This is a genomic window from Sodalis sp. C49 (assembly GCF_046352915.1).
In the GTDB taxonomy this organism is placed as follows: Bacteria; Pseudomonadota; Gammaproteobacteria; order Enterobacterales; family Enterobacteriaceae; genus Acerihabitans.
This window is the reverse complement of sequence record NZ_CP163303.1, coordinates 2,017,680-2,248,365: the sequence shown is the minus strand read 5'-3', so window position 1 is coordinate 2,248,365 and position 230,686 is coordinate 2,017,680. Positions and strand designations below refer to the sequence as shown.

The 230,686-nt window shown below is 57.4% G+C and carries 205 protein-coding genes, 9 tRNA genes, 5 other RNA genes, 7 pseudogenes and 2 riboswitches (2 of these 228 only partly in view); of the genes and pseudogenes, 118 read left to right on the top strand and 108 right to left on the bottom strand.

Translation table 11 applies throughout. The annotated features are described in order from the left end of the window. A protein-coding gene (gene adk, locus ABUK12_RS10215; RefSeq protein WP_410016159.1) for an adenylate kinase crosses the window boundary here: on the top strand, positions 1–316 show its final stretch. 329 nt of this gene lie to the left of the window's left edge; only the last 316 of its 645 coding nucleotides appear in the window; its start codon lies off the left edge, out of view; the stop codon is at positions 314–316. A 240-nt stretch (positions 317–556) separates the two neighbouring features. Further along, a complete protein-coding gene (gene hemH / locus ABUK12_RS10210) occupies positions 557–1,522 on the top strand; it encodes a ferrochelatase (protein ID WP_410016158.1) in 966 nt (321 codons plus the stop codon). Between the two features lie 3 nt (positions 1,523–1,525). Here hemH and ybaL read toward each other — a convergent pair whose 3' ends face one another. The 5 genes and pseudogenes from ybaL to copA form a co-directional block, all read right to left on the bottom strand. Then, entirely contained in the window at positions 1,526–3,196 is a 1,671-nt protein-coding gene (gene ybaL, locus ABUK12_RS10205) for a YbaL family putative K(+) efflux transporter (protein ID WP_410016157.1), read from the bottom strand. Positions 3,197–3,420: 224 nt separating this feature from the next. Beyond that, a pseudogene (locus ABUK12_RS10200) lies at positions 3,421–4,566 on the bottom strand (MFS transporter); the annotation flags it as partial. A 53-nt stretch (positions 4,567–4,619) separates the two neighbouring features. Further along, on the bottom strand, positions 4,620–5,126 hold the full coding sequence (gene ybaK / locus ABUK12_RS10195; protein ID WP_410016156.1) for a Cys-tRNA(Pro)/Cys-tRNA(Cys) deacylase YbaK: 507 nt from the start codon (positions 5,124–5,126) through the stop codon (positions 4,620–4,622). Between the two features lie 97 nt (positions 5,127–5,223). After that, a complete protein-coding gene (locus tag ABUK12_RS10190; protein WP_410016155.1) occupies positions 5,224–6,024 on the bottom strand; it encodes a TraB/GumN family protein in 801 nt (266 codons plus the stop codon). Positions 6,025–6,085: 61 nt separating this feature from the next. Then, a complete protein-coding gene (gene copA, locus ABUK12_RS10185) occupies positions 6,086–8,806 on the bottom strand; it encodes a copper-exporting P-type ATPase CopA (RefSeq protein WP_410016154.1) in 2,721 nt (906 codons plus the stop codon). Positions 8,807–8,941: 135 nt separating this feature from the next. Between copA and cueR the strand changes: the two genes are divergently transcribed. Continuing rightward, positions 8,942–9,355 carry a Cu(I)-responsive transcriptional regulator gene (gene cueR / locus ABUK12_RS10180; protein ID WP_410016153.1) on the top strand — a complete coding sequence of 138 codons (414 nt, stop codon included), beginning with the start codon at positions 8,942–8,944 and terminating at the stop codon, positions 9,353–9,355. A gap of 37 nt (positions 9,356–9,392) precedes the next feature. Here the strand turns inward: cueR and ABUK12_RS10175 are convergent, their stop codons facing one another. From ABUK12_RS10175 to tesA, 5 genes are all read right to left on the bottom strand, one after another. After that, the gene (locus ABUK12_RS10175; RefSeq protein ID WP_410016152.1) at positions 9,393–9,851 is read right to left on the bottom strand and encodes an NfeD family protein; all 459 of its coding nucleotides are present in this window, start codon (positions 9,849–9,851) and stop codon (positions 9,393–9,395) included. 2 nt (positions 9,852–9,853) lie between these two features. Beyond that, the gene (locus ABUK12_RS10170; protein WP_410016606.1) at positions 9,854–10,768 is read right to left on the bottom strand and encodes an SPFH domain-containing protein; all 915 of its coding nucleotides are present in this window, start codon (positions 10,766–10,768) and stop codon (positions 9,854–9,856) included. 248 nt (positions 10,769–11,016) lie between these two features. Next, positions 11,017–11,874: a tetratricopeptide repeat protein gene (locus ABUK12_RS10165; RefSeq protein WP_410016151.1), complete on the bottom strand. Its 858-nt coding sequence runs from the start codon at positions 11,872–11,874 to the stop codon at positions 11,017–11,019. 49 nt (positions 11,875–11,923) lie between these two features. Continuing rightward, entirely contained in the window at positions 11,924–12,700 is a 777-nt protein-coding gene (locus ABUK12_RS10160; RefSeq protein WP_410016605.1) for an SDR family oxidoreductase, read from the bottom strand. Between the two features lie 4 nt (positions 12,701–12,704). Next, positions 12,705–13,367, bottom strand: coding sequence for a multifunctional acyl-CoA thioesterase I/protease I/lysophospholipase L1 (tesA, locus tag ABUK12_RS10155; protein ID WP_410016150.1), 663 nt, complete (start codon positions 13,365–13,367; stop codon positions 12,705–12,707). Here tesA and ybbA point away from each other — a divergent pair. The 3 genes from ybbA (at position 13,335) to ABUK12_RS10140 (ending at position 18,950) form a co-directional block, all read left to right on the top strand. Continuing rightward, positions 13,335–14,021, top strand: coding sequence for a putative ABC transporter ATP-binding protein YbbA (gene ybbA / locus ABUK12_RS10150; protein WP_410016149.1), 687 nt, complete (start codon positions 13,335–13,337; stop codon positions 14,019–14,021). The genes tesA and ybbA overlap by 33 nt on opposite strands. After that, positions 14,018–16,450, top strand: coding sequence for a putative ABC transporter permease subunit YbbP (gene ybbP / locus ABUK12_RS10145; protein ID WP_410016148.1), 2,433 nt, complete (start codon positions 14,018–14,020; stop codon positions 16,448–16,450). The genes ybbA and ybbP overlap by 4 nt, the downstream gene beginning before the upstream one ends. 268 nt (positions 16,451–16,718) lie before the next feature. Further along, positions 16,719–18,950 (top strand): NADP-dependent isocitrate dehydrogenase, encoded by a 2,232-nt coding sequence (locus ABUK12_RS10140; protein ID WP_410016147.1) that lies wholly within the window; start codon positions 16,719–16,721, stop codon positions 18,948–18,950. Between the two features lie 203 nt (positions 18,951–19,153). Here the strand turns inward: ABUK12_RS10140 and purK are convergent, their stop codons facing one another. From purK to ppiB, 4 genes are all read right to left on the bottom strand, one after another. Beyond that, complete coding sequence (gene purK / locus ABUK12_RS10135) at positions 19,154–20,230, bottom strand: 5-(carboxyamino)imidazole ribonucleotide synthase (protein WP_410016146.1); 1,077 nt, start codon at positions 20,228–20,230, stop codon at positions 19,154–19,156. After that, positions 20,227–20,736, bottom strand: a complete 510-nt coding sequence (gene purE / locus ABUK12_RS10130) for a 5-(carboxyamino)imidazole ribonucleotide mutase (protein ID WP_410016145.1) — start codon at positions 20,734–20,736, stop codon at positions 20,227–20,229. The genes purK and purE overlap by 4 nt, the downstream gene beginning before the upstream one ends. Before the next feature lie 158 nt (positions 20,737–20,894). Further along, the gene (locus ABUK12_RS10125; RefSeq protein ID WP_410016144.1) at positions 20,895–21,620 is read right to left on the bottom strand and encodes a UDP-2,3-diacylglucosamine diphosphatase; all 726 of its coding nucleotides are present in this window, start codon (positions 21,618–21,620) and stop codon (positions 20,895–20,897) included. A gap of 9 nt (positions 21,621–21,629) precedes the next feature. Next, positions 21,630–22,124 (bottom strand): peptidylprolyl isomerase B, encoded by a 495-nt coding sequence (ppiB, locus tag ABUK12_RS10120; RefSeq protein WP_410016143.1) that lies wholly within the window; start codon positions 22,122–22,124, stop codon positions 21,630–21,632. A gap of 290 nt (positions 22,125–22,414) precedes the next feature. On the opposite strand from ppiB, the gene cysS reads away from it, so the two are divergent. Continuing rightward, positions 22,415–23,800, top strand: a complete 1,386-nt coding sequence (cysS, locus tag ABUK12_RS10115) for a cysteine--tRNA ligase (RefSeq protein WP_410016142.1) — start codon at positions 22,415–22,417, stop codon at positions 23,798–23,800. A 182-nt stretch (positions 23,801–23,982) separates the two neighbouring features. Here the strand turns inward: cysS and ybcJ are convergent, their stop codons facing one another. Both ybcJ and folD read right to left on the bottom strand, forming a co-directional pair. Further along, on the bottom strand, positions 23,983–24,195 hold the full coding sequence (gene ybcJ / locus ABUK12_RS10110; protein WP_410016141.1) for a ribosome-associated protein YbcJ: 213 nt from the start codon (positions 24,193–24,195) through the stop codon (positions 23,983–23,985). A gap of 12 nt (positions 24,196–24,207) precedes the next feature. Beyond that, positions 24,208–25,071 carry a bifunctional methylenetetrahydrofolate dehydrogenase/methenyltetrahydrofolate cyclohydrolase FolD gene (gene folD / locus ABUK12_RS10105; protein WP_410016140.1) on the bottom strand — a complete coding sequence of 288 codons (864 nt, stop codon included), beginning with the start codon at positions 25,069–25,071 and terminating at the stop codon, positions 24,208–24,210. Positions 25,072–25,256: 185 nt separating this feature from the next. Between folD and ABUK12_RS10100 the strand changes: the two genes are divergently transcribed. Beyond that, positions 25,257–25,333: transfer RNA gene (locus ABUK12_RS10100), tRNA-Arg, on the top strand. Between the two features lie 15 nt (positions 25,334–25,348). Here the strand turns inward: ABUK12_RS10100 and ABUK12_RS10095 are convergent. The 3 genes and pseudogenes from ABUK12_RS10095 to tnpA all read right to left on the bottom strand — a co-directional run. After that, a pseudogene (locus ABUK12_RS10095) lies at positions 25,349–25,777 on the bottom strand (tyrosine-type recombinase/integrase); the annotation flags it as partial. A gap of 30 nt (positions 25,778–25,807) precedes the next feature. Then, a pseudogene (tnpC, locus tag ABUK12_RS10090) lies at positions 25,808–27,037 on the bottom strand (IS66 family transposase); the annotation flags it as partial. Between the two features lie 86 nt (positions 27,038–27,123). Beyond that, the gene (gene tnpA, locus ABUK12_RS10085; protein WP_410016139.1) at positions 27,124–27,540 is read right to left on the bottom strand and encodes an IS66-like element accessory protein TnpA; all 417 of its coding nucleotides are present in this window, start codon (positions 27,538–27,540) and stop codon (positions 27,124–27,126) included. Between the two features lie 47 nt (positions 27,541–27,587). On the opposite strand from tnpA, the pseudogene ABUK12_RS10080 reads away from it, so the two are divergent. Next, a pseudogene (locus tag ABUK12_RS10080) lies at positions 27,588–28,768 on the top strand (IS4 family transposase). Positions 28,769–28,812: 44 nt separating this feature from the next. On the opposite strand, the gene ABUK12_RS10075 reads toward ABUK12_RS10080, so the two are convergent. Next, positions 28,813–29,874 carry an acyltransferase family protein gene (locus tag ABUK12_RS10075; RefSeq protein ID WP_410016138.1) on the bottom strand — a complete coding sequence of 354 codons (1,062 nt, stop codon included), beginning with the start codon at positions 29,872–29,874 and terminating at the stop codon, positions 28,813–28,815. A 714-nt stretch (positions 29,875–30,588) separates the two neighbouring features. On the opposite strand from ABUK12_RS10075, the gene ABUK12_RS10070 reads away from it, so the two are divergent. The 8 genes and pseudogenes from ABUK12_RS10070 to ABUK12_RS10035 form a co-directional block, all read left to right on the top strand. Continuing rightward, entirely contained in the window at positions 30,589–31,041 is a 453-nt protein-coding gene (locus ABUK12_RS10070; protein ID WP_410016137.1) for a hypothetical protein, read from the top strand. 201 nt (positions 31,042–31,242) lie between these two features. Further along, a complete protein-coding gene (locus ABUK12_RS10065; protein WP_410016136.1) occupies positions 31,243–31,527 on the top strand; it encodes a hypothetical protein in 285 nt (94 codons plus the stop codon). A gap of 30 nt (positions 31,528–31,557) precedes the next feature. Next, positions 31,558–31,938 (top strand): hypothetical protein, encoded by a 381-nt coding sequence (locus ABUK12_RS10060; protein WP_410016135.1) that lies wholly within the window; start codon positions 31,558–31,560, stop codon positions 31,936–31,938. Positions 31,939–32,036: 98 nt separating this feature from the next. After that, positions 32,037–32,201 carry a hypothetical protein gene (locus tag ABUK12_RS10055; RefSeq protein WP_410016134.1) on the top strand — a complete coding sequence of 55 codons (165 nt, stop codon included), beginning with the start codon at positions 32,037–32,039 and terminating at the stop codon, positions 32,199–32,201. 32 nt (positions 32,202–32,233) lie between these two features. Further along, positions 32,234–32,779: a hypothetical protein gene (locus ABUK12_RS10050; protein WP_410016133.1), complete on the top strand. Its 546-nt coding sequence runs from the start codon at positions 32,234–32,236 to the stop codon at positions 32,777–32,779. A gap of 113 nt (positions 32,780–32,892) precedes the next feature. Continuing rightward, positions 32,893–33,285 carry a S24 family peptidase gene (locus ABUK12_RS10045; RefSeq protein ID WP_410016132.1) on the top strand — a complete coding sequence of 131 codons (393 nt, stop codon included), beginning with the start codon at positions 32,893–32,895 and terminating at the stop codon, positions 33,283–33,285. 825 nt (positions 33,286–34,110) lie between these two features. After that, positions 34,111–34,575 (top strand): hypothetical protein, encoded by a 465-nt coding sequence (locus ABUK12_RS10040; protein WP_410016131.1) that lies wholly within the window; start codon positions 34,111–34,113, stop codon positions 34,573–34,575. A 506-nt stretch (positions 34,576–35,081) separates the two neighbouring features. Next, a pseudogene (locus ABUK12_RS10035) lies at positions 35,082–36,265 on the top strand (IS3 family transposase); the annotation flags it as partial. Between the two features lie 455 nt (positions 36,266–36,720). On the opposite strand, the gene ABUK12_RS10030 reads toward ABUK12_RS10035, so the two are convergent. From ABUK12_RS10030 to ABUK12_RS10010, 5 genes are all read right to left on the bottom strand, one after another. Then, complete coding sequence (locus tag ABUK12_RS10030; protein ID WP_410016130.1) at positions 36,721–38,787, bottom strand: hypothetical protein; 2,067 nt, start codon at positions 38,785–38,787, stop codon at positions 36,721–36,723. Positions 38,788–38,800: 13 nt separating this feature from the next. Beyond that, positions 38,801–39,733 (bottom strand): glycosyltransferase family 2 protein, encoded by a 933-nt coding sequence (locus tag ABUK12_RS10025; RefSeq protein WP_410016129.1) that lies wholly within the window; start codon positions 39,731–39,733, stop codon positions 38,801–38,803. A gap of 644 nt (positions 39,734–40,377) precedes the next feature. Beyond that, positions 40,378–42,336 carry a hypothetical protein gene (locus ABUK12_RS10020; RefSeq protein ID WP_410016128.1) on the bottom strand — a complete coding sequence of 653 codons (1,959 nt, stop codon included), beginning with the start codon at positions 42,334–42,336 and terminating at the stop codon, positions 40,378–40,380. 1 nt (position 42,337) lies between these two features. Further along, positions 42,338–42,685, bottom strand: a complete 348-nt coding sequence (locus ABUK12_RS10015) for an EamA family transporter (RefSeq protein ID WP_410016127.1) — start codon at positions 42,683–42,685, stop codon at positions 42,338–42,340. Position 42,686: 1 nt separating this feature from the next. Further along, complete coding sequence (locus ABUK12_RS10010) at positions 42,687–44,114, bottom strand: UbiA family prenyltransferase (protein ID WP_410016126.1); 1,428 nt, start codon at positions 44,112–44,114, stop codon at positions 42,687–42,689. A 1,121-nt stretch (positions 44,115–45,235) separates the two neighbouring features. On the opposite strand from ABUK12_RS10010, the gene ABUK12_RS10005 reads away from it, so the two are divergent. Beyond that, complete coding sequence (locus ABUK12_RS10005) at positions 45,236–45,724, top strand: hypothetical protein (protein ID WP_410016125.1); 489 nt, start codon at positions 45,236–45,238, stop codon at positions 45,722–45,724. A 23-nt stretch (positions 45,725–45,747) separates the two neighbouring features. Here ABUK12_RS10005 and ABUK12_RS10000 read toward each other — a convergent pair whose 3' ends face one another. The 4 genes from ABUK12_RS10000 to ABUK12_RS09985 all read right to left on the bottom strand — a co-directional run bounded on the left by ABUK12_RS10000 (position 45,748) and on the right by ABUK12_RS09985 (position 52,170). Next, the gene (locus ABUK12_RS10000; protein ID WP_410016124.1) at positions 45,748–48,840 is read right to left on the bottom strand and encodes an efflux RND transporter permease subunit; all 3,093 of its coding nucleotides are present in this window, start codon (positions 48,838–48,840) and stop codon (positions 45,748–45,750) included. 10 nt (positions 48,841–48,850) lie between these two features. Then, the gene (locus ABUK12_RS09995; RefSeq protein ID WP_410016604.1) at positions 48,851–49,927 is read right to left on the bottom strand and encodes an efflux RND transporter periplasmic adaptor subunit; all 1,077 of its coding nucleotides are present in this window, start codon (positions 49,925–49,927) and stop codon (positions 48,851–48,853) included. 261 nt (positions 49,928–50,188) lie between these two features. Beyond that, positions 50,189–51,622, bottom strand: a complete 1,434-nt coding sequence (locus ABUK12_RS09990) for an alpha/beta hydrolase (protein ID WP_410016603.1) — start codon at positions 51,620–51,622, stop codon at positions 50,189–50,191. Between the two features lie 80 nt (positions 51,623–51,702). Continuing rightward, positions 51,703–52,170 carry a glycine zipper 2TM domain-containing protein gene (locus tag ABUK12_RS09985; RefSeq protein ID WP_410016123.1) on the bottom strand — a complete coding sequence of 156 codons (468 nt, stop codon included), beginning with the start codon at positions 52,168–52,170 and terminating at the stop codon, positions 51,703–51,705. A gap of 495 nt (positions 52,171–52,665) precedes the next feature. On the opposite strand from ABUK12_RS09985, the gene ABUK12_RS09980 reads away from it, so the two are divergent. Further along, positions 52,666–53,295, top strand: a complete 630-nt coding sequence (locus tag ABUK12_RS09980; protein ID WP_410016122.1) for a TetR/AcrR family transcriptional regulator — start codon at positions 52,666–52,668, stop codon at positions 53,293–53,295. 460 nt (positions 53,296–53,755) lie between these two features. On the opposite strand, the gene ABUK12_RS09975 is transcribed toward ABUK12_RS09980, so the two are convergent. Both ABUK12_RS09975 and ABUK12_RS09970 read right to left on the bottom strand, forming a co-directional pair. Then, positions 53,756–54,505 carry an SDR family oxidoreductase gene (locus tag ABUK12_RS09975; RefSeq protein WP_410016121.1) on the bottom strand — a complete coding sequence of 250 codons (750 nt, stop codon included), beginning with the start codon at positions 54,503–54,505 and terminating at the stop codon, positions 53,756–53,758. A gap of 282 nt (positions 54,506–54,787) precedes the next feature. Next, a complete protein-coding gene (locus ABUK12_RS09970) occupies positions 54,788–55,372 on the bottom strand; it encodes a trypsin-like peptidase domain-containing protein (protein WP_410016120.1) in 585 nt (194 codons plus the stop codon). 737 nt (positions 55,373–56,109) lie between these two features. On the opposite strand from ABUK12_RS09970, the gene ABUK12_RS09965 reads away from it, so the two are divergent. From ABUK12_RS09965 to ABUK12_RS09950, 4 genes are all read left to right on the top strand, one after another. Next, entirely contained in the window at positions 56,110–56,904 is a 795-nt protein-coding gene (locus ABUK12_RS09965; protein WP_410016602.1) for an N-acetylmuramoyl-L-alanine amidase, read from the top strand. 228 nt (positions 56,905–57,132) lie between these two features. After that, positions 57,133–57,432: a hypothetical protein gene (locus ABUK12_RS09960; protein ID WP_410016119.1), complete on the top strand. Its 300-nt coding sequence runs from the start codon at positions 57,133–57,135 to the stop codon at positions 57,430–57,432. Positions 57,433–57,929: 497 nt separating this feature from the next. Next, positions 57,930–58,142, top strand: a complete 213-nt coding sequence (gene cspA / locus ABUK12_RS09955; protein ID WP_131864725.1) for an RNA chaperone/antiterminator CspA — start codon at positions 57,930–57,932, stop codon at positions 58,140–58,142. Positions 58,143–58,316: 174 nt separating this feature from the next. Beyond that, complete coding sequence (locus ABUK12_RS09950) at positions 58,317–58,805, top strand: hypothetical protein (protein ID WP_410016118.1); 489 nt, start codon at positions 58,317–58,319, stop codon at positions 58,803–58,805. Positions 58,806–58,971: 166 nt separating this feature from the next. Here the strand turns inward: ABUK12_RS09950 and ABUK12_RS09945 are convergent, their stop codons facing one another. Then, on the bottom strand, positions 58,972–59,877 hold the full coding sequence (locus tag ABUK12_RS09945; RefSeq protein ID WP_410016117.1) for an NADP-dependent oxidoreductase: 906 nt from the start codon (positions 59,875–59,877) through the stop codon (positions 58,972–58,974). 411 nt (positions 59,878–60,288) lie between these two features. On the opposite strand from ABUK12_RS09945, the gene hpxO reads away from it, so the two are divergent. From hpxO to cspE, 4 genes are all read left to right on the top strand, one after another. After that, the gene (gene hpxO, locus ABUK12_RS09940; protein ID WP_410016116.1) at positions 60,289–61,443 is read left to right on the top strand and encodes an FAD-dependent urate hydroxylase HpxO; all 1,155 of its coding nucleotides are present in this window, start codon (positions 60,289–60,291) and stop codon (positions 61,441–61,443) included. Between the two features lie 436 nt (positions 61,444–61,879). Further along, the gene (gene lpxP, locus ABUK12_RS09935; RefSeq protein ID WP_410016115.1) at positions 61,880–62,803 is read left to right on the top strand and encodes a kdo(2)-lipid IV(A) palmitoleoyltransferase; all 924 of its coding nucleotides are present in this window, start codon (positions 61,880–61,882) and stop codon (positions 62,801–62,803) included. A gap of 632 nt (positions 62,804–63,435) precedes the next feature. Next, positions 63,436–64,203, top strand: coding sequence for a YdiY family protein (locus ABUK12_RS09930; protein WP_410016114.1), 768 nt, complete (start codon positions 63,436–63,438; stop codon positions 64,201–64,203). A 141-nt stretch (positions 64,204–64,344) separates the two neighbouring features. Further along, entirely contained in the window at positions 64,345–64,554 is a 210-nt protein-coding gene (gene cspE / locus ABUK12_RS09925; protein WP_331118480.1) for a transcription antiterminator/RNA stability regulator CspE, read from the top strand. Between the two features lie 697 nt (positions 64,555–65,251). Here the strand turns inward: cspE and crcB are convergent. Both crcB and ABUK12_RS09915 read right to left on the bottom strand, forming a co-directional pair. Continuing rightward, the gene (crcB, locus tag ABUK12_RS09920; RefSeq protein WP_410016113.1) at positions 65,252–65,644 is read right to left on the bottom strand and encodes a fluoride efflux transporter CrcB; all 393 of its coding nucleotides are present in this window, start codon (positions 65,642–65,644) and stop codon (positions 65,252–65,254) included. Positions 65,645–65,722: 78 nt separating this feature from the next. Then, positions 65,723–65,786: riboswitch (Fluoride riboswitch) on the bottom strand. Between the two features lie 16 nt (positions 65,787–65,802). After that, positions 65,803–67,155: an aminotransferase class I/II-fold pyridoxal phosphate-dependent enzyme gene (locus tag ABUK12_RS09915; protein WP_410016112.1), complete on the bottom strand. Its 1,353-nt coding sequence runs from the start codon at positions 67,153–67,155 to the stop codon at positions 65,803–65,805. 143 nt (positions 67,156–67,298) lie between these two features. Between ABUK12_RS09915 and ABUK12_RS09910 the strand changes: the two genes are divergently transcribed. The 6 genes from ABUK12_RS09910 (at position 67,299) to tatE (ending at position 72,075) form a co-directional block, all read left to right on the top strand. After that, positions 67,299–68,255, top strand: a complete 957-nt coding sequence (locus ABUK12_RS09910) for a nitrate ABC transporter substrate-binding protein (protein WP_410016111.1) — start codon at positions 67,299–67,301, stop codon at positions 68,253–68,255. Between the two features lie 18 nt (positions 68,256–68,273). Next, on the top strand, positions 68,274–69,068 hold the full coding sequence (locus tag ABUK12_RS09905; RefSeq protein WP_410016110.1) for a deaminated glutathione amidase: 795 nt from the start codon (positions 68,274–68,276) through the stop codon (positions 69,066–69,068). 57 nt (positions 69,069–69,125) lie between these two features. Then, positions 69,126–70,013 carry an ABC transporter substrate-binding protein gene (locus ABUK12_RS09900; RefSeq protein ID WP_410016601.1) on the top strand — a complete coding sequence of 296 codons (888 nt, stop codon included), beginning with the start codon at positions 69,126–69,128 and terminating at the stop codon, positions 70,011–70,013. Next, positions 70,010–70,948 (top strand): amino acid ABC transporter permease, encoded by a 939-nt coding sequence (locus ABUK12_RS09895; protein ID WP_410016109.1) that lies wholly within the window; start codon positions 70,010–70,012, stop codon positions 70,946–70,948. The genes ABUK12_RS09900 and ABUK12_RS09895 overlap by 4 nt, the downstream gene beginning before the upstream one ends. Further along, entirely contained in the window at positions 70,948–71,724 is a 777-nt protein-coding gene (locus ABUK12_RS09890; RefSeq protein WP_410016108.1) for an amino acid ABC transporter ATP-binding protein, read from the top strand. The genes ABUK12_RS09895 and ABUK12_RS09890 overlap by 1 nt, the downstream gene beginning before the upstream one ends. Before the next feature lie 144 nt (positions 71,725–71,868). Further along, a complete protein-coding gene (gene tatE, locus ABUK12_RS09885) occupies positions 71,869–72,075 on the top strand; it encodes a twin-arginine translocase subunit TatE (RefSeq protein ID WP_410016107.1) in 207 nt (68 codons plus the stop codon). 80 nt (positions 72,076–72,155) lie between these two features. Here tatE and lipA read toward each other — a convergent pair whose 3' ends face one another. From lipA to leuS, 13 genes are all read right to left on the bottom strand, one after another. Further along, a complete protein-coding gene (gene lipA, locus ABUK12_RS09880; protein ID WP_410016106.1) occupies positions 72,156–73,121 on the bottom strand; it encodes a lipoyl synthase in 966 nt (321 codons plus the stop codon). A gap of 136 nt (positions 73,122–73,257) precedes the next feature. Next, positions 73,258–73,941, bottom strand: coding sequence for a lipoyl(octanoyl) transferase LipB (lipB, locus tag ABUK12_RS09875; protein WP_410016105.1), 684 nt, complete (start codon positions 73,939–73,941; stop codon positions 73,258–73,260). Positions 73,942–73,955: 14 nt separating this feature from the next. Further along, positions 73,956–74,219, bottom strand: a complete 264-nt coding sequence (gene ybeD, locus ABUK12_RS09870; RefSeq protein ID WP_410016104.1) for a DUF493 family protein YbeD — start codon at positions 74,217–74,219, stop codon at positions 73,956–73,958. Between the two features lie 227 nt (positions 74,220–74,446). Further along, complete coding sequence (gene dacA / locus ABUK12_RS09865) at positions 74,447–75,658, bottom strand: D-alanyl-D-alanine carboxypeptidase DacA (RefSeq protein WP_410016103.1); 1,212 nt, start codon at positions 75,656–75,658, stop codon at positions 74,447–74,449. 136 nt (positions 75,659–75,794) lie between these two features. Next, positions 75,795–77,012, bottom strand: coding sequence for an endolytic peptidoglycan transglycosylase RlpA (gene rlpA, locus ABUK12_RS09860; RefSeq protein ID WP_410016102.1), 1,218 nt, complete (start codon positions 77,010–77,012; stop codon positions 75,795–75,797). Positions 77,013–77,021: 9 nt separating this feature from the next. Further along, on the bottom strand, positions 77,022–78,134 hold the full coding sequence (gene mrdB / locus ABUK12_RS09855) for a peptidoglycan glycosyltransferase MrdB (protein WP_410016101.1): 1,113 nt from the start codon (positions 78,132–78,134) through the stop codon (positions 77,022–77,024). Between the two features lie 2 nt (positions 78,135–78,136). Beyond that, the gene (mrdA, locus tag ABUK12_RS09850; RefSeq protein ID WP_410016100.1) at positions 78,137–80,041 is read right to left on the bottom strand and encodes a peptidoglycan DD-transpeptidase MrdA; all 1,905 of its coding nucleotides are present in this window, start codon (positions 80,039–80,041) and stop codon (positions 78,137–78,139) included. 37 nt (positions 80,042–80,078) lie between these two features. Further along, the gene (rlmH, locus tag ABUK12_RS09845; RefSeq protein ID WP_410016099.1) at positions 80,079–80,549 is read right to left on the bottom strand and encodes a 23S rRNA (pseudouridine(1915)-N(3))-methyltransferase RlmH; all 471 of its coding nucleotides are present in this window, start codon (positions 80,547–80,549) and stop codon (positions 80,079–80,081) included. A 3-nt stretch (positions 80,550–80,552) separates the two neighbouring features. After that, the gene (gene rsfS / locus ABUK12_RS09840) at positions 80,553–80,870 is read right to left on the bottom strand and encodes a ribosome silencing factor (RefSeq protein ID WP_410016098.1); all 318 of its coding nucleotides are present in this window, start codon (positions 80,868–80,870) and stop codon (positions 80,553–80,555) included. A 197-nt stretch (positions 80,871–81,067) separates the two neighbouring features. Beyond that, positions 81,068–81,757 (bottom strand): nicotinate-nucleotide adenylyltransferase, encoded by a 690-nt coding sequence (nadD, locus tag ABUK12_RS09835; RefSeq protein WP_410016097.1) that lies wholly within the window; start codon positions 81,755–81,757, stop codon positions 81,068–81,070. Then, complete coding sequence (gene holA / locus ABUK12_RS09830) at positions 81,750–82,781, bottom strand: DNA polymerase III subunit delta (RefSeq protein WP_410016096.1); 1,032 nt, start codon at positions 82,779–82,781, stop codon at positions 81,750–81,752. The genes nadD and holA overlap by 8 nt, the downstream gene beginning before the upstream one ends. Beyond that, positions 82,778–83,431 carry an LPS assembly lipoprotein LptE gene (gene lptE / locus ABUK12_RS09825; RefSeq protein WP_410016095.1) on the bottom strand — a complete coding sequence of 218 codons (654 nt, stop codon included), beginning with the start codon at positions 83,429–83,431 and terminating at the stop codon, positions 82,778–82,780. Before lptE ends, holA begins: the two co-directional genes overlap by 4 nt. A gap of 14 nt (positions 83,432–83,445) precedes the next feature. Next, positions 83,446–86,028 carry a leucine--tRNA ligase gene (gene leuS, locus ABUK12_RS09820; RefSeq protein ID WP_410016094.1) on the bottom strand — a complete coding sequence of 861 codons (2,583 nt, stop codon included), beginning with the start codon at positions 86,026–86,028 and terminating at the stop codon, positions 83,446–83,448. A 291-nt stretch (positions 86,029–86,319) separates the two neighbouring features. On the opposite strand from leuS, the gene ABUK12_RS09815 reads away from it, so the two are divergent. After that, positions 86,320–86,799, top strand: a complete 480-nt coding sequence (locus ABUK12_RS09815) for a zinc ribbon-containing protein (RefSeq protein WP_410016093.1) — start codon at positions 86,320–86,322, stop codon at positions 86,797–86,799. Positions 86,800–86,843: 44 nt separating this feature from the next. Here the strand turns inward: ABUK12_RS09815 and ABUK12_RS09810 are convergent, their stop codons facing one another. The 10 genes from ABUK12_RS09810 to miaB form a co-directional block, all read right to left on the bottom strand. Further along, a complete protein-coding gene (locus ABUK12_RS09810) occupies positions 86,844–87,569 on the bottom strand; it encodes an amino acid ABC transporter ATP-binding protein (protein WP_410016092.1) in 726 nt (241 codons plus the stop codon). Continuing rightward, positions 87,569–88,243 carry a glutamate/aspartate ABC transporter permease GltK gene (gene gltK / locus ABUK12_RS09805; protein ID WP_410016600.1) on the bottom strand — a complete coding sequence of 225 codons (675 nt, stop codon included), beginning with the start codon at positions 88,241–88,243 and terminating at the stop codon, positions 87,569–87,571. Before gltK ends, ABUK12_RS09810 begins: the two co-directional genes overlap by 1 nt. Beyond that, positions 88,243–88,983 (bottom strand): amino acid ABC transporter permease, encoded by a 741-nt coding sequence (locus ABUK12_RS09800; RefSeq protein WP_410016091.1) that lies wholly within the window; start codon positions 88,981–88,983, stop codon positions 88,243–88,245. Before ABUK12_RS09800 ends, gltK begins: the two co-directional genes overlap by 1 nt. Before the next feature lie 151 nt (positions 88,984–89,134). Beyond that, positions 89,135–90,031 (bottom strand): amino acid ABC transporter substrate-binding protein, encoded by an 897-nt coding sequence (locus tag ABUK12_RS09795; RefSeq protein ID WP_410016090.1) that lies wholly within the window; start codon positions 90,029–90,031, stop codon positions 89,135–89,137. 354 nt (positions 90,032–90,385) lie between these two features. After that, the gene (locus ABUK12_RS09790; RefSeq protein ID WP_410016089.1) at positions 90,386–90,976 is read right to left on the bottom strand and encodes an MSMEG_1061 family FMN-dependent PPOX-type flavoprotein; all 591 of its coding nucleotides are present in this window, start codon (positions 90,974–90,976) and stop codon (positions 90,386–90,388) included. A gap of 1,474 nt (positions 90,977–92,450) precedes the next feature. Further along, positions 92,451–93,980 (bottom strand): apolipoprotein N-acyltransferase, encoded by a 1,530-nt coding sequence (lnt, locus tag ABUK12_RS09785; protein ID WP_410016088.1) that lies wholly within the window; start codon positions 93,978–93,980, stop codon positions 92,451–92,453. Positions 93,981–93,987: 7 nt separating this feature from the next. Next, positions 93,988–94,866 (bottom strand): CNNM family magnesium/cobalt transport protein CorC, encoded by an 879-nt coding sequence (corC, locus tag ABUK12_RS09780; protein WP_410016087.1) that lies wholly within the window; start codon positions 94,864–94,866, stop codon positions 93,988–93,990. A 76-nt stretch (positions 94,867–94,942) separates the two neighbouring features. Beyond that, complete coding sequence (ybeY, locus tag ABUK12_RS09775) at positions 94,943–95,413, bottom strand: rRNA maturation RNase YbeY (protein WP_410016086.1); 471 nt, start codon at positions 95,411–95,413, stop codon at positions 94,943–94,945. Then, positions 95,410–96,498, bottom strand: coding sequence for a PhoH family protein (locus tag ABUK12_RS09770; protein WP_410016085.1), 1,089 nt, complete (start codon positions 96,496–96,498; stop codon positions 95,410–95,412). Before ABUK12_RS09770 ends, ybeY begins: the two co-directional genes overlap by 4 nt. Positions 96,499–96,697: 199 nt before the next feature. Next, a complete protein-coding gene (miaB, locus tag ABUK12_RS09765) occupies positions 96,698–98,122 on the bottom strand; it encodes a tRNA (N6-isopentenyl adenosine(37)-C2)-methylthiotransferase MiaB (RefSeq protein ID WP_410016084.1) in 1,425 nt (474 codons plus the stop codon). A 182-nt stretch (positions 98,123–98,304) separates the two neighbouring features. On the opposite strand from miaB, the gene ubiF reads away from it, so the two are divergent. The 3 genes from ubiF to ABUK12_RS09750 all read left to right on the top strand — a co-directional run bounded on the left by ubiF (position 98,305) and on the right by ABUK12_RS09750 (position 100,220). Next, a complete protein-coding gene (gene ubiF / locus ABUK12_RS09760; RefSeq protein WP_410016083.1) occupies positions 98,305–99,486 on the top strand; it encodes a 3-demethoxyubiquinol 3-hydroxylase in 1,182 nt (393 codons plus the stop codon). A 145-nt stretch (positions 99,487–99,631) separates the two neighbouring features. Then, positions 99,632–99,859, top strand: coding sequence for a hypothetical protein (locus tag ABUK12_RS09755; protein ID WP_410016082.1), 228 nt, complete (start codon positions 99,632–99,634; stop codon positions 99,857–99,859). Positions 99,860–99,899: 40 nt separating this feature from the next. Further along, complete coding sequence (locus ABUK12_RS09750) at positions 99,900–100,220, top strand: hypothetical protein (protein WP_410016081.1); 321 nt, start codon at positions 99,900–99,902, stop codon at positions 100,218–100,220. Positions 100,221–100,444: 224 nt separating this feature from the next. Here the strand turns inward: ABUK12_RS09750 and ABUK12_RS09745 are convergent, their stop codons facing one another. The 11 genes from ABUK12_RS09745 to nagB form a co-directional block, all read right to left on the bottom strand. Continuing rightward, positions 100,445–101,008, bottom strand: coding sequence for a PH domain-containing protein (locus tag ABUK12_RS09745; protein WP_410016080.1), 564 nt, complete (start codon positions 101,006–101,008; stop codon positions 100,445–100,447). Positions 101,009–101,408: 400 nt separating this feature from the next. Then, positions 101,409–101,482: transfer RNA gene (locus tag ABUK12_RS09740), tRNA-Gln, on the bottom strand. 6 nt (positions 101,483–101,488) lie between these two features. After that, positions 101,489–101,565: transfer RNA gene (locus tag ABUK12_RS09735), tRNA-Met, on the bottom strand. 60 nt (positions 101,566–101,625) lie between these two features. Further along, positions 101,626–101,700, bottom strand: a tRNA-Gln gene (locus tag ABUK12_RS09730). A 57-nt stretch (positions 101,701–101,757) separates the two neighbouring features. Next, positions 101,758–101,832, bottom strand: a tRNA-Gln gene (locus tag ABUK12_RS09725). A gap of 21 nt (positions 101,833–101,853) precedes the next feature. Further along, positions 101,854–101,938 (bottom strand) — tRNA-Leu (locus ABUK12_RS09720). A gap of 6 nt (positions 101,939–101,944) precedes the next feature. Next, positions 101,945–102,021 (bottom strand) — tRNA-Met (locus tag ABUK12_RS09715). 850 nt (positions 102,022–102,871) lie between these two features. Further along, positions 102,872–104,533 carry an asparagine synthase B gene (gene asnB, locus ABUK12_RS09710; RefSeq protein ID WP_410016079.1) on the bottom strand — a complete coding sequence of 554 codons (1,662 nt, stop codon included), beginning with the start codon at positions 104,531–104,533 and terminating at the stop codon, positions 102,872–102,874. Positions 104,534–104,753: 220 nt separating this feature from the next. Next, positions 104,754–105,977, bottom strand: a complete 1,224-nt coding sequence (gene nagC / locus ABUK12_RS09705) for a DNA-binding transcriptional regulator NagC (protein WP_410016078.1) — start codon at positions 105,975–105,977, stop codon at positions 104,754–104,756. Positions 105,978–105,995: 18 nt separating this feature from the next. Beyond that, positions 105,996–107,144, bottom strand: coding sequence for an N-acetylglucosamine-6-phosphate deacetylase (gene nagA / locus ABUK12_RS09700; protein WP_410016077.1), 1,149 nt, complete (start codon positions 107,142–107,144; stop codon positions 105,996–105,998). A 20-nt stretch (positions 107,145–107,164) separates the two neighbouring features. Next, on the bottom strand, positions 107,165–107,974 hold the full coding sequence (nagB, locus tag ABUK12_RS09695) for a glucosamine-6-phosphate deaminase (protein ID WP_410016076.1): 810 nt from the start codon (positions 107,972–107,974) through the stop codon (positions 107,165–107,167). Positions 107,975–108,317: 343 nt separating this feature from the next. On the opposite strand from nagB, the gene nagE reads away from it, so the two are divergent. Both nagE and glnS read left to right on the top strand, forming a co-directional pair. Then, positions 108,318–110,360, top strand: a complete 2,043-nt coding sequence (gene nagE, locus ABUK12_RS09690) for an N-acetylglucosamine-specific PTS transporter subunit IIBC (RefSeq protein WP_410016075.1) — start codon at positions 108,318–108,320, stop codon at positions 110,358–110,360. Positions 110,361–110,643: 283 nt separating this feature from the next. Next, complete coding sequence (glnS, locus tag ABUK12_RS09685) at positions 110,644–112,311, top strand: glutamine--tRNA ligase (protein ID WP_410016074.1); 1,668 nt, start codon at positions 110,644–110,646, stop codon at positions 112,309–112,311. 51 nt (positions 112,312–112,362) lie between these two features. On the opposite strand, the gene alsK is transcribed toward glnS, so the two are convergent. From alsK to ABUK12_RS09635, 10 genes are all read right to left on the bottom strand, one after another. Then, the gene (alsK, locus tag ABUK12_RS09680) at positions 112,363–113,286 is read right to left on the bottom strand and encodes an allose kinase (protein WP_410016073.1); all 924 of its coding nucleotides are present in this window, start codon (positions 113,284–113,286) and stop codon (positions 112,363–112,365) included. A gap of 1 nt (position 113,287) precedes the next feature. Next, the gene (gene alsE / locus ABUK12_RS09675) at positions 113,288–113,965 is read right to left on the bottom strand and encodes a D-allulose 6-phosphate 3-epimerase (protein ID WP_410016072.1); all 678 of its coding nucleotides are present in this window, start codon (positions 113,963–113,965) and stop codon (positions 113,288–113,290) included. Positions 113,966–113,974: 9 nt separating this feature from the next. After that, positions 113,975–114,922, bottom strand: a complete 948-nt coding sequence (alsC, locus tag ABUK12_RS09670) for a D-allose ABC transporter permease (RefSeq protein WP_410016071.1) — start codon at positions 114,920–114,922, stop codon at positions 113,975–113,977. An 11-nt stretch (positions 114,923–114,933) separates the two neighbouring features. Then, the gene (gene alsA, locus ABUK12_RS09665) at positions 114,934–116,472 is read right to left on the bottom strand and encodes a D-allose ABC transporter ATP-binding protein AlsA (protein ID WP_410016070.1); all 1,539 of its coding nucleotides are present in this window, start codon (positions 116,470–116,472) and stop codon (positions 114,934–114,936) included. Positions 116,473–116,529: 57 nt separating this feature from the next. Beyond that, positions 116,530–117,465: a D-allose transporter substrate-binding protein gene (gene alsB, locus ABUK12_RS09660; RefSeq protein WP_410016069.1), complete on the bottom strand. Its 936-nt coding sequence runs from the start codon at positions 117,463–117,465 to the stop codon at positions 116,530–116,532. 21 nt (positions 117,466–117,486) lie between these two features. Beyond that, positions 117,487–118,374 (bottom strand): transcriptional repressor AlsR, encoded by an 888-nt coding sequence (gene alsR / locus ABUK12_RS09655; protein ID WP_410016068.1) that lies wholly within the window; start codon positions 118,372–118,374, stop codon positions 117,487–117,489. Positions 118,375–118,937: 563 nt separating this feature from the next. After that, positions 118,938–119,408: a ferric iron uptake transcriptional regulator gene (gene fur, locus ABUK12_RS09650; RefSeq protein ID WP_410016067.1), complete on the bottom strand. Its 471-nt coding sequence runs from the start codon at positions 119,406–119,408 to the stop codon at positions 118,938–118,940. A gap of 355 nt (positions 119,409–119,763) precedes the next feature. After that, positions 119,764–120,279 (bottom strand): flavodoxin FldA, encoded by a 516-nt coding sequence (gene fldA, locus ABUK12_RS09645; protein WP_410016066.1) that lies wholly within the window; start codon positions 120,277–120,279, stop codon positions 119,764–119,766. A 178-nt stretch (positions 120,280–120,457) separates the two neighbouring features. After that, positions 120,458–120,757: a LexA regulated protein gene (gene ybfE / locus ABUK12_RS09640; RefSeq protein ID WP_410016065.1), complete on the bottom strand. Its 300-nt coding sequence runs from the start codon at positions 120,755–120,757 to the stop codon at positions 120,458–120,460. Positions 120,758–120,964: 207 nt separating this feature from the next. Next, a complete protein-coding gene (locus tag ABUK12_RS09635) occupies positions 120,965–121,729 on the bottom strand; it encodes an alpha/beta fold hydrolase (RefSeq protein WP_410016064.1) in 765 nt (254 codons plus the stop codon). A 203-nt stretch (positions 121,730–121,932) separates the two neighbouring features. On the opposite strand from ABUK12_RS09635, the gene seqA reads away from it, so the two are divergent. The 4 genes from seqA to ABUK12_RS09615 all read left to right on the top strand — a co-directional run bounded on the left by seqA (position 121,933) and on the right by ABUK12_RS09615 (position 125,259). Further along, positions 121,933–122,466: a replication initiation negative regulator SeqA gene (gene seqA / locus ABUK12_RS09630; RefSeq protein WP_410016063.1), complete on the top strand. Its 534-nt coding sequence runs from the start codon at positions 121,933–121,935 to the stop codon at positions 122,464–122,466. Positions 122,467–122,493: 27 nt separating this feature from the next. After that, positions 122,494–124,137 carry a phosphoglucomutase (alpha-D-glucose-1,6-bisphosphate-dependent) gene (gene pgm, locus ABUK12_RS09625; RefSeq protein ID WP_410016062.1) on the top strand — a complete coding sequence of 548 codons (1,644 nt, stop codon included), beginning with the start codon at positions 122,494–122,496 and terminating at the stop codon, positions 124,135–124,137. A gap of 230 nt (positions 124,138–124,367) precedes the next feature. After that, a complete protein-coding gene (locus ABUK12_RS09620) occupies positions 124,368–124,967 on the top strand; it encodes a PadR family transcriptional regulator (RefSeq protein WP_410016061.1) in 600 nt (199 codons plus the stop codon). Beyond that, complete coding sequence (locus tag ABUK12_RS09615; RefSeq protein WP_410016060.1) at positions 124,954–125,259, top strand: DUF3861 domain-containing protein; 306 nt, start codon at positions 124,954–124,956, stop codon at positions 125,257–125,259. The genes ABUK12_RS09620 and ABUK12_RS09615 overlap by 14 nt, the downstream gene beginning before the upstream one ends. A 20-nt stretch (positions 125,260–125,279) precedes the next feature. On the opposite strand, the gene kdpE is transcribed toward ABUK12_RS09615, so the two are convergent. After that, positions 125,280–125,960, bottom strand: coding sequence for a two-component system response regulator KdpE (kdpE, locus tag ABUK12_RS09610; RefSeq protein ID WP_410016599.1), 681 nt, complete (start codon positions 125,958–125,960; stop codon positions 125,280–125,282). Positions 125,961–126,321: 361 nt separating this feature from the next. Here kdpE and ABUK12_RS09605 point away from each other — a divergent pair, with 361 nt between their 5' ends. From ABUK12_RS09605 to pcp, 9 genes are all read left to right on the top strand, one after another. After that, entirely contained in the window at positions 126,322–127,275 is a 954-nt protein-coding gene (locus ABUK12_RS09605; protein ID WP_410016059.1) for a YbgA family protein, read from the top strand. Positions 127,276–127,305: 30 nt separating this feature from the next. Continuing rightward, positions 127,306–128,751: a deoxyribodipyrimidine photo-lyase gene (gene phrB / locus ABUK12_RS09600; protein WP_410016058.1), complete on the top strand. Its 1,446-nt coding sequence runs from the start codon at positions 127,306–127,308 to the stop codon at positions 128,749–128,751. 35 nt (positions 128,752–128,786) lie between these two features. After that, a complete protein-coding gene (locus ABUK12_RS09595) occupies positions 128,787–129,530 on the top strand; it encodes a type 2 GTP cyclohydrolase I (protein WP_410016057.1) in 744 nt (247 codons plus the stop codon). Between the two features lie 137 nt (positions 129,531–129,667). Continuing rightward, complete coding sequence (pxpB, locus tag ABUK12_RS09590) at positions 129,668–130,324, top strand: 5-oxoprolinase subunit PxpB (RefSeq protein ID WP_410016056.1); 657 nt, start codon at positions 129,668–129,670, stop codon at positions 130,322–130,324. Next, positions 130,318–131,301: a 5-oxoprolinase subunit PxpC gene (gene pxpC / locus ABUK12_RS09585; RefSeq protein WP_410016055.1), complete on the top strand. Its 984-nt coding sequence runs from the start codon at positions 130,318–130,320 to the stop codon at positions 131,299–131,301. Before pxpB ends, pxpC begins: the two co-directional genes overlap by 7 nt. Then, a complete protein-coding gene (gene pxpA / locus ABUK12_RS09580; protein WP_410016054.1) occupies positions 131,301–132,032 on the top strand; it encodes a 5-oxoprolinase subunit PxpA in 732 nt (243 codons plus the stop codon). Before pxpC ends, pxpA begins: the two co-directional genes overlap by 1 nt. 174 nt (positions 132,033–132,206) lie before the next feature. After that, entirely contained in the window at positions 132,207–132,938 is a 732-nt protein-coding gene (locus ABUK12_RS09575; RefSeq protein WP_410016053.1) for a DUF969 domain-containing protein, read from the top strand. Continuing rightward, positions 132,935–133,948: a DUF979 domain-containing protein gene (locus tag ABUK12_RS09570; protein WP_410016052.1), complete on the top strand. Its 1,014-nt coding sequence runs from the start codon at positions 132,935–132,937 to the stop codon at positions 133,946–133,948. Before ABUK12_RS09575 ends, ABUK12_RS09570 begins: the two co-directional genes overlap by 4 nt. Before the next feature lie 108 nt (positions 133,949–134,056). After that, a complete protein-coding gene (pcp, locus tag ABUK12_RS09565; protein ID WP_410016051.1) occupies positions 134,057–134,704 on the top strand; it encodes a pyroglutamyl-peptidase I in 648 nt (215 codons plus the stop codon). 468 nt (positions 134,705–135,172) lie between these two features. Here pcp and ABUK12_RS09560 read toward each other — a convergent pair whose 3' ends face one another. After that, positions 135,173–136,453 carry a citrate synthase gene (locus tag ABUK12_RS09560; RefSeq protein ID WP_410016050.1) on the bottom strand — a complete coding sequence of 427 codons (1,281 nt, stop codon included), beginning with the start codon at positions 136,451–136,453 and terminating at the stop codon, positions 135,173–135,175. A gap of 636 nt (positions 136,454–137,089) precedes the next feature. Here ABUK12_RS09560 and sdhC point away from each other — a divergent pair. The 28 genes and pseudogenes from sdhC to nadA all read left to right on the top strand — a co-directional run bounded on the left by sdhC (position 137,090) and on the right by nadA (position 160,905). Beyond that, positions 137,090–137,479, top strand: a complete 390-nt coding sequence (gene sdhC / locus ABUK12_RS09555) for a succinate dehydrogenase cytochrome b556 subunit (RefSeq protein WP_410016049.1) — start codon at positions 137,090–137,092, stop codon at positions 137,477–137,479. Continuing rightward, on the top strand, positions 137,473–137,820 hold the full coding sequence (sdhD, locus tag ABUK12_RS09550; protein WP_410016048.1) for a succinate dehydrogenase membrane anchor subunit: 348 nt from the start codon (positions 137,473–137,475) through the stop codon (positions 137,818–137,820). The genes sdhC and sdhD overlap by 7 nt, the downstream gene beginning before the upstream one ends. Next, a complete protein-coding gene (sdhA, locus tag ABUK12_RS09545) occupies positions 137,821–139,587 on the top strand; it encodes a succinate dehydrogenase flavoprotein subunit (protein ID WP_410016047.1) in 1,767 nt (588 codons plus the stop codon). Between the two features lie 18 nt (positions 139,588–139,605). Further along, positions 139,606–140,322: a succinate dehydrogenase iron-sulfur subunit gene (locus ABUK12_RS09540; protein WP_410016046.1), complete on the top strand. Its 717-nt coding sequence runs from the start codon at positions 139,606–139,608 to the stop codon at positions 140,320–140,322. 68 nt (positions 140,323–140,390) lie between these two features. Further along, the gene (gene sucA / locus ABUK12_RS09535) at positions 140,391–143,198 is read left to right on the top strand and encodes a 2-oxoglutarate dehydrogenase E1 component (protein ID WP_410016045.1); all 2,808 of its coding nucleotides are present in this window, start codon (positions 140,391–140,393) and stop codon (positions 143,196–143,198) included. Positions 143,199–143,213: 15 nt separating this feature from the next. Further along, complete coding sequence (odhB, locus tag ABUK12_RS09530; RefSeq protein WP_410016044.1) at positions 143,214–144,449, top strand: 2-oxoglutarate dehydrogenase complex dihydrolipoyllysine-residue succinyltransferase; 1,236 nt, start codon at positions 143,214–143,216, stop codon at positions 144,447–144,449. Between the two features lie 150 nt (positions 144,450–144,599). Next, positions 144,600–145,766, top strand: coding sequence for an ADP-forming succinate--CoA ligase subunit beta (sucC, locus tag ABUK12_RS09525; protein WP_410016043.1), 1,167 nt, complete (start codon positions 144,600–144,602; stop codon positions 145,764–145,766). Next, positions 145,766–146,635 (top strand): succinate--CoA ligase subunit alpha, encoded by an 870-nt coding sequence (gene sucD / locus ABUK12_RS09520; RefSeq protein WP_410016042.1) that lies wholly within the window; start codon positions 145,766–145,768, stop codon positions 146,633–146,635. The genes sucC and sucD overlap by 1 nt, the downstream gene beginning before the upstream one ends. Before the next feature lie 1,059 nt (positions 146,636–147,694). Next, on the top strand, positions 147,695–148,264 hold the full coding sequence (locus ABUK12_RS09515) for a TetR/AcrR family transcriptional regulator (RefSeq protein WP_410016041.1): 570 nt from the start codon (positions 147,695–147,697) through the stop codon (positions 148,262–148,264). A gap of 756 nt (positions 148,265–149,020) precedes the next feature. Beyond that, positions 149,021–150,589: a cytochrome ubiquinol oxidase subunit I gene (cydA, locus tag ABUK12_RS09510; RefSeq protein WP_410016040.1), complete on the top strand. Its 1,569-nt coding sequence runs from the start codon at positions 149,021–149,023 to the stop codon at positions 150,587–150,589. Positions 150,590–150,603: 14 nt separating this feature from the next. Then, on the top strand, positions 150,604–151,743 hold the full coding sequence (gene cydB / locus ABUK12_RS09505; RefSeq protein WP_410016039.1) for a cytochrome d ubiquinol oxidase subunit II: 1,140 nt from the start codon (positions 150,604–150,606) through the stop codon (positions 151,741–151,743). A 15-nt stretch (positions 151,744–151,758) separates the two neighbouring features. Further along, positions 151,759–151,857, top strand: a pseudogene (gene cydX / locus ABUK12_RS09500) (cytochrome bd-I oxidase subunit CydX); the annotation flags it as partial. Positions 151,858–151,901: 44 nt separating this feature from the next. Next, positions 151,902–152,195 (top strand): cyd operon protein YbgE, encoded by a 294-nt coding sequence (gene ybgE, locus ABUK12_RS09495; RefSeq protein ID WP_410016598.1) that lies wholly within the window; start codon positions 151,902–151,904, stop codon positions 152,193–152,195. 306 nt (positions 152,196–152,501) lie between these two features. Further along, positions 152,502–152,906, top strand: a complete 405-nt coding sequence (ybgC, locus tag ABUK12_RS09490) for a tol-pal system-associated acyl-CoA thioesterase (RefSeq protein ID WP_410016038.1) — start codon at positions 152,502–152,504, stop codon at positions 152,904–152,906. Continuing rightward, on the top strand, positions 152,903–153,592 hold the full coding sequence (gene tolQ / locus ABUK12_RS09485) for a Tol-Pal system protein TolQ (protein ID WP_331121173.1): 690 nt from the start codon (positions 152,903–152,905) through the stop codon (positions 153,590–153,592). The genes ybgC and tolQ overlap by 4 nt, the downstream gene beginning before the upstream one ends. A 14-nt stretch (positions 153,593–153,606) precedes the next feature. Further along, positions 153,607–154,029 (top strand): colicin uptake protein TolR, encoded by a 423-nt coding sequence (gene tolR, locus ABUK12_RS09480; protein WP_410016037.1) that lies wholly within the window; start codon positions 153,607–153,609, stop codon positions 154,027–154,029. A gap of 54 nt (positions 154,030–154,083) precedes the next feature. Further along, positions 154,084–155,430 (top strand): cell envelope integrity protein TolA, encoded by a 1,347-nt coding sequence (tolA, locus tag ABUK12_RS09475; RefSeq protein ID WP_410016036.1) that lies wholly within the window; start codon positions 154,084–154,086, stop codon positions 155,428–155,430. Between the two features lie 141 nt (positions 155,431–155,571). Further along, positions 155,572–156,864, top strand: coding sequence for a Tol-Pal system beta propeller repeat protein TolB (tolB, locus tag ABUK12_RS09470; RefSeq protein ID WP_410016035.1), 1,293 nt, complete (start codon positions 155,572–155,574; stop codon positions 156,862–156,864). A gap of 43 nt (positions 156,865–156,907) precedes the next feature. Continuing rightward, positions 156,908–157,423 carry a peptidoglycan-associated lipoprotein Pal gene (gene pal / locus ABUK12_RS09465; RefSeq protein ID WP_410016034.1) on the top strand — a complete coding sequence of 172 codons (516 nt, stop codon included), beginning with the start codon at positions 156,908–156,910 and terminating at the stop codon, positions 157,421–157,423. Between the two features lie 9 nt (positions 157,424–157,432). After that, a complete protein-coding gene (gene cpoB / locus ABUK12_RS09460) occupies positions 157,433–158,245 on the top strand; it encodes a cell division protein CpoB (protein WP_410016033.1) in 813 nt (270 codons plus the stop codon). A 178-nt stretch (positions 158,246–158,423) separates the two neighbouring features. Then, positions 158,424–158,499, top strand: a tRNA-Lys gene (locus tag ABUK12_RS09455). 44 nt (positions 158,500–158,543) lie between these two features. Then, a non-coding RNA gene (locus ABUK12_RS09450) (RtT sRNA) lies at positions 158,544–158,671 on the top strand. Positions 158,672–158,704: 33 nt separating this feature from the next. Beyond that, a tRNA-Lys gene (locus ABUK12_RS09445) sits at positions 158,705–158,780 on the top strand. A 44-nt stretch (positions 158,781–158,824) separates the two neighbouring features. After that, positions 158,825–158,951, top strand: a non-coding RNA gene (locus ABUK12_RS09440) — RtT sRNA. A 44-nt stretch (positions 158,952–158,995) separates the two neighbouring features. Further along, positions 158,996–159,122, top strand: a non-coding RNA gene (locus ABUK12_RS09435) — RtT sRNA. A 44-nt stretch (positions 159,123–159,166) separates the two neighbouring features. Then, a non-coding RNA gene (locus ABUK12_RS09430) (RtT sRNA) lies at positions 159,167–159,293 on the top strand. 44 nt (positions 159,294–159,337) lie between these two features. Continuing rightward, positions 159,338–159,464: non-coding RNA, RtT sRNA (locus tag ABUK12_RS09425), on the top strand. A 379-nt stretch (positions 159,465–159,843) separates the two neighbouring features. Next, on the top strand, positions 159,844–160,905 hold the full coding sequence (gene nadA / locus ABUK12_RS09420) for a quinolinate synthase NadA (protein WP_410016032.1): 1,062 nt from the start codon (positions 159,844–159,846) through the stop codon (positions 160,903–160,905). Here the strand turns inward: nadA and zitB are convergent. Beyond that, positions 160,902–161,861, bottom strand: coding sequence for a CDF family zinc transporter ZitB (gene zitB, locus ABUK12_RS09415; protein WP_410016031.1), 960 nt, complete (start codon positions 161,859–161,861; stop codon positions 160,902–160,904). The two genes, nadA and zitB, sit on opposite strands and share 4 nt — an antisense overlap. A 286-nt stretch (positions 161,862–162,147) precedes the next feature. Then, a complete protein-coding gene (locus ABUK12_RS09410; protein ID WP_410016030.1) occupies positions 162,148–162,525 on the bottom strand; it encodes a protein YbgS in 378 nt (125 codons plus the stop codon). Between the two features lie 324 nt (positions 162,526–162,849). Here ABUK12_RS09410 and aroG point away from each other — a divergent pair, with 324 nt between their 5' ends. Then, a complete protein-coding gene (gene aroG / locus ABUK12_RS09405; RefSeq protein WP_410016029.1) occupies positions 162,850–163,932 on the top strand; it encodes a 3-deoxy-7-phosphoheptulonate synthase AroG in 1,083 nt (360 codons plus the stop codon). A gap of 90 nt (positions 163,933–164,022) precedes the next feature. Here aroG and gpmA read toward each other — a convergent pair whose 3' ends face one another. From gpmA to modE, 7 genes are all read right to left on the bottom strand, one after another. Continuing rightward, on the bottom strand, positions 164,023–164,775 hold the full coding sequence (gene gpmA, locus ABUK12_RS09400) for a 2,3-diphosphoglycerate-dependent phosphoglycerate mutase (RefSeq protein WP_410016028.1): 753 nt from the start codon (positions 164,773–164,775) through the stop codon (positions 164,023–164,025). Positions 164,776–164,896: 121 nt separating this feature from the next. Next, the gene (galM, locus tag ABUK12_RS09395) at positions 164,897–165,943 is read right to left on the bottom strand and encodes a galactose-1-epimerase (protein ID WP_410016027.1); all 1,047 of its coding nucleotides are present in this window, start codon (positions 165,941–165,943) and stop codon (positions 164,897–164,899) included. Next, positions 165,937–167,085: a galactokinase gene (gene galK, locus ABUK12_RS09390; protein ID WP_410016026.1), complete on the bottom strand. Its 1,149-nt coding sequence runs from the start codon at positions 167,083–167,085 to the stop codon at positions 165,937–165,939. Before galK ends, galM begins: the two co-directional genes overlap by 7 nt. After that, the gene (galT, locus tag ABUK12_RS09385) at positions 167,082–168,134 is read right to left on the bottom strand and encodes a galactose-1-phosphate uridylyltransferase (RefSeq protein ID WP_410016025.1); all 1,053 of its coding nucleotides are present in this window, start codon (positions 168,132–168,134) and stop codon (positions 167,082–167,084) included. The genes galK and galT overlap by 4 nt, the downstream gene beginning before the upstream one ends. 15 nt (positions 168,135–168,149) lie before the next feature. Next, positions 168,150–169,166: a UDP-glucose 4-epimerase GalE gene (gene galE / locus ABUK12_RS09380; protein ID WP_410016024.1), complete on the bottom strand. Its 1,017-nt coding sequence runs from the start codon at positions 169,164–169,166 to the stop codon at positions 168,150–168,152. 266 nt (positions 169,167–169,432) lie between these two features. Further along, on the bottom strand, positions 169,433–170,905 hold the full coding sequence (gene modF, locus ABUK12_RS09375) for a molybdate ABC transporter ATP-binding protein ModF (protein WP_410016023.1): 1,473 nt from the start codon (positions 170,903–170,905) through the stop codon (positions 169,433–169,435). A 76-nt stretch (positions 170,906–170,981) separates the two neighbouring features. Continuing rightward, a complete protein-coding gene (gene modE, locus ABUK12_RS09370; RefSeq protein WP_410016022.1) occupies positions 170,982–171,773 on the bottom strand; it encodes a molybdenum-dependent transcriptional regulator in 792 nt (263 codons plus the stop codon). A 221-nt stretch (positions 171,774–171,994) separates the two neighbouring features. Between modE and ABUK12_RS09365 the strand changes: the two genes are divergently transcribed. Continuing rightward, complete coding sequence (locus ABUK12_RS09365) at positions 171,995–172,174, top strand: AcrZ family multidrug efflux pump-associated protein (RefSeq protein ID WP_410016021.1); 180 nt, start codon at positions 171,995–171,997, stop codon at positions 172,172–172,174. 31 nt (positions 172,175–172,205) lie between these two features. On the opposite strand, the gene ABUK12_RS09360 is transcribed toward ABUK12_RS09365, so the two are convergent. Next, positions 172,206–172,556, bottom strand: coding sequence for a hypothetical protein (locus ABUK12_RS09360; RefSeq protein WP_410016020.1), 351 nt, complete (start codon positions 172,554–172,556; stop codon positions 172,206–172,208). Between the two features lie 301 nt (positions 172,557–172,857). Between ABUK12_RS09360 and ABUK12_RS09355 the strand changes: the two genes are divergently transcribed. The 5 genes from ABUK12_RS09355 (at position 172,858) to modC (ending at position 177,240) form a co-directional block, all read left to right on the top strand. Further along, positions 172,858–173,199, top strand: a complete 342-nt coding sequence (locus ABUK12_RS09355; RefSeq protein ID WP_410016019.1) for a hypothetical protein — start codon at positions 172,858–172,860, stop codon at positions 173,197–173,199. A gap of 241 nt (positions 173,200–173,440) precedes the next feature. Then, complete coding sequence (ddlA, locus tag ABUK12_RS09350) at positions 173,441–174,550, top strand: D-alanine--D-alanine ligase (protein WP_410016018.1); 1,110 nt, start codon at positions 173,441–173,443, stop codon at positions 174,548–174,550. 148 nt (positions 174,551–174,698) lie between these two features. Beyond that, entirely contained in the window at positions 174,699–175,493 is a 795-nt protein-coding gene (gene modA, locus ABUK12_RS09345) for a molybdate ABC transporter substrate-binding protein (RefSeq protein ID WP_410016017.1), read from the top strand. Further along, complete coding sequence (modB, locus tag ABUK12_RS09340; protein ID WP_410016016.1) at positions 175,493–176,182, top strand: molybdate ABC transporter permease subunit; 690 nt, start codon at positions 175,493–175,495, stop codon at positions 176,180–176,182. Before modA ends, modB begins: the two co-directional genes overlap by 1 nt. Then, positions 176,182–177,240 (top strand): molybdenum ABC transporter ATP-binding protein ModC, encoded by a 1,059-nt coding sequence (gene modC / locus ABUK12_RS09335; protein WP_410016015.1) that lies wholly within the window; start codon positions 176,182–176,184, stop codon positions 177,238–177,240. The genes modB and modC overlap by 1 nt, the downstream gene beginning before the upstream one ends. A gap of 96 nt (positions 177,241–177,336) precedes the next feature. Here the strand turns inward: modC and ABUK12_RS09330 are convergent, their stop codons facing one another. After that, entirely contained in the window at positions 177,337–178,158 is an 822-nt protein-coding gene (locus tag ABUK12_RS09330) for a pyridoxal phosphatase (protein WP_410016014.1), read from the bottom strand. Positions 178,159–178,335: 177 nt separating this feature from the next. On the opposite strand from ABUK12_RS09330, the gene pgl reads away from it, so the two are divergent. After that, positions 178,336–179,331 (top strand): 6-phosphogluconolactonase, encoded by a 996-nt coding sequence (pgl, locus tag ABUK12_RS09325; protein WP_410016013.1) that lies wholly within the window; start codon positions 178,336–178,338, stop codon positions 179,329–179,331. A 301-nt stretch (positions 179,332–179,632) separates the two neighbouring features. Here the strand turns inward: pgl and ABUK12_RS09320 are convergent, their stop codons facing one another. The 4 genes from ABUK12_RS09320 to bioA form a co-directional block, all read right to left on the bottom strand. Further along, a complete protein-coding gene (locus ABUK12_RS09320) occupies positions 179,633–180,115 on the bottom strand; it encodes a kinase inhibitor (protein ID WP_410016012.1) in 483 nt (160 codons plus the stop codon). A 12-nt stretch (positions 180,116–180,127) separates the two neighbouring features. Beyond that, complete coding sequence (locus tag ABUK12_RS09315; protein WP_410016011.1) at positions 180,128–180,808, bottom strand: type 1 glutamine amidotransferase domain-containing protein; 681 nt, start codon at positions 180,806–180,808, stop codon at positions 180,128–180,130. Between the two features lie 55 nt (positions 180,809–180,863). Beyond that, a complete protein-coding gene (locus ABUK12_RS09310) occupies positions 180,864–181,907 on the bottom strand; it encodes an NADP-dependent oxidoreductase (RefSeq protein ID WP_410016010.1) in 1,044 nt (347 codons plus the stop codon). 102 nt (positions 181,908–182,009) lie between these two features. Beyond that, entirely contained in the window at positions 182,010–183,296 is a 1,287-nt protein-coding gene (gene bioA, locus ABUK12_RS09305; RefSeq protein ID WP_410016009.1) for an adenosylmethionine--8-amino-7-oxononanoate transaminase, read from the bottom strand. Positions 183,297–183,399: 103 nt separating this feature from the next. Between bioA and bioB the strand changes: the two genes are divergently transcribed. The 4 genes from bioB to bioD are packed head-to-tail and all read left to right on the top strand — an operon-like array spanning position 183,400 to position 187,076. Continuing rightward, the gene (gene bioB / locus ABUK12_RS09300; RefSeq protein ID WP_410016008.1) at positions 183,400–184,437 is read left to right on the top strand and encodes a biotin synthase BioB; all 1,038 of its coding nucleotides are present in this window, start codon (positions 183,400–183,402) and stop codon (positions 184,435–184,437) included. Next, positions 184,437–185,594 carry an 8-amino-7-oxononanoate synthase gene (bioF, locus tag ABUK12_RS09295; protein WP_410016007.1) on the top strand — a complete coding sequence of 386 codons (1,158 nt, stop codon included), beginning with the start codon at positions 184,437–184,439 and terminating at the stop codon, positions 185,592–185,594. The genes bioB and bioF overlap by 1 nt, the downstream gene beginning before the upstream one ends. Then, on the top strand, positions 185,575–186,333 hold the full coding sequence (bioC, locus tag ABUK12_RS09290; protein ID WP_410016006.1) for a malonyl-ACP O-methyltransferase BioC: 759 nt from the start codon (positions 185,575–185,577) through the stop codon (positions 186,331–186,333). The genes bioF and bioC overlap by 20 nt, the downstream gene beginning before the upstream one ends. Positions 186,334–186,338: 5 nt before the next feature. Beyond that, positions 186,339–187,076, top strand: coding sequence for a dethiobiotin synthase (bioD, locus tag ABUK12_RS09285; protein ID WP_410016005.1), 738 nt, complete (start codon positions 186,339–186,341; stop codon positions 187,074–187,076). A 114-nt stretch (positions 187,077–187,190) separates the two neighbouring features. Here bioD and ABUK12_RS09280 read toward each other — a convergent pair whose 3' ends face one another. Continuing rightward, on the bottom strand, positions 187,191–187,901 hold the full coding sequence (locus ABUK12_RS09280; protein ID WP_410016004.1) for an ATP-binding cassette domain-containing protein: 711 nt from the start codon (positions 187,899–187,901) through the stop codon (positions 187,191–187,193). Between the two features lie 894 nt (positions 187,902–188,795). On the opposite strand from ABUK12_RS09280, the gene uvrB reads away from it, so the two are divergent. Then, entirely contained in the window at positions 188,796–190,805 is a 2,010-nt protein-coding gene (uvrB, locus tag ABUK12_RS09275; RefSeq protein WP_410016003.1) for an excinuclease ABC subunit UvrB, read from the top strand. A gap of 14 nt (positions 190,806–190,819) precedes the next feature. Here uvrB and yvcK read toward each other — a convergent pair whose 3' ends face one another. Next, the gene (gene yvcK, locus ABUK12_RS09270; protein ID WP_410016002.1) at positions 190,820–191,731 is read right to left on the bottom strand and encodes a uridine diphosphate-N-acetylglucosamine-binding protein YvcK; all 912 of its coding nucleotides are present in this window, start codon (positions 191,729–191,731) and stop codon (positions 190,820–190,822) included. Positions 191,732–192,062: 331 nt separating this feature from the next. After that, a riboswitch (molybdenum cofactor riboswitch) is annotated at positions 192,063–192,203 on the top strand. Here yvcK and moaA point away from each other — a divergent pair. The 15 genes from moaA (at position 192,195) to ABUK12_RS09195 (ending at position 206,485) form a co-directional block, all read left to right on the top strand. Further along, positions 192,195–193,181 (top strand): GTP 3',8-cyclase MoaA, encoded by a 987-nt coding sequence (gene moaA, locus ABUK12_RS09265; RefSeq protein WP_410016001.1) that lies wholly within the window; start codon positions 192,195–192,197, stop codon positions 193,179–193,181. It overlaps the preceding riboswitch by 9 nt. 8 nt (positions 193,182–193,189) lie before the next feature. Continuing rightward, a complete protein-coding gene (gene moaC, locus ABUK12_RS09260; protein ID WP_410016000.1) occupies positions 193,190–193,672 on the top strand; it encodes a cyclic pyranopterin monophosphate synthase MoaC in 483 nt (160 codons plus the stop codon). Continuing rightward, a complete protein-coding gene (moaD, locus tag ABUK12_RS09255) occupies positions 193,669–193,914 on the top strand; it encodes a molybdopterin synthase sulfur carrier subunit (protein WP_410015999.1) in 246 nt (81 codons plus the stop codon). Before moaC ends, moaD begins: the two co-directional genes overlap by 4 nt. A gap of 15 nt (positions 193,915–193,929) precedes the next feature. Further along, on the top strand, positions 193,930–194,391 hold the full coding sequence (moaE, locus tag ABUK12_RS09250) for a molybdopterin synthase catalytic subunit MoaE (RefSeq protein ID WP_410016597.1): 462 nt from the start codon (positions 193,930–193,932) through the stop codon (positions 194,389–194,391). Between the two features lie 125 nt (positions 194,392–194,516). Further along, on the top strand, positions 194,517–195,227 hold the full coding sequence (locus tag ABUK12_RS09245; protein ID WP_410015998.1) for a Bax inhibitor-1 family protein: 711 nt from the start codon (positions 194,517–194,519) through the stop codon (positions 195,225–195,227). A gap of 353 nt (positions 195,228–195,580) precedes the next feature. After that, a complete protein-coding gene (locus ABUK12_RS09240) occupies positions 195,581–196,570 on the top strand; it encodes a D-cysteine desulfhydrase (protein ID WP_410015997.1) in 990 nt (329 codons plus the stop codon). Positions 196,571–196,700: 130 nt separating this feature from the next. Next, positions 196,701–197,456, top strand: a complete 756-nt coding sequence (gene tcyN, locus ABUK12_RS09235; RefSeq protein ID WP_410015996.1) for an L-cystine ABC transporter ATP-binding protein TcyN — start codon at positions 196,701–196,703, stop codon at positions 197,454–197,456. A gap of 237 nt (positions 197,457–197,693) precedes the next feature. Beyond that, positions 197,694–199,118 (top strand): ATP-dependent RNA helicase RhlE, encoded by a 1,425-nt coding sequence (gene rhlE / locus ABUK12_RS09230; protein WP_410015995.1) that lies wholly within the window; start codon positions 197,694–197,696, stop codon positions 199,116–199,118. Positions 199,119–199,377: 259 nt separating this feature from the next. Then, entirely contained in the window at positions 199,378–200,334 is a 957-nt protein-coding gene (dusC, locus tag ABUK12_RS09225; protein ID WP_410015994.1) for a tRNA dihydrouridine(16) synthase DusC, read from the top strand. A gap of 419 nt (positions 200,335–200,753) precedes the next feature. Then, the gene (locus ABUK12_RS09220; RefSeq protein WP_410015993.1) at positions 200,754–201,419 is read left to right on the top strand and encodes a DUF1345 domain-containing protein; all 666 of its coding nucleotides are present in this window, start codon (positions 200,754–200,756) and stop codon (positions 201,417–201,419) included. Positions 201,420–201,579: 160 nt separating this feature from the next. Then, positions 201,580–202,452: a carbohydrate ABC transporter permease gene (locus ABUK12_RS09215; protein WP_410015992.1), complete on the top strand. Its 873-nt coding sequence runs from the start codon at positions 201,580–201,582 to the stop codon at positions 202,450–202,452. Further along, complete coding sequence (locus ABUK12_RS09210) at positions 202,442–203,272, top strand: carbohydrate ABC transporter permease (RefSeq protein WP_410015991.1); 831 nt, start codon at positions 202,442–202,444, stop codon at positions 203,270–203,272. The genes ABUK12_RS09215 and ABUK12_RS09210 overlap by 11 nt, the downstream gene beginning before the upstream one ends. A 10-nt stretch (positions 203,273–203,282) precedes the next feature. Next, a complete protein-coding gene (locus ABUK12_RS09205; RefSeq protein ID WP_410015990.1) occupies positions 203,283–204,107 on the top strand; it encodes a phosphodiesterase in 825 nt (274 codons plus the stop codon). Beyond that, a complete protein-coding gene (locus tag ABUK12_RS09200) occupies positions 204,107–205,174 on the top strand; it encodes an ABC transporter ATP-binding protein (protein WP_410015989.1) in 1,068 nt (355 codons plus the stop codon). Before ABUK12_RS09205 ends, ABUK12_RS09200 begins: the two co-directional genes overlap by 1 nt. After that, a complete protein-coding gene (locus ABUK12_RS09195; RefSeq protein WP_410015988.1) occupies positions 205,175–206,485 on the top strand; it encodes an ABC transporter substrate-binding protein in 1,311 nt (436 codons plus the stop codon). A 26-nt stretch (positions 206,486–206,511) separates the two neighbouring features. On the opposite strand, the gene ABUK12_RS09190 is transcribed toward ABUK12_RS09195, so the two are convergent. Beyond that, entirely contained in the window at positions 206,512–207,135 is a 624-nt protein-coding gene (locus ABUK12_RS09190; protein WP_410015987.1) for a glutathione S-transferase family protein, read from the bottom strand. Between the two features lie 167 nt (positions 207,136–207,302). Here ABUK12_RS09190 and ABUK12_RS09185 point away from each other — a divergent pair, with 167 nt between their 5' ends. Both ABUK12_RS09185 and ABUK12_RS09180 read left to right on the top strand, forming a co-directional pair. Further along, positions 207,303–207,860, top strand: coding sequence for an isochorismatase family protein (locus ABUK12_RS09185; RefSeq protein WP_410015986.1), 558 nt, complete (start codon positions 207,303–207,305; stop codon positions 207,858–207,860). A gap of 60 nt (positions 207,861–207,920) precedes the next feature. Beyond that, positions 207,921–208,622: a DJ-1/PfpI family protein gene (locus ABUK12_RS09180; RefSeq protein WP_410016596.1), complete on the top strand. Its 702-nt coding sequence runs from the start codon at positions 207,921–207,923 to the stop codon at positions 208,620–208,622. A gap of 67 nt (positions 208,623–208,689) precedes the next feature. Here the strand turns inward: ABUK12_RS09180 and ABUK12_RS09175 are convergent, their stop codons facing one another. The 6 genes from ABUK12_RS09175 to ABUK12_RS09150 all read right to left on the bottom strand — a co-directional run bounded on the left by ABUK12_RS09175 (position 208,690) and on the right by ABUK12_RS09150 (position 214,712). Next, the gene (locus tag ABUK12_RS09175; RefSeq protein WP_410015985.1) at positions 208,690–209,265 is read right to left on the bottom strand and encodes a TetR/AcrR family transcriptional regulator; all 576 of its coding nucleotides are present in this window, start codon (positions 209,263–209,265) and stop codon (positions 208,690–208,692) included. Further along, a complete protein-coding gene (locus ABUK12_RS09170) occupies positions 209,266–209,727 on the bottom strand; it encodes a DUF1348 family protein (RefSeq protein ID WP_410015984.1) in 462 nt (153 codons plus the stop codon). It lies immediately after the preceding gene. 132 nt (positions 209,728–209,859) lie between these two features. Then, positions 209,860–210,147: a YjcB family protein gene (locus ABUK12_RS09165; protein ID WP_410015983.1), complete on the bottom strand. Its 288-nt coding sequence runs from the start codon at positions 210,145–210,147 to the stop codon at positions 209,860–209,862. Between the two features lie 110 nt (positions 210,148–210,257). Continuing rightward, the gene (locus tag ABUK12_RS09160) at positions 210,258–211,859 is read right to left on the bottom strand and encodes an efflux transporter outer membrane subunit (RefSeq protein ID WP_410015982.1); all 1,602 of its coding nucleotides are present in this window, start codon (positions 211,857–211,859) and stop codon (positions 210,258–210,260) included. 1 nt (position 211,860) lies between these two features. Then, positions 211,861–213,429 (bottom strand): DHA2 family efflux MFS transporter permease subunit, encoded by a 1,569-nt coding sequence (locus ABUK12_RS09155; protein WP_410015981.1) that lies wholly within the window; start codon positions 213,427–213,429, stop codon positions 211,861–211,863. Further along, the gene (locus ABUK12_RS09150; RefSeq protein ID WP_410015980.1) at positions 213,426–214,712 is read right to left on the bottom strand and encodes an efflux RND transporter periplasmic adaptor subunit; all 1,287 of its coding nucleotides are present in this window, start codon (positions 214,710–214,712) and stop codon (positions 213,426–213,428) included. Before ABUK12_RS09150 ends, ABUK12_RS09155 begins: the two co-directional genes overlap by 4 nt. Positions 214,713–215,503: 791 nt before the next feature. On the opposite strand from ABUK12_RS09150, the gene ABUK12_RS09145 reads away from it, so the two are divergent. From ABUK12_RS09145 to pbpG, 7 genes and pseudogenes are all read left to right on the top strand, one after another. Beyond that, entirely contained in the window at positions 215,504–216,655 is a 1,152-nt protein-coding gene (locus tag ABUK12_RS09145) for a helix-turn-helix domain-containing protein (RefSeq protein ID WP_410015979.1), read from the top strand. A 307-nt stretch (positions 216,656–216,962) separates the two neighbouring features. Further along, positions 216,963–217,472: a spore coat U domain-containing protein gene (locus ABUK12_RS09140; protein ID WP_410015978.1), complete on the top strand. Its 510-nt coding sequence runs from the start codon at positions 216,963–216,965 to the stop codon at positions 217,470–217,472. A gap of 16 nt (positions 217,473–217,488) precedes the next feature. Beyond that, positions 217,489–218,214: a molecular chaperone gene (locus tag ABUK12_RS09135; RefSeq protein WP_410015977.1), complete on the top strand. Its 726-nt coding sequence runs from the start codon at positions 217,489–217,491 to the stop codon at positions 218,212–218,214. Continuing rightward, entirely contained in the window at positions 218,187–220,565 is a 2,379-nt protein-coding gene (locus ABUK12_RS09130; RefSeq protein WP_410015976.1) for a fimbria/pilus outer membrane usher protein, read from the top strand. The genes ABUK12_RS09135 and ABUK12_RS09130 overlap by 28 nt, the downstream gene beginning before the upstream one ends. Before the next feature lie 2 nt (positions 220,566–220,567). Then, positions 220,568–221,035 carry a spore coat protein U domain-containing protein gene (locus ABUK12_RS09125; protein ID WP_410015975.1) on the top strand — a complete coding sequence of 156 codons (468 nt, stop codon included), beginning with the start codon at positions 220,568–220,570 and terminating at the stop codon, positions 221,033–221,035. 71 nt (positions 221,036–221,106) lie between these two features. Further along, on the top strand, positions 221,107–222,306 hold the full coding sequence (locus ABUK12_RS09120) for a multidrug effflux MFS transporter (protein WP_410015974.1): 1,200 nt from the start codon (positions 221,107–221,109) through the stop codon (positions 222,304–222,306). 390 nt (positions 222,307–222,696) lie between these two features. Next, positions 222,697–223,509, top strand: a pseudogene (gene pbpG / locus ABUK12_RS09115) (D-alanyl-D-alanine endopeptidase); the annotation flags it as partial. 371 nt (positions 223,510–223,880) lie between these two features. Here pbpG and ABUK12_RS09110 read toward each other — a convergent pair. The 4 genes from ABUK12_RS09110 to dld all read right to left on the bottom strand — a co-directional run bounded on the left by ABUK12_RS09110 (position 223,881) and on the right by dld (position 228,078). Continuing rightward, positions 223,881–224,570 carry a glutathione S-transferase family protein gene (locus ABUK12_RS09110; RefSeq protein WP_410015973.1) on the bottom strand — a complete coding sequence of 230 codons (690 nt, stop codon included), beginning with the start codon at positions 224,568–224,570 and terminating at the stop codon, positions 223,881–223,883. A gap of 75 nt (positions 224,571–224,645) precedes the next feature. Beyond that, positions 224,646–225,122: a GNAT family N-acetyltransferase gene (locus ABUK12_RS09105; protein ID WP_410015972.1), complete on the bottom strand. Its 477-nt coding sequence runs from the start codon at positions 225,120–225,122 to the stop codon at positions 224,646–224,648. Then, complete coding sequence (locus ABUK12_RS09100; RefSeq protein WP_410015971.1) at positions 225,122–226,108, bottom strand: Gfo/Idh/MocA family protein; 987 nt, start codon at positions 226,106–226,108, stop codon at positions 225,122–225,124. The genes ABUK12_RS09105 and ABUK12_RS09100 overlap by 1 nt, the downstream gene beginning before the upstream one ends. Positions 226,109–226,344: 236 nt before the next feature. After that, on the bottom strand, positions 226,345–228,078 hold the full coding sequence (gene dld / locus ABUK12_RS09095; RefSeq protein ID WP_410015970.1) for a D-lactate dehydrogenase: 1,734 nt from the start codon (positions 228,076–228,078) through the stop codon (positions 226,345–226,347). Between the two features lie 361 nt (positions 228,079–228,439). Here dld and bglX point away from each other — a divergent pair, with 361 nt between their 5' ends. Further along, positions 228,440–230,686, top strand: the 5' portion of a protein-coding gene (gene bglX, locus ABUK12_RS09090; RefSeq protein WP_410015969.1) for a beta-glucosidase BglX. 45 nt of this gene lie beyond the right edge of the window; 2,247 of the gene's 2,292 nt are visible here — the first part of the coding sequence; it begins with the start codon at positions 228,440–228,442; the stop codon falls past the right edge of the window.

The following is a 230,686-nucleotide window of genomic DNA, read 5'->3' as shown; positions in this document are numbered from 1 at the left end:
CGTGCCGGATGAACTGATTATCGATCGCATCGTCGGCCGCCGTGTCCATGCGCCGTCGGGGCGCGTCTATCACGTCAAATTCAATCCGCCAAAACACGAAGGCAAGGATGACGTCACCGGCGAGCCGCTCACCACCCGCAAAGACGATCAGGAAGAAACCGTGCGCAAACGCCTGGTGGAATACCATCAGCAAACCGCGCCGCTGATTGGCTATTACCAGAAAGAAGCTGAAGCCGGCCACACCCAGTACCGTAAAATCGACGGTACCCAACCGGTCGCCGCCGTCAGCAAAGAACTGGCCGCGATCCTGGGCTGATTACCGCGCATTATACGCCAGGCGGTATCTACGCCTGGCGCCTCTTGTCCGCCGCGCCTCCGCCAATGCCTCTCTCCCCACGATCATCGCCCTGCCGCCTATCGTAATGATTTGCATCCCCGGCGCCGATAACAATTTCTGGCCGCCACTTTTGCGCTACAATAACTTGGCGATAACCGCCGGTTAATCCCTTTTAAATACAGGGAATTGGCTTATTGACCATATAAGGAAGGGCAGGGAATGAAACAGGAAAAATATGGCGTGCTGATGGTAAACCTGGGCACGCCGGAGGCGCCGACACCCCAGGCCGTAAGGCGTTACCTGGCCGAATTTCTCAGCGACCGGCGCGTGGTGGATACCCCGCGTATCCTGTGGTGGCCGTTGCTGCGCGGCGTCATACTGCCGCTGCGCTCACCCCGGGTAGCCAAATTGTATAAAAGCATCTGGATGGAACAAGGATCGCCGCTGATGGTATTTTGCCGGCGCCAGCAGGCGGCACTGGCCGCCGTATTGCCGGACGCGCAGGTGGAGCTGGCGATGAGTTATGGCAGTCCGTCGCTGCCGGCGGCGCTCGAACGCCTGCTGGGGGCCGGTATCACCAAACTGGTGATCCTGCCGCTCTACCCGCAGTACTCCAGTTCCACCAGTGCGTCCATCTGGGATGCAGTGGCGCGCATCCTTGGCCGCTACCGGTCCCTGCCGTCCATCAGCTTTATCCGCGACTACGCCGAGCATCCGGCCTATATCGCCGCGCTGGCGCAAAGCGTCCGCCGGTCTTTCGCCGAACACGGCGAACCGGATCGCCTGGTGATCTCGTTTCACGGCATCCCGCAACGCTACGCCCGCGAAGGGGACGACTACCCGCTGCGCTGCGAGGACACCCGTCGCGCGCTGGTGGCCGCGCTCGATTTTCCGCCGGAAAAGGTGATGATGACCTTCCAATCGCGCTTTGGCCGCGATCCCTGGCTGACGCCGGCGACCGATTTGACACTCAAAGACCTGCCGGCGCAGGGCATCCGGCATATCCAGGTGATATGCCCGGGATTCTCCTCCGACTGCCTTGAGACGCTGGAAGAAATCAAGGAACAGAATCGTGAAATTTTCACCCACGCCGGCGGCGACGCCTTCCACTATATCCCGGCGCTGAATGACGACCCCGCCCACATCGACATGATGCGCCAACTGGTCAGCGAGCAGTTGCGCTAAGGATCAGTAGGGGATTTTGGCGGCGTCCAACTGGAGCAGGGCAATCATGCTGGATGCGATTTCCCGCTCGCCCATCACCACCCGGGTGGCGCCGCGTTCGGTAATATACGCCACCTCGTCGTCATAATGCGCACGCACGATAATGCGCAGATCAGGGCGTTTTTCCCGCGCCAGGGCGACGATTTCCCCGGCCTCGAACCCATTGGGTATTGTCAGCAACAGCCAGCTGGCGCAGTCCAGGCGCGCGAGGGACAGGATTTCCGGCTTGGCGGCATTGCCCAGCACGACATTGATTCCCTGGCCGCGCAGCGTATCCACACGCGCCCGGTTATGTTCAATCACCACCATCGGCATGCCCGCCTCGGCCAGTTTCGCCCCGATCAGGCTGCCGACCCGGCCGTAACCGACCAGCAGCGCGTGATGACACACTTCCATCGGCTGCTGGATCTCCTCCCCGGCCTGCCCTTCGGCGGTTTTTTCGTCCTCGCTATCATGCCGTGCCAGATAGCGCTCAAGCAGGGCAAACATCAGCGGGTTGATCATAATCGACAAAATCGCCCCGGCCAGCACCAGGTTCTGCCCCTGCGGCGATAACATGCCAAGTGAAATGCCGAGTCCCGCCAGAATAAAAGCGAACTCGCCTATTTGCGCCAGGCTGACTGAAATGGTCATGGCGGTACGACTGGAGTGACCAAAGATTTTTACCAGCGCAAACGCCGCCGCCGATTTCCCGACCAGGATAATGGCCAGGGTGGCCAGCACCGCCAGCGGCTCGTGGATAACGATCAGCGGGTCGAACAGCATACCCACCGAGACAAAAAACAACACGGCAAACGCGTCCCGCAGCGGCAATGTGTCATGGGCGGCGCGATGGCTTAGCTCCGATTCATTCAACACCACGCCGGCGAAAAACGCGCCCAGCGCAAACGAGACGCCAAACAATTCCACCGCGCCGAAGGCGATGCCCAGCGCCATGGCCAGCACCGACAGCGTGAACAGCTCACGGGAGCCGGTACTGGCGCTTTTCGCCAGTACCCACGGCACAATCCGCCGCCCCACCACGATCATCAAAGTAATAAAGGCCGCCACTTTGCCAAGCGTCAGCGCGAGATCCAGCCACACCTGCCGCATCGTTTCGCTTTCGCCGCCGAGCAGCTTGCCATAGGCCGGCAGCAAGACCAGCGTCAGCACCATGACCAGATCTTCGACAATCAGCCAGCCGATGGCGATTTGGCCACGCCGGCTATCGATAAGCTGCCGCTCCTCCAGCGCGCGCAGCAGCACCACGGTGCTGGCGGTGGACAGGCATAGCCCGAACACCAGCCCATTGGCCAGGGTCCAGTCCATGACCAGGGAAAAGGTCATGCCCAGGATCGTCGCCACCGCGATTTGGGCGATGGCGCCGGGAATGGCGATGGATTTCACCGCCATCAGGTCTTTCAGCGAAAAATGCAGCCCCACGCCGAACATCAGCAAAATCACGCCCAGCTCGGCCAGTTCGGGGGCCAGCGACGTATCGGCGACGAAACCGGGGGTATGCGGACCGACCAGCACGCCGGCCGCCAGGTAGCCTACCAGGGGTGAAATGCGAAAGCGGTTAGCCAGGATGCCCAGCAGGAAAGCCAGGACCAGTCCTCCCACGATGGTATTAATGAGCGGTGTGGCATGATGCATCCCAACTCCTTCATTAAGGGGGGTTAGAAACAAAGTTTTACATATTGAGTTTATGGTATTCGATGGGGCTTTGTGTAGGAATTTATAGCAAAGAGGCGAAAAAAAGCTTTTGCGACGAAAAAAGGGTCAAGACGAAAGTTTCATCACTTTTTTACGCTATTACCGTGCGGGGCAAGGCCTGTGGTTTCCCAGCGAAACAGTTTCGTGGGAAACAAAAAACACTTTTAGCTATTATCAGGCAGAAAAGCGGTCAGAATGCCTAATAAAGGCAAATACGAGCAGATTTGGTAGACATATTCAATGCTGGTGCTATCGGCGATATGGCCAAGCACCGCAGCGCCCAGCCCGCCCATGCCGAAGGCGAAGCCGAAAAACAGCCCCGATACCATGCCGATCCTTCCCGGCAGCAGTTCCTGGGCATACACCAGTATGGCGGAAAAGGCCGAGGCGATGATGACGCCGATAAACAGGGTCAGCACGCCGGTTACCGCCAGGGAGGCATAAGGCAGCATCAGGGTAAACGGCGTGACGCCGAGGATCGAACCCCAAATCACGTATTTCCGGCCGATGCGATCGCCCACCGGCCCGCCGATAACGGTGCCGACCGCCACCGCAAACAGAAACGCGAACAGATGCATCTGCGCCGCCTGTACCGACAGGCCGAACTTATGGATCAGGTAGAAAGTGTAATAACTGCTGATGCTGGTGAGATAAAAATATTTGGAGAAGATCAGCACCAGCAGCACGGCAATGGCGCAGGCTATCCGCCGGGACGGCAGCGGCGATGCGCTGGCCGCCTGGGCGCGTTGCGGCGCGGGCGTCCGGATGGCGCCGCGGTACCATTTGCCCACCTGCAGCAAGATGATGGTGCCCAACAGCGACGCCAGCGCAAACCAGGCCAGATGCCCCTTGCCATAAGGCGCTATAAATACCGCCGCCAGCAGCGGACCGAGCGAGGCGCCGAAATTGCCGCCGACCTGGAACAGCGACTGGGCCAGGCCATGGCGCCCACCGGACGCCATGCGCGCCACCCGGGACGATTCCGGATGAAAAACCGACGAGCCGGTGCCGACCAGGGCCGAGGCGACCAGCACCATTGGAAAGCTGGTCGCCGCCGCCATCATCAGGATGCCGCATAAGCTAAAACCCATGCCGATGGGCAGCGAGTAGGGCTGCGGATATTTATCGGTAAAGCCGCCGATAAGCGGCTGCAGCAGCGAGGCGGTAATCTGGTAGGTGAGGGTAATCATACCGACCTGGGTAAAACTGAGCGCAAACGACGCCTGCAGCAGCGGGTAAATCGCCAGGATCAGCGATTGCACCATATCGTTGAGCAGATGGGCGACGCTGATGGCAGCCAGGACCGGGAACAGCGTGCGCCGTCCCCCCGTATGCGCAGACAGCGAATCGGTGGCGCGTAACGTCATGCGAGTGGCGCACCCTTATCCTGGCCGTCGCGTTTAGCGATATCGGCAAATGTCGCCGACAGCAGCTGGCGCAAATCAGCCGGGCTGAGTTCAATATCCAGGCCGCGTTTGCCGCCTGAAACGAATATCGTGGCAAATGCCTGCGCCGGCGCGTCAATGACCGTCGGCAGGCGTTTCTTCTGTCCCAGCGGGCTGATGCCGCCGACCAGATAGCCGGTGGTCTTTTGCGCCAGCAGGGGGTCGGCCATTTCGGCTTTTTTCGCGCCCAGCGCTTTGGCGACTTTTTTCAAATCCAGCTGCAGCGCCACCGGCGTCACCGCCACCGCCAACTGCCTGGCCTCGCCGTTCAGGGCCACCAACAGGGTTTTATAAACCTGGGCCGCGTCAAGTCCCAGCTTGCTGACCGCTTCCGCGCCAAAATGGGTTTCATCGCTATCATGCTGGTAAGGATGGAGCGTGAAAGCAATATGGTTTTTTTCCAGTATATTAACCGCAGGCGTCATAACATCGTCCCGAATACCAATAAGATACTTAATGAATAAATAATAATTCAGGTTAACGTAGTCGCGGCAAGGGGTAAATGCCCCGCCGGACAAAAACTCAACGCCGCAGCAGCGAGGGCAGGCTTTGGGCGCCGTACAAATGCAGGGCGCCCACCGCCACCACATAGCCGCCGGGGGGAAGGTCCTGCAACTGCTGTTTCCAGCGCAGGTTGCGTTCGGTCATCAGATAATGATACAGATCCGCGCTGAAGGTGGCGGGAAAGGCTTTATCCAGGTTGACCGGCCTGCTGTCGAGCCACCAGCCGATCATGGTCTGCAGCAGGCGCGCATTGGTATGCCAATGGCGCAGGGTATCCTCCAGCAGGGCATTCCCCTGATCCGGAAGCTGCAGCAGCAGGTCCAGCTGTTCCTGCGGCCCTTCCAGTTCAATGACCGGCTTGCCCATGTCCCTGGCCGCCTGGATCAGCTGATAATCGATGCCGTAGTCCGCGCGCAGCCCCAGCCGCTCGGCCTGGCGCGCCTGCAGCATCAGGGCGATCTGCCAGGCGGGCAACGCCGACAGCGCCTCCCCGTCCAGCTGATATTCGGCGCACAGGTCGCTGAAAATGCGATAGTGGTCTGCGGACAGACGATCCCTGAGCGGGGTAGCCACCGGCGGCACCGACGTCAACGGCGAGCCGGCGGTGATATCCGCTTCCACCACCAGCGCCGTGGCCTGGCGCAGTAGGGATAGCAGGCGCGCGGGCAGCGGCGCCATATCACGGGTGCCCATATGGATGCTGCCCACCATATGCAGCCGGCGGTGATCGGACAGGCTGACGTCCATGCCGGGCCAGGCGTACTGCTCCGCGGGCAAAAAACCCAGCAGGGTCGCCATGCGCCGTAATAAGCTCCTCATTGCATACCACTCCCGTTGCGTGACAAGTCCTTAACGTTAACATCATCGCCCGTGTAAGGCGTTACGCTTTGGGCTTAAAGCGTATCAAGCGGTTGGCGTTGCTGACCACGGTAATGGACGATAAGGCCATGGCCGCGCCGGCCACCACCGGGCTGAGCAACGTGCCGGTAAAGGGATAGAGGACGCCGGCGGCGATGGGAATACCCAGGGCATTATAGATAAATGCGCCAAGCAGGTTTTGCTTCATATTGCGCAGCGTGGCGTTGGCTATCGCCAGCGCATCGGCTACCCCGTGCAGGCTATGGCGCATCAGGGTAATGGCAGCGGTTTCAATCGCCACGTCGCTGCCGCCGCCCATGGCGATGCCGACTTCCGCCTGAGCCAGCGCCGGGGCGTCATTGATGCCGTCGCCAATCATGGCCACCCGGTGTCCGTGGCGTTGCAGCGTTTTAATCGCCTCCGCCTTGCCGTCCGGCAGGACGCCGGCGATCACCCGGTCGATGCCGGCTTCCCTGGCCACCGCGCCGGCGGTAGCCGGGTTATCGCCGGTCAGCATCACCAGGGAATAACCCAGGCCATGCAGCCGGCGCAGCGCGGCCACGCTGTCGTCGCGCAGCGGATCGCGGATGGCGAACAGCGCCGCCGCCTTGCCGTCCAGCGCCAGCAATACCGGCGTGGCGCCCTGCTCAGACCAAAAGGCGACCCGCGCGGCAAGGCCGGCGATATCGACCTGCTGTTGTTGCAGCAGCGCGCTGTTGCCAAGCAACGCCCGCTTCCCCGCGACGTCGCCGCTGACGCCCAGGCCGCGCAGGGTGCGGAAATCACCAACCCCGGCCAGCGCCCGCGCGCCGGCATAGGCCACCAGGGCGTGCGCCAGGGGATGGCTGGAGCCTTGCTCCAGCGCGGCGGCGATCGCCACAACATCCTCCAGGACAAAACCGGCCGCCGGTTCGGCCGCCACCACCCGCGGCCGCCCCTCCGTCAGCGTGCCGGTTTTATCGAATACCAGGGTATCAAGGGTGGTGGCATGCTGCAGCGCGTCGGCGTCGCGCACCAGCACGCCGAACTCCGCCGCGCGACCGATCCCCGCGATAATAGACATGGGCGTGGCCAGCCCCAGGGCGCAGGGACAGGCGATAATCAGCACCGTGGTGGCGATCACCAGGGTGTAGACCATCTGCGGCTGCGGGCCCACCAGATACCAAATGGCCGCGCTGATCACGGCTATCGCCACCACGGCGGGAACAAAGATGGCCGAAATGCGATCCGCCAATTGGCCGATGGCCGGTTTGCTGCTCTGCGCCTGGCGTACTAAACGGATAATCCGCGCCAGCGTCGTCTGGCTGCCGATGGCGTCGGCCCGGAACAGCACGCTGCCGTCCTGCGCCACGGTACCGGCATGGATCTTTTCGCCGGCGGATTTATGCCGTGCCGCCGGTTCTCCGGTCAGCATGGACTCATCCAGCCAGATCTCGCCCTGGGTAATCTCGCCGTCCACCGGCACCCGGTCGCCGGTGGTCAGGCGCAGGATCATGCCAAGGCGCACCTCGGCCAGCGGCAGGGCGCGTTCGCCGTCGGCCTCGACCACCCGGGCCATGGGCGGCGTCAGATCCAGCAGGCGTTCCAGCGCCTGGGACGAGCGCTGGCGCGCGCGCTGCTCCAGGGCGTGGCCCAGGTTAATCAGCCCGATGATCATCGCGCTGGCCTCGAAATAGAGGTGCCGCGCCATCATCGGAAACACGTCCGGCCACAGCGCGACGCTGATGGAATAAAGCCAGGCGGCGCCGGTGCCCAACGCCACCAGGGTATCCATGGTGGCGCTGCCGGTTCGCAGGCTCTTCCAGGCGCTGCGGTAAAAATGGCCGCCGGCGATCGCCATCACCACAAGCGTAGCAACGCCGATGACCAGCCACAGCGGACGGCTTTCCGGCGTCAGCGTCATACTGCCGCCGAACAGTCCCCACGCCATCAGCGGCACGCCCAGCGCCAGGGCCAGCGCCGATTGCCAGCGGAAACGACGCGTCGCCTGGAGCGCCGTCTGCTGCTGGCGCTCCCGCCGCAGGGCGTCATCCTGGATAATTTCCGCGCCGTAGCCGGCGCGCGCCACGGCGGCAATCAACGCGTCGCCGTCGGGCGCTCCCAGCACCAGGGCGCTACGCTCCGCCAGGTTGACCCGCGCCTGCCCAACGCCAGGCACCTGCTGTAAGGCCCGTTCAACGCGCAGGACGCAGCTGGCGCAGCTCATGCCGCTGATAAGCAGATGCAGGCTGTCATCGGTATCGGTACTTGCCGGAGCCGTTGCCGGAGGTAATGTCGCCGCTGCCAGAATATCCGGCGCTGAAGTGTTGCCTGTCAGCGGCTCAGTTTTTGGGTGGGCGATATTCCCCGCAAGGATAGCCTGATAGCCAGCCTGCTCCACCGCCCGGATAAGCGCCGCCGGATCGGCCGCGCCATAAACGCCGGCGTGATCCAACGTGACCTCGGCGGCGTTGACGCCCGGCACGGCGGCCAGCGCTTTACGGGTAGTAGCTACACAATGGCCGCAGCTCAGGCCGGAAAGCTGGAGTTCGGTATCGGGCCGGCCCGCGGGCGCGGCCTCGTAGCCGGCTTGTTTGACGCTGGCGATAAGCTCCGCCGCCGTCGCGGCGCCGGTGACCGTGGCATAATCCAGCGCCACCTGGGCGCTTTCCACGTCATCGCGTGATTCCAGGGCTTCCCGGACCCGTTTGATACAATGTTCGCAGGAGAGTCCCTGCAGGGCGAGCACAATGGTCTGTGACATTGAAAACTCCTTGGTGGAAAAGGCGGCGGGTCGTTACCGGCGGTAATAAGGGTGCCGAACTGATTGACTGCGCCGTGGAAAAGTCGTTGTAATAGAGCTTAAACCTTGCCGCAAGGGGAAGGTCAAGGGGGAACCATGAATATCAGCGATGTGGCGAAAAAAACCGGTTTAACCCGTAAAGCGATCCGTTTTTATGAGGATAAGGCGCTGGTAACGCCGCCGGTGCGCCGGGATAACGGTTATCGCAGCTATAACGCGCGCCATGTGGAGGAGCTAACGCTGCTGCGCCAGGCGCGGCTGGTGGGATTTAACCTGGATGAGTGCCGCGAGCTGGTGGCGTTGTTTAACGACCCGCTGCGCCACAGCGCCGATGTCAAGGAACGCACCCTGCGTAAGGTCAAAGACATCGAGCACCACATTGAGGAACTGGAGGCCATGCGCCGTCATTTATTGATCCTGGCGGAAAGTTGTCCCGGCGACGATAGCGCCGAATGCCCGATTATCAATAACCTGTCGGGTTGCTGCGCCGCCGGCGCCCGCCGGGAATAACGACCCTGCTACCTGCCGCGGGCCACGGCGGGCGGCCTCATGCGTGTTCATGATAAGGACGCACCCGCAGGGTAATGCCTTCCACCGCGATCACCTCGACCGTGGCGCCCATGGCCAGATCCGTATCGCAGCGCGCGCGCCAGGTGCTGTCGCCAATGCGTACCCGGCCCACCCCGTTCACCAGGGGTTCCGCAAGGGTGGTCTTGACGCCGACCAGCTGTTCTCCGCGCCGGTTCAGCAGCGATGCCGGATACGCTTTGGTGCGCGAGCGCAGCCAGTACCACCATCCCAGCGCCGCGCAGATAGTCAGCAATGCGAAGGCCACGCCCTGCCACTCCCAGCCTAGCGGCACGGCCCATACCACCAGCCCCACCAGTACGGCGGCGACGCCGCTCCACAATAAATATCCGCTGGCGCCCAACATTTCCGCGGCCAGCAGCAGACCGCCGAGCGAAATCCAAAACCAGTGCGGATGGACGACCAGCGCGGCAAGCATGGTTATTTACCCCGGCCGGTTTTGCTCTCGCCAAGCAGTTCGGCGATGCCGCCGATGGCGCCCATCAGATTGCTGGCCTCAAGCGGCATCATGATAACCTTGCTGTTGTTGGCGGAGCCGATATGCTTTAGGGCATCGGTGTATTTCTGCGCCACAAAGTAGTTAATGGCCTGGATATTGCCCGCGGCGATGGCCTCGGACACCATTTTAGTGGCCCTGGCTTCCGCCTCGGCGGCGCGTTCGCGGGCTTCCGCCTGCAAAAATGCCGCCTGCCGTTCGCCTTCGGCGTTGAGGATCTGGGACTGTTTTTCACCCTCGGCGCGTAAAATGGCCGCCTGGCGCACGCCTTCCGCTTCCAGGATATTGGCGCGTTTGGTTCGCTCGGCCCTCATCTGGGCGTTCATCGCGGCGATCATCTCGACGGGCGGGCGCACATCGCGGATTTCGATACGGGTGACCTTAATCCCCCAGGGACTGGTGGCTTCATCGACAATATGCAGCAGACGGGTATTGATGCCGTCGCGCTGCGACAGCATTTCGTCCAGCTCCATGGAACCGAGCACCGTACGGATGTTGGTCATGGTCAGGTTAAGGATGGCCTGCTCGAGGTTGCTGACTTCATAGGCCGCGCGCGCCGGATCGACCACCTGGATAAAACACACGGCGTCGATGGTCACGTTGGCGTTATCCTTGGAGATGATTTCCTGCGAGGGGATATCCAGCACCTGTTCCATCATATTAATCTTGCGGCCCACCCGGTCCATAAACGGCACCACCAGGTTCAGCCCGGGTTTTAAGGTAAGGGTATAGCGGCCGAAACGCTCAACCGTCCATTGGTATCCCTGAGGGACAATTTTTATCCCCGCCCAGACGATGATCAGGGCCAGGACAATAATAATTGGGATTACCGTCAGCATGGGTGAAATCTCCATGGTGAAATCTCCATTTCATGAGAGAAAATAATAACGCCATCTAGCGCGGCCGGTGCGACATCTTCTTCACACGTATTTAGCATGACACACTCTTTTCAACACTAATGTAATAGTACGCTTTTGCCGGGGCAAAGACGCGCCAAGCGGGGGGAATCAGTGACACAGGCACGCATTTAATGCGCGCCCGGCGGCATAAGCAGAGTGTAGCCGGGCGCCATTGGCCCGGGGAACCCTTAGTAGAGCAGGGAATAAAGCTGGCGGCGGTATTTGGCGGCTAAGGCATCGCCGGTGCCGAGCGCGGCCAGGATATCCATCAGGGTCTTGCGCGCATCGCCGTTGGCGGCGGCAAGATCTTTACGCAAATGGCCGATGAGCAGTTCCAGCGCTTCTTCATTGCGGCCGACCTGGTGTAATTGCAGCGCCAGTTGCACCGCCAGCCCCGCGTCCGCCGGGGCGTTTTGCACCTGCTGTTGCAGCAACTGTATTTCCGGCGTATCCGCCGCCTGCTTCATCAGTTCGATTTGCGCCATCAGGCCCTGGTAGCGCGTGTCCTTATCCTGCAGCGGAAAAACCGCCAACACGGCTTCGGCATCCTCGGTGCGCTTGAGCTGAATATAGGTTTCCGCCAACAGCAGGCCCGCCTCGCTGGATTTGTCACTCAGCTGCCAGGCTTCCTTGAGCAGGGGCAGCGCTTCGGCATACTGTCCTTGCTGCATCAGGTCGCTGGCCTCGGTCATTTTCAGCTGCGCCGGATCGGGCAGGGCGCGCAGCAGCAGTTCGCGAATCGCCTCTTCGGGCTGCGGTCCCTGAAAACCATCCAGCGGCTGCCCGTCTTTGAACAGATAGAGCGTCGGGATGGCGCGCAAGCCGAACTGGGCGGCGAGCGCCTGCTGGGCGTCGCAATCCACTTTGGCCAGGACGAACTGCCCGGCGAATTCCTGCGCCAGTTTATCGATAACCGGGGTCATCTGCTGGCAATGCGGGCTGCGTTCCGACCAGAAATAGAACAGCACCGGCTGCGACATGGACAGTTCGAGCGTCTGCTGTAGGTTTGCTTCGTTAATATCAATAATGGTGGCTTGAGCTAACATGAAATTCTCTCTCCCGTTTTAGCACTATATTGGGGCATCTTTCCCCGCCTCAATGGCTGGCGCGTAAAATCATATCCAGGCAACGGCCCGGCAGCCAACGGCGCAGCAGGGACAAACCGCTGGCGACCAGGGTCACCGGATAACGCAATCGGGGGCGTGGATGCTCCAAAGCATGACGTAGTTTGGGCAGTATAGCCTCTGGCGGCAATGTAAATCGTGAGGCGATGCCGGGATTGGTCACCGGTTTATCCGCCTGCGACTGGTTTACATTGCGGGTAAAGGCGGTGCTGAGCGGCCCCGGCTCAATCAGGCTCACGCACAGACCGGTGCCGTGCAGTTCCATGCGCAGCGTATCCGACCAGGCTTCCAGGGCAAATTTACTGGCGGCGTAGGCGCCCCGTCCCGGGGTGCTTACCAGCCCCATTACCGAACTGGTCTGGATGATGCGCCCCTCGCCGTGGGGCAGCATGGCCGGCAATAGCCGCTGCGTCAACTGATGGGTGCCGAAAAGATTGCTGGCGAACTGCTGTTCCAACTGGCGGCGGGAAAGGCTTGCCAGCGGTCCGTATACCCCGCATCCGGCATTGTTGAATAAACCGTACAGCCGCTTGCCGCAGAGGTCCAGGATGCGCGCCGACGCGTCGTCGACGCTGCGCTCGTCGTCAAGATCAAGCGCCAGCGTTTCAAACCCGGCGGCGGCCAGGCGGGCGACATCCGCCGGTTTACGGCAGGTCGCCAGCACCCGATAGCCGCGCCGGCGCAGGTCCTGCGCCGCCACCCAGCCGATGCCGCTGGAACAGCCGGTGATAACGACGGTTTTTTGCATAACTTTACCCATTGGCCGCTCCGCCGGAGGCGAAATCATGTTTAAGTAGGGGCAGCAGCCTGGCGGACATCCATTCGGCAATAAAAGGCTGCGCATCCGCGTTGGGATGAATGGCGTCATCCTGCATCCATTGTGGCTTCAGGTACACCTGTTCCATAAAAAAAGGCAATAACGGCACGTTATATTGCTGCGCCAGCGCCGGATAGATGGCGCTGAACGACTCGGTATAGCGCCGGCCGTAATTGGATGGCAGCCGGATTTGCATCAGCAGGGGCTGCGCGCCCGCCGATTTAACCTGTGATATGGCCTTGGCGAGATCGCCGGCGATTGACGGCGGCGGGAAGCCGCGCAGGCCATCGTTACCGCCCAGCTCAATCACGACCCAGCGCGGCTTGTGCAGCGCCAGCAGGCCCGGCAGGCGCGCCAGTCCTTGTGTCGCGGTGTCGCCGCTGATGCTGCCGTTGACGACGCGGATATTGTCCGACTCCTTGCGCCAGCGATCGTTAAGCAGGGACGGCCAGGCCTGCGTCGCCGGCATCCGGTAGCCGGCACTAAGACTATCGCCCAAAATCAATAAGGTGTCTGCGGCGTTTGCACGTACACTCAATAACGCCATCAGGAAAAGGAAGAGAAAATGCCCGCGGAAAACGTTCTTGAAGTTCATCATCTTAATAAACACGTCGGTCAGGGAGAAAACCAGATCTCCATCCTTACCGGAGTTGAGCTGCTTGTCAAACCCGCCCAGACAATTGCCCTGATCGGCGAATCCGGATCCGGCAAGTCGACCTTGCTCGGCATTCTGGCCGGCTTGGACGACGGCAGTGAAGGGGAGGTGCGTTTATTGGGGCAACCACTGGCGTCGCTCGACGAAGAGGCACGCGCCAGGCTACGGGCCAAAAGCATCGGTTTTGTCTTCCAGTCGTTTATGCTGGTGCCCACCCTGACCGCGTTGGAAAATGTGCAACTGCCCGCCCTGCTGCGCGGCGAAAACGAACGTCAAAGCCGGGAGCAAGCGCTGGAACTGTTGGATAAGCTTGGCCTGGCGCGGCGCCTGGGACACCTGCCCGCCCAGCTTTCCGGCGGCGAGCAGCAGCGCGTGGCGCTGGCCCGCGCGTTCAGCGGCCGCCCGCAGGTGCTGTTTGCCGATGAGCCGACGGGCAACCTGGATCGTAAAACCGGCGATCGTATTGCCGATCTGCTGTTCTCGCTTAACCGGGACAACGCCACCACGCTTATCCTGGTCACGCATGATACGCAGCTGGCGGCGCGCTGTGAACGACGCCTGCGCCTGCAGGACGGTCAATTGCTGGAGGTGGCATGATCGGTCGCTGGTTCTGGCGTGAATGGCGTTCACCGTCGCTGCTGATTGTCTGGCTGGCCATGACGTTGTCCGTTGCCTGCGTGCTGGCGCTGGGCAATATCAGCGACCGCATGCAAAAAGGGCTCGGCGAGCAAAGCCGCGAATTCCTGGCCGCCGACCGGGTATTACGCGCGTCGGGTCCGGTGGCCGAGGGCTGGCTGCAGCAGGCCGCGAATGACGGCCTGGCCGTAAGCCGGCAGATCCGCTTTATGACCATGACTTTCGCCGGCGATAATGCGCAACTGGCCGATGTCACGGCCACCGACGCCCTCTATCCGCTGTACGGCACGCTGACGACCCGCCCGGCCGGCCTGCGTTCGCAACCGGGGACCGTCCTGGTGGCGCCGCGGCTGATGGCCCTGCTGGGGCTGAAAATCGGCGATCCGCTCGATGTGGGCGATGCGACGTTGCGCATCGCCGGCGAGCTTATCCAGCAGCCGGACAGCGGTTTTAATCCCTTCCAGACCGCGCCGGCCATCGTCATCAACCTGGCGGATGTGGCCGCCACCGGCGCGGTACAGCCGGGCGGGCGGGTCAGTTGGCGCTATCTGTTTGCCGGCGATCCGCCCGCGCTTGAGCGTTTCGAACGCTACCTGACGCCGAAGCTCGACGCTTCCCAGCGCTGGTACAGCATGGATGATTCCAGCGGCGCGCTGAATTCATCCCTGGAACGATCGCGGTCCTTCCTGGTGCTGTCGGCGCTGCTGACGCTGTTGCTGTCGGTGGCGGCGGTGGCGGTGGCCATGGGGCATTACTGCCGCAGCCGCGGCGATCTGGTGGCGGTGCTGAAAACCCTGGGCGCCGGCAGGCGCGCGCTGATGAAACTGGTGGTCGGCCAATGGCTCTCGCTGCTGGTCTTCGCCGGCGTCAGCGGCAGTGTGATCGGTTTATTATTTGAAGCGGCCCTGATGCGGATGCTGGCGCCGGTCCTGCCTGCCGAACTGCCGCCCGCCGGCGGCTGGCCGTGGTTATGGTCCCTGGGGGCGCTGGTGGTGATTTCTCTGCTGGTGGGGCTGCGTCCTTATCGTCAGTTGCTGGCAACCCGCCCCCTGCGCGTGCTCAGGCGCGACGCTACCCAAACCTTCTGGCCGCTGCGTATCTATCTGCCGGTAATGCTGATTATCGTGCTGGCCCTGCTGCTGCTCACCGTCGGCGCCAACGGCCTGTTATGGTCGCTGGCCGGCGGCATGGGCGTCCTGTCCCTGCTGCTGGCAGCGGTGGGATGGGGCGCGTTATGGCTGTTGCGTCGCCTGGTGGTCCGGCGTTTGGCGCTGCGCCTGGCGCTGAATCGCCTGCTGCGACAGCCCTGGATAACGCTGACCCAACTGGCGGCGTTCTCGCTGTCGTTTATGCTGCTGGCGCTGCTGCTGGTGATGCGCGGAGATTTGCTCGATCGCTGGCGGCAGCAGTTGCCGCCGGAAAGCCCTAATTACTTTTTGCTGAACATGACCGGCGATCAGGTGCCGCAGGTCAGGGACTTTCTGCAGCGCAACGGGGTAGCGCCAGGCACCTTTTACCCGATCATCCGCGCCCGGCTGACGGAAATTAATCACCAAAAAGCCACCGACCTGATCCATGAGAACGATGCGGGCGGACGGACGGTAAACCGCGAGCTGAACCTGACCTGGCTGGAGCAAAAGCCCGATCACAACCTGCTGGTGGCGGGCGTTTGGCCGCCGGGGCCGGGGGAAGTCTCCATGGAACAGCAGGTAGCCGACCAGCTCAAGCTCAAGCTTGGCGATACGCTCACCTTTACCGGCGATACCCAATCCTTCAGCGCCCGGATCACCAGCCTGCGCAAGGTGGACTGGGAAAGCCTGCGGCCGAATTTTTTCTTTATTTTTCCTCCGGGCGCCCTGGACGGCCAGCCGCAAACCTGGCTGACCAGTTTCCGTTATCAGGGCCCCGCGGCTTTTCCGGCACAGCTAAACCGCCAGTTTCCCACGCTCAGCCTGCTGGATATCGGTGCCATTCTGGGACAGATCGGCCAGGTTCTGCAACAGGTCAGCCGGGCGCTGGAAATCATGGTGATACTGGTATTACTGTGCGGCGGGCTGCTGCTGCTGGCGCAGGTACAGGTCGGCATGCGCCAGCGCCAGCAGGAATTGGTGGTCTATCGCACGCTTGGCGCCGGGAAAACGCTGCTGCGGGCCACGCTGTGGTATGAGTTTGCATTATTGGGACTGGTATCCGGCGTGGTGGCGGCGGCGGGCGCGGAGGTGGCCCTGGGGCTGTTGCAGCGTAAAGTGTTCGATTTTCCCTGGGAGCCGGATTATCGCCTGTGGTGGATGGTTCCGCTGTGCGGCGCGCTCTTGCTTTCCGCCTGCGGCACCGTGCTGGGGCAGCGCCTGCTGGGGAAAAAAGGCGCTCACCGGCAATATCAGGGCTAATTTTTACAATATGTGAACATTAATGAAACAATTGATGTTCAACAGAGTGACAACCCGGTTGACAGTTACCGGCCGTCTACTGCACAGTAACGGCCTGGTACACCATCATTCCGCAGACCCACTCTGCCCAACTGAAGCACCTGGAAGTGTTTCCCGGAAATCGTTTTTTTCCGCCTATGCTCCCGGATGGTGCCGACGGTGAACGCAACGGTCCCGCACTCTTCAAGATAGTTGCAATCGCTATGATATAGAGGAGTTAACGTAATAAATGTCCACAACCTCGAAGATCGTCTATACGCTTACTGATGAAGCCCCGGCCCTGGCCACCTATTCCCTGCTGCCGATCATCAGGGCGTTCACCCAATCCCTGGGCATCGCGGTGGAAACGCGCGATATCTCGCTGGCCGGGCGCATCATCGCCAACTTCCCGGAATACCTTAACGAAAATCAAAAAATCGCCGATCACCTGGCCGAGCTTGGCCAACTGGCCGTCACCCCCGAAGCCAATATTATAAAATTACCCAATATCAGCGCTTCGCTGCCGCAGCTGAAAGCGGCCATCAAGGAACTGCAACAGCAGGGCTACAAGGTGCCGGACTATGTGGATGAACCCGCCACGGACGCCGAAAAAGAAGCCAATGCCCGTTACGATAAAATCAAAGGCAGCGCGGTAAACCCAGTGCTGCGCGAAGGTAACTCCGATCGCCGCGCGCCGCTGTCGGTGAAAAATTATGCCCGCAAGCATCCGCACCGGATGGGCGCCTGGTCCGCCGACTCAAAATCCCACGTTGCCCATATGAGCGACGGCGATTTTTACGGCAGCGAAAAATCCGCACTGATTGCCGATAACGGCAGCGTAAAAATCGAGCTGGTGGGCAAAGATGGCGCGGTACAGGTACTGAAAGCCAAAACCGCCGTGAATGCCGGTGAGATTATCGACGCGTCGGTGATGAGTAAAAAGGCGCTGCGCCGCTTTATCGCCGAACAGCTTGAGGATGCCAAAAAACAGGGCGTGCTGCTGTCGGTGCATCTGAAAGCCACCATGATGAAAGTCTCCGACCCCATCATCTTCGGCCAGTTTGTCGCCGAGTATTACCAGGATGTGCTGGAGCGCTACGCGGACGAACTCAAACCGCTGGGCATTGATGTCAATAACGGCATCGGCGATCTGTACGCCAAGATCAAGGCGCTGCCCGCCGACCGCCAGCAGGAAATCGAACAGGCCATCCAGGCGTTGTACCAGGTGCGGCCGCAGTTGGCCATGGTCAATTCCGACAAAGGCATCACCAATCTGCATGTGCCGAGCGATGTCATTGTCGACGCCTCGATGCCGGCGATGATCCGCGACTCCGGTAAGATGTGGGGCGCCGACGGCAAGCTGCATGATACCAAGGCGGTGATCCCGGATCGCTGCTACGCAGGCGTATACCAGGTGGTGATCGACGATTGCAAACGGCACGGCGCCTTCGATCCGACCACCATGGGCAGCGTGCCCAACGTGGGCCTGATGGCGCAAAAGGCCGAGGAATACGGCTCGCATGATAAAACCTTCCAGATCAAACAGGACGGTGTAGTCAAGGTTACCGACGAGCAGGGCAACGTGCTGCTGGAACAATCCGTCGAGGCCGGCGATATCTGGCGCATGTGCCAGGCCAAGGATCTGCCTATCCAGGATTGGGTGAAACTGGCGGTTAACCGCGCCCGTGAATCCAATACTCCGGCCATCTTCTGGCTTGACCCGGCCCGCGCCCATGACGCGCAAATGATCCGCAAGGTGGAGCGTTACCTGAAGGATCACGATGTCAGCGGGCTGGATATTCGCATTATGTCGCCGGAAGAAGCGACCCAGTTCTCCATCGATCGCATCCGCCAGGGCAAGGACACCATCTCGGTGACCGGCAACGTGCTGCGCGACTACCTGACCGATCTGTTCCCGATCATGGAACTGGGCACCAGCGCCAAGATGCTGTCCATTGTGCCGCTGATGAGCGGCGGCGGCCTGTTTGAAACCGGCGCCGGCGGCTCGGCGCCAAAACATGTCCAGCAGTTCCTGCAGGAAAACCACCTGCGCTGGGATTCCCTGGGCGAGTTCCTGGCGCTGGCGGCGTCCCTGGACCATGTGGGCAGCACCCGCGCCAACGCCAAGGCGAAGATTTTGGCGAAAACGCTCGATCAGGCCAACGGTAAATTCCTGGATACCAATAAATCGCCTTCGCGTAAAACCGGCGAGCTGGACAATCGCGGCAGCCATTTCTACCTGGCGCTGTATTGGGCGCAGGCGCTGGCGGGGCAGGATGAGGATGCCGAGCTGCGCGATCAGTTTGCCCCCTTGGCGAAAACCCTTGCCGAACACGAAGGCCAGATTGTCGCCGAGTTAAACCAGGTGCAGGGCAAGGCGGTTGATATCGGCGGGTATTATCATCCGTCGCCGGAATTGGCCAGCCGGGCCATGTGCCCAAGCGCCACGCTTAATGGCGCGCTGAAAGATTTTATGGTCTGATGCGCAAAGCGTGATGTTATTTGGGGGACAATTTTGCCGGCGGTGTGATGCATGCCGCCTGGGCAACTATTTCATGTGCAAGGCTTAGGTGTCTCCCTGTAGTGCCTGCGCCGGGCAATACAGGGGGCGCTCGATGCATGGGGCCTGGCATGAACTTCACCGCCCCCGCCGGGGCCTTTTTAAGTGAGTCTCTCCGCGATCTTTCAGCCCAATTCGGCCAGTTTTTGCCGCGCCCATTCCAGCCCGCTGTAATACTCCACTGGTAGCATTGGAGCGAGATGTTCCAACGCCAGGCTCAGCGCGGCGGGATCGCTATGGTTAAGATTCAGGTGGCCGACCTTACGTCCCGGCCTCACCTCTTTTTCATACCAATGCAGATGGACCAGCGGCTCGGCCAGCCATTCGGTGTTGCAGTCGGTGCCGATAAGATTAACCATCACCGACGGTGCCGTGACGGCGGGTTTAGGCATCGGCAGGCCGAGGATGGCGCGCAGGTGCAGCTCGAACTGGCTGATGGACGCGCCGTTTTGCGTCCAGTGCCCACTGTTGTGCACCCGTGGCGCCAGCTCGTTAATCAACAGATCATCGCCGTCGATAAAACATTCCATCGCCATCACGCCGACATATTTTAGTTCATGCATTATTGCCGAGAGCATGCTCTCGGCCCGGCGCTGCAATCTGTCGTCCGGCCGGGCAAAAACCACGCTGGTGCGCAGGATGCCGTCCTGATGCAGGTTATGCGTCAGCGGATAAAACACCCTGTCGCCGTTATGCCCGCGGGCGCCGATCAGCGAAACTTCGCCGGAAAAGGCGATACCGCGCTCAACGATACAACTGCCGTAGCACTCCTGGGGCAGCGCCGCCTCTTCGCCGGGTACGAGACGCCATTGGCCGCGCCCATCATAGCCACCCACGCGCCGCTTGACGATGGCCAGGTCGCCAAAGGAGGCAAACACCTGCGGCCATTGCGCCGCCGCGGTCAGTTCTTCCCAGGGCGCGGTGGCAAGCCTCAGGCTGTCCAGCAGCTGTTTTTGCGTCAGCCGGTCGGCAAGCCGCGGAAAAATATCGCGGTTAACAAAGGCATTATGCTGGGCCAGCTCGCGGGTAAGGGGGGTCTGCGGCCAGCGCTCGATCTCAGCGGTAATCACGCTTTGCGCCACCGGCACCGAGCCGGGATCGGCGTCAAGCCCCACCGGGAAGACCGCAATGCCCAGTGGTTCGCCGGCCTGGCGCAGCATGCGCCCTAGCTGGCCGTTGCCCAGGATACATACCGGTTTCATGCTTCCTCCCGCGGATCGGGATGCGCCAGCACCTCGTCAGTCTGCGTCACACGCCAGGCCGCCAGCCGGGCGGATAATTCCCGATCGTGCAACGCCAGGATCTGCGCCGCCAGCAGTGCGGCGTTGGCCGCGCCGGCCTTGCCGATCGCCAGGGTACCCACCGGCACGCCGCGCGGCATCTGGACAATGGAATAGAGGCTGTCGACGCCGCTTAATGCCGCGCTCTGCACTGGCACGCCAAGTACCGGCACCAGCGTTTTTGCCGCCAGCATGCCGGGCAGATGGGCGGCACCGCCTGCGCCGGCGATAATCACTTCAAACCCGGCGGCGGATGCCTGTTCAGCAAAGCGGAAGAGCTTGTCGGGGGTGCGATGCGCCGAGACGATCTCCACATGACAGGCAAGCTGCAGCGTGGCGAGAATGTCGGCGGCGAATTGCATCGTGGCCCAGTCGCTTTTGGACCCCATGACGATGGCGATTTTTGCCGGGGCAAGATTGGATTGCATGCGCGTGGTGCTCCTGTAAATGTTGCCGACCGCTCTCCCACAGCCTGCGCCGCAATGCGCCCGGCGCAGGCTATCAGAAAGAAGAGGGCGTAGAGCATATCATGTGCGCCTGGAGAGGAAAACGGTTGCGTAGCCGCCGGCGCTATAAATTGCGCCGCTTAATCGAAGGGGAACTCAATCAGCTCGACGCTAGCCCCGGTAACCCGGATCATCGATCCCTGAAGGTGCCAGGCGCCCAGTACCGCGCGATGGGCGATGCCCGCCGCGGTCTGCACGGCATGGATCGCCGGCCGGTGGGTATGGCCATGGATCATCCAATCGGTCCCATGACGCACAAGCGCGGCGGTAACCGCCTCTTGGCTGACGTCCATAATCGTCTGGGATTTCGTCATATTGGCGCGCTGGCTGCTGGCCCGCATCCGTCCGGCAATGCGCAGGCGCCATCTCAGCGGCAGCGCCAGGAACAGGCGCTGCAGCCAACGTTGATTGATTCGCCGGCGGTAGCGTTGATAAGCCTGATCATCGGTACACAGCGTATCGCCGTGCAGAACCAGCACCGACCGGCCGTACAGGGTAAGCAGTTGTTCTTCCGGCAGCAGCGTCATGCCGCTGGCGGCGGCAAAATCCCGGCCCAGCAGGAAATCCCGGTTGCCGTGGATAAAAAAACAGGGTATTCCCCGGCGCGCCAGCGCATTCAGCGCCGCGGCTATCTCGCCGTGCAGCGGGGAAGGGTCGTCATCGCCAATCCAGGCTTCGAACAAATCGCCCAGGATATAGAGCGCGTCGGCGTGGACGGCCTGCCGTTGCAAAAAATGCAGAAAACCGGCGGTAATCGCCGGTTCCTGGACGCTAAGATGAATATCCGCAACAAACAGGGTTGCCATGGCAACGATTTATTCGTCTACGGTCACGCCGGTTATGATCACATCTTCTTTCGGTACATCCTGATGCGGGCCGCTGTTGCCGGTCGCCACGTTTTTAATCTTATCGACAACATCCATACCGTCGGTTACTTCGGCGAAAACGCAATATCCCCAACCGTCCGGGCGTTCGGAACGGAAGTTCAGGAAGTCGTTATCCACCAGGTTAATAAAGAATTGCGCGGTGGCGGAATGCGGATCGTTGGTGCGGGCCATGGCCAGGGTGCCGCGATTGTTCTTCAGGCCATTGTTGGCTTCGTTTTTCACGGTGGCGCGGGTTTTTTTCTGCGTCATGCCGGGTTCAAAACCGCCGCCCTGGATCATGAAACCATTAATAACGCGATGGAAAATGGTATTATCATAAAAGCCGTCACGGCAATAGGTCAGGAAGTTCTCAACGGTTAACGGCGCTTTGTCGGCGAAGGTCTTAATAACGATATCGCCGTGATTGGTATGAAGAGTGACCATAAATAGTTGTCCTACGAGTCGGTAAAAGAGTTGCTCACACGAAGTGATCAAGCAGACTGGATTTATAACATAAGTCTGCCATGGAGTCAGCATTCACCGCAGCGGATGACCATTTCTGTTATTCTGGCAAGCCAGGCCGTGCTGTTGGCCGGGGATAACCCGCCGTTTGAAAACCAGGGCCCCGTCCTTGCATTACCGACGCCTTCAGGGTTCAATACGCTGTTGGAAAATACCCTGTCTCAACTTGTCGCTATACACACGTACCCGTTAACACCATGGAATGAATGTCGATGCTGAAGATTTATAATACCCTGACACGTCAAAAAGAGGATTTCCAACCCATTCATGCCGGTAAAGTCGGTATGTACGTGTGCGGCATCACCGTTTATGACCTTTGTCATATCGGCCACGGCCGGACGTTTGTCGCCTTCGACGTCGTTACCCGGTACCTGCGTTTTAAAGGTTATGAGGTGAAGTATGTGCGTAACATCACCGATATTGACGACAAGATCATCAAACGGGCCCATGCCAACGATGAAAGCATCGATACGCTTACCGGCCGTATGATCGCTGAAATGCACCGGGACTTCGACAGCCTGAATATTCTGCGTCCGGATGAAGAACCACGCGCGACCTTGCACATGGCCGATATCATCGACATCGTGGCGGTCTTGCTGCAAAAAAACCATGCCTACCAGGCCGCCAACGGCGATGTCATGTTCGCTGTGGACTCCGACCCCACCTATGGCGTGTTATCGCGTCAGGATCTCGAGCAGTTGCAGGCCGGCGCCCGGGTGGATATCGACGATGTCAAACGCAACCCGATGGATTTCGTCTTGTGGAAAATGTCCAAGGAAGGCGAGCCCAGCTGGCCGTCGCCATGGGGACCGGGGCGTCCGGGCTGGCATGTGGAATGCTCGGCCATGAACTGCAAGCATTTGGGCAATCATTTCGATATTCACGGCGGCGGTTCGGACCTGATGTTTCCCCACCACGAAAACGAAATCGCCCAGTCGAGCTGCGCCCACGAAGGGCCTTATGTCAATTATTGGATGCATTCCGGCATGGTGATGGTCGATCGGGAAAAAATGTCCAAATCGCTGGATAACTTTTTTACCGTGCGCGACGTGCTGAAATATTACGATGCGGAAACGGTGCGGTATTTCCTGATGTCCGGCCATTACCGCAGCCAGCTGAATTACAGTGAAGATAATCTCAAACAGGCCAGATCCTCCCTTGAGCGGCTTTACATCGCCCTGCGCGGTACTGATACAGCGGCCGTGCCCGCCGGCGGCGAGTCGTTTGTCGACCAGTTTACCGCCGCCATGGATGATGATTTTAATACGCCGGAAGCGTATTCGGTGTTGTTCGAGATGGCCCGCGAAGTCAATCGCCTGAAAGTGGAAAACCCGCCTGCGTCGCTCGGGCTGGCGGCGGCGCTGCGCCGGTTGGCTAATGTCCTGGGCTTGCTGGAACAAGATCCCGAGCAGTTCCTGCAAAACGGCGCCCGGGTGGATATCAGCGAAACCGAACAGATCGAGGCGCTGATCAAGCAACGTAACGATGCGCGCAACAATAAACAGTGGCAGTTGGCGGACGAGGCTCGCGCAAAACTGACCGCACTGGGCATCGTATTGGAAGACGGCGCCGGCGGCACCATTTGGCGGCGTGGATAATAGCGCCTCGCCGTCGTGTTGCCGGGTCTGAAGGCGGTTTTGCGCCGCGGCATGCGCCGGCTATAAGCGTTGTGTCTTACGGCTGTGGATACGACAAGGGCGCGGTTCTTCCGCGCCCTTGTCGTTTATAGCGCCTCACGCCCCGGCGGCATACGGATATCCTGCGCCGGGCCGATAGCGGTTTATTCGACGACTTTAACCACCTGTCCTAAAAATTCCACCTGCTGCCCGGTGACGATCTTGCATCGCTTGCGGGTTTCCATCGCACCGTTGACCTTGACCTGCTGACCATAAATGGCGGTTTTCGCCGCCGCGCCGCTGTGACACCAACCCTGAATCTTCAGTAAATCGCACAGTTCAATGTACGGATGGCCGTCAAGTGAGAAAGTTTCCATCGTGTTCCGCCGTTAAGATGCTGTATCGTGAAAGTCTTCACATGCCTGCAAAGTGTTTTGAATAAGGGTCGCGACCGTCATAGGACCGACGCCGCCGGGTACCGGCGTAATATAGGATGCGCGCTGCGAAGCCGCCTCGAAGGCCACGTCGCCCGCCACCTTGCCGTTGGCAAGACGGCTGATGCCGACATCCAGCACCACGGCACCGGGTTTAATCCATTCGCCGGGAATAAATCCGGGTTTGCCCACCGCCACCACCAGCAGGTCGGCATATTCGATATGACGCTGGAGGTCCCTGGTAAACCGGTGGGTGACGGTGACGGTGCAGCCGGCCAGCAGCAGTTCCAGGCTCATCGGCCGCCCGACGATGTTGGATGCGCCCACCACCACGGCATTCACCCCGAAGGTCTCGATCTGATAACGTTCCAGCAGGGTGATGATGCCGCGTGGGGTGCAGGGCCGCAGCAATGGCGCCCGCTGGCACAGGCGGCCGACATTATAAGGGTGGAATCCGTCCACATCCTTATCCGGCGCAATGCGCTCCAGCACGTTGATATTATCCATGCCCGGAGGCAGCGGCAGTTGCACCAGGATACCATCAATCGTCTTATCGGCATTAAGCGTATCGATAAGCGCCAGCAGTTCGGCCTCGCTGACCGTGCTCGGCAATTCATAGGAGCGGGAGACAAAACCGACATCCTCGCAGGCTTTGCGCTTATTGGCGACGTAGATCTGCGATGCCGGATTTTCCCCGACCAATACCACCGCCAGTCCCGGCGCGCGTTTCCCGACGCTCAGGCGTTGCCGCACCCGCACGGCCACTTCATCCCTGACCTGCTGAGCAATAGTTTTACCATCAATAAGTTTAGCGACCATCAGAATCGGCAATCCATCAGTGTAATCATGCTGAGATGGGGGGTATTTTGGCAGAAGCGCGGCCCGCTGTCAGGCACTGAATGAAATCCTTTTGTCCAGCGAACCACCCGTTGTCATAAAAGCCATTGACTCGACCGGTCCGCTCCGTATAATCCAATCCGCGTTATCCAGCAACTTCCCGCAGTGCGCCCTTAGCTCAGTCGGATAGAGCAACGGCCTTCTAAGCCGTAGGTCACTGGTTCGAATCCAGTAGGGCGTACCATTTGGATTCAATGGGTTACGTTTTGCTTGTCCCCTCCTGTTTTTCCTCATGGGACAAATTTGGGACACCTTCGTTAAAAATGGCATCAATATGCCTCGCGTGTTCGGTCAAATGAGACGGTGCTAGGTGGGCATACCGGCGCACCATCTCGATTGACTCCCAACCGCCCATTTCCTGCAAAACGGATATCGGCACCCCTGATTGAACTAACCAGCTCGCCAAGGTGTGCCAAAGATCATGGAAGCGGAAATTATCAATTCCGGCCCGCTTCATTGCCAAACGCCAAGCCGTATTATCATCAACGCGCACAACGCGCATTTACCTGACGGCCGGTGTTAACGTGCCATCGGCGCGCTTCTTAGCTTCCATGTGGACAAAAACCCATTTGCTGTGGTGTCCGATCTGGCCGCGCAGTACCCTGCAGGCCGTATCATTGAGTACAACATAAGCGTCAACTCAGTGACGTATTGACGCTTATTCGGCAGGTATGACGAGGTTCCACGGCAGCAGATCTTTGATCTTATTGATCGGATGATCCGCGATAGTCGCCAGCACATGGTGTAGGTAAGCTTCCGGCTCAACGCCGTTCAGTTTGCAACTGCCGATAAGCGTATACATCAACGCCGCCCGGTCGCCGCCGCTGTCCGACCCCATGAAGAGATAATTTTTCCGGCCCAGGCTCACCATCCGCAGCGCGTTTTCCGCGATGTTGTTATCGATCTCCGCCCAGCCATCGCCGGCGTAATAACACAACGCCGGCCAGTGGTTCATCAGATAGTTGAACGCCTTGGCCGTATCGGCCTGTCGCGACAATGTGGTGAACTTTTCCCGGATCCAGCTCTCCAGGCCCATCAGTAACGGCTGGGATCGTGCTTCGCGCACCTGTGGTCGTTCTTCTGCCGGACGCCCCCGGATGTCGGCTTCGATCGCATACAGCTCGCCGATCCGGAACAGGGCTTCGGCGGTGGTCGGCGACGGATGGCGAACATGGATATCATGGATTTTACGCTGGGCGTGGGCCATGCAGCCGACCTCGCGGATAGGGCCTTCTTCGTACAACGGATTGAAGCCCGCGTACGCATCCGCCTGCAACAGTCCGCTGAACCCGGCCAGATGCGTTTGCGGATGAGCCCCCCTGCGGTCCGGGTTGTAGGCGAACCAGACCGCGGGCGGAAGTCGCGAACCGGCGTTGCGGTCGTCACGCACATAGACCCACAGCCGGCCGGTTTTCGGTTTACCTTTGCCGGGTTGCAGCATGTCCACCGGCGTGTCGTCGACGTGCACTTTGCCCGTATTCATCACATAGCCGCATACCGCGTCGGCCACCGGCGCCAGCAGGTTGCCGCACAGCCCCACCCATCCGGCCAGGGTGGCCCGGCTCAGTGTTACGTCCTGGCGGGCGAAGATTTCCGACAGGTGATATAGCGGCAAGTGCTCGGCGTATTTCGCCGTCATCACCCTTGAGAGCAGGCCGGGCCTGGCGATGCCGCGCTCGATGGGACGCGACGGCGCCGGTGCTTGGATGATGACATCGCAGCGGGCGCAGGCCTTCTGTTTAAGCCGGGTTTTTATCACCTTGAACGCGCTTTTGATAAGCTCAAGCTGTTCGCTCACATCCTCGCCCAGCGGCGTAGGGTCACCGCCGCAGGCGGGACAGGACGGCTCCCGAGGCTCCAGGCAACATTCTTCGCTCAGGGTGGCTTCAACTTGGGCGGCCAGGCCCTGGAAGCCCTTTCTCATATCGGTGTGGCCGGCGACCAGCCAGATACGGGTTCCCGCCGGCAAGCCGATCATGATGGGGGGCCGTTCATCAGTTCCCGAACCAGGACAGTCAGCAACTCGGTCGAGAGCAACGTCAGCGTCAAGCGTCCCCGGGTAAAAGTGACATCGCAGGAACAGGGGTGCTCCAGCGGAGGGAGTTGCTGGGCGCTGGGCGTAGCGGTATTTTCGGTGATATGGACAGGTAAAAGCGTGGGGGCGGACTGAGTGTGGTCGGTTTTGAACTGCCGGCGGGTAACCTGACCTTCGTGCTGGAACAGACGTATCCATTTGAATAAAAGATTGTCATTGACGTTGTGGCGGCGGGCGACGTCGGCAACCGATGTGCCGGGCTGCAGTGCAAGCTGCACCAACTTTAGCTTAAATTCTGGAGAGTAAAACTGGCGTGGAGCAGAACGCCAGTTCGTCTTAGCCTGAACAGTTACCATGATAGATGTCCGTCTGTTGAAGAGGTGGACATCTAGGTTATCTACCGATATCAGTTAAAACAGATGTTACTGAGGCGACGCTTACGTTTTACAAATACCGACAAAATGCCCTACTGGATGCCACCATTGCCTTAATCAATGGCGCATCACTGACGCTGACCAGTATCGAACGTTATTTACCCGGCGATGCTCAGGTCAAAAATAAAATCAAACATGTTGACCGTCTGCGGGGTAATGAATAGCTCCATTGTGATATCCCTATGATTTTAAAAAGTATTATCACTATGTTGACCCAAAAATTATCCCTGTGTGTTATTGCTGTTGACTGGAGTGGTTATCCCTCTCAGGAATATCATGTGCTTCGTGCCAGTCTGATTTGCGACGGACGTTCGCTTCCCCTGCTAAACTGGATAGTCTTCTCAGAAAAACAGCAGAACTCACCGAGACAGAAAGCTTTCCTGGATACTCTCGCCGGTGCCGTTAACCCACAGGCCGGGGTCATAATAGTTACCGATGCGGGCTTCCAGAACGCCTGGTTCGGCATATCAGGTCACTCGGCAGGGATTTAATCGGTCGTGTCAGAGGCAATATTCAGTTGCGCCTGAACAGCAAAAGTGAACACTGGTTCAGGCGTCAGGAATTACAGGCCTGCAGCAAACCAGAATACCTGGAGCCGGGTACGCTTGCGCGAGCCGAATATGCCCGGTGTGATGGTCATGTTTATCTGCATAAGAAAGAACCGAAAGGCAGGAAACATCGGCACTCAAGGTGTCGCATAAAACGAAAATCTCAGGTTCGAGATGGGCGTTCTTCAGCAAAAGAACCCTGGCTTATATTCAGCAGTGCAGATGACTTTAAGCCATGTAAAATCATGAGGTTATACAGTCGCTGTATGCAGATAGAGCAGAACTTTCGTGATGAAAAAAGCGAACGCTTCGGATTTGGCCTGCGGGCCAACTACAGCCGTTCAGCAGTAAGAATGCTGGTACTGAGCCTGCTGGCAACATTGAGCACAATAGTGTTGTGGCTTCTGGGCTCTCATGGTGAAAATAAACGATTACATCTGAGATGCCAGGCCAACAGCATTAAGTCGCGGCGGGTTATCTCGCATCTGACGCTAGCGGAGAATGTCCTGCGATACCCCCCGCTAATTTTAAGACGAACGTTGCTGAGCACTGTTCTTAACCACCTCGCCAAAACCTACAGAAGTATGGTGTTGGTTTATTAGCGCAGATTTATGGGGATCCCTCAGCGCTAACGCGGCCCTTTTTCTTAACCCGCCCGATGCTTTCTGAGCCAGGTGTTAATTGGGTTTTCGTATAGTTTATATAGGACACAAGATAGTGCGATACCAATTATCATGACAGCGAGCATAAATAGCAAAACTGATTTTCCGCTATCGATATTGACTGGGAAGAACTTAAATGCAATATGTATTAATATTTGATGGATCATGTATAGGCTGAATGAGGCATCACCAAAAAGTAATAATGTTTTTTTACTCAAAAAACGCGATACCATCCCATTGCCATAGGAAAAAACAAAAACAATAAATGCCATGGGAGTTATATAATAAATGTCATATCGCCATAGCATTGATACATTGCTGTACCCATATGTCACAAAGCCCAATAACACCAACAAGGACATGAACTCCAAAGAAGTGGCGCTCGCTCCCTTGATTGTTATCTTGCCTGACAAAAATAGTCGGCATAACAGCATCCCGACAATAAAATCTATGATGCGGAATGCGGGGTTGATGTAAAACAGCCATCCTGTAAAAGCTGTTGATTGGCTCGTTTTAACAATATGGGCAATGATAAGCGCCAGAACAGAGGCGCCGATTATCGATAATTGTTTAGTGTTCAATGTCACCAAGAAAACGAAGGCAACATAAAAGAACATTTCAGTTGAGACGCTCCACGCAACACCGTTGAAATTAAAATAATACTGGGAATCTGGATATGCACTTTGAAAAAGGAATATATTAGCAAGTAGCTGACTTGGGTTTATTATATTAAAATATTGGAAAGGTATATAAGCCAATATTGCTATAAGCAAAGTGAGAAAGTGAACTGGATACAATCTTGAGAATCGATTAAAGAGGAAATCCCTAGTTCTATATGTCCCTTTTAGTCTATGTTGCTCATAACTGTAGGCTATGATGAAACCGGACAAGACATAGAAAAAAGTGACCCCAACAAAACCCTCGAACAGTATCTTTTTCAGCAAAATTAAAAACGGACTTTTGGTATCGCCATAAAATTCAAAATGATGCAAAAAAACACCCGCTGCAGCGAAAAAACGCAGCGAGGTAAGTGACGTCAATCTCATTTATTATCACCGGAGTTAATGTGTTTTGCCCCTGCCCATTGCCATTCACTCACAATGCAGATGGCAATCATTAAAAAACATAATGAATACAGGTAAGGAGTATCAAGGGTAACTAGTTTTCTGAATAACGAGAAGATGCTTAAAATGCCAGCAAACCGAATAAAAAACTTTGCAATAGTCATTTACATTACCAGGCAAAAAAATGCGTCATCCTTTCAGAATTTTGACGATTATAGGTTCCAGGTAAAACAATTACCATAAAAATTATTTTAGTTTTCTACAAGCATTGAGGAGGCGACATAGCCTTCTTCTGGATGGGGTGCATATGCTATTGAAAATTTAAGTTAGCACACTATTAAAGAGCGTCCTGATTTAACAAAATGTATATCTGCGCTTAACTCAAATTAAGCATTCCTCCCTCCCACTCCTGTAACCTCAATCAATAAACCTTGAGAAAACATATGGCTAATGAAATTCTAGTTTCCATAGAAGGCGATCGCCTGGGCATCACCGCGCCCGACCATAACGGAGAGTGCAATCTCGTTCTGGATGGTGTGATCCTTGGTGGTACAAGCGAGGCAATCGGCGAGATAGTAGGAACGGTAACAGCTCTTACAGCCACAGCCATCGAAGCGGCTGGAGCAGCAGCAGCCAATGCAGCTAGTACGGGGTCAGAAAAAGCCACTGTCCAATCGCTCGCGGAGTCCGTAACGCTTGCAACTGTTGCGAGCCTTATTCACCATCACGCCAGAGGATCCGGTTGGCACCATAGCCGGCCTGGCTGCGACCACTCACGGGCAATCGTTCTATGTGGCGCAGGGGACAGCAGCAAGCATCGCGATGCGGCTCTACAAAAATGTTGCTGGTGTAGCCACTCCTGCCGCTAACGTAGCGGGGCAAACTGCGGTGGACTCTGTGGCGTCGAGTGTTTCGAATATTAAGCCCTTAAATCCCATTTCTGTTTTTTCTCAAACGGGAGTCGCAGGCAACGAATTTGAAAATGTCACCGATGAGGACATGTTGCTCGATAAAGACAATTATATAGTCAGGTGTATACGTCAGGATAATTATCGATTTTTTATCCTAGTTATAGCCGCTTCCGTCCTGGCGGATACGCTGAAGGTTGGCGGGACGGTTATACTTCCAGGTTCAATTCCCCCCCATTAAGTTGACGATAATTCTTACCGGTCTGGCGAACGCCGGCGCATTTTATCTCGCTTCTGATTTTGACGTGGGCGGACAGTTTGTAGAATATCCGGTTATACAGATATTCTGCTGGATAAGGATTTAAACTTTGTTCGCTACAACAAGAATGGTGTATTTAAGCTATTAATACAGTCGGACTTCAGGACCGTAAACGTTGCTAGTTTGACTATCGGCGGGGTAAGTGTCGATACCCTTTATGGTAAATATGTGCCAGAAGCGAGAGTGGTCTACAGCGCAGTACTTGGCGGAAAATCACAGGTGTTTAACTTCAACGGCATTATCGGTATTACTAATAAAATCACGGATGGCCTACACAATGAGAAAAACCCGTCTATAAAGAAAATATTGGGTGATTCAGTAATAACGTGGGGCTTAGATAGCGATGCCGCAGTTCCTGGCGGAAAGTTCTATTTGAATGACGCTGGGGTTATTCATCCTCTTATTTAAGACAATACCTTCACATTCTGGGATGATTCATTGATCGACCAGAATGTCTTTGCTAACACCATAATTAACGCCACCGGATACCCATCATACAACTTTGGTAAATCAAGTGTGTGCAGCAACGGCGTAGCTGATGGGCAGGGGGAAGCGCCGTTTTATTGTATGCCTGATGGCGGCATCATTCCTTCCTCTGGGGCGGTTCATATCCTGCCAAACACTGCCGGGCCGCTCGCAACGTTTACGATGAGCGCTCTGCGTGGCGTTAAAGCCCCTCCAGCCGGGGTTGATGGCGTGTTTAATTGGGATGGCCCCCAGGCATCATTTACGCGTGATGCATCCGGGGCGGCGGCTAATGTTTCTGCTCAGTTACCGTTATTTATATATCCTTATACAAGCTCAACAGTGACCGGATAAATTGGGTTGGGTGGCTTTATTACACGAATGATGAAGCGATAAATTTAATTTGTTGCGGGCGTAATAATATTGGCTATACCAGCGTCATATTGCAAAACATGAAAGACATGGTGGCGTATCTAAAACCGAAAGGTAAGAGGTTTATCATCATGCCAATATTTCCGGATTTATCAGAAACAACGGGCACGGCCAATACCAATTATGTGGTGGAGATTAATCAGCTTTTGCTGAAAAAACTTTCCCGACAATTATTGCCAAATTGACGTTTGTTGGCGCCGGACTTCAGGCTGTGAAGATGCCAGCCGCATTCATACTTCCGGATGCCATGACTCGTTACATGCATACATATTGGCTGAAAATAGATCCAACCAGTATGGGCGCAAATGGGTCAAGCAATGCTACGCTGGGAATTGGCGTAGCTTACCCGACCCCGGCGAACCAGATATTAAAATTAACACTGACAATAGTCAGTGGCGTGTTGACTGTTGTGCAACTAACCGTGCGTGGTTCCGGTGTAACTTTAACATCACAACTTTCCCCGCTTTATAATGGGTCTGCTCATCAATTAGCGGTTGAATACATATCCTTCGCTGACGATACACAAATGATGTTTAATGTGTATCTGGATGCAAATCTTGTCTACGCGTCGGCATACACGGCAAAAGTTGCATTCCCAGCAGGGACGGTCTCTGTTAACTCCGTGGCATGCCAGGGCACTTATACCCGAACATTTGCCGGGCGGTTTTATCGTGCTCGTATGGAAAATTTAACGCTGACGACTAAAACAGCATTGGCAATTTTGGTCGAGGATATGTCGTCAGTCTCCGGACGGCTCAGCTAAATCTCTCCACCGCTCAACGCCCTACGAATTCCCTCCACCGCCTCGCTTCACAAGTCAAACATCACGTGTCTACGCTTTGTAAAACAACAGTATCCGAGGTGCGCGCATTAGCTATGATGCCGAAATTTACATCACCTGCGGCTGACTATCTGGCGCGGCCAATCAGCCTGGACGAAACCTGCATCAGCCGGCCGGCAGCGACGTACATGTTCCGAGTAAATCGAACGATGATACATGCTGGCATTTTCAAAGACGCAATTCTGGTGGTCGATTCGAGCCGGAAGGCCGTGTCTGGGAGTATCATTGTTGCTGACGTTGGTGTCAGTCAGCTAGTCAGGCGACTGCATCTCGTACCTGAGATAGGGCTGGCGCGCCTTGATACGGGCTATAACGAGCTGGTAGATATCACCGATGTAATGGGCGAGGGGATAAACATTTTCGGCATGGTTACGTTCTGCGTGAACGATATAACGTACGGTGAGTTTGATGATAACCCGGTGATGTGACTGGGTGGTGACATATTGGTGACGTAACTGTACTGACAGCAGTGCGTCAGCGATATGTCAATGTTCGCCTAATGTCACTTGTGAATGCGGATCAGGCCAGTCAAAAAAATTTGTTATTTGTATCTCGACGGCCTTCTAAGCCATAGGTCACTGGTTCGAATCCTGTAGGGAAACACGCTGCGAATCAATGGACAATACGGGTGCGTGCCGCCACCATAAATTTTGCTTTATACCTGGTAGCGGTTGACCCTTATAGGTTTCCGCATCCCCGCGAGCCACCCCCGATACTGCCCCGCGGTTCAATGAAATCACAGTGCCAGAACCCGTACCGCTGTTTTGCGCCATTTATTCCCCCATTAATAACGGCAAGACTAAATCCAGCCAATGCCACACCGTGGCGATGTATAAAAATTACAGGCAGTCAGCCCACATCAAACTTTCAGCTTCTTGTACGATACCGGGATTATCCCGTCCTGCCGCTAAAGTAACGCTTATGCTTGAAGCCTGCATTCCGATGGCTTGATTTTTTTGTAAAAAACATCTAAAAACATCATGTTGTAATATGTTATTAAACACAAAGACATGGATGCATCCATTTATAGGTGAGCTTATGGCTATAAACATTTGATATAAATGTATTTTTCGGTCAGCGGTACTGCGTTTAGGGACGGGTTTTCTTCGGCGCAGAAACTAAAAAATGGGGTATCAATGCGGGTTTGTTAGGAACAGTAAAAACCATATGCCCGTCTCTGGAATAGGGAGGAAAAATTGTCTGGTAAATCCCGGTGGATAAAATTCATATGTTTTATGTGCCTGATGTCTTGCTTGTCACAAGCATTTGCGAACGATTTGGATCTCTATTCATTAGATACCGCCTCCTTTGCGTATCACATTTATGCCCCAAAGGAGGGGGACAACCAGTACTTTAAAAACCAACTGGTTGCCATAGAAAGAAAAGTGCATAAAAATTCAGATTACAGTTTTTTTGCCGGTACTTTTATCAATAGTGAAAGTAATAGATGCGTATTGCTGGGGATGGGGAAAAACTGGGTAAGACGCAACCAGTGGAGCTTTGAAGGGCTATACGCCTACGCGGGGGAGTTTGTATTTACGCCCTTTGAGCGTTGTGGCGATGATGGGTTCTACCAGGATATTAAACGGGCAACGGGTATAGGCTTCGCTCCCTATATATATCATGGCGTTAAGTATGATGTGAATAGCCATGTCAGTGTAAGGTCGGGGATTCTTCTGCCTGGTATTGTTATCATGAGCCTACAGTTAAGATTCTAATCGTGATGTTTATCGCGCAGGTTTGGTCGACATCTCTGTGTCATTCAAAATGATGCAGAGGTGTTCATGCGCGGTCCGTCGTATCCCAAAATGTTCAAAAACCAGGGCTCCCGCCAGAGGTCCGTTTTTTCCTGCGACAACGGCCAGGGCAGGCGGGTTCACCTGCTTTGTCATGTATAGGATGTCCATTCCTGCGACTATTATGATTGACGGCAACAATCTCAATTTCGATAATGTTATGCTGACTATAGTGCCACATTATGTGGACAAAGCTTCTATCTGGCCGGAGGCATTGCAGCAAGCAGGCCGCCGACCTGTTGCATATGGATTCCGGAATGGTATTACAACAATCGTCAGTGCCCCATGCAAATAATGAAACATCGATGAGGTCCCATACACATACTTTCTGGCTTTATGTATTAGCCCCCTGATGATCCATACACTTTGACCCGCCTAAAATAAGAGGTAGGCTTGGAACTATGTTCAAGACTGGTCAAAGCGAAATCATGGGTACTGTTCTTACTGAGCCAGAGCGACGCCGTCGTCGCACTCCGCAGGAGAAGATCGCCATCGTTCAGGAGACCTTCCAGCCAGGAAGCTCCGTTTCTCTTGTCGCTCGTCGTCATAATGTGAATGCTAATCAAGTCTTTAAATGGCGTAAGCAATACCAGGATGGCAGCCTGACGGCAGTCTCTGCCGGCGAAGAAGTTGTGCCGGCTTCTGAGTTAAACAGTGCCATGAAACAGATCCGTGAACTCCAGCGTCTCCTGGGTAAGAAAACCATGGAAAATGAGATCCTTAAGGAGGCGGTAGAATACGGCAAAGCAAAAAAATGGATTGCGCACGGACCCTTATTGCCCGGGGACGACGAGTAAAACCAGTGAGTGAAGCTCTGGGTGTGTCGCGTGCGCAGCTCTCGCTTTATCGTTATCGGCAGGCGGACTGGCAGGACGGTCGCATGCAGCGGCATCAGGATGACGCCGAATTACTGGAACACATCCGTGCCGAAGTTGCCGACCTTCCGAGTTATGGCTATCGACGCATCTGGGCTAATCTGCGCCGCCGTTCGGAGCAGGAAGGTCTGCCGAGGGTGAACGCAAAACGGGTATGGCGCGTGATGCGTGACAACGGCTTGTTGTTAGAGTCGAAACCCCGTCCCACACCGGATACCCGTCGTCACACAGGCCGGGTGGCGGTGGCCGAAAGCAATCGGCGCTGGAGTTCGGATGGCTTCGAGTTCCGCTGCGATAACGGCGAAAAGCTGCGGGTCACCTTCGCCATCGACTGTGGCGACAGGGAAGCCTTGGACTGGGCGGCCAGCACCGGCGGTTATGACAGCGATACGGTACAGGACGTTATGCTACGCTCAGTTGAACGCCGGTTCGGGCAAAACCTGCCGACAGCGCCCCTCGAATGGCTGACGGATAACGGTTCGGCCTATCGTGCCGATGAAACCCGGAGCTTCGCTAAAATGCTGGGCCTGGAGCCCCGAACGACCGCGATCAGAAGTCCACAAAGTAATGGTGTAGCAGAAAGCTTCGTTAAGACGATGAAGCGTGATTATATCGGTATGATGCCAAAACCGGACAGCCAGACGGCAGTGTTAAACCTGTCGTTAGCGTTCGAACATTACAACGAATATCACCCGCACAGCGCTTTAGGATATCGCTCACCAAGAGAATATCGGCGCAGGGGGAAACCATCAACCTAAGCGGGAATAGGTGCATGGATATATGGGGTCAAAACCACTTTATCGCGCGGAGCCGCAAGGCTTGCCCCGGATTTATGAAAAGCTTGCCTGGCACTTAATGCTTAACAATGGCTATCATTAAATATATTCTCCCCTTAATCTCCCGCAGCGGCTCTGTTGTCATTGCACCGCGTGTCCGCCGTTAGAGACCTGATAGGCTTGTGTTCCGTCGCGATAATGGTTAAAGCGATGGATTAACCTTTGCCATGGCTTATAACGACAGAGATACGCCGGACCTGGCGACATCTGCATCGTCGATAAGAAGCCTGTTACTGGCATTTGAGTGCTGGAAGCATATCGCCCGAATAGTGCTTTTGCATCCCATTCGTTAAGAAAATATCGGCGCTGGCCTAAACCAGCAACCTAAGCGGAGACAGGCGCAGTTACATACGCGCTCAAAGCCCCTGGCGCAGATTAATTACTAATGGTTGTATACCTATGGCGTCCAACCAAGAGACATTTTCTTGCACCGGCAGTATATCGATTATGTTCGATGACAATTTTGACGCTGGTATGGTTACAGTAATGGCTGCCGACCCACCCTGCGCCGCAATATACGGGATAGGCACCCGTAAAAAATCAGTCTTTAGAATAGAACCATCATTATTTAATTCCCTGACGCCAAGGTTTACAGGTATAAATGTTTTCAACCCTATCGGACGATTACTTGAATTGGTAACTTGTAATTTGATTTGCCATTCTTTTGTTTTTATATCAAAAGACGGTGATTGAATCAGCTCAATAGCCAACTCGTTGCCTTTGATTTTAATTAAACCTGGCAGATTTCCGAAAGGATTGACACTCCAATGCGAAGAATATAGGTCATATTCACATAGCCCGTCTTCAACATGATTCCTTCTGGCATATGCTAATACTCGTTTAGTATAGGTGTCATAAGGACTTAGTTTGAAATCCCAATCTTTAGGATTAAATGTAGAAAAACCATTAATCGTTCTTAAGGCAAACAATTCAGAGATAAACATTGCATCCACATTATGTGGATACAGATCTAGAATTATATTATCACTTAATACCGGATATTCGCCTGGTCGCTGCCCAGTAACGAAAAAAGCCTTACATGCCTCCGGCGGTGTAGGAACGCTTTCGATAAAGGCTAATTGGGTGGAACGATGCAGGTTCTGGTTAGGAGATATGTTTATCTGCTCCAGAATCAAGATAGATGCCGCAATAAAAATGACAAACTTGGGTAATTTTGCTTCTTGTTTTGCCAAATACAAGGTGGCAATGAGTGAAATCGGGAATATCAAAAATAAAGCATAGCGGGCGGTGACCCGCATACCTTTTGCTCCAGGAACATAGCGCCACACGAACTCCCATAGGGAACGTTCATTTACCTTTACTATTAATAAGATGGAAAAAATAATTGAAATTGCAACACTTGCATAAAATATATTACGGAAAGAACTTTTTTTAACCTTATTAAAATAAAACACGGCGCATATAGTTGAAATAAGAATGAAGGGAGGGAAACCAACTTGAAATTCACCTGTTCTATCTATTTGTGGGAAAAAAGTCCGGAAAATATAATTACTGAGATCACCAAATAAAAAATTACTATTACTAGGATCAAGGATGTTGGCAATAGACGGTGCGTAAATGAGGGCAGAGCTTAAATAATGTCCGCCAGTTTCTTTTATTTTTGGCATGTAAACAAGTATAAAAGGAATAGCGGAAATGATAAATACCCCAAAGGGTATAATTACCCCAATTTTGTAAAATTTTGTGCAAAATTTAATTTTGGCACGATCATTTCTTGTCAGAAATAGTAATAAGGCATAGAAAAAAAAAGTTGTGCATGTGAAAAATATGTAAAACCATGCCATATAAAAGGCTGTTATTAACCACGCCGAAAGTAATAATGCAGCAGCGCTGCCGTAAAAGAAAGCCTGTCTATTGTTATTCAAAAAAAATAAATGCTGGACATATTCGAAAATTAGCAATGTTAATAGTGGGCTAAACGCAATGCTAAGCAACTGTGCATGCGGTGCTTGTATGACGAGGCTATTGGCGAGAGTGAAAAGCAATGCGCCCAATATGGCATACGACGCTTTCAAATTAAAAGCTATTCTTCCTAATAAATAAAAGGAGAAATAACCTATCGCTTTTACCGTCAGATTAACAAACTCTGAGGATAAGAAAATATCAAAACCGAGTACACGGAAGAAACTATAAATGACACCATATATAAAATAGCCGTCGTTATAACCTAATGTATCTGTATAGGGATGAAAATATCCAACATCGTTCCAATGGGAACGTCCTAGGAAAGTGTTATACCAGTGTTGTAAAATGCTTGTTTCAATGATTCCATCAAATCGTTCACCCAATAATAATTCAAATCCTGTCCGGAACTGAGTATAAAATAAGAAAAAAACGGCAATCAAAAAACAGGCGACGCAGGCGAAGGTGCTTACCATTCGCTCTTTTTTGTAGGACAACATTACTTTCTCCACCTTACCGTACGATTGGAATTTTTAAATAAGCTAATCGCTTCATCTCTCTGCGTCCGGTAGTTACGTTTTCCAAAATTAAGCCTGTAATAAAGCTTATTGCAGATAAAATCATTAACCCTGTAGATAAGAGTGCCGTAGGCAGGCGTGGAACTAGGCCAGTTTCAAAAAATTGCTGTGCTAATGGGATAGCCAAAATAATACCTGAAACCGCAAAAAGAAGTGCAAGAAGACTATAGAAAAACAACGGACGTTCTGAAGAGTAGAGCTTAATGATGGTTTTTAGAATTCTGATTCCATCCTTGTAGGTGCTTAATTTGCTTGACGAACCTTCCATCCGGGGACTATAAGGGGTTTCAATTTCACAATAAGGCATCCTCAATTCGAGAGCATGAACAGTTAATTCAGTCTCGGTTTCAAAACCTTTCGCCATGGCTGGAAAGGACTTAGCATATCGGCGAGAAAATACGCGATAACCGGAGAGCATGTCGGAAAATTTACCGCCAAAAATGCTTTTTACACAGCCTGTTAGTACTTTATTGCCAAAAGTATGACCAGCACGATAGGCTTCTTTTTCCGTATGTTCCCTGGTACCCACCACCATATCGAGGCGCTCATTAAGCAATTTATCAATCAGTTTTTGGCAGCTTGAGGCGTCATAGGTTGCATCTCCGTCAACCAGCACATAAACATCAGCCTCGACATCCGCAAACATTCTGCGTACGACATTGCCCTTTCCTCTTTGGAGGACAGAAAAAACTTTAACACCATGAGATTTTGCGAGTGAGACGGTTTGATCTGAAGAGTTATTGTCGAAAACATAAATCGAAGCTGAAGGAAGAATGGCATTAAAGTCAGAAATTACCTTTCCTATCGAAATTTCTTCGTTAAAACAAGGGATTAAAATCGCGACTTCAATAGGTTTCTGCAAGATCATAAAAATACGCCTATACGGTTAAACCGCTTGCCACTGTTCGCAAACCATCTTTCATGATGATGCCCATGAAAACTAGCAAAAAATTTTACAAGAATAGAAAATGAAAGCAACAGTAAAACTAATGGTTTTATATTTCATAATGTTACAAATGTAATTGACATTAGCATTAAAGAAAATATCAGGCATATTGAAAGCTAAATATTTTTATTTTAAATCAGTAAGTTATGATTTTTTTAAATCACATCTCAAGTGTCAAGCGGAAGGCGTAACAGGGACTGGCTGAATCATTGTATCTTTATGATCAGAAGAAACATAACAAAAAATGATTAATGCTTGATAAATATACAACGTTCACCTGGCTATCGAGAAAATAACTACTGGGCTGGCCAAGGCTCATTTTAATCGCAACAGCTTATTACGTATCGGCCCTTTTGGCGGACTTCAAGCTTTACGCGTTTGGACAACGGCTCGTTACCGCTGGCACAATACTGCAGATAAGCACCATGGTAACAGTGTTTAATATTTTTTAAGGCGCCAGAATCGCGCCCGTGTGGCAAATGTCCGGACTAAAAAATTGGGAAATTTGCGTGTCGCCTATAATGATGGCAAGGGCAGTCCGGTTTTAATGGATATCAGCTTTTGTTTTAAAAGGTGATTTTTTCCAGGGCAAATGAAATACGCCTATAATCGCCTTGTGAAGGCGGTGTGGGATTTTTCCAAATAAATGTTATTGAGTTGACGCCCTGGCGAAACGTTCCTGCAGGAACATTAAACTGCTTATCTTCATTATTTATAGCAATAACTCCATCAAAAATAGTTACATCATTTATTTTTATGGCAGCTATAATCTTGCCATATGATGTTCCAGTAATCGTCACTGATTTTAATGTTGAAGTGTTCTGATCGCTATCAATATTAAATATCAGGTGCGATGAGTTCCCATCGCTCCAGCGATAGCTTGCTTCAGGTTTGCTCCACCCAAGTGATGTGTTGAAAATTTCAGAATCAAAATTGATAACACTTCCAGTATGTACTGACATTAACGGAAGTGTAATGACACCAGAGATGTCTTGATCTATTAATTTACAGCCGGAATGATAATTGTAATAAACGAACGGAGGAAATCTAACGGATGAACTCTTGCAGCCAAAATGTTTTCCATCTCTCTGAGACAAAAGCTGTTTTTTTATAAATCCTTGATGTATAAATGCTAAACTTTTATTACTATTAAAAAATGAACCATAATTCTCTTTGCTCAAACTTCTCTCAATAAATATTTCAGGGTCAGGATTATAAAATAATGGATAGCCGCCCATGATAAATTTTGCGACGGGGGAATGTTCTAGGCAGTCACGTGAAAAAACAAAATTATTAGCAGAGAGAAAAGTAAGTGCTGCACTTACTGTAATGAACAGTAGTAATAATAGCCATTTTTTAATCTTTAAAGTAGAGTAGACTTCTGCAAAAGAAAAAATAATGGGTACAGAAAGCCAGTAACTGTACCGTAGGATATTTTGCCCGCCGGGATTCCAATTGATGGTTGAGAGACAAGGAATTGCGGCAATAACACTTAGGAAGATCAAAAAAATGGGAAGTTTATGTATTTTATTTTTATGATAAAAAAAATGCGATACAAAGACAATAATAAGCGTTAACATTTGAAAAGGAATAAAAAGAATCATGCCCTGATTAAGATCAAAGAATATTTCATATAGCCTATGAGGCGATACTAAAGCTCTGTCAACAAATTTATGTTCAACTATAAGGTTTGGCACATTGAAGTAATAATAATAGAATAACGAGGGAAGTAAAATAATGAAAAAAATAATCAAACCGCATAATATAGTGGAAGAAACTTTTCTTTTATTTGTGATGAAAAGCCCTAATTCTTTTCTCGATAATCCAATGTTAGTAACCAATCCATAAAGAAAGAACAAACCTGCAACAATGCCTAAAGGCTGATTTTGCAATGCGGCCAAGGCCATAATTATCGCAGAGGTTTTGTAGCTGTTATTCTTCAGCAATACTAGAGAAATAATGCTTAAGGAAAATGTAAATGACTCCGGATGATTCCACAATAAGTAAGCGTAAGTGGTGCCGGTGAGCATTGGCACGATAATTAATATTTTATAAATGAAACTTTCTTTTAAAATAAAAATGACAAAAAATAAAGCAATGGCAAAGAATAGTGCATTTGTGGCTACAAAAGATAATGTAGGCCAATAATCAAGTTTGGAAAATAAATAATGCATTGGCACATTTACCAATGAATAGGCTGGAAAATGCCACGAATAAAGAGTATTTTTCACAGAGGTAAAATAAACATAATTTACCATTGGATTGTCGAAGCAGTTTGCTTCTTTTTTACAATCCAAATAGGGATCACTAAAATTAGGTTGCACCTTTTTAAAATCTGCGATAACGGAGTGAAGATCTTCACTTCGGAGATCGGGCGAGCCGTGATTTATAAATCCCTGAGTCATAAGGATGTATTCTTTACCATCTCCCGTGATTGGATATGTTTTTCCTTTAAGAAACATAGTTGTAAAAAAAACAGTTGATATTATAACCATCAACAAAATATATGTTTTGTGTATTTTCATTTTATCTGCTTGTATTGATAATGAATATTCCAATTACAACGAGTAGGGCACCAAAGAGCATCTTTAACGTCATTGTCTCGCCAAAAAAATATCCTAATATCATCAATTGAATTACTGCAAAAGAAACCATTATAGGATAAGCCCGCGATACATCCATTTCTCTAAGACCGATACTGTATAGGATGAACCCAATTCCATAAAAGCCTACTGCCGGTATTTTGGCCAAAGTTACATTTGTTATTGAGCTAACGAACCATAACTTGTCATTGTATTTCAAAATTATGCTAGCTATCGCACTGCATAATGCACTGAAAAATAAGGATGCAAAAGCATAACTAAAAAAATTCATATCACAACCATGTCGCCGATATAATAATTAACAATATTAACACACACATTAATTGACTTGCACGATCTTTTATCGCAAAAGCCACGGGATCTTCGTTCATAGCGTTTCGCCATGTTAAGATCCATATCCTTGTTAGCCATATAAATAAAATTGGTGCAATAAGGTATAATAAATTTGAGTTGCTATAGAGCTTTGAGCTGGCAAAACTATCAATGTAAAGCACAAAAATATGTATGGAAATATAGCCAGATGATATTCCTGCTGCTAAAAGTATTGGTAAATCAGAGGGATAATATCCTCTTCCTTTTAATTTTTCTTCTGAGTCGTTTGAATCTTTAAGTTCCACTACTCGTTTGACTACGGCCAAACTAAAAAATAGGAACATTGAAAAAGAAAGCAACCAATTTGAGAGGAAAATACCTGTGGCGGCGGCACCGGCTATGACCCGTAGTGAATAAAGTAAAGCTAGGGTCGTTACATCAATCACGGTTTTTGTTTTAAAATAAAATGAATAGGAAATAGTGATAATATAATAAGAAATAAGTACCCACAAAAAATTCGTAGGTAGCGTCATGCCAATTAAAAAGGAGACTGTAAGAAATAATACTGCTCCAATGCAACCATGAAGTATAGATATATCACCTGATGCCAATGGTCTATATTTTTTCTTTTTGTGAGCCCTATCTGCACTTAAGTCCAACAAGTCATTTAATAAGTAAACACTTGAGGCACATAAACTAAACGCAATAAATGCTATAATACAGTTAATGATAGTCTCAGCATTCCCTAATTGATGTGCAGCCAAAAAAGGAACGAAAATCAAGAAATTTTTAGCCCACTGGTGAACCCTTAATTCCTTGAGCCAAGAACTTAATACTCTGTTTTCACTACGATAATCTAATAAAATTGGAATTTTAACATTCTTAACGAATTTTTTAGGCAAATCAACGAGAATAGCATGATCGGCCTTTTCCCATACGCTAATGTCTTCTTTGGAGTTACCTGCATAATCGAAACCCTTCCCTTGGGTAAACGAAAGTATACTGTTAGCTTTATTTTTCGCAGAAATATTTTTCTTTTTATTACTGGCTATAACTCTATTGAACAGATTCAAATGCCCGGCTATGCAGTTAGCAATCTTCTCATTTGCAGCAGTACATAGCCATATTTCCCTGCCGTTATTTTTTTCAGCATAAATATAATCAATTATTTTCTGATTATAGGGTAAATGCGTTGGATCAAGAAGGACACGTTTTGAAATTTCATATTTAAAGGCGGCTTTGCCTTTGAAAAGCCAAAACAAGCATAGAAATAGATATAGTGGTCTTTTTTTTAATAGCAAAAATAACGACTCATATAGGGTATCTGTTTTGATCAGGGTACCATCTAAATCAATGCATAATGGAGTGACTGGATTATGCGAAATCATAAGAGTAATTTCCTTGATGAAATAAAATTATTATCAAGCAAATTAAATTTTTGCATGATTCATAATTTTTTAATAGTTCTTGTATAGGTGATATTTATTAAATAATATGAAACATATGCAGCAAGCATCTATTAATAATGATGCTACCAGTAGTATGATGCTGGTATGAATGTATATTTTATGTTGATGCACACAGGAATTAACGTAAAATGGCCTTTTATCTCGGACAAACATCTATAGTCCTTATGTTTTTTTCATCGAAAACATTTCAATAATTGATGTTGAGATCATAAAAAATTCCATTCCGGCTTAGCTTATATGTCAGACCTAAATAATACAGCTATTTTATCTGTTCTGTTAGAACTTAACAATGGAATTTTTCTTATGTTTGCATAATGTTAGTGCGCGTAGTTTTTGCAATTTTCTCTTTTAGCAAATGGTTGTAGTGAAATTATAAGTAAATAAACTACTATCGGCAAAATTGATAAATACTTGAATAATATTTCATCATTAGAGTAAGTAATACCAGAAACCGTGATAAAACATGTCGGATCGCATCGTAGGGCGGTTTGATGGCGGAAGATGCGAGCCATTGCCTGTGTAGTAAATGAGTTCGCCAACTTATGAATTCACATCTGGGTTCGCAAAATAGTGCAGTATGGTGTCGGTGGAATCGTATTTCGCCGACAGGTCAACCCTTTGGCATGCATGTTTTCGTTCTAAAGCGACGCATGTAGGTTCTTGGATGAAGTATACAAGCTGTTTTTAACGATTAAAGTGATTCTATCCCGGTAAAAAGAAGCCGCGCCGCTTTCTTGTAAGCGTTACTGCTTTCGTTTAACGGCCCATGTAGGTTAAAGGTGTGCCGGTGAGAATGGTCACCACGCGGTTTTGCTGGTTGTGAAGTTACTTTTGGCAATTCTGACCACAACAAATGATAAATTTTTGCATTAAATCAGTTGCTATCGTGGAAGCGGGCTTTAACGGCAGGACTAGGCCGCCTGCCTTGGGCATTTTTTATATGAAGATGTAGCCCTGATAATGTTTTGCCGTGGCGGTTAAAGCAGCTATCATTAGAATAATGATACTATTGACCCAACCCTTGCTGATCTGGACACTCTATGAACGTATACACATCAATACAAAAAGCCTATGAGGACTATATTCAGTCGAGAACACATTATTGGGACCATCTCCATGGCGCTTTACGCGGTTTTGTCCCGGGATTCCTCGATTATTTAGGTATTGAAACAAACCTTTTTTATCTTCCTGATGGGTCTGAAGGAAGTTATATCGCCATCGGCGAGGGGATAAACAAGGAGTTCTTAGTCAAGGACGCCCAGGAATTAAACAAGTCGAAAGAGTTGTCTATCGCTTTTACCATACGCATCGCATTAGAAGACACCAATGATAAAAGCAACAACTCTTATTATTATTTTGCTTGCAAGTTTTTGAAGCGAAATGATAAGTTTTTTTTCTTTTTCACCGATCAAACCATTGGTGAAGTGAATGTGGATGTGAGGGAGGGTGAGACCGGGGAGTTTAATCCGGTTTATAAAAAAATAGTAGATAACCTTTTGGATAAGCTGCATACAAGCACCCTAGTATAAAGAAGCGCGTGCCGGAGACTGCGTTATCTTTTCACCCACTCGCGCAGCCGTTGGATGTGCCAATAGAGCGCGGGGATGATAATGATGCCGAGGGCGGTGGCCAACAGCATGCCGCTAAAAACCGTTACCCCGATAATGCGCCGGCTCATCGCGCCGGCGCCGGTTGCCAGCACCAGCGGCATGACGCCGAATATAAATGAAATGGCCGTCATCATTACCGCGCGAAAACGTTGGCGGGCGCCGTCCAGGGCCGCGTCGGAAATGCTGGCGCCTTCTTCCCGCCGGGCTTTGGAAAACTCAACGATCAGTATGGCGTTTTTCGCCGCCAGCCCGATCAAAAGCACCAGACCGATCTGGGCGTAGACATCGTTGGCGAAGCCCATGGCAAAAAGCCCCGCCACCGCGCCGGCCATGGCAAACAGCACTGATAACATCACTACCAGCGGAATACTCCAACTTTCATACTGCGCCACCAAGAATAGATAGGCAAAAACCAGTGCGGCGGCGTAGATAAATACCGCCTGCCCGCCGGCATACTGTTCCTGCCAGGACATGCCGCTCCAGGCATAGCCATAACCCGCGGGCAGCGTTTGCCGCACAATCTTTTCCATGACGTTTATCGCCTGGCCCGAGCTTATGCCCTGCGCGGCCGAGCCGTTGACCGTCACCGCCGGAAACTGGTTAAAATTGGCGATAAACGGCGCGCCCAGTACTGGACTCAGACGGACCAGATTTGCCAGCCTCACTAAGGCGCCGCTATCGCTGCGCACGCTGATCTGCCCGATTTGTTCCTGCCGCTGGCGAAAATCCATGTCGTTTTGCAACTGTACGTTAAACATACGGCCGTTATGGGGAAAATCGCCTACGTTCACTCCGCCCATCGCGCTTTGCAGCGTGGTGAAAATGCGGCTCACCGGCACTTGCAGCAGGGCGGCCCGCTCGCGGTCTATACTCAGGCCTACCTCAGGCACCGAGGCGCTGAAGGTGGTAAATACCCGGCTTAGCCGGGGATCCTCGTTGGCGGCCAGGATCACGGCGCCGGCCACCTGTGCCAGCGCCTGCGGTGATTGGCCTTCCAGCGCCTGAATGCGCAAATCGAAGCCGGAGGCGCTGCCCAGGCCGCTGATGGCCGGCGGATTGAACGCCATGATCATCGCCTGGGGTAGGGTGGATAGCTGGGCCTGGATTGTCGGCAACACCTGGTCGACATGCGCGCGTTCGCCCCAGGGTTTCAGCAAGACGAAGGCGAAAGCGGTATTGGGCGCGCCGCCGCCGCTAAGCAGGCTGTAGCCGGTAATTTTAATGACATCCGCGACGGCGGGATTCGCTCGTATCAATTGATATGCCTGGTCCATGACCCGCTGCGTACGGGACAACGAGGCCCCGTCCGGAAGCTGTACGTTAACAAAGAAAAATCCCTGGTCTTCATCAGGCAGGAAAGCGCTGGGCAAGCGGCTATAGCCGAACCAGGTGAGCGCGCCCACCGTCAGTAATATCACCACGCTGATCGCGGCGTGTCGCCCGGTCATCCGGGCGAGGCGGACATAACCGTCGCGAATGGCGTTCAGGCCGCGATTAAAACCGCCAAATATGCCGGTTACCGGCGGTTCGCGCCGTGATAGCAAGACGGCGCACAGTGCCGGGGTGAGGGTGAGGGCGTTGATGCTCGACAAGATGACTGCAGCGGACAGCGTAATGGCGAATTGCCGGTATAGCTCCCCGGTAATGCCGGGCAGGACGGCGATAGGCACAAATACCGCCAGCAGTACCAACGTGGTGGCGATGATGGGACCGGCGATTTGTATCATTGCCTGGCCGGTTGCCGTCGACGGCGTCAGCGTTTCATCCTGCGACATCAGGCGCTCCACGTTTTCCACCACCACAATAGCGTCATCCACCACTACCGTCAGCGCCAGGATAATGGCGAACAAACTGAGGGTGTTGGCGGAGTAACCGAAGATAAACAGCACGGCAAAGGTGCCCAGCAAGGACACCGGTATCGTCAGCGCCACGATAAAGGTCGCACGCAGGCTTTGCAGGAATAAAAAAACCACCGCCAGCACCACCACCAGCGTCAGCCCTAGCGAGATCACGATCTCATCGAGGGTGGCGGTGACCGTGACGGTGGAGTCATATTTAATTTCATAGACCAGGTCCGGCGGGAAGGTGTGCGCCAACCGCGCCATTTCCGTCCTGACCGCATTGGCCACATTCAGCGCGTTGGAGCCCGGCGCGGCGTACACGCCCATAAAGGCCGCGTCCGTTGAGTTCAGCGCTGAGTTAACCTGGTAATTCTGCGCGCCCAGGTCCACCCGCGCCACATCGCTAAGCCGCACCATGCCGCCCTGGGAATTGGTGCGGATAATGACCTGGGCAAACTGCGCCGCGCCCAGCAGTCGTCCCTGGCCGCTGATGGTCAGGGTACGCTGCTGGCCGGAGCTGATGGGCGGCGAGCCGATTTGACCCGCGGCGGCCTGGATATTCTGATCGCGCAAGGCCTGGATGATATCCTGTACGCTGACGTTAAGCGCCTCCATGCGCTGCGGATCCAGCCAGATGCGCATACTGTAATCGCGCGCGCCGAAGATTTGCACGTCGCCGACGCCGTTGATACGGGCGATGGCATCACGGATACGCAGGCTGGTAAAATTACTGACGAACAGATTGTCATGGCTATGCATAGGCGAAAATACGTTCACGCCCAGCAAAATATTCGAGGAGCGCTTACGTACCGTCACGCCATTATTATTCACTTCGGCGGGCAGCTGCGCGCTGACCTGGGCAATGCGGTTTTGCACCTCCACCGCCGCCATATCGGGATCGGTGCCGGTGGCGAAAGTGATATTGAGCTGGTAGCCGCCGCTATTCGCGCTGTTGGATTCCATATAGAGCATATGGCTGACGCCATTGACCTGGGCCTCGATGGGGGAGGCCACGGCTTCGGCCACATCCCGGGCGCTGGCGCCGGGATAAGTGGCGCTGACCGAGACCACCGGCGGCGCGATAGTGGGAAATTGTTCTACCGGTATGACGGTTAAGGCGGTTAGCCCGACAATAGCGGTCACCACCGCGATAACAATAGCGAACTTCGGTCGCCGGATGAAAAAATGCAGCATGGCGCGTCCCTTATCTTGAGGTATCGATTGATGGGGCGGCAAGGGTGGCGTCGACCTCCATGCCAGGCCGTACGCGCTGCAAGCCGTCGACGACAACCCGTTCACCGGCGGTCAATCCTTCTTTAATCTCATATTCCTGCTCAAACTGGCTGCCGGTAACCACCCTGCGCACTTCCACCCGCTGGCGGCCGTCGACCACCAGGACAAAAAAACCCTCCCGGTCCTGCTGTAGCGCGGCGATAGGCGCCATGACCACCGGCTGCGCGGGGCCGGCCACCAGCGCAACGTTGACCACGCCCCCGGGCAGCAGCAGATGACGGGGATTGGCAAAACGCGCCCGCACGGTGATGGTGCCGGTCTGGCTGTCAATCTGGTTATCCACCGATTCAAAAACCCCGGGTTCCGTATACTCCTGTCCATTGGCCAATTGCAGGCGGGGGGTATAACCGCTGGCGGACAGATCGTCGGCGTCGCCGGTATGCCGGTAGGCAACGGTGATATAGTCACGTTCATTGATGGCTACCGCCACCCGAATGGGGTCAAGCTGGACGATATGCGCCAGCGCACCGCTCGCCGGGTTGATAAGGCTGCCGGTATTGAAATGACTGTGGCCGATGCGCCCGCCGATGGGCGCAAGGATGCGGGTAAAGCCGAGCTGCAGCTCCTGCATACGCAGGGTAGCCTGCGCCTGTGACAGCGCCGCGTTGGCGGTGTCCCGCTGCGCCACCGCCGTATCAACATCCGCGCGGCTTACGGATCGCTGTTCCCCCAGGCGCTGTATCCGCGTCAGATTGACCTGGGCGTGCCGCGCGCCGGCATTGGCGCTGTCCACTTGGGCCTGGGCCTGCGCGACCGAGGCCTGGTGCAGGGCGGGATCGATCTCGAATAAGACTTCGCCAGCCGTGACCAATTGTCCGTCGGCGAACTCCCTGCGGGCGATAAACCCTTCGGTGCGGGTCAACACATCCACCGCTTGGATGGCCTCGATGCGCCCCAGGTAATAATGGACGCGCTGCGGCGCCCGTTGCTCAATAATCGCGATGGTAACAGCCGGAGGCGGCGCGGCCGATAACGGCAATATCGTCATGGCGGTGGACAGAAACGCAGCGATATTAAACAACACCACATATTGTTTATTTGACATTATTTCCACACTCATTAATTCATAAGTTATATTTTTGGAAATCGAGATGCTATTCACACTTCACTATTTCATTTCACTGGTTATAAAGAGAACGTTAAACTTACCGATAAATAAACGCTGGCTTGCGGTTATTACCAATAAAAACTGTTCGCCTGCCGCGGGCGCCGATCAGGTAAAAGGGAATAAGCTTCGCGCTAATCGGTTTTATTGCGCGTCCATAACAATTTTGGCGTTAATCCTTTTCAACATATAGGGATAAAAGGGATTGGACGCGAGCCGCATTAAGGAGTCCAAACCTACTACCAGCACCGCCCTTTCGCCGCGGGCGGCAAACGCGCCCAGACTGATGCCATATTGATCCTTTGGCTGCGGAAAGCGCCCGTAGAGCGAATCGTTCATCGGGAAGGGCAGCGCCACGTGCGAGAGGGAAAAAATATCCGCCGGATACTGAATGCCCAACAGCTCGGTCGACTCTTCCGTCTGGCCGGCGAGCGTAGTGCGTGCTAGCGTATCAAGGCTATCGGAGGAGACATTGGTGACAATGGTGGTGGTATAGCGGCGCGGCGGCGGCGGTAACAGGCGCGACAGCGCCAGGTAGGAGGAGGTGCGCAGCAAGGGACCGAAGCTTTCTGCCTGGTTCAAATCGAACAGCACCACTTCACTGCCGTTCGCCGGCAGATGCTCAAACAGCGCGGTAATCACGGCGCGGGTGCTGACGGTAGAATCCATTACCGACTGGAAAGCCAAGATAGGCGGCAAGGCGTCCAGGCGGTTATTCGCGGCGTCCTGGGTGATCTGCTGCTGTAGCGCGCGTGTCAGCTCAAAGGATTGCCGGCCGCCATTGACCGGAAAAGAGTTATATTTAAACGGGTTGAATTCGGGGACGATACCCAGCCAGGCCGCCTTGGCGAACGCGGGGAACAGGGCCGGCCAACCCGCCACGCCGGCGAAGCGGGCAAAACGGGTTACGCCTATCATGGGCGATAGCAAAATGATCCGCGTCGGTTTCGTCAGGTGCGGATTCTCCAGCGCGTCGAGCGCGTATTTCATGGCCAGCGCGCCGCCGTTGGAAAACCCGACGACATGCAACGGCGCATCGCCGCCGAGCACCCTGGCCTGGCGTACCGCCAGGCGGGTAGCCGCCATCCAGTCTTCCCATCGCACATCGGTCAGCGCGCCGGGCACCGTGCCGTGCGCGGGCATACGGATGCCGATGGCCACAAAACCCTGCCGGCGGTAGCTTTCCGCGATATGGCGCAGGCTATAAGGCGTGTCGGTCAGGCCGTGCAGCAATACCACCGCCCCCTTGGGCGTTCCCTCCGGCATCAATATATAAGAACGGTTCCAGTTAGTGGCAAACCGATCGGGGAAAATCGGGCTGCCGGAAAAATAGCGGTTTAAGGGTGTCTGCTGGCTGATATCCAGTTTATCCGTTACATTTTCCCGCACGGACTGGAAGAGTTTATTTTCGGTGGCGATATAATCGGCCCAGGTCGCCTTATCAATCTCATCGGCGTGCATATCCTGCGGCACGAAGGTGTGCCACAGCTGGAGTTCCGGACCGCGTTCGGTCTCATAGATCCTGATGGCAAACGCAGCGAGACCGAGAATAACCGCAACCATGAGCAAACGGACCATCCATCGGCGGAACATGCGCAAAAGCATAATGATAACTCCCTATAAAACGACATCGCCCCGGCAATGGGGCAGTGGCCTGGTTAGCGTGGTGAAACCGTGACCCTGCCGCCGCCCGAGGCAATGGCGACACGCTGTCCGACAAAAAACTGGCTGGGGCCCTGCGCCTGGGCGACAATAATCGTTGAACCGTCGTCGCGGCGGATTTCAAGCTCTACGCCCGCGCTGCGATTGGCGGCGCTTTGTATCCCCGAGCCTGCCGCCGCTCCGCCTACGGCACCCGCGGCGGTGGCCAGGCCGCGGCCCGATCCGCCGCCGATGGTGTTGCCTAAAAAGCCGCCGATAACGCCGCCGCCGATGGTGCCGGCGGCGTTTTCGCCATTACCGCCCTGTATCGTGATGGGGCGTACGGAAATTAATGTGCCGTAGGTGACGGTATGGACCTGCCTGGCCTGCGCGGCGGTGAAGGTATCGCCGGATGAGGTGCGGTTGGCGGCGCATCCGCTCAGGACCGCCAGGGAGACGGCAATGATGAGTGATATTCTGGTCATTATGCACCTCTGTTATTTTTGACTTTATACGGCATAGGCGAAATTATGCGTAGGGTTATATTCATATTAAATAGTTTTAATAAAGCACGCGTCGTATAGGTTATCCATAATAGACGTTGGCTTTAGTCATGATGGCCAGGCGCCTGCGGTGCTATCCCTAATATAAAATGTTCCGGCAACGGCGAAAAAAGCCAGCCCCCCGTCCATGACAAAGGATGATAATATGGCTGTGTATGCATCAGATTAATTAATAAATAGGATTATGTAATTATTGTTGCCGGCGAGTAATACTAGCGCTTGCCACTATATAAGCATTATTTATTACACGGTTGTGAGATATTGATCATAATAGCGGGTGAGATGCCGCACTATTTTGCCTCGGTCGGCGCCGGGGAGCCGGGCGGCGAATATGCCGCTGTCCGTAGCGTTTAAACGCGGGGCCGGGTGTTATCTGTCGCTTGCCGTGGCGGCGGCGATAATTTAGAATCGATCGTTATGAAAACCTTAAAACCCTCTGCAGGCAAGCCGCGCGGCCGGCCGCGCTCTTTTGATCGCGAGGCGGTATTGGATCGGGCGATGCGTCTGTTCTGGCTGCGCGGATATGAGTCCACTTCCATGGCCGAGCTGCTGAAGGTCATGCAGGTTACCACGCCCAGTGTTTATAGTGCTTTCGGCGATAAAGAGCATCTGTTCCTGGAGGCTATCGCACGTTATATCGATGGTCCGGCCCGGTATCAGGCCGAGGCGTTGAAGGAAAAGACCGCGCGGGCGGCGGTTGAACGCATATTGAGCCAGGCGGTTGAGAGTATTGCCGATACCAGTACGCCGCCGGGATGCATGCTGGCCCTCTCGGTTATCAACTGTTCCGCTGCGTCGGAGCCGGTGCGGAAAATCGTTAACGAGGCCCGACAGGAGACGGAGCGCGCGCTGTGCCGGCGCATCGCGCAAGGTATCGCCGAGGGCGACGTCCCGGCGCAGACAGATGCCGGCGCATTGGCCGGCTTTTTTGCCACGGTGCTGTATGGTTTGTCCATTAAGGCCAAGGAGGGTATTTCGGCGCATGAAGCTCGCGCCGTGGTGGATACTGCCATGCGGGCATGGCCGGCAAACCCGCGCTCCCTTTAACAACTTTGCATTGCGTTCGGTGTTGTCGGGCCTAGCGCGCCATGGGACGCTCGGTCGGGCGAAAACCCCACGCCCGATTCGACCCCATCGGCACGCTCTCCCTTGAACACGTCTGAGTTGAGTTCGGTGTTGTCGGGCCTAGCGCGCCATGGGACGCTCGGTCGGGCGAAAACCCCACGCCCGATTCGACCCCATCGGCACGTTCTCCCTTTAACACGTTTGCATTGCGTTCGGCGTTGGCGGGCCTAGCGCGCCATGGGACGCTCGGTCGGGCGAAAACCCCACGCCCGATTCGACCCCATCGGCACGTTCTCCCTTTAACACGTTTGCATTGCGTTCGGCGTTGGCGGGCCTAGCGCGCCATGGGGCGCTCGGTCGGGCGAAAACCCCACGCCCGATTCGACCCCATCGGCACGCTCTCCCTTTAACACGTTTGCATTGCGTTCGGTGTTGGCGGGTGTCAGATTTGCGCCTGGCCGCCGTCGACGAACAGTTCGGCGCCATTGACGAAACTTGCCGCATCCGAGGCGAGGAATACTGCCGCCTTGCCGATTTCATCCGGGTGTCCCACTCTTCCCAGGGGCACCAGCGCCGCGAAGCTGTCCACCAGTGCCTGCTGCTGATCGGACTCCACCAGGCCCAGCAATCCCGGTGTTTTGACCGGACCGGGACTTAAGACGTTAACGCGGATATCCTGTCCTTCCAGATCCTGTATCCAGCTGCGGGCAAAATTACGGATGGCGGCTTTTGTCGCGCTATAGACGCTAAAGTTTTTCCCCCCGATAGCAGAGGTGGTTGAGCCGGTAAGGATCACCGACGCGCCTTTTGCCAGCAGGGGCAACGATTTTTGTACGGTAAATAGCACGCCTTTCACGTTGATATTGAACGTGCGATCGTAGTGTTCTTCGGTAATATCGGCCAGCCCGAGTAGCTCACCGCCGCCGGCGTTAGCGAGCACGATATCCAAGTGTCCCTTGTGTTCCTTGATGCGGGCGAAAAGGTTATCAAGCGCGCCGAGGTCGGCGACGTCGGCCTGGATGCCGAAGGCGTTAGAACCCAGTTCGGCCAAGGCGTCATCCAGCTGCGCCTGGCGGCGCGCGGTGATAAAGACAAACGCGCCTTCATTGATAAACTGCCTGGCAATGCCCAGTCCGATTCCGGTGCTGCCGCCCGTGACCAACGCTATCTTACCTTGGAGTGATTGACTCATGCTGTCACCTTGGTTGTAAGTTAAGGGAAAATCCCGGTTGTGGTTCCGTATAAGGAGATAAATTAATTTCGTAATTAACGTTACGAAATTAAAGGGTGGGAATGTGCACGTCAAGGCTTTTCATATCAAATGTTATGAAATTAGTGAGAATGCTTTGTTAAATAATGAGCAACCCTTCCCGGCCATAACGGCGGTAGGCGCTAACGAGGAAAGGGCGTCAGACGGCGGGAGAATGATGGGGCGCCGCCTGTGTCAGTACGGTGGCGCAATCGATGATAGCCGTTAACTTTTGGTTTCCCGGGTGACCCAGCCGGCAATTTCCTGGTAGGGAACGAACATCGTCTGATTCCGCTTGGGATGCGTCGCGGTGAAAACCCCGACTATCGCGCCATCCTGTGCATAAACCGGACCGCCGCTCATTCCCGGCACGCCGCCGGCGTCGCTCAGGCCGACCAGGCAACTGGTGCCGGGTTTATCCCACCAGCCGAATTCCTTTAACACGCCGCTTGAAGAGGTTGGCATCGCGGTATAGGCGTTGTACCCATACAGTCTGAGTTTATCGCCTTTGCCCGCCGTCTCAAGCTTGGGCAAGGCGCGTCCGGTATTATCGTGGTAGATAATGGCCACATCGCACAGAGGGTTGTAAGCCTTTACCTTGACCATCATCATCTTCGCTACATGTCCGGCGGTCAGGCTGTACTTCGCGGTGAGGGGAAAGCTGGAGCCGATGGCCCCCGCCAGGACGGGAATGCCGATAAAATGAAAGTCCGCTTTATTTCCCGCGGTCTGATCAACTTTGTAATGGCCGACACCGGTACATGCCGATAACAACAAAGGAAATAAAGTAAAAAGAATGTTAATTTTCATCGTTGCCGCTTCATCATTGTTCTGGTGATAAAATTGATCGGCGAATTGATCAAGCCTGGCTAATATGTCTTGCCAGTAGGATTAACGGCTTAAGGTGAGAATTCTTTAGCCTGAAAATCGTAATTATTATTTTTTATATTGGCGTCATAAAAAATGATGGCGACAGCGTATAAAGAATAAATAAAAAAAGCTAACTTAAGCCAAATAATCAAATCATAAAGTCCTGTTGCGCCTTCTTATCGCTGCCATAGGAAATTTAATCTATGCCAAAAAGTGTAATATTATGATTTAAATGACTTTTAAGTGAAGATGCCAATGATGAAAATCATTCTATGCTGGAATAATAAAGACGTTGCCATCGCGGGTTACGGATAGTGCGAAAAAACATGCCGGGGATAACGTTAATAACATTTCACAGGAAAAGGCGGCAAGGTGAAAATTAATATTCCCGTAGTGGATAGGTTAAATCGGCAGTGGCTAATGCTGAATAAAGTCAAATTTTTTCTCTATCTGCGGGAGTTTATTCCCAATTGGTTATCACAATGATAATCGCTTCACCCTTCTTTTTTATCGGGTGGAGACTTCAGTAACAAGGGGATTGGCAACGGGATTAACCGGCCATATCAAATAGTGTTTAGGCGGAGTTAAGGACGGGAAGGCTAAGATTTTTGTTTTAAGGTGAGACCAAGGTGATAAATAAAAAATCTTTCTCGGGCCGGTCCCTGGCGGTGGCGTTGATGCTCTCCGGCTGCGCCGACAGGGCGGGGATAACCGATCGCGGCCGTTATGGAGTCGATACGTCTATCGCGTCGTCAAGCCAGGATGAGAGAGTGCGCTATCTGGTTATGCATTATACCGCCGTTGATGATGGGGCGTCGCTGGCTTTGCTGACCCGGGGCACGGCAAGCGCGCATTATCTGGTTTCGTCCGCCCCCCCGCTGATCAACGGCAAGGCGGTGGCGCAGCAGCTGGTGCCGGAGGACAAGCGCGCCTGGCATGCAGGGATAAGCGAATGGAACGGGCGTAGCAATCTTAACGATACCTCTATCGGTATCGAAATCGTCAATCCGGGTTTCACCGAATCGGCCGCGGGGAAGCGCTGGTATCCCTACGCCCCCGAACAGGTCGAGCTGGTGGCGCGTTTGGCTGAAGATATTATCCGGCGCTACCAGATACGCCCCGATAACGTGGTGGGGCATAGCGATATCGCACCGCTGAGGAAAACCGATCCCGGCCCGCTGTTCCCCTGGGCCCAACTGGCCGAGCGCGGCATCGGCGCCTGGCCAGATAAACACGTAGTGGATAAATATCTGGCGGGCAGGGCGCCGGAAGCTGACGCGCCGGTGGCTAACATCCAGCGCGCCTTGGTTAAATACGGTTACAGCCTGCCGCTCCATGGCAAGGCCGATGAGGAAACCATCCGGGTTATCAGCGCATTCCAAATGCATTTCCGCCCCGCAAATTTTTCCGGTCGGGCGGACGCTGAAACCGAGGCCATTGCCCTGGCCTTACTGGAAAAATACCGTGCATAATTATCCTGCCCCGTCCGTTCGTCCAGCCCGGGCGGGGATACAGCATGCGCAGGCACAGTGCAGGCGACGGGTAAATGCTTTCATCTTGTCCCCTGCAGCGGCGGATCAGCCGCCTTATCGGCATAATTCTGCGCGATACTTACACAATCACTCACACAAACGGTGTGTAATCAGGTAAAATAGAATGTCGTTTCAGGCGAAAAATGAAAATGCGGAGGTATACCTGTCATGAATTCGAGTAATCAGCAACCTATCGAAACCAACACCAAACCCATCACCACAACGTTGTCAGGCGTCATTACCAAGTCCCCGAGCCGTATCAAAGGCAACACCGGCCGCCCAATGGTAAAAGCGACCATCCTGGCGGAAAGCGATAAGCGCAGCTCGTATCCCCTCACCGTGGTCGGCTTCGACATCATGGCGCTGGAACTGATGGCGCATTTACGTGGGGAACGTCTGACCATTACCGGACGCATGGAGTGGAACGGCGGTTATTCCATCGTCGCGGATCAAATTATCGCCGTCTGATGAACTACCCCTTCGGGGGCACTTCTTCAGGTCTGGTAGTCAGTGCTGTTGTCCCTACTGCGTTTGTTTATCCTGCAGCAACCTTCAGGCTTCCAACTAAAAAAAGTGTTCACCGCCACAGCGAAAGAGGCCGTTTGGCCACGAGCCTTCTGTTATCCCGTGGCGTGCGATAAATTATTTTTAGCTTGCTTATTAATGATTTGCACGGCTTCGTTTCGATGTATTTAGCATATATGTTCATTTATGCAACATTTAGTGGTTGAAAAATTAATAATAGAAAAAGTGCTTGCTATCACCATCGCACTATGTGTAAATAGCGTCATCGGTTTGTAGTACAGACCTATTTATGAATGTCATTTTAGTAAAGTTGTTCCGGTAAAGACGATATTTCAATATACCGTATCTCCGAGGAATTTCCTTCTCTAGTGCTCCCATAAGTAAATCCTGACAAGCAGACCACAATCGCCTTATGGCGGCCCTATTAAAAGGAAACAACAATGTCTAATAAAATGACCGGTTCAGTAAAATGGTTTGATGCTGGTAAAGGTTTTGGTTTCATCACCCCTGCTGACGGTAGCAAAGATGTGTTCGTTCACTTCTCTGCAATCCAGAGCAATGATTTCAAAACCCTGGACGAAGGCCAACAGGTCGAGTTCAACATCGAACAAGGCCAGAAAGGCCCGTCTGCAACTAACGTCGTTGCGCTGTAATATACAGCTGAGGCTGTGGTAAGGTTCTTGCGATAGCGATGATGGCCCAGGCCGGAGCAGTCAAGTAACCCTAACCCAACCCAAAGATTCCGAACCCCGACTCTGTCGGGGTTTTTTTATGTCTTCGCGAATTTTAATGCTAAAATTCCGCTTCGACTTAATAAGGATATGGGTATGACGAAAAATTGTGTCTGGGGTCTGCTGGCATTGACCCTGAGCGGGTGCGCCGGTTATACCGACTATCCCTCTGCGGCCAAAACCGCCGCGCCTGCGGACGTGGCCGGCGTGTGGATGACCACCGGGCCGCAAAAGGAGCTGGCCGATCCGGCCGCCATCGCCACTTTTATCGTGACCCGGTCGGGCGACACCCTTGATTGCCGTCAATGGCAACGCACCATCGCGCGGCGGGGCAAGCTGACCTGGCGCGGCGACAATCTGTACAACGTCAATGTCAAGAACGAGTACAGCACGGTGACCGTAAACGACGGCGTCATGAAATTCAGCCGCTTAACGCTGCATCGCGTGCAAAAGCCGACCGTTGAATGCCAGGCCTTTGTGGTTTATCACGATGGCGACTATGCCTTTGCCGATGAGGCCGTCGCCAAGCCGCAGCCGGCTAAGACCCATAAGAAGGCCAGCGGCGTGGAAAGACGGCAAAAATAGTCATCAGCGGCTATGGCTTCCCATAGCGCCGATGCAGGCGTTATGGCGCGCTAATGCTGCAGCCGGCGTGCGGGTTCTTAACCCGCACGCCCTAATGCCACTGCTTCAACACCCCAGCGCGCCGCCGGTTCCGGCCCTTTTTGCATCCCATCTTCCTTAAGGCCATTCAACCAAGGGTGATCACCAGCTTGCCCGTGGCATGTCCTGCGGCGCTGCGTTTATATGCGTCTGCGGCTTCTTCAAGCGGGAACGTCTTATCCAGAGGCATGCGGAACACGCCTTCCGTATACAGCCGCGCCGCTTCGGACAAGACCCGTTCAGGATGGTTCTGTGGCGCGAAAGATCCCTGCGCCCCGTGCAGCGGCGCGGTGGCATCAACAATGGAAAGAACGCGGGAAGGATCGCCGACCAGCGCGAGAAGCGTGGGAAGGATGCCCGGGCCGGCCAGATCGAGTGCGGCATTGACGCCGGCCGGCGCGATGTGGCCGATTCTTTCAACCAGGCCCGGGCCATAGGTTGTCGGGACGGCGCCGAGCCCGCGCAGGTATTCATGCTTCGGGGCGCTCGCGGTGCCAATGACGATGATCCCGCGGTAACGCGCGAATTGGATTACCGCGGAACCAACGCCACCGGCCGCTCCGTTTACCAGCAGCGTTTCGCCGGCCTTCACGCCAATCTGCGCAAGAATGCGCGTCGCGGTTTCGACCACCACCGGGAAACCACCCGCCTGCGCGAACGGCAGGCCGTCGGGCTTGCGGGCCCAATGAGTCAGAACCGCGTATTGCGCCGCCGTGTTAATGCCGTAGCCGAAGACGGCATCGCCAAGGCTAACGTCGGTACTGCCTTCGCCGACTTCATCCACCACGCCCGCGCCCTCGACACCGATGCCCGAAGGCAGCGCAATAGGCCGGCCGCGCCAGCAGCCGGCCCGAAGCTTCATGCCGTCCGAGGGGTTGACGCCGGCGGCCCGGACGGCAATCCGCACCTGGCCGGGACCGGCGTGGGGTTCGTCAATATCCGCCACCTGCAGGACTTCGGGACCGCCGTATGCGCTGAATTGCACTGCTTTCATAAAAAACTCCTCTGGAAAAACGCAAGGCGAGCGGCCTTGGTTATGCGTTGACGGTAAAAAAACTGGCGGCACCAGACGGATTTGCGTACGCAGGTCTGTGGCGCTTTTGGCAATGTGCGGTCGCCTGGCGTGCGCGCGATTCCCTGGCGGACGCGCGGGTTACACCTCTCTGTCGGTATTTTATATACTCAGTATAAATAAATACTGAGTATATATAAAGGCCCGTGCAAAAATCAGCCCGGCCGGGGTTTCTGGCCAGCAACCGTAAACGGTCTCCCATAGTGCAAACCAGGGCCGTGTCGAGGTGGCTAAAATTTAAATTTGAATAAAATTATTTAAAATCAATAAAATATAATAATGGCATTCAAATTGCTTCCACGAAGGAGGGCTTGCCAATAAAAGGACATTACGATGAAAGCGATTATCATTGGTGCGGGGATGGGGGGCGCCAGCGCGGGCATCGCGCTGCGCAATGTCGGCTATCAAACCGAAATCTATGAAGCGGTCACGGATATCAAGCCGGTGGGGGCGGCCATTTCCATTTGGCCTAATGGTGTTAAATGTCTGAATTTTTTGGGTCTTGGCCCACAGATAAAAGCCCTTGGCGGCGATATGGCCACTATGGCATACGCGGATTATCGTACCGGGCGAATCCTGACCCGTTTTCCCCTGCGCCCGCTGGTGGAGCGCGTCGGTGAGTTCCCGTATCCCACCGCCCGTGCCGAGCTGCAAGCCATGTTATTGGATGAATTCGGCCGCGAGCGCGTCTTTCTCAATAAACGCCTGACGCGCATTGAGGATAATGGCTCCCAGGTAACGGCATGGTTTGCCGACGGCAGCGCCGCTATCGGCGATCTGCTTATCGGTGCTGATGGCACCCACTCTCTGGCGCGGGATTATGTGCTGGGCCACCGGGTGGCGCGGCGCTATGCGGGCTACGTCAACTGGAACGGCTTGGTAGCCGTCGACGAGGACATCGCGCCGGCTAACCAATGGACCACGTTTGTCGGCCAGGGCAAGCGGGTATCGCTGATGCCGGTGGCGGGCCGGCGCTTTTATTATTTTTTTGACGTGCCGCTGCCAAAAGGGCTGGAACAGGAGCGCGGCCGGGCGCGGGAAGATTTACGCGAGTATTTTTCCGGCTGGTGCGCGCCGGTGCAGCGGCTAATAACGCAGCTGGATCCCTTGGGCGTCAACCGGGTGGAAATCCATGATATCGAGCCGTTCAGCACCTTTACGCGCGGTCGGGTGGCCCTGCTGGGCGACGCGGCCCATAGCACCACGCCTGACATCGGACAAGGAGGCTGCGCGGCGATGGAAGACGCCGTGGTGCTGGCGCTGGCGCTGCGTACGCATTCTCTGGGCATTGAAGATGCCCTGCTGCGCTACCAGGAAAAGCGGGTGGAACGGGTCAGGTCGCTGGTGCTGAAAGCCCGCAAGCGGTGCGATATTACCCATGGCAAAGATCCCCAGGCCACCCGCCGCTGGTATCAAGATCTGGAAAATGAAACCGGGGAAAATATTCTTACCGGCCTGGCCGATACCATCTTAGGCGGACCGCTGTAGGGGCTGGGGGTTTGCCGTGACGGTCTGAGGCGGAAAACCGTGGCGCCTGAATGTCGGTTTTTCGCCTGTAATCGTTATCAACTATGTCCGGCCAGGCGGGACGGGAAGATAACCTATTGTCATTTTTGGTAAATCCGCCGCCGGCGTATGGTAATATATCTGCAGAATCGCTAGGCTGGGCAGCCTAAGAAAATAAGTGCTTTTTATCATGACTTCCTGTGCGGATGTCCGATAACTGAAAATACCTTTTTTGGTTTGCCCGCGCGCTTGTTGGGATGCTTGAGGTCGCCGTTAATGCCGCTCGCGCCGCCTTCAGAAATAAACCATGAGGTCTTCGCGCTGACAGCATCCGGCGATAAATGGCTTAACGATCAGGACCAGGATTGATGGAGCGCCTTTAACGGGGTTCCCAACAACTTTATGAAGAATCAATGAAATGGCATACCCGCAAAAATTTTCGCTTTCGCTCCTCCACCCGCGTTACTGGCTGACCTGGTTCGGCCTGGGAGTGCTTTTCCTGTTGGTGCAACTGCCTTATCCGGTGTTGCATACCCTGGGCGGCTGGCTTGGCCGTTTATCGATGCCATTCCTGAAACGCCGGGCCGCGATTACGCGCCGTAACCTGGAACTCTGTTTTCCCAATATGGATAAGCAGAAGCTCGAGCGGACTATCATCAATAATTTCACCTCCGCCGGCATGGGCTTAATGGAAACCGGCATGGCCTGGTTCTGGTCGGATGCCCGCGTTAAACGCTGGTTTGACGTCTTCGGCCTGCACAATCTGCAGCGGGCGAACGAACATAACCAGGGGGTTATGGTCATCGGCATCCATTTTATGTCCCTTGAGCTGGGCGGACGCGCCATGGGGCTGTGCCAGCCGATGATGGCCATGTACCGTCCCCATAATAATAAAGCCATGGAACTGGTACAAACCTGGGGCAGGATGCGGTCCAACAAGGCGATGCTGGATCGCAAGGATTTACGCGGCATGGTCCATTCGCTCAAGCAGGGCGAAACGGTCTGGTTTGCTCCCGATCAGGATTATGGCCCGCGCGGCAGTATTTTTGCCCCTTTCTTCGCGGTTGACCAGGCGGCTACAACCCGCGGCACCTATACGCTGGCCCGGCTGGCACAGCCGAAGCTGGTGCCGGTGGTGCTGATCCGTAAAAAGAACGGCAAGGGGTACCGTCTGCTGATCCAGCCGCAGCTGGAAAATTATCCGCTGGACGATGAAATGGCCGCAACCTGCTATATGAATAAAATCGTCGAACAGGAAATCATGCGCGCGCCTGACCAATACCTCTGGATGCACCGTCGCTTTAAGACGCGTCCGTTGGGCGAATTGTCCCTCTATATATAAGTGCGGCGTGGCCGGGCACGGCGTCAGTTTTGCCTCCCGGCCGGTGACGCAGGCCGATCGTTTGAAATAACGCCAATTCACCTCTTTTATCCTGCCATCGCGCCCTGCGGATGTTCTTATACTAGCGGCTTTAATATCATGAGTTCATGGATCCGCGAAAATGCATATTACGCACTATAGGGCCTGGGCAATGGTTTTCCTATTCAGCGCGCTATTCTGGATGACGATGATAAGCGCAATTTATTTGTTGCTTAAAAGTTAATTTTTGTAGAGCAAAAGCGATAATTGTTGCCGAGAAGACGGTGTTGACGACATTATGCTGCGGCGACAGTGAGATGGCTTCTTTTAGGATTAATCCTAAAATATAGTCCGGATCCATTGTAAGCGCCATGAGTGCGAAATCAGTGCCAAAATACTAAAATTTATTTTATAAGTACGCTGAAAAGACTCGTTTTTTTGTGTTTATCCCGGCTGGGGACCCGTAGGCGGGTGATAAGAAAACCGCGGTGTATTAATTTTTGTTACCAATATTACAAAAAATTACCAGTACACCTGCCGTGTCGATTCGTTACACTATCAGCCTTTCGTTACTCGCTGGTTTAAAAACCTCAAAATCATTTGATAGGTAAATTATGTTACGCAATGGCCGCTCTCGGGCAGTATGGCTTCTGACTATCCTGGGAATGTCCCTGGCTAGTTTTTCGACTTTTGCTGATACGGATATCTTTACCGCGCTGGACGATCCTTCCACTGCGAAAAAAAGTTTCGACGGCAATCTTCAAGCCGGCTACAACGCGCAGTCCGGCAACTCCACCAGCTCTTCACTGGCGGCAAGCAGCACCATGACCTGGTTCCAGCCGACCAATGCCTACAGTATCTGGGCCGAAGCGGCAAATAACTCAACCGATGATGAACGCTCTTCGGAAAAGTATCAGGCCGGTGCGCGTGCGCGTCATAATTTGGATGATGATAATTTCCTGTTTACGCAGGGCAGCTGGTTAAGCGATCGTTTCAACGGTTATCGCTCGCGTTCAACCCTGACCGCGGGTTACGGCCGGCAGGTCTTGAACGGACCGGTCAGCCACCTGCGGTTGGAAGCGGGTCCCGGCGTAAGGCACGATGAATTCCAGGGCGGCGGTCGCCAGACCAAGGCATTGGCCTACGGTGCGGCATCTTATGCTTATCAGCTGACCGACAGCACGCAATTTATCCAGGGCGTTTCCATTCTTGGTAACGAGGATATCACGGCGAATTCCGAAACCGGGCTGAGCGTGGCCATCAATAGCCATTTTGCGTTGAAGATGACCTATGATGTCACTTATAACAGCACCACGCCGGATAGCGCGCCGAAACACACCGATACCAAGACGGCGGTTTCCCTAGTCTATAATATGCAATAGCAGGCTGATGCCTGGTTAAAATCTTATTTTACTATTTCTTGTCACGTTTTAGCGATCTTAAGCTGGACAAAGGGCTTGCCACTTGCTGTACTACTACCCGACACAGAGTTTGTGTCTATCATTTATTGAAAGGTAAGTTTGATGTCTAAGATTAAAGGTAGCGTTAAGTGGTTCAATGAATCTAAAGGATTCGGTTTCATTACTCCTGAAGATGGCAGTAAAGATGTGTTTGTTCATTTCTCCGCCATCCAGAGTAATGGTTTCAAAACGCTGGCCGAAGGCCAACGCGTTGAATTTGAAATCACTAACGGCGCCAAAGGCCCATCGGCTGCTGACGTTACAGCTATTTAAGATAGCCAGTATTCTGAAAAACCCGCTTAATGCGGGTTTTTTTTATGCCTGAAATCCCGTAATCGCCGAACTTAGCGACAAGGTGTTAAAGGGAAAGCGTGCCGATGGGGCCGAATCGGGCGTGGGGTTTTCGCCCGACCGAGCGCCCCATGGCACGGTATGCCCGCCAACACCGAACGCAATGCAGGCGTGTTCAAGGGAGAGCGTGCCAATGGGGTTGAATCGGGCGTGTTTTTTCGCCCGACCGAGCGCCCCATGGCACGGTAGGCCCGCCAACACCGAACGCAATGCAGGCGTGTTCAAGGGAGCGCCCCATGGCACGGTAGGCCCGCCAACACCGAACGCAATGCAGCCGTGTTCAAGGGAGCGCGTGCCAATGGGGTCGAATCGGGCGTGGGGTTTTCGCCCGACCGAGCGCCCCATGGCACGGTATGCCCGCCAACACCGAACGCAATGCAGGCGTGTTCAAGGGAGAGCGTGCCAATGGGGTTGAATCGGGCGTGTTTTTTCGCCCGACCGAGGCCCCATGGCGCGGTAGGCCCGCTAACACAAATCCTGCAACGAGCGTGTCAAAGGGAGAGCGTGCCGATGGGGTCGAATCGGGCGTGGGGTTTTCGCCCGACCGAGCGCCCCATGGCACGGTATGCCCGCTAACACAAATCCTGCAACGAGCGTGTCAAAGGGAGAGTGTGCCACCTTATAACGGCACCGGCGGGCCGAACAGATTCACCAATCCCACCGCCAACAACGTCATGGCAAGCGAACCGACCAGATTCAGCAGAATATTCACCCCCGCCCAAAGCATCTGCCCGGTCATCATCAGGGTAACCACTTCCGCCGAAAAGGTAGAAAAAGTGGTCAGGCCGCCGCAAAAGCCGGTGGTGATAAACAGTTTCCAGAACGGGTCGATATGAGTGAGACGGAGAAACAACGCCATAAACAGGCCGATGATAAAGGCGCCGACCAGGTTAACCGCCAAGGTGCCGACAGGAATGGCAAAACCGCTGCCGCTGAGCTTCAGGCTGAGCCACCAGCGCAATACGCTGCCGATCCCCCCACCAATAAACACGGCTGATAAAAGGGTAAACATAAGAACCTTTTTAATTAATTTAAGGAATGAAAAACTCAGCAGGGCGAACACAATGACTACGTCCCCCAACCCGAGCAGGTAAACGTAGACATCATCAGCCAAAAACGGCGGTTAAAGGAGGAATGTCATCTCCTGGCGCGATTATACATTACTTTCCTTTACTGAACAGTATTGTCGTCGCCATGGCGGCAGGCCAACTGGATGGCATCGGCCACCAGCTCGACCCGATCGGCTTCCAGCAGGGACGTCGATACCCGGATAAAGCGGCTGGGTCCGATACTATGCCGTTTGCCGGGCATCACCGCGATACCGTGAGCCGCCAACGTCACCAGGGCATATTGCTCCGACGGCACCGGGATCTGGATGCTCAGCCCGTCCCGATCCGGCAACACCACCCCACGCTGCGCAAGCGCGCGCAACAGCGCCCGGCGGCGCTGGGCATAACAATGCCGGGCGGCGGCAAGCGTCTGCTGGGTCATGCCATCTGCCATCATCCAGGCCACCGCTTCCTGCAATATCCTGCTGGTCCAGCTGGCGCCGAAGTTACGTACCGACTGAATACGCCGGATGATATCACTGGAAGCGGAGATAACCGCCAGCCGCAAATCCGGGCCATAGGCTTTGGAAAATGAACGTACATGCACGGTACGCTGCGGGTAAATATTGCCCAGGCTGTGGACCGGATGCGCGGACAGCTCGCCGATGCCGTCATCCTCAATTATCAGCGTCGCGCAGGCGCGCAGTAAATGCGCCATATCGTCGGCGCGCTGCCGGCTAACCGTATGGCCGGTTGTGGAATGGGTGCGCGGTTGGTAGATAAAAGCTACCGGACTACGCCTGAGCGCCGCCTCAAGCCCCGCGGGGGTAGGGCCTTGCCCATCGCAGGGGACGGCGATAATGTCCGCGCCCACATTATCCAGCATATCCAGCAACCGCGTGGCGGTGGGATCTTCAATCGCCACCGTGGCGCCGGGCATAATCAGGGTTTGCAATGTTTGGTACATGGCGTCAAAACCGCCGTCCGCCGCGAGGTAGGCCTCGGCGGGATAGGGCCAGCGCGGCGCGATGGCCTGTTGCAATACCTGGCTTATCGGTTCGCGCCGGTAGCTGTTGAGGTTTATCGCCCTCCCGCCGCGCAGCAGCGCCTCGCGCAGATCCGGCAAATAGGCCGGATCGGGCGCGGCCAGGGTCAGGTCGGCCATGATATTGTCGCCGAAATTGCCGATGGCCTCGAACCGCACCGGCCGCGGCGTGACGATATTGCCGCACACCCATACGCCGTTGCGCCCGGCGCCGGCGATGACTTTTTGCCGCCGCAGCTGCCCCCAGGCGGCGGATACGGTTGCCGGACTGACATCCAGCAGGCCGGCAAGTTCGCGCACCGCCGGCAGCTGTACGCCTACGGCAATGGCGCCGCTGCCGATAAGCGCCGCGGTCGCCAGCGCAATACCTTTAATCGTCCGATCCTGGATGCGTTCGGCCAGCCAGCCGGCCTCAAGAGCATTATCCATAAGAATAAACTTTGTACAGTAACAAAGTTAACATTGTACATTGAACAAAGTGGTTTTAGTATCGAAATTAATCAATCGAAACCAAAATGGTCTACAACTGTTAATGTCCGGTAAAAGAAAGCACGCCGGCATGGGGGAACAACGTGGCATACACTATCAGGCTGGCGGTCAGGGATTGGGATTATTTTACTCCCCTGGCATTGGGCGATCTCAGGCCGCAAGGTTTTTCCCTGGAAATCCATCGCGTGGGCACGCTGGTGGACTCCATCGCCACCAGCGCCGACTTTGACGCCGGCGAAGTCTCGTTCAGCCGGTATGCCCAGGCGGTCGCCCGCGGCGATAACTCCCTGCTGGCGCTGCCGCACTTCCTGATGCGCGGGTTCCGGCAACGCTGCATCATCACCACCAAGACCAGCCCGCTGACCACCCTCGGGCAACTGCGCGGCAAACGTATCGGGCTGACCGGCTGGCAGGATTCCGGCAATACCTGGACTCGTACCCTACTGCGCCGGGAAGGGGTGGGTATCGATGACGCCACCTGGTATGTGGGCCGCTTGACAGACGATCATCCGGTGGTCGACCGCCTGGCCGGCTTCGGCCGCGCGGGGCGTATCGAGGCCGCGCCCGGGGAGCGGCCGCTGCTGACCTTATTACGGGCGGGGGAGCTGGACGCGGTATTCACTCCCTTTATGCCGAACGGATTTTTTTCCCCCGCCTCGGATCTGCGCCAGTTGCAGGAGGATTTCCGCCAGGCGGAACTCGATTATTTTAACGCGGTGGGGTATATCCCGGGAATCCATGTGCTGGGCATCAAGCCGGCACTGGCGCAAGCCCATCCGGAGCTGCCCCAGGCGCTGAGCGATATCATTACGCAGTCGGCCCGTCTGTGGCACGACAAGCGGGTCAAGTATGCCGATACCACGCCCTGGCTGATGGACGATCTGGCGCGTACCGCACGCGACCTGCCGGCGGACTGGAATCGAAACGGTTTTGACGCCAACCAGCGGATGGTGGCGGACTTTGCCGCTGAGCTTTTTGAGCAGGGACTGACGTCACGTTGCCTTACGCCGACGGAACTCTTTCCTTACCCATTATCATAATCTGCAGGAGGACGGACAATGAAAGTCGCATTAGGACAATTTGCAGTGAGCCGGGAATGGGAAACCAATTTAGCAACCTGCCTCGACCTGATGGACCGCGCTCTGGCGGGCGGCGCGGATTTGCTGGTGCTGCCCGAGGGCATCCTGGCGCGGGATATCGCCGACCCGGATTTAGTGCTTAAGTCGGCCCAGCCGCTGGACGGGCCGTTTGTCAGCACGTTGTGCGCCGCCAGCCGGGGCACCCAGCTTACCACCATGATGAGCGTGCACACGCCCACCGGCGACGGCCATGCGTTTAATGTACTGATCGCTATTCGCCACGGCGAAATTATCGCCCGCTATCGCAAACTGCATCTTTACGATGCGTTTGCCGTGCAGGAATCGAAAAACGTCACGCCCGGCAACGAGGTGCCGCCGCTGGTGGACGTGGCGGGTATGAAAGTGGGGCTGATGACCTGCTATGACGTGCGTTTCCCCGAGCTGGCGCGCCGGCTGGCGCTGGATGGCGCCCAGGTGCTGGTGCTGCCTGCCGCCTGGGTCAAGGGGCCGCTGAAGGAAATGCACTGGGAGGTGCTGGTCACCGCGCGGGCATTGGAGAACACCTGTTATATGGTGGCGGTGGGAGAATGCGGCGAGCGCAATATCGGCAACAGCATGGTTGTCGATCCGCTGGGCGTTGCCATTGCCCATGCCGCCGAAGCGCCGGCGCTGGTGTTCGCCGAGCTGGACGCCGAGCGGGTCGCCCATGCGCGGCGGGTATTGCCGGTGCTGGAAAACCGCTGTTTTGCCGCGCCGCAGCTGCGCGAGCGCTAAGACGCGAGCTGCAATCATCACTAGGTTATCGACATCAGGGGAAATGCAATGAATGTAATGAAAAAACGGCTGGTTGCCCTGTTCTGCCTGGCGCTGTCGGGCGGCGCGCTGGCGGATGACGCGCTGCCGGTGCAGGCCCTGGATACCGCGCTGCACGCTAAGTTACCCCAGGATATCCAGCAGTCGGGCCGGATTATATCCGTTAATAACGGATCGTTCCCTCCTTATGAGATTGCCACCAGCACCCATTCCCTGGACGGCGCCAGCGCCGATTTAGCCCAGGCGCTGGGGCAGCTGCTGGGCGTTAAGATCGAACACGCGTCGGTCAGCGGTCTGTCCGGCGTGTTGAGCGGCATTAATTCCGGCCGCTACCAGATGGCTATCGGCCCGATCGGCGATTTTCCCGACCGGGAACAGAAAAATGATTTTATCGATTTTGTGCAGGAATTCGTGGTGTTCGCCGTGCCTAAGGGCAATCCGGCCGCCATCAACGGCCTGATTGATACCTGCGGCAAGCGCATCGCGGTCATGGCGGCCGGTTCAGCCGAGCAGGTCATCCGCAAACAGTCCGCCACCTGCGTCGCGGCGGGCAAGGCGCCGGTGACCGTCGCCTCCTTTACCGATCAGCCCACGTCGGTGCTGGCGGTGCGTTCCGGCCGGGTCGACGCCTTTTTCTCCTCCCAGGCGCCCCTGACCTATTTTGTGGCGCAAACCAACGGGCAGTTGGAATTAAGCGGACAGGGTAAAGCCAATGGCTTCGGCGATCTGTTCCAGGGGTCGGTAGTGCCGAAGGATTCGCCGTTCGGCGCGGTGGTGCTGGAAGCCTATCAAAAATTGTTTGCCAACGGCACCTATGCCGCCATCATGAAAAAATGGCATCTGCAGGACAATATGCTCAAGGCGCCGGGCCGTAACCTGGCCAGCAATCCAGGTGCGAAACCATGACCGGACGTGCTACCGATGCCACGCCGACGCCCGCGGACACCGAGCGCGACGTGCGTTATGCGCGTCCGCCGGGGCGGCTGGGCCATATAGTGTTATGGGTAGTGGTGTTGTTGATTGCCGCCGATGTGGTCTGGGTGGTCGCCAACAACAAAAACTTTGAATGGCACGTGGTCAGGGCCTGGTTTACCGAGGCGTCGGTGCTGCGCGGTCTGGGCGTGACCCTGGGCCTGACGGTGATCTCCATGGTGCTTGGGGTGCTGCTCGGGTTGCTGCTGGCGGTGGCCCGTCTGTCCGATCACCGGCTGTTGCGCGGGCTGGCGGGCCTGTATATTTGGTTCTTCCGCGGCACGCCGCTGCTGGTGCAACTGATTTTTTGGTACAACATGTCGACGCTGTTCCCGCATGTGACCCTCGGGTTGCCGTTTGTCGGCCCGGTATACGCCAGCTGGAACACCAACGATCTCATTACTCCCCTTACCGCCGCCATTGCCGGCCTGGCGCTCAACGAGGCCGCCTATATGGCGGAGATTATTCGCGCCGGGCTGCTGTCGGTGGATACCGGCCAGGTGGAAACCACCCAGGCGTTCGGCATGAGCCGCAGCCGGGCGTTGCGGCGCATTATTATCCCCCAGGCCATGCGGTCGATTATTCCCCCCACCGGCAACCAGCTGATCAGCATGATTAAAGCCACGTCGCTGGTGAGTGTCATCGCCATGGGCGATTTGCTCTATTCGGTACAGTCAGTCTATAACCGCACCTTTGAAGTGGTGCCGATGCTGATGGTGGCGGTGATCTGGTATCTGATCATTACCTCGGTGCTGAACGTGGCGCAGTCCGCCATCGAGCGTTATTACGCCCGCGGCACCCGCCGCAGCGAGACGGTGACCCGGCGGCGCCAGGCCGCGCCGGCGGATAGCGTGGCAGGAGAAAAATAATGGTTCAGCAAACTTCCGTTCCGCTGGTACGCGCCCGGGACGTGCACAAGAGTTATGGCGATCATGAGGTGCTTAAGGGTATCAGCCTGGACGTGTTGCCGGGCGAGGTGGTGGTGATCCTGGGACCGTCCGGATCGGGGAAATCCACCTTTTTGCGCTGTATTAACCATCTGGAAGATATGAACCAGGGCTCGATTATCGTCGGCGATCACCAGGTGGGCTACGAGCTGCGCAAAGGCGTGCTGCATAAATTGTCCTCGCGGGCCATTGCACGCCAGCGCCAGGAAATCGGTATGGTTTTCCAGCAGTTTAATCTTTATCCCCACATGACGGTGCTGCAAAATATTATCGAAGCGCCGATCGGCGTACATAAACAGAGCCGCCGCGACGCCGTGCGTTACGCGCGCGAGCTGCTGCAAACGGTGGGACTGAGTGAAAAGGCCGACGCCTATCCTCGCCATCTTTCCGGCGGCCAGCAACAGCGGGTGGCTATCGCCCGGGCGCTGGCCATCCGGCCTAAGCTGATGCTGTTTGATGAGCCGACTTCGGCGCTGGATCCGGAGCTGGTGGGCGAGGTGCTGGCCACCATGCGCAGCCTGGCGGATCAGGGATTGACGATGATCGTGGTCACCCATGAGATTGGCTTTGCCCGCGAGGCGGCGGATCGGGTGGTGTTTATGGATCAGGGCGTGGTGGTGGAGGAGGGGCCGCCACAGGATGTGCTGGTCAATCCGCAGCATCCGCGCACCCGCGCTTTTCTCAGCCGGTTCCTGTAACCGGGCGGGGCGTAGCGGGAATAACGCCCCGGTATGTAAAACTGTTACAGATATCTCTTGTAATGCAGGGGCAATAGCGGTAAAAAGCGATTAACATGTATCAATCGCTGGTTTTATCAGCAAGCGTTAAGCAAGAAGGTGAGTATGGAAGGTTTAAGTATTACCAAATTATTAGTCATCGGCGCCTTGATTGTGCTGCTGTTCGGCACCAATAAGCTACGCAGCCTGGGCGGCGACCTGGGCGCGGCTATCAAAGGTTTCAAGAAAGCGATGGGTAGCGATGATGCGGTCGCGCCGAAAACGCAGGCTGATGATTCCGTGGCACCCCAGGTTACAGAACGTAAAGAGTAAACCTGGCGCGGAAAAGGATGGTTATCGCAACCATCCTTTTTTATTGGCCGCAGTCAGAATGTAACCGGATATGTCGGCGGTTATTTTACCTCAATGCCCTTGGCCTGCAGGTCCGCATGGTAGGACGAGCGCACGAACGGACCGCAGGCCGCATGGGTAAAGCCCATGGCCATGGCTTCCGCTTTCATCTCGTCGAATTCCTGCGGACTGACGTAACGCTTCACCGCCAGGTGATGACGGCTGGGCTGCAGATACTGGCCCAGGGTCAACATGGTCACGCCGTGGCGGCGCAGATCGCGCATGACGTCAACGATTTCCGCGTTGGTTTCGCCCAGCCCCACCATCAGTCCGGATTTGGTCGGCAGGTCGGGGTTGGCTTCCTTGAAACGCTCGAGCAGTTTCAGCGACCAGTTATAGTCGGCGCCCGGGCGCACCTGGCGGTATAGCCGGGGCACATTTTCCAGATTGTGGTTAAACACATCCGGCGGCGCCGCGTTGAGGATTTCCAGCGCCCGATCCATCCGGCCGCGGAAATCCGGCACCAGCGTTTCAATCTTGATGGTGGGGTTTTTCGCCCGGATGGCGGTGATGCAATCGGCAAAATGCTGGGCGCCGCCGTCGCGCAGGTCGTCGCGGTCCACCGAGGTGACGACGACGTAGCGCAGCCCCATATCGGCGATGGTCTGGCCCAGTTTTTCCGGCTCATTGGCGTCGGGCTGGGTTGGACGGCCATGGGCGACGTCGCAGAACGGGCAGCGGCGGGTGCAGATGGCGCCGAGGATCATAAAGGTGGCGGTGCCATGGTTAAAACACTCGGACAGGTTGGGGCACGACGCTTCCTCGCAGACGGAGTGCAGGCCGTTTTTGCGCATGGCGGCTTTAATACCCTGGATACGCGTGGAGTCCGACGGCAGTTTAATCTTCATCCATTCCGGTTTGCGCAGCATCTCCTGACGCTCGACCGCCACGGTTTTAATCGGGATTAAGGCCATTTTATCGGCGTCGCGGTATTTAACGCCGCGTTCCATCTGTATCGGTTTACTCATAATCTCGCAGGTCCCGTCCCGAATGTGCCAGCATGCAGGTTATCACACACGCTGTTACGTGATTGTTCAACTAAATTTGATAAAACATCAAAAATTATAACATGGTTAACCGTTCGCTTTCAGCCCAAAAAAGCGATTATTGCTGGATTGCGTCCGCAAGGGGAGGGTAATCCTCCAGATACCAGGGCAGCATGCGGGCCGGCGGATTGCCGAGCCGTTGCAGGAAGACCCCGGTCAGCACCGGCGCCACGTCGTCCACGCGGGTGCCCGGCGCCAGATCGCTTACCTGGGTCATGCGCAGTCCGGCGTAGCCGCAGGGATTGATTCGCAGGAAGGGCGAGAGATCCATGGCGATGTTCAGCGCCAGTCCGTGAAACGAACAGCCTTTGCGGATGCGTAATCCCAGCGAGCAGATTTTATCATCATTCACATAGACGCCCGGCGCGTCCGCGCGCGCGCGCGCCGCGATGGCAAAACGCCCCAGGGTCTCCACCACCGTTTCTTCCAGCAGGGTCACCAACTGGCGCACGCCCAGCCTGCGGCGTTTAAGGTTAAGCAGGACGTAGAGGATTTGCTGGCCGGGGCCGTGAAACGTGACCTGGCCGCCGCGATCGCTCTGGATAACCGGAATGGTGCCCGGCGCCAGGATATGTTCTGCCTTGCCGGCCTGCCCCTGGGTAAATACCTGCGGATGCTGGACCAGCCAGATTTCATCCGGCGTGGATTCGTCGCGGCGATCGGTGAAGACGTGCATGGCCTGCGACACCACGTCATAGGGCTGCAGGCCAAGCTGGCGGATTATGATGGTTTCCTGTGGCACAGGCGACTCCCGGTTTACAGGACCATGCGGACCTGTTCGATATTGCCCAACTCCTCATAGAGCGCTTCGACCTGCTCGATATGGGTGGCGGTAATGGTAATGGACACCGCATGGTAATTGCCTTTGCTGCTCGGCTTGACCTGGGGGGTATAATCGCCCGGCGCGTGGCGCTGTACCACTTCGACCACGCGATCGACCAGTTCCGGACGCGCGGTGCCCATCACTTTATAGGTAAAGGAGCAGGGGAACTCAAGCAGTTCATTCAGTTTGGTTTTCATTGGGACTCCGGTAGCGTGACTGCCACTGCATCTGGCGGATATTTGCGGCGGGTAGGATGGGTAAGAAGAATAACGCGCAGCGCCGGGAAGGGATTTACGGCGTCTTTACGATCCTGCCCATCGTGCCCGTGGGCACGGCCTGGCCATCAAACTCACTCCCGCCGGGGCGGGAGCGCTCTATTACTATTATATGGGGGCTGATTTGCCGCTGACAAGCCGTGGCGGCATTAAGCGAACCAATGATGGAACATCAGCTTGATATAATCCACGATGCGGCTGAAAATATTGCCTTCCTGCACCTGGTTCAGGACCACCAGCGGATGCTGATCGATGGTCTTGCCGTCCAGCTGGAAGTTGATGGTGCCTACCTGCTGGCCTTTGGCAAGCGGTGCATGCAATTCCTTCTGGCTTAGAGTATAGCTGGCTTTCAGATCTTTCATGCGGCCGCGGGGAATGGTCAGGTAAGCATCGCTATCCACGCCCAGCTTGACGCTGTCGGTATCGCCGAACCACACCGGCTCGGCGGCAAATTCCTTGCCCGCCTTCAGCGGCGCCACGGTTTCAAAGAAACGGAAGCCCCAGGTCAGCAGCTTGCGGGTTTCGCTTTCGCGGCCCTTGGGCGAATGGCCGCCCATCACCGCTGAAATCAGCCGCATCGGACCGTCGGTGGCCGAGGCGACCAGGTTAAAACCGGCGGAGTCGGTGTGGCCGGTTTTGATGCCGTCTACGTTCAACCCGGTATCCCACAGCAGGCCGTTACGGTTCATCTGCCTGATATTATTGAAGGTAAATTCTTTTTCTTTATAAGTGGCGTATTCTTCCGGCACATCGCGGATCAGGGCCTTGCCGATCAGCGCCATATCGCGGGCGGAGCTGTACTGGCCCGGGGCATCAAGGCCGTGTACGGTTTCGAACTGGGTATTTTGCAGGCCCAGCGCTTTCACGTAGTTATTCATCAGGCCGACAAACGCGTCCTGGCTGCCGGCGACGTAATCGGCCATGGCCACGCAGGCATCGTTGCCTGACTGGAGGATAATGCCGCGGTTAAGCTGCGATACCGGCACGCGATCGCCGGGTTTAAGGAACATCAGCGACGAACCCTTGAATACCGGATTGCCGGTCGCCCAGGCGTCCTTATTGACGGTGATGATATCGTTAGGGGTGATTTTTCCCGATTTTATCGCCTGGCCGATGACGTAGCTGGTCATCATTTTTGTCAGGCTGGCCGGATCGCGACGGGTGTCGGCATTTTGCTCCGCCAGTACCTTGCCGGAGTTGTAATCGATCAGGATATAGGTTTCGGCATCAATTTGCGGCACGCCGGGAATCATGGTCTTCAGATTCACATCGTCGGCGTAGCTATTGGAAAGAGGGATCAGCGCAATAAGGGTGCTTAAGGCTAAGCGCCTGAATAAAAGATGGCTCATTACTTTATTCATGTCAGGACAACAGCATCCGTGGGAGTAAGTTAAAATCGTGCCACACTATAGCAGAAGTAAAAAAGGCCGGCATCAGGCAATCCGTAACCTGGCGGGGAGAACCTTTTAAGAATGTTTCAGCCGGCCCGCGCCCCGGCTATTCCGTCGCCGTAGTGATAAAGGATTGCTGCTGCGCTTCGCTGACCAGGCGCTGCTGCAACCCGGCGGCCTGCTGCCGGGAGCTGAACGGCCCCAGTTGCACACGGTACAGCGCGCCGTTGGCGGTGACCTTGCCCGGCACGCCGAATTTCTGGCTCAGGCTTTGCTGCCAGCTGATTGCGCGCTGGCGGTCGCCAATAGCGCCGACCTGGATCACGTAGCGGCCGGAAGACGCGGCCGGCGACGCCACCGGCGCGACGACGGCCGTGGTATGCGTCGTAGCGCCCGCTGAAACGGGCGGCGGCTGCGTGACGTACGGCGGGGCGACGACGGCCGTGCTATGCGTCGAGGCGCCCGCGGAATAGGATGACGGCTGCGACGCCACCGGCGCGGCGGCGGTGGGTTCGGGCTGGCTGGATTCAATCACGCCGGGCGGCAGTGCCGACGGGGCGCCGAGAAAACCGTGACCGCCGCCACCGCCGGCGGCTACCGGGGCGCCGGTGGCGTCATCGTCCGCCGGCGCGTTTGCCGGCACCGGATCGGCAACCGGGCGGACCGCGCCGCTATCGGCTTCGGGCGCGGACGATTGCATGACCGGGGTACCCATCGCGCCGGTGCCCAGATCGGGCCGCGGCGGCAGCGCGTAGTTCTGTTTAGCCACCACGGTGCCGACGGTGCCGGGTCCGGACAGCGTGCCGTCCGGCGCAACCTGGATAAAGTCGACGCGTACCTTGCTGTTATTGGAGATGTTCAGCCGATCGCCCGCCGCGCGCGACAAATCGATAATGCGGCCGGGCGTGTAGGGACCCCGATCGTTGACCCGCACCACCAGCTGGCGGCCGTTGCTGATATTGGTCACCCGCACATAGCTTGGGATGGGCAGGGTCGGATGCGCGGCGGTCAGGGCGCCGGCATCGAACTGTTCGCCGGTGGCGGTGACGTTGCTGCCGCTGGATTCCGCGTCATACCAGGCGGCCAGGCCCGTTTCGCTGTAATTCTGCGGGTTTTTGATAATATGGTAAGTCTTGCCGTTGACGTCATAGTCCTGGTTGGTAGCCGGGTTATACGGCTCATAGCGCGGCTCCACGCCGCTTATCTCCACCACCGGCCCGTTGTAGGCCGCGGCGGGCGCCTGCTGCTGCTGCGTCGTCTCTGTCGAGCTACAGGCCGTGAGCAATAACCCCATCACGCCGATCCAGTGCCATTCCTTCCGCATTGCTCACCTCTATAAGTTTTTAGACAACATTTTCCGATGAGTATGTATCGACATGACGATACCAAACCCCGCCATCAGCACGATTAATGCCGAGCCGCCGTAGCTCACCAGCGGCAGCGGAACGCCGACCACCGGTAAGATACCACTTACCATGCCGATATTCACGAATACATAAACGAACAAAATCAGCATCAAACCCCCGGCCATCACCCGGCCGAAGGTGGTCTGCGCCTTGGCGGCGATCACCAGTCCGCGCATGATTACGCACAGGTATAACGCTAAAAGCACCAGAACGCCAATCAGGCCCAGTTCCTCGCCCAATACGGCGAAAATAAAATCGGTATGGCGCTCCGGCAGGAATTCCAGCTGGGACTGCGTGCCGTGCAGCCAGCCCTTGCCGCTCAGCCCGCCGGAGCCAATGGCGATTTTGGACTGGATAATATGGTAACCGGCGCCCAGCGGGTCGGTTTCCGGATCGAGCAGCATCATGACGCGATCGCGCTGGTAGTCATGCATCAGGAAGAACCACAGGATCGGAATAAAGGCCGCCACCAGCAGCGCCGCCACCCCGATCAGCTTCCAGCTCATGCCGGACAGGAACAGCACGAACAGCCCCGAGGCGGCGATAAGGATGGCGGTGCCGAGGTCGGGCTGCGCCGCCACCAGCAGCGTGGGCAGGAATATCAGCACCAGCGCGATGGCGGTATTTTTCAGCGAAGGCGGACAGCTGTCGCGGTTGATAAAGCGCGCCACCATCAGCGGCACCGCGATCTTGGCGATTTCCGAGGGCTGGAAACGCACAAATCCCAAATCCAGCCAGCGCTGGGCGCCTTTACTGATCTGGCCGAAGGCGTCCACCGCCACCAGCAGGATCACGCTGATAATGTAAAGGTATGGCGCCCAGGCCTCATAGACCCGGGGCGGCACCTGCGCCAATACCAGCATCACGAGCAGGCCCATGAAAATCTGGCCGATTTTGCGCTCCATCATGCCGACATCCTGGCCGCTGGCGCTCCACATGACCATGGCGCTGTACGCCAGCAACAGCGTGATCAGGAATAGAAAAGGCACATCGATATGGAGCTTATTCCAGAACGCCCCGTTTTGCTGGTTATCGGTCATGGCTAATCACCTTCAGTGCCGGGCGGAGCAGGCTGCTCGGCCGGTAAATCCGTCGTATTGTCGCCCAGCATGATATGGTCCAGAATCTGGCGGGTAATGGTGCCCACCGCCGGACCGATACCGCCGTTCTCCAGGATCACCACCACCGCCACTGTCGGCTTGTCATAGGGGGCGAACGCGGTCATCAGCTTATGATCGCGCAGATGCTCGGCGATCTTGTGGGCGTTATACACTTCGTTGGCCTTCAGGCCATACACCTGCGCGGTACCCGATTTGGCGGCTATTTTATACGGCGCGTCGGCAAAGCTTTTGCGCGCGGTGCCGTTGGGCCGGTTGGCGACGCCGTACATGCCGTCCTTGGCCACTTCCCAATAACCGGAATGCGGGTCGCCGATCTGGGTATGTTCCGGCTGCTTATAGGGGACCAGCTGGCCGTTTTCCCGGGTACTGTACAGCAAATGCGGGATGCGCACCGCGCCGTCGTTAATCAGCGACATCAGGGCCTTGGACATTTGCACCGGCGTGGCGGTCCAGTACCCCTGGCCGATGCCGACCGGGATGGTATCGCCCAGGTACCATGGCTTCTTAAAGCGTTTCAGTTTCCATTCACGGGTCGGCATCACGCCGGAGCGCTCTTCGGACAGGTCGATGCCGGTATAGGAGCCGTAGCCGAACTTCGACATCCACTCCGATAGCCGGTCGATGCCCAAATCATAGGCCACCTGGTAGAAAAAGGTATCCGCCGATTCCTCCAGCGCCTTGGTGACATTAAGCCGGCCGTGCCCCCATTTTTTCCAGTCGCGATAGCGTTTATCCGAGCCGGGCAATTGCCACCAGCCCGGATCGAACAGGGAATAGCTGCGGTTAATGGTGCCCAGGGTCAGGGCGGAGACCGCGATATAGGGCTTGACGGTGGAGGCCGGCGGGTAGACCCCCTGGGTGGCGCGGTTGATCAGCGGACGGTTTTCATCCTGCAGCAGGTTGCGGTAATCCTTGCTGGTGATGCCGTCGACAAACAGGTTGGGATCGTAGCTGGGATTGGATACCAGCGCGCGGATGCCGCCGTCGCGCGGGTCGGCCACCACGACCGCCGCGCGGCTGCCCGCCAGCAGTTTTTCAATATAGGTTTGCAGGTGCAGGTCCAGGGTCAGGTAGATATCCTTCCCGGCCTGGGGCGGCTGTTCATGCAATTGGCGGATAACCCGGCCGCGGTTGTTGACTTCCACCTCTTCGTAACCGGTCTTGCCGTGCAGGGTATTCTCGTAAAAGCGCTCGATGCCCAGCTTGCCGATATCGTTGGTGGCGGCATAGTTGGCCAGGATGCCGTCCTTGTCCAGCCGTTCCACATCTTTATCATTGATTTTGGAAACATAGCCGATGACATGGGTCAGCGCCGAGCCGTAAGGATAATAGCGCCGCTGGTAGCCTTTGACTTCCACGCCCGGAAAATTAAACTGGTTTACCGCAAAGCGCGCCTGCTGCACCTCGGTCAGGCCGACTTTCAGCGGCAGGGAGGTAAAGCGGTGGGAACGGCTGCGCTCTTTTTTGAAATTGGCGATATCGTCGTCGGTCAGATCGACAATCGGCCTGAGCGCATCAATGGTCCCCTGCAGGTCATCCATTTTTTCCGGCATCAGCTCCAACTGATAAATGGTACGGTTCAGCGCCAGCGGGATGCCGTTGCGATCGTAAATGATGCCGCGGCTGGGGGCGATAGGCACCAGCTTGATGCGGTTTTCATTGGAGCGGGTGCGGTAGTCTTCAAAACGGGTGATTTGCAGGTGATAGAGATTGGCGATCAATATCCCGCTTAACGCCAGGATACCGAGAAATGCCACCAGCGCCCGGCGGACAAACAGTGCCGACTCAGCTGAATAGTCGCGAAAGGGGTTATGATCTATTTTCATTCCGCGGGGTTATTTCACTCTATACATCTTCACCGGTTTATTCCCGGTGATATGGATGGTTGGTGGTAATGCTCCAGGCACGATACAGGCTCTCCGCGACTAACACCCGAACTAACGGATGAGGCAAGGTTAACGGCGATAACGACCAGCTTTGCTCCGCGGCCGCCTTGCACGCCGGCGCCAGCCCCTCGGGACCGCCGATCAGCAGGCTGACGTCACGGCCGTCCTGTTTCCAGCGTTCCAGTTGTTGCGCCAGCAGCGGCGTTTCCCACGGGACGCCCGGGATATCCAGCGTCACGATGCGGTTTCCTTTGCCCACGGCCGCCAGCATCAGTTCGCCTTCTTTTTCCAGGATGCGGCCGATATCCGCATTCTTGCCCCGCTTGCCGGCCGGAATTTCATTCAGCTCGAACGGCATGTCCTTGGGGAAGCGGCGCATGTAATCGGTAAAGCCGGTTTGTACCCAATCCGGCATTTTGGTGCCTACCGCGATCAGCTGGAGTCTCACCGGTCAGCTCCAGAGCTTTTCCAGTTCATAAAGACTGCGGCTTTCCGCCTGCATGACATGGACAATCACGTCGCCCAGGTCGACCACGATCCAATCGGCGACCTTTTCGCCTTCGACGCCCAGGGGCATCAGGCCGGCGGTGCGGGACTCCTGTACGACATGATCGGCAATGGACATCACGTGACGGCTGGACGTGCCCGTGCAGATCACCATACAGTCGGTAATACTGGATTTACCGCGTACGTCGATGGAAATAATATCCTGGCCTTTCAAATCATCAATTTTATCAATGACGAAATCTTTGAGCGTGTTACCTTGCAAAGGTTCCCCCTTCGGTGTGCTTTGCATGCGTTGTCGCGATGGACACCGCAAATGTAGAGGTTGGCTGCCTGGCGGATATGCCAGAACTGACTGACCGGGATCTTACGGCCGGGACCGGCACGCCATAGGCGGCGGGCGGGAGAAAGCCTAAGCTTCAGCCGAAGAATTAAGCCGCGCAGTATAGCATGGGCCGCTCACTAGCGATATAAGCCCTGTTCATCAATATAACGTTGCACCGATGGCGAGAGCATATCGTTACAGCGCAATCCGGCGTGGCGGCGTTCGCGAATCAATGAGGCGGAAATCGACAGCTCCGGCGTCGGCGCCAGATAGATAAGCCCGGCGGCCTGCCGGTGCAATCGGCTGATATCCTCGGTTAACCGGGACTCGAGCCAGGCTTGCAATGCCGGTGTCGCCATCTTACCGCCATATCCCGGCCGGGCGCAAACCAGCAGATGACAGGTATCGAGCAGTTCGAGGCCCCGGTGCCATTGCGGCAGGGTCAGCAGGGAATCCTGGCCGATGATAAAACCCAGCGGCGCGTCGGCGCCGCGCTCGCGGCGCAGGGTTTCGAAGGTTTCCACCGTCCAGGACGGATTGTCGCGCCGCAGCTCGCGGTCGTCGATATCAAACAGCGAGCCTGCGGTGTCGGCTATCGCCAACTGCACCATGGTCAGGCGCTGCTGCGCGCTGGCCTCAGGCTGCGGGCGGTGGGGCGGCACGTTATTGGGCAGCAGGGTGATGCGCTCAAGACCCACCAGCCTGGCGAGCGCGATGGCCGGTTTGATATGGCCGTAATGAATCGGGTCAAAAGTGCCGCCGAAAATAGCGGTCAGTCGTCCGGCCTGCGCTGCGGCGCGGGGCGTGGTGTCGGCGATATCAGACATTTATCAGGGTCTCGGGCAGTGATTTGCCGCACAGCAGCAGGGAAAGGGCTTCCAGATCGGTCCAGACCGGATAGCCGTAATCCTGCTTCAGGGCGATTTCCATACTGGCCATCAGGCCGACCGCCTGATGCAGCTGGCGGGATGACAGGCGCTGCAGTGCCTGGGTCAGCAGCGCCCGGCGATTTTGCCAGACTTTATGCTGATCAAACAGGGCGCGCAGCGGCATGCGTTGCATATCGCGATGCAATGCCAGCAGCGTTAATACCTCCCGTTGCAGGCTGCGCAATAGGATTACCGGCTCGCTGGCTTCCTGGCGTAACTGCCGCAGGATGTGCGCCGCCCGTTTGCTCTTGCCGCCCAACAGCGCGTCCACCCAATGGAAGGGGGTAAAATGCGCCGCGTCGTTAACCGCCGTTTCCACCCGCGGCAGGGTAAGGCTGCCGTCGGGATAGACCAGCGATAAACGCTCCAGGGCCTGAGACAGCGCCAGCAGGTTGCCTTCATAGCAGTAGCACAGTAGCTGGCTGGCCGCATCGTCCAGCGTCAGGTTCATGGTTTTGGCGCGCGTCGCCACCCAGCGGGGCAACTGCGCCTGCTCGGGCGTGGCGCACGTGATGAATACCGCATCCTTGCTCAGCGCCTTGAACCAGGCGCTGTTTTCCTGCGCGCGCGTCAGGCGGGCGCCGCGCAGCATCAGTAACAAATCCGGGTGGAGCAGGGTGGAAAGCAGTAATAATTTTTCGCCGATAGGAGCGCTGGCGCCGTTTTCCGGCAGGATTAACAGCAGGGTCTGGCGGCTGGCGAACAGGCTCATCGCCTGGCAAAGACTGAAAATGTCATCCCAGTCGGTGGCGGCGTCGAGCGTAATGCTGAAATGCTCACTGAACTGATGCGATTGCGCCTGGCGGCGAATCGCATCCTGACTTTCCTGCAGCAGCAACGGATCGTTCCCGAACAGCAAATAGCAGGGGCGCAGCGTTTCCTTCAGCTGCGCGCCCAGCTGTTCCGGGTAAAGCCTGATCATTGCTCTTCCGTGGCCGAGGTCGGCGTTTGAATGACTTCAATGCCCGCGGCGCCGTCCGCGTGGGTGGCGGTGGTTCCCTTGGCGCCGGTGACGGCATTGGCCCGCGCCGTTTTTTGCAGCGTAGCGTCCACGGCGTCGTTGGCTTCAACCGCGGCATGGACCGCCAGCAGTTTGCGCACTAACTGCTGCGCCGCCTGTTCACGCAGTTCCTGGCGGATAATGTCGTTTTCATTGTCCTTGGCAAGCGCGGTGAGCGGGTTGTCAAAGAACGAACGGAATACCCGGATGCGGATGGGGAAAAGATCCTTGCCCGGCGTCAGCACCTGGGCCTGCACGTCAAGCACCAGCTGATACTCGGCGGTTTTACCGTCCTGGAACACCGACACCGTTGTACGGCCTTCCGACGAGCCGGTAATGCGCAGCGACGACAGGGTTTTGGCCCGCGGATCCTTATCCTTGACGATGGTGACGTCGCTGAGCCGCAGTTGGGCGCGTACGGCCCGGGTCAGCGGTCCGTAGGGATCGTAGCTGCTAAAGGTTAAGGTCTTTAATTCATTTGGCACTTTTGTGGTGCCGCGCAGATGAAAACCGCAGCCCGCGGTAACCAGCACCGCGAGCCCCAGCAACAACGCTATAGTACGATGTCGCACAACGCCTCCTTGTCTTAACCCACAACCAGGTTAAGCAGTTTGCCAGGCACGTAAATCACTTTACGCACCGTGAACCCTTCCAGGTGTTTCGCCACCAGGTGTTCCTGGACGGCGCGCTCACGCACCAGCGCCTCATCGGCGTCGGCGGGAACGGTAATTCTTCCGCGCAGTTTACCATTGACCTGGATAACCACCAGCTTCGCTTCCTCTACCATAGCCGTTTCATCGGCAACCGGCCATGGGGCGCTGTCAATATCGCCTTCGCCGCCAAGCGCCTGCCACAGCGCAAAGCTGGCGTGAGGGGTAAACGGATACAGCATGCGCACCACCGCCAGCAGCGCTTCCTGCAGCAGGGCGCGATCCTGCGCGGTGTCCTGCGGCGCCCGCGCCAGCTTGTTCATCAGTTCCATAATAGCGGCGATGGCGGTATTGAACGTCTGGCGGCGGCCGATATCGTCGTTGACCTTGGCAATGGTTTTATGCAGTTCGCGGCGCAAATATTTCTGCGCCTCGTCAAGGGCGGCCACATCCGGCCGGCCGGCGGCGCCAAGCTGCGTATGATCGTAGACCAGTTTCCACACGCGCTTCAAAAAGCGGTTGGCCCCTTCGACGCCGGACTCTTGCCATTCCAGCGTCATTTCCGCCGGCGAGGCGAACATCATAAACAAACGCACGGTATCGGCGCCGTATTTTTCCACCATGATCTGGGGATCGATGCCGTTGTTTTTCGATTTGGACATCTTGCTCATGCCGGCATAGACCAGCTCGCGGCCATCCTTATCGGTGGCTTTGACGATACGGCCTTTTTCATCGCGTTCCACCTCGACATCCGCCGGCGAGATCCAGATCTGTTCGCCGCCGCTACCCAGGTAATAGAACGCGTCCGCCAGCACCATGCCCTGGCACAGCAGGCGTTTGGCCGGTTCGTCGGAACTCACCAGGCCGGCGTCGCGCAGCAGCTTATGATAAAAGCGGAAATACATCAGATGCATGATGGCATGCTCGATGCCGCCGACATATTGATCCACCGGCAGCCAGTAATTGGCGGCGGCGGGGTCCAGCATGCCGCTGTCGAAGTGCGGGCAGGTATAACGCGCGTAGTACCAGCTCGATTCCATAAAAGTATCGAAGGTATCGGTTTCGCGCAGCGCCGGCCGGCCGTTGACGGTGGTTTTCGCCCATTCGGGGTCGGCTTTTATCGGACTGGATATCCCGTCCATGACCACATCTTCCGGTAGCAGCACCGGCAGCTGATCGTCCGGGGTCGGGATGACGGTGCCGTCTTCCAGGGTGACCATCGGAATAGGCGCGCCCCAGTAGCGCTGGCGCGAAACGCCCCAGTCGCGCAGGCGGTAATTGACTTTACGCTCGCCGACGCCGGCCGCCACCAGCTTATCGGCGACGGCGTTAAAGCCCGCGGTATGGTCGAGACCGTCGAATTCGCCGGAATTGAACAGCACGCCTTTTTCAGTCATGGCCTGCTGGCTTAAATCCGGCTCGGCGCCGCCTGCGTCCAGGATCACCGCTTTAATCGGCAAGTGGTATTTCGTGGCGAATTCCCAGTCGCGCTGATCGTGGCCGGGCACCGCCATGACCGCGCCGGTGCCGTATTCCATCAGGACAAAGTTGGCCACCCATACCGGCACGGATTCGCCGCTTAGCGGATGAATGGCGAACAGGCCGGTCGCCATGCCTTTTTTCTCCATGGTCGCCATGTCGGCTTCGGCCACTTTGGTATTGCGGCATTCGGCGATGAAGTCGGCCAGAGCCGGGTTGGCGGCCGCGGCCGCCAGCGACAGTGGATGCCCGGCGGCGACGGCCAGGTAGGTCACGCCCATAAAGGTATCGGGACGGGTGGTGTAGACCGACAGCGTTTCCTCGCTGTGCGCCACCTGGAAGCGGATTTCCACCCCTTCGGAGCGGCCGATCCAGTTGCGCTGCATGGTTTTCACCTGCTCGGGCCAGCTTTCCAGGTTGTCCAGGCCATACAGCAGCTCATCGGCGTAGGCGGTGATTTTCACGAACCACTGCGGTATTTCCTTACGTTCGACCTTAGTGCCGCAGCGCCAGCAGCCGCCGTCGATCACCTGCTCGTTGGCCAACACCGTCTGGTCATGGGGACACCAGTTGACCGCCGAGGTCTTTTTATAGACCAAGCCCTTTTCGTACAGACGGGCAAAGAACCACTGCTCCCAGCGATAATATTCCGGCCGGCAGGTGGTGACCTCCCGGTCCCAGTCATAACCGAAGCCCAGCAGTTTTAGCTGGGTTTTCATATACGCGATATTGTCGTAGGTCCAGGGCGCCGGCGCCGTATTGTTCTTGACCGCCGCGCCTTCCGCCGGCAGGCCGAAGGCGTCCCAGCCGATGGGCTGCAGCACGTTCTTGCCCTGCATGCGCTGATAACGCGCGATAACATCGCCAATGGTGTAGTTGCGCACATGGCCCATATGCAGGCGGCCGGAGGGATAGGGCAGCATGGAAAGACAGTAATATTTTTCCTTGCCCGTATCCTCGGTAACCTTGAAGGTTTGGTGTTCATGCCAGTGAAGCTGGACGTGGGATTCTATCTCTTCCGGGCGATATTGCTCTTGCATGGCAGCCAGTGGTCCTATAGTGAAAATACAGCTACGCTCGCGTTGTCTACCGAGCGTTGATAACAAAAGATCCGCATAGCATAGCTGATAAGCAACGGCGGCAACAACACCCAGCGCCGCCCGGATGCTTATTTCTGCCACATAAGCCCGGATCCGGCCGAATTATTGCGTTGCGCCATGCTTTATACCGAATGAGTTTACCGTTATAGGCTAAAATTATCAGCATGATACCAATTTAGTCCCGGCCAGAAGGCCATTTCGGGTGATGCTGGCGGAAATCAGGAGAAGACGATGGATAAGGTTGCGCAATATTACCGCGAATTGCTGGCCTCGCTGAGTCAACAGCTTGAGCAGGGCGAAAGGAATATCGATACGCTGGTCGAGGATGCGCGCCTGCGTTTGCAGGCCACCGGCGATTTGACGCCGGCGGAAGTGGAGAACGTTACCCGGGCGGTGCGCCGCGATCTGGAAGAGTTCGCCCGCAGCTATGATGAGAGCGGCGCGCAGGATGACGACAGCGTGTTTACGCGGGTTATCAAGGAGAGCCTGTGGCAGGAACTGGCGGACATCACCGATAAAACCCAGCTGGAGTGGCAGGAAGTGTTTAAAGACGTCAGCCATCACGGCGTCTACAACAGCGGGGAAGTGGTGGGGCTGGGCAACCTGGTGTGCGAACGTTGCCATCATTCGCTGGCGTTTTACACGCCGGAAACGTTGCCGCTTTGCCCGGAATGCGGGTTTGATCAGTTCCACCGCCGTCCGTTCCAATAGCGGCGCGGCCTGCCCGCAGCGTGGCGACAGGCCGCCGCGGGCGGCTAGTGCAGTATTTTCGCCAGGAAGTCGCGGGCGCGATCGGTTTGCGGATGCTGGAAGAACGCTTCTTTGTGCGTATCCTCGACGATTTTACCTTCGTCCATAAAAATCACCCGGTTGGCCACTTTGCGGGCAAAGCCCATTTCATGGGTCACCACCATCATGGTCATGCCTTCCTGCGCCAGCTCCACCATCACGTCCAGCACTTCATTGATCATTTCCGGGTCCAGCGCCGACGTCGGCTCGTCAAACAGCATCGCCACCGGATCCATGCACAGGGCGCGGGCAATGGCCACCCGCTGCTGCTGGCCGCCGGAAAGCTGGCCGGGGAATTTATTGGCCTGCACGGACAATCCCACCCGCTCCAGGAGTTTCAGGCCTTTTTCGCGCGCGGCGTCCTTGTTGCGCTTAAGCACCTTCACCTGCGCCAGGGTAAGATTGTCGATGATCGACAGGTGCGGAAACAGTTCAAAATGCTGGAACACCATGCCCACCTTGGCGCGCAGTTGGGCCAGGTTGGTGCGCTTATCGTTGACGGCGATATCGTTGACCATAATCTGGCCGCGCTGGATTGGCTCCAGCCCGTTGACGGTTTTGATCAGCGTCGATTTACCCGACCCGGACGGACCGCAGACCACGACGACCTCGCCGGTTTGCACTTCGGTTGAGCAATCGTTCAGAACCTGAAAATGACCGTACCATTTAGAAATATTTTTCAGGGAAATCATCAAACCGTCCTTTTCTTCAAATAATTCACCAGCAGGGAAGCGCTGAGGCTGATTACAAAATAAACCGCGCCGGCAAACAGGATCATTTCCACCTGCGTGCCGTCGCGCTCGCCCACCGACGACGCGGTGCGGAAAAAGTCCGCCAGGCTTAGCACATACACCAGCGACGTATCCTGGAACAGGACAATGCCCTGGGTCAGCAGCAGCGGCACCATGGCGCGAAACGCCTGGGGCAGCACCACCAATTGCATGGACTGCCAGGGCGTCATGCCCAGCGCCAGCGCCGCGGAGGCCTGGCCGCGTGAAATACTGATAATGCCGGCGCGGATAATCTCCGAGTAATAGGCGGCTTCAAACAGCGAAAAGGCCACCATGGCTGAAATCAGCCGGATATCGGTTTGCGGCGACAGTCCCAGCACCTTTTGCAAAAAGCTCGGCACAACGAGATAAAACCACAACAGCACCATCAACAGCGGTACCGATCGAAACAGATTAACGTAAAGTTTGGCGAACCAGCTGACCGGCCACAGCGGCGACAGGCGCATGACCGCCAGCACGGTGCCCCAGATAATGCCGAAGAACACGGCGGTAAAGGTGATTTTCAGCGTCAGCGCCATGCCCTGCAGCATATACGGCAGGCTGGGGACAATGGTACTCCAGTCAAATTGGTACATCATTTACCTCCTATATGACCGGGCAGACGTACTTTTTTCTCCACCAGATGCATGGCAAACATGATCACCGCGTTAATAATCAGGTAGCCGAGGGTTATCGCGGTAAAAGACTCGTACGCATGGGCGGAATAATCCAGCAGCTTGCCCGCCTGCGCCGCCATATCCACCAGACCGATGGTGGAGGCCACGGCGGAGTTTTTCACCAGGTTAAGCATTTCCGAGGTCATCGGCGGCACAATCACGCGATAAGCGTTCGGCAGCAGCACGTAACGGTAGGTTTGCGGTAGGGTCAGGCCCATCGCCAGCCCGGCGGCCATCTGTCCGGAGGCCAGCGACTGGATGCCGGCGCGTACCTGTTCGCACACGCGGGCGGCGGTAAACAATCCCAGGCACACCATGGAGGAGACAAAAAACTGGACATTCGGGTCCAGGCCCGACTTAAACCACGTGCCGATATTGACCGGCAACAGCTCGGGAACCACCAGATACCAAATGAAGAACTGCACGATCAAAGGAATGTTACGGAATAACTCGACGTAACAGGTTCCTAAAGCGGAAAGAAAACGATTTGGAACGGTACGCAGGATGCCGAACAGCGAACCGACCAGCAACGCGATAATCCAGGCGCAAAACGAGACGGCGATGGTGACTTTAAATCCCGCCCACAGCCAGCCGAGGTAGGTGGTGTTGCCAAAAGGGGCCGCTTCAAAAAAAATGCCCCAGTTCCAATCTATTGACATAAAAAACTCCGGTAAAAAAGGGTAGCACCGCTACCCTGAAGATTGACGAAGACCTTGATATCCGCAGCGCGGGGAACGACCGCGCTGCGTCTGTCTGTCCTGGCCTCCTGCAATCGAGAGGGCGGGGAGTCACCCGCCCTTATTGTCGTTATTAGTTTACGGCTTTATCGTTAGGGGCCTTGAACAGCGCTTTGACGTCATCGGACATATCGAAATTCATATTCAGGTTTTTCGGCGGAATCGGCTGTTTAAACCAGGTGTCATACCATTTTGCCGCTTGGCCGGAGGTCTGGATGGAAACAATAGTGTCGTCCACCAGCTTTTTAAACTGCGGGTCGTCTTTGCGCATCATGCAGCCATAGGCTTCTTTGGACTGCGGGGTACCGACGATATCCCACTGATCCGGGTTCTTGGACTTGGCGCGTTCGCCCGCCAGCAGGGCGTCATCCAGCATAAAGGCTTCCGCGCGCCCGGTTTCCAGGGTACGGAACGAATCGCCGTGATCCTTGGTGGAAATGATGCGCATCTTCATTTGTTTTTCGTCGTTCAGCTTGTTGAGCAGCATTTCGGACGTGGTGCCCGCGGTGACCACCACGGTCTTGCCGGCGAGGTCGGGGAAGTCTTTAATGGCGCTGCCCTTTTTCACCGCGATACGGGTGCCGATCACAAACAGGGTATTGGAGAAATCCACCTGCTTTTGACGTTCCAGGTTATTGGTGGTTGAACCGCATTCGAAATCGTAGGTTCCGTTTTGCAGCAACGGAATACGGTTTTGCGAGGAAATAGGCAGGTACTTCACCTGCAGGGAAGGCGCGTCAATTTTCTTTTTAATCGCGTCCACGATGGCATCGGAATAAGCCTGGGAGTAACCCACCACTTTTTGCTGGTTGTCGTAATAGGAAAAAGGAACGGACGATTCCCGATGGCCGACCACGATCACGCCGTTATCTTTGATTTTCTTCAGGGTGCCCGTCAGGTCTTCCGCATGGGCCATACTGCCGGCCATGCCCAGTACCAGTAATGATAAAGCCAATTTGCGCATTTGCATTTTCCAACTCCTTTGCTGTCACTACGGCGCTCAAGGGGTAAGCGCGCCGCAATCATGAGTATCACGTTAAGCTTTGGAACCAGCCTAAAGCGTAAAATCAAAACGGATTACCGTTAAAAAATAGCCGAATGTAAATGTTTTGAAATGAAAAAGTTTTCGTTTTGTGAGTTCAGACGCACCAAAGCGTGGCGCATGACGCCTCATTGCACAATCTAAGTGCGGTAAACGCACCATTGCAGCGCACGAATGGCGAAAATCACTCATAAAAAAACAGTTTTTAACGACATTCGCAACGTTATACAGCAAAATCCATGCCAGACAAATTATTTGCCCCCGAACGGAGCAGCGGCGGAATCAGGCCGGCTGCGCGCCGGCGGCCGACAGGGCGACATGGGCTTTAAAGATTTCCAGCGCGCCGGGCAGCAGAGCGGGGTCGACATGTTTCGCGTTATCCCACAGTCCGGCGAAGCTGATTGCCCGACCGCAGTGAATAAAGACCTCTTCCACCCTGATAATAATCACGCTTTTCGCCGGCTGGCCGTTGTGGGCAAAACGCAGGCAAAGCGCCGGGTCGACGGAAATCCGCGCGCGGCCGTTGACCCGGAATCCCTCCAGCCAGCCGGGGATGAGAAACAGCATGCCGACAAAGGGATTGTGCAGGATATTGCTAAGGCCATCGAGGCGATTGTTGCCGGAACGATCCGGCAGCAGCAGCGTTTTATCATCCTCTACCTGGACAAACCCCGGTTCGCCTCCTTTCGGCGAGCAGTCAATGCCGCGTGCGCCCTGCGTGCCGAGGATCATGAACGGTGACAGGGCAATCAGCCGGCGGGCGTAGGCATCAAGATGATCGATTTGTTTTTGCACCACCGCTTTGTTGGGTTGGGCATAATGCTCGCGCAGCTGGGCGGGATCGGTTAGCAGATAACGGGAATCGGGATTCATTCAGAGGCTCTTTGGTCAATATGTCACGAGGATGTTACAAGTGGCACGATAACAGCAATGAGTTTGATTAACAATAATTAGCACGCGCATTAGGGCTGCGGCGCCGGACCCAAGGCGGACGCGCTAAAGAGGGCGCGGGCCACATTTTTGATATAGGGCTGCCGCGAATGTAGCACGCCATAACAGAGAGAGATGAACCTTTGCTCCTGAATTTAAATATGAAGCAGCCGGCCTTGGGGGGGCTTGTGTTGCCGTGGTGAGGGCTTTGCTTGCTTGCGGAGAGGCTTATGTTGCCGTGGTGGGGGCTTTGCTTGCTTGCGGGGAGGCTTATGTTGCCACGGTGCGGGTTTCGCTGGGCTTATGTTGTCGCGGTGAAGGTTTCGCTTGCCATGCGTTCGGTGGTTATATGGCGTGTCCGGTGCCGGCAAGCGACAAAGAGGCCGTACCGCGACGGCCTCCTTGACCTCCGCGCGTCCGGCAGATCGTGCGCCGCTGCGCGGTCCCCGGCATCGCCCATCCCGGCTTATGGACCGCACGGGATGCGCTCCCGGCGCGGCCCTTCGCTTTCGCCGCTCCCGGCGGCTCATCCCGCCGCGATGGGCGCTGCCGGCGCACTCTATGCCGGCACAACGTCAACACCATCGCCTGTGAGCAATGTAGCGTTTTGGGGTTCATCGCGGTATGTGATTACCGGGAAAAATATCAGTATTTATTTTGGGCTGAAGTCTGCAGTATAACGGCTGATGGCTGATGGCTGATGGCTGATGGCTGATGGCTGATGGCTGATGGCTGATGGCTGAAAGCGTAATGCGTACTGTTAAAACTTAAAGCGTAAGGTTTAAGTTGCATGAATGATGAACGCCTTATTGCATGACCGCATGACCAACTTTTCGTCGTGCCAGCTGCATCCCATACCTGTTGCATCCCATCACGGTCGATCCTAAGCCGACGCCAGTCCCATCCTAAGCAACAGCGCCGCTATCGCTTCATAACATGCAGTACGAACAGCGACATGTTGACCGGCGTAAAGCGCGCTGACGGCGCCTGTGCCCCCTGCATGAGCCGCCGGGAGCGGCGAAAGGCCCGTTTGCGCAGGGAGGGCATAACGGGCCGGTGCATAACGGGGGCACAGGCGGCGGAAGGTATCGCGCAGCGACGCGCGACCTGCCGGGCGCGCGGAGGTCAAGGAGGCCGTCGCGGTACGGCCTCATTGTCGCTTGCCGGCACCCGGCAAGACATATGAACACCTAACGCACGGCAAGCGAAACCCGCACCGCGGTAACATAAGCCTCCCCGCAAGCGCCAGCGAAACCCGCACCGCGGCAACATAAGCCTCCCCGCAAGCGCCAGCGAAACCCGCACCGCGGCAACATAAGCCTCCCCCGCAAGCGCCAGCGAAACTCTCACCATGGCAACATACGCTTCCCCGAAAACGCCAGCGAAGCCCTCACCATGGCGACCTAAACCGTGGCTACTAACGCGCCCGGCGGCCAAAGACCACGGCGGCAAACCCCAGCAGCAGCGTCAGCACCCACAACGGCCAGTCGCCAAATCGTGCATAAGGCGTCAGTCCGGTTGTCGGCGTTACGCGCGTGCTTAACACGTCGCGGGTAAACTGCGGCAGCATCGCTTCGATGGCGCCATCGGCGCCGATCACCGCGGTAATACCGTTATTGGTACTGCGCAACAATGGCCGCCCCAGTTCCAGCGCGCGCATGCGCGCCATCTGGAAATGCTGCCAGGGGCCGATGGAATGACCGAACCACGCGTCATTGGAAATGGTCAGCAGGAAATCGGTATCCGGCCGGAAGTTATCCCGCACCTGCGAGCCGAGCACGATTTCATAACAAATGGCCGCAGTCAGCTTCATGCCGGCAACGCTCAGCTGCGGCTGGATATAATTGCCGCGGCTGAATGACGACATCGGCAGATTGAACAGCGGCGCCAGGGGGCGCAGCAGGCTTTCCAGCGGCACAAATTCACCGAACGGCACCAGATGATGCTTGGCATAACGATTCGGGCTGGGGTAGCGGTAAGGCGTTTGCTCCCCCAGTACCAGGATACTGTTAAAATAATTATAGCCCGACGCTGTCCTGCGGGTGTCGATAATGCCGGTGACCAGGCTGGTGCGCTCTTCACGCAACAGCGCATCCAACTCGGTCAGGAACGGCCCCTGGGCGGTTTCGTCATCCGGTATGGCCGATTCCGGCCAAATCACCATCTGCGCCTTGCCCAGGAACGGACGGGTATGGCTTAGGTACACGTCAAGCGTCGGCCGTACCTGGTCGGGTTCCCATTTCAGCGATTGGGCAATGTTACCTTGCACCATGGCCACAGTCACCGTCCTGGCATCCTGCGGGGCATACCAGTGCAGTCCGCGCAGCGGCCAGGGCAGCAACAGCACCGCCAGCGCGCAAATGCCGGCCAGGGGGGCGCGCAGCGCCACGGCGGCCACCGCCAGGCCGCTCGCGGCCATCAGGAAAAAGGTCATGGACTCGACGCCGAACAGCGGCGCCAGCCCCTTCAGGGGGCCGTCGATTTGCGTATAGCCGAACTGCAGCCACGGCAGGCCGGTCATCACCCAGCCGCGCAGGAATTCCGTCACCTGCCACAGCACCGGCGCGCCAACCGCCAGCCGCCACAGCGAGGTGCGCGGCCAGATGCGCGCCAGCACGCCGCTAAACAGCATCGGATATAGCGCCAGGTACGCCGCCAGAAGGGCCACCAGGCCGATATTCACCGGGACGGGCAGCCCGCCGAACTGGTCGATACTGACATAAATCCAGCGCATGCCGGTGCCGAACAGCCCAAAGCCCCAGAAAAAACCGAGCCAGGCGGACTGCCGCACCGTGCGGTTAAGGGTCACCGCCAGCAACCCGGCCAGCGAGACTAACGCCGCCGGCCAAAAGTCATAAGGTGAAAACGCCAGGGTACCGCAGGCGCCGGTCAATAACGCCAGCAACGCACGTACCCACTGGCGCTCAAGTCGCAATGCGCTCGCCATGTAAGGTTTATTCTTCCATTATCGGTTGGGGTGAGTCGTCGGGGATTTTAACATGAACCTGGATGATACGCCGACTGTCGGCCATGGCGACCTTAAAAATATAACCATCTATTTCAATGGTTTCACCACGGGCCGGCAGATGGCCGAAGGCTTGCATCACCAGCCCGCCGATGGTGTCCACTTCTTCGTCGCTGAAGTGGGTGCCGAAGGTTTCGTTAAAATCCTCAATCGGCGTCAGCGCGCGGATGGTGAAGGTATGGCGGTTAAGCTGGCGGATATCCCGGTCTTCCTCGTCATCATATTCATCCTCGATTTCGCCGACGATCAGCTCCAGGATGTCTTCAATGGTGACCAGGCCGGAAACGCCGCCGAACTCGTCAATTACAATGGCCATATGGTAGCGCTGGGACCGGAACTCCTTCAGCATGCGATCGACGCGTTTACTTTCCGGCACCACCACGGCGGGGCGCAACACTTTATCCATACTGAACGGCTGCGAATCGCTGAGCATAAACGGCAGCAGATCCTTGGCCATCAGGATCCCCTCGATGTGATCCTTGTCTTCGCTTATCACCGGGAAACGGGAATGCGCGGATTCAATGATCACATCCAGGCACTCTTCCAGCGACTGGTTGTTTTTCAGGGTCACGATTTGGGAACGCGGGATCATGATATCGCGTACGCGCTGCTCGGCGATGTCCATAACGCCTTCGAGCATATCGCGGGTATCGGGATCAATCAGCTCGTTTTGTTCGGAATCACGGATAAGCTCCAGTAAATCATTGCGATTTTTTGGCTCGCCGTGAAACAGCTGATTAAGGATAAGGGTAAAAAAGCCCTTTTTGGGACTGGGGCTGTCGTTGCTTTGCGAATGGTCGTCGCTCATGGCGTTTAGTTAATTTCACTCGTAGTGGATAAATGGATCGTATAAACCGGCCCCGCTCCGGGGCCGGCGTCGTTTATCAGTCGTCTTTTTCGTTCAGATAGGGATCGGGATAACCTAACGCCTGCATGATGTCGGCCTCCAGCGCCTCCATTTCCTCGGCTTCCTCATCCTGGATATGATCATACCCTAGCAGATGCAGACAGCCGTGGACAACCATATGCGCCCAGTGCGCCTCCAGCGGCACGTCCTGTTCGCCGGCTTCCCGTTCCACCACCTGGCGGCAGATGATCAGGTCGCCGAGCAGGGGAAGCTCCACCTGTGGCGGGGCTTCAAAGGGAAACGACAGTACATTGGTCGGCTTGTCCATGCCGCGGTAGGTCAGGTTCAGCTCGTGGCTTTCCGCGTCGTCCACCAGGCGGATGGTGACCTCGGCCTCGTCCTGGAACTGCGGCAGCACGCCTTCCAGCCAGCGCATAAAGGTTGCTTCATCGGGCAAACCGGCCGGATCGGCGCAGGCTACCTGTAAATCAAGGATGACGCCGCTCATTTGGCCGGCTCCTGGTTATCGCCGGCGGCCGGCGGGATATTCCCGTGGTAAGCGGCCTGCGCTTCACGCCGGCGCTGTTCGCCCAACGCGTCTTTACGCTTTTGATCGGCCGCTTCCCAGGCTTCATACGCCACCACGATGCGCGCCACCACGGGATGGCGCACCACGTCCTCGCTATGGAAGAAGTTGAAGCTGATTTCCTCTACGTCGGCCAGCACTTCGATGGCGTGCCGCAGGCCTGATTTCGCATTGCGCGGCAGGTCGATCTGGGTGATATCGCCGGTAATGACCGCTTTGGAATTAAAACCGATGCGCGTCAGGAACATCTTCATCTGCTCGATGGTGGTGTTCTGGCTTTCATCCAGGATGATAAAGGCGTCATTCAGGGTACGACCGCGCATATAGGCCAGCGGAGCGACTTCAATCACGTTGCGTTCAATCAGTTTCTCAACCCGCTCGAAGCCCAGCATTTCGAACAGCGCGTCATACAGCGGACGCAGGTACGGGTCGACCTTCTGGCTGAGATCGCCGGGCAGGAAACCGAGTTTTTCACCGGCCTCCACCGCCGGGCGGGTCAGCATGATGCGGCGTATTTCCTGGCGCTCCAGCGCATCCACCGCCGCGGCCACCGCCAGGTAGGTTTTACCCGTACCGGCCGGACCGACGCCAAAGGTAATATCATGATCGAGTATATGGGCGATATACTGCGCCTGGTTTGGCGTACGGGGTTTGATAACGCCCCGCTTGGTCTGGATATGCACCGCTTTGCCGAAGTCCGGCACGCTTTCGGCGGTTTGCTCCAGCACCCGGCTCTCTTTGATGGCCAGGTGGATTTTTTCCGGCTCGATATCGGCGACAACACCGCGTACCGGAGCCGTGTCCACGTACAGCGTCAGCAGGATATTGGCGGCGGCTTCCACGCACAGCGGTTTGCCGACCAGTTTGAAAACGTTGTCGCGACGATTGATTTCAATGCCCAACCGGCGCTCAAGTTGTTTGATATTGTCATCGAACGGCCCGCAGAGGCTCATTAAGCGCTTATTGTCCGCAGGCTCCAGCATGATTTCTTTAGTGTCGACGTTCAAACTTTTCCTCTGGGCCTTTCAGGCCATGTTAGGGAGTAGATTATGGCTGACCATGTTCATAAATGAAGGAAACCGTCACCAGCGTCAAGGACGCGGATCATTAAATTAATATTGGGGCACGATAAGTGAAAAGCAACCGGAGGAGAAAAGGCAGAACCGGGCGGCGGGGGAGGCCGCCCGTTAACGGGCAGGGAGGGTATCACGGCTGGAAGGTCCCGACGCCGAGTTCATTCTCTTTGCGGGTGCGCGCAATCACCGAGGCCGGGCTTTCGCTCACGCGCAGGCCCATTTGATCTTCGGTGCGCACGACCACGCCGCGCAGCGAGTTCGGATTGACATCGACGATCTCGACATCGACAAACTTGCCGATCATGTCCGGCGTGCCTTCAAAGTTCACCACGCGGTTATTTTCAGTACGGCCGGCCAACTCCATCACGCTTTTGCGCGAGGTGCCCTCCACCAGGATGCGCTGGACCGTGCCCATCATCTGGCGACTGAACTGCATCGCCTGCTGAATGATGCGTTGCTGCAGTATATGCAGCCGCTGCTTTTTCTCGTCTTCGCCGACATCGTCCACCATATCCGCCGCCGGCGTGCCGGGACGCGCGGAGTAGATAAAACTGTAGCTGGTATCGAAATTAACGTCGGCGATAAGCTTCATGGTCTGCTCGAAGTCGGCCTGGGTTTCCCCGGGGAAACCGATGATAAAATCGGAACTCACCTGGATGCCGGGACGCGCTTTGTGCAGTTTGCGGATGATGGATTTATATTCCAGCGCCGTATGGGCGCGTTTCATCATGGTCAGGATGCGATCGGAACCGCTTTGCACCGGCAAATGCACAAAGCTGACCAGCTCCGGCGTGTCGCGGTAGACGTCGATGATATCGTCGGTGAATTCAATCGGGTGGCTGGTGGTGAAACGCACGCGATCGATGCCGTCGATGGCCGCCACCAGGCGCAGCAGTTCGGCAAAGGTGCAGATATCGCCCTCGAAGCTGGCGCCGCGGTAGGCGTTGACGTTCTGCCCCAGCAGGTTGACCTCGCGCACGCCCTGGGACGCCAGTTGGGCTATCTCGAACAGGATATCGTCGCAGGGACGGCTGACTTCCTCGCCGCGGGTATAGGGCACCACGCAAAACGAGCAGTACTTGTTGCAGCCTTCCATGATGGAGACAAACGCGGTGGGGCCCTCGGCGCGCGGTTCCGGCAGCCGGTCGAATTTTTCGATTTCGGGGAAGCTGATATCCACCACCGGGCTGCGCGTGCCGCGCACGTGGTTGATCATTTCCGGCAAGCGGTGCAGGGTCTGCGGCCCGAAGATAATATCGACATAATGGGCGCGCTCGCGGATATGCGCGCCTTCCTGGGAGGCCACGCAGCCGCCGACGCCAATGATCAAATCCGGATTGGCTTCTTTCAGCGCCCGCCAGCGGCCCAGTTGATGGAATACCTTCTCCTGCGCCTTTTCACGAATGGAACAGGTGTTGAGCAGCAACACGTCCGCTTCTTCGGCGTTATCCGTCAACTGGTAGCCGTGGGTGCTATCCAGCAAGTCGGCCATCTTCGATGAATCGTACTCGTTCATCTGACAGCCCCAGGTTTTGATATGCAGTTTTTTTGTCATCGGCTTGCCATTACTTGATGCATTATTTTAGGGTGCGAAAAAGCCCTTCGGCTCATGCAGGGCGCGTATTGTAATCCTTTGGCGTGGTTGTGACCAGAGGGCTGAGCCTTCGCTCCTCTTTCATAATGAAAAATTGCGGTACACTAAGCAAATGTTTAATCACAGACACAAGCATAGCCGAGATGAACACAAACGAAATAGCCTATGATGCGGTGGTGGCGGGGGGCGGCATGGTCGGCGCCCTGGCGGCGTTAATGCTGGCGCAGGGCGGTATACGGGTGCTGGTGCTGGACCATGCCCGGCTGGCGGAGCCCCGGCCGGATGCCCCGCCTGATTTGCGCGTTTCGGCTATCAGCTGCGCGTCGGCGGCGTTGTTGCGCCGCGTGGGCGCGTGGGACCGTATCGATTCCCATGTCCGCGTACCCTACCGCCGCCTGGAAACCTGGGAATGGGCGCAGTCCCAGGTCACCTTCGACGCCGCGGCGCTGCATTTGCCGGAACTCGGCTTTATGGTGGAAAACATCCGGCTGCAGCGGGCGCTGTGGCAGGCCTGCGCCGACTGCGGCAATCTGACGCTGCGCGCGCCGGCCGCCCTGGCGAAAATGCGTTATGACGGCGGCAACTGGCGCCTGACGCTTGATAACGGCGAAACGGTTGGCGCCCGGCTCCTGATCGGCGCCGACGGCGCCCGGTCCAACGTACGGCAATGGGCTGGCATCGGCACCGTCGGTTGGCAATATCGCCAGTCGTGTATGCTGATAACCGTCGCATGCCCGTACGGCCAGCAGGACGTCACCTGGCAGGAATTTACCCCCGACGGTCCCCGGGCGTTTTTACCGCTCTACGATAACTGGGCGTCGCTGGTGTGGTATGACAGCGCGGCGCGTATCCGCCAGCTGCAGGCCCTGCCGCCGGCGGCCCTGGAGCGCGAGGTGCTGGCCGCCTTTCCCACCCGCCTGGGCGCGGTGAAGGTGCACGCCGCGGGCGCTTTTGCGCTGGTGCGCAGCCATGCCAGGGACTATGTCCGGCCGGGCCTGGCGCTGATCGGCGATGCGGCGCATACCATAAATCCGCTGGCGGGGCAGGGCGTAAACCTGGGCTTTCGCGACGCTGAAGCGCTGGCCGCGGTGGTGATTGGCGCGCGCGATCATGATGAACCCTGGGACGAGCTGCGCATCTTAAAGCGCTATCAGCATCGCCGTTACGGCGACAACCTGCTGATGCAAAGCGGCATGGATCTCTTCTATAGCGCCTTCAGCAACCGGCTGCCGCCGGTCCGGCTGGCGCGCAACCTCGGCCTGTTCCTGGCCCAGCGCGCCGGCCCGCTGAAAGTCCGGGCGCTGAAATATGCCCTGGGTCTCTGACTGGCGGTAGCGTCGGGCGTTGTCAGCAAAAAAATGAGCAATATATTGCTCATTTTTTTTCATTTAAGATTTTTTTGAGCAAAATAATTGCCATTTTAAAAACGTTAGCGCTAAAAGAGCAAAACATTGCTCATTGAAGGTGTCCATGAAATTGACTATTGAAATTTTTGTCGAAGGAAGAGGGCAGGACGCCGCGTCTATCACATTTTCCGAACCTGACCAAGGACGCGCGAGTTTAACGTTACTCGGTTACGCGTTTGATTATGCGCTGGAATTCATGGAACGGGATGATGAGCATGCCTGTAGTAGCAATTTGCCTGCGGTACTCATGGAAAACTACCGATCAATGCCTGCCGTCAACCCAACAAGATAGCGCTCGGTTGCGGTCAGGCGTTATTGCTCCCGTGGGAAATATGCGCATTAAGGAATCCTTAACCGATTTACCCGCGGTTAAACAAATTAATCAAATTCGGTTTACCGTACAGGATGTGGCCGAGCGGAATACTGATTTTTTAGAATACGCACAACAGATGGGCGCGGCGGGCGGTGGCGCCACTGGCGCTGGTGAGGAGGCGCCAAAACTATTATTACGTTGCTCCGCCAACAACGAAATCTGGATCGATACTTTTCAGGATGACGACCAAAATCCAGATCAATATCAGCCGTCGTACTCTATCCGATATCGAACGAGACCAGGGCAGCCAGTCGTTGTCGATATTAAACCGGGTATTTAAGCCACTTGGCCTTAAGATAGGCTTATTGCCGCGCAGTCAGCATTTGATGCGCGCGCTGCTGCCAGATCGGCCAAAGGACGCTTAGGCGATCTTATCCGGCGGGCTTTTCATGCCGGACGGCACAGAAAACACCGCCTGCGCCTGCGCTTAAGCGATAATAGAGGCGTGGACAATCAGCCGGGATGGCGCTTTCCCCTGCATGTCCCGCTAAGCGCAGGTGGGCGTTACATCGCCAGGATTTTCTCTTTTTGCACGCTGAATTCCTGATCGCTTAAAATGCCGCGTTCTTTCAGCGCCGCCAGTTTTTCCAACTGGGTGATCACGTCATATTGCGCACGGGTGCCCGCCGCCTGCCGCATCTGCGGCTGCTGGCTGAGCGTTTCCCGTGCGATATTCACCATATTGGTAAACGGGGTGACCGCGCCTTTCATCACATTCTCGATGGTATAGTTTTGACCTGTGGTGCTCAGGGTAATGCTGCCGGTCATCATCTTGGTGCGCCCGCTTACGGAAACCACGCTCGCCAGATCGACGAAAACCTGCTTCAGACCGTAAACCATGCCTTTATCCAGGAAAATAATCCGGTAGTTGGTCAGGGTAATCAGCCAGGTATTGCCGCCCATCAGGCCCGTTGCCACCGCCAGCGGTTTTTCATCGTCGGCCAGGATCGCCGGAAGATGGTAAAACTCTTTTTTGGTGCCGAAGGGCATATCGCCCACCAGCTTGGCCAGGCGCTTATATTCTATTTTCAACTCTTCAATACTTGCTGTTTTAAAGTTAATCATCATTGAGTCCCAATGAATAATGGTCAATTTATCATTTGATCGTGCTTGAATTTACCTTATGTAGCGCACCACCAAAGACGAGAACAGCTCCCTGAAACCTGCTTAATTAAACGACTAGCTCGGGCAACGATCTTTTTGTGAAAGGCCACATGCCGTTTCCCGCGCGAAATCGTCGGTGATTGTGCCCTTAACAATATGGCCGATACCATGATCTGGGATTACTTGCGCCGCGTTTAGTTGCAAAATAATTAGGATAATCCTGATTTTTTTGCTAACGCGCGGCGACGGGCTGATACCCTTTGCAAGGATGATCTGAAAGGAAGGGCAGAAGACACGCATAAAAAAAGCGGAGCGATGTCTTTCGACAATCGCCCCGCTTTTCGCTGCTTGCGCAGTCTTTGTATGGCTGGGGTACCAGGATTCGAACCTGGGGTGGCGGAATCAGAATCCGCTGCCTTACCGCTTGGCGATACCCCAAAAATGTGGTGGCTACGACGGGAATCGAACCTGTGACCCCAGCATTATGAGTGCTGTGCTCTAACCAGCTGAGCTACGTAGCCGAATTATACTTAAAAATTCGGGACTTACAATACTTTTTAAAAACTTTTTCAACTTTTTTTTGGCTGGGATACCAGGATTCGAACCTGGGGGTGGCGGGATCAAAACCCGCTGCCTTACCGCTTGGCTATATCCCAATCATCCAAACGTTTTTGCAACTTTTCCCGCTTGCAACCTCGCCCGGGCGAGGTTAATGGCTGGGGTACCAGGATTCGAACCTGGGAGTGGCGGGATCAAAACCCGCTGCCTTACCGCTTGGCTATACCCCATCCGCTGCGTAACCGAAATCATGGTGCGGGAGGCGAGACTTGAACTCGCACACCTTGCGGCGCCAGAACCTAAATCTGGTGCGTCTACCAATTTCGCCACTCCCGCAAAGTATGGTGGCTACGACGGGATTCGAACCTGTGACCCCAGCATTATGAGTGCTGTGCTCTAACCAGCTGAGCTACGTAGCCATCTTTCCGCGTGACCTTCATTCGGCGTTGCGGGGCGCATTATGCGTAGTTGCAGAAATCCAGTCAACACCTTTTTTCGGTAATCAGGCTTTGCGCATGCTGTTTGTCTGGCTTATGAGCAACCTGATGATAAAAACCGCATAAGGCCTGATTTTCCTATTCAAACAAATAAAAACCGGGCCGTAAAGGCCCGGTGAGTTTGATGATAACCCTAAGCTCAAAGCAGACATGTTAAAGGGCGCGCGACCCATGGCGCGCCAGGCCCGCCAACGCTGAACTCAACGCAAACGTATTAAGGGAGAGCGTGCCAATGGGGTCGAATCGGGCGTGGTTTTCCCGCCCGACCGAGCGCCCCATGGTGCGCTAGGCCCGCCAACACCGGACCTAACGCAGCCGTGTTCAAGGGAGAGCGTGCCAATGGGGTCCAATCGGGAGTGGTGTTCCCGCCCGACCGAGCGCCCCATGGTGCGCTAGGCCCGCCAACGCTGAACTCAACCCGGACGTGTTCAAGGGAGAGCGTGCCAATGGGGTCGAATCGGGCGTGGTTTTCCCGCCCGACCGAGCGCCCCATGGTGCGCTAGGCCCGCCAACGCTGAACTCAACCCGGACGTGTTCAAGGGAGAGCGTGCCAATGGGGTCGAATCGGGCGTGGTGTTCCCGCCCGACCGAGCGCCCCATGGCATGCCAGGCCCGCCAACGCTGAACTCAACCCAGACGAGTCAAGGGAGAGCGTGCCAATGGGGTCGAATCGGGCGTGGTGTTCCCGCCCGACCGAGCGCCTCATGGCATGCCAGGCCCGCCAACACCGGACCTAACGCAGACAAGTTAAAGGGAGAGCGTGCCGATAGCTTTAGTACGCGGACTGATGCACACCCACCGCCCGTCCCGACGGGTCGTCCATATTTTTAAACGACTCATCCCATTCGATGGCCTTCGCCGAGGAACAGGCCACCGACGGACCTCCCGGCACACACTCCGCCGCGCTTGGCAACGGGAACAGCTCCGCGAAGATTTCCCGGTAAAAATAAGCCTCTTTAGACGTCGGCGTATTGTACGGGAAACGGAAATGCGCGTTAGCCAATTGCTGATCGGTAATCTGCTTGCCGGCCATTTCCTTCAGCGTGTCGATCCAGCTATAGCCCACACCGTCGGAAAACTGCTCTTTCTGCCGCCAGGCAATGCTTTCCGGCAGGTAGGACGCAAAACATTCGCGCAGTACATGCTTTTCAATTTTGCCGTGTCCGCACATTTTATCCTGCGGGTTAATACGCATCGCCACGTCAAGGAAGTTTTTATCCAGGAACGGCACGCGCGCCTCCACGCCCCAGGCGGACATCGCCTTATTGGCGCGCGCGCAGTCATACATATGCAGCGCCTGCAGCTTGCGCACCAGCTCTTCATGAAACTCTTTGGCGTTCGGCGCCTTATGGAAATAGAGATAACCGCCGAAAACCTCGTCGGCTCCCTCGCCAGACAGCACCATCTTGATGCCCATCGCCTTAATTTTCCTCGACATCAGGTACATCGGCGTCGAGGCGCGGATGGTGGTGACATCATAGGTCTCGATATGGTAAATCACGTCGCGGATGGCATCCAGGCCTTCCTGCACGGTGAAATGCACTTCATGATGCACGGTACCCAGATGGGTAGCCACTTCCTTGGCGGCGCGCAGATCGGGCGAGCCTTCCAGGCCGACGGCAAAAGAGTGCAACTGCGGCCACCAGGCCTCGCTGCGCGCGCCGTCTTCCACCCGCCGGGCGGCATACTTCTTGGTGATGGCGGAAATAACCGATGAATCCAGCCCGCCGGATAACAGCACGCCGTAAGGAACATCCGACATCAAATGACTTTTGACCGACTCTTCCAGCGCGTCGCGCAGCGCCGCTTTATCGGTAGTGTTGTCCTTCACGTTGTCATAAGAGAACCAATCGCGGGTGTAATATTCGCGGATTTCTCCGTCCTGGCTCCACAGATAACTTCCCGGGGGAAATTCCTTAATGCTCAGGCATACCGGCACCAGCGCCTTCATTTCCGACGCCACATACAGCGTGCCGTTTTCATCATGCCCCATATATAGCGGGATAATGCCCATATGGTCGCGGCCGATCAGGTAGGCGTCTTTCTCGGTATCATACAAAATGAAGGCGAACATACCGCGCAGATCGTCGAGGAAGGCCGGTCCTTTTTCCTGGTACAGGGCCAGGATCACTTCGCAGTCGGAACCGGTCTGGAACGCATAGCGGTCCCCCAGCTCCTGGCGCAGCGCCTGATGGTTATAAATTTCGCCATTCACCGCCAGCACATGGGTATGCGCGGCGTTATATAAGGGTTGCGCGCCGGTATTGACGTCGACGATGGACAGGCGTTCATGGGCCAGGATGGCCTGGTCGCTGGCAAACACTCCCGACCAGTCGGGACCGCGATGACGCATCAGGCGCGACATTTCCAGCGCGGTTTTACGCAGTTCGCTCGGATCCGATTGCAAATCCAGTACACCAAAAATAGAACACATTCTCTTTTCCTTAGGCCGGTCTCGGGGCTAATGCTTTGCTGTTGACATCGATTTAGCACTAAAATGACACCATTATTCAAGATCAATCAATGAAAAAAGCCATGCTGCTGGTGATAATTCATTTTTAAGCGGCTAATTATCAATAATCATCAATAAAAGAAGGAAAAACACCGGCAAATTTGACCGATCGTAAATGCCATAAAACCCGATGACCCGGCAATCAGCTGTTTTCCAGCAGGCGCTGGAGCAATACGCCGTTAAGCATCGCGCGCTTGACCAGCGCAAAGGCGCCGATGGCGGAGCCGTGATCCAGCGCGGAAATCACCACCGGCAGATTTTGGCGAAAACCGTTCAGTACCTGATTATCGATACAGCGCTGCACCGCCGGCAGCAACACCTTATGGGCTTCGGTAATCTCACCGGCCAGCACCACTTTTTGCGGATTGAACAGGTTAATGGCGATGGCCACCGCTTTGCCCAGGTGATGACCCACCTGCTCGATAACCTCGCAGGCCAGCGTATCGCCGCGATTGGCGGCTTTGCAAATGGCGCCGATCTGGCAATTATCCAGCGTCAGCCTGCTGGGGTAGCCCTGGTCGAGCAGGTGGCGCACCCGCTTTTCAATGGCGCCGTTGGCGGCGATGGTTTCCAGGCAGCCGAAATTGCCGCAATGGCAGCGCTCGCCCAGCGGGTCGACCTGGATATGGCCGATTTCCCCCACGTTACCGTTGCTGCCGAGAAAAATCTGGCCGTTGACCAGGATCCCGGCGCCGGTGCCGCGGTGCAAACGAACCAAAATGGAATCCGCGCAGTCCTGTGTTGCACCAAAATAGTGCTCCGCCAGCGCCAGACTGCGAATATCGTGGCCGACAAAAGCGGTAAGATGAAAGCGTTTTTGCAAATTTTCCACCAGCGGCCAGGCGCTCACGCTGATATGCGGCATATAACGCACCACCCCGGAATACGGATCCACCAGGCCCGGCAGGATCACCGAAATGGCGATGAGCTCCCGGGATTTACGCTGGATCTGCTCCAGGAAACGCGCGATGGCGCTGAACAGCGCCGCTTCCAGCGCCTGCTGCGTGGTTTCCGGCAGCGGGGTGAATTCTTCGTACAGTGATTTGCCGGTCAGATCGTAGAGGGTGATGGTGGTGTCATGGCGACCGAGACGCACGCCAATCGCCTGGAAGGCGCGGGTTTCGGCGACGATGGAGATGGCGCGCCGGCCGCCGGTGGAAGCCTGCTGGTCCACCTCGCGGATCAGTCCCCGCTCCAGCAGCTGACGGGTGATTTTGGTGATGCTGGCCGGCGCCAGCTGGCTTTGTTCGGCAATCTGGATGCGCGAAATCGGCCCCGACATATCGATCAGGCGGTACACCGCAGCGCTGTTGAGCTGTTTGACCAGGTCAACGTTTCCTATCGGGGCGTGTCCGCCTGGGGTCATCGGTTTATTACTCGCTCATCAGAGAACTTCGTTGCCATTAACGATAGTCCTGGTTATCCGGTAATCGCGGGTGAACGCCGTCAGGTTAGCCACCTTGCCTGCCTGCAAGGTACCCAACTGCGCCGCCACGCCCAGGGCCTGGGCCGGGTAAAGGGTCGCCATGCGCAATGCTTCATCCAGCGCGATACCGGCGAATTCCACGCTGTTGCGCACCGCTTCAATCATCGTCAGCGCCGAACCGCTCAGGGTGCCGTTTTCATCCAGACACAGGCCGTCCCGGTAGTATATTGTTTTACCGGCAAAAATGAACCGATCAATCTGGTTATCGGCGCCGGCGGGCGCGGTGGCGTCGGTGACCAGCACCAGTTTATCGCCCTTGATGCGTTTGGTGTTGCGAATATTGGCGTAGTTGACGTGCAGTCCGTCGGCGATGATGCCGCAATAGAGCGACGGCGTGTCGTAAATTGCGCCGATAAGCCCGGGCTCGCGTCCGGTAAGGGGCGGCATGGCGTTGAACAGATGGGTGGCGAAGCCGATGCCGGCGGCAAAACCCGCTTTCGCCTCATCATAGGTGGCGTTGGAATGACCGGCCGACACCATGATGCCCGCCTGGCTCAGCCGGCGGATAATCCCGACGTCGACCTGTTCCGGCGCCAGGGTCAACTGGGCGATGACATCGGCGTTGGCGCACAGGTAATCCACCATTTCCGGCGAGGGCTTGCGCATCAGCGCCGGATCGTGCGTGCCTTTTTTTATCGGATTCAGGTAAGGCCCTTCCAGGTGCAGGCCCAATGCCTGGTGCTTATGCTGCGCCAGGAATGCGCGCATCACCTCGACGGCGCGGCGCATAAACGCATCGGTGCTGGTAATCAGGGTGGGCAAAAAGCTGGTGCAGCCCGATTTGACATTGGCGCGCTGCATGATTTCCAGCGTTTCCACCGTCAGGGCGTCCAGGGAATCATTGAACTGCACGCCGCCGCAGCCGTTAAGCTGCAGGTCGATAAATCCCGGGGCCAGGATGGCGCCGTCGAGATCGCGCCGCTCAATATCCGCCGGCAGCGAATCCAGCGGGCAGACCGCGTCGATTGCCCCGTCATTGATGATTACCGCATGATGTTCAAGGACTTGGAGACCGGTAAAGATCCGGCCGTTGGTAAATGCGTACATCGTTCGCTCCCGGTTATCAATCAGCTGTTTTTCAGGCTCAGGGTACTGGCGGCTTCCAGTTCGCGGAAATATTTTACCGTCTTCACTTTCAGCTCCATGGTGGAGGGTTCGTCGCACACCATCACCGCTTTAGCATGAAGCTGCAGGCAACTTATTGTCCACATATGATTCACGTTGCCTTCCACCGCCGCCTGCAGCGCCAGCGCTTTGTTGTGGCCGATGACCAGGATCATCACTTCTTCGGCGTCCAGCAGTGTGCCGACGCCGACGGTCAGGGCAAAACGCGGCACCTGCTCGATATCATTGTCAAAGAAACGGGAATTGGCCCGGCGGGTTTCCAGCGTCAGGGTCTTGACGCGGGTGCGCGACGCCAGGGAGGAGGCGGGTTCGTTAAAGGCGATATGCCCGTCATTGCCGACGCCGCCCATAAACAGATGGATCTTGCCGTACGACTTGATTTTTTCTTCATAGCGGCGGCATTCCGCGTCGATATCATCGGCGTTGCCGTTGAGCAGATTGATGTTTTCCCGCGGAATATTCACGTGATCGAAGAAATTGCGATGCATAAAGGTGTAATAGCTTTCCGGATGGGCGGCGGGCAGGCCGACGTACTCATCCATGTTAAACGTCACCACGTGCTCGAAGCTGACCTGGCCCGCTTTATGCATCTGAATAAGATATTTGTAGGCTTCCAACGGCGTGCTGCCGGTGGGCAGTCCGAGAATAAAAGGGCGTGCGGCGGTGGGGTTGAAGGCATTGATGCGCTCGACGATATGACGAGCGGCCCATTTGCCGACGTCGGCGGCGGTTTCTAACGGAATAAGTCTCATGACTGACCTCTTTAATAGATAAAAACGGGTGTCCGCAGCGGTGTTAACAGTATAACGTTAGCGCGCAGGCATTACATAGCGGGAGCCAGGGCGCCCTGACCGCACGGCAAAAGTATAAGCTGATTATTCGCGATGCAAAATAAGTTTGACATATTTAGTAGAATAAGTCACAAATCTTACCGGTTCAAGGTGATTCTAATCACATAATACCGGTAATTAATTTGCGTTGAAAATTAAACTTTCTACACTGCGTATGAGCAGCTTCGTCAGGCGCGGTTTTCGCAGGCAAGGGTTAGACAGCCTACATTGTGGGTTGATCGATAAGGTCAAAAGGGGAATCAAGGTGAATATACTCAGTTATCTTCAAAAAATAGGCCGCGCGTTGATGGTGCCGGTGGCAACGTTGCCCGCCGCCGCCATCCTGATGGGCGTCGGTTACTGGATCGACCCGGTGGGCTGGGGCGGCGGCAGCGCCTGGGCGGCCTTCTTTATCAAGGCCGGATCGGCGATTATAGAAAATATGTCGGTGTTGTTCGCCGTCGGCGTGGCCTACGGCATGTCCAAGGACAAAGACGGCGCGGCGGCCTTATCCGGCCTGGTCGGCTTTCTGGTGGTCACCACCCTGTGCGCGCCGGCTTCCGTGTCGATGATCCAGCATATTCCCCTGGCCGATGTGCCCGCGGCCTTCGGTAAAATCAATAACCAGTTTGTCGGCATCCTGGTGGGGATTATCTCCGCCGAGCTGTACAACCGCTTCAGCCATGTCGAGCTGACCAAGGCGCTGTCGTTCTTCAGCGGACGGCGGCTGGTGCCGATCCTGGTGTCCTTCGTCATGATCCTGGTGGCCTTTATCCTGATGTACGTTTGGCCGCTGGTGTTTAACGCCCTGGTATCGTTCGGCGAGCATATCCAGCAGCTCGGTTCGGTGGGTGCCGGTATCTACGCCTTCTTTAACCGGCTGTTAATCCCGGTGGGATTACACCACGCGCTGAACTCGGTGTTCTGGTTCGACGTGGCCGGCATCAACGACATACCCAAATTTTTCGGCGGCCAGCAGTCCATTGACGCGGGCACCGCCATCGTCGGTATTACCGGGCGTTACCAGGCCGGATTCTTCCCGATCATGATGTTCGGCCTGCCGGGCGCCGCCCTGGCCATTTATCAATGCGCCCGTCCGGAAAACAAAAGCAAGGTGGCCGGGATCATGATTGCCGGCGCGTTTGCCGCCTTTTTTACCGGGATCACCGAACCGCTGGAATTTTCCTTTATGTTCGTGGCGCCGGTACTGTATTTCCTGCATGCCCTGTTAACCGGGCTGTCGGTATTCATCGCCGCGCAAATGCATTGGATGGCGGGGTTTGGTTTCAGCGCCGGCCTGGTGGATATGGTGCTTTCCTCGCGCAATCCGCTGGCGGTCCATTGGTATATGCTGATCCCGCAGGGACTGGTGTTCTTTGTTATTTACTACCTGGTGTTCCGTTTTACCATCAAACGCTTCAACCTGCTGACTCCTGGGCGTGAACTGGCGGTCGCCGGCGACGAAAGCGACGGCTATAACGTCGACGTCGAACCGGCCATGGCCACCACCAAGTCCGGTGAAACCCAGGCGCTGGCCCGTCGTTACATCAGCGCGGTGGGCGGCTCGGAAAACCTGACCGGCATTGACGCCTGTATCACTCGTCTGCGGCTGAACGTGAAGGATTCGTCGCTGGTCAACGATTCCCTGGCAAAAAATCTCGGCGCCCAGGGCGTTATCCGTCTTAATAAGGAAAGCGTGCAGGTGATTGTCGGCACCCGAGCCGAAATTATCGCCGGTGCCATGCGTACCGTGCTGGCCGAAGGGCCGGTCGCGGCGTCGCGCTCCGTTTCCCAACCCGCGGCGGTGCAGCCGGCCGCGGTGGTTCATGAGCCGGTGGCGCGCCCGGTGGTGGTTAGCCTGACGTCGCCGATAACCGGTGATATCGTACCCTTGGATCAGGTGCCGGACGAAGCCTTCGCCAGCAAAGCGGTGGGTGACGGCGTCGCCATCCGCCCGACCGGGAAACTGGTGCTGTCGCCGGCTAACGGCACCCTGGTCAAGGTCTTCGGCACCCATCACGCGTTCTGCCTGGAAACCGACGCCGGCGCCGAAGTGATTGTGCATATCGGCATTGATACCGTCGGACTGCAGGGCCAGGGTTTTACGTCCCTGGTGGAAGAGGGCAGCAAGGTCACCCAGGGGCAGCCGATATTGGAGCTGGATCTGGACTATCTCAATGCCAATGCCCGCTCGATGATAAGCCCGGTGGTGATCAGCAATATGGATGAGTTTGGCGCCATTACCGCTATCGCCAGCGGCGCGGTGGTCGCAGGCGTAACACCGCTGCTGGATGTTACCGCCAAATAAGGCCGCCCTCGTTACCCGGCTCCGGCGCGGTTCGCGCGCCGGTGTCCGTTTCTCCCCGACACGGCGTTTTTCCCCCGATTCTGTTCCCGGTTATCCTCCGGCGCAGTTGCGCCTATGCTAATATAGCCTCCCGGTTACCCAGCCTGTCCGTCAGGGCGACAGGACGGCCGCGGCACCGCGCCCGGCGCCATAAGAATTTCTGCAACTAACGGTTGTGTCGGGACGTGGCTTGTTGGAACATAAGCATAATGAATGTCGTGCGTTCGCGTAGAGGAAATGCAATATGAGTGAGGCAGAAGCCCGCCCAACTAATTTTATTCGTCAAATAATTGACGAAGATTTGGCAACCGGTAAGCACCATTCGGTGCATACCCGTTTTCCGCCGGAGCCTAACGGCTATCTGCATATCGGCCATGCCAAGGCCATTTGCCTGAATTTCGGCATCGCCCAGGATTACCAGGGCCAATGCAATCTGCGCTTCGACGATACCAACCCGGTGAAAGAAGATATAGAATTCGTCGATTCAATCAAAGAAGACGTGCAGTGGCTTGGTTTTAAATGGAGCGGCAATATCCATTACTCCTCCGATTATTTCGATCAGCTGCATGCCTATGCCATCGAGCTTATCAATAAAGGGTTGGCTTATGTGGATGAGCTTTCACCCGACGCCATTCGCGAATACCGCGGCAACCTCACCACGCCCGGCCGGAACAGTCCGTTTCGCGATCGCTCGGTCGAGGACAACCTGGCGCTGTTTACCATTATGCGCAACGGCGGTTTCCCCGAGGGCAGCGCCTGCCTGCGGGCTAAAATCGATATGGCCTCGCCGTTTATGGTGATGCGCGATCCGGTGCTGTACCGCATTAAATTTGCCGAACACCACCAGACCGGTTCGAAGTGGTGCATCTATCCGATGTATGACTTCACCCACTGTATTTCCGACGCCCTCGAAGGCATCACCCATTCGCTGTGTACCCTGGAATTCCAGGATAACCGCCGTTTATATGACTGGGTGCTGGACAATATCACTATCGATTGTCATCCCCGTCAGTATGAATTTTCGCGCCTCAATCTTGAATACGCCATTATGTCCAAGCGCAAGCTGACCCAACTGGTGGCGGAGAATATTGTCGAGGGCTGGGACGACCCGCGCATGCCGACCATCTCCGGCCTGCGGCGCCGTGGTTATACCGCCGCGTCCATTCGTGAATTCTGCCGGCGCATCGGCGTCACCAAACAGGAAAACAACGTGGAAATCGCCGCGCTGGAAGCCTGTATCCGTGAAGATCTCAATGAAACCGCGCCGCGCGCCATGGCGGTGATCGATCCGGTAAAACTGGTGATAGAAAACCTGCCGGCCGGGCACGAGGAAACCGTGACCATGCCGACGCATCCCAATAAACCCGAGATGGGCGAGCGCCAGGTGGCTTTTAGCCGCGAGATTTATATCGATCGGGCGGATTTTCGCGAGGAAGCCAACAAACAGTACAAGCGCCTGGTGTTGGGCAAGGAAGTGCGCCTGCGCAACGCCTATGTGATCAAGGCGGAGCGTATCGACAAGGATGAGCAGGGCGAGATCAGCGTCATTTACTGCACCTACGATCCGGAGACCCTGAGCAAGGACCCGGCGGATGGGCGCAAGGTGAAAGGGGTGATTCATTGGGTCTCGGCGACCCACGGCGTCCCCGCCGAGTTTCGTTTGTACGATCGCCTGTTCAGCGACCCTAACCCCGCCTCGGCGGATGATTTCCTCGCGACGCTGAACCCGGAGTCGCTGGTCATCAAACAAGGCTTTGTGGAGGCCAGCGCGCTTGAGGCGCTGCCGGGCAAGCCCTACCAGTTTGAACGCGAAGGGTATTTCTGCGCCGACAGCCGCTATTTCAGCGTGGAAAAACCGGTGTTTAACCGCACCGTAGGCCTGCGCGATACCTGGACCAAAACCGCCGTTTGACGCCGCGCCGGCGCCGCGGTATCGACCGCGGCGCTGCGTGCGACGCGTAGCCTAACCGGCGGCGCACGCAGCCTGCGCGACCCGAAGTCCCAGCCTGGCGGCGCCGATGGCGCCGTTAAACGCCGACGAGGACGCTTTGGCAAAAATGATTTCCTCATAGGGCAACGGCTTGCGAATAAAGTCGCCGGCCCTGGCAATCAGCCGATCGTAGGGGAAATCCACCATATCCATCACGCCGCCCCCCAGCAGGATATGATCGGGATCAAACAGGTTTACGCCGGTGGCAATCGCCTTGGCCGCCGTGTCGATAAAGCCGGTAATATAGCTATCGCCATGGGCGCAGGTGAAAATATCGGACAGCGCGTAGTCATGCGCCGCGCCGTGATACCATCGCGCCAGCGCCACGCCTGAACAGACGGTTTCCAGGCAGCCTGTATTACCGCAGCCGCAGCGCGCGCCGTCATCGCCCAGGGGAATGTGCCCCAGTTCGCCGGCCACGCCATGCGCGCCGACATAAGGCGCGCCGTTGAGCCAAATGGCAAACCCGAACCCGGTGCCAAGATAACATCCCAGCACCAGCTTATCCCCCAGGCGCTGCTCGCTCACGTCATAAAACAGCTGCAGGTTTACGTCACGCTCAAAGGCCACCGGGCATTGCAGGCGCCGCTCCAGTTCTGCCGCCAGATCCACAAATTCGCGGGTGGCGCAGGGCAGGTTGGGCGTGGACATGATGGTTTTCCTGTCCCGGGCTATGGACGCGGGAAAGCCAATCATCACTGCGGCGACCCCGGCGCCGCGCTGGACGAGAAAGCGGCCGATAAAAGCCGACAATCCTTCCGCCAGGCCGCTTTCCACTACCGGCAGAGTGCGCTCTTTCGCCGTGACCAGTACCTGGCCATCGGGCGATAACAAACAGATGCGGATATGGGTGGCGCCCATATCCACGCCGACTATCACCAACCGCCTGTTTTTCATCTTAGCTGGCCTCTTTCCGCGCGTCCTGGATTTGGTCGGTCATCATTTTCCACGCCTGGTGGATATCCGGCGCATTATTAAACAGGCCGGAAGAACCGACGATAAAGACATCCGCGCCCGCCGCGATCAGCGAACGGTAGGTGCGCTGGTTGCATGAACCGTCAATTTCAATTTCATACCGCAAACCGTGGCTCTCGCGGTATGCCTTGAGCTGGCCTATTTTTTCCAGCATTTCGGTGATAAACGGCTGGCCGGCAAAACCGGGATCGACGGTCATGACGGTAATTTTGTCCGCCAGATGGATATAATATTTCATCATCTCCACCGACGATTCAGGATTGAGTATCAATCCCACGCCCAATCCCAGGGACCTGATCTTCTCAATAAGCCGAAAGGCCTGGCCGGACAAGGTTTCCGGATGAAGGGTAATCATGCCGGCGCCCGCCTTCGCCAGGCTGTCGATATAATCTTCCGGATGGGTGACCATTAAATGGCAATCCAGGGGCTTACTGGCGAGGCGCTTGACCTGCTCGACAAAAAACGGCGACAGCGTCAGATTGGGCACAAAATGCCCGTCCATGATATCGATATGGATATAATCCGCATGACGATCGATAAATTCAATTTGCTCTTTAAACTTTAATAAATCCATGCACATTAAAGAAGGGGATATCTTCATATCGGTTACCTATTTACTGATAAGTCGATCTAAAGCCACGGCGGCGATAATCAATCCCCCCATGACAACTAATTGGTAATACGTTTGCACCTGAAGAATATTAAGGCCATTGTTAATCGTGCCAATAATTAAACCACCAATTACCACCGAGAATATTCGTCCCTTGCCGCCAAAAAAACTGGTGCCGCCGATAATGGCGCTGGCGATGGCATAGGTCTCAAAGCCAATGCCGGCCAAAGGCTCGGCCGCGCCCAAGCGCGCGGTGGATACCACGCCGGCGAGCCCGGCGCAGATGCCGGAAATAATAAACACTACCAGCATATGGAATTTAACGTCGATACCGGAAAAAAATGCCGAATTTTTGTTGCCGCCCAGGGCGTAAATATTTCTGCCAAGCCTGGTGCGCGCGGTAATAAACCACAGGATAACCGCAATGATCAAAGCAAAAATCACCGGTACCGGAATACCCAGCACGCTGCCGGCAAAGAAGTTAACAAAGCCGAATGAGAAGCCGTACACCGAGTTGGCATCGGAAATGACCAGGGTGATGCCGCGAAAAATAGCGTTGGTGCCGAGGGTAATAATAAAGGGATGCAGGCCGGTCCAGTTAACCAGGCAACCGTTGATGGCGCCCAATAGCCCGCCGACCACCACCCCGCCAATCAGCGCGGCGGAGACCGGGTCAAGACCCGCCAGCATCAGCTTGGCGGTCACCATGCCCGACAAGGCCAGGATAGCCCCCACCGACAGGTCGATGCCCGCCACCAGGATGGCGAAAAACTCGCCCATGCCGATCAAGACCGTTACCGAACTCTGTACCAGGATCTGGGTAATATTGTTGGTTTTCAGAAAATATTCACTGGATATAGAGCCGAATATGGCAACAATAATCGCCAGGATAAAAAACGTGCCGTACTGATCCCAGAATTTTTGGAAGTTAAAGGTGGCCTTCTCCATTTTTATTTCCCTCAGCTTTGTGGCAGAGCCCACGTCATAATATCTTCTTCCCCGATACTCTCATTATTGTCAAGAATATGGGCTAATGTCCCTTCGCAAAATATTGCGATACGGTCGCATACGGTAATGATTTCCGGCAGTTCGGATGACACCATCAATATGGTTTTTCCCGTGGCGGCCAATGTGCGCATCACCTTATAAATTTCCGCCTTGGCCCCGACATCAATGCCGCGGGTAGGTTCGTCAAAAATAATAACCTCCGGCTCGCAGCAGAGCCATTTTGATATCAATACCTTTTGTTGGTTGCCGCCGGATAACTCAGTGATATTTTGGTCCACCGAACTGCATTTCAGCGATAGCAGCCGCCGCTGCGTTTCCGCCAGCTGCCTTTCCTTATCCGCATTAAATAATCCCAGAGCACCTTTATAGCCGCCATCCTTAAGGCTTTTGCTGATGGCGATATTCTGCGCAATGGAAAAATTATCAAAAAAGCCGTTTTCACGCCGACTTTCGGTGATATATCCCATGCCCTTCTTCAGGGCGTCCAGCGGCGAAGAGGGCGTGATATCGACGTTATGCAGCATCACCTTGCCGCTGCTTTTCGGTTCCACGCCGAAGATGCAGTTCATGAATTCGGTGCGTCCCGACCCCACCAGTCCGGCAAAGCCCATGATTTCGCCCTTTTTTACCTGGAAGGAGACGTGCTTGACCCGGCGTTTATCCCGGCTGGTGATATTCTCCACCGCAAAGATGATATCGGCGTCCCCCGTGTCGCCGCCAACCTTCTCCTTAAGGGAGCGAAAGCGGTTTTGCAGCTCGCGTCCGACCATCAGCCGGACAATATCATCGTTGGTCACCTGTCCCATCTGCCCGGACGCGACGCTGCTGCCGTCCTTTAGCACCGTATAGCGGTTGCAGATGCGGCGTATTTCGTTAAGCTTATGCGATATATAGACAATCGCCGTGCCGTCCTGGCGCAGCTGGTTCATGATCAGGAACAGATAATCCACTTCGTTATAGGTCAGGGAAGAGGTCGGCTCGTCCATGATGATCACCCTGGCGTCCAGCATCAGGGTCTTGGCGATTTCCAGCATTTGCTTTTGGCTGATGGACAGGTTGCCCACCTTTTCGTCAAGCCGTATTTTCAGCCCCACGCGCAGCAGCATAATAGCCGCTTTGGTACGCATGTCGTGCCAGTCCACCACGTTTACGCCGAACACTTTTTTTACCGGCAGACGGCCGATAAATAAATTCTCCAACACGGTTAATTCATCGATAACGCTTAATTCCTGGTAAATTATACCAATGCCCAATCTGGCAGCGACTTTATGATCGAGCTTCGCGTACTCGACATCATTAATTATTATTTTCCCCGCCGTCGGTTCATAAATACCGGAAAGTATTTTCATCAAGGTTGATTTGCCGGCGCCGTTTTCACCTAATAAAGCATGTATCTCATTAGGGTATATTTCCAGGTCAACTGATTGCAACGCCTGGACGGGACCAAAGGATTTGGCGATCCCCTCCATTTTAATATATGGAGTGCTCATATTACTCTCCGGATTAATGACAAGACGGCGGGAATAGGCGGTCTTGCGGCACCTGGACTATTTGGTGACTAATATAGAATCGACGGTTTCAATTTTCGGCTGGGCATCAAGCGCAATCAGCTTGCCCGCTTTCACCGTATTCACCAGGATGGCCAGGCCGTTGGCGCCGATTTCCGCCGGATTCTGGGCCACGGTGGCGGTCATCATGCCCTGGGCGACCATCTTGCGCGCCTCGGGAATACCGTCGGTGCCGACCACCAGGATCTTGCCGGTCTGTCCCGCGTTGGCCACCGCCTGCGCCACGCCCATCGCCATGGTATCGTTGGCGCAGTAGAAGGCCTTCAGCTGGGGATGACGTTGCAGCACATTGGTCGCCACGTCCAGCGCCTTGATGCGATCCCAATCCGCCGGCTGGCTGGCCACCAGCTTGATATGGCTGTTGGCCTTGAACTCCGCGGTCGCGCCGTTGCGCCGCGCCTCGCCAGAGGCGTTGCCGGCCTTGCCTTCGATAATGGCCACTTCGCCGCCCTGGGCGCCCAAGCTGTCGATGATAAATTTGGCGCCTTTCGCGCCGACCGCGACATTATCGGTGGTGATAAAGGCTTCGACGTTGCCCTTGGCCTTGGCCAGGCTGGCTAAATCGATTTTTTCGTCGAGGTTAACCAGGTGAATCCCTTTCTGATAAGCCTTGGCGACGGGAATCACCAGATTCACCGCCGATAAAGGCGCAAAGGCGATGCCTTTATAATTCTTATTGGTTAAATCCTCGAATAATTGTAATTGCGATTGGAAGTCGCCTTCCGACGGTGACGCGAATATATCCACCGTCACGCCGAGATCCTGGGCCTTTTTCTCAATGCCTTGTTTCATCTCTACCCAGAAAGGGTTGGATAATGTTTTAAGAACAACGGCGTAATCGGCTGCCGCGTGGACCACGGTGGACAACATCAGTCCACAGGCGGCGCCACCGGCCAATTTAAGAAATTTATTCATTATTCTATCTCCAAAAGAGAATTATTTATAATCACGCTTCAGGTACTTGGTAATGGAACTCGTTTTTTCCAGGTTTTTATTCGCCAGCTCGATATCCTGCCGCGCTACCGAGACATAAAACGCATCCAGCAGCGTAAGCTGCAAAATACGGGCCGAAGCGTTTCTGCCTAATAACGGCGTTTCCGGCGCCGGTGAACAAATATTAAAATCAGCCAGCTGGGCTATAGGGGAATTGCTGCTATGGGTAATACAAATGATCTTGGCCCCATTATCCTTGGCAATCGACACCACCCGTTTCAGATCGCTGGTGCGGCCCGAATGGGATACCACCAACGCCACATCGCCCGGTTGCAACAGGGAGGCCGACATCATCATCAAATGCGCGTCCAGGTAGGCATTGCAACGCAAGCCGATTTTCAGGAATTTATGCTGCACGTCCGCGCAAATGGAATTAGAGCCGCCGACGCCGTACAGCTCGCGCTGATGGCCGGCAAAAAAGCATTGGGCCGCCTGCTGGATGACGTTGGCGTCGACTATCGCCTGGCCTTCGACAATGGTGCGTACGGTCAGGTTAAACACTTTGTTGACCACATCCTCCGGGCTGTCGGTGGGCGAGAGTTCGGCGGTGATATCATGGTCGGCATGATCGAAGTACTCGACGATGGCGCTGCGCAGCTGGCGAAAGCCGCTGAAACCGAGAATTTTCGACACCTTGACAATCATGGCTTCCGACAGGCCCAGACTCAGGGCCACCTCTTTGATCCCCGAGACGTCGGTGAGGTTGCCGGGAGATAAAAACCACTCCACTATCCGGCTTTCGTTTTCAGTCATGCCTTCTTGTTTAATACGAATATAAGGAGCAATGCCTATGCCGCGCGGCATATCGTTTTGCAGTTCCGCATCATTCATCTGGACTATCTCTGGTGATTAACATTGCCTGTCACTATATCACCATGGCGAAAGTTTAAAATCTGCTGCGAACTTCACGTTTTTTATTAATTTATAAATTAACTTTTTGTGTAAAAATCGAGTCACCGATCCGGGTTAATTTCAGGAAGGTATTTTTGGCTATATTAATTCAATAAAATCATATAATTAAAATGTATCTTTTGTTGTCGCTTACTGCTGGCAGCGAAAAATAGCTTTATCATCATATTCACAGAATAATTTACCCGGTGAAAAAATCGCAATAAAAACGCTGGCGTTTCAATGTATTACGCAGACGAGCCCAAAAAAGCGTCGCAGGGCCTCAATTTATTCTTTATTTATTTTTATTTTCTGTGAAGTTTTCTGGAGTTTGCCGGCGGTGAGCACGGCGGTGATTGGCGGATACGACGCTTGTCGACGCGCTTCGGGAAGGAAACGTTACCAGGGAAGGGGACGGGCGGCGTTTAGCCTCATTGAAAAAAATCGTTGCAGGGTGAGAAAGCGGCGCGATAACAGCCGCTTTGGAGAAACGGACCGCGCCGCGGTTATTCTTTTACGCCGTTGAGCATATCGGCGTGATCGTGCAGCGTTTCGTCTTCGCGGCAGTTGCCGATTTCACAATGCCCATACAGATATAAGCTATGGTTGGTCAGCTTGATATTGTGCCTTTTGGCAATATCACGCTGGCGCGCTTCGATGAACTCGTCGCGAAATTCGATAACCTTGCCGCAGTCCAGACAGATCAGGTGGTCATGATGATACTGTTGCGTCAGTTCAAAAACGGATTTGCCGCCTTCAAAATTGTGGCGGGTTACGATACCGGCGTCGTCAAATTGGTTTAGCACGCGATATACCGTGGCCAGGCCGATTTCCTCACCCATATCGATCAGTTTTTTGTACAGATCTTCCGCACTGACGTGATGGCATTCCGGATCTTGCAACACTTCCAGAATCTTCAGTCTGGGAAGGGTGACTTTCAGGCCGGCCTTCTTCAATGCAATATTATTGTCAGTCATGCGGGTTTAGTCCTGTTACTTTGATAATCTGATTGTAGGCTAGCTTAGCCTATAACATCGGTCGGCCCGAAAAATGTGACGCCGTCTCATTATAAGACTGCCTGTCCAAAATGAAAACCGCGCCTTGTTAACAACTATAGCCCGTTTCAGGGGGCGAATTCTGCAACATTTTGCTAAAAAGGGTGGAACCGCTGCGCTATTGTACCGCGTTGTGGATAAAAGTTAAAAACTTGTATCTATTAATTTGAAAGGATTTAGTTATCAGTGAGGTTGGCGGCGCCGTCCCGACGCCATGACGGCAACCGATTCTCTTGCCGGGCGCCGTCGCGACGGCACCCTCCCGCACGGCTTGACTTTAGCTGAGCTGCAATTCAGCGCTGATTTGCTTCACCCAGCCGTCCACGCGTTCATTGGTCAGCTCGGGCTGGCGGTCTTCGTCAATGGCCAGGCCGATGAAGTGATTGTCGTCCGCCAGTCCTTTCGACGCTTCGAAATGATAGCCGGCGGTGGGCCAGTGACCGACGATGGTCGCGCCGTTGGGCTCGATAATGTCGCGAATGGTGCCCATGGCGTCACAGAAATATTCGGCGTAATCCTCCTGATCGCCACAGCCGAACAGCGCCACTTTTTTGCCGGAGAAATCTATTTCTTCCAGGGTGGGGAAAAAATCATCCCAGTCACATTGCGCTTCGCCGTAATACCAGGTCGGGATGCCGAGCAGCAGGGTGTCGAACCGCGCCAGGTCTTCTTTACTACTTTTGGCAATGTCATGAACTTCGGCAACATCCGCACCCAGTTGCTTCTGAATCATTTTGGCAATATTTTCGGTATTGCCGGTGTCACTGCCAAAAAAAATGCCTACAGTTGCCATGAATTTGAAAACCTCTTAAATATTATGGATATGTTCCGTAACAGAATCAGCGATGCTCTGCGGCAATCATAGCAGACCCTTATGCGGGGAGAAACTCGCCGGCCGGGTTTTGTCGCAAATTTGCCCCGTCCGCGGCCTTGGGCCCTGGACGGGATGGCGCTTTACCGGGCCGGCAAGTTTATTCCGGATGCGGATCCGCGCCTTGTTGCCGTTCAAGCTCGGCCAGTAAAATCAATTCGATCAGCTCGCTGCGCGACAGGTTTTGCCGGTAGGCCAGCTCATTTAACGCATCCACCGCCTCGGCGTTGATTTTCAGCTCCACCCGGCGCAGGCCGCGCTTTTTATCCCGGCGCAGCTGGTTACGCTTGTTGATGCGCAACTGCTCATCGCGGGACAGGGGGTTCGTCTTCGGTCTTCCCGGGCGCCGCTCATCGATAAATAAATCCAGGGTGGTGCGGTCCGTTTGTTCTTTTGCCATAGGTCATGAAGGGATTGTGCATCAAGAAGCAGGCGGGCAAACCCCGGCCGGCGGCGTGGCTGGCTACGCCGCCGGACGCGCATCGCCCGTAACGTTATGTTTTATGTACGCCGGGGCTGCCATAAAACACAGCGGGCCATGTTACCCCAGCCCGGTAGCAAACGACAATATTAAACTCGCCGGCGCTAATCCCGGCGGCGGCCCGGCCTATTCTTCCAGGAAACGGGCCAGGGCGCGCATGACCGCCGCGGGTTTCTCCGCATGAACCCAATGACCGGCGCCGGCGACCACATGCGCCCGCGCCCGGGGGAACTGGCGTTGGATCGCCTGGCGGTAACCGTCATCCAGATAGGGCGATTTTTCACCGCGGATAAACAGCACCGGCCCTAGCCAGGGCGCCGACTCCCGCCAGCCGATAAGCGCCGGATAGTTATCCCACAGCGCCTCGACGTTAAACCGCCACCGGCCCTGGTGAAAGGATTTCAGCAAAAACTGGATGGTTTCCTCATCAAGGGCGTCATGGCGCATGAGCGCCGCCGCCTCCGTGCGCTGTGTGACGCCCGCCGCCTCGACGCGCCTGAGCGCGGCGAAGACGTTGTCATGGTGACGGGTGGGGTAGGCCACCGGCGCCATATCGATAACCGCCAGCCGCGCAACGCGGCCGGGCGCCTGGGCGGCGAGGGTCATGGCGACCTTGCCGCCCATGGAATGGCCGATGAGGTGACCGGCGTCGATATGCAACGCATCAAGCAATTCGATCACGTCCCGGCTCATGGCGGCGTAACCGGCATCGTGGTCATGGGGGGACAAGCCGTGATTGCGCAGATCAATCTGCAGGGTGGCGTGGTGTTCCCCAAGCGGCCTGGCCAGCACGCCCAGGTTATCAAGGCTACCGAACAGCCCGTGCAGCAATATCACCGGCAGTGCTTCACCCGGCTGCCGGGCAGGTTGCAGACGATAGTGTAATTTCATCCTGATCCTCATGGCGATAACAGAGCCTGATAGCCTATCATGAGTTATCCGTCCCGCGGCCGTAAAAAAAGCGGCGGCGCCAGGAAGGCCCTCGGGGGAAATTCCGACTTTTTACCGAAGCCGGATACTAGCGCTATTCGCGGGGCCGGTTTAGCTTGTATAATCCTTTTGATTGATTTATGAGAAGAAAGCCCCGGATAAAGATGAAAACAATTGAAGTCGACGAAGACCTTTACCGCTATATCGCCAGCCATACGCAGCATATCGGCGAAAGCGCCTCGGATATTTTACGCCGGATGCTGAAATTTAATGCTCAGGCCAGCGCCGCAGCGCGCAGTGCGCCGCCGCCGGAAACGCCCCTCAAGACGCAGGCCGTGTCTGCGACCCGCGATCGCGTGCGCGCCATGCGTGAGCTCCTCCTTTCCGACAGCTACGCCGAGCAGCGCAAGGCGGTTGATCGTTTTATGCTGGTGCTGTCCACCCTGTATAGCCTGTCGCCCGCCGAATTTACCGAGGCGGCGGATATCCTGCACGGCCGCACCCGTACTTATTTTGCCGCTGATGAGCAGACATTATTGCAAAATGGCAGCCATACTAAACCCAAGCAGGTAGCGCAAACGCCCTACTGGGTTATCACCAACACCAACACCGATCGTAAACGGAGCATGGTGGAACACATTATGCTGGCAATGCAGTTCCCCGTGGAACTGACCGATAAAGTTTGCGGTACCATTTGATCAACAGCAGGCAAGGGAGAAGCACCGATGGCTAATAGCCCCCGCGCCGGGCAGCCCGCCCGGCAAAGCGATTTAATCAATGTCGCGCAGTTAACCTCGCAGTATTATGTGTTGCGTCCGGAGCCGGGCAACACCGCGCATGCGGTAAAATTCGGTACTTCAGGCCATCGCGGCAGCGCGGGGCGCCACAGTTTCAATGAAGCCCATATCCTGGCCATCAGCCAGGCCATTGCCGAAGAGCGCGCCAGGCAGGGCGTTACCGGCCCGTGTTATGTGGGCAAGGACACCCATGCGCTGTCCGAACCGGCGTTTATTTCGGTATTGGAAGTACTCAGCGCCAACGGCGTGGAAATCATCGTCCAGCAGGACAACGGCTTTACCCCGACGCCGGCGGTGTCCAACGCCATCCTGACGCACAATCGCGCCGGCGGCGCCCAGGCCGACGGCATTGTCATCACCCCGTCCCATAATCCGCCGGAAGATGGCGGCATCAAATACAATCCGCCTAACGGCGGACCGGCGGACACGAATCTGACCAAAGTGATCGAAGAGCGCGCCAATGCCCTGCTGGCGGACGATTTGCGCGGCGTTAAGCGCCAGTCGCTGGACGCGGCCTGGAACAGCGGCCATATCCATGCGCAGGATCTGGTGCAGTCCTATGTGGCGGGGCTGGCCGAGGTCGTGGACATGGCGGCCATCAAAAAAGCGGGACTGAAACTGGGCGTCGATCCGCTGGGCGGGTCCGGCATTGCCTATTGGCAGCGCATCGCCGAGCATTACCAACTCGATTTGACGCTGGTGAACGAGCAAATCGACCAGACCTTCCGCTTTATGTATCTCGACCACGACGGCATTATCCGCATGGACTGTTCGTCCCAATGGGCCATGACCGGCCTGCTGTCGCTGCGTGATAAGTTCGACCTGGCCCTGGCCAACGATCCGGATTACGATCGGCACGGCATCGTTACCCCGGCGGGTCTTATGAACCCCAATCATTTCCTGGCGGTGGCGATCAACTACCTGTTCCAGCACCGTCCGCAGTGGGGCGCCGACGTGGCGGTGGGCAAAACCCTGGTCTCCAGTGAAATGATTGACCGGGTGGTGGCCGATCTGGGCCGCCGTCTGGTGGAAGTGCCCGTCGGGTTTAAATGGTTTGTCGACGGCCTGTTCGACGGCACCCTGGGTTTTGGCGGCGAAGAGAGCGCCGGCGCCTCGTTCCTGCGTTTTGACGGCAAGCCCTGGTCCACGGATAAAGACGGTATCATCATGTGCCTGCTGGCGGCGGAAATTACCGCGGTCACCGGTAAAAATCCCCAACAGCACTATGATGAACTGGCGCAACGTTTCGGCGCGCCCAGCTATAACCGCATCCAGGCGTCGGCCACCCACGCGCAGAAGGCCGTTTTGGCCAAGCTGTCGCCTGAAATGGTCTCTGCCAGCACCCTGGCCGGCGACCCCATCACCGCGCGCTTGACCGAGGCGCCCGGCAACGGCGCGTCCATCGGCGGCCTGAAGGTGATGACCAAAAACGGCTGGTTCGCCGCGCGGCCGTCCGGCACCGAGGAGGCCTACAAAATTTATTGCGAAAGCTTCCTGGGGCCTAAGCACCGGGAACAAATCGAACGCGAGGCGGTGGAAATCGTCGGCGAAGTACTGGCCGGGGCACAATAAGGCCCGCCCGGCGGTCGGCGCATCTCGCGCCGCCGCCATACCCGCCGTTACGGGGGAGCTTTCATTATCCAAGGCGCTGATTTATCAGCGCCTTTTTTTGCGTTTCAGCGCCGCCAGGCAGCCGGTGATACTGGCGCGCAGATAAAAAAATCCTCATTTAGATATATCTTTTATTGCTTTTTTTTTGTTATACGTTAATTTAGATATATCTAAATAACCGGGAGAGAACCATGCTTTATCATCATCATTATGCCTTGCACGACCGTGGCGGTATGCATGGCGGCAGGGGACACCATGAGCGCCACGGGCACCATGACGGCGAACACAGGACGCAGCGTCTGTTCGGCCATGGCGATCTGCGCATGATCCTGCTGGCGCTGGTGGCCCGCAAACCCAGCTACGGCTATGAGCTGATCAAGGAAATCGAGCTGGCTTCTTCCGGGTTGTACATTCCCAGTCCAGGCGTAATTTACCCGACCCTGAGCCTGCTGGTGGATCAGGACTTCCTGATGTCGGTCACCGCCGAAGGCCAGAGCCGTAAGAACTACCAGATTACCCCGGCGGGCGAGGAAGAGCTGGCCGGGCATCAGGCGGCGATTACCGCCCTGTTCGAGCGGCTCGCCCAGGCAGGCAAACGCGGGGAAGGCAGCCTGATCCCGGGCATAACCGACAGCATGCGGCAATTAAAGGGATTGTTACGCGGCAATATGCTGCGCGCCGACCTGACGCCGGCGCAGGTCGAGCGGATAAACACCGCCTTGCTGGAGGCGGTTAATACTATAGCGCAGGTGCTGGCGGCGCCGGCGGAGGAAAATCATGGCGGGATATAAATACAAAATTACCGTGGCGCCCATCGCCGATAAACACGGCCAGCCGCTGGATATGCCCGCGCTGTCGTTCGAGGTTGAAAACCACGATGAAATCCTGGGCATCGCGACGCGCTTACAGGGGCGGGAGGATTTGGCCTTCGGACCTGAGAAAACCGCGTCTTTCGCCATCGGCCTCAAGCTGTTCTCGGAGGTGATGATGGAACATCGCAAACATCCCTTGTTTGCGCCGCTGCGTGAACCGTTTCGCGATTTTATGCAGTTGTTGAAGAAGGGACCGGGCGCGGCGGGTTAACGCCAGGCTGATACAGCCGCCTAGGGCATAAAACGGTAGCCGATGCCGGTCTCGGTCAGCAGGTGGTTGGGCTGGGCCGGATCCCGCTCCAGCTTTTGCCGCAGATGGCCCATGTAAATGCGCAGGTAATGGCTGTGTTCCACCGCGTTGGGCCCCCAGACCTCTCCCAGCAGATAACGTTGGGTGAGGACCTTGCCCTGATGGGCAATCAGGACGGCCAGCAGGCGGAATTCGATGGGCGTTAAATGCAACAGCTCGCCGTCACGTGTCACCTGGCGGTTGGCCAGATCCACGCTCACCGCCGCAAAATTCACCGTCGCGGGCTTTTCATCGCCGCGCAGCGGACGCCGGAGCGCGACGCGTACGCGCGCCAGCAGTTCCCCGATGCCGAAGGGCTTGGTCAGGTAATCCTCCGCGCCGGCGTCCAGAGCATCGATTTTATCCTGTTCGTCACTTCTGGCCGACAGCACCACGACGCTGATTGAACTCCACAAACGTAAATCGCGGATAAAATCCACGCCGTTGCCGTCCGGCAGCCCCAAATCGAGCATGATGAGATCTGGTTTGCGGCTGGCCGCCTCGAGCAAGCCGCGCTCCATGGTGGCCGCCTCAAATACCCGGTAGCCTTCGCGTTCCAGCGCCTGGCGGACAAAACGGCGGATGGCGTCCTCATCTTCGATTATCAGGATATTGGCGGTCAGGGTGCTCACGTTTCCTCCTGTGGCGTCATAGCGGGCGGGCGCGTCCAGCGGCAGGGTAACATAAAAAAAGCGCCTGCTCGCCTGGGTATTATCCGCGTATATCCCCGCGCGGTGAATCTTTATCTCTATACGATCCCGCGTCGGCCGGGGAACATTGCCGCAACCGCGCAAAGCGTGCGGCGCGGCGCGTAAAATTACGCTAAACAAGACGCTTTATGGGCTAAAAAAGCGCACTCTTCGTGCTACGCCGGCATCGGCGGCCCGCGCTTTAACCTGCGGGACTTTTGTCGCAAACCCGCCGCGGGCCGGAGGATAATCGTCTACGCTTTGCTTAACGATCGATCATATGTGGGAGTCATGCATGGGCAATAAAATCCCCGTCGGCATCAGCGCCTGCCTGATGGGAGAAAAAGTCCGTTTTGACGGCGGACACCGCCGCTTCGCGTTTGCCATGGACGAACTGGCTCCCTACGTGCGTTTTGCGCCCATCTGCCCCGAAATGGCCATCGGTTTGCCCACCCCCCGGCCGGCGCTGCGCTTGGTCAGGGACGAGCAAGGCCGCATCGCCATGCGCACCGGCAAAAACCAAAACGACGACGATCTGACGCAGCCGATGCAGTCGTTTTCCGAGCAGCAGGTGCAAACGCTGGGCGATCTCTGCGGGTACATCGTCTGCGCCAAATCGCCCAGTTGCGGAATGGAACGGGTCAGGGTCTACGATCGCGCCGGCGCGCGCAAAAACGGCGTCGGCCTGTATACCGGGGAACTGATGCGGCAATTGCCGTGGCTGCCGGTGGAGGAAGATGGCCGGCTGCACGACGCGCAACTGCGCGAGAATTTCGTCGCCAGGGTTTATACGCTGTACGAGTTTAATCAACTGCTGCAACAGCCCTTGACGCGCGGCGGGCTCATGGCGTTCCACAGCCGTTATAAATTGCTGCTGCTGGCTCATTCCCAGCCGCAGTACCGGCAGATAGGGCCGTTTGTCGCAGCCATGGATCGCTTTGCTACGCTTGAAAGTTTTGCCCTGGAATACCGTAACCGACTGATGGCGCTGCTGTCGAACAACGCCACACGGCCGAACCATACCAATGTCCTGATGCATGCGCAGGGCTACTTCCATCGTTACCTGACGCAAAAACAGCGCCAGGAACTGACGTCGCTCATCGACAGCTACCGGCAGGGCATGCAGCCCCTGCTGGCGCCGATTACGCTGCTTAAGCATTATATGGCCGAATATCCTGACGCCTGGCTGGCGCAGCAACGCTATTTTGAACCCTATCCGGAAGCCCTGCGGCTACGTTACGGGCATTGACCGCCCTTCACCGTTATCAAGGAAGAGCCCATGAAAACACATCTTGTCTGGCTGCGCGCGGATTTACGCATCCACGATAACCCGGCGCTCTATGCCGCCTGCCGCGATCCTGACGCCAGGGTGCTGGCGGTCTATATCGCCACGCCGGAGCAATGGCGCCTGCACGGCATGGCGCCGCGCCAGGCGGCTTTCCTGCTGGACAATCTGGCGGCGCTGCGCCATGGCTTGACGGCGCGCGGCATTGCTTTGCATTACCATCAATGTCCCGATTTTAATGCCTCGGTGGCATGGCTCACGGATTTCTGCCGGCGGCAACAGGCTGACGCGCTGTTCTACAACTACCAGTACGAATTTAACGAGCAGCGGCGCGATCGCGCGCTGGAGCAGGCCCTGGACGGCCAGGTGATATGCCAGGGGTTTGACGACGGTACGCTGCTGCCGCCCGGCAGCGTGCGCACCGGCGACAGCGGCATGTATAAAGTGTTTACCCCGTTTCGCAACGCCTTTCTACGCAAGCTGGCCGAGGCCGATCCGCAATGCCTGCCCGCGCCGTCGCGCCGGATAAACGCGGCGCCTGATACGGCGGACGACCTGGCCCCGTTTGATTATCCCCGGCAGGCGCCGGGGGAGGCGTATCCCGCGGGCGAGGACGTCGCGCTGTCGCGGCTGCGTACCTTTTGCCATCAGCAAATGCAGGACTACCGCAAGATGCGCGATATTCCCTCCCAGGACGCCACCAGCAGGCTGTCCGCCTATCTGGCGCTGGGCGTACTCTCCCCGCGCCAGTGCTATAATCGCCTGCGCAGCGCTTATCCCCAGGTGCTGGAACATGCCGACAGCGGCGCGTTTACCTGGCTCAATGAGCTGATCTGGCGTGATTTTTATCGTCACCTGATCGTGGCATATCCCGCCCTATGCAAGCACCAGCCGTTTATCGGCTGGACCCGCCATGTGGCGTGGCGCCGGGATGACGCCCTGCTTGCCGCCTGGCAGCAGGGCAATACCGGCTACCCTATCGTCGATGCCGCCATGCGCCAGATGAACCAAACCGGATGGATGCATAACCGGCTGCGCATGATTACCGCCAGCTTCCTGGTAAAAGATCTGCTTATCGACTGGCGCGAAGGCGAGCGGTATTTTATCTCCCGGCTGATTGACGGCGACCTTGCCGCCAATAACGGCGGCTGGCAATGGGCCGCCTCCACCGGCACCGACGCCGCGCCGTATTTTCGTATATTCAATCCCACCACCCAGGGACGCCGCTTCGATGAACAGGGCGTGTTTATCCGCCGCTGGCTGCCGGAGCTGGCGGCGGTGCCGGACAGCTATGTGCATGAACCTCACCGTTGGCCCGGGGCCGGCCACGCCGGACTGGATTATCCCCGGCCGATAGTTGATCATGGCAGCGCACGCCAAACCACCCTGGCGGCGTATCAAGCCGCCAAAAACCTGGGGCTGAGCTCCGGGACGGGGTAAACGTCGGGGTTCTTGCGACAGAAGGTATTCTCAGTATGCGTAACAATGAATTGGAACAACTTATCCATCGGCATCTCAACAGCGTTTCCTTCCAGGACTATGCGCCCAACGGCCTGCAGGTAGAGGGGCGCGCCGAGGTGCAACGTATCGTCACCGGCGTTACCGCCTGCCAGGCGCTGCTGGACGCGGCGGTGGAACATCATGCCGATGCGATCCTGGTGCATCACGGTTATTTCTGGAAGAACGAGCCACCGGTCGTTACCGGCATGAAACGCCGGCGCCTGAAAACCCTGCTGGCGCACGATATCAATCTGTTTGCCTGGCATCTGCCCCTGGACGCCCATCCTGAGCTGGGCAACAACGCCCAACTGGCCGCCTTGCTGGATATCAGCGTCAAGGGACAGCTGGAGCCGCTGGTGCCGTGGGGTGAGTTGAATCCCGCCGTCAGCGCGCAGGAGCTCCTTCGCCGGTTGGAAATGCGCCTTGAGCGCGAGGTATTGCACTGCGGCGATAACGCGCCGGCGCTGATCGCGCGCCTGGCCTGGTGTACCGGCGGCGGGCAGGGGTTTATCGAACAGGCGGCGCGCGCGGGGATGGATGCGTTTATAACCGGCGAAGTGTCGGAGCAAACCATCCATACCGCCCGGGAAATGGGCCTGCATTTTTTTGCCGCCGGCCATCACGCCACCGAACGGGGCGGCATCAAGGCGCTGGGCGACTGGCTGGCGCGAACGCATGGTTTTGACGTGACGTTTATCGATATTCCCAATCCGGCTTGACCGGCGGCTATTACATTTTGCCCGGAAACGCTTTACAGTACCTGCAAATAAACCTTTGGTTAACCGGCTTATAATTTTCTTAAAAAGTACATAGCGAAACCGTAGCCGGCGCCGAAACAGGTCTTCAGGAGGTCTGGTTGCAACGGGCTAGATGTTATTTATTAGGTGAGCGCGCCGTGGTGCTTGAGCTGGAACCCCCGGTTACCCTGGCGAGCCAGCGGCGGATCTGGGGGCTGGCCGCACGTCTGGCGCACCACGACGAGGTGCGCGAGGCCATTCCCGGCATGAATAATCTCACCGTGCTGCTGACCCATCCCCAGCAGTCGGCGCTGGATGCCATCGAGCGTTTGCAAATGTGGTGGGAAGAGAGCGATGCCATCACCCCCGAAGCGCGCGAGGTGGAGATTCCGGTGGTTTACGGTGGCGAAAGCGGCCCGGATTTAGCCTGGGTGGCTGAGCAAACCGGCCTGTCGCCGCGGCAGGTGGTGGAGCGCCATGCGGGTGCGGCGTATATCGTCTATTTTCTGGGTTTCCAGCCGGGATTTCCCTATCTGGGCGAATTGCCGGAGATCCTGGCCGTCCCTCGCCGCGCCGAGCCGCGCTTGTCCGTACCGGCGGGGTCGGTCGGCATCGGTGGTAAACAGACCGGGGTTTATCCGCTGGCCACACCCGGCGGCTGGCAAATTATCGGCCGCACGCCGCTTAAGCTGTTTGACCCGCTGAACACATCGCCGACGCTGCTGCTGCCCGGTGATAATGTGCGCTTCGTGCCGCAAAAGGAGGGCGTATGTTGAAGGTTATACACGCCGGCATGATGACCGCCGTCCAGGACGGGGGGCGCACCGGCTACCGTAACCTTGGCATCAGCCAGGGCGGGGTGCTTGATCTGCCGGCCATGCAAATGGCCAATCTGCTGGTGGGCAATGACGCGCAAGCCGCCGTGCTGGAAATTACCCTTGGCCAATTCAGCGCCGATATTACCGCCGCGGGCTGGGTGGCCCTGACCGGCGCGGATTGCCATGCGCAATTGGATGGCCAACCGGTCTGGACCGGCTGGCGCTTCCAGGTCCAACCTGGCCAGACATTGAAGCTGGGAACGCCGAAACACGGCATGCGCAGCTATCTGGCGGTGTCCGGCGGCTTCGACGTGCCGGTGGTGCTTAACTCACGCAGCACCGATTTGAAAGCGGGATTTGGCGGCCACCAGGGCCGGATGATTGGCGACGGCGATGTACTGCGCGCCGGCCAGCCGCGATATCAGCCGACCCGGCAAATGGGTATCAGGCAACTGCTGTTCGGCAACCGGGTGCGCGCGTTGCCCGGCCCTGAATACCGTGAATTCAGCGCTGATTCCCAGGATGCCTTCTGGCGTTCCAGCTGGCAGCTCAGCCCCCAAAGCAATCGCATGGGGTATCGCCTGCAGGGCCCGACGCTTATCCGCAATACCGATCGCGAGCTGTTTTCGCATGGTTTGCTGCCGGGAGTAGTGCAGGTACCGCACGGCGGCCAGCCTATCGTGCTGATGGCTGACGCCCAGACGACCGGCGGCTACCCCCGTATTGCCTGCGTTATTGCCGCCGATCTGTTCCATCTGGCGCAGATCCGCCTGGGCGAGCCGATCCATTTTATCCAGTGTACGCTGGAAGAGGCCCAGGGGGCCTGGCTCGATCAGCAGCGTTACCTGGAGCAGATCGCCTGGCAGCTTGAACTTACCCGGCAGCAGGAGGTACCGTCTACGCCGCCGGCCGGAACACACGCAAAGGTGAACTAATGGATCTCAACGCCGATTTGGGTGAAGGCGGCGCGCACGATGAAGCGTTGCTGCAGTTGATCAGCTCGGCCAATATTGCCTGTGGATTTCATGCCGGCGATGCGGACACCATGCGCCAGTCGGTAACCTGGGCGCTGCGCTATGGCGTCGCCATCGGCGCCCACCCAAGCTTTGCGGATCGCGAAAACTTCGGCCGCAGCGCGATGGCGCTGCCGGCGGAAACCGTTTATGCCCAGGTGGTGTATCAACTGGGTGCGCTTGCGGCTATCACCCGTGCGCAGGGAGGGCGTATGGTCCATGTCAAACCGCATGGCATGCTCTATAACCAGGCCGCGCGCGATCCGGCCCTGGCGCAGGCCATCGCCCGCGCGGTCAAAGACGTCGACCCATCCCTGCGCCTGGTGGGCCTGGCGGGGAGCGAACTGATCAAGGCCGGCGAGCGCCTGGGGCTTACCGTCAGGCACGAGGTCTTCGCCGATCGCCATTACCGCCGGGATGGCAGCCTGGTGCCTCGCGGCGAGCCGGACGCGCTGATTACCGACCCGGACCAGGCCTTGGCGCGTACGCTGGAGATGGTACGCCAGAACCGGGTCCGCACGCCTGCGGGCGAGTGGATCAGGCTGCGGGCGGATACCGTCTGCCTGCATGGCGACGGCCCCCACGCGCTGGCGTTTGCCCGGCGCATACACGCCTGTTTTCTCGACCAGGGCATCCCCATCGCCGCGTCATGACCGCGCGCTTGCCCCGCTGACCAGGCATGGCCGCCGGATCAGCGGCGCCGCGTTATTACCCTCTTGTCTTCTATAGGTATTCCCTATCTCCCGCGCCGCTGATTTATTGGTAATCTGACGCCCATGGGCCCGTTGTGCCACTCATTCTTTTTATTCGTCTTCGAGGATCTCATCATGCAACAGGCGGTAAACCTTTGGCCTTTATTGGGCATCCTGGCGATTATCATAGGATTTTTGCTGCGCGTGAACGCTGTGCTGGTAGTCATTATCGCCGGCGTCATTACCGGCCTTGCGGCGCATATGCCCATCACCCTCATCCTGGAAAAACTCGGTTCGGGATTTTTAGCCACCCGTAACCTGGCGTTTATTTTATTGATCCCCCTGGCGGTAATCGGTTTGCTGGAGCGTCATGGCTTAAAGGAGCATGCGCAGCACTGGATCGCCAAAATCAAGCGCGCCACCGCCGGGCGGCTGCTGATCGTGTATTTACTGGCGCGCGAACTGACGGCGGCCATGGGCCTGACCAGCCTGGGCGGTCATCCGCAAATGGTGCGCCCGCTGCTGGCGCCGATGGCCGAAGGCGCCTGCGAAAACCGCTATGGCGATTTGCCGCAGGACGTACGCTACCGCCTGCGCGCCATGGCGGCCGCCACCGATAACGTCGGGTTATTTTTTGGCGAGGATATTTTTGTCGCCTTCGGCGCCATTATTTTCATGCACAATTTTATGCTGGAATCGGCTGGCATCCAGACCGAACCCTTGCATATCGCCCTGTATGGCGTGCCCACCGCCATCTTCGCCTTCCTGATCCACGCGTTTCGCCTCAGGCGCATGGACCAGCGCCTGGCGGCACAGCTCACGGCGCTCAACCAGGCTGCATTACAGTCGGCGGGGAGCGAAAAATGACGTTTCAACAAAACTATCTCTATTGGCTGGCGGGCGTAGTGCTGCTGATTGTCGCGGTGATGTCGCTGCGCGACAAAGCCAACCCCCGGCGCTGGCTGACGGGCGTTTTCTGGGGGCTTTACGGGCTGGTGTTCCTGGTTGGCGACTGGAGCTATGCGCTGACGGCGCGGTTTCTTGGGCCGGGAGCCGATGCGCAGCGCGCGCTGCATATCGGCGTCGGCGTGCTGGTGATTCTGATGGCGCTCATTGCCGGTTTCGGCGGGGTACGGCTGGGCGGCTATCATCGGCGCAGCGCGCAAGAGCGTGAAGAAAGCGCCCGCCGTCTGGGCAATCGCCTGTTTATTCCGGCGCTGGTTATCCCGGTGGTGACGGTGGCTGGCGTACTGTTGTTCAATAACCTTCCCGCGCTACAGCACGGGCTGTTCGGCACCGGCAATAACGCCACCCTGGTGACGCTGTTTTCCATGACCTGCGGCTGTATCATCGGCCTGCTTCTTGCCCTGAGGTATACCCACGACCGGCCGCTCCAGTCGGTACAGGAGGCCAGGCGTCTGCTTGATTCCATCGGCTGGGCCTTTATCCTGCCGCAGATCCTCGCCACCCTCGGGCTGCTGTTCACCAGCGCCGGCGTCGGCAGCGCGATTGCGCACCTCACCGAAACCTATCTGGCGGTAAATAACCGTTTTATCGCGGTGGCGGTATTTGCGGTGGGCATGGCGGCGCTGACCATGATCATGGGCAATGCCTTCGCGGCGTTTCCCATCGTGGCCGCCGGCATCGGTATCCCGATCCTGGTGCTTGAGCACGGCGGCAACCCGGCGGTGATGGCGGCGGTCGGCATGTTTTCCGGCTACTGCGGGTCGCTGATGACGCCTATGGCGGCCAATTTCAACCTGGTGCCGGCGGCGCTGCTGGAATTACCCGACCGCTATGCGGTGATCAGAGCGCAAATACCCACCGGCTTAACCCTACTGGCGGTCAATATTTTCCTGCTCTATTTTATGATGTAACGGGCTAAGCGCCGGCCCTGAAAAAATGACAAGATAAACAGCGATAAAAAAATACTCTGTTGAAAAATAGCGGTGCTGATAGTCGTCGACAATACGAGGGAGTGGAGTATGAAAACCGTCCTGCTGACCGGTTTTGAGCCTTTTGGGGGCGAACAGATCAATCCCTCATGGGAAGTGGTAAAACAATTCCATCAACGTCGCCTTGGCGACGCCACCGTTATCGCCTGTCAACTGCCCTGTGTCTATGGCCGCTCGGTGCACATGCTTAACGACCTGATTGATCGCCACCGGCCCGCGCTTATCCTGGCGGTGGGGCAGGCGGGCGGCAGGGCGCGCCTGTCGGTGGAGCGTGTGGCGATTAATATCGACGATGCGCGTATTGCCGATAACCTCGGCCAGCAGCCCATCGACGAGCCGATCATCAACGGCGGACCGGCAGCCTATTTCGCCACCGTACCCATCAAAGCCATGGTCCAGGCCATGCGTGATGCGGGCGTCCCGGCCGAGGTATCGCAAAGCGCCGGCACCTATGTTTGCAACCATGTGATGTACGGCCTGCTGCATCGCCTGGCCCAACTGGACTATGGCGCCAGGGGAGGATTTATCCATACGCCCTACCTGCCGCAGCAGGCGGCGGCGCTGGCCGATGCGCCCAGCATGGCGGCGGATATCATAACGGCGGGATTGGACATTGCCATCCGCACCGCGCTGCAAACCGAGCAAGATGCGAAGATTAGCGGCGGCGCGCTCAGCTAAACCATAAAAAAACGCCGCGTAAGCGGCGTCTGACATCCCAGGCTCGTCAACACCGTTATTGCACAAGGCGTGTTAAAGGGATAGCGCGCCAATGGGGTCGAATCGGGCGCGGTGTTCCCGCCCGACCGAGCGCCCCATGGCGCGGTAGGCCCGCCAACACCGGGCTCAAAGCAGACGTGTTCAAGGGAGACCGTGCCAATGGGGTCGAATCGGGCGTGGTATTCCCGCCCGACCGAGCGCCCCATGGCATGGTAGGCCCGCTAACGCTGGACTCAATGCCGACGTGTTAAAGGGAGACCGTGCCAATGGGGTCGAATCGGGCGTGGTGTTCCCGCCAAACCGAGCCCCATGGCGCGGTAGGCCCGCTAACGCTGGACTCAATGCAGACGTGTTCAAGGGAGAGCGTGCCAATGGGGTCGAATCGGGCGTAGTGTTCCCGCCCGATCCAGCGCCCATGGCTCGCCAGACTTATTTGATCTGCGATGTAAATTCGCGTTTATCATACCCGGTATACAGCTGACGCGGACGCGCAATCTTAACGCCGTCGTCATGCATTTCCTTCCAATGGGCAATCCAGCCCACGGTACGCGCCATGGCGAAAATCACGGTAAACATGGTCGACGGAATGCCCATGGCCTTCAGGATAATACCCGAATAGAAGTCCACGTTCGGATACAGCTTCTTCTCGATAAAGTACGGATCATGCAGGGCAATATGCTCCAGCTCCATGGCCACCGCCAGCAAATCGTCAGACAGCTTCAGTTCCTTAAGCACTTCATGACAAGTCTCGCGCATCACGGTGGCGCGCGGGTCATAGTTCTTGTAAACCCGGTGACCGAAGCCCATCAGACGGAAAGAGTCGTTTTTATCCTTGGCGCGTTCAATAAACGCCGGAATATGCTCGACGCTTGAAATCTCTTCCAGCATCCGCAGCGTCGCCTCGTTGGCGCCGCCATGAGCCGGGCCCCATAACGACGCGATACCCGCGGCGATACAGGCGAACGGATTGGCACCCGACGAACCGGCGGTACGCACGGTGGAGGTGGAGGCGTTTTGCTCGTGATCCGCGTGCAGGATCAAAATACGGTCCATCGCGCGTTCCAGGACGGGATTAACCACATACTCCTCGCACGGCGTGGAGAACATCATATGCAGGAAATTACCGGCATAGGAAAGATCATTGCGCGGATACACAAACGGCTGGCCGATGGAATATTTGTAACACATCGCGGCAACCGTGGGCATCTTGGACAATAAACGGAACGCCGCTATTTCGCGGTGGCGCTCGACATTAACGTCCAGCGAATCATGATAAAAAGCCGCCAGCGCGCCGGTCACGCCGCATAATACCGCCATCGGATGCGAGTCGCGGCGAAAACCGTTGAACAGACGGGTAATCTGCTCATGCACCATGGTGTGGCGGGTGACGATATCGCGGAATTCGTCATACTGCTCCCGGGTCGGCGCTTCGCCGTTCAGCAGGATGTAGCAGACTTCAAGAAAATTGGAGTGTAGTGCCAGTTGATCAATAGGATAGCCACGATGCAATAAAACGCCTTCGTCACCGTCAATATAGGTAATTTTAGATTCACAGGATGCGGTGGAGGTAAAGCCGGGATCAAAGGTAAAATAACCTTTGCCGCCCAGGGTGCGGATATCTATTTCTTTGGCACCCAGGGTTCCGGTCAATACGTCCAGTTCGATTGGCGCTTCACCGGGTAGGTTCAGCGTCGCTTTATTGTCTGCCATTACAATCTCCTTAGCGCTTTTATGATAAATCTCCCACCGTGGAATACCGGCATGCCCGCGGGGCCTTGCGCTTTTATTGTCAGTCCGTCGCTCCGACTTAATGCAATGCAGGGCACAGAGCGTGAGGATGATGCAAGTTATTCCCGTTCAGGATGAAAGAACGGCGGTTCCCGGTTGTTGAAGATTTACTGATATTAATTTTAGCTAGTTTAACGGAAGTCTTAACCGCGAAGTTTAAGACTCGCTTCACACTGTTGCATAATCTTTGTCGCGGCGAAAGCGTCTCGGCCATTACTTGCATCGGTTATAGCATATCCGCCGCGCCATTTGTAATTGAATTGTTGCTTTTTTGTCAATGCGGTTATATAGATTTAAGGTAATTGTAAAATTCGTGACCCAGGTCACTAAACAGCCTAAATGTTACCAAACAAATTGTAGGGTAATTGTAATCATTATGTGAAAGCCATATACTTCACAAAGGTCTCCGGAAGTCCCTGTTGTAGGAGCACCCAGCGTTATTTAACGCGTCATTTAAGCACAAGGGATTTGTTTATTGAGCACATGACGTGTCATGGTTAGCCTTAACGCTGTCTGAATCCACCCAGGACCGGAGGAAGGAAAAATAATAATAGCTGTGTGGGCAAAACCGTGAAAAAACAAAGGCCTGTCAACCTGGATCTGCAAACGATCCAGTTTCCTGTTACTGCGATAGCTTCTATTCTCCACCGTGCCAGTGGCGTCATCACGTTTGTGGCCGTCGGCATTCTGCTCTGGATCCTCGGATTGTCGCTTTCCTCCGCCGAAGGTTTCGCCCAGGCCGCCGCCATCATGGATAGCTTCTTCGTCAAATTCATTCTATGGGGCATTTTAACCGCGCTGGCGTATCACGTCATCGGTGGAATTCGCCACATGCTGATGGATTTCGGCTATCTGGACGAAACATTTGCCATGGGTAAATTAACGGCAAATGTTACATTTGTGATCACAATTGTGCTGTCAATACTGGCGGGAGTACTCGTATGGTAAGCAATGCTTCGGCACTGGGACGTAACGGAGTTCATGAGTGGTTATTGGTTCGCGCTTCCGCCATCGTAATTTGCCTGTACATCATCTACCTGCTTGGGTTCGTCGTTTTCGCCGACAGCCTGACCTACGATGTCTGGCGCGGTTTTTTCGCCTTACCCATGACGAAAGTCTTTACCCTGCTGACCCTGTTCTCCGTCCTGGTGCATACCTGGATCGGCATGTGGCAGGTATTAACGGATTACATCAAAGTATTGGCGCTGCGCCTGTTGCTGCAACTGGCGATTGTGATCGTATTGTTGGTGTATTTACTTTATGGAACCGTCGTGGTGTGGGGTGCGTAAATGAGTTTGCCAGTAAGAGAATTTGACGCTGTAGTCGTCGGGGCCGGCGGAGCCGGCATGCGCGCCGCGCTGCAGATTTCCCAAATGGGCCTCTCCTGCGCCCTGGTTTCCAAAGTGTTTCCCACCCGTTCCCATACGGTGTCGGCCCAGGGCGGCATTACCGTCGCCCTCGGCAATACCCATGAGGACGACTGGCAATGGCATATGTATGATACCGTCAAGGGCTCCGACTATATCGGCGATCAGGATGCCATAGAATATATGTGCAAGACCGGCCCGGAAGCGGTGCTGGAGCTGGAGCATATGGGGCTGCCGTTTTCCCGTCTGGACGACGGCCGCATCTACCAGCGCCCCTTCGGCGGCCAGTCGCTCAACTATGGCGGCGGGCAAGCGGCGCGTACCGCCGCCGCCGCCGATCGCACCGGCCATGCGCTGCTGCATACCTTGTACCAGCAGAACCTGAAAAACCACACCACCATTTTTTCCGAATGGTATGCGCTCGATCTGGTGAAAAACCAGGACGGCGCCTTCGTCGGCTGCACCGCGCTGTGCATTGAAACCGGCGAAGTGGTCTACTTCAAGGCCAAGGCCACCATTCTGGCCACCGGCGGCGCCGGGCGCATCTATCAATCCACCACCAACGCCCATATCAATACCGGCGACGGTATCGGCATGGCGCTTCGCGCCGGCGTGCCGGTGCAGGATATGGAAATGTGGCAGTTCCATCCCACCGGCATCGCCGGCGCCGGGGTGCTGGTCACCGAAGGCTGCCGGGGCGAGGGCGGTTACCTGCTCAACAAGGACGGCGAACGCTTTATGGAACGTTATGCGCCGAACGCCAAGGATTTGGCCGGCCGCGACGTGGTCGCCCGTTCCATTATGATCGAGATCCGCGAGGGACGCGGCTGTGACGGCCCGCTGGGGCCGCACGTCAAGCTCAAGCTCGATCATCTGGGCAAGGACGTCCTGGAGTCGCGCCTGCCGGGTATTCTGGAATTATCCCGTACCTTCGCCCACGTCGATCCTATCAAAGAACCGATCCCGGTTATCCCCACCTGCCACTATATGATGGGCGGCATTCCCACCAAAGTCACCGGACAGGCGGTAACGGTGGACGCCCAGGGCAACGACGTGGTGATCCCCGGCCTGTTCGCGGTAGGTGAAATTGCCTGCGTATCGGTACACGGCGCCAATCGCCTGGGCGGCAATTCCCTGCTGGATCTGGTGGTGTTCGGCCGTTCGGCGGGCATGCATCTGCAGGAATCCCTGGCGGAGCAGGGGGCGTTTCGCGATGCCAGCGACGACGATATCGACGCGTCTCTGGCGCGCTACAACCGCTGGAACAACAATCGCACCGGCGAGAACCCGGTGGATATCCGCAAGGCGCTGCAGGCCTGTATGCAGAATAATTTCTCGGTGTTCCGCGAAGGCGATGCCATGGCCAAGGGCCTGGCCGAGCTGAAAACCATCCGCGAGCGGCTTAATGACGCGCGCCTGGACGATACCTCCACCGAATTCAATACCCAACGCGTGGAATGCCTTGAGCTGGATAACCTGATGGAAACCGCGTATTCCACGGCGGTGGCCGCCAATTACCGCACGGAAAGCCGTGGCGCCCACAGCCGCTTCGATTTCCCGGATCGGGATGACGAGCATTGGCTGTGCCACAGCCTGTATTTGCCGGAAAGCGACACCATGACCCGCCGCGAGGTGAATATGCAGCCGACATTACGCCCGGCGTTCCCGCCGAAAGTGCGTACCTACTAAAGGCAGAGGGCTTACGTAATGAAAGTTGAAATTTCGGTTTATCGCTATAATCCTGATGTCGACGACAAGCCGCGCATGCAGGACTACCAGCTGGATGTGGACGAAGGCCACGACATGATGGTGCTGGATGCGCTCATCCAGCTGAAGGAACAGGATCCGACCCTGGCGTTTCGCCGTTCCTGCCGCGAAGGCGTCTGCGGCTCCGACGGCGTGAACATGAACGGCAAGAACGGCCTGGCCTGCATCACCCCGCTGTCCGCCCTACGCAAAGGCGATAAAAAAGTGATCATCCGTCCGCTGCCCGGGTTGCCGGTGGTGCGTGATTTGGTGGTGGACATGGGCCAGTTCTATGCCCAGTATGAGAAGATTAAACCTTACCTGTTGAATAACGGCAGGAATCCACCGGCCCGGGAGCATTTACAAACGCCGCAGGAGCGCGAAAAACTGGACGGATTATACGAATGTATTCTTTGTGCCTGTTGCTCGACCTCTTGTCCCTCCTACTGGTGGAACCCGGATAAATTTATCGGTCCGGCCGGCCTGCTGGCGTCCTACCGTTTCCTGATTGACAGTCGCGACACCGAAAGGGCGGCGCGGCTGGATGAATTGAACGATGCTTTCAGCGTATTCCGCTGCCACAGCATCATGAATTGTGTCAGCGTATGTCCCAAAGGACTGAACCCGACCAAAGCCATCGGGCATATCAAGAGCTTGCTGGTACAGCATAGCGCCTGATAGTAAAGGCAAATACGTTACATGTTAACCACGGCGAAAACTGAAGCTAACAAGCTTAAGGGATCATAATGCAGAACGGCGCAATGAAGGCCTGGCTGGATTCCTCCTACCTGGCGGGGGCGAACCAGTCCTACATAGAGCAGCTCTATGAAGATTTTTTAACGGATCCTGACTCCGTGGACGACAGCTGGAGTTCGATTTTTAAACAGCTGCCCACCGCCGGCGTCAGCCCCGATCAGCTTCACTCCAAAACCCGGGATTATTTCCGGCGCCTGGCTAAGGACGCAACCCGTTATGCGTCTTCGGTCAACGACCCGGACAATGACTCCAAACAGGTTAAAGTCCTGCAGCTTATCAATGCGTTCCGTTTCCGCGGCCACCAGCATGCCAACCTTGATCCGCTGGGATTATGGAAGCAGGAAACTGTGCCTGATTTAAATCCGGCTTTCCATAATCTGACGGAAGCCGATTTCCAGGAAACCTTCAACGTCGGTTCCTTTGCCATCGGCAAGGAAACCATGAAGCTGGCCGACCTGTATGACGCGCTGAAACGCACCTATTGCGGTTCCATCGGCGCCGAATATATGCATATTACCAATACCGAGGAGAAACGCTGGATCCAACAGCATATCGAATCGGTGGTGGGGCAGCCGAGTTTCGATCGCGACGAAAAGAAACGGTTCCTGAGCGAGCTGACGGCGGCCGAAGGCATCGAGCGCTATCTGGGCGCCAAATTCCCCGGCGCCAAACGTTTTTCCCTTGAGGGCGGCGACGCGCTGATCCCGATGCTGAAGGAAATGATCCGTTATGCCGGCAAGAACGGCACCCGGGAAGTGGTGCTGGGCATGGCCCATCGCGGCCGGCTGAATGTGCTGATCAACGTACTCGGCAAAAAGCCGCAGGACCTGTTCGACGAATTCGCCGGCAAGCATAAAGAACATTTGGGCACCGGCGACGTTAAGTATCACCAGGGTTTTTCTTCCGACATGGAGACCGAGGGCGGCATCGTCCATCTGGCCCTGGCATTCAACCCATCGCATCTGGAAATCGTCAGCCCGGTGGTGGGCGGTTCGGTGCGCGCGCGTATCGACCGGCTCGGCGAGCAAAGCAGCAAGATGGTGCTGCCGATAACCCTGCACGGGGATGCGGCCATCAGCGGGCAGGGCGTGGTGCAGGAAACCCTGAACATGTCCAAGGCGCGTGGCTATGACGTTGGCGGCACGGTGCGTATCGTGGTCAACAACCAGGTCGGCTTCACGACGTCCAATCCCCATGATGCCCGTTCCACCCAGTATTGCACCGATATCGCCAAGATGGTCCAGGCGCCGATTTTCCACGTCAACGCCGACGATCCCGAAGCGGTGGCGTTTGTGACCCGCGTGGCGCTGGATTTCCGCAATACCTTTCAGCGCGACGTGATGATTGATCTGGTGTGCTATCGCCGCCACGGCCATAACGAGGCGGACGAGCCCAGCGCCACGCAGCCGCTGATGTACCATAAGATCAAGAAACACCCGACGCCGCGCAAGATTTATGCCGATCGCCTGGAACGCGATCATGTCGCCACGCTGGAAGATGCGACCGAGATGGTGAATCTCTATCGCGACGCGCTCGACCGCGGCGAGTGCGTGGTAAAAGAGTGGCGGCCGATGAATATGCACTCCTTTACCTGGCAGCGCTTCCTCAATCACGACTGGGACGAAGCCTATCCCAGCGAAGTCGAGCCCAAACGCCTGCAGGAGCTGGCCCGCCGAATCAGTGAAGTGCCGGAAGGCGTGGAAATGCAGCCGCGGGTGGCCAAAATCTATAGCGATCGCGCCCTGATGGCCGCCGGCAGCAAGCCTTTCGACTGGGGCGGCGCCGAAACCCTGGCTTACGCCACTTTGGTCGATGAGGGCGTGCCGATCCGCCTGTCCGGCGAGGATACCGCGCGCGGCACCTTCTTCCATCGCCACGCGGTGGTGCATAACCAGAAAAACGGCTCCACCTATACGCCTTTGGCGCATGTGCACAATGGCCAGGGCACCTTCCGGGTATGGGACTCCGTGCTGTCGGAGGAAGCGGTGCTGGCGTTTGAGTACGGTTATGCCACCGCCGAGCCGCGCACCCTGGTGATCTGGGAAGCGCAGTTCGGCGATTTCGCCAACGGCGCCCAGGTGGTGATCGATCAATTCATCAGCTCCGGCGAGCAGAAATGGGGACGGATGTGCGGGCTGGTGATGCTGCTGCCCCATGGCTATGAAGGGCAGGGGCCGGAGCACTCCTCGGCCCGCCTGGAGCGCTATCTGCAGCTGTGCGCCGAACAGAATATGCAGGTCTGCGTCCCCTCCACGCCGGCGCAGATTTATCATATGCTACGGCGCCAGGCCCTGCGTAATATGCGTCGGCCGCTGATTGTGATGTCGCCGAAGTCGCTGCTGCGTCATCCTCTGGCCATCTCCTCGCTGGAGGATATGGCGTACGGCAGCTTCCTGCCCGCCATCGGCGAAATCGACGACCTGGATCCCCAGGGCGTCAAGCGCGTCGTGCTCTGTTCTGGTAAAGTTTATTATGATTTATTGGAGCAACGGCGCAAGAACGGGCAGCAGGATGTGGCCATCGTGCGTATCGAGCAGCTATACCCGTTCCCGCACCAGGCGGTGCGGGATGCGCTGCAACCTTTTGCCCATGTCCAGGACTTTATTTGGTGCCAGGAAGAGCCGCTTAATCAGGGCGCCTGGTATTGCAGCCACCATCATTTCCTTGAGGTGATTACTCCGGGTGCATCGCTACGTTACGCGGGACGCCCGGCTTCCGCCTCGCCGGCGGTTGGGTATTTGTCCGTGCACCAGACACAACAAAAAAATCTGGTCAATGACGCGCTGAACGTTAATTAAATATAAGGATAGATAATGAGTAGCGTAGATATTCTGGTTCCCGATCTTCCTGAATCGGTTGCCGATGCAACCGTCGCCACCTGGCATAAAAAGCCCGGCGATAGCGTCCAGCGTGACGAAGTGCTGGTGGAAATCGAAACCGACAAAGTGGTGCTGGAAGTTCCCGCGCCCGAGGCGGGCGTGCTGGATGCCCTGCTCGAGGATGAAGGCGCTACCGTCACCTCCCGCCAGGTGCTCGGACGCCTGCGTCCCGGCGACAGTTCCGGCCAGGAAACTTCGGAAAAAGCGCAGAGCAAGGAATCCACCCCGGCGCAGCGCTACACCGCCGGCCTGGAGGAAGAAAATAACGAAGCGCTGAGTCCGGCCATTCGCCGCCTGATCGCCGAACATGATTTGAAAGCCGATGAGATTAAAGGCAGCGGCGTCGGCGGGCGCATCACCCGCGAGGATGTGGACAAACACCTGGTCGCCAAAAAAGCCGAACCGGCTCCCGCCGCGGCGCCGGTTGCCAAGGCGCCGGCACCGGAGCCTGCTGTTGCCGGATTGGGCAACCGCAGCGAAAAACGCGTGCCGATGACCCGTTTGCGCAAACGGGTCGCCGAGCGGCTGCTGGAAGCCAAAAACAGCACCGCCATGTTGACTACCTTTAATGAGGTCAACATGAAGCCGATTATGGATCTGCGCAAGCAGTACGGCGATGGCTTTGAAAAACGCCACGGCATCCGCCTCGGGTTTATGTCCTTCTATATTAAAGCGGTGGTGGAAGCCCTGAAGCGCTTCCCGGAAGTTAACGCGTCCATCGACGGCGAAGACGTGGTCTACCATAACTACTTTGACGTCAGCATCGCGGTATCCACTCCGCGCGGGCTGGTCACGCCGGTATTGCGCGACGTGGACGCGCTGGGCATGGGCGATATTGAAAAAGCCATAAAGGAACTGGCGGTTAAGGGGCGCGACGGCAAGCTGAAAGTGGAAGAGCTGACCGGCGGCAACTTTACCATTACCAACGGCGGCGTATTCGGTTCGCTGATGTCCACGCCCATTATCAACCCGCCGCAAAGCGCCATCCTCGGGATGCATGCCATCAAGGATCGGCCGATGGCGGTGGGCGGCCAGGTGGTTATCCTGCCGATGATGTACCTGGCGCTGTCCTACGATCACCGTCTGATCGACGGCAAGGAATCGGTAAGTTTCCTGGTCACGGTCAAAGAGATGCTGGAAGACCCGACGCGCTTATTGCTTGATGTATAGCAATCGTCGGCCGCGGGCCGGGAAATCCCCAGGCCGCGGCCGGCAGGTTGCCTGCGGGACGTAGCGCCAAGGCGCCTACGGAAAGCACCACTCGAGGGCGGCTGAAGTGCGCCGCCGCCGACACTCCCAGACGAAGATGGAAACAACATCATGAACTTACATGAATATCAGGCAAAACAGCTGTTTGCTCGGTATGGTCTGCCTGCCCCCACGGGTTTTGCGTGCACCACGCCACGGGAAGCGGAAGAATCCGCCTCCAAGATCGGCGCCGGTCCCTGGGTGGTAAAATGCCAGGTTCACGCCGGCGGCCGCGGCAAGTCCGGCGGCGTCAAGGTCGTTAACAGCAAGGAAGAAATCCGCGCCTTTGCCGAACACTGGCTGGGCAAACGCCTGGTGACCTATCAAACGGACGCCCTGGGCCAGCCCGTCCACCAAATCTTGGTGGAAGCGGCAACCGATATCGATAAGGAACTTTACCTGGGCGCGGTGGTTGATCGCGGTTCCCGGCGCGTGGTCTTTATGGCCTCCACCGAAGGCGGCGTGGAAATTGAAAAAGTCGCGGAAGAGACGCCGCACCTGATTCATAAGGTTTCCCTCGATCCCCTGACCGGCCCCCAGCCGTTCCAGGGCCGCGAGCTGGCGTTTAAGCTGGGCTTGTCGGGCAAGCAGGTCGGGCAGTTCACCAAAATCTTCATGGGCCTGGCCGCGCTGTTCCTGGAGCGGGACCTGGCGCTGGTGGAAATTAATCCGCTGGTTATCACCAAGGAAGGCAATCTGGTCTGCCTGGACGGCAAGCTGAGCGCCGACGGCAATGCCCTATTCCGCCAGCCGGAGCTGCGGGAAATGCGCGATAAGAGCCAGGAAGACGCCCGCGAGGCCCAGGCGGCGCAGTGGGAACTGAACTACGTGGCGCTCGACGGCAATATCGGCTGTATGGTGAACGGGGCCGGCCTGGCCATGGGCACCATGGATATTGTTAAACTGCACGGCGGTTCGCCGGCCAACTTCCTGGATGTGGGCGGCGGCGCCACCAAGGAACGCGTTACCGAGGCTTTTAAGATCATTTTGTCGGATGAAAACGTCAAAGCGGTGCTGGTGAATATTTTCGGCGGCATCGTGCGCTGCGATCTGATTGCCGAAGGCATTATCGGCGCGGTGGCGGATGTGGGCGTCAACGTGCCGGTGGTGGTGCGTCTGGAAGGCAACAACGCCGAGCTGGGGGCTAAAATCCTGGCCGAGAGCGGCCTGAATATCATTGCCGCCACCAGTCTGACCGACGCGGCACAACAAGCGGTTGCCGCGGTGGAGGGAAAATAATGTCCATTTTAATCGATAAAAATACCAAGGTTATCTGCCAGGGATTTACCGGCAGCCAGGGCACGTTTCACTCCGAGCAGGCGCTGGCCTACGGCACCAAGATGGTTGGCGGCGTCACGCCGGGCAAGGGCGGCACGGAGCATTTGGGCCTGCCGGTGTTCAATACCGTGCGTGAGGCCGTGGAAAAAACCGGCGCTACCGCCTCGGTTATCTATGTGCCCGCGCCGTTTTGTAAAGATTCCATTCTCGAGGCGGTGGACGCCGGCATTGAGCTGATTATCTGCATTACCGAGGGTATTCCGACCCTGGATATGCTGGTGGTGAAAGCCAAGCTGGAACAGAGCGGCTCACGGATGATTGGACCGAACTGCCCGGGCGTTATCACCCCCGGCGCATGCAAGATTGGTATTATGCCCGGCCATATCCATAAACCGGGCCGGGTCGGTATTGTGTCGCGTTCCGGCACCCTGACGTATGAAGCGGTGAAACAGACCACCGATACCGGGCTGGGGCAGTCCAGCTGCGTGGGTATCGGCGGCGATCCGATCCCCGGCTCGAGCTTTATCGATATCCTGAAATTGTTCGAACAGGATCCGCAGACCGAGGCGATTGTGATGATCGGGGAAATCGGCGGCAGCGCGGAAGAAGAAGCCGCCGCCTATATCAAGGATCATGTCACTAAACCGGTGGTGGGGTATATTGCGGGCGTTACCGCGCCCAAAGGCAAGCGTATGGGGCATGCCGGGGCGATTATCGCCGGCGGCAAGGGCACGGCGGACGAGAAATTCGCCGCGCTGGAAGCGGCCGGGGTAAAAACCGTGCGCAGCCTGGCGGAGATTGGTACCGCGCTGAAAACCCTGCTGTCATAAGTGCGCCGCGCCCGTTGACACTTTTGTTTGGGATCGGTGTTGGCGGGCCTGGCATGCCATGGGGCGCCCGGTCGGGCGGGAAAAGCACGCCCGATTCGACCCCATTGGCACGTTCTCCCTTTAACACGCCGCGTTGAGATCGATGTTGGCGGGCATACCGTGCCATGGGGTGCTCGGTCGGGCGGAAACACCACGCCCGATTCGACCCCATTGTCACGCTCTCCCTTTAACACGCCGCGTTGAGATCGATGTTGGCGGGCATACCGTGCCATGGGGTGCTCGGTCGGGCGGAAACACCACGCCCGATTCGACCCCATTGGCACGCTCTCCCTTTAACACGCCGCGTTGAGATCGATGTTGGCGGGCATACCGTGCCATGGGGCGCTCGGTCGGGCGGAAACACCACGCCCGATTCGACCCCATTGGCACGCTCTCCCTTTAACACGCCGCGTTGAGATCGATGTTGGCGGGCATACCGTGCCATGGGGCACTCGGTCGGGCGGGAAAAGCACGCCCGATTCGACCCCATTGGCACGCTCTCCCTTTAACACGCCGCGTTGAGATCGATGTTGGCGGGCATACCCTGCCATGGGGCGCTCGGTCGGGCGGAAACACCACGCCCGATTCGACCCCATTGGCACGCTCTCCCTTTAACACGCCGCGTTGAGATCGATGTTGGCGGGCATACCGTGCCATGGGGCGCTCGGTCGGGCGGGAAAAGCACGCCCGATTCGACCCCATTGGCACGCTCTCCCTTTAACACGCCGCGTTGAGATCGATGTTGGCGGGCATACCGTGCCATGGGGCGCCCGGTCGGGCGGGAAAAGCACGCCCGATTCGACCCCATTGGCACGTTCTCCCTTTAACATGCCGCGTTGAGATCGGTGTTGGCGGGCATACCGTGCCATGGGGCGCCCGGTCGGGCGGGAAAAGCACGCTCGATTCGACCCCATTGGCACGCTCTCCCTTGAACACGTCTGCTTTAGGCGCGGCGTTGCCGGGCCTGGCGCGCTATGGAACTAATTGAACTGGTCGGTTCAGTTAGGCATAATGGGTGCCATGGGCAGACAAAAAAAATTCAGTCGTGAGGGTGTGCTGGAGAAGGTGATCCCCGTCTTCTGGCGGCACGGCTTCGCCGGTACCACCCTGGCGCATCTCGAAAAGGCGAGCGGGGTGAATAAATCCGGCCTTTACGCCGAGTTCAGGGATAAGGACGACCTGTTCCTGGCGTGTCTGCGCCACTATATCGATCGGCGCGCCGTGCATGCGGCCTTAAGCGCCCGCCCCCAGGGCTGGGGCAATATCGAGGCGTTTTTGCGATTGTCCTGCGGCTCCCCGGAGCCTCAGGATAGCGTTTGCCCGCAAGGTTGTCTGGCGGTTAACTCCATGCGTGAATTCGCGCTGTTGCCGGCCGGCGCCATCGACATCATTACGCAACTGCGTGAAACGATACGCCCGCTGCTGGTGGAGAATATCAGGGCGGAGGAGACGCGCACCGACGCGGAGATCCTGGCGGAAATGGTGTCGGTATTTTTTTCGGGTCTGTGCATTGAGCAGAACCTGCAACGGGGGTTTGCCGATACCGACCGTAAAATAAGGCGGTTTATGCAGGCGCTGCGTACATTGTAGGCGGCTTTTATCCGCCGTTTCACGCCCGATCGCCGGATCGGGGTGCATAACCCCCTCGCCGTTTCCCGCCGCCCACCGTGCAGCATGATGCATTAGCCGTATCATCGTATTGACGCCCTCGTCCGAAGCGTCTGTCACTTCCTTTTTTTATTCGTCGCCTCATCACATTTATTGCAAATTAAATTCATCATTATCATAGCGCGCTTCTATTGCATGATTAGGCCATCCAATAATGCTAACGTAACAAATAAAAAATATCCCTTGGGTTTTATTTTCTTTTAACTTAATTTCGCGATCTTATTAATTACAGTTTTTTAACATTAACGCTTTTATAGAATAAATAAATAACAATATTTAACATACGTGGTGAAAAATTGCGATAAATCAATGATTTTTGATGGCGTTTTATGTTCAAATCAGGATAACTTGCGCTGGCGCAATTTTACTGCCGATGTCGGGTAAGGCCGGATTTGATCGAGAGGTGATTTCCTAACCTGCATCACGAAAAAAGGTATTTATCCTGAGTAAGTTGAGGGGTACTATATGGTTGGTTTAAATCCGGTTAGTGCGTTTCATTAAAATCCGTCGTCGGTTTACCGCTTAGACGCCTGGGCGTTGTTTTTGGCCGGCCGAACCGATTGTCGGGAACAATTATAAACTCTTTATTATTCACCGCGGGTTGTTGCGTCGCTTTGTTTCGCCAGGGCGCCAGATTACCGCACGTGGGAACCATCCTGCGAGGAGCAAGGAGTCAACATGTTTGATGTCGTCGAACTGTCACGGTTACAGTTTGCCCTAACGGCGATGTACCATTTCCTGTTTGTCCCACTCACCCTGGGGCTGGCGTTTTTATTAGCCATCATGGAAACGGTGTACGTCCTGTCCGGCAAAAAAATCTATAAAGATATGACTAAATTCTGGGGCAAGTTGTTTGGTATCAACTTTGCCTTGGGGGTAGCCACCGGGCTGACCATGGAGTTCCAGTTCGGAACCAACTGGTCGTATTTTTCCCACTACGTCGGCGACATTTTTGGTGCTCCGCTGGCCATCGAAGGATTAATGGCCTTCTTCCTGGAGTCCACCTTTGTCGGCCTGTTCTTCTTCGGCTGGGATCGCCTGAGCAAAACGCAGCATCTGACGGTTACCTGGATGGTGGCGTTAGGTTCCAACCTGTCCGCACTGTGGATACTGGTGGCCAACGGCTGGATGCAAAACCCTATCGCGTCGGATTTCAACTATGAAACCATGCGTATGGAAATGGTCAGCTTCGCCGATCTGGTGCTCAATCCGGTGGCGCAGGTAAAATTCGTGCATACCGTGGCCGCGGGCTACTGTACCGGCGCCATGTTTGTCCTCGGCATCAGTTCCTATTACCTGCTTAAAGGCCGGGATATCGCCTTCGCCAAACGGTCTTACGCCATCGCGGCGGCGTTCGGCATGGCGGCGGTGTTGTCGGTTATCGTGCTGGGTGATGAATCCGGCTATGAAATGGGCGACGTGCAAAAAACCAAACTGGCGGCCATCGAGGCGGAATGGGAAACACAGCCGGCACCGGCCGCGTTTACCCTGTTTGGCATTCCCGATCAGACCATCCAGCGCAATAACTTCTCCATCCAGATCCCTTTTGCCCTGGGCATTATCGCGACCCGTTCGACGGATCGCCAGGTGACCGGCATCAAGGATCTGATGGTGCAGCATCAGATCCGTATCCGCAACGGCATGAAAGCCTATGAGCTGTTGCAGCAGCTGCGCGGCGGCCATGCCGATCCGGCGGCGCGCGCCCAGTTCAACGCGATAAAACAGGATCTGGGCTATGGCCTGCTGCTGAAACGCTATACGGATGACATCCCCAACGCGACCGAAGAGCAGATCCAGAGCGCCACCAACGACTCTATCCCGCGCGTGGCGCCGCTGTACTTCTCCTTCCGCATCATGGTGCTGGGCGGCGTGCTGATGCTTCTTATCATCACCATGTCCTTTTGGAGCGTGGTGCGTAACCGTATCGGTCAACGGCCGTGGCTGCACCGCGCCGCGCTGTACGGCATTCCCATTCCCTGGATCGCCATCGAAGCCGGCTGGTTTGTCGCGGAGTACGGCCGCCAGCCCTGGGCCATCGGCGAAATACTGCCGACCGCGGTGGCCAATTCCAGCCTGACCGCCGGCGATATCCTGTTCTCCATGGGGCTTATCTGCGGACTCTATACCCTGTTCCTGGTGGCCGAAATGTATTTGATGTTCAAATATGCGCGCCTGGGGCCTAGCAGCCTGCATACCGGCCGCTATCATTTCGAGCAGCCGACGCTCGCCACGCAGAAAGTCTATTAACAGGAGCCTACGCCATGTTTGACTATGAAGTATTACGCTTAATCTGGTGGGCGCTCATCGGTGTCCTGCTGATAGGCTTTGCCGTAACCGACGGTTTCGATATGGGCGTCGGCATGCTGATGCCCCTCCTTGGCCGAACGGATAACGAACGCCGGGTGATGATCAATACCATCGCCCCGCACTGGGAAGGCAACCAGGTCTGGCTGGTCACCGCCGGGGGGGCGCTGTTCGCCGCCTGGCCGATGGTGTACGCCGCGGCGTTTTCCGGCTTTTATATCGCCATGATCCTGGTGCTGGCTTCGCTGTTTTTCCGCCCGGTGGGTTTTGATTACCGTTCCAAGATAGAAGATCCGCGCTGGCGCGGCATGTGGGACTGGGGCATCTTTATCGGCAGTTTCGTGCCGCCGGTGGTGATCGGCGTCGCCTTCGGCAACCTGCTGCAGGGCGTACCTTTCCACGTGGATGAATACCTGCGCCTGTTTTATACCGGCAATTTCTTTCAATTGCTGAACCCCTTCGGTTTGCTGGCGGGCATTGTCAGCCTGGCGATGTTTATCGGCATGGGGGCGACCTATCTGCAAATGCGCGTCAGCGGCGATCTGCTGGTGCGGGTGCGTACCGTCGCGCAAATCAGCAGCCTGGTATCCATGGTGGCATTCCTGCTGGGCGGCGTGTGGCTGGTTAACGGCATCGACGGTTTTACCATCACTTCGGTCATCGATACCAACGCCGTGTCCAATCCGCTGAATAAAACCGTCGCGCACCAAGCCGGCGCGTGGCTGGCGAATTATCACAGCTTCCCGCTACTCTGGGCTATTCCCGCGCTGGGCGTATTATTGCCGCTGCTGACCTTGCTGTGTTCCCGGCTCGGCAAAGGCGCATGGGCGTTTATTTTCTCATCGCTGACCGTGGCGTGCATCATCCTGACGGCGGGGGTTACCCTGTTTCCGTTTATCATGCCGTCGAGCACCATGCCGGAAGCCAGCCTGACGGTATGGGACGCCACCTCGAGCCTGCTAACGCTGAAGGTCATGACCATCGTCGCCGTTATCTTTGTGCCGATTGTGCTGCTGTATACTATCTGGTGTTATTACAAGATGTATGGCCGCATTACCAAAGAGCATATCGAACAAAACGCGCATACGCTGTACTGAGGAAGGAGCTGAAAAATGTGGTATTTTGCCTGGATATTAGGAACGCTGCTTGCCTGCGCCTTCGGTATTATTACGGCCCTCGCGCTGGAGCATCATGAAGATAGCCAGCCGGGCGTCGTCGGGTCCGACGGTGAGCGGGTAGAGAACGACCTGAAGTGATCAGGTCCGTTACCGATTTCCTCTACCGCCTGACCGACAGCAGCCCGTTGCGGCTGCTGTCGCTTATCATGGCGCTGGCGCTTGCCGGCTGCGTCTTCTGGATGCCGGCGCGTTTTGCCTCCACCACCAGTTCGCTCACCGCCTGGCATAATTTGCTGATTGTCTGGGCGGTATGCGCAGGCGTTATCCACGGCGTGGGTTTTCGCGCGCGCCGATGGGGATGGCGGCTGGCGTTTTTGCCGCTGGCGGCGATAGTGGTGCTGGCCATCGCGCTGGGTTATTTATTTCTCTAAACAGCCAAGCGAAACAACGCTGTTTTTAGCGTTGTTTCAGCGACCGCATTTCACCGCAAAGCCTTTGCGAATAAAGCCCGTCGCCGCAATAGGTTATTTCACTATTCCCGCATTTCATTAACACAACGGGTATAATGCCGGGTCTTTTTGTCAGCACTTGCGCTATATTCTTTACATTGCCCGTCCCACGCGGCGCCGGTGCCCGCTTTATCCATAATTATTTTCATTCATCCGAGGTAATCCATTCCAAACGGTGTTGCTCTTGCGTATAGTAAGCACCGTTGTTTTGCGTTGCTGGGATGTACAGTGAGTAATACGTTATTCCGATGGCCGGTACGCGTCTATTATGAAGATACGGACGCCGGGGGTGTGGTTTATCACGCACGCTACGTGGTTTTTTACGAAAGGGCCCGTACCGAAATGCTGCGCCAGCATAATTTCCATCAGCATGCCTTCCTCAGCGAGAATATCGCGTTTGTGGTAAGGCGCATCACGGTGGACTATCTCGCCTCAGCGCGTCTGGACGATTTGCTGCAAGTGGAAAGTGAAATCGTCTCAATGCGCGGTGCCTCTCTGACTTTTGCGCAACGCATCCTGAACGCTGAAGGGCAACTTCTCAGCCAGGCGGATGTTTTGATAGCCTGTATTGATCTACACCAAATGAAGCCTGTCGCGCTTCCTAAGTCTATTGTCGCGGAGTTCAAGCAGTGACTGACATGAACATTTTTGATCTGTTCCTGAAAGCAAGCTTTCTGGTTAAACTGATCATGTTGATTTTAATGTGCTTTTCCATTGCATCCTGGGCGATCATCATCCAGCGCACCCGTATTTTAAACACGGCCACCCGCGAGGCGGAAGCCTTTGAGGACAAATTCTGGTCCGGTATTGAATTGTCCCGCTTGTATCAGGAAAGCCAGACCCGCCGCGACGTGCTGACGGGATCCGAGCAGATTTTTTATTCCGGCTTTAAAGAATTCGCCCGTTTGCACCGCGCCAACAGCCATGCGCCTGAAGCGGTGGTGGAAGGCGCCTCGCGCGCCATGCGGATTTCCATGAACCGCGAGCTGGAAGCGCTGGAAACCCATATTCCTTTCCTCGGCACCGTGGGCTCCATCAGCCCGTATATCGGCTTGTTCGGCACCGTCTGGGGCATCATGCATGCCTTTATCGGCCTGGGCGCGGTTAAGCAGGCCACCCTGCAAATGGTCGCCCCCGGTATCGCCGAAGCGCTGATCGCCACGGCCATCGGCCTGTTCGCCGCTATTCCGGCGGTGATGGCCTATAACCGCCTTAGCCAGCGCGTGAACAAGCTGGACCAGAACTACGACAACTTTACCGAAGAGTTCATCGCCATCCTGCATCGCCAGGCCTTCGCCAGCAGCGATAGCGCTAAGTAGAAGGAGGGGAGAACATGGCCCGCAGACGTGGTCGGAATCAAATTAAGTCGGAAATTAACATTGTTCCACTGCTTGACGTGCTGCTGGTGCTGGTGTTGATTTTCATGGCGACGGCGCCCATTATCACCCAGAGCGTCGAGGTGGATTTGCCCGACGCGACGGATTCAAAAGCGGTCAGCAGCGATGATAATCCGCCGGTGATCGTCGAAGTATCGGGCGTTGGCCAGTACAGCCTGGTGGTGGATCACAACCGTATGGAACAGTTGCCGCCGGAGCAGGTGGTGGCCGAGGCGCGCTCGCGCATTACGGCCAATCCCAAAGCGGTATTCCTTATCGGCGGCGCGAAAGACGTGCCTTATGATGAGATTATCAAGGCGCTGAATTTGCTGCATCAGGCCGGCGTGAAGTCGGTGGGCCTGATGACCCAGCCCATTTAACGGCATGCTGATCATGCGCGATTTAACTGGCAAATCTGTTTGTGGGAATCGATTGTGGTAAAGGCAACCGAACAGAACGATAAGCTCAAACGCGCCATTATTATTTCGATTGTTCTGCATATTCTCCTGATCGGGTTACTGGTCTGGAGTTCCTACACGCAGACTCTCGAATCCAGTGGCGGCGGCGGAGGCGGCTCGTCCATCGACGCGGTTATGGTCGATCCCGGTGCCGTGGTGCAGCAGTATAACCGTCAACAGCAGCAGCAGACGGACGCTCAGCGCGCGTCGCAGCTGCGGGAAAAACAGGCGCAACAGCAGGCGGAAGAGCTGCAGCAAAAGCAGGCCGCCGAGCAGCAGCGCCTGAAAGAATTGGAAAAAGATCGGCTGGCGGCGCAGGAAGCGGCGCAGCAGCAGAAAGAACAGCAGGCGGAGCAGCAAAAACAGGCTGCGGAAGCCGCTAAACAGGCGGCGGAACAAAAGCAGCAGGCGGAAGCCGCCACCCAGCAGGCCAAGGAACAGCAGAAACAGGCGGAAGCCGCGGCAGCCCAGGCCAAGGCCGAGGCGGCGCAGCAGGCCAAAGCCGCCGCCGAAGCGAAAAAACAGGCGGAAGCCGAGGCCAGTAAACAGGCCGCGGCGGCTGCTGCGGCGGCGAAAAAGCAGGCTGACGCGGCAGCGCAGGCCAAGGCCGAGCAGGCCGCCAAGGCGAAAGCCGTAGAAGACGCGAAAAAAGAAGCGGCCGCGGAAGCGGCGGCCGCCAAGGCGGAAGCCGCCAAAGCCGCCGCCGCCGAAAAAGCGGCGGCCACCGCCAAGGCCGACGCGGCCAAAGCGGCCGCCGCCAAAGCCGAAGCGGCCAAGGAAAAAGCGGACGCCGCCGCCGCGGCCAAGGCCGAACAGGCCGCCAAGGATAAAGCCGCCGCCGCGGCTGAAGCCAAGGCCGCCGCCGCCGCCGCTAAAAAAGCGGCCGGGGATGCGAAAAAAGCCGCCGCCGCCGCCGCTGCAAAAGAGTCTAATGAAGTCGATGATTTATTGGGTGGTTTGACCGATTCGAAAAACGCGCCCAAAGCCGGCGGCGGGCCAACCGGGGGCAGTAAGCCGAAAGGCACGGGCGCGAGCAAGGAGAGCGGGGCGTCGGGCGCGGAAATAAATAGTTACGCCGGTCAGGTTAAAGCGGCCATCGAAGCGAAGTTTTACAGCGATCCTTCATTCGCCGGCAAGACATGTGTGTTGCGCCTGAAGCTGGCTCCTGATGGCATGGTCATCTCGGTCTCTTCCGAAGGGGGCGACCCGGCCTTATGCCAGGCGGCTGTCTCGGCGGCGAAACTGGCTAAAATACCGAAACCGCCAAGCCAGGCCGTTTATGAAGTATTCAAAAATGCGCCAATTGATTTTAAACCGCAATAATGGGTAAAGAAGTCAAAATATACCGGTGATGGTTTAAGATTTAGACTATGTTGTCTACCTGATGTATATGGTTTTGTTTACGTGGTTTAGTTAAAATTCTGCTAATTTATCGTGGCGTATCGCCTCGGTATGGGAGATGAAATGAAGCAGGCATTTCGAGTAGCGCTAGGTTTAATGATTTTATGGGCATCCGTGCTGCATGCGGAAGTGCGAATTGAGATCACGCAAGGGGTTGACTCGGCGCGGCCGATTGGCGTGATTCCGTTTAAATGGGCGGGACCGGGCGCCGCGCCCGAGGACATCGGCGGCATTGTCGGCGCGGATTTGCGCAACAGCGGTAAATTTAACCCGATCGATGTGGCGCGTATGCCGCAGCAGCCCGGTACGGCCGCCGAAGTCACACCGGCGGCATGGACCGCCCTGGGTATCGACGCGGTTGTCGTGGGGCAGATCCAACCCAGCGCCGACGGTAATTTTGTCATCTCCTACCAACTGGTTGATACCTCCGGCAACCCCGGCGCGGTATTGGAGCAAAACCAGTTTAAAGTGAAAAAATCCGATCTGCGTTACGGTGCCCATGCCGCCAGCGACGGCGTTTTTGAAAAATTGACCGGGATCAAGGGCGCGTTTCGCACCCGTATCGCTTATGTGGTGCAAACCAACGGCGGGCAGTATCCTTATGAGCTGCGCATAGCCGACTATGACGGGTTCAACCAGTTTGTGGTCCACCGGTCTCCCCAGCCGCTGATGTCGCCGGCCTGGTCGCCTGACGGCAGCAAGGTGGCCTATGTGACGTTTGAAAGCGGACGCTCGGCGCTGGTGGTGCAGGATGTCTATAAACAAACGGTAAGGCAGATTGCCAGCTTCCCGCAGCATAACGGCGCGCCGGCCTTTTCGCCGGACGGCTCCAAGCTGGCTTTCGCCCTGTCGAAATCCGGTAGTTTAAATATTTATGTGATGAATTTAGGCTCCGGCCAAATAACGCAAGTGACCGACGGTCGCAGCAACAACACGGAGCCGACCTGGTTCCCGGATAACCAGACCCTGGCGTATACCTCGGACCAGGGCGGCCGTCCGCAAGTGTATAAAGTGGGTATCAACGGCGGTAGCCCGCAGCGCCTGACCTGGGAAGGTTCCCAGAACCAGGACGCCGACGTGAGCGCGGACGGTAAGTTCCTGGTCATGGTCAGCAGCAACGGCGGCGCTCAGCATATCGCTAAACAAGATCTGGCGACGGGAGCCGTGCAAGTTTTAACGGCCACGTTCCTGGATGAAACACCTAGCCTCGCACCCAATGGCACCATGGTTATCTACAGCTCTACACAAGGGATGGGTTCCGTGCTACAGCTGGTTTCGATTGATGGGCGTTTCAAAGCGCGTCTTCCGGCGACTGATGGACAGGTCAAATTTCCTGCCTGGTCTCCGAATCTGTGATGCATGTGTAAATATGTATGGCAAACTATAAAAGGAAAATGAGATGCAACTGAACAAAGTGCTAAAAGGGCTGATGCTGGCCGTGCCTGTACTGGCTATCGCCGCGTGTAGTTCCCACAAAAGCGCTAACAATGGCGCAGATTCTGCCATGGGCGCTGGCACTGGTATGGACAATGCGAGCGGTGCCAATTCTTCTTCCGAAGAACAAGCGCGTCTGCAGATGCAAGAACTGCAACGGAACAATATCGTTTACTTCGATCTTGATAAGTACGATATCCGTTCTGATTTCGCCCAGATGCTGGACGCACATGCTAACTTCCTGCGCAGCAACCCATCCTATAAAGTGACCGTAGAAGGTCATGCGGATGAACGCGGTACGCCGGAATATAACATCGCCCTGGGCGAACGTCGCGCCAATGCCGTGAAGATGTATCTTCAGGGTAAAGGCGTCTCTGTCGACCAGATCTCTATCGTATCTTACGGTAAAGAGAAGCCGGCTGTGCTGGGACATGACGAATCGGCTTATGCCAAAAACCGTCGTGCCGTACTGGTATACTAAGAGAATTGCATGAGCGGTAACTTCAGACATTACCTGTTAAGTCTGTCGTTGCTGGTTGGCGTAGCGGCCCCTTGGGCCGCTACCGCCCAAGCGCCAATCAGTAATGTCGGCTCCGGCTCGGTGGAAGATCGGGTCACTCAACTTGAGCGTATTTCCAACGCTCACGGTCAGCTATTAACTCAACTTCAGCAACAACTCTCCGACACTCAGCGCGATATCGATTCCTTGCGGGGTCAAATCCAGGAAAGCCAGTACCAGCTTTCGCAAGTGGTGGAGCGCCAGAAACAAATCTATCAGCAAATGGACAGCCTGAGCAGCAAAGGCGGCCAGGATGCGGCTGCGGCCACGCCTGACAGCGGTGCGGACAACAGCGGCGCGGCAACCCCGTCCACTGGCGCCAGCGCCGATGCGGCGGCTCCTGCGGCCTCTTCGGCCGGCAGCAGCACCGGTGACGCCAATACCGATTACAACGCGGCGGTGGCTTTGGTACTGGAGAAAAAACAGTACGATCAGGGCATCACGGCATTCCAGAATTTTGTTAAACGTTATCCGGATTCAACCTACCAGCCCAATGCCAACTACTGGTTGGGTCAGTTGAATTACAACAAAGGTAAAAAGGACGATGCGGCGTATTATTTTGCCCTGGTCGTTAAAAATTACCCCAAATCACCCAAAAGCTCCGAAGCCCTGTTTAAAGTTGGGGTAATCATGCAGGAAAAAGGCCAGACCGACAAAGCCAAGGCCGTTTACCAGCAGGTTATCAAACTTTATCCCAACACGGATTCTGCCAAACAAGCGCAAAAACGCCTGTCCAGTCTTTGAACCATTCAGGCCTCTTGCGGGTATTACCCGCCGGATTCAGGCCTGGATGCTCGAAGATCAAGCAGTTGAACGCTATTGTGCAAATTTAGGTTGCGCAGAAAATTTTAGAAAGTAATATATGCCGCCGTTGCCACGGGAAAGCGTGACATCCCGGGCGCCAGCAAAATAACGGATATCAGGGTCGTTAGCTCAGTTGGTAGAGCAGTTGACTTTTAATCAATTGGTCGCAGGTTCGAATCCTGCACGACCCACCAATTTTGCAGATATCAAGCTTTATGAACACCGTCGCTAGTGTGGTATAGCGCAGGAGTTGTGTCAGATTCGAGCCTGCGCAGGTTCGAGCCGAGCGCAGCGAGACAGCGTTGCCGGTACGGCAACGACCCGGAGGGCGAGGCCAAAGGCCGAGTCATCCTGCACGACCCACCACTATCCGGTCGCCACACAGTAAATCCCGCCAAGGGGTCGTTAGCTCAGTTGGTAGAGCAGTTGACTTTTAATCAATTGGTCGCAGGTTCGAATCCTGCACGACCCACCATTATTATAAAGTTCCCCAAGCTTGTCGCCATTATCCGTATTTACATAGCGCATTCGTCGTGCGGATGAGAACCTGCGCAGGTTCGAGCCGAGCGCAGCGAGACAGCGTTGCCGGTACGGCAACGACCCGCAGGGCGAGGCCAACGGCCGAGTCATCCTGCACGACCCACCATTATTATAAAGTTCCCCAAGCTTGTCGCCATTATCCGTATTTACATAGCGCACTCGTCGTGCGGATGAGAACCTGCGCAGGTTCGAGCCGAGCGCAGCGAGACAGCGTTGCCGGTACGGCAACGACCCGCAGGGCGAGGCCAACGGCCGAGTCATCCTGCACGACCCACCATTATTATAAAGTTCCCCAAGCTTGTCGCCATTATCCGTATTTACATAGCGCACTCGTCGTGCGGATGAGAACCTGCGCAGGTTCGAGCCGAGCGCAGCGAGACAGCGTTGCCGGTACGGCAACGCCCCGCAGGGCGAGGCCAAAGGCCGAGTCATCCTGCACGACCCACCATTGTTATAAAATTCCCCAGGTTTGACTCCATTATACGTATTTACATAGCGCACTCGTCGTGCGGATGAGAACCTGCGCAGGTTCGAGCCGAGCGCAGCGAGACAGCGTTGCCGGTACGGCAACGACCCGCAGGGCGAGGCCAACGGCCGAGTCATCCTGCACGACCCACCATTGTTATAAAATTCCCCAGGTTTGCCTCCACTATACGTATTTACATAGCGCACTCGTCGTGCGGATGGGAACCTGCGCAAGTTCGAGCCGAGCGCCGCGAGACAGCGGTATCCACAAGAATTTTGCGACATTGCGCCCTGTATCGCACATATCGACTGGTGCGGCGCCGTAAAATCCATTAATGTTTTGCCTTCAGCGCCTGCCTGCATACCAAAGTCATATTAACTAAACAAAAACACAAAAAAATACAAAATTAACAGGACATTTGGTTAAAAATTGATTATTTTGTTTAGTATATAAAACACACGCGCTGCATAGACTGTGCAAACGCCTTTAACGGCGCCCAGCCCATGCGCGGGAACACAGCAGGATATAAGCAATGAGCGAAGTGTTGGATGTCAATGCGGCCATCTATCCTTTCCCACCCAAACCGCGCGCCCTGAACGCGGATGAAAAAGAATTCTATTACGCCAAGATCGCGCGCTTGCTGAAACAGCGCAACGCCGTTATGGTCGCCCATTATTATACCGACCCGGAAATCCAGGCGCTGGCGGAGGCGACCGGCGGCTGCGTGGCCGATTCGCTTGAAATGGCGCGGTTTGGCAGCACGCATCCCGCCACCACGCTCCTGGTGGCCGGCGTGCGGTTTATGGGGGAAACGGCGAAAATCCTCAGCCCCGAGAAAACGGTGCTGATGCCGACCCTGAAGGCCGAATGTTCGCTGGACCTGGGATGCCCGGTGGAGGAGTTCAGCGCGTTTTGCGCCGCCCATCCGGACCGCACCGTGGTGGTCTACGCCAATACCTCGGCGGCGGTTAAAGCGCGCGCCGACTGGGTTGTTACCTCCAGCATCGCCGTTGATCTTATCGAGCATCTTGATAGCCTGGGGGAAAAAATCATCTGGGCGCCGGACCGGCATCTCGGAAGGTATGTACAAAGCCAGACCGGCGCGGATATTTTATGCTGGCAGAGCGCCTGCATCGTCCATGACGAGTTCAAGACCCAGGCATTGCTCAATATGAAACAGCTTTATCCGGACGCGGCGGTGCTGGTACACCCTGAATCGCCCCAGGCCATCGTCGCCATGGCCGATGCGGTCGGGTCGACCAGCCAGCTGATCCAGGCGGCAAAAACCCTGCCGCAGCAGCAAATGATCGTCGCGACCGATCGCGGCATATTTTATAAAATGCAGCAGGCCTGTCCGGATAAAACCCTGCTTGAGGCACCCACCGCCGGTGATGGCGCCACCTGCCGCAGCTGCGCCCATTGCCCCTGGATGGCCATGAACGGCCTGAAAGCCGTCGCTGACGGCCTTGAACAGGGCGGGGCTGCCCATGAGGTCCATGTGCCGGATGAATTGCGTGTCAAGGCGCTGGTGCCGTTAAACCGCATGCTGGCCTTTGCCGCCGAGCTTAAGGTACGGGTTACCGGCAACGCTTAATGATGATGGTGGGCATGGGCCAGCCCGCCGCCGCCGTTGATACCGCAATCGTCCTCGGGGCAGTTGCGGTATTCCATCTGCACGGTGGCATGGCTGATGTGGTAATGGTCCAGCAGAAAATGCTGGATTTGATGCAGCAGCGCATCATGATCATAGGGCGGAATCACCTGCGCATGCAGGGTCATCACCGGTTTTTCGCCCACTTGCCAGATATGGACATGATGGATGTTGCGCACCTCGGGAATATTCAGCGACAGATCCCGTTTCAGTTTCTCGATATCTATGCGGCTGGGCGTGCCCTCGAGCAGCTCATGGAGGCTTTCGCGCATCAGCCGCCAACCACTGCGCAGCACCAGGCACGAGACCAGGATGGATAAGATCGGATCGATGGGCATCCAGCCGGTCATCAATATCACCACCGCCGCGATAATCGCCCCGACCGATCCCAATAAATCCCCCAGCACATGCAGCGCGGCGGCGCGCAGGTTGATGTTTTTTTCACCTTCTCCCCCATGCAGCAGCACGAAAGACAGCAGGTTGGCCAACAGGCCGGCAACGGCGATAATCATCATGGTCCAGCCGGCCACCGGATGGGGTTGGTAAAAACGCCGTATCGCCTCCCAGACAATCAGCGCGGTAATCAACAGCAGGGCCAGCGCGTTCACGAAGGCCGCCAGGGTGGTCAATCTCAGGTAGCCGAAGGTATGGCTGCTGCTGGGTTTACGTTGGGCGAACCGTACCGCCAGCAAGGCCATCAACAACGCGGCGGCGTCGGTCAGCATATGCCCCGCATCGGCCAGCAGCGCCAGCGATCCCGACAGCAGCCCGCCCGCCACTTCCACGGCCATAAAAACAGCCGTTATGGCAAAGGCCGCCATCAGGCGTTTATTATTGTTGTTCGCCTGCGTCCCATGCTCCTGGGCATGGGATGGCGAAGGGTTATGTGTCGATGCCATGCATTTTCCTGTAAAAGCGCAACCTGTCTACCAAGATAGTAGCCGAGAAACGAAGGGTTGCCGTAGGGATTTCTCAGGTTATTATGGTAACGGCGGCGGTAATAATAAATGCCGCGGGCGGCGGAACGTTGAGCCGGTTTGGCGCCTTGATGCTATTCTTTATAACAAACGCGCTGGATAATGCCGCTCAGCAGCCATAATACATAAAAAAAGAAACCAGGCTGTAACCTGATTTCTCTTGAAAAAGCTGAATAATAAAGCAGGGGGAAGCCTGCCGGTTCAGTTTTTAATTGGTGGTGCCGTCGGTTTTAGTGGCCTCGGTAGTGCCGCTTTGGCCGGTTTCAACTTTGGAATTGGTGTCCGGGCAACGGCCGTCTTTACACATGGTATTTTTGTGTACCTCGGAGGCGTTTAAATCAGAGGTGGCGTCGGTGCTGCCGGTCTTGGAGGTATCGGTGCCGCCGGTATTGATTTTGTCGTTGCTGACGCCATTTGGCGCGGTATTCTCTTTAGAACCGGCACCGCCAGATTGGTTTTGCTGGCCATTATTGGAATTGGTGCTGCCGGCTGCTGTAGAATCTGCAGCCATGGCCGCACCGCTGCCCAGGGTCATTACAGCGGTAATAAACAACATTGCCATTTTCTTCGTGGTAGTGGTTTGCATATTATTTTCCCTCTTTCGTGCCAGGGGTGATTATCAAACCCGCATTTTGACATGTTTAGCGGGCGCAAAACCTCACCGAGGCGCACCCAATGGCCTCGCAAGGAAATGGTAAGCCGAAAGAGCGGGGCTTTTAAGTTCCCGTTATCGTTGGCTTATCACTATTTAAGGATAGCCAAGAATCGGGAGTTATCAAATTTCAAGGCAATTTACTGGCGAAAGGCTTGAAAGCATGTGTACAGTATCAATCCCGCCAGTGAGATTAAACGGCAAAAATTCAAGATGTTATGAATAAGCGCAGCCGCGTGGAGAGAAAACGGACCCCCTATGAATTACCTTAACGACGATCTAAGAATTAAAGATATTAAAGAGTTACTGCCGCCGGTGGCGCTGCTGGAAAAATTCCCCGCCACCGAGCGCGCCGCCAGGACGGTATCAAGCGCCCGCGCCGCAATTCACAAGATCCTCAAGGGCAACGACGACCGCCTGCTGGTGGTTATCGGTCCCTGCTCGATTCATGATACCGCGGCGGCCACAGAATATGCCGCGCGTTTGCTTGCTTTGCGCCAGCAGCTGAGCGGCGATCTGGAAATAGTGATGCGGGTATATTTTGAGAAACCGCGCACCACCGTAGGCTGGAAAGGGCTTATCAATGACCCGCTAATGGATAACAGCTTCCAGATTAACCAGGGCCTGCGCATTGCCCGTAAACTCCTGCTGGACATTAACGATACCGGCCTGCCGGCGGCCGGCGAGTTCCTGGATATGATCACCCCGCAGTACGTCGCGGATCTGATGAGCTGGGGCGCCATCGGCGCGCGCACCACCGAATCACAGGTGCATCGCGAGCTGGCCTCAGGCCTCTCCTGTCCGGTGGGTTTTAAAAACGGCACCGACGGCACCATCAAGGTCGCCATTGACGCTATCAATGCCGCCGGCGCCGCCCATTGTTTTTTGTCGGTGACCAAGTGGGGCCATTCCGCCATCGTCAACACCAGCGGCAATAGCGACTGCCATATCATTCTGCGCGGCGGCAGGGAGCCCAATTACAGCGCTCACCATGTTAACGCGGTAAAAGTGGGGCTGGCCAAGGCCAACCTGCCCGCCCAGGTGATGATAGATTGCAGCCACGCTAACAGCAGCAAGCAGTACAAAAAACAAATGGAGGTCGCGCAGGATGTCTGCACGCAGCTGACGGCGGGCGAAAAGGGCATTATCGGCGTCATGGTGGAAAGCCACCTGGTGGAGGGTAACCAGAGCCTTGAGAGCGGTGAACCCTTGGTTTATGGCAAAAGCATTACCGATGCCTGCATAGGCTGGCCGGATACCGAAGTGATGTTAAACCAATTGGCCCAGGCGGTACGGGCACGGCGTCTGGCGGCGGGCCGGGACGTTAACCCTGCTGCCTGAAAGGATATTGCCGGATGATGCTTATCCGGCAAATAACGCGGATTTGCGGCGTTTATTCTCCCGGCGCGGGCGCCGGGGGGATTTACAGGGTTATTTCGCTTTACCCTGGTTGGCTACCGCGGCGGCCTTGGCGGCGATTTCCGCAGCGTTGCCCAGATAGTAATGCTTCACCGGTTTCATGTTTTCGTCGAATTCATACACCAGCGGTACGCCGGTCGGGATATTCAGCTCAAGAATCTCTTCTTCGCTCATATTATCCAGAAATTTCACCAAGGCGCGGATTGAGTTGCCGTGCGCGGCGATAATAACGCGCTCGCCTTTTTTCATGCGCGGTAAAATTGTATCGTTCCAGTAGGGGGTGACGCGCTCAATGGTCAGCGCCAGGCTTTCAGTGGTCGGCAGCTCTTCCGCGGTCAGTTTTGCGTAGCGGGGATCGTGGCCGGGGAAACGTTCGTCATCGCGGCTCAATTCCGGCGGTGTGACGGCAAAACCACGACGCCATTGCTTTACCTGTTCGTCGCCGTATTTTTCAGCGGTTTCCGATTTATTCAGACCCTGCAACGCGCCGTAATGGCGTTCATTCAGGCGCCAGGATTTTTCCACCGGCAGCCAGGCCTGATCCAGTTCGTCCAGAATGTTCCACAGAGTATGGATGGCGCGCTTTAAGACGGAAGTATAAGCAAAATCGAAGATAAAACCTTCTTCCTTCAGCTGCTTACCCGCTTGTTTCGCTTCAGTACGGCCTTTGTCGGACAGATCGACGTCCGTCCAGCCGGTGAAACGATTTTCATTGTTCCACTGGCTTTCACCGTGTCGTACCAGAACCAGTTTCGTTACAGCCATCGCTTGACTCCTTAAAGTCTAAAGATTTTTATGAATACTATTAGCATTATATTGCCTGGCCGGGTGGGGCGGCAACCGCATAAGGTCAAACATAGCGAAATAAATGGTTCAGCGATAGCAGTCAGAGCGCGACAAACTGATAACGGGTTGATGAATGATAAGTTTCACCGGGTTTTAGCCAACAATCCGGCTGTGGCCATTCCGGATGGTTAGGGCTGTCCGGCAGGAATTCGCTTTCCAGCGCCACGCCGCTGTAGTTCTGATAATCGCCGCCCTGGCGCGCCGGCGTGCCGGCCAGGAAATTGCCGGTATAAAGCTGTAGCGCCGGCGCGGTGGTATACACTTTCAGCAAGACCTGATTATCCGCCGACCACAACTGGGCGGCCGGCGTCTCGCCGTCAGTGCAGGCGGGGTAGAGCAGATAGGCGTGATCATAGCCTTTCATGCGCTGCTGATCGCGATCGCGCAGGAAATCCCTGGCGATGGTCTTGGGCTGGCGAAAATCCATGCCGGTATTTTCCACATCGGTTAACGGCGCGCAGGGAATGCCTTCGCTGTCCACCGGCAGGTATTGCGTGGCGTAAATCTGCAGTTTTTGCTGGCGCACATCGCTATTGGCGCCGTCCAGATGGAAATAAGCATGGTTGGTCAGGTTTACCGGGCACGCTTTATCCACCGTCGCCCGATAGTCAATGGCCACCTGGCCGTCGTCGTTAACGGTATAGCGCACTTCGGCGACCAGATTACCCGGAAACCCCTGATCGCCGTCGGCGGATTGCAGCCGGAACAGCACTGAGGTCTGGGTATGTTCGACGCATAACCAGCGGCGGGCGTGGAATCCCTGCGGACCGCCGTGCAGCTGATGGGCGCCCTGATTGGCGCTGAGCGGCCAGGTGCCGCCGCTACGGGTCAGGGTGGCATTGGCGATACGGTTGGCATAGCGGCCGACGGTGGCACCCAGGTAGGCCGTCTGGCGGGTATATTCCTCCGGCGACGGACAGCCCAGGAGCACCTCGCGCTTATTGCCGGATTTCAGCGGCAGCTGGCACGAAAGCCAGGTGGCGCCCCAATCCATCAGCGTAATCTGCATCCCCTGTTCGGTTCCCAGGGTGACGCATTGGAATGGCTGGCCGTCAGGGGCGATACCTGATTCATACTCTTTTAGCATATGGCTGTTCCTTCACTCGCGTGACATACATAAAACGCCTCTTTCAGGCCGGTTTTTTGCTGATACTGGCTGGCGACCGCCTGGCGCACCGCGTCCACGCGGTCCGTCGGCATCAGCGCCACCACGCATCCGCCAAAACCACCGCCGGTCATACGCACGCCGCCCCGATCGCCGATTTCCCGCTTCACGATGTCCACCAGGGTATCGATGGGCGGCACGGTAATCTCAAAGTCGTCGCGCATTGAGGCATGGGACTGCGCCATCAGGGTGCCCATCAGGGTCAAATCCCCCGCGGCCAGGGCATCCGCCGCCGCCAGCGTGCGCGCGTTTTCCGTCAGGACATGGCGCACGCGCTTAGCGACAACCGGATCCAATTCATGCTCAACGGCGGCGAACTGGCTTAATTCCACATCGCGCAGCTTATCGGCGGTAAAAAAACGCGCGCCGGTTTCGCATTGTTCGCGGCGGGCATTGTATTCACTGTCCACCAGACCGCGTTTGACGTTGGAATTGATAATCACCACCGCCACGTTATCCGGCATCGGCACCGCGCGCGTGCCCAGAGTGCGGCAATCGATCAGCAGCGCGTGGTTATCCTTGCCCAGCGCGGAGATCAGCTGATCCATAATGCCGCAGTTACAGCCGACAAACTGGTTCTCCGCTTCCTGGCCGTTCAGCGCCAGGGCGACGTTATCCAGCGCCAGGTGATAAAGCGTTTGTATCGCCTTGCCCACCGCCACTTCCAGCGAGGCCGACGAGCTTAAGCCCGCGCCCTGCGGGACGTTGCCGCTCAGCACCAGATCGGCGCCGCCGAAGTGCGGGTCGCGTTGCTGTAAATGTTTGATCACGCCGCGCACATAATTGGACCATTGCTGGGTCGGATGAGACAAAATTGGCTCATCCAGGGAAAAAATGTCTTGCTCGCCGTCACAATCCACGGCAATAACCCGGATTTGACGATCATCACGTTTTGCCGCGCTGACAACCGTGGCGTAGTCAATGGCGCACGGCAGTACAAAACCGTCATTATAGTCGGTGTGTTCGCCAATCAGATTAACGCGCCCGGGAGCCTGTACCGTGAGGGTGGCGTCATAGCCGTAGGTCTGGCGGAAAACAGCTTCGGTGGTGTTTTTTAAGGTCATTGTGCTACTCCGGATTCCCGAAAATGAATATCGCTGACCGCGCGCAGGCGATCGCTGGCTTGTTCAGCGGTCAGGTCACGCTGGGTTTCCGCCAGCATTTCATAACCAACCATAAATTTCCGCACCGTTGCCGAACGTAACAGCGGCGGATAAAAGTGTGCGTGCAGCTGCCAGTGGCTATTGTCCTGCTCAAGATAGGGCGCGCCGTGCCAGCCCATCGAATAAGGAAAGGAGCAGTTGAACAAATTATCGTAACGGCTGGTCAGCTTTTTAATGGCCACGGCCAGATCGGCGCTTTGCGCGGGGTCCAGGTCGTCCAGACGCAACACATGGGCCTTGGGCAGCAGCAGGGTTTCAAACGGCCAGGCCGCCCAGTAGGGCACCACCGCCAGCCAGTGTTCGGTTTCCACCACCGTGCGCGCGCCGTCCGCCAGTTCCAGCTTCAGGTAATCCATCAGCAGCGGGGAATGCTGCTGCAAGAAGTAGTCGCGCTGCAGCCGGTCTTCGCGCTCGGCCTCGTTGGGCAAAAAGCTGTTGGCCCAGATCTGGCCGTGCGGATGGGGGTTGGAACATCCCATGGCCGCGCCTTTATTTTCAAATACCTGCACCCAGGGATAGCGCTGTCCCAGATCGGCGCTTTGTTCCTGCCAGGTCTTGATCACGGCTTCCAGCGCCGGCAAAGATAACTCCGGCAGGGTTTTGCTGTGATCGGGGGAAAAACAGATAACGCGACTGGTGCCGCGCGCGCTTTCACAGCGCATCAGGGGATTATCGCCGGCCGGGGCGTCCGGGGTATCCGTCATCAGCGCGGCAAAATCATTGGTAAATACGTAGGTGGTGGTGTAGTCGGGGTTTTTATCGCCCGATACGCGGGTATTGCCCGGACAGAGAAAACAGTCGGGGTCGTGCCGGGGCAACGTTTGCACCGACGGCGTTTCCTGCTGGCCCTGCCACGGGCGCTTGGCGCGGTGCGGCGAGACCAGAACCCATTGTCCGCTGAGCGGATTGTACCGCCGATGGGGATGATCGACGGGGTTAAAATGTTGCATACTTTCTCCTGAAACTCAATCCGGATAACCGTTCGGGTGGCGCGACTGCCAGCGCCAGGTATCGGCGGCCATCTCTTCCAGCGAGCGGCTGACCCGCCAGTGCAAATCACGCGCGGCTTTATCCGGCGCGGCCCAATAGGCGGCCAGATCGCCTTCGCGGCGCGGCGCGAAATGATATGGCACCGGTTTGCCGCAGGCGTTGCTAAAGGCTTTCACCACGTCCAGCACGCTGTACCCGACGCCGGCGCCAAGATTATAAATATGGGTGCCGGGTTTATTCCGCAGCGCCTTCAGCGCCGCGACATGGCCGTCCGCCAGATCCATGACATGAATATAGTCGCGTACGCCGGTGCCGTCATGGGTGGGGAAATCATTACCGAAGATGGCCAGTGATGGACGGCGCCCCACCGCAACCTGGGCGATAAACGGCATCAGGTTGTTGGGAATGCCCTGCGGGTCTTCGCCCATATCGCCGGAGGGATGGGCGCCGGCCGGATTGAAATAGCGTAATAATGTCATGCTCCACTCCGGCTGCGCGCGCTGCGCGTCCGCCAGGATCTGCTCGACCATCAGCTTGCTGCGGCCATAGGGGCTGGAAGGCTGGCCGGTGGGAAGGCTTTCGTCATAGGGGACCACGGGCTGATCGCCGTATACGGTGGCCGAAGAGCTGAAGATCAGGTTCCTGACGCCCGCCTCGCGCATGGCGGCCACCAGCGTCAGGGTGCCGCAGACATTGTTATCATAGTAGTCGATGGGTTTTTGCACCGATTCGCCCACCGCTTTCAAACCGGCGAAATGAATCACGGCATCGATGGCATGCTCGGCAAAAATACGTGCCAATAACGCCTTATCTCGGACATCACCGTGGTAAAACGCGGGTGTTATCTTGCCGAGGCGCGCCATTGTTTCAAGCACGCTGCGTTTGCTATTGCTCAGGTTATCCAAAATGACCGGGCTGAAACCGGCAGCGCTCAACTGCAGGCAGGTATGACTACCAATGTAACCGCTACCACCCGTGACTAATATAGACATTTATGACTCCTGTAACCTTTCATCGCGGTAAATTAGCATGGCTAAAACCGAAAAAAGGTGATCGTACCGATAAAAAATGAAATCGATTACACTCAATATTAGCGCATTTTCGCGCGCCATGCCTCAGGCAAAATCAGAGGTTGGCCAGGATAATCACGAAGGAATGAGGAAGGCCGGCCGGAAAAGGGGAGAGCGTTCCCACCGGCCTATCATCCGCATCGCCGCCAGGCAGGGCGGCGATGCGGGGTTAACGTCGCGCCGGAGCGCTAACGGCGCAGGTCATCGATCTGATAGCGATAGGCATCATCCTGGGGGACGAACGTCAGCCGGTGCGTAATACAGTGCGGGGCATCTTCCGCGTGATGGGAAACAAACAGCAGCTGCGTTTCGCCTTCGCCGATCAGCACGTCGATCCAACGGCGCACCAGTTGCCGGTTAAGGGGGTCCAGCCCTTGCAGCGGCTCGTCAAGAATCAGCAGGGCGGGGTGCTTGACCAGGGCGCGGGCGATAAGCGTCAGGCGCTGCTGTCCCCAGGATAAGCCGTGAAACGGCGCATCCGCCGTCGCCTCCAGCCCCAGCAGTCGCAGCCATTGGCCGGTCAGCTGCTGCTGGCGGTCGGACACCGCCTGGTAGACGCCGATGGAATCAAAAAAGCCGGATAAAATCACGCTGCGCGCGCTGGCGCTGACCCGGTAATCCAGATGCAGGCTGCTGCTGACATAGCCGATATGCCGTTTAATATCCCAAATCGTTTCGCCGCTGCCGCGGCGGCGGCCGAACAGCGTCAGGTCATTGCTGTAACCCTGGGGATGATCGCCGGTTACCAGGCTGAGCAGGGTTGATTTGCCGGCGCCGTTCGGCCCGACAATTTGCCAGTGCTGGCCGGGCAATACCTCCCAGTCAAGATGATGCAGGATCGGCCGATCCTGGTAGGAGACCACGCCGTTGCGCAGGGTGATCAGCGGCCGGTCGGCGGGCAGGGCGACGTTTAGCCTGGGCGCTTCGGTTTCCGGCAGGCGCATGCCGGAAAGGGATTCCGCGTGCGCCAGCTGCGCCACCAGCGCCTCGGCCAAAAGCGTGGCGCGATCGCCGGTACAGGTTAAGGCGCAATCCACCAGGATGCCGACGTTATCGATATAGTCGGGGATATCGTCAAACCGGTTAAGCACCAGCACCAGGGTCATGGACCTGTCCGCCAGGACGCGCAGCATATCGCCGAGCTGCGCCCGGGAGGCGACATCCAATCCGTCGAAGGGCTCATCCAGGATCAACAGGTCCGGCCGGGCCATCAGCGCCTGGCACAGCAGGGTTTTACGCGTTTCACCCGTCGACAGGTATTTAAAGCGGCGCGATAGCAAATGCGTTATGCCAAACCGCCCGGCCAGTTCATGGCATAACGCCGCGTCACTGATATCCTGCTGAATGATTTCTGCGGTGGTACGCCCGGTGTCCTCCTCGCCATCGCTCAGCAGATCGGTATTGTTGCGTTGCCATTCCTGCTCGACCAGTTTTTGCAACTGCTCCAGTGAAAGCCGGGAGATGCGTTGATAATCGCTTTGCCTCAGGCCGGACAACACCGCCAAATCACCGGCCAGGGCGCGGGCCAGGGCGGACTTGCCGCTGCCGTTGGCGCCGACAAAGGCCCAGCGCTCTGCGCTGCGCAGCGTCAATTCTCCGATAGTTAACCGGCGTGTATCGCTAAGACGAAACGACCCTTGCGAAATATGCAATGACGACATTGATTGTTCCTTTTTATGCAACTTATGTCGTCAGCATCTTTTTTTTACCGCCTAAAGTCAATGCGCGGGCGCGCTTTCAGCACAGCGTGGCGATGATGACCTGGTCGGCGTTAAAATATGCTGTGATTGGCAGTCCCGCCGACAAATGTTGTTCGGCCGCCGCATTTTTTGGCAAGGTGGCGCAGACGATTTCCCCGCCGGCAAGCTTCAGCAGCGCCTCGTCGTTCTCCTCGCCTTCTTCCAGATGGGCCAGGGTGCCGTGCAGGACATTATCGGCGCCGGGGACGGCGACATGGCCCGCGCGCACCGACACCCAGGGCGCTTTGATAAGCAGCAGCACTTCCTTCCCCGGCGCCAGCTGCAACCGGTCGGCGCTTTGCTGCGTCAGGGCCACCGCCAGCCGTGTGCGCCCATCCGCCAGCAGGATATCGACGTGTTGCTGCACCTGCTGATGGCTGCGCGTGAGCACGGTGCCGAAAAATTGGTTGCGGGCGCTGGTCTGCAGCGAAAAGCGCGAAATGGCCGCCAACAGGCTATCAAGCGGTAACGGGTCGTCCTGCAGCACGTCAAAGGCCTTTTGCTGGATTTGCCCCAACAGGTCGTAAAGCTGCAGCAGCCGCTCCGCATACCGCGTCAGGGTGGCGCCGCCGCCGCCTTTGCCGCCGGTGGCGCGTTCCACCAGGGTCTGCTCCGCCAGTTCGTTCATGGCGCTGATGGCGTCCCAGGCGCTTTTATAGCTGATGCCCGCCAGTTTTGCGCCCTGGCTGATGGAGCCGGTGTGTTTGATCTGCTTGAGCAGGGCGATGCGCCGCGGATCGGCAAAAAGGCGTTGCTGGAGTTTCAGGGTTAAAAGAATTTCGGCCTGCATGCCTGTGCGCCTTGTATGAGATTAAACGTTGCGCTGGGTGACGCGCGTTGATGGCTACGAATTGTCGCCGATCTTACGCCGGCGGGCAAATGACCTGTCGCCGCGCGTGCGCTTTCTGCGGGGTATAACATAAAAAGCCTAAGTTGCCGCGCCATAAACTGGTATAAAGGGGGATAAGCATAGCAACATCGCCGGCGGCAGCGGCATGATACGAGGTGAAGATGTTAGAATTACTGGAAAGTTTGCTAATGGTAGTGCTGATGGTGCCCATCGTGATGGTGATCATTCTTGGATCAATCTATGGCCTGGGCGAGCTGTTTAACATTATCTCGAAAATCGGCCAGCCTAAACAGAAGCGTGATCCCCATGCCGATGATAAGCGCGGTGCCGATGCGCATTAATGGTGACGGGCCTGTGCCGCTTTGGTGGTAATCATTCGCGCGGTGAGCCTGTTTTGCCAATAAAGCCCCGTTTCGGGGCTTTTTCATGCCGGTTTATCAATAAAGTTATTATCGGTAACCCGAAAGCATCTACGTATCTGTTGTTCTTTATGTATTGTGCGGGATTGCCTGGAAGAGAGTTAAGGATATTTTCTTTTAGGTGTATGCCGCCGGTGGCGCCTGTATCAATAAGTAAGTGATGGATGACTTCACCGTTTATATTTAATGTAGTTAATGGCTCACAAATATTACTGAATATGATATTGCTTTTTACAGCATAACACGCAGGCGCAGTTAACATTATTACCATGAGTAAGGATGATCTTAAAGCGGTATTCATCATTTTCTATTCCTAAATGCGTTGCCAGTACTTCAATACTAATGCCCATTTCATTCAGTGTTCGTCGGGACCATGCGCCATTTTTTCTATGCTTTAGTCTAGGCGCTCGGTAGATTTTCTTTTTCGTTAAACATTCATTTAAGATTCAGTGATAGTATCATTTTTGAACGAAGCATGATTTTAGCGTATGCAATAGCGACGTTAACGAAACAGAAATAAAAGATTATTAATCATTAATTGACCAGTTTTGTTAATTGTATGGTGTGAAATTCTTTGATTATCAATATATCTAGGAAACATAATAATGGTTAGCCAGCATTCTTTCGAGGAAATAAAGAACGCGATTTTTTCAATTTCCGGACATATGGGAATCGATCAGACTGAGCTGCTTAATGCCCGGGACGATCAAAATGCCGATGAGATCTTTAATGGACGCCTGACGCGCCTTCTCGCCAGCTATGCCGATGCCAGGCTCGCCGCGCGGCGCAATGATCGCGCGATGCTCAAAACATCGCTATTGCAGGCCAAGCTGCGCACTATGTCGTTAACCACCTTCTTTACCGCCCTGGAAGACGACTGCATCACCCTGTTGTCCTTATGCGATGCCGCCGTCATGACCGCCGGTCAGGATGCCGACGCGGTATAAGGTTACAACCGCCATAAACGCGGCGAAATAAGTTGTTTCCGGCGAGAAATAACACGGTGAGATTCATATTGAACAGACCGGCCATCAGCCATTGACAATGCGGGGTTCCCGCCTAATTCGCGTCGAAAATGGTATCGCGGCACCTGTTTACCCTTCAAGTCCATCCCAGGCTTTACTTGCACACTTTCGGCTAATACTCTGTTGGCGTTGAAGTGATGTTTTAACGATCAAAGAGGATGTGATGGAACAAGCGGAAAAGGGCAAACAACGGCTGGCGGTGCTATTCGGCGGGCAATCCACCGAACACGAAGTCTCGTTACGGTCGTCCATTAACGTGATTAATGCGGTCGACAGGCACAAATTTGATCTGACATTAATCGGTGTCGATAAGCGTGGCCGGTGGACCCTGTGCAATGAAGCCGATTACCTGCTTTATCCCGACGACCCGGCGCGGATAAAACTGGCTCCCTCGGCCCGTTATCTGGCGGTGGTGCCGGGGCAAAACGCCGCGCAGCTGATTGATATCACCAGCGGCGAAGCGCTGCCCGCCATTGATGTGGCTTTTTCCGTGCTGCACGGCGGCGCCGGCGAGGATGGATCCATCCAGGGATTGCTGCGGGTTCTGGGCGTGCCCTTTGTCGGGCCGGATGTTCTGGGTTCCGCGGTCTGCATGGATAAAGACATGACCAAACGCGTGCTGCGCGACGCGGGCCTGCCGGTGACCCCGTCGGTCACGCTCCACCGCACCGATTCCGCCACGGCGGACTTTGATGCTATTGTGGGACAGCTGGGGCTGCCGCTGTTTATCAAGCCGGCCAGCCAGGGATCCTCGGTTGGCGTCAGCAAGGTCGTGGATGCCGCCGGATTCCGGCAAGCGCTGATTATGGCCTTTGCCTTTGATCACAAGGTCCTGGTTGAAACGGCTATCGATGGGCGTGAAATCGAGACGGCGGTATTGGGCAACGACACCCCCGCCGTCAGCGTCTGCGGCGAGATTGTCGCCAATGACGAATTTTATGCCTACGATACTAAATACCTCAAGGGCGGACAGGCGGAACTGGAGATACCGGCGCAGCTGGATAGCGCCGTTAGCGATGAAATACGCCTGATCGCCCAGGCCGCCTTCCGGGTGCTGGGCTGCGCGGTCATGGCGCGGGTGGATTTTTTCCTGACGCGGGAGCAGGAGATCATCATCAATGAAGTGAATACCATCCCCGGTTTTACCTCCATCAGCATGTATCCAAAATTATGGGAAGCCAGCGGGCTGGGTTATCCGCAACTGGTGGATAAACTGATTAACCTGGCGCTGGATCGCGCCCGGGACGCGGCCGCTATCAAAACCGACCGATAGTCACTTCTTCCCGCGGTGTTCCGGGCCAGGGCACCGCGGCGCGTTTTTTTTCGCCTGCCGTAACCTTTCATTAATCCCTACAATAACTAATGACAAAAGTGATCGTGCGTTATATTATTTTTTGCATAACGATCATTCAAGGTGAGCTATGACTACTTTACGTTCTAAATGGATTGCCGGTGCGGCATTTACCGCGGCGCTGAGTGTGCAGTTGCTGGGCTTTCAGGCGCTGGCCGCGCCGGCGGCGGATAAAGTCACGGTATTTGCCGCCGCGTCGCTGACCAATGCCTTGCAGGATATCGCCAAAAATTATCAACGGGATCATAAAGTCGAGATCGTTTCGTCTTTTGCCTCTTCCTCTACGCTGGCGCGCCAGATAGAGCAGGGCGCGCCGGCCAACATGTTTATCTCCGCCGACCAGCAGTGGATGGACTACGCGCAGAATAAACAACAGATTGTCACCGATACTCGCTATACCCTGCTGGGTAACGAACTGGTGCTGGTGGCGCCGACATCAAGCGCCCTCAAGCCGTTCACCATCGATAAAAAGACCGACTGGACATCGTTGCTGAAGGGACAGAAACTGGCGGTTGGCGATCCGGATCATGTGCCGGCGGGCATTTATGCCAAGGAAGCCTTGCAGAACCTGGGCGCCTGGGATCAGCTGTCGCCGGTGATGGCCCGCGCCAGCGACGTACGCGGCGCATTAGCGCTGGTTGAACGTGGGGAAGCGCCGTTGGGTATCGTCTATGGCTCGGATGCGCTTTCCAGTAAAGGGGTTAAAGTCGTGGCCACGTTCCCGAAAGACAGCCATAAACCGGTGGAATATCCCATGGCGCTGATCAAGGATAACGCCACGCCGGCGGCCAAGGCCTTTTATGACTACCTGAAAACCCCGGCGGCATCGGCGGTGTTTAAACAGAACGGCTTTACCCCGAGATAATGCCGCTGACCGAGTACGAGTGGCAGGCGGTTGCCTTAAGTCTGCAAGTATCGCTCCTGGCGGTTGCCTGCAGCTTGCCTTTTGGCATTCTGATGGCGTGGATACTGGTGCGCTGGCGCTTTCCCGGCAAGGCGTTGCTGGACGGTATTATCCATTTGCCGTTGGTGCTGCCGCCGGTGGTGATCGGTTATCTGCTGCTTATCGCGCTCGGGCGCCGGGGTTTTATCGGCGCATGGCTGTATCAGCTTACGGGTTTCAGTTTTAGTTTCAGCTGGCGCGGCGCGGCCCTGGCCTCGGCGGTGGTGGCGTTCCCTTTGATGGTGCGTGCCATCCGCATGTCGCTCGAGGCCATCGATCTGCGGCTGGAGCAGGCGGCCCGTACCTTGGGCGCCGGCCCTTGGCGGGTGTTTTTCACTATTACGCTGCCGCTATCCTTTCCCGGTATCGTTGTAGGGACGGTACTGGCTTTTGCCCGATCGCTCGGCGAGTTTGGTGCCACCATCACCTTTGTTTCCAATATCCCCGGGGAAACCCGCACCATTCCACTGGCCATGTATACGCTCATTGAAACGCCCGGCGCGGAAGCGGCGGCGGGACGTCTGTGCGTATTGGCCATTATTCTCTCGCTGGTGTCGCTGCTTGTCGCCGATTGGCTGGCCAAATGGGGCCGCAGACGGCTGGGGGGCTGATGCTCGAGATCGATATTAGCCAACGGCTCGGCGAGGCTACCCTCGCGGTCAAGGCCGACGTACCCGCCAGCGGCATTACCGCTGTGTTTGGCGTTTCTGGCGCCGGCAAGACCTCGCTGATCAATGCCGTGGCGGGCCTGACGCGCCCGCAGCGCGGGCATATCATCCTTAACGGACGCACCCTGTTTTCCTCCGAACGGCGCATTGCCCTGCCGCCGGAGAAGCGGCGGATCGGCTATGTTTTCCAGGACGGCCGGCTATTTCCACACTATCGGGTGCGCGGCAATTTGTTTTACGGCATGGCGGCTTCGATGCGCCCGGAGTTCGACGCCATTATTTCATTGCTGGGCATCGGTCATCTGCTGGGACGTTTTCCCCTCACGCTTTCCGGCGGCGAAAAACAGCGGGTCGCCATCGGCCGCGCGCTGCTGAGCGCGCCGGAAATACTGTTGATGGATGAGCCGCTGGCGTCGCTGGATTTGCCGCGTAAGCGCGAGCTGTTGCCTTACCTGGAGCGTTTGGCCGTCAAGGTGAAAATCCCGATCCTGTATGTGACCCACAGCATGGAGGAAATTTTGCAATTGGCGGAACGCGTGCTGATCCTGGATAACGGCCAGTTGAAAGCCTTCGGCAGCCTGGAGACTGTATGGGCCAGCAGCGCGCTGCGGCCCTGGCTGCCGCGCGAAGAGCAAAGCAGCGTGCTGGAGGTCAGGGTGGATGAGCAGCATCCGGACTACGCCATGACCGCCCTGTCGCTCGGCCGGGAGCGGCTGTGGGTGGGTAGGGTGGCGTTGCCGCCAGGCAGCGCGCTGCGCATTCGTGTCGCCGCCACCGATATTTCCCTGGTGATGGCGCCGCCCGCGCGCAGCAGTATCCGCAACATCCTGCCCGCCACCGTGCGCGAATGCCTGACGGTGGGAGACCAAATTGAGGTACGCCTGGAAATCGACGGCCATACGCTTTGGGCGCGGATCAGTCCCTGGGCCAGGGACGAACTGGCGCTGGCCCCGGGCATGGCGCTTTATGCGCAGATCAAAAGCGTATCGATCAACGCGTAAATACGGCCGCGCCCGTTTCCTGCCCGGCCCATGGCCCCCGGACGGGAATGACCCGGCGTCGCGTGATTACGCTGTCCGGTTTAACCGTCCGCTGCGTTAACCCAGTACCCGCTGGTAGATGAAATCGGCGATGGCCGTGGATTCATTATCGCCGATAGTGACGTCTGCCCGCGCCTTGATGGCGTCATCGCTGTTGCCCATCGCCACGCCCAGGCCCGCGGCTTCCAACATGCTCAGATCGTTATAATTGTCGCCAAACGCAATGACCTGATCCATGCTCCATCCTTGGGATTCCACCCACTGCTGCAACAGCTTGCCTTTGCTATTGCCCGTTTGGGCGATATCCACCTGATCGTGCCAGGACCATTCGCAGGCCAGCCCCATTTCCTGCTCCACCACCCCGGCGAAGGCGCGAAGCTTTACCGTATCCGGATAGGAGGTGGCGAATTTCCAGATGGCGTTTGCCTCTTCAGCCGCCGCGAACAGGCTGTCCACCTGCAGCAGGTTCGGCCGTTGCGCCTCCGGCAGGGTAGCGGCCCAGGCCTGCGAACGGATCACGTGATCGCTGGGTTGTTCGTAGATCATCGCGTCATCCACGTAAATCAAGCCATGGATATCATATTGCTTCAGCAGTTCCAGCACCCGCCGGGCCTGAGCTTTCTCAAGGGGGTTGGCGGTGATGACTTTTTTTTGCTGGTAATCATAGAGATAGGTGCCGTTACAGCATATGGCGGGAGTGCTAATCTTCAGCGCCTGGTAGAAAGGATGGATTGCCACGTGATGGCGGCCGGTCACCACCACCACCTCCATCCCCGCCGCACGGGCATCATTCAGGGCCTTAAGCGATTGCGGCAGAATTCTTTTTTGTCGATCCAACAAGGTACCGTCAAGATCCAGGGCTATTATGCGATAGGTCATAGTTTTCTCATTATGCGGATAAGTAAAGTCATGCCAGATGGTACACCGTAAGCCAGGTGACGAAAACCGTGAAAAATGTCGGTGGATAACAAACAACAACAGTGAGATGCTAACCGGAGAGCCCATTATTCACCTATTATCAATGCTCAAGGCGCTAATGCAAATAAAGGAGAACCCATGAAGCAGATCGTCTATGTTGCCAGTCCCGAAAGTCAGCAGCTGCATGTCTGGCAAATGGATCAGGAGGGCCAGTTGAGCCTGCTGCAGGTGGTTGACACCCCGGGGCAGGGACAGCCGATGGCGATAAACCCGGCTAAAACCCATCTCTACCTCGGCGTGCGTCCTGATTTTGGTGTCGTCAGTTACCACATCGATGAACAAGGCCTGTTGACCGAGGCCGCTATGGCGCCGCTGCCCGGCAGCCCCACCCATCTGAGCACCGATCGCCAGGGGCGTTTTCTGTTCTGCGCCTCCTACAGCAAAAGCTGCGTCAGCGTCAGCCCCATCGATGAAAACGGCATCGCCGGCGCGCCGCTGCAGGTATTGGACGACCTGGTTAATTGCCATTCCGCCAATGTCGATCCGACCAACCGGATTTTATGGGTGCCTTGCCTGAAGGAAGATCGCATCCGCCTGTTTGATATCGCGGCCTCGGGCCAGCTGCAGCCGCGCCGGCCCGAGGCGGTGAACACGGTCAGCGGCGCCGGACCGCGCCACATGGTGTTCCATCCCCACCGCCCCTATGCCTACTGCCTCAATGAGCTGAACAGCTCGGTCAACGTCTATGCCCTGGATGATGCGGGAAACACGCCGCGTATTATCCAGACGCTGGATCTGATGCCGCCGGGATTCGCCGATACCCGCTGGGCGGCGGATATCCATATCACCCCGGACGGACGTTACCTGTTTGGCTGCGATCGCACCGCCAGCGTCATCACCCGTTTTGCGGTATCGGAAGACGGCAGCACCCTGGATGTGCTGGGCTACCAGCCCACCGAAACCCAGCCGCGCGGCTTTAATATCGATGCCGCAGGCCGCTTCCTGGTCGCCGCTGGGCAGAAATCGGGGCATATCGGAGTCTATCGCATCGAAGGCGATACCGGCGGGTTAACGCCGCTGGCGCGTTACCCGGTGGGGCAGGGACCGATGTGGGTGTCGATCCTCGAACGCTAATCCCAGCGTGTTGAAGACAGCGTGCCCCATGGCGCGGCAGGCCCGTTAACACCGTACCTAAGGCCGACGTGTTCAAGGGAGAGCGCGCCAATGGGGTGGAATCGGGCGTGGTTTTTCGCCCGACCGAGGCCCCATGGCGCGGCAGGCCCGTTAACACCGCACCTAAGGCCGACGTGTTCAAGGGAGAGCGCGCCAATGGGGTTGAATCGGGCGTGGTTTTTCGCCCGACCGAGGCCCCATGGCGCGGCAGGCCCGCCAGCCCTGAACCCAAAGCAGGCCTGTTCAAGGGAGCACGCGCCCGCTAATTATATGTGACGGTCAGCGACGCCTTGCCCAATGAATGGAAATGCACGTTAAACCCCACCACTGCGCCGCTGGCGTGCTCATCCACCTCAATGCTCTCAACGTCCAGCGCGTGTACGCTAAACTGATAACGATGGGTATCGCCCTGCGGCGGCGCCGCGCCGCCATAACCCGCTTTACCGAAATCGGTACGACACTGTACCGCCCCGGCCGGCAGGTTCACCAGCCCGGACCCGGCCCCCTGCGGCAGCGCCCGGGTATCGGCCGGCAGATTGGCCACCAGCCAATGCCACCAGCCGGAGCCGGTAGGCGCATCGGGATCGTAAACGGTAATCACAAAACTCTTGGTTCCCTCGGGCGCGCCGTCCCAGGCCAGATGAGGCGAGATATTCTCGCCGCTATAGCCCATGCCGTTAAACACATGGCGCTCAGGCATCTTTTCGCCATCCCGCAGATCGTTACTGCGTAACGTAAAAGCCATATCCGCTCCTTATCAGCAATTTAGCAATTTTAATACATTCTGCGCAGTGGCCGCCGACGAGCCGGGATTCTGGCCGGTGACCAGATGGCCGTCTATAACCGACAATGACTGCCAATCGTCGACCTTCTGGTAATCGCCGCCCAGCCGTTTAAGCTCATCCTCCACCAGGAACGGCACCACCTTGGTTAACTGCACCGCTTCTTCCTCGCTATTGCTAAAACCGGTTACCCGTTTCCCCGCCACCAGTGGGGTGCCGTCCGGCTTTTTAACATGGCGCAAGACGCCGGGCGCATGGCAGACAGCGCCTACCGGTTTACCGGCGGCAAAGGTATTTTCAATCAGGGCAATCGAATGCCGATCTTCCGCCAGATCCCACAGCGGGCCATGGCCGCCGGGATAAAATACCGCGTCAAAATCCGCCGCGTCCAACGTATCGAGTTTCACCGTATTCGCCAAGGCCTGCTGGGCCGCGCGATCGGTACGGAAACGCTCGGTATCCTGGGTCTGGGCGTCGGCGTCGTCACTTTTGGGATCAAGCGGCGGCTGTCCGCCCTTGGGCGAGGCCAGGGTAATCTCGATACCTGCGTCGTGGAAAATATAATACGGTGCCACCAGCTCTTCGAGCCAGAAACCGGTGGGCTTGCCGGTATCGCCCAATTTATCGTGCGAAGTCAGGACTATTGCAACTTTCATCGATTATCTCCGTCGTTGGGTCATCGTAATAAGAAGGGGCGTTCAAGTAAAAACGCTATGGCCGATCGCTACCCACCCGCACCACCAGCTTGCCGAAGTTCTTGCCCTCCAACAAGCCGATAAAGGCCTGCGGCGCTTGCTCCAGCCCATCGACGATGTCCTCGCGCATCCGCACCTTGCCTTCGCTCACCCAAGGCCCCATCGCCTGGATAAATTCGTCGTAACGGTGGCCGTAGTCCAGGGTAATGATATACCCCTGCATCCGTATGCGTTTGCGCAACAGCAGCGCCTGTAAATAGGGCAGGCGATCCTTGCCGTCGGGCAAGTTTTGCATATTGTAGTTGGCAATCAGCCCGCACAATGGGATACGGGCGGAGGTATTGAGCAGTGGCAGCACCGCATCGAACACCGCGCCGCCGACGTTCTCGAAATAAATATCGATGCCGTCCGGGCAGGCCCGCGCCAGCTGGCCGGCGAAATCCGCGTCGCGGCGATCGAGGCAGACGTCAAATCCCAGCGTCTCCACCGCGTAGCGGCATTTATCCTTGCCGCCGGCGATACCCACCGTGCGGCAGCCCTTCAGCCGCGCCACCTGGCCGACCACCGAGCCTACCGCGCCGCTGGCGGCGGCCACCACCAGTGTTTCGCCGGCTTTAGGCTGGCCGATATCCATCAGGCCCATATAGGCGGTAAAACCGGGCATACCCAGCACGCCCAGCGCCCATGAGGGATGCTCCAGAAGATCGCCCTGAAGCTTTTTTACGTCGCTGCCGTCGGTCAGGGCATAATCCTGCCAGCCGCTGTAGCTCAGCACCCACTCACCGGGCACAAAATCAGGATGGTTGCTGGCCTCGACGCGCGCCACCGTACCGGCGCCCATCACCGCGTCCAGCGCCACCGGCGCCGAGTAGGATTCGGCGTCGTTCATCCGCCCGCGCATATAGGGATCGAGCGACAAATAAACGGTGCGCAGCAGCACCTGACCCGCGCCCGGCTGCGGTACCGCGGCGGTTTCCAGACGGAAATTATCCGGCACCGGCGCGCCCGCCGGACGGGAGGCCAGGACAATGCGCCGGTTGATGTGTTTATTCTGGTTCATCTGATTTCCCTGTTTTCTTGTTTAAAGACATCAGGCCAAGTGTTGATCATAGTGCATGGTCCCTTAGCCTGCTCAGCCGGCCGCCCTTATCATCAGGGGCACTCAGGCGGAAAAATGGGCCGGTTCGTCCAGCGACGCGGCAAGCGCGCTTATCAGCTGGGACAGCTGTCGTTCTGGCATAATATAGGGCGGCATCAGATAAATTAAGCGGCCAAACGGGCGGATCCACACGCCGCGGTCGACAAAAAAGCGCTGCAGCGCCGCCATATTAACCGGCGAACACGTTTCAACCACGCCGATGGCGCCCAGCACCCGCGCATCGATCACCTGCGGATGGTCACGCAACGGCAGCAGCCCCGCCTGCAGTTGCCGTTCAATCGCCGCCACCTGCGCCGGCCAATCGCCTTGTTCCAGCAGCGCCAGGCTGGCGTTGGCGGCGGCGCAGGCCAGCGGATTGGCCATAAAAGTCGGGCCATGCATAAAACAGCCCGCCTCGCCGTTGCTGATGGTATCGGCTACCGCGCGGGTGGCCAGGGTGGCGGACAGGGTCAGGTAACCGCCGGTCAACGCTTTGCCCAGGCACATGATATCCGGCGCGACGCCGGCATGCTCACAGGCGAACAGCTTGCCGGTGCGGCCGAAACCGGTGGCAATCTCATCGGCGATCAGCAGCGTATCGTAGCGATCGCACAGTTCACGCACCCGCCGCAGGTAGGTGGGATGATAAAATCGCATGCCCCCGGCGCCCTGCACTATGGGTTCCAGGATCACCGCCGCCGGCCGTTCCCCGCCGGCCAGCAGGGCGGCAAGCTCATCGGCATCCTCTTCCCGCCACGCTTCGCCAAAACGGCACTGCGGCGCCGCGACAAAAGAATGTTGCGGCAGGTAACCCTGGTATAGCCGGTGCATGGACGTCTGCGGATCGCACACCGACATGGCGCCGAAGGTATCGCCATGATAGCCCCGGCGCAGGGTCACCAGGTGTTTGCGGCGCTCGCCCCGCGCCTGCCAGTATTGCAGCGCCATCTTAATCGCCACCTCCACCGCCACCGAGCCGGAATCCGCCAGGAATACACATTCCAGAGGCGCGGGCGTCATGGCGACCAGGCGACGGCAAAGCGCCACGGCCTGCGGGTGGGTAACGCCGCCGAACATCACGTGGGACATCTCCTGCAGCTGTGCGGCTACCGCCTGGTTGATGGCCGGATGGTTATAGCCATGGATCGCCGCCCACCAGGAGGACATGCCGTCCACCAGCCGGCGGCCGTCGGCAAGCTCCAGCTCGCAGCCCGCGGCGGCGACGACCGGATACACCGGAAGCGGGTGGGTCATGGAGGTATAGGGATGCCAGATATGGCGTTGGTCGAAAATCAGATCGTCGGCAATCATCAATGAGTTGTAAACCGGAATAGAGAATATTTGGTTGACAGTATAACGGCTTGACTTACACTAGCGAAACTATTTTAAGCCGGTAACGCGAGACGATAACCCCATGCAACATAACCCGCGCTGGACATTGCAGCAGGCCCAGGCTTTGTTTGCCAAACCCTTTATGGATCTTATGTTTGAAGCGCAGACCGTTCACCGCCAGCACTTCGATCCCCATCAAATCCAGGTCAGCACGCTGCTGTCGATCAAAACCGGCGCCTGTCCGGAGGATTGCAAATACTGCCCGCAAAGCGCCCGGTATAATACCGGCCTGGCGGCGGAGCAGCTGATGCAGGTGGAACAGGTGCTGACGTCGGCGCAAAAGGCCAAGGCCGCCGGCTCCACCCGGTTTTGCATGGGCGCGGCCTGGAAAAACCCCCGCGATCGCGATATGCCCTATCTGGAGCAAATGGTGCAGGGCGTCAAGGCCATGGGCATGGAAACCTGCATGACCCTGGGCATGCTCAGCGAAACGCAGGCGCAACGGCTGGCGGCCGCCGGCCTGGATTTCTACAATCATAACCTGGATACGTCGCCGGAATTCTACGGTTCGATCATCACCACCCGTACCTACCAGGATCGCTTGGATACCCTGGATAAAGTGCGCGGCGCGGGCATCAAGGTCTGCTCGGGCGGCATCGTCGGCCTGGGTGAAACCATCGCCGATCGCGCCGGCCTGCTGGTGCAGCTGGCCAACCTGCCGGAGCCGCCGGAAAGCGTGCCGATCAATATGCTGGTTAAGGTCAAGGGAACGCCGCTGGCGGAAAATGATGAAGTCGACGCGTTCGATTTTATCCGTACCATCGCGGTGGCGCGGATCATGATGCCCCGCTCCCATGTACGCCTGTCCGCCGGGCGCGAGCAGATGAGCGAGCAGACCCAGGCGCTGTGCTTTATGGCGGGCGCCAATTCCATTTTTTACGGCTGCAAGCTGCTGACCACGCCCAATCCCGGGGAGGATCAGGATCTGGCGCTGTTTCGCAAACTCGGCCTTAATCCGCAGCACCACCACACCGACGCGGGAGATAACCGGCGCCAGCAGCAGCTGGCAGCACAGCTGCTGGCGGCCGATACGCCGCAATTTTACAACGCGGCGCGCTGATGGACTGGGCTGACAAAATCGATCGGGGCCTGCGCGAGCGGCAACAGGCCGATGCCTACCGCAAGCGCCGGGCCGTCGCCGACGGCAATCACCGGCTGCTGGAATACCAGGGGCGCCGCTATCTGAATTTTTCCAGCAACGACTACCTGGGCCTGGCCCGCGATGCGCGCCTGGTCGCCGCCTGGCGCCACGGCGCGGCGCGCCACGGCGTAGGCAGCGGCGGCTCCGGCCATGTCACCGGCCACAGCGCGTGCCACGAGGCGCTGGAGCAACGGCTGGCCGCCTGGCTGGGCTACGAGCGCGCGCTGTTGTTTACCTCCGGCTATGCCGCCAACCAAGGGGCGATCTGCGCGCTGGCGGGCAAGGACGATCAGATCCTGGCGGATAAACTCAGCCATGCCTCCCTGCTGGAAGCCGCGTCGCATGCGCCGGCACAGCTGCGCCGTTTCCAGCATAATGACGCCGGTTCCCTGGCGCGGCTGGCGCAAACCTCGTGCCCGGGCGTGCGGCTGGCCGTCACCGAGGGCGTATTCAGCATGGACGGCGACGGCGCGCCGCTGGCCGCCTTGCACCAGGTTATGGGCGACACCGGCGGCTGGCTGCTGGTTGACGATGCCCATGGCTTCGGCGTCCTCGGCGAGCAGGGCAGGGGCAGCGCCTGGGCGCAGGGGTGCCATCCGGAACTGCTGGTGGTGACCTTCGGTAAAGCCGCCGGCGTGGGCGGCGCGGCGATATTATGCGCGCAGCCGGTGGCGGAATATCTGCTGCAGTTTGCCCGCCATCTTATCTACAGCACCGCCTTGCCCCCGGCCCAGGTGTGCGCTATCGACGCGTCCCTGGACGCCATCATCGCCGGTGATGCGCTTCGCGCCCGCCTGCAACGCAATATCGACCGGTTCCGCCAGGGCGCCGCCGGGCTGGGTTACCCGCTCGGCCGATCGGACACCGCTATCCAGCCGCTGCTGGTGGGGGATAATCAGTTGGCGCTGCGCCTCAGCGCCAGCCTGCGCGAACAAGGCTGCTGGCTTACCGCCATCCGGCCGCCAACGGTGCCGCCGGGCGGCGCCCGGCTGCGCATCACCCTCACCGCCGCGCATCAGGATGCGGATATCGATAAATTACTGGAGGCCCTGGATCATGCACACCGATGCGCATAAAGCGGGCATCGCCCGCGCCTTTAGCCGCGCAGCGGTGGGGTACGAACGCCATGCCGCCCTGCAGCGGGACAGCGGCGAACGTTTGATGGCGCTGCTGGGCGAACAGCCGGGGCGCCGCCTGCTGGATGCCGGCTGCGGCACCGGCTGGTTCAGCCGCCGCTGGCAGGAGGCCGGCAGCCGGGTGGTGGCGCTGGATCTCTCGCCCGCCATGCTCGCCGAGGCGCGGCGTAACCTATCGGCCGCGGCCTACCTGGCCGGCGATATCGAACGTTTGCCGCTGGCCGACGCCTGTGTGGACATCTGCTTTTCCAACCTGGCGGTACAGTGGTGTGACGACCTGCCCCGGGTACTGGCGGAGTTTTATCGGGTCACCCGCCCTGGCGGCCTGATTGCCCTTTCCACGCTGGCCGAGGGATCGCTTGGGGAATTGCAGCAGGCCTGGTCGCAGGTGGACCAGGCGGTCCATATCAACCGCTTCCTGACGGCCGGGGCGATCGAGCGGGCGTTTTCGCCGTACCGCCACCGGCTGAGCGCGGCGCGCCATACCCTGCATTATCCGCATCTGTCGGCGCTGCTGCACGGCCTGAAAGGCGTGGGCGCAGGTTACCTGCGTGACGGACGCACCCCCGGGCTGACCGGGCGGCAGCGTCTTGTACGTCTGGACGCGGCATGGCAACGGCAATCGGCGGGTTTGCCGCTGAGTTATCAGCTGATCTACGGCCTGATCTATCGGGACTGATTATCATGACGAAACGTTTTTTTATTACCGGCACCGATACCGATATCGGTAAAACCCTGGCTACCTGCGCCTTGCTACAGGCGGCGAAACGGGCCGGATGGCGCGCCGCGGGCTATAAGCCGGTAGCCGCCGGCTGCCGGCAGACCGCCGACGGCGCGCGCAACGACGACGCGCTGGCGTTGCTGGCCGACAGCGGCATCAGCCTGCCCTATGCGCAGGTCAATCCGCTGGCCCTGCTGGCGGCGACCTCGCCCCACCTTGCCTGTAGGGATGAGGGCCGCACCCTTGATCCGGCCGTCATGTCGCAGGGATTGGACCGACTGGTGCGCCAGGCGCAGTGGGTGTTTGTCGAGGGCGCGGGGGGATGGTACACCCCGCTTGGCGACACCCTGACCTTTGACCAATGGGTGGCGGCCGAGCGTCTGCCGGTGATCCTGGTGGTCGGGCTGAAGCTCGGATGCATTAACCATGCGCTGTTGACGGCGCTGGCGATACGCCAGTGCGGACTGCCCCTGGCGGGGTGGATCGCCAACGATCTCTCGCCAGCGCCGCACCGGCGGGCCGACTACCTGGCGACGCTGTGCCAGCGGCTTGATGCGCCGCTGTTGGGTGAAATACCCTGGCTGGCGGATCCGGGCACGGCTGCGCTTGCGGACTATATCGATCTTGGGCCATTGCTGGCGCGGCACGGCGCGCAGGGGGACGTTAGCGGTACGGACGGGAATGGGGAAGGCAGGAGATGACAAGCACCGCCGGGACGTTAATGGCGCTGAATGTCCCGGCCGTGGGAAAAAACCGCATGATAGCTTGCTGTGAAATGAGGCATAAACCGGCGTCTTATATTCGTCATTGATCTTTTATACGGCAAGATAGGTCTGGATAAGGCTTTCATCCAGCTGATCCAGCGTACCCTGTGCGACGTTACATCCGCCTTCCAGTAAACAAAACCGATCGCCGATGGCCGGCGTAAAGGGCAACTGCTGTTCCACCACCAGCAGCGTCAGGCCGAAATCGCGCTGCAGCCGCCGGATATTAACGCCTATCTCCTCCACGACCGACGGCTGGAAACCCCCGGTAGGCTCATCCAGGATCAGCAGTTCCGGTTCCAGCACCAGCGCGCGGGCAATGGCCAGCTGCTGTTGCCCGCTTTCCGTTAAATCCCCGGCGCGCTGATGGCGCATATTGTGCAGTCCCGGAAACAATTCGTACACCATCGGGGGAACCTGGCGGGTTTTATTGCGGCCCGCCAAGAGGGCGACGCGCAGGTTCTCATCCACGCTCAGCTGCGAAAAGACCTGGCGGCCCTGGGGCACATAACCGATCCCCAGCGCCGCGCGCCGCTCCACCGGATGCTGAAGTAAGTTCAGTTCCGCCTCTCCGGCCTGTTGCCAGGTTACGGTGCCGCTTGAGACCGGCAGATGACCCATGATACAGTTGATTAAAGTGGTCTTGCCGACGCCGTTGCGTCCCAAGACATAGGTACAGTGGCCGGCGGGCAGTTCCATGCTGATGTCCCGCAAGATCTGCTTTGACCCAAAAAACTGATTCACCGCGTGCAAACGTAACATAAGAATCCTTCCTCCCTCTTTTCACTGTTATTTCACATTCATGATGGACGGTATCCTGTCGCTTGCGACTCACGGCTATCCGCCAGGCTTTAGCTCTTGCCAAATTTAGCAAGCAACTATCAGGCCAATCTTGGCGCAGCCGCGCACGAGAGGGGGAGGGGGGAGCATCGGGGCGGGGCGAGGGTACGCCGGCACAGCGAATCCGGGTAGGGCCCGTTGCAACCACGGCCTTTTGCCCGCTCACGGTGCCGGGAAAGTTTTCCATGGTGCAATTCAATAATCCGCGGCTAAACAAGCACTATACCGGTGCGTTAGCGGCTATTTTTGGCTAAAGACATTGACGCATTTGCTGGCAGGCATTAGTCCTTTTTGGCATAAGAAAAGTCTTATTGCAGATGAAAAATAGCTAAAAAAAGCCTCATTTGTCATTTGCCTGTCATCAATGTCGGCATTGCGGAACTCACGCCGCCAGCGGGGCGGTAAGACTTATCCACTATTCCTGTGGATAACCGTGTGCATTAGGTTTAGAAAAGCCCGGCTAGACGAGAGCGGGCGCGGCCTCGTGGAGATTTGCCTGTATTCTCCACGTTTTTTTTAAATGTTATAAATACAAACGCTTAATTAAAATCAAGCGAATTTATAGGAGGCGCATCACCGATGTGTCAAATTGCATCATTAGGTGCCTCTTTATTAATTTCATAACGATTTGTAATAAAATCACCCCTGGTACGATCCTGTCGGATCGAACCGTACCGGCCGATGGGTCAATACTCTTGCACCCTTGAGCGGATAGCGTATTATAATACTGGTTTTGTATCCAGTGCTATCGCGCTGGTAAAATCGCCGCTCTGTTTCCATACTCAAACATGTTCCTCAGCAGGTAGCCCACGAGATATGAGTAAAGCGTTTAAACTGCAGTCAAGTTTCAAGCCGTCCGGCGATCAGCCGGAGGCGATACGTCGTCTGGAGGAAGGCTTGCTGGACGGCCTGGCCCATCAAACGCTGCTGGGGGTAACCGGTTCAGGCAAAACCTTTACCGTGGCCAATGTGATTGCCGATCTGAACCGGCCCACCATGGTGCTGGCGCCCAACAAGACGCTGGCCGCCCAGCTGTATGGGGAAATGAAGGCGTTTTTCCCGGATAACGCGGTGGAATACTTTGTTTCCTATTACGACTATTACCAGCCGGAAGCCTACGTGCCCAGTTCGGATACCTTTATCGAGAAAGACGCCTCGGTGAACGAGCATATCGAGCAGATGCGCTTATCCGCCACCAAGGCCCTGCTGGAGCGGCGCGATGTGATTGTGGTGGCGTCGGTTTCCGCCATCTACGGCCTCGGCGATCCGGACGCCTATCTCAAGATGATGCTGCATCTGACGCGCGGCATGATTATCGATCAGCGCTCTATCCTGCGCCGTTTGTCGGAACTGCAATACACCCGCAACGATCAGGCGTTTCAGCGCGGCACGTTCCGCGTGCGCGGCGAAGTCATCGATATCTTCCCGGCGGAATCCGATGAAGTAGCGCTGCGGGTGGAGCTGTTTGACGACGAAGTCGAGCGCCTGTCGCTGTTTGATCCGCTGACCGGCCAGGTGGATCAGGTGGTTCCGCGCTACACCATCTATCCGAAGACCCACTATGTCACGCCGCGCGAACGCTTGCTGCAGGCGATGGAAGATATCAAGGTCGAACTGGCGGATCGCCGCAAGAACCTGCTGGAAAATAATAAGCTGCTAGAAGAGCAGCGCCTGTCGCAGCGCACGCAGTTTGATTTGGAAATGATGAACGAGCTGGGTTATTGCTCCGGGATTGAAAACTACTCACGCTTTCTTTCCGGACGCGGGCCGGGCGAGCCGCCGCCCACGCTGTTCGATTACCTGCCCGCCGACGGGCTTTTGATCGTTGATGAATCCCATGTCACGATACCGCAAATCGGCGGCATGTACCGCGGCGACCGCGCCCGTAAGGAAACCCTGGTGGAGTATGGCTTTCGGCTGCCCTCCGCCCTGGATAACCGGCCGATGAAATTTGAGGAATTCGCCGCGCTGGCGCCCCAGACCATTTATGTCTCGGCGACGCCGGGCAAATATGAACTGGAAATGTGCGGGGGCGACGTGGTCGATCAGCTGGTGCGGCCGACCGGCCTGCTCGATCCGCTGATCGAAGTGCGCCCTGTCACCACCCAGGTGGACGATCTGCTCTCCGAGATCCGTAAACGGGTCTTGATCAACGAGCGGGTACTGGTCACCACCCTGACGAAACGCATGGCGGAAGATTTAACCGAATATCTTGAGGAGCACGGCGAGCGCGTGCGTTATCTGCATTCGGATATCGAAACCGTGGAGCGCGTCGAGATTATCCGCGACTTACGCCTGGGCGAATTTGACGTGCTGGTGGGCATCAACCTGCTGCGCGAAGGGCTCGATATGCCGGAAGTCTCCCTGGTGGCCATCCTGGACGCCGACAAAGAGGGATTCCTGCGCTCTGAGCGCTCGCTTATCCAGACCATTGGCCGCGCCGCGCGCAACCTTAACGGCAAAGCGATCCTGTACGGCGATAAAATTACCCCGTCCATGGCCCGCGCCATTGATGAAACCGAGCGCAGGCGCGTCAAGCAGCACGCCTATAACCAGGAACACGGCATTATTCCCCAGGCGCTCAATAAATCGGTGGCGGATATTATGGAGTTGGGCCAGTCGCCGGCCCACGCCAAGCAGAAAAAACGCAAGGCAATGGAAGCGGCGGCCCATTACGGCGACATGACGCCCAAGGCGCTGGACAAAAAAATCACCGAGCTGGAAGCAAAAATGCAGGCGCACGCGCAAAATCTGGAGTTCGAGGAAGCGGCCAGCGTGCGCGACGAAATCCACGCGCTGCGCGAGCATTTTATCGCCATATCCTGATCGGCCGCGCCGGCTCAGCCCAGCGTCTGCAGGGCGTGGTCCAGCGCCGCGCGCAGCAGAAGACGGTCGTGATGATGGGGCACGTCCGCGGCGGCCAGGGGCTGGCGGATCAGGAGACGATCGCGGATGCCGCCGGTATCGGCGGACGGGCCCGTGACCAGGGCGGCGATTATTGGTTGCCGGCCGATGGCCTGCTCCATCATGACCAGTTTCTGCTGCAGGCTCATGTTCGCCGCGGCCAGGCTCAGTTCCCGCCCCAGGTTATCGATAAAGACCATGGGCGCCTGGGTCCGGCGCAGCGCCTGGGCTAAATCGGGCAGCAGCAGCAGCGGCATCAGGCTGGTCAGAAAGCTGCCCGGACCTATCAGGATAAGATCCGCCGCCGCAATAGCCTGCAACGCCTCGCGGGTAGCGCTGACCTGCGGGGTAAGCCGCAGGCTGGCGGGGAGTTCGGCCAGCCTGTCCACCGCCATTTCGCCATGGATGGTTTCCCCCGCGCCGGTGATCGCCAGCAGGTCCACCGCCTGCTCCGACATGGGGATTAGCAGGGCGTCCACCTTGAGCATATTGCGGATCAGGTTGATGGCTTCCAGCGGGCGCACGCTCAGGTTATCCAGCGCTTTCAGCATCAGGTTGCCAAGGTTATGGCCGGCCAGTTCACCCTGGCCGTTAAAACGGTATTCAAACATCGCCGCCGCGATGCTGGGTTCTGAAATCAATTGATTGAGGCAATTGCGGGTGTCGCCCCAGGCGATGCCGCCCTCTGACTGGCGTATCCGCCCGGTGGAACCGCCATTGTCGGTGGTGGTGACAATGCCGGTCAGGCGCGACCCCAGCGGGGAAAGGGCGGACATCACCCTGCCGAGGCCATGTCCGCCGCCCAGTGCCACCACCCGATCGAGATCCGCCAGGGTGCGATTACGCATACCTCTCCTTGCAACCACGTGATAAAACCCCGGCGCCCGCAGGCCAGGTACGCCGCACGCCATGGCCGGTGGTAAGCGCGCCGGCGCCGGGCGGGGTTCTTGTTATGCTAACCATAGCCGATGGCGCGGCAAAAGCGAAATGCCGGCGCCAGATACGGGTTGCGGCTCGCACTATCATGATATTGCCAGGGTCATGACGGGGAGAAAGGCGAATGATTTCAACGCTATATATTTGTTTATATAGCGAAATTTCTCCTTGCGGCCATAGCGTCCAGTAACAATTAGGGCTAGAATAATTTTCAACCAGGTTTTACCGCGCTGATGACGGCGTCGGGAAGGCCAACTCCTAGCCTTTACGCCTAAGTGGCTCCTGCGAGCGATATGGCGTTCAGGCCGTGGCGACAGCCACCAGGGTGCAGGATAGAAATGTCCGCATCTCCCGTATTTGGAAAGGTGTTTAACGGTGCCAGAACTTATCGATGCGTTTGCGCGCAAGTTTTACTATTTGCGCCTGTCCGTCACGGACGTCTGCAACTTTCGTTGTACCTATTGTTTGCCCGACGGCTACCGTCCCAACGGCAATACCAATAAAAGTTTCCTGTCGCTGGATGAAATCCGGCGCGTCACCCAGGCCTTCGCCGAACTGGGCACGGAAAAAGTGCGCCTGACCGGCGGCGAGCCGTCGCTGCGGCGAGATTTCCGCGATATCATCGCCGCCGTGCGTTCCCATCCGCAAATCCATACCCTGGCGGTTACCACTAATGGCTATCGGCTCGAGCGCGATATCGCCGGCTGGCGCGACGCCGGACTGACGGCGCTGAACGTTAGCGTCGACAGCCTGGACCCGCGCCAGTTCAGGCTTATCACCGGCCAGGACAAGTTCCGCCAGGTGATGGCCGGCATCGATGCCGCCTTTGCCGCCGGCTTCAGTAAGGTCAAGGTCAATACCGTGCTGATGCGCAACGTCAACGATATCCATCTTGACAGTTTTCTCGCCTGGATAAAAACCCGGCCCATCCAATTACGGTTTATTGAACTGATGGAAACCGGCGACGGCGGCGAGTTGTTCCGCACCCGCCATGTGTCCGGCGACACAATTCGCCGGCGGCTGGAGCCGATGGGCTGGGAACTTCAGCCGCGCGGACGCAGCGACGGCCCGGCGCTGGTGTTCCGCCATCCGGATTACGAGGGCGAGATCGGCCTTATCATGCCTTATGCCAAGGATTTCTGCGCCAGCTGCAACCGCCTGCGGGTATCCGCCGTCGGCGATCTCCATCTTTGCCTGTTCGGCGAGGACGGCATTCCGCTGCGCGACCTGCTGGGGGACGATCGGGGGCTAGACAGGCTCAAAGATCGTATTTCGGGCGGCCTGCGGCTGAAGAAGCAGACCCATTTCCTGCATGAGGGCAATACCGGCGGTACCCGCAATTTGTCATTTATCGGCGGTTAAGGAAGAGTATGTCATCATTTACCCATATTAACGCCAGCGGCGAAGCCCACATGGTGGATGTCTCCGCCAAGGCCGAGACGCTGCGCGAAGCCCGCGCCGAGGCGTTTGTCACCATGTCCGCGGAAACGCTGGCCATGATCGTCGATGGCCAGCATCATAAAGGCGATGTCTTCGCCACCGCGCGTATCGCCGGCATCCAGGCCGCCAAACGCACCTGGGAACTGATTCCGCTTTGCCATCCGCTGGCGCTCAGCAAGGTCGAGGTCCACCTGACGGCGGAAACCGCCCGCCACCGGGTGCGCATCGAAACCCTCTGTCGCCTGACCGGCAAGACCGGCGTGGAGATGGAAGCATTGACCGCCGCCTCGGTGGCGGCGCTGACTATTTACGATATGTGCAAAGCGGCGCAGAAGGATATGGTTATCGGGCCGGTCAGGCTGCTGGCGAAAAGCGGCGGCAAATCCGGCGTTTTCACGGCGGAGGCATTATGATAACCGTGCTGTTTTTCGCCCAGGTGCGGGAGCGGGTGGGGGTCGACAGCCTGCGGCTTGATGATGACTACGGAAGCGTTGAGGCGCTGCGCCTGTCGCTTATGGCGCGCGGCGACCGTTGGGCGCAGGCCCTGGACGCCGACCAATTGCTGACGGCGGTAAACCAGGCGCTGGTCCCGCGTGAGCATCCGCTGGCCAGTGGCGATGAAGTGGCGTTCTTCCCGCCAGTGACCGGGGGCTGAGCCGCTATGGATGAGATGACAGACACCCGTATCAGCGTCGGCCCGCAGTCCTTTGATATGGCGCGGGAGTACGCCTGGCTGGCGGACTGCGCTGACGACGGCGCGGTGGTGACCTTTACCGGCAAGGTACGCAACCGCAACCTGGGCGACGAGGTCAGCACCCTGACCCTCGAACACTACCCCGGTATGACTGAAAAGGCCTTGGCGGAAATCGTGGCGGAGGCCCGGCAACGCTTTGCGCTGCGGCGCGTCACGGTCATCCACCGGGTCGGCGCGCTGGCCACCGGCGAGCAGATCGTGCTGGTCGGCGTCAGCGGCGCCCATCGCGGGGCGGCGTTCGCCGCCGCCGAATTTATCATGGATTACCTGAAAACCCGCGCGCCGTTCTGGAAACGTGAAACCACCGACCAGGGCAGCCGCTGGGTGGATGCGCGCGACAGCGATCGCCAGGCCGCTGACCGGTGGCAGGCCTCCTGAAGAGAACCTCGCACCGGTGATTTTGCGCCGGGCCTTTGATTCGGCCCCCGGTTTTTGTGGTATGCTGTTTTCAGGTGGGTCGCCTTCGCGGCCTGTGTTTTCCGTTTACGTTAAAGGTGACAGTCATGGACCGATTTCCCCGTTCCCAAGGTTCGATAGTTGAACGCGCTGATGCCGGCATCCAGCCTTTTATGGCCCAGGTTTATGGCTGGATGACGTGCGGATTATTATTAACCGCCTTTGTTTCCTGGTACGCCGCCCGCACGCCGGCGGTGCTGAACCTGGTGTTTTCCAGCCAGATCACCTTCTTTGGCCTGATTATCGCCCAGCTGGCGCTGGTGTTCGTGATCTCCGGCATGGTCAACCGCCTCAGCGGCACGGTGGCCACCGGGCTGTTTATGCTCTACTCCGCCCTGACCGGGCTGACGCTGGCGAGTATCTTTATCGTTTATACCGCCTCGTCCATCGCCGGCACCTTTGTGGTGGCGGGGGGCATGTTCGGCGTGATGTCTATCTATGGTTACACCACTAAGCGTGATTTAAGCGGTTTCGGCAGCATGCTGTTTATGGCGCTGATCGGCATCGTGCTGGCGTCGGTGGTCAATATCTGGCTGAAGAGCACCGCGCTGATGTGGGCGGTGACCTATATCGGCGTGCTGGTGTTTGTCGGTTTGACCGCCTACGACACCCAGAAGCTGAAAAACATGGGCGCCCAGCTTTCCATCGAAGACAAGGATCAGTACCGTAAATATTCCATTGTCGGCGCGCTGACCCTGTATCTGGATTTCATCAACCTGTTCCTGATGCTGCTGCGTATTTTTGGCAACCGCCGGTAAGACTGGCCGACCGGGCGCCCCATGGCGCGCCAGGCACGGATCACCGATGCTGCATAAGGCATGTTAAAGGGAGAACATGCCAATGGGGTTGAATCGGGCGTGGTTTTCCCGCCCGACCGAGCGCCCCATGGCACGGCATGCCCGCCAACGCCGCGCTTAAAGCAGACGTGTTAAGGGAGAGCGTGCCAATGGGGTCGAATCGGGCGTGGTTTTCCCGCCCGACCGAGCGCCCCATGGCGCGGTATGCCCGCCAGCACCGCGCTTAAAGCAGACGTGTTAAAGGGAGAGCACCCCATGGCACGGCATGCCCGCCGCCACCGACTTAAAAACGATCCTGTTAAAGGAAGCCGAAAATGGATCTATCCCTGCAGCTTGCCAACTTTCACCGCCTCGATCTCATCGGTCCGCCCACCCCCCTTGAATTCCTCCCGCGCTTATCCGAGCACCTGGGACAGGAAATCTACATCAAGCGCGATGACGTGACGCCCCTGGCCATGGGCGGCAATAAACTGCGCAAGCTGGAATTTCTCGCCGCCGACGCCCTGCGCCAGGGGGCCGATACGCTGTTGACCGCCGGGGCCATTCAATCCAACCACGTACGGCAAACGGCGGCGGTGGCGGCTAAGCTCGGCCTGCACTGCGTCGCGCTGCTGGAGAACCCGATCGGCACCCAGGCGGAAAATTATCTTACCAACGGCAACCGCCTGCTGCTGGATCTGTTCGACGTCGAGGTGATAATGTGCGACGCCCTGGACGAACCGGATCGGCAACTGGCCGATACCGCCGAACGCCTGGAAGCGCAAGGGTTCCGCCCCTATGTGGTGCCGGTGGGCGGCTCCAATGTACTGGGCGCGCTCGGCTATGTCGGCTGCGCGCTGGAAATAGCCCATCAGTGCGCCGGCCAGCTCGCCCCCGGTTATGTCGTCACCGCCTCGGGCAGCGGCGGCACCCATGCCGGACTGGCGCTGGGCCTGCAGGCGCTGATGCCGGAAACCCGGCTTATCGGCGTAACGGTTTCCAGGACCGACGCGCAGCAGCGTCCGAAAGTGGCCGCCTTGCAGCGGCAATTGGCCGACGCGCTGGAATTCACCGCGCCGCTGGCGCCCATCCATCTTTGGGATGACTATTTCGCGCCCGGATACGGGGCGCCGAACGATGAAGGGCTGGCGGCCGTCAAGCTGCTGGCCAGGCTGGAAGGGATGTTGCTCGACCCGGTCTATACCGGCAAAGCCATGGCCGGGCTTATCGACGCCATCGACCAAAAACGCATCGGCCCGGAGCCGGTGATATTTATCCATACCGGCGGCGCGCCGGCGCTGTTTGCCTATCATCCCGGCGTATAAATGCCGTTGCCGCGCCCGCGGCGGCGTTTGCCTGATGCGGCCGGCGCGCGCTCATGATAATCTGCGCCCTGGGTTTTAAACAGTCGCCCCGCGGGGATAGTGACACGCGCTGATACGATCGGGAGTCGTAATGAGTACTATTGAAGTCAAGCAGCTGGTCAAGACCTTTAACGGCCAACGGGTGCTGAACGGCATCGACCTGTCAGTGAATACCGGCGACGTGCTGGCCATTGTCGGCCCCAGCGGCTCCGGCAAGACCACCCTGCTGCGCAGCATCAATTTACTCGAGGAGCCGGACAGCGGCACCATCCAGGTCGGGTCGATCGTCATTGACGGCGCCAGGCCGCTCAGCGCGCAAAAACGCCAAATCCGCGCCTTGCGCCAGCAGGTGGGCTTTGTCTTCCAAAGCTTTAATCTGTTTCCCCACCGTACGGTGCTGGAGAACATTATCGAAGGACCGGTGGTCGTCAAGGGCGAGCCGCGCGCCGAGGCTATCGAACGCGCCCGGGAACTGCTGGCCAAGGTGGGTCTGAGCGGCAAGGAAGACGCTTATCCCAAGCGCCTCTCCGGCGGCCAGCAGCAGCGGGTGGCCATTGCGCGCGCGCTGGCCATGCGCCCCGAGGTGATCCTGTTTGACGAACCCACCTCGGCGCTGGATCCCGAACTGGTGGGCGAAGTGCTGAACACCATCCGCGCGCTGGCGGAAGAAAAACGCACCATGATTATCGTTACCCATGAAATGAGCTTTGCCCGCGATGTGGCCGACCGGGCGATATTCATGGACCACGGCGTTATCACCGAACAGGGGCCGGCCAAGGCGATTTTTACCCATCCCGAGCACGAGCGAACCAAACAATTCCTGGATAAGTTTATTAATGCCCATTAATGTTTAGAGCATTTTTCTCTGGTTTTTCAGCAACAAAAGCCATGCGGGACGCCGGCTGGGCGGGGTAGATTACAGTTATTTACCTGATACCCATCCCATTTTGCCGGTAATTTTGCTACAATCCGTTCAATAGTTTTTGTCCGTTCACCATGGTAAGGCTTTGCCTCCCATCTGATTATCCCCCTGAGCGCAGACTGGACAGGCGACGTCGGGGCGGATCTGGAGTTTTTCATTATTATGTCATTTGAATCACTTGGCCTAAGTGCCGAGATTTTGCGTGCGTTATCCGAGAAGGGCTATGACAAGCCGACTCCGGTACAATCCCAGGCTATCCCGTTTGTGCTGCAAGGCCGCGATATCATGGCCAGCGCACAGACCGGCACCGGTAAAACCGCCGCGTTTACCCTGCCTATTCTGCAACTGCTGACCCAGCAGAGCCCGGCGGTGAAAGGTCGCCGTCCGGTACGGGCGTTGATCCTGACCCCGACTCGCGAGCTGGCCGCGCAGATTGGCGAAAATGTCGTTGAATACAGCGCCCATCTTTCCATCCGTTCGCTGGTGGTCTTCGGCGGCGTGAGCATTAACCCGCAGATGATGAAGCTGCGCGGCGGCGTCGATGTGCTGGTCGCCACCCCCGGCCGTCTGCTGGATCTGGCGCAGCAGCGTGCCGTCGATCTGTCCAGCGTGGAAATTCTGGTGCTGGACGAAGCCGACCGTATGCTGGACATGGGCTTTATCCACGATATTCGCCGCGTCATGAAACTGCTGCCGGCGAAAAAACAGAGCCTGATGTTTTCGGCCACTTTCTCCGATGACATCAAGGTGCTGGCCAATACCCTGCTCAGCAATCCGGCCGCGGTTGCCGTCGCACGCGACAATATCACCGCCGACCAGATTGAACAGCGTGTCCACCTGGTGGACAAAAAGCGCAAACACGAGCTGCTGTCTTATATGATTGGCAAGCACGACTGGCGTCAGGTGCTGGTATTTACCAAGACCAAGCATGGCGCCAATAAACTGGCGGAAGCGCTGAATAAAGACGGCATCACTTCGGCGGCGATCCATGGCAATAAAAGCCAGGGCGCACGTACCCGCGCCCTGGCCGATTTCAAAGCCGGCCAGGTGCGCGTGCTGGTGGCCACCGATATCGCCGCGCGCGGCCTGGATATCGATCTGCTGCCCCATGTCGTCAACTATGAGCTGCCGCTGATTGCCGAAGACTATGTGCACCGCATCGGCCGTACCGGCCGCGCCGCCGCCACCGGCGAGGCGCTGTCGCTGGTCTGCGTTGATGAACTCGGCCTGCTGCGCGATATCGAACGCCTGCTGAAAAAACCGATCCAGCGCATCGCGGTGCCCGGCTATGAGCCGGATCCGACCATTAAGGCCGAGCCGCTGCAAACCGGCCGCGGCAGCCGTTCCGGCGGACCGTCCCGTGGCGGCGCTTCCCGCGGTGGCCCGTCGTCCAGTAACGGCGGCGGCGCCCGCGACAGCGGCAACAGCGCGCGCGAAGGCGGAGCCCGCGAGGGTCGTCCGCCCCAGCGCCGCCGTACAGGCGAAGGCGCCTCGCAGCCGGGACGTGGCGCCGCGCCGCGCCGCCCGGCCGGCGGTTCCTCCGCTTACGCGGGTTCAGGCGCACGCGACAGCCGCGGCAAGAAATAAGCCGCGCCCCCTGGCCTGAAGCCCTGGTTTGACCCAGGGTTGCAGGCGGATGCTGGCGCCGCTTACCCGCGTTGGGCATCCGGTCATGCGACCGGCGGTATCCGCCCCGTATTTACCCCTGACACCCGATCAGCAGACCGCCCGCGCAAGCGCGGCGGTTTTTTTATAGGCGCCATTTGCCGCCGGGCAGGGCGGTAAAAGCGTTGATTTTGCCACCCCTCATCACCTACTATGGCGCTTCTTTCCGGCCGGGTACTTTATGCGCGTATTATTGGCACCGATGGAAGGCGTTCTCGATTCGCTGGTGCGGGAACTGCTTTGCGAGGTTAACGATTACGATCTCTGCATCACCGAATTTTTGCGGGTGGTGGACAGCCTGCTGCCGGTCAAATCCTTTTATCGCCTCTGTCCGGAACTGCATCATGCCAGCCGGACGCCCGACGGTACCCCGGTGCGGGTTCAGCTATTGGGTCAATATCCCGAATGGCTGGCGGAAAACGCCTGGCGCGCGGTGCAGCTCGGCTCGCTGGGCGTGGATCTCAACTGCGGCTGTCCCTCCAAGACCGTAAACGGCAGCGGCGGCGGGGCCTCGCTGCTGAAAGATCCCGAGCTTATCTACCGGGGCGCCAAGGCCATGCGCGCCGCCGTACCGGCCCACCTGCCGGTGACGGTAAAAATCCGCCTGGGGTGGGATACCCCGCACCGCAGCATGGAAATTGCCGACGCGGTCCAGCAGGCGGGCGCCACTGAACTGGTGGTCCACGGCCGGACCAAAGAGGACGGTTACAAAGCGGAATGCATCGACTGGCCGGCGATTGCGGCAATCCGCCGGCGTTTAACCATCCCGGTGATCGCCAACGGTGAAATCCGCGACGGGAAAAGCGCCAGCGACTGCCTGGCGGTAACCGGCTGCGACGCGGTGATGTTGGGTCGCGGCGCGCTAAGCCTGCCGAACCTGAGCCGGGTAATAAAATATCGTGAACCCAGGATGCCGTGGCCGGACGTGGTTGATCTGCTGCAAAAATATGTGCGCCAGGAAAAGCAGGGCGACACCGGCCTGTACCATGTGGCGCGCATCAAGCAATGGCTGGGTTTCCTGCGTCAGGAGTATGACGAGGCCGTCACCCTGTTTGGCGACATCAGGGTTTTAAAAACCTCCGCGGACATCGCCCGGGTGATTGGCCGCCAGACGCAAGCCGGGAGCCGCCGCGCGTAACCATGCCGCCACCGCCGGGCAACCGCCGCCATATGCATTTTTTCCCTTCAACAAGCCAACGTGTTGCTATGGTTATACAGGGTGTTAATCGGGGTTAAACCGGCTTTGCCGCCGGCATGGCGCGCGGGTCCGTTTGGCGGCGCCAGGCCCGCCGCGCTAGGCTATCCCGCGCCGGACCGATTTCTATCCGGACACGGGACGTTAATCAGGCCCGCGCCCGGGACGCTAACGGCATGACGTCGGCCGCACCCTCCTTCGCACGGCCCTATCCGGCGTTAAAGGAACTATATTACCGGCGGTTCCTTGTCTTTTTCACCGGCAGGCTCTATTTTACGCTCATCCCCGCCGTGCCGGGTGCCCGGGGCCCTTGCCGCGGGCCAGCCGGTTATCGCCACGTTTACTAAGGTCCGGCCAGACACATGCGTTTTCTCCATCCCGTTAAGCACTATTTTACCGCGCGGCCCCGGCTGCTGATCGCCATCGCCGCCGGCGTGATCTGCTACTGGTGCCTGCCCGCGCAGTTTTCCACGCTGCTGCGCCTGATGATCAGCTGGAACGCCCTCGCCTGGCTGTATTTAGTATTCCTGTGGTGGGAGATGATGCGCGCCGGGCCGGAGGATATGCACGCCATCGCCTTGCGCCAGGACGAAAGCGCCAGCACGGTGCTGGCGTTGGTGACCTTGACCTGTATGGTCAGCGTACTGGTGATTCTGCTGGAGCTGAGCACGGTGAAACAGCTTTCGGGTTCGGTGAAAGCCTGGCATTTGATCCTGACCGGCGTGACGCTGGTGGTCTCCTGGGCGCTGCTGCCCACGGCGTTTGCCATGCACTATGCCCATCTGTTCTACCGCGATCGGGATGTTGCTGAAGTGCCGTTGCTGTTTCCCAAAGACCCGGCAAAACCGCTGTACTGGGATTTTCTCTATTTCTCGTTCACCATCGCCGTCGCCTCGCAGACCGCGGATATCGCCACCGGCACCACCGAGGCGCGCAAGGCGGCGCTGCTGCAATCGGTCATCTCTTTTATCTTCAACCTCGCCATCCTCGGCCTGTCGATAAACGTCGGCGCCGGCCTGCTGGGATAGTCTTGCGTCCATCGCCTGGCGCCTGCGGCGCCGCCCCGGCATCGTAGCGCGGTAGCTTCCGCGGCCGGGGATCTTGATTCCGTCATCTCATTGTCTTAAAACTGTCAAGCATGGTCCTTAGCATAGGGGCCACTTGCTGAAGCTGTGCAGAAGTCTATTTATGTTAAAACGCCTGTTTCCCTATTTGCTGCTCGCGCCCACCCTGATATTTTTAGCCGGCTTCACCTATTTTCCCCTGTTGCGCTCGCTGGTGGATAGCCTGTATGACTCGCGGCTTGCCACCGATAACCCGCCCTTTGTCGGCCTGGATAATTTTGTCCGCCTGTTCCAGGACCGGGTGTTCTGGCTCTCGGTCGGCAATAATCTGCTCTATATCCTGGTGACGGTGGTGCCCAGCGTGATCCTGGCGCTGTCGCTGGCGGTCTGGCTGGCGCGCAATACCCGGTTCAACCGGCTGCTGCGCGCGGCGTTTTTTTTCCCCACCATTATCCCGCTGGTCAGCGCCGCTACGCTTTGGACCTTTATCTTTATTCCCAACCTGGGCCTGCTGGACTATTACCTGGCTAAGGTTGCCGGCCCCATGGGCATTAATTACCTCGGCATGGGCAATAGCGCGCTGTTTGCCCTGGCGCTGGTCGGCATCTGGAAATTTGCCGGCTATTATATGCTGTTTTTCCTGGCCGCTCTGCAAGGCCTGCCCGCGTCGCCGCGCGAGGCGGCGCTGATGGAAGGGGCGTCGGAACGCCAGATATTCTGGTACATCCAGCTGCCGCTGCTCAGGCCGACGCTTAACTTTGTCATCATTATCGCGCTGGTGTATTCCATTACCCAAATCGATCATGTGGCCATCATGACCCAGGGCGGACCCAATCACGCCAGCTCGGTGCTGTTGTATTACATCCAGGATCTGGCCAACAACAGCCATGATTTCGGCAAAGCCTCGGCCGCTACCTTTTTTACCGTGGTGGCGCTGTTTGTGATTTCCATCCTGAATCTGCGCACCCTGGAAAAAGGGGTGCACTATGAGCGCTAACCCGTCGTTTCCGCTGCGAACCTTATCCCTGCTGCTGGCGTGCGCCGCTTTCCTGTGGCTGTCGCCCCTGCTGTGGATGTTTTCCGCCGCCATCAGCCCGGACAGTTTTTCATCCGCGATGGCCTCGCTGGTGCCGCGCCGGCCGCTGACGCTGGCCACGCTTGCCGGGGCCTGGGACAGCGCCGACTGGCTGCGGCTGTATGCCAATACGCTGATTTTCGCGCTGGGGACCTTCCTGGTACAGCTGGTCACCATCACCACCGCCGGATATGTGTTCGCCTACCATGAATTCCGCGGTAAAACCCTGCTGTTTTACCTGCTGTTGATCCAGCTGATGATCATGCCGGTGATGCTGATGGTGCCCAATATGATGACCCTGCACCAGCTTGGCCTGCTCAACACCCTGACCGGCGCCATGATGCCGTACTTCGCGTCGGCCTTCGGCGTCTTCCTGATGCGCCAGGCCTTTCTGAATATTCCGCGCGAACTGGAGGATGCGGCCCTGATGGAAGGCAGCCGCTGGTGGCAGGTGGTGCTGTATGTGCTGCTGCCCATGACCCGTCCCGCGCTGATGGCGTTTGCCGCCGTGACCATTACCTATCATTGGAACGAATTTCTCTGGCCGCTGATGGTGCTTAACGATCCCGATAAGCAGGTGCTTACCGTGGGGCTGGCGTCTTTTGCCATGGGGGCGGAATCCGGCGGGCAGTGGGGCATGATCAGCGCCGGTTCGCTGATGGTCTGCCTGCCGCTGATGGTGGCGTTTATCTTATGCCAAAAGCACTTTCTCAGTGGTTTTGGTTTTTCCGGTATTAAATAAGGGGATAGCGATGTATCTCGCCCAATTGTCCGACATGCATTTCCGCAGCCGGGGCGCCCGGCTGTATGATTTTATCGATGTTAACGCCATGAACGCGGAAATCATCAACCGGGTCAACGCCCTCGCGGAACGTCCCGACGCGGTCATCATTACCGGCGATATGGTCAACTGCGGCGAACCCGCTGAATATCGCCTGGCGCGCCATATCCTCGGCCAGCTTGACTATCCGCTGTATCTGATCCCCGGCAACCATGACAATAAGGCCTTGTTTCTGGACGCCTTCAGCGAACTGTGCCCGCGGCTGGGCCACGATCCGGACAATATGGCCTATGAAGTCGATGAGTTCCCGGTGCGTCTGCTGTTTATCGATACATCGGTGGCCGGGGCGTCCTGGGGGCACCTGAGCGATTTTACCCTCGACTGGCTGGAAAAGAGGCTTTCCCGCGACGATAAGGAAAGCTATGTGTTTATGCACCACCCGCCGGTGGCGTTCGGCTCGGCGCAGATGGATCCCATCGCCTGCCGCAACGGCGAGGCGCTGCTGGCCCTGATAGAACGGTTTCCGCAGCTGACCCGGGTATTCTGCGGCCATGTCCACCGGATGATCGCCACCCAATTTCGCCAGGCGCTGATTTGTTCCGCGCCCGCCACCGTGCACCAGGTGCCCTATATGCATACCGATCCGCGTCCGCTTTACAGCCTGGAGCCGGGAGCCATGATGATGCATAACCTGGTGCCGGGCGTCGGCCTGGTGACCAGCTACCATTCCCTGGCCAATTACGCCGGTCCCTGGCTCTACGACTCGCGCATCAGTTGTCCGGGCGAGGGTTTCTGATGTCGGCCATTGTCGTCCAAGGCTTAGGAAAAAAATTTGGCGGGACCGATGTTCTGCGGGATATCGATCTGGAGATCAGGGACGGGGAGTTTCTGGTGCTGGTGGGACCGTCCGGCTGCGGCAAAAGCACGCTGCTGCGCCTGCTGGCCGGGCTGGATAGCGCCACCAGCGGGCAGATTCTGCTGGATGGCGTGGATATCAGCGCGCGTCCGCCCCGGGAGCGTAACTTTTCGCTGATCTTCCAGAATTACGCCCTGTTTCCCCATCTGACCGTCCGGGACAATATTCTGTTCGGCATGAAAATGCGCGGCGAGCCGAAGGCGCAGTTCCCGCAGCGGGTCGAGAAGGTCGCCGGGCTGCTGCAACTGCAGGCGTTGCTGGATCGCAAGCCGGCGCAGCTGTCGGGCGGCCAGCGCCAGCGAGTGGCCATGGCCCGGGCCATCGTGCGCGAGCCGGCGCTGTTCCTGATGGACGAGCCGTTGTCCAATCTTGACGCCAAGCTGCGCGGCGAAGTGCGCGACGGCATCATGGCGCTGCACCATACCCTGAAAACCAGCACCGTCTATGTGACCCACGACCAGATCGAGGCCATGACCATGGCCGACCGGATCGCGGTGCTCAACGACGGGCGACTGCAGCAGACGGGCACGCCCGAGGCGCTCTACCGGCAGCCGGCCAATATGTTCGTGGCCGGCTTTATCGGTACGCCGGCGATGAACATCCTGCGCCTTCCTGTGCATGACCAGCAGGTCTGGCTGATGGGGCAATCGATTGCCCGGCTGCCGGACTATGGTGAAGACGCAGTGTTTTTCGGTATCCGGCCGGAGCATTTGACGGAACACCCGCAGGAACCGGGTGCGGCGCTGCGGGGCCGGGTGCTGCGGCGCGAACTGCACGGCGCGGAATACCTTATCACGCTGGATACCCCGGCGGGGCGGGTGCAGTACCGTCGGGAAAACCGCGGCGCGGTTGCCGCCGTAGGCCAGGACCTGACCCTCTCTTTTTCGTCCCGCGACAGCTATCTGTTCGCGGTGTCGAGCCAACGCAATTTATTACAGGAGCAGTAAATGAAAAGATATGGCTGGCTAGTGATGCTGACCGGCATGGCGTTAAGCCATGGAGCGCTGGCGAAAGACACCATTGATTTTATGTTCCCGGCGCCGGTGGACGGCAAGCTGACCACCGAGATGACCCGCGTCATCAGGGAATACAATCAGTCGCAGGATCAGGTGGAGGTACGCGGTATTTTTACCGGCAACTACGACACCACCAAAATGAAGGCCGAATCGGCGGCCAAGGCCGGTTCGCCGCCGGCGCTGGTGATTATGTCGGCCAATTTTACCGTCGATCTGGCGCTGAAAAATGAAATCCTGCCGATGGACGAATTGTTTAAATTTGCGCCGCAAAAGCAGTCGGCCACCGACTTCCTGCAAAAAAACTTCTTCCCGGCGGTACAACAAAACGCCCAGGTGATGGGCCAGACTTACGCCATTCCCTTCCACAACTCCACGCCGATTCTGTATTACAACAAGGACATGTTTGCCAGGGCGGGCATCAGCCATCCGCCGCGCGACTGGGCGGAACTGGTGGCGGATGCCAAAAAGCTGACCGATAAAAATACCGGGCAGTGGGGCATCATGATCCCTTCCACCAACGATGATTACGGCGGCTGGATGCTCTCGGCGCTGACCCACGCCAACGGCGGTAATTTTAATAATGCCGCCTATCCGGGCGAAGTGTATTACAACAGCGCCAGCACGCGCGGGGCGTTGCAGTTCTGGCAGAACCTGGTGTATCGCGATGAGGTGATGCCGGCGGGAGTATTGAATTCCAAACAGATAGGCGCCGCGTTTTTCTCCGGCAAGCTGGGCATGGCGCTGCTCAGCACCGGGGCGCTGGGGTATATGCGGGAAAACAGCCGCGATTTCACCCTGGAGGTCGCGATGCTGCCGGCCAAGGAGCGGCAGGCGGTAATTATCGGCGGTGCCAGCCTGGTCAGTTTCAAAGGTATCAGTGAAGCGCAGAAAGAGGCGGCCTACCGGTTTATGACCTACCTGGTCAGCCCGGAGGTCAACGGCGCCTGGAGCCGTTTTACCGGTTATTTCGCCCCGCGCATGGCGGCCTACGACACGCCGGAAATGAAAGCGTACCTGGCCCAGGACCCGCGCGCGGCGGTGGCGTTGCAGCAGCTGCAATACGCGTATCCCTGGTATGCCACCTATGAGACCGTGGCGGTGCGCCAGGCCATCGAAAACCAGCTGGCATCGCTGGTGACCGACAAATCGCGCAAGGTGGACGACGCGGCGCGCGATGCCCAGCAGGAGGCGGACGGGCTGATGAAACCCTATGTGGATCAAACGGCGCTGAAACTGCCGTAAGCACTTTATATTTCAGCGCGCGCCGCTTACGGCATCCCGTTGCGGCCATGGGCCAGATAGCCCGGACGCTGGCTGAGCCGTTCATAATAAGCGTTGACGGCGGGCAGTTCCGGATGGGTGATGGGGGTGGAGAACCAGCGGTTCACCGACAGGCCGATGGGAATATCCGCCAGCGTAAAGGCGTCTCCCGCCACGTAAGCGCCGGTGGCGGCCAACTGCCGGTCGAGGATGGTCATCGTCCCCGACCAGGCGGCGATCGACCCGGCAATGCGCTGCGCGTCGTTATGCGTGGCGAAGCGTTTTACCAGGGCGGTGAAGGCGTAGCTCCAGGACGGGTTGAGTTCGGCGGCCTGCCAGTCGATCCACTGATCCACCCGCGCCCGGCTTTTCGGCGGCGCCGGATATAACGCCTCGCCCCGGTAGGCCCGGGCCAGATAGCGGATAATGGTATTGGACTCCCACAACACAAAATCCCCGTCCAGGATGACCGGCACCATGGCATTGGGATTTAACGCCAGAAAAGCCGGGTCATGGGGATCTTTAAATCCGCTCCCCCAGTCTTCCCGTTCAAAATCGATACCCAGTTCCACGCAGGTCCATAAGACCTTGCGCACGTTAATGGAAGTTGACTTGCCCAGAATTTTCAGCATAGATGTCCTTCTAGTCGCCACGGTGCCGGTGAGATCGATATGGCATAATGGCATTGTTTTTCGCCAGATTAAATAGCCCGCTCGCGCCATGCCTATCCCGTCGTCCGGCGGGTTGGCGCATTTCCCCGTCGTGCGCGGCGCCTGAACTTGCAGCATAAGAGGGTAATATGACCACGGCATTACTGATTATTGATATGCAAAACCATATTCTCCACGGGCTGGCCGATGCGGCTCGCCAGCCGCTGCTCGATCGGCGGTTAGGCGAGGTGGCGCAGCGGCTGGCGGCATTGCAGCTGCGGGCGCGCGCCGCCGGGGCGCCGGTTATCCTGGTGCAGCACGACGGCGACGGCGATCACCGGCTGGCGCGGGGCGGGGAAGGGTGGCGCATCCGTGCGGACCTGGGGCCTGCGCCCGGGGATATCGTGGTGCATAAGCGCAGCTGCGATTCCTTTTATGCCACCGATCTGGCCGATTGTTTGCAGCGCCTGGGCGTCACGCGCCTGGTGGCGGGGGGATGCATGACGCAGTTTTGCGTCGATACCACCGTACGCCGCGCGGTTTCCCTGGGGTATGACGTGGTCCTGGCCGGCGACGGCCATACCACCGCGGACAGCGGCACCCTCGGCTTTGCACAGATCATCGCCCATCATAATGCCCTGCTGGACGGATTTAACGCCGGGCCGCATAGCGTCAGCGTACGCCCGGCCGGCGAAATTGAGTTTTAAGGCGGTAGTCGTCCCGCGCCAGGCCTATTGATAACAGGTTACCGTCATGAGGAAAGAATGATGCAGCAGTCCTTGATTATCGTCATGCCGCTTTACCCCGGCGTTACCCAGCTGGATTTCACCGGCCCGCACCAGTTCTTTTCCCGTCTGCCGGATACCCGGGTGATTGCCGCCTCGACGGCCGGCCGGCCGGTAAGCGCCGACGGCCTGGTATTTTCCGGCCTGGCCGATCTGGCGGCTATCGCGCGGTGCGATATCCTCTGCGTGCCGGGCGGCGCTGGCAGTACCGAGATGATAGCGGACCCGGTGTTTATGGCCGATATCCGCCGGCTGGCCGGCGGCGCCCGCTATATCACCTCGGTGTGTACCGGGTCGCTGATCCTGGGCGCTGCGGGGCTGCTGGTGGGTAAACGCGCCGCCTGCCACTGGGCCTGGCGTGATCTGTTAACGCTGTTCGGCGCCATACCCGACGCGGGCCGCGTGGTGCAGGACGGTAATATCATCACCGGCGGCGGCGTAACCGCGGGCATGGATTTTGCGCTGGCGGTGATTAACCAGGTCTTCGACCAGGCGACCGCCGAGGCTATCCAGCTGGGACTGGAATACGCGCCGGCGCCGCCGTTTAACGCCGGCCGGCCGGAAACCGCCCCCGGATCGGTGCGGGAACCGGTGGCGGCGCGTATCGCCGCCACTGTGGCGACGCGTCAACCCGTGGTTGCAGCAGCGGCCCGCGCCATGTTCGCCGCCCGGGACGGAAAATAACCGCCCGCAGGCGGCCATGCCGCGCGGCGGACAGGTCCGATCCGCCGTGCCGGCACGCAAGACGGCATCAAGGATGGTGAAAGGGTATGGCGAGCATAAGCCGTGCCCGCAGCCGCCGCGTGCCGCGGATAAACAGATCGGTGTCATTCATGGCTCGCGCCAGCGTTAACGCGCCCTGGATACCGGCGACGGTGTCCTCGGCCAGTTCGCCCGCCGCCGGAACTGCGACGCCGGCCCGTTGCAACGCCTGTTGCAGCGCGCTTATCCAGTGGTGGAAATACACGCCGATAGCATGGCCAAATCGATCGCGCGTGCCGTCCAGGGCAAAGGCCCCCATCAGGCAGATGCGCTGTCCGGACAGGAAATACGCATCCACCGCCCGCCACATGCCGTCAAGCGCGTCCGGCGCGTTATCCCGCGCCAGCGGCTGGAAAATGTGGCGGTGAAACCACGCCTCGACCTGGGTGAGCACCGCCGCCGCCATGGCGTCTTTGCCGCCGGGAAAAAAGTGGTACAGGCTGCCTTTGCCCAGGCCGGTGCGTTCGGTGATACGGCTCAGGGACGCGCCCTCGAAGCCGCATTCACGGAAAACGTCGGCTATTTGCGCTACCAGCGCCGCGCTATCCGCGTTGTGGTCGGTCATCTAGAGGCCAAAGTCGGACAGACCGGGGTGATCATCCGGGCGCCGTCCCAGCGGCCAGTGAAACTTGCGGTCGCCGTCGGCGATGGGCAGATCGTTGATACAGGCAAAACGGCGGGCCATTAACCCCGCGGCATCGAACTCCCAGTTTTCGTTGCCATAGGAGCGAAACCAGTTGCCGCTGTCGTCATGCCATTCATAGGCAAAACGCACCGCAATGCGCGCGCCGGTAAACGCCCACAGTTCCTTAATCAGCCGATAATCCAGTTCTTTAGCCCATTTACGCGTCAGGAACGCCACCACCTCGTCGCGGCCGGTGACGATTTCCGCGCGATTGCGCCATTGCGTATCAAGGGTATACACCTGCGATACGCGCTGCGGGTCGCGGCTGTTCCAGCCGTCCTCCGCCATACGGACTTTAGCGGCGGCGGTGTCAGGGGTAAAGGGAGGGACCAGGTTTGCCATGATGGATGCCTTGTCAGGAGAACGGGAATCCTGACTGTACCAATCGGTACAGCGCCGGGCAAGCTATTTTTGTGGCGCGGGCAGGGAGCGGTCAGCGCTACTACCCCGCCCGGGGACGGCCGGCGGAGACGGTCAGTTTACCTGCCATTCCGGCGGCGTATGGGAAACCACATACGTGGCGATATCTTTCAGGTTATCCCAGGCTTCGCGCCAGGAGACCATTTCAACCGACAGCGTGATACCCAGCAGTCCGGTGACAAACCAGCAGGCCATGCTGATGCCGACGCCGCTGAAAATAAACGCCAGCGCATTGTGGCTGCTTTTACGGCAAAAGACATTTAACGTGCTGGCGAAAAACATCATCACCGCGCTGAGCAATTCCCAGCGCATCATCACGAAGCCTGCGGCAAGAGTACCCATGACAACCCACCCCCCATTTGTAAGATGGTGTAATTTTCTCCTGTTTGGTTGCATTGCGCTACAAAAATATGTGATCCAAGACACATTTTTAGGCCGATTTGTGCTTGCGCCTAAGATTGTGGCGATTTATTAGTCAATTGCACCGGCGCGTTTCCCGACTCCGCCGGACCAAAAACCGGGTAGTCGGGCAGCGTCATATTCTGATACGGCTCCCAGCCGCCGCCGAGCGCTTTATATAACGCCACCAGATCTGTGCCGGTCTGCACCCGCGCGCTGGCCGCCTGCTGCCGGGCCTGCGCCAGCTGCCGCTGGGCGTCCAGCACGTTGATAAAAGTGCTGATGCCCTGGCGATAGCTGGCGCTGGCGAGATCGAAGGCATTCTGCAACGAGGCGGCCGTTTGCTCCAGCCCCTCGACCCGCTGCCGATCGGTGCGGTAGCTGACCAGGGCATTTTCCACATCCTGCAGGGCGGTCAACACTGCCTGGCGATAGGCAAGCGCTTCATTGGCCTGCTGTACGCGCGACAGTTTCACGCTGGCCACCAGCCGGCCGCCCTGGAATATCGGCAGGGAAACCTGGGGACCAAAGCTGTAAAAATGGCTGCTCCAGTGGGTGAGGTAGTCCGCATCGGTATTGCGCATCCCGAACTGCCCGGTCAATGACAGATCGGGAAACAACTGCGCCACCGAAACCCCGATATTGGCGGTGGCCGCATGCAGGTTGGCTTCCGCCTGGCGGATATCCGGCCGCCGGCGCGCCAGCGTCGATGGCACGCCCACCGGCACCGCCGCGGGAACCGCCGGCAGGGGTTTGACGGGCGCCAGCTCGTGATCCAGGGTGCCGGGAGGCTGGCCCAGCAGCACCGCCAGGCCGTTCATGGCCTGGCGCTGCTGCGCTTCATACTGGGGCAGTTGCGCCCGCAGCGAACCAAGCTGGGCGTTGGCGTTTTCCACGTCATACTGCGGGGCCAGGCCGTGCTGCTGCTGGCTGCGCGTCAGTTCCGCCGATTGCTGGGCCACCGCAATTTGTGTTTCCAGGGTAGCGGCCACGCTCTGCGCGCCGCGCAACTGCAGGTAAGTCCGCGCCACCTCCGCCTCCAGCGAGACCAGCGCGTCGTTGCGTCCCTCGACCGCGGCCTGGGTTTGGGCGTTCGCCGCCTCCACCGAGCGACGTACCCGGCCCCACAGATCAATTTCCCAGCTGGCGTCGAAACTGCCCTGGTAAAGATTGACCGGCCTGAACAGGCTATCCAGCCCTGAGGCAATCTCCGGGCTGGTATTTTCATCGCTGAGGTTGACGCCGGAGGATTCAAGTTCACCCTTCAGGCCCAACTGCTGCCGGGTAGCCTTGGCGCTGGCGTTTACCGCGGGCAAACCGGCCGCCCCCGCCTGCACGCTTTGTTCACGCGCGCCGGCGATGCGCAGCACCGCCTGTTGCAGCGAAAGGTTGCCGGCGATGGCGCGCGCGATCAGGCTGTCGAGCTGCGGATCGTTGAAACTGCGCCACCAGGACGGGTCCGGCTGCGACGCCAGCGTGACCGCGGCGCCGGATTTATCGCCGGCCGGCGCAAAGGCGGCGGGGGTGACGGGATGGGGCGGCTGATAGTCCGGTCCTACCGCGCAGGCGGCCAGGACGAACGGCGCCACGCCGAGACTGAAACGCCCTATCAATGAGCGATGCCGCCGCCGGGCGGCCAGGAAACAAACCGGCATATCAATGTGCTCCCGCATTGCCTTCGCTCTTGACGGGCGAAAGCAACAGACAAAAAGGTATAAGGATAAACGCCACCACCGCGCACAGGGAAAAGACGTCGATATACGCCAGGATCCGTGATTGGGATATCATCTGCTGATACATCTGGCCGGTCGCCAGCTGCATCGGATCGCCTATTTGGTGGGAAAAATCGCGGATTGCCGCCGCGGTGCGGTTCAGCGTCTGTTGAAACTGTTCGTTAAGCGGCGACATATTATGCACCATGGCGGCGCTATGGGCCTGGGATCGCTCGGTGATGGCCGCGGTGGACAGCGAAATGCCCACCGACCCCGCCACGTTGCGGAACATGGTAAACAGCGCCGAGGCGTCTGCATTCAGCCGCGGTGCCAGCGTGACGAAGGCGACGGTGGTCAACGGCACAAACAGGAAACCCAGCCCGATGGACTGCGCGCTGCGCATCATCACCAGGGTATTGAAGTCTACGTTGGGCACCAGATGGCGCGAATAGATAAACGACAGCGCCAGCAGCAGGAAGCCAAAGGCCACCAGCCAGCGGGTTTGCACGATCGGCATCAGCTTTAATACCAGCGGGATCGACAGGACAATCAGAATAGCCCCCGGCGACAGCACCAGCCCGGACAGGGTGGCGGTATAACCCAGTTCCTGTTGCGCCAGTTGCGGCATCACCACCGAGCTGCCGTAGAGGATCATGGCCATGCCGGCCATCAGCAGGCAGGCCACGGCGAAATTACGATCCTTCAGGCAGCGCAAATCCACCACCGGCTTTTTGGCATACAACAGCCAATAGACGGCGCCGACGATGCCGATGACGGTAAGCAGCGCGAACAGCCGGATAAAACCGGAGGTGAACCAGTCGTCGTCCTCGCCGCGGTCCAGCATTACCTGCAGGCAGCCCAGGCCCAATGCAATCAGGCCGATGCCGGTAAAGTCGATGCTGAGTTTTTTACCTTTCACCTTACGCTCCCAGGGGGGATCCTCCAGCAACTGGTAAATGGCCAGCAGGGTCAGCACGCCGACCGGGATATTGATCAGGAACACCCAACGCCAGCTGTAGTTATCGGTGATCCAGCCGCCGAGCGTCGGACCGACCACCGGCGCCACGATGATGGCGATAGACGACAGGCCGAACGCCTTGCCGCGATCTTCCGGCTTGAAATAATCCAGCAGTACCGATTGCTGGATCGGCTGCAGCCCGCCGCCGAAAAATCCCTGCAATACGCGAAACAGGATCATTTGCCACAGCTCGGTGGCGATACCGCACAGAAACGAGCACAGGGTAAACATGGCAATGCACAACAGGAAATACTGTTTACGGCCGAACACCCGGCTGAGGAACGCCGAAATAGGCAATACGATGCCGTTGGCCACCAGATAGGAGGTCAGCACCCAGGTGGATTCATCGTAACTGGACGACAGCGTGCCGGCGACGTGGGGCAGGGCCACGTTGACAATGGTGGTGTCGAGGATTTCCATAAACACCGCCAGCGTCACCACCATCGCCACCAGCCAGGGATTGCTGGCCGGCTGCCAGTTGCGTTCACCGCTCATTCCAGCAATACCTTCGGCGCCACCGACAGGCCCAGGGGCAGGGGGGTATTGGCGTCCAGTCCGCTGTCGATAACGATTTTCACCGGCACGCGCTGAACGATCTTGACGAAGTTGCCGGTGGCGTTTTCCGCCGGGAACGCCGAGAAGCGGGAGCCGGTGCCCTGCTGCACGCTGTCCACATGGCCCTGCAGCTTCATATCGGGAAAGGCGTCGACGGTAATCTCCACCTTATTGCCGGGGCGCATGCGTTCGAGCTGCGACTCTTTGAAGTTCGCCATTACCCAAATGTCGGGCGAGACCACTGAAAACAAGGCGCTACCCGCCTGCACCAGCATGCCGGGCTGGACATTACGCCGGGTCACATAGCCGTCGAACGGCGCGCGGACATCGGTATAGGAAAGGTTCAGATCGGCGGTTTCCAACTGGGCCTTCGCCTGTCGTACCTGCTGCTGCCGGGCTTCAACCGTGGCCTCGGCCTGGTTGATCTGCAGGGCGACCTGCGCGGCCACCTCCACCTGGGCGCGGGCGCTGGCGGCATCCGCGCGCGCGGCGCGCACCTGGGCGCTGGCGGTATCGATATTTTGCTGGGTGGTGGCGCGGGGATCCACGCCGCGCTGGCGGCGGAATTCCGCTTCGGCATTTTGCAGATTGGCGTCGGCCCGCGCCTGTTGGGCCTGGGCCTGGGCCAGTTGCGCCGGGTACTGCACCCTGGACAGCGCCAATTGCGCCTCGGCCTGGTGAAGCTGCGCCTCGGCCAGCCCCAACTGGGCCAGGGCCTGATCGTGCTGGGCACGATAATCCCGCGCATCGATTTGCAGCAGCAGGTCGCCTTTATGCACCCGCTGGTTATCCCTGACCGCCAGGTTAACCACGTAACCGCCGACTTTCGGCGCCACGGTCACCGCGTCGCTTTCGGTAAACGCATCATCGGTGGTTTCCTGGTTGCGGGTCGTCAGCCAAAAATAGAGGCCGACCACAATCAGGATCAGCACCACCACCCCAAGGATAATCAACGGTTTTTTACCGGGGCGCTTGCGCTGCGTTTCTTGCGCGCCGTCGCCGTCATCCCCGTGTGCCTCGTTGTCGCCGCCGGCGCTATCCCGTCCTGTGTCGTTATTCCTGCGGGTGTTCTGGTCGGCCCGATCCTGACTTTTTGGCGTCAGGTCGCCGCTGTCTTGTGATTGCCGGCCCGCCTGGCCGGCGTTTCCTTGTTGGTCATCGCCTTGGGCGGCGGCGCGCCTGGGCAATGCGTTATTGGATTCGCTATTGTTATTGCTGTCCATAGGCCTCATCAAAATATCGGCAGCGGAGTGCTGCGCCGGTGTTAAACAAGGGGTTAAGGGGGTAGTGAAACGAATTATAGCAAAGGGAAAAAAAGTCGCGGTTTTCCTGTGCTTGCCTTGGGGGCGTCAACAGGTGATTTATAACCTTATAAAAAACAATTAATTATCCTATTTGGTTTAAAAAGAAAGCCCGCGCGCGGGCAAAAAATGGGAAAAGCGTTAAAATTTATGTCAGGGCGTCAGGGTGCCGCTGGCGAAGAGCTATATGCCGGCCATGACGCGCTGCGATTCTCATGTCGCCGCCGTGGCAAAGGCAGGCGTAAACCGGGGTGTTTTAGGATTTTACTCATCCTGAAAATAAACACGATTAAAAAATATCATTTCTACGACGTTTAGAGTCAATAATGCTTTTCTGGTCTGTTTTATATCATAAATTAATTGCATTCAGAGCCTGAACGGCACATATTAATTTCCGGATTTAAGCCAAATAACCCTGCGTCAGTGCGCCATATAAACGCGGGTTGGCGATGGTTTTATTTTTTTTCTGGCGGCTGTTTTATCCTGAAACGGCGCTGTGCTTTACTTTTATGGCATTAATAAAAGCGCCCAGTCAATCTTTTAAGCTGATTTAAACAGGGTTTGTTACGCTATTTTTTCTGCCATGCTTCCGGGTAACAAGGATTATTTACGTTAACAGGAAGTTCACCGTCCGGGTATTGACGAACTGCTCCGTCTGTCAATTGTTACCGTGGCAAACCGTTAATGACACCCCCTGCGGGATACCGTTAATCATGACCAAGACCGCCATGCCCGCTATTGCCGCCGCCTTCCCCCTGCGTGATGATGACCCCGCGGGCGCGTTGCTGGCCCTGCCCGGGCGCAGCCGGGTGCGCCGGGTGATTATCCTCACCTATCCCGGCTGCTTTCTCGGCGAAATGGTCAAGCTGCTGGAAATGCTGGCGGGCTTAAACGATTTTGCCGTACGGCACGGCGGACAAAAAATACACTTCGTTACGCAGATCTACTCGGCGGTCGGCGGACGTATATCTTCGCCGGCCAGCCGGTTAATCCACGCGGAAACGCTGACGGTGCGCGGGCCGGTTCCGCTCAGTCCCGATCTGCTGATCATCGCCCACGGTACCCGGGCGGCCGCGGCCGCGCCCAATGAATTGTTATCCCGCTGGCTGCAGGCGGCTTGTCCCGGCGCCGGACAGATCGTCGCGCTTGGATCCGGCGTGCTGCGCCTGGCGGCGGCCGGGCTGCTGGACCATCGCCAGGCGACCACCCATTCCGCGCTGGCGCCGTATCTTGCCGAGCATTATCCGCTGGTCAATGTCAATATGCCGGCGGCGCTGCAAATTGACGGCAATATCCTGACCACCAGCGAACATATCAATTTGCGTGAACTGGCGTTGCTGCTGCTGAAAGGGCCGTTGCCGTTGGCTCGTCCCACCCAGGACGGCGAACGAATGCTGCGACTCGGCGATAATACCCCGGTCACGGCGCAGATATTCACCCGTCATGACACGATAGCCCATCGGGTGACGCTCTGGTGGCTGAAGCATATTGACGAGGATTTAAGCATGGAGCGATCGGCGCGGTTCATGACCATGAGCGAGCGCAGTTTTCGCCGCCATTTCACGCTCGAGGTGGGCTATTCGCCGTATCTTTTTTTGCTGCTGCTCCGGTTGGAATTAGCGCGTCAGGCACTGCTCGACAGCGCTTTGCCCATCGACAAGATCGCCCGGCGCGGCGGATTGCACGATGGCCAGCAACTGGCGCGCATGTTCCGCAAGTTTTTTAACGTCAGCCCGCACCAATACCGCACGCAGCCCGGCACGCTTACGCCCACGCTTGATTACCCCTTGTATGCGGCCCTGTTTGACGGCCGCGCCATTCCCTCCTGGCTGCGGGAATTACAGGAAAACGCCGTTGTTGAGTAACCGCATTGGTTAATACCGGCAAAATCAAAATATAAACTGTAATTCATTCTATATAAGCTAGCGTAAAATAATGGTCAATCCAGCCGCTATTATTCCCATTCGGCCATTATCCCGCGCAATGGTTAATATTTTCCGCAGACAAAATGATTATTAATGGTTTTGGCCGTTAAAGCAGGTGTTCCGTCCGGATTTGCGATGGTTAACATTACCGCGCCTTCTTTTTAACGGTTAAAATAACCGCGAGAAATGGCCGGTTTAACGCGCCAAATCCATTCATATCGCATATCGCTTCTTTCAAGGAAATATCATGTCCAGCCAACGTCTTTTTAAAGTCGGTGCTTTGTCTCTGTTGTGCCTCGGCGCCACCGTGGCTTCTTCCGCTTTCGCGGCCGGTACGGCCACCACCAATATCGCGGTTACCGCCGAGGTGCAGTCAGCCTGTACTATCGCCACTACCGCCATGGCATTCCCGGCCTATACCGGTACCGACGCGGTAGATACCACCGCCACCTTATCGCTGACCTGTTCTAACGCGGCGCCGTATACGGTTGCGCTGGGCGCGGGCACCGGCACCGACGCCACCACCGCGGTGCGCGTCATGACCGGTTCAGTGGCCGGCTCGACGCTGAACTACGGCTTATACCAGAATATCGAACATACCACCAACTGGGGTGAAGCCACCGGCGACGATACCGTCGCGGGCGTCGGCACCGGCGGTGAGCAGAATATTACCGTGTACGGTGAAATCGCCGCCAACCAGCTCACCTCGGCGGTCGGTGACTATACCGATACCGTCGCCGTAACCGTTACCTATTAATACAAGATCAGCCACTATGCCCCGTAACAATCATTTTATCCGGGCGCTTATGCTGGCAAGCCTGTGGGCCATCGTGCCCCAGGTTTCTGCGCAGGCATTGGCTATCGTTCCCATCCGTCAGGATCTGTCGTCCGCGCACCGATCCGCCAGTTTTACCCTGACCAATAATGCCGATACCCCAAGCGTTATCCAGATCCGGGGATACAGCTGGGTGCAAAAGGGTAATAACGACAGCTTCGTCAGCACCAACAAACTGTCGGTAAGCCCGCCGTTCGCCACTATTCCCGCCGGAAAATCACAAACCGTCAGGCTGCTGCTGCGCGAGCCGGCAAGCAAAGGCGAGGAATCCTATCGTATTATTTTTGATCAGATCCCCGATCGCGCCAACGCGAAAGTGCAACTGGCGATACGCTTTACCGTGCCGGTATTTTCCCTGAGCGCGGAGCCGGCGGCGGCGGATGTGCAGTGGCGGATTGAGCGCCAGGGCGACGGCATGATGCTGGTGGCGAATAACCTGGGCCTTAAACACAGTATGCTCTATAACGTGAGCGCCACCACCGTCGGCGGCGAACGCTTGAAGCTGACCGGCCCCGGCATGCCCTATATCCTGGCGGGCAATCAACAGCACTGGCTTATCAGCGATCCCAAACATGTCTTGACCACCGGGACCCGGATACATGTGCAAAACCCCGGTCCCCAGGATAAATCGGATCAATGGGTCAATGTCGGCCCGACGCATTGACAGCCGCCGGGCGGCGTCGCCAGCCAGGCCGCATGCTGGCCCTGGCGCTGCTATGGCCGATACTGGCGTGGGGCGCTGAAACGGCGCCCGCGGCAGATGCCGGCCAAAGCCTGTTGCTCAATGTCGTGGTTAACGGACGCATCCACGATAATATCCAGGAAGTCGCCGGCAAGCCGGGCGCCCTGCTGCTGACCCGCGCGCAGATTACCGCCTCCGGGCTGAAACTCACCGGCTCCTATACCGACACCGGCGGCGGCCTGATTGCGCTAAACAGCATCCAGGGCTGGACCTGGCGGCTGGATGAAAACGCCCAGATGCTGTTTTTACAGGTGCCGTCCGGCGACCAGATTGCCCAGCAGTTTTCGTCGGATAGCCTTTCCCCGGACGACAGCGCGCCCCACAGCGATCGGGGCGCGGTGCTGAACTACGACGGGCAGGTGACCGAGTATCATGGCGAAGAGAGCCATAGCCTGCTGGGCGATCTGCGGCTGTTCGGCGATAGCGGCGTGCTGGCCAACAGCGCCATTCAAACCCATAGTCCTTATCTCGACCGCACGGTTCGGCTGGAAAGCACCTACAGCTATTCCGATGTCGCCACCCTGCGTACCTGGAACGCCGGCGATTATATCAGCGGCGGCCTGGACTGGACCCGTCCCGTGCGCATGGGCGGCATGCAGATGACCACCAATTTCGGCCTGCGCCCCGATCTCGTGACGTTCCCCCGTCCGGGCATCAGCGGCGAGGTGGCGGTCCCGTCGTCGGTGGATATCTACGTCAACGGCCTGCATCAGATGACCCGCCAGGTGGATGCCGGGCCGTTTGACATCACCTCGCTGCCGGTAACCACCGGCGGCGGCGACGTCTCCATGGTGGTGAAGGACGCCAACGGCCGGCAGACCACGCAAACCCTGCCTTTTTACGCCAGCAACGCGATGCTGAGACAGGGACTGGAGTCCTTGTCGGTGGAAGCCGGCACGGTGCGGCGTGAGTATGCCAGCCGGTCCGCCGATTATACCGGCGGCGCGGCCTCGGTGAGCTACCGGCGGGGCGTATGGCCGGCGGTGACGCTGGAGACCCATCTGGAAGCCACGCAAAAACTGGTGATGGGCGGCGGCGGCGCCAATTTGCTGATCGGCGATGCGGGGGTATTGTCCGGTTCCCTGGCCGCCAGTCGTTATGGCGAAAAACAGGGGCAGCAGTACGGCATCGGTTTTTCCCATATGATGCACAGCTTCAGCTACGGCTTTAGCGCGCTCAGGGCGAATGCCGGCTTTTATGATATCGCCGCGGCCTATGGCGACAATACCGCCGGCACCACCCTGCGCGCCAGCCTTGGTTTCCCGGTCTATCCCGGCAACGGTTCGTTCGGCCTGGTCTATGCGCGCAAATTAGTTAATTACTACAACAGTTATAATTATGAGTCCCAACGGATAAGAACCTCGACCCTCTCGGCCACGTATTCGGCCCCGCTGCCGGTGTTGGCGGCGTTTGGCTATATCACGCTATTACATGATTTTGATTACGATAAGGGCAATAGCCTGTTTGCCGGCATCTCCATCCCTTTCGGCGCGCGGGCGAATATCAGTACCAGCGTAAGCGTCGGCCAGGGCGACAGCACGCAAACCTTGCAGGCGCAGCAATCAGCGGTACGGCACGGCGATATTGGCTGGAACCTGGCTGAGCAGCACGGCGCGGTGTCGCGGCAAAATGCCGGGCTGGAATATAAAGCCGACTGGGGGCTTATCGGCGCCGACGCCGAGCAGGGCAATGACGGCCACGCGGTCCGGGCTTCCGCCCGCGGCTCCCTGGCGGCCATCGGCGGTCATGTTTTTGCCGCCAATACCATTCAGGACAGCTTCGCGCTGGTGGATACCGACGGCTTACCCGGCATAACCGTCCTGCAGGAAAACCGCCCGGTGGGCAAGACCGACGGCCATGGACTGATGTTTATCGAGGATATCCGCGCCTACGAAAGCAACCGCCTGTCCGTCGACCCCAATGATGTGCCGATGGATGTCGCCCTCACCAATGACGTGCTGATGGTCAGGCCGGGCGATCGCGCCGGCGTGATCGCCCGCTTTCCCATCCGCCGCAGCCGCGGCGCCACCCTGCTGCTGGTGGACACGCAGCGGCATCCCCTGCCGCTCGGCAGCGTGGCGACCCTGGTGGACAGCGGCGCCCAGGCCATGGTCGGCTACGACGGCCAGACGTTTTTCGAGAATCTGGCGGAACACAACCGGCTTAAGGTCGAAACGTCGGGCAGGCCCGATTGTACCCTGAGCTTCGATTATCATCCCCAGGCCAATGTGCTGCCGCAAATCGGCCCCCTGACCTGTAATACGGGAGCCTGAATATGTTTTTAACACGCGTAAGGGGTGCCTGGTTCGTTATGCTTTGCGCCCTGTTTTCCGGTCCGGCGCTGGCCTACGATTGTTCCATCGCCGCCACGCCGCTGAGTTTCGGCGCGCTGGCGGGGGTCGACGGCGCCACGCGGCAGACCACCGCCACCCTGACCGTGGTCTGCCGCACCGGCGCGGCGGCGGCCAACGTCAGTTACCGGATTTTGCTTGACGGGCCGGCGGGGGAGGGGCAACGGCAAATGTCGGCCGGCGGTCATAACGCCGGTTATCAGCTCTATACCTCCGATAATTACCAGCAGGTGTGGGGAAACGGCGGCGGCGGGGCCATTACCGACGGCTACAGCCTGGCGGCCAACGCCACGGTAACCCGTACCTACACCGTTTACGCCAGGATGAGGGCCGGCCGCGACGATCGGCCGGGAAGCTATATCGCCACTACCCTTGTGCAACTGCTATATTAAACGCCAGGGGCGGCACGGTGTCGCCCGCGCCGGGCCGAGGTTGTCCGGCGGGAAAAAGGATATCCACGTTCATGGCTTTCGCACAACGACAGCTTGGTTATGCCCTGGTGCTGGGCTCGCTGGCCGCGCTCGGCCCCTTATGTACCGATTTTTACCTGCCCGCCCTGCCGCAATTGGCAGGCTCGCTTGCCACTAATACCGCCTCCGCGCAGCTGAGCCTCACCGCCGGCCTGCTGGGCCTTGGGGCCGGGCAGCTTATTTTCGGCCCGCTCAGCGATAAGCTGGGGCGCATGAGACCGCTGCTGTTTTCCCTGCTAATACTGCTGCTGGCCTCCATCGCCTGCGCGCTGGCGCAAAATATCGGCCAACTGCTGGCCGCCCGGCTGGTACAGGGGCTGGCCGGCGCGGGCGGCGCGGTACTGTCGCGCGCGGTGGCGCGGGATTTGTACAGCGGCATTGCGCTGACCCGGTTTTTTGCCCTGCTGATGCTGGTTAACGGGCTGGCGCCCATCGGCGCTCCGGTTCTGGGCGGCGCGCTGCTGGCCTGGCTGGACTGGCGCGGATTGTTTATCGTGCTGGCGGTGATGGCGTCGGCGCTGCTGGCGCTCAGCGCCTGGCGGCTGGAAGAAACCCTGCCCGCAGCCAGGCGCAGCCAGGCGCCGCTGCTCAGCGTTTTCGGCGGCCTGGGTCGCCTGCTGCGACAGCGGCAGTTTATGGGGCTGTGCCTGACGCAGGGGTTCAGCATGGCGGGCATGTTCGCCTATATCGGCGCCTCGCCCTTTGTCTTGCAGCAGCTCTATGGCCTGAGCCCGCAGGACTTCAGCTTTTGTTTTGCCGTCAACGGCCTGGGCCTGATTGCCGCCTCGCAGATCGCCGCGCGCACCAGCGCCAGGATCGGCGAATACCGGGTGCTGACCTGGGGGCTGGGCGTGGCGGGGACGGCCTCCACCGCTTTACTCTTGTGCGGCCTGTTCGGTTTGCCGCTGTCCTTTATCCTGGCGGCCCTGTTTTTTTCGGTTATGATCAACGGCCTGATCGGAACGCTGGCCTCCTCACTGGCGATGCAAACCCAGGGCCAGAATGCCGGCAGCGCCTCCGCCATGATTGGCGTGGCGATGTTCGCCCTCGGGGCGGTAAGCGTCCCCATTACCGGCATCGGCGGCACGTCGGCGGTGACCATGGGGATAACCATCTGGGGCTGCCATATCATTGCCGGCGCGCTTTTCCTGCTACTGGTCAATAGAAAAGCCCCGCGTCCGCGGCCCGAATAAACATATTGCCTGTAAAAGGTAATTAACTCCGTTTACCGGAAAAAAGCCGGGCAATTGCCGCTATTCCCCGCCGATCGCCCGCTAAGCAAAATTGGCGGGCGATATCGCTGAATATTGCCTGTTTGTTATTCATTAATAGGTCATTAATTGATTAATTATGGTGAAATAATATCTTCTGCGATGTTGCGCAATGCTGAAAGTTGTCAATCAAGGCGCCGCCTTTTTTGGTGACAAAAAAATACAGGCGTTAAGCGATTTTCGTTTGGGGAGAATCGGATATACTATGTCGTCATCAACTGCGGTCCCGCAGTATCTTTCAGGTAATGGCTAATGTTATCTTTTTTTCGTGTCGCTTGTTTTGGCGTGTCTCTTTTAACGCTTACAAATGTGATGATTAACGATGCACAGGCCGCCGTCGACGCACAGGCGGCGCCCCTGGTTTCGCCGCTGGTAATTGCCTCCGGCAGCGCGATTGTTTTTGATATGACGGATAATCACCTGCTTTATTCTTCCAATGCGGATAAAGTGGTGCCTATTGCCTCGCTGTCGAAGCTGATGACCGCCATTGTGGTATTGGACGCGCAGCAGCCCATGGATGAAATAATTTCCGTGGATATCCATGAAACGCCGGAATTAAGGGGGGTGTTTTCAAGGGTGCGCGTAGGCAGCGAAATTAGCCGGCGCAATATGCTGCTGCTGGCGCTGATGTCTTCGGAAAATCGGGCCGCCGCCAGCCTGGCGCATCATTATCCCGGCGGTTATTCGGCGTTTATCGCCGCGATGAATGCCAAGGCGCGCTCATTGGGCATGATGAATACCCATTATGTCGAGCCTACCGGTTTGTCATTCAATAACGTGTCGACGGCGCGCGATTTGTCAAAATTGCTTATCGCCAGCCAGCAATACCCGATGCTTACCGAACTCAGCACGACGCACGAGACCATGGCGACGTTCAGCAATCCGTCCTATACCCTGCCGTTTCGTAATACCAATCATCTCGTTTATCGTCCGGACTGGACCATACAGTTAACCAAAACCGGCTTTACCAATCCGGCGGGGCATTGCCTGGTGATGCGCACCGTGATCAATCATCGCCCGGTGGGACTGGTGGTATTGGACGCCTTCGGTAAATATACCCATTTTGCCGATGCCAGCCGTATCCGCAATTGGCTGGAAACCGGCCAGGCCACGGCGCTGCCGTCGCAGGTCTATCCGAAAGCTCCGGCGCTGCGCTCCACCCGCTCGGCCTATAAACCCGCGGCCCATCGCGCCCTGGCCAATAATAAACAGCCAGGCGATAAAGCGCTGAAACGCCATGCGACGGGGCAAACGGCGAAAAAGGCCGGCAACGCCAACGCTCTCCAGACGGCTGCCGCCCACAAGGCCAGGCGCGGACAAACGGCCGCCGCCGGTAAAGCCAAACCCGGCCAGACGGCGTATAAAAAAACCAAAGCCGCCAAGCCCGGCCAAACGGCATTTAAGAAGTCCAAAACCCATCCGTCCGGACAAACGGCGAAAAATGGCGCCGGCGATCGGGACAAACAGGTCGATTAAGGTGCCAACCGCGGCCGGCGCTACTCCGCCCGGCCGCGCAGATCCGCAATAATCTCTCCCTGGTTCGCCGACTCTTCCTCATGCGAGGCCTCGCGCCACTTCTCGGCCAGCGCATCCTGATACCATTGCGCCAGCGCGGGCAGCGCCAGCATGGTGCGGCACCATGCCTGCGCGGCGGTCGACAGCGGCAGGTCGTAGGTCTGCACCCGGAATACCACCGGGGCAAAAAACGCATCCGCGGCGCTAAATTCGCGGCCCGCCAAATACGGCCCGCCGAAACGGGAAAGCCCCTGTTGCCACAACGCATCCAGGCGCGTCAGATCGGCGCGCAGGGCGTCGGGAATCGCCCGCAAACGCACCCGCACGCCGCAGTTCATCGGGCATAGGCTGCGCAGCGTGCCGAACCCGGCATGCATTTCCGCCGCCGCGCAGCGCGCCCAGGCCCGGGCCTGGCGTTCTTCCGGCCAGATGCCCGCATGGGTATCCGCCAGGTATTCGGCGATGGCCAGCGAGTCCCATACCGCCATGGCGCCGTCATACAGCACCGGCACCCGCCCGGAGGGCGAAAAATGCGCGAAAAGAGGGTGATTGTCGCCCGACTGGAAAGGATGCAGCGCCTCGTCAAACGGAATATCCAGCGTCTTCATCAAGAGCCAGGGACGCAGCGACCAGGACGAATAATTTTTATTGGCAATATGCAATTGATACACGATGTCACGCTCCGTTGCTGTCGTGGGGTGGTAAGCCGCTGCCCAATACGCGCATCCCGCCGGCCTGCCGGGCCGCTACCTGGCGGCGGCCCGGCAGGGGGTCAGGGTAATGCGAAAACGCGGCGTTGGCTGACCGGGCAGCAGGCCGGTGTCGACCGTGCCCTCCGCGCGCGCGCCCATGCGCTGGTAAAAGCCGGCGGCAAGGGGGTGGCAATCAATGAGCAACCGTGCGGCGCCGGCCCGGTGGGCGGCGTTGATGGACCAGCCGAACAGCATTTTGCCGATGCCGGTATTGGCGTTGTCCGGCGCCACGAACAACCGTTCGAGCAGGGCGATTTCATCCTGGAGCAGCAGCTGGGCGGCGCCAAGCAAGGCATTGCCGGCCTCGGCGACGCAAATCAGCGAGTTTTCCATATCTGCCGGGCGAAAAGTCAGCTTATCGCGGCAGGATTGCCGCAACGCGTCGTCATAGCCCAATAAGGCTGTTGACTGCACGCAGAGCTCGGTGAGTCGGCTCAACTCATCGATACGGGCCGCTCTGAGCCGGAACATCAACGGTTTTCCGTCCGACAGCGGTAAATCCGCAGGATAAGGTCGGTAGCGCGCCGGGCATCTATGCCCGCGGCCAACGGCGTATCGCCCCGCGTAACCGCCCGCTCGAAATCCTCGAGCACCGCTTCGTGGCGGGAGGTGTCGGTCACCGCCGGGTTGCTGGCGCCGTCATCGGGCGCCGGTTCCGCCTGCTCCGCCGGATTGTCGAGGCCGGCGATGTGCCAGGCGCTGATCCGGTCGTTCAGCAGGGTAAAGGTGCCTTTTTCACAGCTGACCTCCAGGCGCGGAGGGTATCCCGGCGGGGCGCAGGTGGAGGCGACGATGGTGCCGATCATGCCGTCGGCATGGCGCAACACCACGGCGCCGTGATCTTCGGCCTCCATCTGGTGCGCGAAGGTGTCAAGCTCTCCCTGCACCCGTTCCGGCATGCCGAAAAACCAGATGTAGTTATCGATATTATGGCTGGCCTGCTGGATAAAGACCCCGCCGCCGTCAACGGCGTAGGTGCCGCGGTAGGCCGCGCTGTCGTAATACGCCTGATCGCGCCAGAAGCGGCAGCTCAGGTCGGCGGAATAGATTCGGCCGAACGCCTGCTGCTCAAGCAGGCGTTTAATGGCCCGGTTGTCCGGATTGGTGCGGCGCTGGTAGCTCACGGCCAACACCACCTGGTGCCGCGCGGCAACCCTTATCATATCGTCCATGGCGGCCTGGGTGATATCCAGCGGTTTTTCCACCAGCACATGCTTGCCCAACTGCGCGGCCTCGATGGCGCTTTGATGATGCAGTGCGTTGGGCGTGGTGACGATAACGGCGTCAAACGGCCGATCGACTTGCGCCAGCGCCGGCCAGCAAGGTAATGCGCCAACGGTAGCGCCCGCCGCTTTGCTGCGGGATATATACCCCACAGCTTCGCTTGCCGGCAATGCGTCCAGCGCCTTGAGATAGGTGCGGCTGATGTTACCTGTACCCACGATGACATATTTCATAACAGAGTCGATGCCTTGTTGAAAAATGAAGAACCGATCGTCCCTGAATATCACGATTGCCGCTGAAGCGCGGCCGGCCTTGCCATCGGGCATCGGACGGCGCCGCATAACGGATTGTCAACGCCTGTATAGACCGATCATGACTTGTAACACTGCCAAGCAGTATTGCAAAGGTCATCGCGCTTGCCAAGCCCCCCGTGAAGGCGGCGCACGCCCGGGGGCGGAAAGCGTCGCCGTCAGGGCTGCTTTTGCTCCGCGCCGGGCTCGCGCCAAAGCTTTAGCCTGGAGGTCTTGCCGATGCCGGGATTAAAGGTATTGGTGGGATCGATCTGCCGGTAGAACGCCGCCAGCTGCGGCTTGGCCTGGTAAAGATGGCCAACGTTGTGTTCGGCCGGATATTCGGCGCCGCGTTGATTAAGCAACGCCAGCATCCGTGCTTTCAACGCATGGCTGTCGACCCCCTTACGCACAATATAATCCTGATGAAAGACGTGGCACATGAAATGACCGTAATAAAGCTTGGCCACCAGTTGCCGGTCAATGTCCGGCGGCAGGGTTTCGAACCACTGGGTTTCATTGCGCGGCAGGGCAATATCCAGGGCCAGGATATCCTCCACCTCATCGCTGTGTACCGCATGATAGCGCACCGCGGCCCCGGCGGCGGCGAAACGGTGCAGGAAAGCCTTGCCGCCCTCGTCGTCGGTGCAGATAAAATAATCCCCCGGCTCCACGGCAAAAAAGTTTTTCAGGTAGGCCTCGGCCTCGTTAATGCCGTCGCCGGACATTTTCAGCAGCAGATGATGCTCATAACGCTCGCGGAACGCCGTCATGCGCGGCGGCAAATGCTGCGGCCACAGGCGGCTTGCCAACTGCAGGAAACGATCGCTGAGCTGCGGCGGCAGCCAGGCCTGGGCGTTCAGCGTGGCGTCGATACGGCCTTTTAGCTGGAACAGCCACGGCATCCGGTCGGTGCCGAGCCGGTTAATCATGATAAAGGTGTCTTTGCCGTAGGTGGCGCTGATATCGTAACAATCGCGATGCATATACTCGCCCGCCACCGGCAGGTTGGCGAAGCCGGACAGGACGTCGCGGCGCAGCCGGGCCAGGACCTGCGGGTCGTTGGTGCCGATGTAGAAGACCTGCTGGCGTTCCTCGGCGGGAAACGTATCCAGGCGCACGGCGAACACCGCCACCTTACCGGCGCTGCCCGACGCCTCGAACAGCCGGCGCTGGTCGGCGTTAAATCGCGACGGGGTGGCGGCATCCACCTGGCGCACCCGTTCGGCGTAATCATGATCGGAGCAGGCATGCCCGGCCGGTTGAACGTCCGTCGCCGAATATTGCCGGTTCTCCAGGCGGGTGAGGATCTGCTCCGGCGTGGCGCCCAAATCGATGCCTAAATGGTTGACCAGCCGCAATTGGCCGTCTTCATCTCGTTGCGCAAACAGCGCCATTTCGGTATAGGCCGGGCCGCGCTTGACCAGCGATCCGCCGGAATTATTGCAAATGCCGCCGATGACCGACGCCCCGAGACATGAGGAGCCGATAACCGAATGCGGTTCCCGCTTCAGGGGCTTCAACGCCTTTTCCAGCGTATAAAGCGTACTGCCCGCCAGGGCCACTGCCTGCCGGCCCTCGTCGATCAGTTGTACGCCATCCAGGCGCCGGGTGCTGACCACCACCACCTCGCGATCGTAGTCGGCGCCGTTGGGCGTGGAGCCTTCGGTCAGGCCGGTATTGGCCGCCTGCATGATAATCACTTTGTCGGCGGCCACGCAGGCTTCCAGCACCCGCCACAGCGAGAGCAGCGAGTCGGGAAGCACCACCGCCAGGGCCGGGCCGCTGCCGGAGCGGAATCCCTTGCAATAACGCTGGGTCTGGCGGCTATCGGTCAGGACATGACGCTTACCGACGATGGCGGTAAGCCGTTCTAAAAACGCATGCGATAGATAAGGCGAAGTGTGCGGCATAACGATATCCTTTTCTCTGCGAAGCAAACTGATTTTATACCCACGGATGGGATACGGACTCATGTAAACTGGCGCATATGGATAATGAATATACGCCCGGAGCGGCGTCAATGTGAACATAATGAGAAAGGCGCTTTGCCGGCAGCCGGTCCGGCCGCCGCCGCGTCGCCGGACGCATCCCGGGTGCGCGGCCGATTAACGATATTCTTATCCAGAAACAAACGCTTTCAATAATTTAACCTTACCCACTCGCGTTCGTGATGGTCTACACTGAGCACTGCGATGCCTTATGGCATATTAACCAGAATATCCGTAGCGGGCGCCGGGCCCGGTACGCTTTCGCGAGTATGAGAACAACGATATGAAATGGCTGTGTTCACTGAGCCTGCTTGCAGCATTATCGCTTCACCCCGCCCTGGCGGACGATACCCAGCTTCCTTCTCCCGATTTGCCCCGCGACGCTTATGTTAACGCGCTGCTGCAAAAAATGACCCTGCAGGAAAAAATCGGCCAGCTGCGACTTATCAGCGTCGGGCCGGAAAATCCGAAGGAAGCCATCCGGGAGATGATCAAAAACGGCCAGGTGGGCGCTATTTTTAATACGGTGACCCGCCAGGATATCCGCCAGATGCAGGATCAGGCCATGCAATTGCCCCGGCTGAAAATCCCGCTTTTCTTCGCCTATGATATCGTCCACGGCCAGCGCACTATTTTCCCCATCAGCCTGGGGCTCGCCTCCAGCTGGAACCTTGATGCGGTAGCCACCAGCGGACGCATCGCCGCCTATGAGGGCAGCGAAGACGGACTTAACATGACCTGGGCGCCCATGGTGGACGTCACGCGCGATCCGCGCTGGGGCCGGGTCTCCGAAGGGTTGGGCGAAGATACGTTCCTGACCGCGGAAATCGGCCGCACCCTGGTGCAGTCCATCCAGGGTAAGAATCCGGGCGATCGCCACGCGCTGATGACGTCGGTAAAACATTTTGCCCTGTATGGCGCGGTGGAGGGGGGACGTGATTACAATACGGTCGATATGAGCCCGCAACGCATGTTCCAGGATTATATGCCGCCTTATAAAGCGGCCCTTGACGCGGGCAGCGGCGGGGTGATGGTGGCGCTGAATACCGTAAACGGCGTTCCGGCCACCGCCGATGCCTGGCTGTTAAAGGATATTCTGCGCAAGCAATGGCATTTTACCGGCATCACCATCAGCGATCACGGCGCCATCAAGGAATTGATCAAACACGGCGTGGCCAGTTCGCCCATCGAGGCGGTAAAAATTGCGCTTAACGCCGGCATCAACATGAGCATGAGCGACGAATATTTTATCCGCTATCTGCCGCAGCTGGTGAAAAGCGGCGGGGTCAGCGAGCAGGAAATTGACGAAGCGGTACGCCACGTGCTCAATGTCAAATACGATATGGGCCTGTTCCGCGACGCTTACAGCCATTTGGGCCCCGTGGGCAGCGATCCGCAGGACACCAACGCCGAAAGCCGCCTGCACCGCGACGCGGCGCGCCAGGTGGCGCGCCAGTGCCTGGTATTGCTGAAAAACCGCCTGCATACCCTGCCGCTGAAAAAACAGGGCGTTATCGCCGTGGTGGGGCCGTTGGCGGACAGCCAGCGGGATATCATGGGCAGTTGGTCCGCCGCCGGGCGGCCCGAGCAATCCGTCACCCTGTTGCGCGGAATACGCAACGCCGTGGGGGACAAGGCCACCGTGGTGTATGCCCGGGGCGCCAATATTACCGATCATAAGGATATGCTCGCTTACCTGAATTCCTACGATCAGGCGGTGAAGAACGACCCGCGCGCGCCGCAGGCGATGATCGACGAAGCGGTCAAGGCTGCCCGCAAAGCGGATGTTGTCATCGCGGCGGTAGGGGAATCCCAGGGCATGGCCCACGAGGCGTCCAGCCGTACCAATATCACCATTCCAGACAGCCAGCGCGCGCTTATCGACGCGCTTAAGGCCACCGGCAAGCCGCTGGTGCTGGTGCTGATGAACGGCCGGCCGCTGGCGCTAGTGCGTGAGAACCAGCAGGCGGACGCCATGCTGGAAACCTGGTTCAGCGGCACCGAGGGCGGCAACGCCATCGCCGATGTGCTGTTTGGCGATTACAACCCGTCCGGTAAACTGCCGATGTCCTTCCCACGTTCGGTGGGGCAGATCCCAACCTATTATAATCACCTGCCCACCGGGCGGCCCTATCTGGCGGACAAACCGGATAAATACACCTCGCATTATTATGACGAGGCCAACGGCCCGCTTTATCCGTTCGGTTTCGGCCTGAGCTACACCACCTTCGACGTATCGGCGCCGGCGCTGTCAAGCACTACGCTTGGGCGCGACGGCAGTATCACCGTCAGCGTCACCCTGACCAATACCGGCCATCGCGACGGCGATACCGTGGCCCAGCTCTACGTACACGACATCGCGGCATCGTTAAGCCGTCCGGTGAAGGAATTAAAAGGCTTCCAGAAAGTGTTCCTCAAGGCCGGGGAAGCAAAAACGGTGACGTTCAGGCTGGATGCCGCCGCGCTGAAATTCTATGATCAGCAGATGCGGTTTGCCGCCGAGCCGGGCGAATTCGAGGTGATGGTGGGG

Excerpts from the sequence above, each read along its gene's own strand:
- hemH (WP_410016158.1), top strand. The coding sequence starts at position 557 with ATGAAACAGGAAAAATATGGCGTGCTGATGGTAAACCTGGGCACGCCG.
- ybaL (WP_410016157.1), bottom strand. The coding sequence starts at position 3,196 with ATGCATCATGCCACACCGCTCATTAATACCATCGTGGGAGGACTGGTC.
- ybaK (WP_410016156.1), bottom strand. The coding sequence starts at position 5,126 with ATGACGCCTGCGGTTAATATACTGGAAAAAAACCATATTGCTTTCACG.
- ABUK12_RS10190 (WP_410016155.1), bottom strand. The coding sequence starts at position 6,024 with ATGAGGAGCTTATTACGGCGCATGGCGACCCTGCTGGGTTTTTTGCCC.
- copA (WP_410016154.1), bottom strand. The coding sequence starts at position 8,806 with ATGTCACAGACCATTGTGCTCGCCCTGCAGGGACTCTCCTGCGAACAT.
- cueR (WP_410016153.1), top strand. The coding sequence starts at position 8,942 with ATGAATATCAGCGATGTGGCGAAAAAAACCGGTTTAACCCGTAAAGCG.
- ABUK12_RS10175 (WP_410016152.1), bottom strand. The coding sequence starts at position 9,851 with ATGCTTGCCGCGCTGGTCGTCCATCCGCACTGGTTTTGGATTTCGCTC.
- ABUK12_RS10170 (WP_410016606.1), bottom strand. The coding sequence starts at position 10,768 with ATGCTGACGGTAATCCCAATTATTATTGTCCTGGCCCTGATCATCGTC.
- ABUK12_RS10165 (WP_410016151.1), bottom strand. The coding sequence starts at position 11,874 with ATGTTAGCTCAAGCCACCATTATTGATATTAACGAAGCAAACCTACAG.
- ABUK12_RS10160 (WP_410016605.1), bottom strand. The coding sequence starts at position 12,700 with ATGCAAAAAACCGTCGTTATCACCGGCTGTTCCAGCGGCATCGGCTGG.
- ybbA (WP_410016149.1), top strand. The coding sequence starts at position 13,335 with ATGCCCGCGGAAAACGTTCTTGAAGTTCATCATCTTAATAAACACGTC.
- tesA (WP_410016150.1), bottom strand. The coding sequence starts at position 13,367 with ATGATGAACTTCAAGAACGTTTTCCGCGGGCATTTTCTCTTCCTTTTC.
- ybbP (WP_410016148.1), top strand. The coding sequence starts at position 14,018 with ATGATCGGTCGCTGGTTCTGGCGTGAATGGCGTTCACCGTCGCTGCTG.
- ABUK12_RS10140 (WP_410016147.1), top strand. The coding sequence starts at position 16,719 with ATGTCCACAACCTCGAAGATCGTCTATACGCTTACTGATGAAGCCCCG.
- purK (WP_410016146.1), bottom strand. The coding sequence starts at position 20,230 with ATGAAACCGGTATGTATCCTGGGCAACGGCCAGCTAGGGCGCATGCTG.
- purE (WP_410016145.1), bottom strand. The coding sequence starts at position 20,736 with ATGCAATCCAATCTTGCCCCGGCAAAAATCGCCATCGTCATGGGGTCC.
- ABUK12_RS10125 (WP_410016144.1), bottom strand. The coding sequence starts at position 21,620 with ATGGCAACCCTGTTTGTTGCGGATATTCATCTTAGCGTCCAGGAACCG.
- ppiB (WP_410016143.1), bottom strand. The coding sequence starts at position 22,124 with ATGGTCACTCTTCATACCAATCACGGCGATATCGTTATTAAGACCTTC.
- cysS (WP_410016142.1), top strand. The coding sequence starts at position 22,415 with ATGCTGAAGATTTATAATACCCTGACACGTCAAAAAGAGGATTTCCAA.
- ybcJ (WP_410016141.1), bottom strand. The coding sequence starts at position 24,195 with ATGGAAACTTTCTCACTTGACGGCCATCCGTACATTGAACTGTGCGAT.
- folD (WP_410016140.1), bottom strand. The coding sequence starts at position 25,071 with ATGGTCGCTAAACTTATTGATGGTAAAACTATTGCTCAGCAGGTCAGG.
- tnpA (WP_410016139.1), bottom strand. The coding sequence starts at position 27,540 with ATGGTAACTGTTCAGGCTAAGACGAACTGGCGTTCTGCTCCACGCCAG.
- ABUK12_RS10075 (WP_410016138.1), bottom strand. The coding sequence starts at position 29,874 with ATGAGATTGACGTCACTTACCTCGCTGCGTTTTTTCGCTGCAGCGGGT.
- ABUK12_RS10055 (WP_410016134.1), top strand. The coding sequence starts at position 32,037 with ATGAAAGACATGGTGGCGTATCTAAAACCGAAAGGTAAGAGGTTTATC.
- ABUK12_RS10050 (WP_410016133.1), top strand. The coding sequence starts at position 32,234 with ATGCCAGCCGCATTCATACTTCCGGATGCCATGACTCGTTACATGCAT.
- ABUK12_RS10045 (WP_410016132.1), top strand. The coding sequence starts at position 32,893 with ATGATGCCGAAATTTACATCACCTGCGGCTGACTATCTGGCGCGGCCA.
- ABUK12_RS10030 (WP_410016130.1), bottom strand. The coding sequence starts at position 38,787 with ATGTTGTCCTACAAAAAAGAGCGAATGGTAAGCACCTTCGCCTGCGTC.
- ABUK12_RS10025 (WP_410016129.1), bottom strand. The coding sequence starts at position 39,733 with ATGATCTTGCAGAAACCTATTGAAGTCGCGATTTTAATCCCTTGTTTT.
- ABUK12_RS10020 (WP_410016128.1), bottom strand. The coding sequence starts at position 42,336 with ATGAAAATACACAAAACATATATTTTGTTGATGGTTATAATATCAACT.
- ABUK12_RS10015 (WP_410016127.1), bottom strand. The coding sequence starts at position 42,685 with ATGAATTTTTTTAGTTATGCTTTTGCATCCTTATTTTTCAGTGCATTA.
- ABUK12_RS10010 (WP_410016126.1), bottom strand. The coding sequence starts at position 44,114 with ATGATTTCGCATAATCCAGTCACTCCATTATGCATTGATTTAGATGGT.
- ABUK12_RS10005 (WP_410016125.1), top strand. The coding sequence starts at position 45,236 with ATGAACGTATACACATCAATACAAAAAGCCTATGAGGACTATATTCAG.
- ABUK12_RS10000 (WP_410016124.1), bottom strand. The coding sequence starts at position 48,840 with ATGCTGCATTTTTTCATCCGGCGACCGAAGTTCGCTATTGTTATCGCG.
- ABUK12_RS09995 (WP_410016604.1), bottom strand. The coding sequence starts at position 49,927 with ATGACGATATTGCCGTTATCGGCCGCGCCGCCTCCGGCTGTTACCATC.
- ABUK12_RS09990 (WP_410016603.1), bottom strand. The coding sequence starts at position 51,622 with ATGGTCCGTTTGCTCATGGTTGCGGTTATTCTCGGTCTCGCTGCGTTT.
- ABUK12_RS09985 (WP_410016123.1), bottom strand. The coding sequence starts at position 52,170 with ATGACCAGAATATCACTCATCATTGCCGTCTCCCTGGCGGTCCTGAGC.
- ABUK12_RS09980 (WP_410016122.1), top strand. The coding sequence starts at position 52,666 with ATGAAAACCTTAAAACCCTCTGCAGGCAAGCCGCGCGGCCGGCCGCGC.
- ABUK12_RS09975 (WP_410016121.1), bottom strand. The coding sequence starts at position 54,505 with ATGAGTCAATCACTCCAAGGTAAGATAGCGTTGGTCACGGGCGGCAGC.
- ABUK12_RS09970 (WP_410016120.1), bottom strand. The coding sequence starts at position 55,372 with ATGAAAATTAACATTCTTTTTACTTTATTTCCTTTGTTGTTATCGGCA.
- ABUK12_RS09965 (WP_410016602.1), top strand. The coding sequence starts at position 56,110 with ATGCTCTCCGGCTGCGCCGACAGGGCGGGGATAACCGATCGCGGCCGT.
- ABUK12_RS09960 (WP_410016119.1), top strand. The coding sequence starts at position 57,133 with ATGAATTCGAGTAATCAGCAACCTATCGAAACCAACACCAAACCCATC.
- cspA (WP_131864725.1), top strand. The coding sequence starts at position 57,930 with ATGTCTAATAAAATGACCGGTTCAGTAAAATGGTTTGATGCTGGTAAA.
- ABUK12_RS09950 (WP_410016118.1), top strand. The coding sequence starts at position 58,317 with ATGACGAAAAATTGTGTCTGGGGTCTGCTGGCATTGACCCTGAGCGGG.
- ABUK12_RS09945 (WP_410016117.1), bottom strand. The coding sequence starts at position 59,877 with ATGAAAGCAGTGCAATTCAGCGCATACGGCGGTCCCGAAGTCCTGCAG.
- hpxO (WP_410016116.1), top strand. The coding sequence starts at position 60,289 with ATGAAAGCGATTATCATTGGTGCGGGGATGGGGGGCGCCAGCGCGGGC.
- lpxP (WP_410016115.1), top strand. The coding sequence starts at position 61,880 with ATGGCATACCCGCAAAAATTTTCGCTTTCGCTCCTCCACCCGCGTTAC.
- ABUK12_RS09930 (WP_410016114.1), top strand. The coding sequence starts at position 63,436 with ATGTTACGCAATGGCCGCTCTCGGGCAGTATGGCTTCTGACTATCCTG.
- cspE (WP_331118480.1), top strand. The coding sequence starts at position 64,345 with ATGTCTAAGATTAAAGGTAGCGTTAAGTGGTTCAATGAATCTAAAGGA.
- crcB (WP_410016113.1), bottom strand. The coding sequence starts at position 65,644 with ATGTTTACCCTTTTATCAGCCGTGTTTATTGGTGGGGGGATCGGCAGC.
- ABUK12_RS09915 (WP_410016112.1), bottom strand. The coding sequence starts at position 67,155 with ATGGATAATGCTCTTGAGGCCGGCTGGCTGGCCGAACGCATCCAGGAT.
- ABUK12_RS09905 (WP_410016110.1), top strand. The coding sequence starts at position 68,274 with ATGAAAGTCGCATTAGGACAATTTGCAGTGAGCCGGGAATGGGAAACC.
- ABUK12_RS09900 (WP_410016601.1), top strand. The coding sequence starts at position 69,126 with ATGAAAAAACGGCTGGTTGCCCTGTTCTGCCTGGCGCTGTCGGGCGGC.
- ABUK12_RS09895 (WP_410016109.1), top strand. The coding sequence starts at position 70,010 with ATGACCGGACGTGCTACCGATGCCACGCCGACGCCCGCGGACACCGAG.
- ABUK12_RS09890 (WP_410016108.1), top strand. The coding sequence starts at position 70,948 with ATGGTTCAGCAAACTTCCGTTCCGCTGGTACGCGCCCGGGACGTGCAC.
- tatE (WP_410016107.1), top strand. The coding sequence starts at position 71,869 with ATGGAAGGTTTAAGTATTACCAAATTATTAGTCATCGGCGCCTTGATT.
- lipA (WP_410016106.1), bottom strand. The coding sequence starts at position 73,121 with ATGAGTAAACCGATACAGATGGAACGCGGCGTTAAATACCGCGACGCC.
- ybeD (WP_410016104.1), bottom strand. The coding sequence starts at position 74,219 with ATGAAAACCAAACTGAATGAACTGCTTGAGTTCCCCTGCTCCTTTACC.
- dacA (WP_410016103.1), bottom strand. The coding sequence starts at position 75,658 with ATGAATAAAGTAATGAGCCATCTTTTATTCAGGCGCTTAGCCTTAAGC.
- rlpA (WP_410016102.1), bottom strand. The coding sequence starts at position 77,012 with ATGCGGAAGGAATGGCACTGGATCGGCGTGATGGGGTTATTGCTCACG.
- mrdB (WP_410016101.1), bottom strand. The coding sequence starts at position 78,134 with ATGACCGATAACCAGCAAAACGGGGCGTTCTGGAATAAGCTCCATATC.
- mrdA (WP_410016100.1), bottom strand. The coding sequence starts at position 80,041 with ATGAAAATAGATCATAACCCCTTTCGCGACTATTCAGCTGAGTCGGCA.
- nadD (WP_410016097.1), bottom strand. The coding sequence starts at position 81,757 with ATGTCTGATATCGCCGACACCACGCCCCGCGCCGCAGCGCAGGCCGGA.
- holA (WP_410016096.1), bottom strand. The coding sequence starts at position 82,781 with ATGATCAGGCTTTACCCGGAACAGCTGGGCGCGCAGCTGAAGGAAACG.
- leuS (WP_410016094.1), bottom strand. The coding sequence starts at position 86,028 with ATGCAAGAGCAATATCGCCCGGAAGAGATAGAATCCCACGTCCAGCTT.
- ABUK12_RS09815 (WP_410016093.1), top strand. The coding sequence starts at position 86,320 with ATGGATAAGGTTGCGCAATATTACCGCGAATTGCTGGCCTCGCTGAGT.
- ABUK12_RS09810 (WP_410016092.1), bottom strand. The coding sequence starts at position 87,569 with ATGATTTCCCTGAAAAATATTTCTAAATGGTACGGTCATTTTCAGGTT.
- gltK (WP_410016600.1), bottom strand. The coding sequence starts at position 88,243 with ATGTACCAATTTGACTGGAGTACCATTGTCCCCAGCCTGCCGTATATG.
- ABUK12_RS09800 (WP_410016091.1), bottom strand. The coding sequence starts at position 88,983 with ATGTCAATAGATTGGAACTGGGGCATTTTTTTTGAAGCGGCCCCTTTT.
- ABUK12_RS09795 (WP_410016090.1), bottom strand. The coding sequence starts at position 90,031 with ATGCAAATGCGCAAATTGGCTTTATCATTACTGGTACTGGGCATGGCC.
- ABUK12_RS09790 (WP_410016089.1), bottom strand. The coding sequence starts at position 90,976 with ATGAATCCCGATTCCCGTTATCTGCTAACCGATCCCGCCCAGCTGCGC.
- lnt (WP_410016088.1), bottom strand. The coding sequence starts at position 93,980 with ATGGCGAGCGCATTGCGACTTGAGCGCCAGTGGGTACGTGCGTTGCTG.
- corC (WP_410016087.1), bottom strand. The coding sequence starts at position 94,866 with ATGAGCGACGACCATTCGCAAAGCAACGACAGCCCCAGTCCCAAAAAG.
- ybeY (WP_410016086.1), bottom strand. The coding sequence starts at position 95,413 with ATGAGCGGCGTCATCCTTGATTTACAGGTAGCCTGCGCCGATCCGGCC.
- miaB (WP_410016084.1), bottom strand. The coding sequence starts at position 98,122 with ATGACAAAAAAACTGCATATCAAAACCTGGGGCTGTCAGATGAACGAG.
- ubiF (WP_410016083.1), top strand. The coding sequence starts at position 98,305 with ATGAACACAAACGAAATAGCCTATGATGCGGTGGTGGCGGGGGGCGGC.
- ABUK12_RS09755 (WP_410016082.1), top strand. The coding sequence starts at position 99,632 with ATGAAATTGACTATTGAAATTTTTGTCGAAGGAAGAGGGCAGGACGCC.
- ABUK12_RS09750 (WP_410016081.1), top strand. The coding sequence starts at position 99,900 with ATGCGCATTAAGGAATCCTTAACCGATTTACCCGCGGTTAAACAAATT.
- ABUK12_RS09745 (WP_410016080.1), bottom strand. The coding sequence starts at position 101,008 with ATGATGATTAACTTTAAAACAGCAAGTATTGAAGAGTTGAAAATAGAA.
- asnB (WP_410016079.1), bottom strand. The coding sequence starts at position 104,533 with ATGTGTTCTATTTTTGGTGTACTGGATTTGCAATCGGATCCGAGCGAA.
- nagC (WP_410016078.1), bottom strand. The coding sequence starts at position 105,977 with ATGACCCCAGGCGGACACGCCCCGATAGGAAACGTTGACCTGGTCAAA.
- nagA (WP_410016077.1), bottom strand. The coding sequence starts at position 107,144 with ATGTACGCATTTACCAACGGCCGGATCTTTACCGGTCTCCAAGTCCTT.
- nagB (WP_410016076.1), bottom strand. The coding sequence starts at position 107,974 with ATGAGACTTATTCCGTTAGAAACCGCCGCCGACGTCGGCAAATGGGCC.
- glnS (WP_410016074.1), top strand. The coding sequence starts at position 110,644 with ATGAGTGAGGCAGAAGCCCGCCCAACTAATTTTATTCGTCAAATAATT.
- alsK (WP_410016073.1), bottom strand. The coding sequence starts at position 113,286 with ATGAAAAACAGGCGGTTGGTGATAGTCGGCGTGGATATGGGCGCCACC.
- alsE (WP_410016072.1), bottom strand. The coding sequence starts at position 113,965 with ATGAAGATATCCCCTTCTTTAATGTGCATGGATTTATTAAAGTTTAAA.
- alsC (WP_410016071.1), bottom strand. The coding sequence starts at position 114,922 with ATGGAGAAGGCCACCTTTAACTTCCAAAAATTCTGGGATCAGTACGGC.
- alsA (WP_410016070.1), bottom strand. The coding sequence starts at position 116,472 with ATGAGCACTCCATATATTAAAATGGAGGGGATCGCCAAATCCTTTGGT.
- alsB (WP_410016069.1), bottom strand. The coding sequence starts at position 117,465 with ATGAATAAATTTCTTAAATTGGCCGGTGGCGCCGCCTGTGGACTGATG.
- alsR (WP_410016068.1), bottom strand. The coding sequence starts at position 118,374 with ATGAATGATGCGGAACTGCAAAACGATATGCCGCGCGGCATAGGCATT.
- fur (WP_410016067.1), bottom strand. The coding sequence starts at position 119,408 with ATGACTGACAATAATATTGCATTGAAGAAGGCCGGCCTGAAAGTCACC.
- fldA (WP_410016066.1), bottom strand. The coding sequence starts at position 120,279 with ATGGCAACTGTAGGCATTTTTTTTGGCAGTGACACCGGCAATACCGAA.
- ybfE (WP_410016065.1), bottom strand. The coding sequence starts at position 120,757 with ATGGCAAAAGAACAAACGGACCGCACCACCCTGGATTTATTTATCGAT.
- ABUK12_RS09635 (WP_410016064.1), bottom strand. The coding sequence starts at position 121,729 with ATGAAATTACACTATCGTCTGCAACCTGCCCGGCAGCCGGGTGAAGCA.
- seqA (WP_410016063.1), top strand. The coding sequence starts at position 121,933 with ATGAAAACAATTGAAGTCGACGAAGACCTTTACCGCTATATCGCCAGC.
- pgm (WP_410016062.1), top strand. The coding sequence starts at position 122,494 with ATGGCTAATAGCCCCCGCGCCGGGCAGCCCGCCCGGCAAAGCGATTTA.
- ABUK12_RS09620 (WP_410016061.1), top strand. The coding sequence starts at position 124,368 with ATGCTTTATCATCATCATTATGCCTTGCACGACCGTGGCGGTATGCAT.
- ABUK12_RS09615 (WP_410016060.1), top strand. The coding sequence starts at position 124,954 with ATGGCGGGATATAAATACAAAATTACCGTGGCGCCCATCGCCGATAAA.
- ABUK12_RS09605 (WP_410016059.1), top strand. The coding sequence starts at position 126,322 with ATGGGCAATAAAATCCCCGTCGGCATCAGCGCCTGCCTGATGGGAGAA.
- phrB (WP_410016058.1), top strand. The coding sequence starts at position 127,306 with ATGAAAACACATCTTGTCTGGCTGCGCGCGGATTTACGCATCCACGAT.
- ABUK12_RS09595 (WP_410016057.1), top strand. The coding sequence starts at position 128,787 with ATGCGTAACAATGAATTGGAACAACTTATCCATCGGCATCTCAACAGC.
- pxpC (WP_410016055.1), top strand. The coding sequence starts at position 130,318 with ATGTTGAAGGTTATACACGCCGGCATGATGACCGCCGTCCAGGACGGG.
- pxpA (WP_410016054.1), top strand. The coding sequence starts at position 131,301 with ATGGATCTCAACGCCGATTTGGGTGAAGGCGGCGCGCACGATGAAGCG.
- ABUK12_RS09575 (WP_410016053.1), top strand. The coding sequence starts at position 132,207 with ATGCAACAGGCGGTAAACCTTTGGCCTTTATTGGGCATCCTGGCGATT.
- ABUK12_RS09570 (WP_410016052.1), top strand. The coding sequence starts at position 132,935 with ATGACGTTTCAACAAAACTATCTCTATTGGCTGGCGGGCGTAGTGCTG.
- pcp (WP_410016051.1), top strand. The coding sequence starts at position 134,057 with ATGAAAACCGTCCTGCTGACCGGTTTTGAGCCTTTTGGGGGCGAACAG.
- ABUK12_RS09560 (WP_410016050.1), bottom strand. The coding sequence starts at position 136,453 with ATGGCAGACAATAAAGCGACGCTGAACCTACCCGGTGAAGCGCCAATC.
- sdhD (WP_410016048.1), top strand. The coding sequence starts at position 137,473 with ATGGTAAGCAATGCTTCGGCACTGGGACGTAACGGAGTTCATGAGTGG.
- sdhA (WP_410016047.1), top strand. The coding sequence starts at position 137,821 with ATGAGTTTGCCAGTAAGAGAATTTGACGCTGTAGTCGTCGGGGCCGGC.
- ABUK12_RS09540 (WP_410016046.1), top strand. The coding sequence starts at position 139,606 with ATGAAAGTTGAAATTTCGGTTTATCGCTATAATCCTGATGTCGACGAC.
- sucA (WP_410016045.1), top strand. The coding sequence starts at position 140,391 with ATGCAGAACGGCGCAATGAAGGCCTGGCTGGATTCCTCCTACCTGGCG.
- odhB (WP_410016044.1), top strand. The coding sequence starts at position 143,214 with ATGAGTAGCGTAGATATTCTGGTTCCCGATCTTCCTGAATCGGTTGCC.
- sucC (WP_410016043.1), top strand. The coding sequence starts at position 144,600 with ATGAACTTACATGAATATCAGGCAAAACAGCTGTTTGCTCGGTATGGT.
- sucD (WP_410016042.1), top strand. The coding sequence starts at position 145,766 with ATGTCCATTTTAATCGATAAAAATACCAAGGTTATCTGCCAGGGATTT.
- ABUK12_RS09515 (WP_410016041.1), top strand. The coding sequence starts at position 147,695 with ATGGGCAGACAAAAAAAATTCAGTCGTGAGGGTGTGCTGGAGAAGGTG.
- cydA (WP_410016040.1), top strand. The coding sequence starts at position 149,021 with ATGTTTGATGTCGTCGAACTGTCACGGTTACAGTTTGCCCTAACGGCG.
- cydB (WP_410016039.1), top strand. The coding sequence starts at position 150,604 with ATGTTTGACTATGAAGTATTACGCTTAATCTGGTGGGCGCTCATCGGT.
- tolR (WP_410016037.1), top strand. The coding sequence starts at position 153,607 with ATGGCCCGCAGACGTGGTCGGAATCAAATTAAGTCGGAAATTAACATT.
- tolB (WP_410016035.1), top strand. The coding sequence starts at position 155,572 with ATGAAGCAGGCATTTCGAGTAGCGCTAGGTTTAATGATTTTATGGGCA.
- pal (WP_410016034.1), top strand. The coding sequence starts at position 156,908 with ATGCAACTGAACAAAGTGCTAAAAGGGCTGATGCTGGCCGTGCCTGTA.
- cpoB (WP_410016033.1), top strand. The coding sequence starts at position 157,433 with ATGAGCGGTAACTTCAGACATTACCTGTTAAGTCTGTCGTTGCTGGTT.
- nadA (WP_410016032.1), top strand. The coding sequence starts at position 159,844 with ATGAGCGAAGTGTTGGATGTCAATGCGGCCATCTATCCTTTCCCACCC.
- zitB (WP_410016031.1), bottom strand. The coding sequence starts at position 161,861 with ATGGCATCGACACATAACCCTTCGCCATCCCATGCCCAGGAGCATGGG.
- ABUK12_RS09410 (WP_410016030.1), bottom strand. The coding sequence starts at position 162,525 with ATGCAAACCACTACCACGAAGAAAATGGCAATGTTGTTTATTACCGCT.
- aroG (WP_410016029.1), top strand. The coding sequence starts at position 162,850 with ATGAATTACCTTAACGACGATCTAAGAATTAAAGATATTAAAGAGTTA.
- gpmA (WP_410016028.1), bottom strand. The coding sequence starts at position 164,775 with ATGGCTGTAACGAAACTGGTTCTGGTACGACACGGTGAAAGCCAGTGG.
- galM (WP_410016027.1), bottom strand. The coding sequence starts at position 165,943 with ATGCTAAAAGAGTATGAATCAGGTATCGCCCCTGACGGCCAGCCATTC.
- galK (WP_410016026.1), bottom strand. The coding sequence starts at position 167,085 with ATGACCTTAAAAAACACCACCGAAGCTGTTTTCCGCCAGACCTACGGC.
- galT (WP_410016025.1), bottom strand. The coding sequence starts at position 168,134 with ATGCAACATTTTAACCCCGTCGATCATCCCCATCGGCGGTACAATCCG.
- galE (WP_410016024.1), bottom strand. The coding sequence starts at position 169,166 with ATGTCTATATTAGTCACGGGTGGTAGCGGTTACATTGGTAGTCATACC.
- modF (WP_410016023.1), bottom strand. The coding sequence starts at position 170,905 with ATGTCGTCATTGCATATTTCGCAAGGGTCGTTTCGTCTTAGCGATACA.
- modE (WP_410016022.1), bottom strand. The coding sequence starts at position 171,773 with ATGCAGGCCGAAATTCTTTTAACCCTGAAACTCCAGCAACGCCTTTTT.
- ABUK12_RS09365 (WP_410016021.1), top strand. The coding sequence starts at position 171,995 with ATGTTAGAATTACTGGAAAGTTTGCTAATGGTAGTGCTGATGGTGCCC.
- ABUK12_RS09360 (WP_410016020.1), bottom strand. The coding sequence starts at position 172,556 with ATGATGAATACCGCTTTAAGATCATCCTTACTCATGGTAATAATGTTA.
- ABUK12_RS09355 (WP_410016019.1), top strand. The coding sequence starts at position 172,858 with ATGGTTAGCCAGCATTCTTTCGAGGAAATAAAGAACGCGATTTTTTCA.
- ddlA (WP_410016018.1), top strand. The coding sequence starts at position 173,441 with ATGGAACAAGCGGAAAAGGGCAAACAACGGCTGGCGGTGCTATTCGGC.
- modA (WP_410016017.1), top strand. The coding sequence starts at position 174,699 with ATGACTACTTTACGTTCTAAATGGATTGCCGGTGCGGCATTTACCGCG.
- modB (WP_410016016.1), top strand. The coding sequence starts at position 175,493 with ATGCCGCTGACCGAGTACGAGTGGCAGGCGGTTGCCTTAAGTCTGCAA.
- modC (WP_410016015.1), top strand. The coding sequence starts at position 176,182 with ATGCTCGAGATCGATATTAGCCAACGGCTCGGCGAGGCTACCCTCGCG.
- ABUK12_RS09330 (WP_410016014.1), bottom strand. The coding sequence starts at position 178,158 with ATGACCTATCGCATAATAGCCCTGGATCTTGACGGTACCTTGTTGGAT.
- pgl (WP_410016013.1), top strand. The coding sequence starts at position 178,336 with ATGAAGCAGATCGTCTATGTTGCCAGTCCCGAAAGTCAGCAGCTGCAT.
- ABUK12_RS09320 (WP_410016012.1), bottom strand. The coding sequence starts at position 180,115 with ATGGCTTTTACGTTACGCAGTAACGATCTGCGGGATGGCGAAAAGATG.
- ABUK12_RS09315 (WP_410016011.1), bottom strand. The coding sequence starts at position 180,808 with ATGAAAGTTGCAATAGTCCTGACTTCGCACGATAAATTGGGCGATACC.
- ABUK12_RS09310 (WP_410016010.1), bottom strand. The coding sequence starts at position 181,907 with ATGAACCAGAATAAACACATCAACCGGCGCATTGTCCTGGCCTCCCGT.
- bioA (WP_410016009.1), bottom strand. The coding sequence starts at position 183,296 with ATGATTGCCGACGATCTGATTTTCGACCAACGCCATATCTGGCATCCC.
- bioB (WP_410016008.1), top strand. The coding sequence starts at position 183,400 with ATGCAACATAACCCGCGCTGGACATTGCAGCAGGCCCAGGCTTTGTTT.
- bioF (WP_410016007.1), top strand. The coding sequence starts at position 184,437 with ATGGACTGGGCTGACAAAATCGATCGGGGCCTGCGCGAGCGGCAACAG.
- bioC (WP_410016006.1), top strand. The coding sequence starts at position 185,575 with ATGCACACCGATGCGCATAAAGCGGGCATCGCCCGCGCCTTTAGCCGC.
- bioD (WP_410016005.1), top strand. The coding sequence starts at position 186,339 with ATGACGAAACGTTTTTTTATTACCGGCACCGATACCGATATCGGTAAA.
- ABUK12_RS09280 (WP_410016004.1), bottom strand. The coding sequence starts at position 187,901 with ATGTTACGTTTGCACGCGGTGAATCAGTTTTTTGGGTCAAAGCAGATC.
- uvrB (WP_410016003.1), top strand. The coding sequence starts at position 188,796 with ATGAGTAAAGCGTTTAAACTGCAGTCAAGTTTCAAGCCGTCCGGCGAT.
- yvcK (WP_410016002.1), bottom strand. The coding sequence starts at position 191,731 with ATGCGTAATCGCACCCTGGCGGATCTCGATCGGGTGGTGGCACTGGGC.
- moaC (WP_410016000.1), top strand. The coding sequence starts at position 193,190 with ATGTCATCATTTACCCATATTAACGCCAGCGGCGAAGCCCACATGGTG.
- moaD (WP_410015999.1), top strand. The coding sequence starts at position 193,669 with ATGATAACCGTGCTGTTTTTCGCCCAGGTGCGGGAGCGGGTGGGGGTC.
- moaE (WP_410016597.1), top strand. The coding sequence starts at position 193,930 with ATGACAGACACCCGTATCAGCGTCGGCCCGCAGTCCTTTGATATGGCG.
- ABUK12_RS09245 (WP_410015998.1), top strand. The coding sequence starts at position 194,517 with ATGGACCGATTTCCCCGTTCCCAAGGTTCGATAGTTGAACGCGCTGAT.
- ABUK12_RS09240 (WP_410015997.1), top strand. The coding sequence starts at position 195,581 with ATGGATCTATCCCTGCAGCTTGCCAACTTTCACCGCCTCGATCTCATC.
- tcyN (WP_410015996.1), top strand. The coding sequence starts at position 196,701 with ATGAGTACTATTGAAGTCAAGCAGCTGGTCAAGACCTTTAACGGCCAA.
- rhlE (WP_410015995.1), top strand. The coding sequence starts at position 197,694 with ATGTCATTTGAATCACTTGGCCTAAGTGCCGAGATTTTGCGTGCGTTA.
- dusC (WP_410015994.1), top strand. The coding sequence starts at position 199,378 with ATGCGCGTATTATTGGCACCGATGGAAGGCGTTCTCGATTCGCTGGTG.
- ABUK12_RS09220 (WP_410015993.1), top strand. The coding sequence starts at position 200,754 with ATGCGTTTTCTCCATCCCGTTAAGCACTATTTTACCGCGCGGCCCCGG.
- ABUK12_RS09215 (WP_410015992.1), top strand. The coding sequence starts at position 201,580 with ATGTTAAAACGCCTGTTTCCCTATTTGCTGCTCGCGCCCACCCTGATA.
- ABUK12_RS09210 (WP_410015991.1), top strand. The coding sequence starts at position 202,442 with ATGAGCGCTAACCCGTCGTTTCCGCTGCGAACCTTATCCCTGCTGCTG.
- ABUK12_RS09205 (WP_410015990.1), top strand. The coding sequence starts at position 203,283 with ATGTATCTCGCCCAATTGTCCGACATGCATTTCCGCAGCCGGGGCGCC.
- ABUK12_RS09200 (WP_410015989.1), top strand. The coding sequence starts at position 204,107 with ATGTCGGCCATTGTCGTCCAAGGCTTAGGAAAAAAATTTGGCGGGACC.
- ABUK12_RS09195 (WP_410015988.1), top strand. The coding sequence starts at position 205,175 with ATGAAAAGATATGGCTGGCTAGTGATGCTGACCGGCATGGCGTTAAGC.
- ABUK12_RS09190 (WP_410015987.1), bottom strand. The coding sequence starts at position 207,135 with ATGCTGAAAATTCTGGGCAAGTCAACTTCCATTAACGTGCGCAAGGTC.
- ABUK12_RS09185 (WP_410015986.1), top strand. The coding sequence starts at position 207,303 with ATGACCACGGCATTACTGATTATTGATATGCAAAACCATATTCTCCAC.
- ABUK12_RS09180 (WP_410016596.1), top strand. The coding sequence starts at position 207,921 with ATGCAGCAGTCCTTGATTATCGTCATGCCGCTTTACCCCGGCGTTACC.
- ABUK12_RS09175 (WP_410015985.1), bottom strand. The coding sequence starts at position 209,265 with ATGACCGACCACAACGCGGATAGCGCGGCGCTGGTAGCGCAAATAGCC.
- ABUK12_RS09170 (WP_410015984.1), bottom strand. The coding sequence starts at position 209,727 with ATGGCAAACCTGGTCCCTCCCTTTACCCCTGACACCGCCGCCGCTAAA.
- ABUK12_RS09165 (WP_410015983.1), bottom strand. The coding sequence starts at position 210,147 with ATGGGTACTCTTGCCGCAGGCTTCGTGATGATGCGCTGGGAATTGCTC.
- ABUK12_RS09160 (WP_410015982.1), bottom strand. The coding sequence starts at position 211,859 with ATGCCGGTTTGTTTCCTGGCCGCCCGGCGGCGGCATCGCTCATTGATA.
- ABUK12_RS09155 (WP_410015981.1), bottom strand. The coding sequence starts at position 213,429 with ATGAGCGGTGAACGCAACTGGCAGCCGGCCAGCAATCCCTGGCTGGTG.
- ABUK12_RS09150 (WP_410015980.1), bottom strand. The coding sequence starts at position 214,712 with ATGGACAGCAATAACAATAGCGAATCCAATAACGCATTGCCCAGGCGC.
- ABUK12_RS09145 (WP_410015979.1), top strand. The coding sequence starts at position 215,504 with ATGACCAAGACCGCCATGCCCGCTATTGCCGCCGCCTTCCCCCTGCGT.
- ABUK12_RS09140 (WP_410015978.1), top strand. The coding sequence starts at position 216,963 with ATGTCCAGCCAACGTCTTTTTAAAGTCGGTGCTTTGTCTCTGTTGTGC.
- ABUK12_RS09135 (WP_410015977.1), top strand. The coding sequence starts at position 217,489 with ATGCCCCGTAACAATCATTTTATCCGGGCGCTTATGCTGGCAAGCCTG.
- ABUK12_RS09130 (WP_410015976.1), top strand. The coding sequence starts at position 218,187 with ATGGGTCAATGTCGGCCCGACGCATTGACAGCCGCCGGGCGGCGTCGC.
- ABUK12_RS09125 (WP_410015975.1), top strand. The coding sequence starts at position 220,568 with ATGTTTTTAACACGCGTAAGGGGTGCCTGGTTCGTTATGCTTTGCGCC.
- ABUK12_RS09120 (WP_410015974.1), top strand. The coding sequence starts at position 221,107 with ATGGCTTTCGCACAACGACAGCTTGGTTATGCCCTGGTGCTGGGCTCG.
- ABUK12_RS09105 (WP_410015972.1), bottom strand. The coding sequence starts at position 225,122 with ATGTTCCGGCTCAGAGCGGCCCGTATCGATGAGTTGAGCCGACTCACC.
- ABUK12_RS09100 (WP_410015971.1), bottom strand. The coding sequence starts at position 226,108 with ATGAAATATGTCATCGTGGGTACAGGTAACATCAGCCGCACCTATCTC.
- dld (WP_410015970.1), bottom strand. The coding sequence starts at position 228,078 with ATGCCGCACACTTCGCCTTATCTATCGCATGCGTTTTTAGAACGGCTT.